The organism is Parendozoicomonas sp. 209JJ7-1, assembly GCF_058147085.1.
The window spans coordinates 1-204,203 of the sequence record NZ_JBYVJU010000009.1 but is presented as its reverse complement, the minus strand read 5'-3'; the positions used below and the strand labels follow the sequence as shown (position 1 = coordinate 204,203).

The 204,203-nt window shown below is 52.2% G+C and carries 159 protein-coding genes and 6 tRNA genes; 46 read left to right on the top strand and 119 right to left on the bottom strand.

Annotation, left to right across the window (positions count from 1 at the left end; translation table 11 throughout):
* Positions 1-346: 346 nt before the first annotated feature.
* The 13 genes from ACY2RQ_RS11150 to ACY2RQ_RS11090 all read right to left on the bottom strand — a co-directional run bounded on the left by ACY2RQ_RS11150 (position 347) and on the right by ACY2RQ_RS11090 (position 10,626).
* Entirely contained in the window at positions 347-1,129 is a 783-nt protein-coding gene (locus ACY2RQ_RS11150; RefSeq protein WP_490113051.1) for a TatD family hydrolase, read from the bottom strand.
* Positions 1,130-1,162: 33 nt separating this feature from the next.
* Complete coding sequence (locus ACY2RQ_RS11145) at positions 1,163-1,501, bottom strand: PilZ domain-containing protein (protein ID WP_490113044.1); 339 nt, start codon at positions 1,499-1,501, stop codon at positions 1,163-1,165.
* Between the two features lie 49 nt (positions 1,502-1,550).
* Entirely contained in the window at positions 1,551-2,549 is a 999-nt protein-coding gene (locus tag ACY2RQ_RS11140) for a DNA polymerase III subunit delta' (RefSeq protein WP_490113043.1), read from the bottom strand.
* On the bottom strand, positions 2,542-3,198 hold the full coding sequence (gene tmk, locus ACY2RQ_RS11135) for a dTMP kinase (protein WP_490113042.1): 657 nt from the start codon (positions 3,196-3,198) through the stop codon (positions 2,542-2,544). Before tmk ends, ACY2RQ_RS11140 begins: the two co-directional genes overlap by 8 nt.
* 2 nt (positions 3,199-3,200) lie before the next feature.
* The gene (gene mltG, locus ACY2RQ_RS11130) at positions 3,201-4,253 is read right to left on the bottom strand and encodes an endolytic transglycosylase MltG (protein WP_490113041.1); all 1,053 of its coding nucleotides are present in this window, start codon (positions 4,251-4,253) and stop codon (positions 3,201-3,203) included.
* Positions 4,246-5,079: an aminodeoxychorismate lyase gene (gene pabC / locus ACY2RQ_RS11125; RefSeq protein WP_490113040.1), complete on the bottom strand. Its 834-nt coding sequence runs from the start codon at positions 5,077-5,079 to the stop codon at positions 4,246-4,248. Before pabC ends, mltG begins: the two co-directional genes overlap by 8 nt.
* A gap of 27 nt (positions 5,080-5,106) precedes the next feature.
* The gene (gene fabF / locus ACY2RQ_RS11120) at positions 5,107-6,351 is read right to left on the bottom strand and encodes a beta-ketoacyl-ACP synthase II (RefSeq protein WP_490113039.1); all 1,245 of its coding nucleotides are present in this window, start codon (positions 6,349-6,351) and stop codon (positions 5,107-5,109) included.
* Between the two features lie 116 nt (positions 6,352-6,467).
* Positions 6,468-6,701 (bottom strand): acyl carrier protein, encoded by a 234-nt coding sequence (acpP, locus tag ACY2RQ_RS11115; RefSeq protein ID WP_490113038.1) that lies wholly within the window; start codon positions 6,699-6,701, stop codon positions 6,468-6,470.
* Between the two features lie 135 nt (positions 6,702-6,836).
* Complete coding sequence (fabG, locus tag ACY2RQ_RS11110) at positions 6,837-7,595, bottom strand: 3-oxoacyl-ACP reductase FabG (protein ID WP_490113037.1); 759 nt, start codon at positions 7,593-7,595, stop codon at positions 6,837-6,839.
* Positions 7,596-7,666: 71 nt separating this feature from the next.
* On the bottom strand, positions 7,667-8,599 hold the full coding sequence (gene fabD, locus ACY2RQ_RS11105) for an ACP S-malonyltransferase (protein ID WP_490113036.1): 933 nt from the start codon (positions 8,597-8,599) through the stop codon (positions 7,667-7,669).
* A 195-nt stretch (positions 8,600-8,794) separates the two neighbouring features.
* Positions 8,795-9,814: a phosphate acyltransferase PlsX gene (gene plsX / locus ACY2RQ_RS11100; RefSeq protein WP_490113035.1), complete on the bottom strand. Its 1,020-nt coding sequence runs from the start codon at positions 9,812-9,814 to the stop codon at positions 8,795-8,797.
* Positions 9,815-9,822: 8 nt separating this feature from the next.
* On the bottom strand, positions 9,823-10,002 hold the full coding sequence (gene rpmF, locus ACY2RQ_RS11095; RefSeq protein ID WP_490113034.1) for a 50S ribosomal protein L32: 180 nt from the start codon (positions 10,000-10,002) through the stop codon (positions 9,823-9,825).
* A gap of 30 nt (positions 10,003-10,032) precedes the next feature.
* The gene (locus ACY2RQ_RS11090) at positions 10,033-10,626 is read right to left on the bottom strand and encodes a YceD family protein (protein WP_490113033.1); all 594 of its coding nucleotides are present in this window, start codon (positions 10,624-10,626) and stop codon (positions 10,033-10,035) included.
* 105 nt (positions 10,627-10,731) lie between these two features.
* Here ACY2RQ_RS11090 and ACY2RQ_RS11085 point away from each other — a divergent pair, with 105 nt between their 5' ends.
* On the top strand, positions 10,732-11,304 hold the full coding sequence (locus ACY2RQ_RS11085) for a Maf family protein (RefSeq protein WP_490113032.1): 573 nt from the start codon (positions 10,732-10,734) through the stop codon (positions 11,302-11,304).
* 44 nt (positions 11,305-11,348) lie between these two features.
* On the opposite strand, the gene ACY2RQ_RS11080 is transcribed toward ACY2RQ_RS11085, so the two are convergent.
* Together ACY2RQ_RS11080 and rluC are read right to left on the bottom strand one after the other, a co-directional pair.
* On the bottom strand, positions 11,349-12,311 hold the full coding sequence (locus ACY2RQ_RS11080; protein ID WP_490113031.1) for a S49 family peptidase: 963 nt from the start codon (positions 12,309-12,311) through the stop codon (positions 11,349-11,351).
* A 70-nt stretch (positions 12,312-12,381) separates the two neighbouring features.
* Positions 12,382-13,305 (bottom strand): 23S rRNA pseudouridine(955/2504/2580) synthase RluC, encoded by a 924-nt coding sequence (gene rluC / locus ACY2RQ_RS11075; RefSeq protein ID WP_490113030.1) that lies wholly within the window; start codon positions 13,303-13,305, stop codon positions 12,382-12,384.
* Between the two features lie 589 nt (positions 13,306-13,894).
* Between rluC and rne the strand changes: the two genes are divergently transcribed.
* Positions 13,895-16,777 carry a ribonuclease E gene (gene rne / locus ACY2RQ_RS11070; RefSeq protein ID WP_490113029.1) on the top strand — a complete coding sequence of 961 codons (2,883 nt, stop codon included), beginning with the start codon at positions 13,895-13,897 and terminating at the stop codon, positions 16,775-16,777.
* Here the strand turns inward: rne and ACY2RQ_RS11065 are convergent.
* The 9 genes from ACY2RQ_RS11065 to ACY2RQ_RS11025 all read right to left on the bottom strand — a co-directional run bounded on the left by ACY2RQ_RS11065 (position 16,765) and on the right by ACY2RQ_RS11025 (position 24,310).
* The gene (locus ACY2RQ_RS11065) at positions 16,765-16,920 is read right to left on the bottom strand and encodes a hypothetical protein (RefSeq protein ID WP_490113028.1); all 156 of its coding nucleotides are present in this window, start codon (positions 16,918-16,920) and stop codon (positions 16,765-16,767) included. The genes rne and ACY2RQ_RS11065 overlap by 13 nt on opposite strands.
* Before the next feature lie 372 nt (positions 16,921-17,292).
* On the bottom strand, positions 17,293-18,336 hold the full coding sequence (gene murB / locus ACY2RQ_RS11060; RefSeq protein WP_490113027.1) for a UDP-N-acetylmuramate dehydrogenase: 1,044 nt from the start codon (positions 18,334-18,336) through the stop codon (positions 17,293-17,295).
* Positions 18,333-18,803 (bottom strand): low molecular weight protein-tyrosine-phosphatase, encoded by a 471-nt coding sequence (locus ACY2RQ_RS11055; protein ID WP_490113026.1) that lies wholly within the window; start codon positions 18,801-18,803, stop codon positions 18,333-18,335. Before ACY2RQ_RS11055 ends, murB begins: the two co-directional genes overlap by 4 nt.
* Positions 18,800-19,582 (bottom strand): 3-deoxy-manno-octulosonate cytidylyltransferase, encoded by a 783-nt coding sequence (gene kdsB, locus ACY2RQ_RS11050; RefSeq protein ID WP_490113025.1) that lies wholly within the window; start codon positions 19,580-19,582, stop codon positions 18,800-18,802. The genes ACY2RQ_RS11055 and kdsB overlap by 4 nt, the downstream gene beginning before the upstream one ends.
* Before the next feature lie 28 nt (positions 19,583-19,610).
* Positions 19,611-19,790: a Trm112 family protein gene (locus tag ACY2RQ_RS11045; RefSeq protein ID WP_490113024.1), complete on the bottom strand. Its 180-nt coding sequence runs from the start codon at positions 19,788-19,790 to the stop codon at positions 19,611-19,613.
* A gap of 64 nt (positions 19,791-19,854) precedes the next feature.
* A complete protein-coding gene (lpxK, locus tag ACY2RQ_RS11040; protein ID WP_490113023.1) occupies positions 19,855-20,892 on the bottom strand; it encodes a tetraacyldisaccharide 4'-kinase in 1,038 nt (345 codons plus the stop codon).
* Complete coding sequence (locus ACY2RQ_RS11035) at positions 20,892-21,314, bottom strand: ExbD/TolR family protein (RefSeq protein WP_490113022.1); 423 nt, start codon at positions 21,312-21,314, stop codon at positions 20,892-20,894. The genes lpxK and ACY2RQ_RS11035 overlap by 1 nt, the downstream gene beginning before the upstream one ends.
* Positions 21,311-21,946 carry a MotA/TolQ/ExbB proton channel family protein gene (locus tag ACY2RQ_RS11030; RefSeq protein ID WP_490113021.1) on the bottom strand — a complete coding sequence of 212 codons (636 nt, stop codon included), beginning with the start codon at positions 21,944-21,946 and terminating at the stop codon, positions 21,311-21,313. The genes ACY2RQ_RS11035 and ACY2RQ_RS11030 overlap by 4 nt, the downstream gene beginning before the upstream one ends.
* A 66-nt stretch (positions 21,947-22,012) precedes the next feature.
* The gene (locus ACY2RQ_RS11025; RefSeq protein WP_490113020.1) at positions 22,013-24,310 is read right to left on the bottom strand and encodes a DNA internalization-related competence protein ComEC/Rec2; all 2,298 of its coding nucleotides are present in this window, start codon (positions 24,308-24,310) and stop codon (positions 22,013-22,015) included.
* Positions 24,311-24,363: 53 nt separating this feature from the next.
* Here ACY2RQ_RS11025 and ACY2RQ_RS11020 point away from each other — a divergent pair, with 53 nt between their 5' ends.
* Together ACY2RQ_RS11020 and ACY2RQ_RS11015 are read left to right on the top strand one after the other, a co-directional pair.
* Positions 24,364-24,951: a DUF2062 domain-containing protein gene (locus ACY2RQ_RS11020; RefSeq protein WP_490113019.1), complete on the top strand. Its 588-nt coding sequence runs from the start codon at positions 24,364-24,366 to the stop codon at positions 24,949-24,951.
* Between the two features lie 64 nt (positions 24,952-25,015).
* Positions 25,016-25,309 carry a hypothetical protein gene (locus tag ACY2RQ_RS11015; RefSeq protein WP_490113018.1) on the top strand — a complete coding sequence of 98 codons (294 nt, stop codon included), beginning with the start codon at positions 25,016-25,018 and terminating at the stop codon, positions 25,307-25,309.
* Positions 25,310-25,387: 78 nt separating this feature from the next.
* Here the strand turns inward: ACY2RQ_RS11015 and ACY2RQ_RS11010 are convergent, their stop codons facing one another.
* The 3 genes from ACY2RQ_RS11010 to ACY2RQ_RS11000 all read right to left on the bottom strand — a co-directional run bounded on the left by ACY2RQ_RS11010 (position 25,388) and on the right by ACY2RQ_RS11000 (position 28,666).
* Positions 25,388-26,083 (bottom strand): ABC transporter ATP-binding protein, encoded by a 696-nt coding sequence (locus tag ACY2RQ_RS11010; RefSeq protein WP_490113017.1) that lies wholly within the window; start codon positions 26,081-26,083, stop codon positions 25,388-25,390.
* Entirely contained in the window at positions 26,076-27,320 is a 1,245-nt protein-coding gene (locus ACY2RQ_RS11005) for a lipoprotein-releasing ABC transporter permease subunit (RefSeq protein ID WP_490113016.1), read from the bottom strand. The genes ACY2RQ_RS11010 and ACY2RQ_RS11005 overlap by 8 nt, the downstream gene beginning before the upstream one ends.
* A 137-nt stretch (positions 27,321-27,457) precedes the next feature.
* On the bottom strand, positions 27,458-28,666 hold the full coding sequence (locus ACY2RQ_RS11000) for an ammonium transporter (RefSeq protein ID WP_490113015.1): 1,209 nt from the start codon (positions 28,664-28,666) through the stop codon (positions 27,458-27,460).
* A gap of 365 nt (positions 28,667-29,031) precedes the next feature.
* Between ACY2RQ_RS11000 and rsuA the strand changes: the two genes are divergently transcribed.
* A complete protein-coding gene (gene rsuA, locus ACY2RQ_RS10995; RefSeq protein ID WP_490113014.1) occupies positions 29,032-29,724 on the top strand; it encodes a 16S rRNA pseudouridine(516) synthase RsuA in 693 nt (230 codons plus the stop codon).
* 20 nt (positions 29,725-29,744) lie between these two features.
* Here rsuA and ACY2RQ_RS10990 read toward each other — a convergent pair whose 3' ends face one another.
* Positions 29,745-31,073 (bottom strand): hypothetical protein, encoded by a 1,329-nt coding sequence (locus ACY2RQ_RS10990; protein ID WP_490113013.1) that lies wholly within the window; start codon positions 31,071-31,073, stop codon positions 29,745-29,747.
* Between the two features lie 99 nt (positions 31,074-31,172).
* On the bottom strand, positions 31,173-31,361 hold the full coding sequence (locus tag ACY2RQ_RS10985; RefSeq protein ID WP_490113012.1) for a hypothetical protein: 189 nt from the start codon (positions 31,359-31,361) through the stop codon (positions 31,173-31,175).
* A gap of 296 nt (positions 31,362-31,657) precedes the next feature.
* Here ACY2RQ_RS10985 and ACY2RQ_RS10980 point away from each other — a divergent pair, with 296 nt between their 5' ends.
* Positions 31,658-33,235, top strand: coding sequence for a PP2C family serine/threonine-protein phosphatase (locus ACY2RQ_RS10980; RefSeq protein ID WP_490113011.1), 1,578 nt, complete (start codon positions 31,658-31,660; stop codon positions 33,233-33,235).
* Between the two features lie 90 nt (positions 33,236-33,325).
* Here the strand turns inward: ACY2RQ_RS10980 and rlmKL are convergent, their stop codons facing one another.
* Positions 33,326-35,524 carry a bifunctional 23S rRNA (guanine(2069)-N(7))-methyltransferase RlmK/23S rRNA (guanine(2445)-N(2))-methyltransferase RlmL gene (gene rlmKL / locus ACY2RQ_RS10975; RefSeq protein ID WP_490113010.1) on the bottom strand — a complete coding sequence of 733 codons (2,199 nt, stop codon included), beginning with the start codon at positions 35,522-35,524 and terminating at the stop codon, positions 33,326-33,328.
* Between the two features lie 434 nt (positions 35,525-35,958).
* Here rlmKL and rmf point away from each other — a divergent pair, with 434 nt between their 5' ends.
* Positions 35,959-36,174, top strand: a complete 216-nt coding sequence (gene rmf / locus ACY2RQ_RS10970; protein ID WP_490113009.1) for a ribosome modulation factor — start codon at positions 35,959-35,961, stop codon at positions 36,172-36,174.
* Between the two features lie 132 nt (positions 36,175-36,306).
* Here the strand turns inward: rmf and ACY2RQ_RS10965 are convergent, their stop codons facing one another.
* Together ACY2RQ_RS10965 and ACY2RQ_RS10960 are read right to left on the bottom strand one after the other, a co-directional pair.
* Positions 36,307-36,555, bottom strand: coding sequence for a hypothetical protein (locus tag ACY2RQ_RS10965; protein WP_490113008.1), 249 nt, complete (start codon positions 36,553-36,555; stop codon positions 36,307-36,309).
* A gap of 220 nt (positions 36,556-36,775) precedes the next feature.
* Positions 36,776-37,813 (bottom strand): quinone-dependent dihydroorotate dehydrogenase, encoded by a 1,038-nt coding sequence (locus tag ACY2RQ_RS10960; protein WP_490113007.1) that lies wholly within the window; start codon positions 37,811-37,813, stop codon positions 36,776-36,778.
* Between the two features lie 235 nt (positions 37,814-38,048).
* Here ACY2RQ_RS10960 and ACY2RQ_RS10955 point away from each other — a divergent pair, with 235 nt between their 5' ends.
* Entirely contained in the window at positions 38,049-41,843 is a 3,795-nt protein-coding gene (locus ACY2RQ_RS10955) for a hypothetical protein (protein WP_490113006.1), read from the top strand.
* 67 nt (positions 41,844-41,910) lie between these two features.
* Here ACY2RQ_RS10955 and ACY2RQ_RS10950 read toward each other — a convergent pair whose 3' ends face one another.
* The 6 genes from ACY2RQ_RS10950 to ACY2RQ_RS10925 form a co-directional block, all read right to left on the bottom strand.
* Positions 41,911-46,722 (bottom strand): NAD-glutamate dehydrogenase, encoded by a 4,812-nt coding sequence (locus ACY2RQ_RS10950; protein ID WP_490113005.1) that lies wholly within the window; start codon positions 46,720-46,722, stop codon positions 41,911-41,913.
* Between the two features lie 159 nt (positions 46,723-46,881).
* Positions 46,882-49,977: an efflux RND transporter permease subunit gene (locus ACY2RQ_RS10945; protein WP_490113004.1), complete on the bottom strand. Its 3,096-nt coding sequence runs from the start codon at positions 49,975-49,977 to the stop codon at positions 46,882-46,884.
* Complete coding sequence (locus ACY2RQ_RS10940) at positions 49,977-51,140, bottom strand: efflux RND transporter periplasmic adaptor subunit (RefSeq protein WP_490113003.1); 1,164 nt, start codon at positions 51,138-51,140, stop codon at positions 49,977-49,979. The genes ACY2RQ_RS10945 and ACY2RQ_RS10940 overlap by 1 nt, the downstream gene beginning before the upstream one ends.
* A 48-nt stretch (positions 51,141-51,188) precedes the next feature.
* On the bottom strand, positions 51,189-51,800 hold the full coding sequence (locus ACY2RQ_RS10935) for a hypothetical protein (RefSeq protein WP_490113002.1): 612 nt from the start codon (positions 51,798-51,800) through the stop codon (positions 51,189-51,191).
* Positions 51,797-53,110 carry a peptidyl-prolyl cis-trans isomerase gene (locus ACY2RQ_RS10930; protein WP_490113001.1) on the bottom strand — a complete coding sequence of 438 codons (1,314 nt, stop codon included), beginning with the start codon at positions 53,108-53,110 and terminating at the stop codon, positions 51,797-51,799. Before ACY2RQ_RS10930 ends, ACY2RQ_RS10935 begins: the two co-directional genes overlap by 4 nt.
* Before the next feature lie 94 nt (positions 53,111-53,204).
* On the bottom strand, positions 53,205-54,254 hold the full coding sequence (locus tag ACY2RQ_RS10925; RefSeq protein ID WP_490113000.1) for a phospholipase: 1,050 nt from the start codon (positions 54,252-54,254) through the stop codon (positions 53,205-53,207).
* Positions 54,255-54,926: 672 nt separating this feature from the next.
* On the opposite strand from ACY2RQ_RS10925, the gene ACY2RQ_RS10920 reads away from it, so the two are divergent.
* From ACY2RQ_RS10920 to ACY2RQ_RS10895, 6 genes are read left to right on the top strand one after another with little or no spacing between them, the layout of a single operon-like run.
* Positions 54,927-55,907 carry an AAA family ATPase gene (locus ACY2RQ_RS10920; RefSeq protein ID WP_490112999.1) on the top strand — a complete coding sequence of 327 codons (981 nt, stop codon included), beginning with the start codon at positions 54,927-54,929 and terminating at the stop codon, positions 55,905-55,907.
* A gap of 50 nt (positions 55,908-55,957) precedes the next feature.
* The gene (locus ACY2RQ_RS10915; protein WP_490112998.1) at positions 55,958-56,902 is read left to right on the top strand and encodes a DUF58 domain-containing protein; all 945 of its coding nucleotides are present in this window, start codon (positions 55,958-55,960) and stop codon (positions 56,900-56,902) included.
* Positions 56,899-57,405, top strand: a complete 507-nt coding sequence (locus ACY2RQ_RS10910) for a DUF4381 domain-containing protein (RefSeq protein ID WP_490112997.1) — start codon at positions 56,899-56,901, stop codon at positions 57,403-57,405. The genes ACY2RQ_RS10915 and ACY2RQ_RS10910 overlap by 4 nt, the downstream gene beginning before the upstream one ends.
* On the top strand, positions 57,398-58,429 hold the full coding sequence (locus tag ACY2RQ_RS10905) for a vWA domain-containing protein (protein WP_490112996.1): 1,032 nt from the start codon (positions 57,398-57,400) through the stop codon (positions 58,427-58,429). The genes ACY2RQ_RS10910 and ACY2RQ_RS10905 overlap by 8 nt, the downstream gene beginning before the upstream one ends.
* Positions 58,429-60,345, top strand: coding sequence for a vWA domain-containing protein (locus tag ACY2RQ_RS10900; RefSeq protein WP_490112995.1), 1,917 nt, complete (start codon positions 58,429-58,431; stop codon positions 60,343-60,345). Before ACY2RQ_RS10905 ends, ACY2RQ_RS10900 begins: the two co-directional genes overlap by 1 nt.
* Positions 60,339-62,093, top strand: coding sequence for a BatD family protein (locus tag ACY2RQ_RS10895; RefSeq protein ID WP_490112994.1), 1,755 nt, complete (start codon positions 60,339-60,341; stop codon positions 62,091-62,093). The genes ACY2RQ_RS10900 and ACY2RQ_RS10895 overlap by 7 nt, the downstream gene beginning before the upstream one ends.
* Positions 62,094-62,239: 146 nt before the next feature.
* Here ACY2RQ_RS10895 and ACY2RQ_RS10890 read toward each other — a convergent pair whose 3' ends face one another.
* The 10 genes from ACY2RQ_RS10890 to ACY2RQ_RS10845 all read right to left on the bottom strand — a co-directional run bounded on the left by ACY2RQ_RS10890 (position 62,240) and on the right by ACY2RQ_RS10845 (position 77,058).
* Positions 62,240-63,235, bottom strand: coding sequence for a hypothetical protein (locus ACY2RQ_RS10890; RefSeq protein ID WP_490112993.1), 996 nt, complete (start codon positions 63,233-63,235; stop codon positions 62,240-62,242).
* Positions 63,236-63,890: 655 nt separating this feature from the next.
* Positions 63,891-66,260: an efflux RND transporter permease subunit gene (locus ACY2RQ_RS10885; RefSeq protein ID WP_490112992.1), complete on the bottom strand. Its 2,370-nt coding sequence runs from the start codon at positions 66,258-66,260 to the stop codon at positions 63,891-63,893.
* A 43-nt stretch (positions 66,261-66,303) separates the two neighbouring features.
* On the bottom strand, positions 66,304-67,254 hold the full coding sequence (locus tag ACY2RQ_RS10880; RefSeq protein ID WP_490112991.1) for a WD40/YVTN/BNR-like repeat-containing protein: 951 nt from the start codon (positions 67,252-67,254) through the stop codon (positions 66,304-66,306).
* A 77-nt stretch (positions 67,255-67,331) separates the two neighbouring features.
* Entirely contained in the window at positions 67,332-68,705 is a 1,374-nt protein-coding gene (locus ACY2RQ_RS10875; RefSeq protein WP_490112990.1) for a DUF1329 domain-containing protein, read from the bottom strand.
* Between the two features lie 109 nt (positions 68,706-68,814).
* Positions 68,815-70,842: a DUF1302 domain-containing protein gene (locus ACY2RQ_RS10870; protein ID WP_490112989.1), complete on the bottom strand. Its 2,028-nt coding sequence runs from the start codon at positions 70,840-70,842 to the stop codon at positions 68,815-68,817.
* Between the two features lie 285 nt (positions 70,843-71,127).
* Positions 71,128-73,767: an aminopeptidase N gene (gene pepN, locus ACY2RQ_RS10865; protein WP_490112988.1), complete on the bottom strand. Its 2,640-nt coding sequence runs from the start codon at positions 73,765-73,767 to the stop codon at positions 71,128-71,130.
* A gap of 208 nt (positions 73,768-73,975) precedes the next feature.
* Complete coding sequence (locus ACY2RQ_RS10860; protein ID WP_490112987.1) at positions 73,976-74,821, bottom strand: DUF2797 domain-containing protein; 846 nt, start codon at positions 74,819-74,821, stop codon at positions 73,976-73,978.
* Entirely contained in the window at positions 74,821-75,087 is a 267-nt protein-coding gene (locus ACY2RQ_RS10855) for a YeaC family protein (RefSeq protein ID WP_490112986.1), read from the bottom strand. The genes ACY2RQ_RS10860 and ACY2RQ_RS10855 overlap by 1 nt, the downstream gene beginning before the upstream one ends.
* A 162-nt stretch (positions 75,088-75,249) precedes the next feature.
* Positions 75,250-76,110: a rhomboid family intramembrane serine protease gene (locus ACY2RQ_RS10850; protein WP_490112985.1), complete on the bottom strand. Its 861-nt coding sequence runs from the start codon at positions 76,108-76,110 to the stop codon at positions 75,250-75,252.
* A gap of 66 nt (positions 76,111-76,176) precedes the next feature.
* Positions 76,177-77,058, bottom strand: a complete 882-nt coding sequence (locus ACY2RQ_RS10845; RefSeq protein WP_490112984.1) for an NAD(+) kinase — start codon at positions 77,056-77,058, stop codon at positions 76,177-76,179.
* A gap of 90 nt (positions 77,059-77,148) precedes the next feature.
* On the opposite strand from ACY2RQ_RS10845, the gene ACY2RQ_RS10840 reads away from it, so the two are divergent.
* Positions 77,149-78,078: a DUF1853 family protein gene (locus ACY2RQ_RS10840; protein ID WP_490113050.1), complete on the top strand. Its 930-nt coding sequence runs from the start codon at positions 77,149-77,151 to the stop codon at positions 78,076-78,078.
* A gap of 14 nt (positions 78,079-78,092) precedes the next feature.
* Here the strand turns inward: ACY2RQ_RS10840 and ACY2RQ_RS10835 are convergent, their stop codons facing one another.
* The 8 genes from ACY2RQ_RS10835 to ACY2RQ_RS10800 form a co-directional block, all read right to left on the bottom strand.
* A complete protein-coding gene (locus tag ACY2RQ_RS10835) occupies positions 78,093-82,469 on the bottom strand; it encodes a hypothetical protein (protein WP_490112983.1) in 4,377 nt (1,458 codons plus the stop codon).
* A gap of 99 nt (positions 82,470-82,568) precedes the next feature.
* Positions 82,569-83,981 carry a hypothetical protein gene (locus tag ACY2RQ_RS10830; protein ID WP_490112982.1) on the bottom strand — a complete coding sequence of 471 codons (1,413 nt, stop codon included), beginning with the start codon at positions 83,979-83,981 and terminating at the stop codon, positions 82,569-82,571.
* Complete coding sequence (locus ACY2RQ_RS10825) at positions 83,981-87,115, bottom strand: efflux RND transporter permease subunit (protein WP_490112981.1); 3,135 nt, start codon at positions 87,113-87,115, stop codon at positions 83,981-83,983. Before ACY2RQ_RS10825 ends, ACY2RQ_RS10830 begins: the two co-directional genes overlap by 1 nt.
* Positions 87,112-88,389: an efflux RND transporter periplasmic adaptor subunit gene (locus ACY2RQ_RS10820; protein WP_490112980.1), complete on the bottom strand. Its 1,278-nt coding sequence runs from the start codon at positions 88,387-88,389 to the stop codon at positions 87,112-87,114. The genes ACY2RQ_RS10825 and ACY2RQ_RS10820 overlap by 4 nt, the downstream gene beginning before the upstream one ends.
* A 179-nt stretch (positions 88,390-88,568) precedes the next feature.
* Positions 88,569-88,901 (bottom strand): PBPRA1643 family SWIM/SEC-C metal-binding motif protein, encoded by a 333-nt coding sequence (locus tag ACY2RQ_RS10815; RefSeq protein WP_490112979.1) that lies wholly within the window; start codon positions 88,899-88,901, stop codon positions 88,569-88,571.
* A 122-nt stretch (positions 88,902-89,023) separates the two neighbouring features.
* Complete coding sequence (locus tag ACY2RQ_RS10810) at positions 89,024-89,248, bottom strand: hypothetical protein (RefSeq protein WP_490112978.1); 225 nt, start codon at positions 89,246-89,248, stop codon at positions 89,024-89,026.
* A 269-nt stretch (positions 89,249-89,517) separates the two neighbouring features.
* On the bottom strand, positions 89,518-89,850 hold the full coding sequence (locus tag ACY2RQ_RS10805; protein ID WP_490112977.1) for a hypothetical protein: 333 nt from the start codon (positions 89,848-89,850) through the stop codon (positions 89,518-89,520).
* 118 nt (positions 89,851-89,968) lie between these two features.
* Positions 89,969-91,804, bottom strand: a complete 1,836-nt coding sequence (locus tag ACY2RQ_RS10800; protein WP_490112976.1) for a beta-ketoacyl synthase — start codon at positions 91,802-91,804, stop codon at positions 89,969-89,971.
* A 147-nt stretch (positions 91,805-91,951) separates the two neighbouring features.
* Here ACY2RQ_RS10800 and ACY2RQ_RS10795 point away from each other — a divergent pair, with 147 nt between their 5' ends.
* Genes ACY2RQ_RS10795 through ACY2RQ_RS10785 form a run of 3 tightly spaced genes read left to right on the top strand, consistent with a single transcriptional unit; the run spans position 91,952 to position 94,225 of the window.
* The gene (locus tag ACY2RQ_RS10795) at positions 91,952-92,932 is read left to right on the top strand and encodes a GlxA family transcriptional regulator (RefSeq protein ID WP_490112975.1); all 981 of its coding nucleotides are present in this window, start codon (positions 91,952-91,954) and stop codon (positions 92,930-92,932) included.
* A gap of 36 nt (positions 92,933-92,968) precedes the next feature.
* A complete protein-coding gene (locus tag ACY2RQ_RS10790) occupies positions 92,969-93,727 on the top strand; it encodes a hypothetical protein (protein WP_490112974.1) in 759 nt (252 codons plus the stop codon).
* An 18-nt stretch (positions 93,728-93,745) separates the two neighbouring features.
* Complete coding sequence (locus ACY2RQ_RS10785) at positions 93,746-94,225, top strand: DUF2147 domain-containing protein (protein WP_490112973.1); 480 nt, start codon at positions 93,746-93,748, stop codon at positions 94,223-94,225.
* Positions 94,226-94,605: 380 nt separating this feature from the next.
* On the opposite strand, the gene ACY2RQ_RS10780 is transcribed toward ACY2RQ_RS10785, so the two are convergent.
* Positions 94,606-96,858, bottom strand: a complete 2,253-nt coding sequence (locus ACY2RQ_RS10780; protein WP_490112972.1) for an ATP-dependent helicase — start codon at positions 96,856-96,858, stop codon at positions 94,606-94,608.
* Positions 96,859-97,057: 199 nt separating this feature from the next.
* Between ACY2RQ_RS10780 and ACY2RQ_RS10775 the strand changes: the two genes are divergently transcribed.
* Entirely contained in the window at positions 97,058-97,870 is an 813-nt protein-coding gene (locus ACY2RQ_RS10775) for a Cif family virulence factor (protein WP_490112971.1), read from the top strand.
* A 33-nt stretch (positions 97,871-97,903) separates the two neighbouring features.
* On the opposite strand, the gene ACY2RQ_RS10770 is transcribed toward ACY2RQ_RS10775, so the two are convergent.
* The gene (locus tag ACY2RQ_RS10770) at positions 97,904-98,359 is read right to left on the bottom strand and encodes a GNAT family N-acetyltransferase (RefSeq protein ID WP_490112970.1); all 456 of its coding nucleotides are present in this window, start codon (positions 98,357-98,359) and stop codon (positions 97,904-97,906) included.
* 165 nt (positions 98,360-98,524) lie between these two features.
* Between ACY2RQ_RS10770 and queC the strand changes: the two genes are divergently transcribed.
* The 6 genes from queC (at position 98,525) to recD (ending at position 114,422) form a co-directional block, all read left to right on the top strand.
* Positions 98,525-99,193 (top strand): 7-cyano-7-deazaguanine synthase QueC, encoded by a 669-nt coding sequence (gene queC / locus ACY2RQ_RS10765; RefSeq protein WP_490113049.1) that lies wholly within the window; start codon positions 98,525-98,527, stop codon positions 99,191-99,193.
* Positions 99,194-99,198: 5 nt separating this feature from the next.
* Positions 99,199-99,861, top strand: a complete 663-nt coding sequence (gene queE, locus ACY2RQ_RS10760) for a 7-carboxy-7-deazaguanine synthase (protein WP_490112969.1) — start codon at positions 99,199-99,201, stop codon at positions 99,859-99,861.
* A gap of 727 nt (positions 99,862-100,588) precedes the next feature.
* Complete coding sequence (locus ACY2RQ_RS10755) at positions 100,589-105,478, top strand: hypothetical protein (RefSeq protein WP_490112968.1); 4,890 nt, start codon at positions 100,589-100,591, stop codon at positions 105,476-105,478.
* Positions 105,479-105,595: 117 nt separating this feature from the next.
* Positions 105,596-108,877 (top strand): exodeoxyribonuclease V subunit gamma, encoded by a 3,282-nt coding sequence (recC, locus tag ACY2RQ_RS10750; protein WP_490112967.1) that lies wholly within the window; start codon positions 105,596-105,598, stop codon positions 108,875-108,877.
* Positions 108,874-112,533, top strand: coding sequence for an exodeoxyribonuclease V subunit beta (recB, locus tag ACY2RQ_RS10745; RefSeq protein WP_490112966.1), 3,660 nt, complete (start codon positions 108,874-108,876; stop codon positions 112,531-112,533). Before recC ends, recB begins: the two co-directional genes overlap by 4 nt.
* The gene (gene recD / locus ACY2RQ_RS10740) at positions 112,527-114,422 is read left to right on the top strand and encodes an exodeoxyribonuclease V subunit alpha (RefSeq protein ID WP_490112965.1); all 1,896 of its coding nucleotides are present in this window, start codon (positions 112,527-112,529) and stop codon (positions 114,420-114,422) included. The genes recB and recD overlap by 7 nt, the downstream gene beginning before the upstream one ends.
* A gap of 38 nt (positions 114,423-114,460) precedes the next feature.
* Here the strand turns inward: recD and ACY2RQ_RS10735 are convergent, their stop codons facing one another.
* The 6 genes from ACY2RQ_RS10735 to ACY2RQ_RS10710 all read right to left on the bottom strand — a co-directional run bounded on the left by ACY2RQ_RS10735 (position 114,461) and on the right by ACY2RQ_RS10710 (position 118,322).
* Entirely contained in the window at positions 114,461-116,026 is a 1,566-nt protein-coding gene (locus ACY2RQ_RS10735; protein ID WP_490112964.1) for a hypothetical protein, read from the bottom strand.
* Between the two features lie 91 nt (positions 116,027-116,117).
* Positions 116,118-116,777 (bottom strand): hypothetical protein, encoded by a 660-nt coding sequence (locus ACY2RQ_RS10730; protein WP_490112963.1) that lies wholly within the window; start codon positions 116,775-116,777, stop codon positions 116,118-116,120.
* Between the two features lie 43 nt (positions 116,778-116,820).
* Positions 116,821-117,177: a nitrous oxide-stimulated promoter family protein gene (locus ACY2RQ_RS10725; protein WP_490112962.1), complete on the bottom strand. Its 357-nt coding sequence runs from the start codon at positions 117,175-117,177 to the stop codon at positions 116,821-116,823.
* 77 nt (positions 117,178-117,254) lie between these two features.
* Positions 117,255-117,331: transfer RNA gene (locus tag ACY2RQ_RS10720), tRNA-Pro, on the bottom strand.
* A gap of 93 nt (positions 117,332-117,424) precedes the next feature.
* Positions 117,425-117,501 (bottom strand) — tRNA-Pro (locus tag ACY2RQ_RS10715).
* Positions 117,502-117,866: 365 nt separating this feature from the next.
* A complete protein-coding gene (locus tag ACY2RQ_RS10710; RefSeq protein WP_490112961.1) occupies positions 117,867-118,322 on the bottom strand; it encodes a hypothetical protein in 456 nt (151 codons plus the stop codon).
* Positions 118,323-118,671: 349 nt separating this feature from the next.
* On the opposite strand from ACY2RQ_RS10710, the gene ACY2RQ_RS10705 reads away from it, so the two are divergent.
* Positions 118,672-119,889: an iron-containing redox enzyme family protein gene (locus ACY2RQ_RS10705; RefSeq protein ID WP_490112960.1), complete on the top strand. Its 1,218-nt coding sequence runs from the start codon at positions 118,672-118,674 to the stop codon at positions 119,887-119,889.
* A gap of 46 nt (positions 119,890-119,935) precedes the next feature.
* On the opposite strand, the gene ACY2RQ_RS10700 is transcribed toward ACY2RQ_RS10705, so the two are convergent.
* Positions 119,936-120,319 (bottom strand): MerR family transcriptional regulator, encoded by a 384-nt coding sequence (locus ACY2RQ_RS10700; RefSeq protein WP_490112959.1) that lies wholly within the window; start codon positions 120,317-120,319, stop codon positions 119,936-119,938.
* A complete protein-coding gene (gene ihfA / locus ACY2RQ_RS10695; RefSeq protein ID WP_490112958.1) occupies positions 120,294-120,602 on the bottom strand; it encodes an integration host factor subunit alpha in 309 nt (102 codons plus the stop codon). Before ihfA ends, ACY2RQ_RS10700 begins: the two co-directional genes overlap by 26 nt.
* 437 nt (positions 120,603-121,039) lie before the next feature.
* On the opposite strand from ihfA, the gene ACY2RQ_RS10690 reads away from it, so the two are divergent.
* A complete protein-coding gene (locus ACY2RQ_RS10690; RefSeq protein WP_490112957.1) occupies positions 121,040-122,026 on the top strand; it encodes a hypothetical protein in 987 nt (328 codons plus the stop codon).
* Positions 122,027-122,123: 97 nt separating this feature from the next.
* On the opposite strand, the gene pheT is transcribed toward ACY2RQ_RS10690, so the two are convergent.
* The 3 genes from pheT to ACY2RQ_RS10675 form a co-directional block, all read right to left on the bottom strand.
* A complete protein-coding gene (pheT, locus tag ACY2RQ_RS10685; protein ID WP_490112956.1) occupies positions 122,124-124,520 on the bottom strand; it encodes a phenylalanine--tRNA ligase subunit beta in 2,397 nt (798 codons plus the stop codon).
* A 188-nt stretch (positions 124,521-124,708) separates the two neighbouring features.
* On the bottom strand, positions 124,709-125,725 hold the full coding sequence (pheS, locus tag ACY2RQ_RS10680) for a phenylalanine--tRNA ligase subunit alpha (protein WP_490112955.1): 1,017 nt from the start codon (positions 125,723-125,725) through the stop codon (positions 124,709-124,711).
* A gap of 285 nt (positions 125,726-126,010) precedes the next feature.
* The gene (locus tag ACY2RQ_RS10675) at positions 126,011-128,299 is read right to left on the bottom strand and encodes a nitric-oxide reductase large subunit (RefSeq protein WP_490112954.1); all 2,289 of its coding nucleotides are present in this window, start codon (positions 128,297-128,299) and stop codon (positions 126,011-126,013) included.
* 382 nt (positions 128,300-128,681) lie between these two features.
* Here ACY2RQ_RS10675 and ACY2RQ_RS10670 point away from each other — a divergent pair, with 382 nt between their 5' ends.
* Positions 128,682-129,824: a Na/Pi symporter gene (locus ACY2RQ_RS10670; RefSeq protein ID WP_490112953.1), complete on the top strand. Its 1,143-nt coding sequence runs from the start codon at positions 128,682-128,684 to the stop codon at positions 129,822-129,824.
* Between the two features lie 13 nt (positions 129,825-129,837).
* Complete coding sequence (locus ACY2RQ_RS10665; protein ID WP_490112952.1) at positions 129,838-130,107, top strand: hypothetical protein; 270 nt, start codon at positions 129,838-129,840, stop codon at positions 130,105-130,107.
* A 25-nt stretch (positions 130,108-130,132) separates the two neighbouring features.
* On the opposite strand, the gene ACY2RQ_RS10660 is transcribed toward ACY2RQ_RS10665, so the two are convergent.
* The 6 genes from ACY2RQ_RS10660 to ACY2RQ_RS10635 all read right to left on the bottom strand — a co-directional run bounded on the left by ACY2RQ_RS10660 (position 130,133) and on the right by ACY2RQ_RS10635 (position 135,450).
* Positions 130,133-130,693 carry a hypothetical protein gene (locus ACY2RQ_RS10660; RefSeq protein WP_490112951.1) on the bottom strand — a complete coding sequence of 187 codons (561 nt, stop codon included), beginning with the start codon at positions 130,691-130,693 and terminating at the stop codon, positions 130,133-130,135.
* A gap of 252 nt (positions 130,694-130,945) precedes the next feature.
* The gene (rplT, locus tag ACY2RQ_RS10655) at positions 130,946-131,302 is read right to left on the bottom strand and encodes a 50S ribosomal protein L20 (protein ID WP_490112950.1); all 357 of its coding nucleotides are present in this window, start codon (positions 131,300-131,302) and stop codon (positions 130,946-130,948) included.
* 31 nt (positions 131,303-131,333) lie between these two features.
* Entirely contained in the window at positions 131,334-131,528 is a 195-nt protein-coding gene (rpmI, locus tag ACY2RQ_RS10650; protein ID WP_490112949.1) for a 50S ribosomal protein L35, read from the bottom strand.
* Positions 131,529-131,661: 133 nt separating this feature from the next.
* Positions 131,662-132,159 carry a translation initiation factor IF-3 gene (infC, locus tag ACY2RQ_RS10645; RefSeq protein ID WP_490113048.1) on the bottom strand — a complete coding sequence of 166 codons (498 nt, stop codon included), beginning with the start codon at positions 132,157-132,159 and terminating at the stop codon, positions 131,662-131,664.
* Between the two features lie 71 nt (positions 132,160-132,230).
* Positions 132,231-134,159, bottom strand: coding sequence for a threonine--tRNA ligase (gene thrS / locus ACY2RQ_RS10640; protein WP_490113047.1), 1,929 nt, complete (start codon positions 134,157-134,159; stop codon positions 132,231-132,233).
* Between the two features lie 172 nt (positions 134,160-134,331).
* Positions 134,332-135,450, bottom strand: a complete 1,119-nt coding sequence (locus ACY2RQ_RS10635) for a substrate-binding domain-containing protein (RefSeq protein WP_490112948.1) — start codon at positions 135,448-135,450, stop codon at positions 134,332-134,334.
* Between the two features lie 91 nt (positions 135,451-135,541).
* Here ACY2RQ_RS10635 and ACY2RQ_RS10630 point away from each other — a divergent pair, with 91 nt between their 5' ends.
* The 4 genes from ACY2RQ_RS10630 to ACY2RQ_RS10615 all read left to right on the top strand — a co-directional run bounded on the left by ACY2RQ_RS10630 (position 135,542) and on the right by ACY2RQ_RS10615 (position 140,231).
* A complete protein-coding gene (locus ACY2RQ_RS10630) occupies positions 135,542-137,077 on the top strand; it encodes a hypothetical protein (protein ID WP_490112947.1) in 1,536 nt (511 codons plus the stop codon).
* A 178-nt stretch (positions 137,078-137,255) separates the two neighbouring features.
* A complete protein-coding gene (gene mnmH / locus ACY2RQ_RS10625; protein ID WP_490112946.1) occupies positions 137,256-138,380 on the top strand; it encodes a tRNA 2-selenouridine(34) synthase MnmH in 1,125 nt (374 codons plus the stop codon).
* A 56-nt stretch (positions 138,381-138,436) separates the two neighbouring features.
* Complete coding sequence (locus ACY2RQ_RS10620) at positions 138,437-138,937, top strand: hypothetical protein (RefSeq protein WP_490112945.1); 501 nt, start codon at positions 138,437-138,439, stop codon at positions 138,935-138,937.
* Between the two features lie 124 nt (positions 138,938-139,061).
* Positions 139,062-140,231, top strand: a complete 1,170-nt coding sequence (locus ACY2RQ_RS10615; RefSeq protein ID WP_490112944.1) for a MalY/PatB family protein — start codon at positions 139,062-139,064, stop codon at positions 140,229-140,231.
* A gap of 69 nt (positions 140,232-140,300) precedes the next feature.
* Here the strand turns inward: ACY2RQ_RS10615 and ACY2RQ_RS10610 are convergent, their stop codons facing one another.
* Entirely contained in the window at positions 140,301-142,490 is a 2,190-nt protein-coding gene (locus ACY2RQ_RS10610; RefSeq protein WP_490112943.1) for a hypothetical protein, read from the bottom strand.
* A gap of 291 nt (positions 142,491-142,781) precedes the next feature.
* On the opposite strand from ACY2RQ_RS10610, the gene tsaA reads away from it, so the two are divergent.
* The 3 genes from tsaA to ACY2RQ_RS10595 all read left to right on the top strand — a co-directional run bounded on the left by tsaA (position 142,782) and on the right by ACY2RQ_RS10595 (position 144,794).
* A complete protein-coding gene (tsaA, locus tag ACY2RQ_RS10605; RefSeq protein WP_490112942.1) occupies positions 142,782-143,513 on the top strand; it encodes a tRNA (N6-threonylcarbamoyladenosine(37)-N6)-methyltransferase TrmO in 732 nt (243 codons plus the stop codon).
* Between the two features lie 45 nt (positions 143,514-143,558).
* Positions 143,559-143,789 carry a YheU family protein gene (locus ACY2RQ_RS10600; protein WP_490112941.1) on the top strand — a complete coding sequence of 77 codons (231 nt, stop codon included), beginning with the start codon at positions 143,559-143,561 and terminating at the stop codon, positions 143,787-143,789.
* Between the two features lie 63 nt (positions 143,790-143,852).
* Positions 143,853-144,794 (top strand): glucosamine-6-phosphate deaminase, encoded by a 942-nt coding sequence (locus tag ACY2RQ_RS10595; RefSeq protein WP_490112940.1) that lies wholly within the window; start codon positions 143,853-143,855, stop codon positions 144,792-144,794.
* Between the two features lie 133 nt (positions 144,795-144,927).
* Here the strand turns inward: ACY2RQ_RS10595 and ACY2RQ_RS10590 are convergent, their stop codons facing one another.
* The 22 genes from ACY2RQ_RS10590 to hrpA all read right to left on the bottom strand — a co-directional run bounded on the left by ACY2RQ_RS10590 (position 144,928) and on the right by hrpA (position 171,872).
* Positions 144,928-145,497, bottom strand: coding sequence for a transglycosylase SLT domain-containing protein (locus ACY2RQ_RS10590; RefSeq protein ID WP_490112939.1), 570 nt, complete (start codon positions 145,495-145,497; stop codon positions 144,928-144,930).
* Positions 145,494-147,533, bottom strand: coding sequence for an NAD-dependent DNA ligase LigA (gene ligA, locus ACY2RQ_RS10585; protein ID WP_490112938.1), 2,040 nt, complete (start codon positions 147,531-147,533; stop codon positions 145,494-145,496). The genes ACY2RQ_RS10590 and ligA overlap by 4 nt, the downstream gene beginning before the upstream one ends.
* A 76-nt stretch (positions 147,534-147,609) precedes the next feature.
* The gene (gene zipA, locus ACY2RQ_RS10580; protein ID WP_490112937.1) at positions 147,610-148,746 is read right to left on the bottom strand and encodes a cell division protein ZipA; all 1,137 of its coding nucleotides are present in this window, start codon (positions 148,744-148,746) and stop codon (positions 147,610-147,612) included.
* 142 nt (positions 148,747-148,888) lie between these two features.
* Complete coding sequence (gene smc, locus ACY2RQ_RS10575) at positions 148,889-152,386, bottom strand: chromosome segregation protein SMC (RefSeq protein WP_490112936.1); 3,498 nt, start codon at positions 152,384-152,386, stop codon at positions 148,889-148,891.
* Positions 152,387-152,694: 308 nt separating this feature from the next.
* Positions 152,695-153,900 (bottom strand): c-type cytochrome biogenesis protein CcmI, encoded by a 1,206-nt coding sequence (gene ccmI, locus ACY2RQ_RS10570; protein WP_490112935.1) that lies wholly within the window; start codon positions 153,898-153,900, stop codon positions 152,695-152,697.
* On the bottom strand, positions 153,897-154,394 hold the full coding sequence (locus tag ACY2RQ_RS10565) for a cytochrome c-type biogenesis protein (protein ID WP_490112934.1): 498 nt from the start codon (positions 154,392-154,394) through the stop codon (positions 153,897-153,899). The genes ccmI and ACY2RQ_RS10565 overlap by 4 nt, the downstream gene beginning before the upstream one ends.
* Positions 154,394-154,927 (bottom strand): DsbE family thiol:disulfide interchange protein, encoded by a 534-nt coding sequence (locus tag ACY2RQ_RS10560; protein WP_490112933.1) that lies wholly within the window; start codon positions 154,925-154,927, stop codon positions 154,394-154,396. Before ACY2RQ_RS10560 ends, ACY2RQ_RS10565 begins: the two co-directional genes overlap by 1 nt.
* Before the next feature lie 33 nt (positions 154,928-154,960).
* Positions 154,961-156,946 (bottom strand): heme lyase CcmF/NrfE family subunit, encoded by a 1,986-nt coding sequence (locus ACY2RQ_RS10555; RefSeq protein ID WP_490112932.1) that lies wholly within the window; start codon positions 156,944-156,946, stop codon positions 154,961-154,963.
* On the bottom strand, positions 156,943-157,443 hold the full coding sequence (gene ccmE, locus ACY2RQ_RS10550; protein WP_490112931.1) for a cytochrome c maturation protein CcmE: 501 nt from the start codon (positions 157,441-157,443) through the stop codon (positions 156,943-156,945). The genes ACY2RQ_RS10555 and ccmE overlap by 4 nt, the downstream gene beginning before the upstream one ends.
* Positions 157,440-157,679 carry a heme exporter protein CcmD gene (gene ccmD / locus ACY2RQ_RS10545; protein WP_490112930.1) on the bottom strand — a complete coding sequence of 80 codons (240 nt, stop codon included), beginning with the start codon at positions 157,677-157,679 and terminating at the stop codon, positions 157,440-157,442. The genes ccmE and ccmD overlap by 4 nt, the downstream gene beginning before the upstream one ends.
* Positions 157,680-158,423 carry a heme ABC transporter permease gene (locus tag ACY2RQ_RS10540; RefSeq protein ID WP_490112929.1) on the bottom strand — a complete coding sequence of 248 codons (744 nt, stop codon included), beginning with the start codon at positions 158,421-158,423 and terminating at the stop codon, positions 157,680-157,682. It lies immediately after the preceding gene.
* A gap of 112 nt (positions 158,424-158,535) precedes the next feature.
* Positions 158,536-159,213, bottom strand: a complete 678-nt coding sequence (ccmB, locus tag ACY2RQ_RS10535) for a heme exporter protein CcmB (RefSeq protein ID WP_490112928.1) — start codon at positions 159,211-159,213, stop codon at positions 158,536-158,538.
* Entirely contained in the window at positions 159,210-159,845 is a 636-nt protein-coding gene (gene ccmA / locus ACY2RQ_RS10530; protein ID WP_490112927.1) for a cytochrome c biogenesis heme-transporting ATPase CcmA, read from the bottom strand. The genes ccmB and ccmA overlap by 4 nt, the downstream gene beginning before the upstream one ends.
* Before the next feature lie 134 nt (positions 159,846-159,979).
* Positions 159,980-160,456, bottom strand: coding sequence for a rhodanese-like domain-containing protein (locus tag ACY2RQ_RS10525; RefSeq protein WP_490112926.1), 477 nt, complete (start codon positions 160,454-160,456; stop codon positions 159,980-159,982).
* A 14-nt stretch (positions 160,457-160,470) separates the two neighbouring features.
* Positions 160,471-161,208, bottom strand: coding sequence for an RNA polymerase sigma factor FliA (locus tag ACY2RQ_RS10520; RefSeq protein WP_490112925.1), 738 nt, complete (start codon positions 161,206-161,208; stop codon positions 160,471-160,473).
* Between the two features lie 2 nt (positions 161,209-161,210).
* Positions 161,211-162,029, bottom strand: coding sequence for a P-loop NTPase (locus ACY2RQ_RS10515; RefSeq protein WP_490112924.1), 819 nt, complete (start codon positions 162,027-162,029; stop codon positions 161,211-161,213).
* A 378-nt stretch (positions 162,030-162,407) separates the two neighbouring features.
* Positions 162,408-163,685 carry a hypothetical protein gene (locus ACY2RQ_RS10510; protein ID WP_490112923.1) on the bottom strand — a complete coding sequence of 426 codons (1,278 nt, stop codon included), beginning with the start codon at positions 163,683-163,685 and terminating at the stop codon, positions 162,408-162,410.
* Positions 163,686-163,782: 97 nt separating this feature from the next.
* Positions 163,783-164,217, bottom strand: coding sequence for a flagellar biosynthetic protein FliO (gene fliO, locus ACY2RQ_RS10505; protein ID WP_490112922.1), 435 nt, complete (start codon positions 164,215-164,217; stop codon positions 163,783-163,785).
* Positions 164,186-165,643, bottom strand: a complete 1,458-nt coding sequence (locus ACY2RQ_RS10500; RefSeq protein WP_490112921.1) for a sigma-54 dependent transcriptional regulator — start codon at positions 165,641-165,643, stop codon at positions 164,186-164,188. Before ACY2RQ_RS10500 ends, fliO begins: the two co-directional genes overlap by 32 nt.
* Positions 165,644-165,946: 303 nt before the next feature.
* The gene (locus ACY2RQ_RS10495) at positions 165,947-166,483 is read right to left on the bottom strand and encodes a hypothetical protein (protein WP_490112920.1); all 537 of its coding nucleotides are present in this window, start codon (positions 166,481-166,483) and stop codon (positions 165,947-165,949) included.
* Positions 166,484-166,506: 23 nt separating this feature from the next.
* Positions 166,507-167,679: a hypothetical protein gene (locus ACY2RQ_RS10490; protein ID WP_490112919.1), complete on the bottom strand. Its 1,173-nt coding sequence runs from the start codon at positions 167,677-167,679 to the stop codon at positions 166,507-166,509.
* Between the two features lie 203 nt (positions 167,680-167,882).
* Positions 167,883-171,872 (bottom strand): ATP-dependent RNA helicase HrpA, encoded by a 3,990-nt coding sequence (hrpA, locus tag ACY2RQ_RS10485; protein WP_490112918.1) that lies wholly within the window; start codon positions 171,870-171,872, stop codon positions 167,883-167,885.
* Positions 171,873-172,396: 524 nt separating this feature from the next.
* Here hrpA and ACY2RQ_RS10480 point away from each other — a divergent pair.
* From ACY2RQ_RS10480 to fdxA, 5 genes are all read left to right on the top strand, one after another.
* On the top strand, positions 172,397-173,332 hold the full coding sequence (locus ACY2RQ_RS10480) for an alpha/beta fold hydrolase (RefSeq protein WP_490112917.1): 936 nt from the start codon (positions 172,397-172,399) through the stop codon (positions 173,330-173,332).
* A 111-nt stretch (positions 173,333-173,443) separates the two neighbouring features.
* The gene (locus ACY2RQ_RS10475) at positions 173,444-173,926 is read left to right on the top strand and encodes a MaoC family dehydratase (RefSeq protein ID WP_490112916.1); all 483 of its coding nucleotides are present in this window, start codon (positions 173,444-173,446) and stop codon (positions 173,924-173,926) included.
* Positions 173,927-174,067: 141 nt separating this feature from the next.
* A complete protein-coding gene (locus ACY2RQ_RS10470) occupies positions 174,068-174,517 on the top strand; it encodes a host attachment protein (RefSeq protein ID WP_490112915.1) in 450 nt (149 codons plus the stop codon).
* Between the two features lie 179 nt (positions 174,518-174,696).
* Positions 174,697-177,300 carry a DNA mismatch repair protein MutS gene (gene mutS, locus ACY2RQ_RS10465; RefSeq protein WP_490112914.1) on the top strand — a complete coding sequence of 868 codons (2,604 nt, stop codon included), beginning with the start codon at positions 174,697-174,699 and terminating at the stop codon, positions 177,298-177,300.
* A 233-nt stretch (positions 177,301-177,533) separates the two neighbouring features.
* Entirely contained in the window at positions 177,534-177,857 is a 324-nt protein-coding gene (gene fdxA, locus ACY2RQ_RS10460) for a ferredoxin FdxA (protein WP_490112913.1), read from the top strand.
* 120 nt (positions 177,858-177,977) lie between these two features.
* Here fdxA and rpoS read toward each other — a convergent pair whose 3' ends face one another.
* The 13 genes from rpoS to ACY2RQ_RS10395 form a co-directional block, all read right to left on the bottom strand.
* Positions 177,978-179,003: an RNA polymerase sigma factor RpoS gene (gene rpoS / locus ACY2RQ_RS10455; RefSeq protein ID WP_490113046.1), complete on the bottom strand. Its 1,026-nt coding sequence runs from the start codon at positions 179,001-179,003 to the stop codon at positions 177,978-177,980.
* 116 nt (positions 179,004-179,119) lie between these two features.
* Positions 179,120-179,899, bottom strand: coding sequence for a peptidoglycan DD-metalloendopeptidase family protein (locus ACY2RQ_RS10450; protein ID WP_490112912.1), 780 nt, complete (start codon positions 179,897-179,899; stop codon positions 179,120-179,122).
* 229 nt (positions 179,900-180,128) lie between these two features.
* A complete protein-coding gene (locus ACY2RQ_RS10445) occupies positions 180,129-181,082 on the bottom strand; it encodes a polyprenyl-phosphate transporter (protein ID WP_490112911.1) in 954 nt (317 codons plus the stop codon).
* Positions 181,083-181,089: 7 nt separating this feature from the next.
* Positions 181,090-181,749: a protein-L-isoaspartate(D-aspartate) O-methyltransferase gene (locus ACY2RQ_RS10440; RefSeq protein ID WP_490112910.1), complete on the bottom strand. Its 660-nt coding sequence runs from the start codon at positions 181,747-181,749 to the stop codon at positions 181,090-181,092.
* A gap of 126 nt (positions 181,750-181,875) precedes the next feature.
* Complete coding sequence (gene truD / locus ACY2RQ_RS10435; protein ID WP_490112909.1) at positions 181,876-182,961, bottom strand: tRNA pseudouridine(13) synthase TruD; 1,086 nt, start codon at positions 182,959-182,961, stop codon at positions 181,876-181,878.
* Between the two features lie 2 nt (positions 182,962-182,963).
* On the bottom strand, positions 182,964-183,296 hold the full coding sequence (locus tag ACY2RQ_RS10430) for an FtsB family cell division protein (protein ID WP_490112908.1): 333 nt from the start codon (positions 183,294-183,296) through the stop codon (positions 182,964-182,966).
* A gap of 74 nt (positions 183,297-183,370) precedes the next feature.
* Positions 183,371-184,225, bottom strand: coding sequence for a 3-deoxy-8-phosphooctulonate synthase (gene kdsA, locus ACY2RQ_RS10425; protein ID WP_490112907.1), 855 nt, complete (start codon positions 184,223-184,225; stop codon positions 183,371-183,373).
* Positions 184,226-184,228: 3 nt separating this feature from the next.
* On the bottom strand, positions 184,229-185,854 hold the full coding sequence (gene pyrG / locus ACY2RQ_RS10420; RefSeq protein WP_490112906.1) for a CTP synthase: 1,626 nt from the start codon (positions 185,852-185,854) through the stop codon (positions 184,229-184,231).
* Positions 185,855-186,065: 211 nt separating this feature from the next.
* Positions 186,066-187,934 (bottom strand): hypothetical protein, encoded by a 1,869-nt coding sequence (locus ACY2RQ_RS10415; RefSeq protein WP_490112905.1) that lies wholly within the window; start codon positions 187,932-187,934, stop codon positions 186,066-186,068.
* Between the two features lie 190 nt (positions 187,935-188,124).
* Positions 188,125-189,531: a tRNA lysidine(34) synthetase TilS gene (gene tilS / locus ACY2RQ_RS10410; RefSeq protein WP_490112904.1), complete on the bottom strand. Its 1,407-nt coding sequence runs from the start codon at positions 189,529-189,531 to the stop codon at positions 188,125-188,127.
* 115 nt (positions 189,532-189,646) lie between these two features.
* Entirely contained in the window at positions 189,647-190,597 is a 951-nt protein-coding gene (locus ACY2RQ_RS10405; RefSeq protein ID WP_490112903.1) for an acetyl-CoA carboxylase carboxyltransferase subunit alpha, read from the bottom strand.
* A gap of 144 nt (positions 190,598-190,741) precedes the next feature.
* A complete protein-coding gene (locus ACY2RQ_RS10400) occupies positions 190,742-191,566 on the bottom strand; it encodes a hypothetical protein (RefSeq protein ID WP_490112902.1) in 825 nt (274 codons plus the stop codon).
* Between the two features lie 193 nt (positions 191,567-191,759).
* Positions 191,760-192,605, bottom strand: a complete 846-nt coding sequence (locus tag ACY2RQ_RS10395) for a hypothetical protein (protein ID WP_490112901.1) — start codon at positions 192,603-192,605, stop codon at positions 191,760-191,762.
* Between the two features lie 387 nt (positions 192,606-192,992).
* Here ACY2RQ_RS10395 and ACY2RQ_RS10390 point away from each other — a divergent pair, with 387 nt between their 5' ends.
* Together ACY2RQ_RS10390 and ACY2RQ_RS10385 are read left to right on the top strand one after the other, a co-directional pair.
* The gene (locus tag ACY2RQ_RS10390) at positions 192,993-193,571 is read left to right on the top strand and encodes a Fe-Mn family superoxide dismutase (RefSeq protein ID WP_490113045.1); all 579 of its coding nucleotides are present in this window, start codon (positions 192,993-192,995) and stop codon (positions 193,569-193,571) included.
* A 569-nt stretch (positions 193,572-194,140) separates the two neighbouring features.
* On the top strand, positions 194,141-194,995 hold the full coding sequence (locus ACY2RQ_RS10385) for an alpha/beta fold hydrolase (RefSeq protein ID WP_490112900.1): 855 nt from the start codon (positions 194,141-194,143) through the stop codon (positions 194,993-194,995).
* A 64-nt stretch (positions 194,996-195,059) separates the two neighbouring features.
* Here ACY2RQ_RS10385 and ACY2RQ_RS10380 read toward each other — a convergent pair.
* The 3 genes from ACY2RQ_RS10380 to ACY2RQ_RS10370 form a co-directional block, all read right to left on the bottom strand.
* A tRNA-Gly gene (locus tag ACY2RQ_RS10380) sits at positions 195,060-195,135 on the bottom strand.
* Positions 195,136-195,158: 23 nt separating this feature from the next.
* Positions 195,159-195,234: transfer RNA gene (locus ACY2RQ_RS10375), tRNA-Glu, on the bottom strand.
* 35 nt (positions 195,235-195,269) lie between these two features.
* A tRNA-Ala gene (locus ACY2RQ_RS10370) sits at positions 195,270-195,345 on the bottom strand.
* 258 nt (positions 195,346-195,603) lie between these two features.
* Here ACY2RQ_RS10370 and ACY2RQ_RS10365 point away from each other — a divergent pair.
* Positions 195,604-195,679, top strand: a tRNA-Trp gene (locus ACY2RQ_RS10365).
* Positions 195,680-195,965: 286 nt separating this feature from the next.
* Here ACY2RQ_RS10365 and ACY2RQ_RS10360 read toward each other — a convergent pair.
* The 3 genes from ACY2RQ_RS10360 to ACY2RQ_RS10350 all read right to left on the bottom strand — a co-directional run bounded on the left by ACY2RQ_RS10360 (position 195,966) and on the right by ACY2RQ_RS10350 (position 199,002).
* The gene (locus ACY2RQ_RS10360; RefSeq protein WP_490112899.1) at positions 195,966-196,916 is read right to left on the bottom strand and encodes an endonuclease/exonuclease/phosphatase family protein; all 951 of its coding nucleotides are present in this window, start codon (positions 196,914-196,916) and stop codon (positions 195,966-195,968) included.
* A gap of 482 nt (positions 196,917-197,398) precedes the next feature.
* Positions 197,399-198,439 (bottom strand): PDDEXK nuclease domain-containing protein, encoded by a 1,041-nt coding sequence (locus tag ACY2RQ_RS10355; RefSeq protein ID WP_490112898.1) that lies wholly within the window; start codon positions 198,437-198,439, stop codon positions 197,399-197,401.
* A gap of 146 nt (positions 198,440-198,585) precedes the next feature.
* A complete protein-coding gene (locus tag ACY2RQ_RS10350) occupies positions 198,586-199,002 on the bottom strand; it encodes a hypothetical protein (protein ID WP_490112897.1) in 417 nt (138 codons plus the stop codon).
* 62 nt (positions 199,003-199,064) lie between these two features.
* On the opposite strand from ACY2RQ_RS10350, the gene ACY2RQ_RS10345 reads away from it, so the two are divergent.
* Both ACY2RQ_RS10345 and ACY2RQ_RS10340 read left to right on the top strand, forming a co-directional pair.
* On the top strand, positions 199,065-199,514 hold the full coding sequence (locus ACY2RQ_RS10345; protein ID WP_490112896.1) for an IS66 family transposase: 450 nt from the start codon (positions 199,065-199,067) through the stop codon (positions 199,512-199,514).
* A 95-nt stretch (positions 199,515-199,609) separates the two neighbouring features.
* Complete coding sequence (locus tag ACY2RQ_RS10340) at positions 199,610-203,197, top strand: SNF2-related protein (RefSeq protein ID WP_490112895.1); 3,588 nt, start codon at positions 199,610-199,612, stop codon at positions 203,195-203,197.
* A gap of 306 nt (positions 203,198-203,503) precedes the next feature.
* Here ACY2RQ_RS10340 and ACY2RQ_RS10335 read toward each other — a convergent pair whose 3' ends face one another.
* Together ACY2RQ_RS10335 and ACY2RQ_RS10330 are read right to left on the bottom strand one after the other, a co-directional pair.
* The gene (locus ACY2RQ_RS10335) at positions 203,504-203,878 is read right to left on the bottom strand and encodes a Fic family protein (RefSeq protein WP_490112894.1); all 375 of its coding nucleotides are present in this window, start codon (positions 203,876-203,878) and stop codon (positions 203,504-203,506) included.
* Positions 203,879-204,004: 126 nt separating this feature from the next.
* A partial coding sequence (locus ACY2RQ_RS10330; protein WP_490112893.1) for a hypothetical protein occupies positions 204,005-204,203 on the bottom strand: 199 nt, incomplete at its 5' end.

The window sequence follows — 204,203 nt, the reverse complement described above, 5'->3', positions numbered from 1 at the left end:
CTCCTCTCACCAGACAAGCACCCACACGAATTGCCTGAATTCTTTGTTAAAGATCACCCAATCGCGCATTTCGTATTGAGTGGCTGATTCTGCTCTTCAGCAGAGAGGGAAGCGTTAGAAGCTGTCCCGATCAGCGAGGCCGCCATTTTACCCTGGAAGCTGTCGGTGTCAACCATTTTTTCTTTTAACTTCAAGACAGTAAATAACTAACATCTGCCTGTCCGGCTCTCGCCTCAGAAATTCGTGTTTCGCTTTATTTTCGCAAAACACTCATGGCCAACTGGCGGCGCATTATACGCCCCAGCCGACAATTTGCAATCGTTTAAACAAAGAAAACAAGCAACTTTTAAACAGCAGCTCTGGCTTTGGAAAACAGGGTATAAAAATTATTAGTTGTAATTTCAGCCAGCTCGTTCAGGGATACTCCTTTCAGCTCCGCAAGAAATCTTGCGACATCAGCAACAAAACGGGGCTCATTGGATTTGCCCCTGTGGGGAACAGGTGCAAGATAAGGAGAGTCTGTTTCAATTAACAGGCGGTCAAGGGGTACCTGTTTTGCTACATCACGCAGGGCTTCAGCATTCCGGAAAGTGACGATGCCAGACAAGGAAATATAGTAATTCATATCCATTGCTTTTTTAGCCATATCCCAGTCTTCAGTAAAACAATGCAGAACACCGGCACTTTCCTTACACCCATGGGAGGCTATCAGATCAAGGGTATCCTGACGGGCATCACGGGTATGAACGATAACCGGTAACCGGGTTTGGGAAGCCACCTGCAAGTGGGTGATAAAACGCTCCTGCATCTGCTCTTTACGATCACCGGCATAGTAGTAATCCAGGCCGGTCTCCCCTATCGCCACTATCTTCTTATGGGCAGACAACCGAACAAGCTCATCCACTTTTGGTTCCTCTGCCTTGCTTTCCAGTGGGTGCACCCCCACAGAAGCCCAGACATTATTGAACTCTGCAGTCTTCAGGACAGCGGGAAAGGTTTCCAGATCAACACAAACACTGAGAAAACCACTTACTCCGTCTTGGCCGGCGGCCTGCAGGGCAGCTTCCAGCTCACCATCATAGGGCTCAAGATCAATGCGGTCGAGATGACAGTGGGAATCAATAAACATAGACAATCAAATGACTCAGAATAAAAAGACATTTTACATAGTATTGGTCTGGCGCTCGGATCTGAGAGCACCCGCCAGATAAGTTTCGATCTTGCTGCGCACGGTATCGTCCAGATCAGTGAACTGCAGACCAATACCCGGCTGCCGGTTACCCTGAGCTCCCAGGGGGGTTACCCAGACTACGCGTCCGGCAACAGGCAGCTTGCCCGGTTCATCCATCAGGGTCAGCCGAAGAAACACCTCATCCCCTATGTCATATTTCTTGGATGTGGGAATAAAAAGCCCTCCTCCCTGCAGAAACGGCATATAAGCAGAGTAGAGTACCGCCTTATCCTTTATGGTTACGGAAAGAATACTGCCCTTCGCCGCCATAGTTTCACCTTTGTTATTATCTATATTCAGTTTTTATCAGTGTATGCAGTTACACCGTCAGCGCCAGCCAGCGGATCAGCACTGCTTCCAGCACCAGCTGCTTATTTAATGTCACCTGAGACAGGGCCAGATTACGCTGTTCAATCAGCCACTGATGAAAATCAAGCAGCTTTCTCTGCCCCGCACGCTCGGCAATATAACCCAGCATTCTGGCCATATCTTCGGTTTTAAGATAGCTCTGGCTTGTGGTGGCCTGAAAGCGGGCCATTTCCTGAACCCACAGCCCCAGCCATTCCAGCACAATGACCTGATCAAACCCCTGCCAATCCAGGGCCAGCTCGGCGGGTGTAATTTCACCTCGACTTAAACCGGCAAGACCGGTTTTCATGGTTTCCCGCTGCTCAATCAAACCTTCCTGCTCATAACGCAAAGCAGTAACCGGCTCACCAGCGGCCAGCTGAAGCAGGATCTTTGCCCGTTGCCCATCAGAAACAAAACCTTCAAGCCACTTTAATGCCTCAGCCGTTGACGGGCGGGAGAACAGAACCTGCTGGCATCGGCTGCGAATAGTCGGCAACAGGCTACTGACCTGTTGACTGACCAGCAGCATCAAGGTATCCCGCCCCGGTTCCTCAAGGCATTTCAGCAGTGCGTTGGCGGAGCTGATATTCATATTTTCCGCAGGTGTCAAAACCACCACTCGAAACCCACCCTGCTGGGGGGTTTTCTCGGTAAATTCGATCATCTTGCGCACCTGGGCAACCTTGATCTGTCTACCTCTTTCTTCCGGCTCAATCAATAGAAGATCAGGATGGGTCCCCGCAATATTCAGGCTACAGCCCCGACACTTCCCACAGGCTGTGCCATCCGTTTTATCCAGACACAGCACATATTGGGCGAAGGCCAGGGCAAACTCCCGTTTGCCCACACCGGTCTGCCCCCGGAGCAACAGCGCATGGGGCAGTTGCTCCTGCTGGAAACGGGCAGACAGCTGCTGCCAGTTTTCCTGATGCCAGTCCATAGGCAGGTATAATCGGGACTCACCCATGAATCACCCTTTGCTGCAAAGCTGTAGCGATAGTGTTTTGTACATTATCCAATGAAGCAGAAGCATCAACCACAACAAAACGGTCAGGCTCAGCCCTAGCGCGATCGATATACCCCAGCCGCACCCGTTCAAAGAAATCGCTCTTTTCCTGTTCAATGCGGTCAAGCTCTCCGCGCCCACTGGCCCGGGCCATACCCACATCCACAGAAATATCCAGAAGCAGAGTCATATCCGGACGCAGCTCTTCCTGTACCAGGGTTTCCAGGGTTTTTAAAGCCTGAAGACTCAAGCCTCGACCATAACCCTGGTAAGCAAAGCTGGCATCGGTAAAACGATCGCAAAGCACCAGTTTGCCTTCCTTAAGGGCCGGTTTAATCACCTCTTCCAGATGCTGGGCCCTGGCCGCAAACATCATTAATAACTCAGTCATTGGCGCAACTGTTTCATCACCGGGAGTTAACAACAAATCGCGAATCCGCTCCGCCAGGGGCGTGCCACCCGGCTCCCGGGTACGGATAAATTCAATACCCTGTTTTGTCAGCCAGTCCGCGACAAACTCGATATTGGTGGTCTTACCCGCGCCCTCACCACCTTCAATGGTCAGAAAAAAACCGGAACCGACAGCCTTACCGAATGATTGAATAGCCATAATTACTCCTGTCCGCTGTCACTGGTGACCAGAGGCGTACTGCGATAATCCTCGCGCCGGTTTAACTGATACTTTCTTACGGCCCGGTTATGTTCCAGCAGGGTACGGGAAAACACATGGGAACCATCACCACGGGCGACAAAATAAAGCTCATCTCCCTTGGCCGGATTCAATGCCGCATGAATAGCTTCCCGACCAACCAGGGCAATAGGCGTCGGTGGAAGCCCGTTAATACGATAGGTATTGTAGGGTGTGCGGGCATTCAGATCACGGCGACGGATACGCCCGTCATAGTCATCACCCATACCATAAATCACCGTGGGGTCACTCTGCAGGCGCATACGCTTTTGCAGGCGTCGGACAAAAACCCCGGCAATCCTCGGGCGCTCCTCAGAAACCGCAGTTTCCCGCTCAATCACGGAGGCCATCACCAAAGCCTCATAAGGGGTTTTATAGGGCAGACCCGGCTGACGCCTCTGCCACTCTTCATCCAAAACTTCCAGCAAACGCTGGTGTGCACGGCGGAGAACAGTCACATCCGTATCACCGGCCTCATAAAAGTAGGTATCGGAAAAGAACAGACCTTCCGTCCCGGGAGCTTCAATCTCCAGAAGTTCCTGTAACGAAGTATCTTCCACAGAAGAAAACGTCTGCTCCAAACGACTGCCCTCAAGCTCCTCAAGATTTTCTGCCAGAGTGCGTCCTTCCACCAGGGTGACCGCATGCTGGATCACATCGCCCGAAGAGAGATGCTCCAGCAATTCAATCACTGTTGTTCCCTGGGGCAACAAATACTCCCCTGCCTGCAGGCCGGTATCCTTCTTCATGACACGGGCATATGCCTTAAACAACAAAGGCTGATCAATCAGACCCCTCTGATTCAGCCGGACAGCCACGGAAGAAAACGATTCACCACGGGAAATAGTGACAACAACATCCCCGCCGTTAATCACCGGCCGATCAAGATAATTCTGCAGATAAATAAAAGACACCCCGGCACCAACAAGGAAAAGGGTGAATAAAATGGAAATAATTTTCAAACAACGCTTAATCATTAAAAAGCTGGCACACCTTATTCTGAACAGTGCGGGTCACCGGCCCTGGCCGCCAGCTATGCTGCTGACACCGTTGAACCGGCAGAACCCCCATAACGCCATTAACCAGAAAAACTTCATCAGCAGAAAACAACTCTTTCTGAGCTACCTTCCCAATGGAAACAGCTAACTCCGACACTCCACCATCAATCAACCAGCGGCGTAAAACCCCTTCCACGCCACAGAGAGACAAATCAGGCGTGACAAGATTTCCTGACTTTACCAGAAACAGGTTGGTCATTGTTCCTTCAATCAGAAAACCGTCTATATCGGAAACCAGACCTTCCCCATATGCGGTACCCTGCCACTCTCCCCGGGCCAACACCTGCTCCAGCCGGTTCAGATGTTTCATTCCCGCCAATACCGGCGAATGACCCAGAGGCGTTTTGCAGAGCATGACTTCGATGCCCTCTTCCCTCCACGCTGGGGAAATATCCGGCAAAGGGAACCATCCGAGAACGGTGCGCCCTGTCGCGCCCGCCGGGTTATAGCCCCGGCCACCACTGCCACGGGTGACAATAACTTTCAAAGTGCCGTTACCCCGCCCCGCAAGAAAACCCTGCACCTGCGTTTTCAACACACATAAATCCAGAGGAAGAGCCAGCCGCTGACAAGACAAAACCAGTCTCTCATAGTGCAAAGGCTTGAGGGGCATTCGCCCACCCACAACACGGATGGTTTCAAAAACGCCATCCCCGTATTGAAACCCCCGGTCGTTCAGAGGCACAGTGTCCACCGGGCAGCCATCCACCCAAAAATCCGCCTGTAGAGCGTCTGCCTTATTCATACAACCAAACAACCCAGAACTGTTGATTTACAATTCAAACCGGGAAAAGGCCAAAGTAGCATTGGTGCCGCCAAATCCAAAGGAGTTCGACAGGGCGTGCTGTATCTTCATATCCCGGGCCTGATGGGGTACATAATCCAGCACACACCCTTCATCGGGGTTATCCAGATTAATGGTCGGAAGCGCCACACCATCAACAATAGATTTTGCAACAATAGCCGCTTCCAGTGCTCCCGCAGCCCCCAACAGGTGCCCGGTCATGGACTTTGTGGAACTGACCGCCAGCTTACCGGCATGACCATTAAACACCTGCTCAATGGCACAGGACTCCACCATATCACCGGCCTGAGTAGACGTACCATGGGCATTGATATAATCAACATCCTCAGCATTCAAACCTGCATCTTTCAACGCACCCGCCATTGCCTGAATTGCGCCATGACCATCGTCGGGGGGCGAAGTCATATGATAAGCATCACCACTCATGGCAAAACCGGTAATTTCCGCAAGGATATTTGCCCCGCGGGCCTGGGCATGCTCCAGGGACTCCAGCACCAGAGCTGCCGCACCATCAGACAACACAAACCCATCCCGGTCTTTATCCCAGGGACGGCTGGCTGCTTCGGGGTCATCATTACGGGATGACAAGGCCCGAGCCGCAGAGAAACCAGCAATTCCCAGAGAAGAGGAGCCTTTTTCAGAACCACCGGCCACCATCACATCGGCATCACCCCAGGCAATCATGCGGGCGGCCATACCAACGCAGTGAGTGCCGGTGGTACAGGCTGTGGTAATGGCAAAATTCGGCCCACGCAGGTTGTATTGCATGGACAGCCAGCCGGCCACCATATTGGTAATGGCCGACGGTACAAAAAACGGAGATACACGACGAGGCCCCTTCTCCTGAAGGAGGTTGGCGGTCTCTTCAATGGTGCCAATACCACCAATGCCGGAACCAAAAGCCACACCGGCTCGGGGACTCAGGGCATCGGTAATTTCAAGACCGGAATGACGGATCGCTTCGATGGAAGCCGCCAGACCATACTGAAGAAACAGATCCATCTTGCGGGCATCTTTGGGGGAGAACCAGTTACCCACCTGGAAATCATCAACGGCACCACAGATTCTTACCGGCCAGGACTCAGCGTCAAAATGATTGATTGCGCCTATGCCACTCTGACCATTCTGCAAACCTTTCCATGTTGCCTCAAACCCGGAAGCCAACGGAGTTATTGCCCCCACTCCGGTAATTACAACCCGCCTGCGCATCATAGGTTTTCTCCTGCAGTGTCCTGTTGCAGCTTAATATTTATAAAAACAGAAATTACAGACACAGAAAAGCCGCACATAACAGCGTCAGGTGCGGCTTTTCATAAATTCGGGATCAATTACTGGTGGGAAACGACGTAGTCGATAGCTTCCTGAACAGTAGTAATCTTCTCGGCTTCTTCATCGGGAATCTCGGTTTCAAACTCTTCTTCCAGAGCCATCACAAGTTCTACCGTGTCGAGGGAGTCAGCACCCAGATCTTCAACAAAGGAAGACTCATTGCTTACTTCCTCTTCCTTAACGCCAAGCTGCTCGCAAACGATCTTCTTGACGCGTTCTTCAATAGTACTCATGCCTTGTTACGCTCCTGTAGTTTCATGCAGCATTCGCTGAGAAACAGTAGTTTATATAAACGCTCGAAAGAATATCAAGCGGGTAAAGTTTTAACTGGATAATATTTGCTGTTTGTCGCAAGCAAACACCCCATATTACCCCATATACATGCCACCATTCACCTGCAGGGTTTCACCGGTCATATAGGCCGCCTCATCTCCCGCAAGAAATGCTACCACGCCCGCAATCTCCGCCGGATCACCCAAGCGCCCCATGGGCACCTGATCCAACAGTAGCTGACGGTGATCTTCTGGCAGACTCCTGGTCATATCGGTATCGATAAAACCGGGAGCTACCGCATTGACAGTAATCTGGCGACTGCCTATTTCACGGGCCAGGGAGCGGGTAAAGCCCTCCAGGCCAGCCTTGGCAGCAGCATAATTCGACTGGCCGGCATTCCCCATGGAGCCCACCACCGAACTGATATTAACAATACGACCCCACCGGGCCTTGGTCATGGCACGCAGGCAGGCTTTGCTCATACGGTAGATGGAGCCGAGATTGGTGTCGATCACACTGCCCCACTCATCATCCTTCATCCGCATCAGGATATTATCCCGGGTAATTCCGGCATTATTTACCAGAATCAGCGGCGCGCCAAATTCTGTGGTCACAGTTTTTACGACACTCGTCACAGAATCCGCATCGGACACATCCAGGCGCAGACCCGTACCCTTCACGCCGTTCTCTTTAAGAACTTCAGCGATTGCCGCAGCGCCAGCATCGGATGTTGCCGTACCCACGACAGTAGCACCAGCAGCTCCCAGACGCAGGGCGATTGCCTGCCCGATTCCTCTACTGGCTCCTGTGACCAGCGCAACCTTACCAGCCAGACCGGCTATTTCCTGCTGCATGCCCATGATTCCTCTTGTTCAACTGTTCACTGTCACCATCATTCTGGGCAACCATAAAACTCCAACCAGCCTTATCCGCCAATTTCCGGGAACGCTGAAATATCTTCCATGCCAGTAACAGGCACCGAACGCTCAATACGCTTACCCAGCCCCGCCAGAACCTTGCCGGGACCACACTCCTGGAACCCGGTTACGCCGGCAGCCACCATGGTGCGCACGGACTCAACCCAACGCACTGGCTGGGACAGCTGGCTCACCAGGTTAGCGCGAATACTCTCAACATCTTCAACAACCCGGGCAGACACGTTCTGCACAACGGGGATTTTTGGCGCGCTCAAAATGATACCCTCCAGATGTTTTTCCAGACGGGCCGCCGCAGGCTCCATCAATGCGCAGTGGGACGGAACACTCACCGGCAGCGGCATAACCTTGCGGGCACCGGCTGCAGAAAAAGTTTTACCAGCACGGGCAACTGCTGCCGCGGAACCGGCAATCACAACCTGACCGGGGGCGTTGAAATTCACCGCGGAAAGCACTTCGCCTTCACCGCAGGTTTCGGCACAGAGTTCAATCACCTTGTCATCATCAAGACCTAGCACCGCCGCCATCGCTCCCTGCCCCTGGGGCACGGCTTCCTGCATATAAAGACCACGATTACGTACCAGGCGTACAGCATCGGCAAAAGACAGCACATCGGCAGCAACCAGTGCAGAATACTCACCCAGGCTGTGCCCGGTAACAAACCCGGGCAGCCCACCGCCACGGGCTTCCCATAAACGCCAGAGCGCGATACTGGCAACCAGCAGAGCGGGCTGAGTATTCTCAGTGGCATTCAGTGCTTCCGCCGGGCCATTAAGAATCATGTCGCGCAGATCAAAACCGAGGGTTTCACCAGCTTCGACAAACGTGTCATTAACGACGGACTCCTGCTCGGCGATCGCAGACAACATGCCGACTTTCTGGGAACCCTGCCCCGGGAAAATAAACGCGATACTGGAAGTCATTGACTCTGCAAAATCCTGTTACTGAATAGCCCTATTATAGGGAAACGAAATATTCAATCGGTAAAAATATGTTGCACAGACATTGCCGTAAAGTAACAGAAGGGTGATGCTTTTATGTCAGGCAACATGTCAAACAGCATATCAAGCCTCAAAACACATCCATTGACGCATACACATACTCAAGCCACTAAAAAGCTAAAGCATAACCTCAAGGCGTTTGTTGATTTTCTGTACGGCGGACTGATCAACAGCCTGGACAGCCTGATCAATAGCAGCGGCAAACTGCTGCTCATCGGAAGCGCCGTGGCTTTTTACCACCACACCGTTCAGACCCAGCAGCGTTGCACCATTAAAGCGTCCGGGCTCGAAACTGCCGACAAGTATACCCACCAAGGGTTTAGCCAGCCAGCCCAGCAGTTTTTTCCAGCCGGTCAGCCCGACACCGGACTGCAGCCTTTGAGCAATCAGGCGCGCCACACCTTCGCTGGACTTAAGGGCGACATTTCCCGGAAAACCATCGCAGACAACCACATCAGCCTCACCGAAAAACAGCCTGTCACCTTCTACATAGCCACAGTAGTTTAACTCTTGATTATCACTGATAAGCTGCTGGGCCAGACGCACCCGTTCGCAACCTTTCACATCCTCTTCCCCGATATTCAACAGGCCAACCCGGGGAGAAGACACATCATAGACCTCACTCATCATCAGGGAGCCAAGCACGGCAAACTGGTAAAGAAGCTCAGATGAACAGTCAACATTGGCACCGAGATCTAACAGAAGAACAACACCTTCCGGCGAAGGAAGCTGACCGACAAGGGCAGGACGATCAATACCGGGAAGGGTTTTCAGAAGATGACGCCCCATAGCCATCAGAGCTCCGGTATTGCCGGCACTGACACAGGCCTGGGACATTCCCATGGCCACCTGCTCCACTGCAAGCCACATGGAGGAATCCTGCTTGCGCCGCAGAGCACTGGAGGGTTTATCATCCATGGCCACAACCTGGGCAGCATGAACCACTGTGATGCGATCATTCTGACCGGATGAAAGAGTACCCGCTTTCAACTCTTCACGAATAAAGCGGGAGTCACCGGTAAGCACCAGGTGCAGACCAGGATATCGTGAAAGCGCGTCCTGCGCGGCCCGGATACGAGAACGGGGACCACAGTCCCCGCTCATAATATCCAGCGCTATGGTCGCTTCCTGACCCAAAGCGTGAATTACTCGCCCTTATCAGCGATGGCTTTCTGTCCGCGGTAGAAACCGTCAGCAGTCACGTGATGACGACGGTGAGTTTCACCGGAAGCAGCATCCACAGACAGGGAAGGAGCGGTCAGAGCATCGTGGGAGCGACGCATGTCACGCTTGGAACGGGTTTTGCGATTTTTTTGAACGGCCATGGAAATCTCTCCTAAAAATGGCTACTGAAATCATGACTTGCCGGTTTTCAGACCGGCCAGCACACTGAACGGGCTGGGGCGCTGGGCAGCCTCCTGGACCTCCAGCTCTTCAGCACTGCCTTCCGGCAGAGTGCTGTACGCCTCCTGCTTACTATGACAGTCTTCGTTTTCGTGGTAGGCGAAAGCCGGCAGATTGAGTATTACTTCCTGCTCAAGCAGTGGCAGAAGCTCAACAGCTTCTTCCTCCACGATCAGCGGATCCAGGCTTGCGGGTAAGTTCCGAGCCTGATCTTCATTCCGCACAACTGCCATATTCACATTGGCAACAAAATTTATCTCTGCCACATCAAGACAACGCTGGCACACCATGGCCAGACTACCATCAAGTTCACCCTGGATCAGAATTCGACGCTGCTGGTCAACTTCAAAACGCAGGACGACCCGAATACTGGTCTGGTCATCAGCAACTATGTTTTGCAGCCTGGGGCATGAGGCTACAGGCAACTCACCTTCAACAATGGCATTCTGATAAGCCAGCTTGCGGGGTGAAATATGTCTTGGTAACTGTCCGGTAAACATAAGCGCGCCATAATAGGGACATGCATTGCAGGTGTAAAGATGCAATGCATGATTTCCCTGCACAGATTTAGCCCTATAGACTAACGCTCAAACGTAGTCCTGCACAATCCCGCTACAGGCCATCACCCGGAAATCCCTGATAAACACACCATGACAATTATTCTCGCCTCAAGCTCGCCCTATCGCCGCCAGCTTCTCACCCGACTGCATATCCCTTTCACCTGTATCAGCCCGGATATTGATGAAACCCCGAAGAATGGAGAAAACCCGGAAGAGCTGGCTCTGCGCCTCAGCACAGAGAAAGCCGCTGCTGTGGCTGAAAATCATTCCGCAGATCTGATTATCGCCTCAGATCAGGTGGCCGTACTGAGTGGAAAAATACTGGGCAAGCCTGGCACCGAAGAAAAAGCTTTTAATCAGCTCAAACAAGCCAGCGGCCAGGAAGTGACATTTCTGACCGGACTCTGCCTTCACCCCAAAGGGCAGCAGCCTATCGCCTGCGTTATTCCTTTCAGTGTTCTATTCCGGACGTTGAGCAATGATGAAATACACCGCTATATAAAGGCCGACCAGCCCCTGGATTGCGCCGGCAGCTTTAAATGGGAACAGCAGGGCATCAGTCTGTTTGAAAAAATGCAGGGGGATGACCCCACAGCCCTGGAAGGACTGCCCCTGATCACACTCACCAAACTGCTGCGCAACCAGGGGCTTCAGATTCCCTAACGGTTTATTATCAAAGAAGTCTTTCTCTTAATAATAAGGAAGGATCAACGCACCACCGGCCCTTCCAATCCCAGGCTGACACCCAGGGCCTGGGCCGCACTGGAGCCAATCTTGCTGGCAAACCGCTCCAGAAAGCCAGGCTTTACGGTAAAGTCGACAATTTCATCCACCCCAATCACTTCCCGGGCCACATAACCGGAGCTGCCCAGGGAATCTACCAGCCCCAAAGCTTCGGCCTGCTGACCGGTCCAGATGAGGCCGGAGAAAATTTCCGGTGTCTCTTTCAGGCGATCTCCACGCCCCTTGCGCACACTTTCGATAAACTGCTCGTGAATATTTTTTACAGTGGAGCGCAGATGCTCTGCCGCAACCGGATCTTCCGGCTGGAAGGGATCAGTCAGAGCCTTGTGGTCACCCGCACCGTAGAAGCGACGGGTCACACCCAGCTTTTTCATGGCACCGGTAAAACCAAATGTGGCCATATAAGCACCTATAGAACCGACAACAGAGGCTCTATCCGCATAAATTTCATCAGCAGCCGCAGCAATATAATAAGCCGCGGACGCACCCACATCGGAAATCACCGCATAAACCTTAAGGTCTTCACGGGTCGCTTTCAGACGATTTATCTCATCATATATGTAACCGGCCTGAACAGGGCTACCACCCGGGCTGTTAATACGTAGCACCACTCCACGGACCTTGTGATCCTCATAGGCTCTGCGCAGCCCTGTAATAATGGAATCAGCATTCGCATCCCGATCAGCAGCAATTACACCTTTTACCTCAACCAGGGCAACATACTCTTTCGCCGCTGATTTACCCTCTTTCATGGGGAAAACAACCAGCCCTATCCCCACAAGTACATAGGCAAAAAAAAGAAACTTGAAGAAAACTCCCCAGCGTCGAGCCCTTTTCTGCTCCTGTACCGCGCTGAACAGCATCTTTTCAATCAGCTTTCGATCTTCCGAGGCCATGCTGTCCTCCACCTCCCGATTATCGGACATTTATTATTCTCCACCCATTCACAACAGTAACTGATCCGTTTATCTCAACTCAGGCCGGTGAAAACAACCATCAACCGGCCTTCATACCATTCAGTACCCTCACAAGCTCTTCAGGCAAGGGCGCGGTGAACTGCTTATAACTGCCATCCGGCAGATTGATTCCAACCTTCGCAGCATGGAGAAACAACCGGTTCAGGCCAACCTCCTCGGCCAGAATCCGAGTCCGCTCCACACCGTATTTACTGTCTCCCAGAATCGGACAGCCCACATGACGGGTATGGACACGAATCTGGTGGGTGCGCCCTGTTTCCAGGCTGGCTTCAACCAGAGTCGCGGGGCCATAACGCTTCAGCACCTTAAAGCGGGTACGGGACGGCTTGCCTTCCGGAGAAACGCTTACCATCCGTTCTCCGGACTGCAGTACATTCTTCTGCAGAGGCGCGGATACCGCTGTTTTACGGGCGGGCCAGCGACCATCCACCAATGCGTTATACACCTTCAGCACATGGTGCTCACGGATCTGGGCATGAAGGTGGCGAAGCATACTGCGCTTTTTCGCCACCAACAGACACCCGGAGGTGTCCCTATCGATACGGTGCACGAGTTCCAGAAAACGGCAGTCCGGACGCAGCTGTCGAAGGCTCTCAATCACTCCCAGGGAAATACCGCTGCCACCGTGAACCGCCAGCCCACTGGGCTTGTTCAGCACCAGCAGGGAGTCATCTTCATACAGAATGGCCGCCTCTATTTTTCGTGCCACATCCATACCCGGAACCACGGGCAATTTCGCCTCACTCACCCGCACCGGCGGCACTCGAACCACATCGCCATCCTGGAGTTTAGTCTCAGCCTTAACCCGGCCTTTATTCACCCGCACTTCACCCTTGCGAATAATCCGGTAAATCCTGCTCTTCGGCACCCCCTTGAGAGCCACTCGTAAAAAATTATCAAGCCTCTGCCCGGCCTGATCTTCATCAACCGTAAAAAAACGCACACCAGTACCTGTTGCTGGCGCTTTGGAAGCATTATCAATCATCTTACTATGGTAACAGTTTTCCTCAGTTTGAAGCACTTACGAATAGCTGATATATTTCCGGTAATGCTTCAGATTATGTATGAAAATGAAGCAGATAAAGTAATAACGTGATAAGAAGTCCGTATAACAGCACTCTTTCGGGAACAGCCAGGGAAAAAATGTTATCCTGATGTTCCAAGATCTATGCATGATTATGCGGCACGCCTGAACAGGATAACCTGATAAGGCAAAATTTACAGAGTGTGCAAAGGTCACATAACCTCTGCGCTTCGAGCTAACCAGCGCTGTCCAGTTCTCTTGAGCGCTCCTATTACGATTCGATAGTCAAGATTTCAGGCACTCGTTTACCGCTGAGAAAGCCCCAAAATACGGGCTCAACGACTCGGCAACAGATAAGACCGGAAATCTGGTTCGCCCCAGGCGAGATCAGCCCCCAAGCCAGGAGCTTCGGGGTGCGACCCTGTAGAAACACAGGATGAAAAGAAGAACGAATAATAGGAGATATCGAGCATGAAGTGGACCGCCTACTGATATATACCGGATTTGCATGAAAAGAATGCTTATCAACGCGACACAGCAGGAAGAGCTGCGTGTTGCCATGGTCGACGGCCAGCGTCTCTACGACCTTGATATAGAATCAGGAGCCCGCGAACAGAAAAAAGCCAACATCTACAAAGGTAAAATCACCCGCGTAGAACCCAGTCTCGAAGCTGCCTTCGTTGACTTTGGCTCTGAACGCCACGGTTTCCTTCCCCTTAAAGAAATCTCCCGGGAATACTTCACCGGCAACCCCGGCTCCGGCCGCCCCAGCATCAAGGACGTTATCCGCGAAGGCCAGGAAATCATTGTCCAGGTCGACAAGGAAGAGCGTGGCAATAAAGGTGCCGCCCTCACCTCCCTGGTAAGTCTGGCCGGCCGCTATCTGGTGCTGATGCCCAACAACCCGCGCGCCGGTGGCATCTCCCGCCGTATCGAAGGCGAAGAGCGTACCCAACTCCGCGAAGCCCTGGCCCAGCTGGACATCCCCGCAGAAATGGGCGTTATCGTACGCACCGCTGGTCTTGGCCGTGACGCCTCCGACCTCCAGTGGGATCTGAACTACCTGCTGCAGGTATGGAATTCCATTAAGGAAGCCATCCAGAACCGCCCAGCCCCTTTCCTGGTTTACCAGGAGAGCAACGTGACCATTCGCGCCATCCGTGACTACCTGCGCCAGGACATTGGCGAGGTACTGGTAGACAACCCTGACGTGCACAAGGAAGCCCTGGACTTTGTCTCCCAGGTGATGCCCCAGTACAAGACCCGCATCAAGCTGTACCATGACGAAGTCCCACTGTTCAACCGCTTCCAGATTGAAAGCCAGATTGAAACCGCCTTCCAGCGGGAAGTGAAACTGCCTTCAGGCGGCTCCATCGTGATCGACCCGACGGAAGCCCTGGTCTCAATCGATATCAACTCCGCCCGAGCGACCCGCGGTGGGGATATCGAAGAGACTGCCCGCAACACCAACCTGGAAGCGGCAGAAGAGATTGCCCGCCAGCTGCGTCTGCGGGATATCGGCGGCCTGATCGTGATCGACTTCATCGATATGAATTCCAACAAGAATCAGCGCGATGTCGAGAACCGGATCCGTGAAGCCCTGCAAATGGACCGCGCCCGCATTCAGCTGGGCCGTATTTCCCGCTTTGGCCTGTTGGAAATGTCCCGTCAGCGCCTGCGTCCGTCCCTGGGCGAAACCAGTGGCATCGTCTGCCCCCGCTGTAACGGTCAGGGTACTATCCGCGACGTGCACTCCCTGTCCCTGTCCATCATGCGACTGATGGAAGAAGAAGCCCAGAAAGAGCGCACCTCCGAAATTCGCGCACAGGTTCCTGTCGCAGTTGGCACCTTTCTGCTAAACGAGAAACGGGACATCATCAGCCGTATCGAGAAGCGCAGCGGCGCACGGGTTCTGATTATTCCTAACCCACACCTGGATACGCCCCACTTTGAAGTGCAGCGTCTCCGTGACGACCATGTTGGTGACGAACCCGTCAGCAGCCTGGATCTAAGCAACGCCGCTGAACCGGAAGCTCCAGAATACCTGCAGGACAAAGCACCCCAGAAAGCGCCGGAAGCCGCAGTTCGCAATATCACTCCGAGTCAGCCCGCCCCCGAACGCACTCCGGCCAGAACACCGGCAGCCCGGGAATCCGATGGATTACTGCGCACCATTGCCAAAACCTTTGGCAGCCTGTTCTCCGCTCCGGAAGAGGAAAAGCCCGAACCTGCGGCCAAATCTCGCCAGGAACGCAGCCAAGGCGGAAATCGTGATGACAACCGCCGCCCCAGCCGTACCAGCGAACGCCGTCGTGACGATCGCAACACTCGCAACGAACAGCGTCGCGATCGTAACGAGCAGCGCAACGAACGCCGCGCTCAGAGTGATGACGACCGTCAGCAGCGTCGTGGACAACAGCGCCGTGACCGCCAGGATCGCAGCGAACAGCGCAATGACACCCGCAGGAGCCAGCGTAACGAGCAACGCAATGAACGTCCTCAGCAGGAGCGTCGCCGCAGCGATGAGCGTCAGCAGGATACCGCTGCGATTGAAGACCTGAACCATCCTCAGCAACCGATCAACACCGGAGATCAGGAAGAGAAACGTCGTCGCCCCCGCAACCTGCAGAACCGTCGCCGTAGCAACCGGCCATCCCAGCGTGACCGTGCAGTACCAGCTGCGGATGAAAGCACCAAGGATCCCATACAGAAACCGACAATAGAAGCGGCTCCGGCACCAATTGCCCCTAAGTCGACAGAAAAACCCCGCCAGGAGAAAACCCCTGAACCGGTCAAACCTGTAACCCAGGAAGCCCCATGCCAGCCAGCTGCGGAGAAACTAGCACAGTCTATATCCAAACCCTTGGCGGAAGCTGTTGCTCCCGACACTATCAAGAGGGCTGAGCCCCAGAGCGCGCTGAACCTATCTGAAGAGTCTCAAAAGAGAGAACCCCAGAAGAACCGGGAAACATTTGCAGAGAAAGCTCATACTGCTGCCTCCAAAACAAAGGAACGGGCTGTTCCTGCGGAAAAACCAGTGCCTGCTCCTCACCCCGTAAAAGAGGAAGCCAAACCGGCTCACCAGCCCCAGGTTGAAAGCAAGCCTGAAGCCATAAAGTCCGAGCCAGTTAAAGCCGAAGCAGCTAAGCCGGAGGCAAAACCTGTTCCTGTTAAACAGGAACAGCCTGCAGCACCAGCCCAGGAAGCGGCAGAACCCGCCCCCCGCCGTCGTCGCTCCCGCACCCGTGCGGCCAACGACCCCAGGGAGATTCGTCGCCGCCAGAAGGAAGCGGAAGCGACCGCTGCCCAGGCGGAGACCAAGCCATCACAACAGGCTGAAGTTGAAGCCAAAGCGACCCCACAGGAAAGCACCAGCAATCAGGACCAGTAACAGCCCCTGATTGCTGGCCATAAAGAAAGCCCCGGTTTTCCAGCCGGGGCTTTCTTTTTTTCTCTCAGGTGAGTTATCAGTTCACCATAAATCTCTTTATCAATATCGCCATTACTGTCCAGAGGCATATCTCTGTAATTCATAAAGGCGCCATTAAACTCCCCGGAACGAAAAGTCGCGACAAACCTGGCCTGCATATCAATAAGAAAAACCGAAACCGTTTTCCCTCAGCCACAAGCTTTTCCATACGGGCGACCGTCTCTTTACCGCCGCCATAGCCTGCCAGCGAAAACAACAACCCAAGAGCCAATAGAAAACATCTTTGAATGGCCATAGAAACTCCCGGCCTGAAACATAATCGCAAACATGGAAAGTTTAATTCAGGTTATCTCCGTATCAACCACAATGCTTCCATACAACAGTTTCACAGGATCTCCAGAAAATAATTGTCCGGTTACCCTATGATAGAAAAACTATAGCTATGTCGACTTCGGCTTTCGGCAAGAGGGGTTCAATCAGTAAACCCGCGGTTCAATTTCAAGCACAACCTGAAACTTCTGCCTGACCGTACTGCAAATCTCATCCGCCAGAGCCAGAACATCCCGCCCCCGAGCCTGACCATGGTTAACCAGCACCAAAGCCTGATGCTGATAAATACCTGCATCAGTTTCCTTTCGCAATCCTTTGAAACCACAACGATCAATCAACCAGCCAGCGGCCAGTTTCCACTGCTGATAACCCGCAGGAAAAGCCACCAGTTCAGGTTCCTGCTTTGCCAATTCCTGATACAAGGCTTCATCAATAACCGGATTCTTGAAAAAGCTGCCGGCATTGCCCAACACTACCGGGTCAGGCAGTTTGGCACTGCGAATATTACAAACTACATCACTAACCAGTTCCGCCGTTACCGGCCCTGTACCAGCAGCACTTTGCACCTCTTCCTGCAGATGTCCGTAGCCCAAACTGCATTCAAAATGGCGGGACAGGGAGAAAGTCACCGACAGGATAATAAAATGATCCAGCCCTTCCCTTTTAAAAACGGAATCCCGATAACCAAAGCGACACTCTTCCGCGCTCATCTCCCGCACTTCACCGGTTTCAATCTCAACAGCCTCAAGACTATGGAAAACGTCCTTAATTTCAACGCCATAGGCACCAATATTCTGAATCGGCGCAGCCCCGACACAACCGGGAATCAATGAAAGATTTTCCAGACCGAAAATGCCCTGAGCAATGGACCAGCGCACCAGCTGGTGCCAGTTTTCGCCGGCACCAGCCTTCAACAGAACATGACTGCCGGAATCGTCAATAACATCTTTACCTGACAGCCGAATCAACAGTACCAAACCAGGGTAGTTTTGGGAGAACACAACATTGCTACCTTCACCCAAAGGACACAGGGGCAACCTTCTGGCTTTTGCCCAGGACAGGGCCTCCAGCAGTTGCTGTCTGGAAATAATCTCAGCAAAGAAAGCAGTACAAACAGATAACCCAAGGGTATTAAAAGGCTTCAGGTCAATATCCCGCTGCAGCCAGGCCGGGGGTTCATAACCAGTCACAAACGACCGTCCCTGAGACGTTCTACAATATTATCAGCTGCTGCTTCTATCAGACTGATAACCTTGATAAAACCTTCATCACCACCATAGTATGGATCAGGCACTTCATCTGCATCGTTAATCCCGCCATAAGGCAGCAGAAGATGCACCTTCTGCTGCTCATCGGGGCAGACAGATAACAGATCCTGATAGTTGCTGTGGTCCATAGCCAGTATCAGATCAAACCCTTCAAAATCAGCCTCGCAGACCTGACGCCCACGAAGTGTGCTCAGGTCATAACCGGCTTTTGCCGCTGCGGCTATCGCCCGGAAGTCAGGGGATTTACCCACATGCCAGGGGCCGGTACCCGCAGAATCCAGTTCCACCCTGCCTGACAGGCCAGCCAGCTCAAGTTTCTTGCGGAGCACACCTTCCGCCGTCGGAGAACGACAGATATTGCCTAAGCATACCAATAGAATACGTATCATAAATCGATTCCTTCCGATTCCCTGGCCGCCAGCACACTGCGTAACCGTTCCAAGTCAGCCTGGGTATCAACCCCAGCCGGCGGAATCTCACAAGCTTCGGCCACATGGATTCTGTCACCGTTCCAAAGCACCCGGAGCTGCTCCAGACTTTCTGTAGTTTCCAGGAGAGACTCGCCCCAAGCGACAAAACGATTCAACAAACCGACCCGATAGGCATAAATACCCAAGTGACGCTGACACAGGCTGTTAGCAGTAAACTGATCGCGGGATATGGCAAATTTATTCCTGTCCCAGGGCATGGGAGCTCGGCTGAAATAGAGGGCCATACCATTACGATCAGACACCACTTTCACTGTGTTCGGATCAAACAGCTCTTCGCTGTCCACCACCGGGTGGGACAGAGTCGCTACCGATGCCTGCACACAGGCTTTAAGGTTTTCCGCCACCTGATTGATCACCGCCGGCGGTACCAGAGGCTCATCCCCCTGAACATTCACCACCACATGGGCATCATCAAAACCCTGCTTGCTGACCACTTCCTGCAGGCGATCTGTACCTGTGGGATGGTCCGGGCTGGTCATACATACCTCGGCTCCGAAGCGGACAGCGGCTCCCTGCACCCGCTCATCATCAGTGGCAATAATAATGCGATCTGCGTTGCTGCGCTTAGCCTGCTCCCATACCCGCTGAATCATAGGCTTGCCGCCAATATCAGCCAGAGGTTTGCCCGGCAGGCGGGTGGAGGAGTAACGGGCCGGAATAATTACCGTGTATGACATGGGTGACCGTATTTAGAAAAGGCAGTGTTCAGAGACGTTCATCAGTATCCAGAGTGCGGGCTTCCGACGCCAGCATCACCGGAACCTGGTCCCGGATCGGGAAAGCCACACCACAGGGGCGACAAATCAGCTCGTTTTTTTTCCGGTCATGCCTGAGGTCGCCCTTGCACAGAGGGCAGGCAAGAATTTCAAACAGTTTCTTGTCCATAACATTACCTGATGTGGTATTACGTAATGGGTCAACCGGTATTTCTTCCAACACCGGCCAGAAATCAGAGCGCCTCGAGACGAGCAAGTACTTTAGTCCAAAACTCTTCGGGAAGCTGCGCTTCAACAGACAGATACCACCAGTTGCTTTTGGCAAATCCACGGCACTTGATAGCATCTTTAGCGGTCATTATAACTGTTCGCCCATTCAGGAACGACAGGTCTTCAGAGGAAAAAGCATAGTGATCAGGAAAAGGATAACGCTCAACCGCCAGCCCCTGCCGCTCAAGGGATGTAAAAAAACGTTCCGGATTACCGATACCCGCTACGGCGCAGACCGAGGAGGCTTCCAGATCCGCTAAAGCTTTTGGCTCACCGCCTCCGACAGGCACCAGATATACTGGCTCCAGGGTCATCTTCTGAGCTGATATGGGCAACTTTTCTACTGGCTCACCATTGGTAACCACCAGATCAACATCATTCAAGCGCTGGGCCGGCTCCCTTAAGGGACCAGCAGGCAGGCAATGGCCATTACCCAGCATGCGGGCACCATCAATCACAATAATTTCCAGATCCCGGTGCAGGTGAAAGTGCTGCAGGCCATCATCACTGATGACCAGGTCACAATCGTTATTGGTCAGCAGGTAATTCAGCCCGCGGCAGCGGTCAGCATCCACAACCACAGGAACGCCAGTGATATCCGCCAGCATTACTGGTTCATCGCCACACTCTGCCGGATCATCAAGGCGGGAGACCTGCCGTGGAGAACCATTAGAGCCGGAGCCATAACCCCGGCTGATAATACCCGGTCGGTAGCCATTTTCCCGCAATCGACGCACCAGAACAGCCACCAGCGGGGTTTTTCCGGTACCACCAACGGTGATATTACCCACCACTATCACAGGTACCGGTGTTTTTTCAGGAGGCTTGCTGCAAAAGCGGCGGTAACGCCGACGGGCTTCTGCAGAAACCAGCCAGGACAGGGGCAGCAAAGGTAACAGCAACGGGTGAAAGCCGGGCCTGTACCAGGCTCGGGTCATGGCATTGATGAGGACAAATGCCAGCCCTTTGCCTGTGCTTTGGGAAGACGTCTGCTCAGACATTATTTCTTTTTTGCGACTTCCCGGGTGGCGATACTGAGCTTGGCAAAGCCCAACGCGCCAGCTGCTTCCATCGCTATCACCACAGATTCATGGGGCGTACGGGCATCAGCAGAGATCACCAGGGGGCGTGTAGTGTCCCCATGGGACGCACGCTCCAAGGCCGCCCTGACCACTTCCAGACTGTTGCCAGGCAATACCTGACCACCAATGGCATAAACACCTGTCTGACTGATTTCAATATTAATATCTCGCTTTTCCTGCACCCGACGCTCGGCGGAAGCTTCCGGCAGGTCCACCTCCAGCCGCGTTTCCCGGGTAAAGGTGGTGGACACCATAAAAAAGATCAGCAGCAGAAATACAACATCAATCAACGGTGTCAGGTTAACCGACACCTCCTGCTGGGCCTGACGACGAAACTTCACGAGCCTTGCCCTTCGCTGAAATCGACTTTGCGCTCCCCCTGCACCACTTCTACCAGGCGGGTTGCGTCCTGCTCCATCATCACCACCAGTTCATCAACCCGGCGAACCAGGAAACGATGGAAAATCACCGAAGGAATCGCCACGCTCAGGCCTGTCGCGGTGGTAATCAATGCCTTGGAAATACCTCCGGCGAGAATCGCGGCATTGCCGCTGCCTTCCAGCATAATCACGGTAAACACATCGATCATACCGATAACGGTGCCCAACAGACCCAGCAAGGGAGCAATAGCGGCAATAGTGCCCAGCGCATTGAGATAACGCTCCAGCTCATGGACCACCTTGCTGGCAGCTTCATCAATGCTCTCTTTCATAATCTCCCGGCCATGGCGGGCATTAGCCAGACCGGCGGCGAGAATTTCCCCCAGGGGAGAGTGTTTACGCAGCTGCTTTAGCTTTTCACTGTCCAGTTCGCCATCCTTGAACCATTTCCAGACCTGGGGCAGCAGGTTACGGGGGGCGACCTTTTCTCGCCGTAAAGACCACAGGCGTTCAATAATGATGGCTGTTGCCAGTACCGAAGAAAAGATAATGGGCAGCATCAACCAGCCACCTGCTTTGATCAGCTCGAACACCTGCGTGGAACCCTCTGAAAATCAACAAAATCAGGGTAACCACTTTACCATAACCCCGCACCCAGTCTACCGGACCCGCTCACAGTTTTTAAGGCGGCTGCCGTCCGGTAACAACCGTTTCCACCATCCGGTGCCCTGTCCGCGGCTACAAACCGGTTCACTGGTTCGCCCGAGTACAAAAACCTGGGTGCCGGTTTCGGCTGTTACTAATACCCTTACTCCCTGTCGATTTATCCGTTCAAGAACATCGCCGGAAGGATGACGAAAACGATTGCGATAACCAGAGGAAACCGATACCAGCTCAGGAGAAACCGTTTTAATAAAAATCTCTGACGATGAACTTCCACTACCATGGTGGGGAGCCAGAAGAAGCCGGCTCCGTAAACCATCACCATACTCCCGCACCAGGGCCGCTTCCCGCCTGCGGGTAATATCCCCCGCCAGCAGGACGCAATCATCACTGCTACAAATGCGCATAACGCAGGAACGGTCATTGGCCGAAGCCCTGGCTGAACTTTCCGCGCCAAGATATTGAAAGCTCACATTATCCCAAAGCCAACCCTGCCCTTTTGTGCAATAGTCGTTATTTTCCGGGACCTGATAAACCGCTTCGGGAAAGTGTTCCTTCAAAACCTCAAGCCCGCCCCGATGGTCCCTGTCGTTATGGGAAATCACTACCAGATCCGGTGAAATCCCCCCAAGAGTTCTCAGATAAGGCACCAGCACGGCATCTGCGGCGGAAAATGTAGGCGTAAATTTGTCTCCGGTATCATAAATCAGCAAATGAGACCGGGTTCTTACCATGACCGCCAGCCCCTGTCCCACATCCATAACCGACAGCTCAGCCTCTTCCTCAGCAGGCAGAGATACCGGAGGCCAAACCCAGGGCAACAGACAGAGAACACCCAGCCAGCGCCAGCCCAATCCTGCGGGGGATAACAGCAGAACAACGCCCACAACAGCTGCCACCAGAGCACTAACCGCCGGAACCGGCATCCAGGCAGTGCCAATATTAATATCCACCAGAAAACCAAGGCATTGTTCCCAAAATTCAAGCAGGTTCGCACATATCTGCAGTATCCAGAGTCCGCCATCCTGCCAGACCAGGGACAAACCAAGCCCTAGCAGCATAAAGGGAACTATCACCATGCCCACCAAAGGAATAGAGACCAGGTTCACCAAAGGAGAAAGCAAACTGACAGGCTGTTGCATAACCGCCAGCAGAGGAAAAAGGGCGAGCATTACCACCAGCTGGGATAAGAGCACCCTGCTCTTTTTATGGCCGCCCCGGCGATGACTGAACATATACAGAAGCGCCGCAACAGCCGCAAAGGAGAGCCAGAACCCTGAGGAGAGGCCCGCCAGAGGATCAAACAGTAGAACCACCGCCAATGCCAGCAGGTACACCAGAAATACCGGCAAACGAAACCCCAACAGCAATCCGCAGGCACCCACCATCAACATCACCAGCGCCCGCTGCACCGGCAGCCCTGCACCAGCCAGACCGCCATACAGTAACGCCAGAACCAGCCCAAACAGAAGACTGAAACCCGGAAGATGCCAGCGCAGCAAAGGCAACAGCCCCGACAGTGCCATAAACCTTGCCAGCAACCAGCCCACCAGAACAACCAGGCTGATATGCAGGCCCGAAATCACCAGCAGATGGATAGTCCCGGTCTGGCGGAACAGCTGCCAGTCCTGGCCCGTCATCCCCCGGGTGTCCCCCAGCAATAAAGCCCTTACCAGATCCCGCCCGGAACCTGAAAGATTGTGCTCCAGCCAGAAACTGATCCTGTGGCGCAGCACGGGAATTACTGGTTCCCAGGACGTTTCCAACAGTTCATTATCTGTCCCGACACATTCCCGCACATATCCTGTAGCGGTTATCCCCTGGCGCAGCAGCCAGCTCTGGTAATCCCTTGCACCCGGACTGGCAAAACCATGGGGACGTTTCAGCCGTACGCAGAGTTGCCATACCTGCCCGGGGTAAAGCTCCGGCGCTTCCTGCCAGCTCAGGGATACTCGTTTTGAAGCCTCGTGTCCGGGCAGCCGGACATCCGCCAGGAAGCGCACACGATTGTCATATTTTGCTGGCAGGTTTGTTAGACGGGCAATGACGGCTATATCCCGGCCCGCTAAAGTCTCTGGCAACCATTCAGACTGCTGGGTATGGCCATACCAACTGGCATAAGCCAGGCCCAGCAGGATAAAACCGGGGGTAAGAAAGAGGAACAATTGCCGGCAGAAGAGTGTCAAAACCAGCAGCAGACATGCGCAAGACGCTATTATCCTGTAGTCAGGCAGAAATGGCAGCCAGGTGGTAACAAGAATTCCGCTGCAAAGTCCGGCAATTGACTGCCACATATAGCGAACTTACCGGTTTAAAGGCATACTGCACCGCTGCCTGGGCAGCCAGGTTGTCTGAAAGCAGTCTGCGTTGTGATTTATCAAGGAACAGAGCCTACTCTATCGCCATGGCCAGGAAACTAATTCAACGATATTTGCCAGATCCCGCCGATATCCGGGACAACCGATCCCTGAAATTTCTGGGTGAACACCTGCTCGACCCGAATCTCTGGCACCTGAACCGTCGCTCCGTTGCGCTGGCTTTTTTTGTCGGAATATTTGTAGCGTTTATCCCCATACCTTTCCAGATGGTTGTGGCCGCCTGCATCGCTCTGTTGGTACGCTGCAACCTGCCGGTATCCGTGGCCCTGGTATGGATCACCAATCCGGTGACCATGCCCATCATGTGGTACAGCACCTACAAACTGGGCTGTTTTATCCTGGGCACACCCATATCCCAGTACAATTTTGAGGTGAGTCTTTCCTGGCTGAAACATGAGTTTGGCCGTATCTGGCTCCCCCTCTACCTGGGTTCCGCCCTGGCCGGACTGTTCTTCGCCTCCGTCAGCTATGTTGGCATACGCCTGTTCTGGCGCTGGCATATTGTCCGGGCCTGGCATAACCGCAGGAAAGACCGTCTTTCCAGAAAAGACGACTGAGCACAGGTCGCATCCATTTCGTTACTATCTGAAACCACACCATTACATTTTTGAAGAGCGCATCATGAACAGAAGCAACCGTGGCTTTAACCGGAAGAAACCCAAGCTTCAGGGTCGTGGCAAACTGGAAAGCGTAGCGACCGACGGCCCCCACAGTGACTGGCTGGGTATGCCGGATTACTACATCCACACCCTCACGGTTGAAGGCGAAGACTACAAATATCTGAGCGCAGATAAGGATCTGGATGTCAGCATTGGTGATCTGGTATGCTTCCGCTACCAGGAAGCCGGCAAGGAGAAGCGTATCGATAAGCGCTCTCTGGGTATTGCCATTGATCCAGCAACACTGAATCTGTAAAGGCATATTCGCTGGAATAAAAAAGGCCGGATGCTCTTAAAAGAATCTCCGGCCTTTTCTATAAAACACGCTATTTGATTAATCTTCCTGAAGCACACCACCTACCAGCTTCAGCACCCGGTTCATCTTTCCCGCCAGGGCCGGGTCATGGGTAACCACCACAAAAGCCGTATCAAGCTTTTCCGCCAGTTCCAGCATCAGCCGATGAATCCGTTCGCCAGTATGGATATCCAGATTACCGGTGGGTTCATCCATCAGCACCAGGGCCGGTTGAGATACCAGTGCACGGGCAATCGCCACCCGCTGACGCTCGCCACCGGACAGTTCACCAGGTTTATGATTCAGCCGTTTTTCCAAACCCACCAGGGTTAGAAGCTCAGTAGCTTTTTCCTGGGCTTTCGATACGGAACAGCTGGGTCGCAGTAGCAAAGGCATGGAGGTATTTTCCAGAGCGGTAAACTCCGACAACAGGTGATGAAACTGGTAAACAAAGCCCAGGTGTCTGTTACGCATATCCCCCCTCTCAATATCACTGAGTGTCGCCAGATCATTACCGCAGATAGCAACCGAACCGGAAGAGGCATTATCCAGCCCCGCCAGCATATTCAGTAAAGTAGTTTTACCGGAGCCTGAACTGCCGACAATCGCCACCCTTTCCCCCCGGTGAATCTCAACATTTACGCCATTGAGAACCACTAGTTTTTCCGAGCCTTCATCGTAAACTTTGGTTAATTCCTGACAGGACAGAACCACTTGATCAGCAATATCACTCATAACGCAAAGCCTCTGCCGGCTGGATTCTGGCCGCCCGCCAGGAAGGATAAAGGGTGGCCAGGAAACTCAGGCCAAGACTGGCAATACATACCGTTACCACATCGGACCAGAGCAACTCTGAAGGCAGGTAACTGATAAAGTACACATCCGCACTCAGGAAGGTAATGCCCATGACTTTCTCAATAAAACCGATCACCGCCGCCACATTCAGGGCACCAATCACCCCGAGGGTCGTGCCAATCAAGGTACCCACAATACCAATCACAGAACCCTGCACCATAAAGATCGCCATAATGGTTCCCGGACGGGCGCCAAAGGTACGGAGAATGGCGATATCCGCCTGCTTATCGGTGACCACCATCACCAGAGTGGCCACAATATTGAAAGCCGCCACCGCGATAATCAGGGTCAGCAGCAGACCCACCATGGTTTTTTCCATCTGGATGGCCTGGAACAGGCGCCCTTGAGTGCGGGTCCAGTCACTGACGTAATACTGACCGGGCAGTTCCATCGCCGCTTCCCAGGAGAGCCGCGGCGCGTCGAACAAATCTTTCATTCTCAGACGCAGACCTTCCACGCCCTCCCGGTAACGCATAAACCGGGCGGCATCCTTGATATTGATAAAGGCCAGACTGGCATCCAGATCTGCCCCCACGGCAAACAGCCCTGAGACTTTGAAACGTTTCATTCGAGGAAAAACACCAGCCGGGTTGACTGAAGCGTCGGGCAGAACCACAGTGACCATATCCCCCACAGAAACCCCCAGGGAACGGGCCAACAGCTCACCAATCACAATATCGAAGCTGCCGGCTTTCAAGTCCGTCAGACTGCCAGCAGTCATATGCTCGGGAAGAATGGATACAGTGCCCTCAAGCATAGGGTCAACACCATAAATCATCACCCCCTTTACTTCGCCACGACTGGTCATCATGCCCTGCCCTTCAATAAAAGGGGCAGCGGCTTCAATACCGGGAATGGCTTCAACAGTTTTGCTCAAGTCCTGCCAATCCATCAATTCCCCCCGGGCGGCGGTAATGGTAGCGTGGGGCACCATGCCCAGAATTCGCTGGCGCAGTTCACGGTCAAATCCATTCATCACCGACAGCACAATAATCAGCACCATAACCCCCAGTACAAGACCGGCCATGGACATGGCGGAAATAAACGAAATAAAATGATTTCGTCGTTTAGCCCGGGTATACCTCAACCCGATAAAAAACGGCAGGGGTCTGAACATTGATTGCTCCTGTCGAACGTCCCTGCGAGGACATCAGCAAAAAAAGAACCATTATGCCAGAGCTCTGTCGCTTTGGCAGACAGGGAATACAAGAAAAGCTCCCGAAGGAGCCTTTCTTCACACAGAGTCACCAGTGATTAATCTTCATTCACCGCGCCGATTTTGTGAATGGCAAGGTCTGCTCCTTCAAACTCTTCTTCTTCAGAAAGGCGCAGGCCCATCAGGGCTTTCACCAGACCGTAAATCACAAAACCACCGATACCGGCGATAGCAACACCCACCAGAGAACCCACCAGCTGGGACATAAAGGAAACCTCCCCCAGCCCGCCAAGGGCTTTAAGACCGAAAATCCCCGCTGCGATACCACCCCAGGCACCGCAGAGGCCGTGAAGGGGCCAGACACCCAGCACATCATCAATCTTCCAGCGGTTCTGGGTTGCAGTGAAGGCCCAGACAAACAGGCCACCGGCAATAGCACCAATCATCAGAGCACCAACAGGATGAACAATATCGGAACCAGCACAGATAGCCACCAGACCAGCCAGCGGACCGTTATGAATAAAGCCGGGGTCATTACGACCGGCCACCATAGCTGCGAGAGTTCCCCCCACCATCGCCATCAGAGAATTGACTGCCACCAGGCCGCTGATATTCTCCACAGTCTGAGCAGACATCACATTAAAGCCGAACCAGCCTACGGTCAGAATCCAGGAGCCCAGGGCCAGGAAAGGAATATTGGAAGGGGCAAAGGCCACCAGGCGGCCATCCCGGTAACGGCCTTTACGCTGTCCAAGCAGCACCACAGCTCCCAAAGCTATCCAGCCGCCCATGGCATGGACAACAATGGAGCCAGCGAAATCACGGAATGGAAGGCCGAACTGTTTTTCAAGGAAGGTCTGGAAGCCATAGTTACCATTCCAGACCATACCCTCAAAAAGGGGATAGAGAAATGCAACAATAAAAAATGTCGCCAGCAACTGAGGGTAAAATTTGGCCCGCTCGGCAATACCGCCAGATACTATCGCCGGAATCGCCGCAGCAAATGTCAGCAGGAAAAAGAACTTTACCAGTTCATACCCCTGGGCATCCACCAGTTCTTCTGCGCCAGACAGAAAACTTACGCCGTAGGAAAGCTGATAACCAATAAAGAAATACGCCAGGGTGGACACCCCGAAATCGGTAATAATCTTGGACAGCGCATTCACTTGGTTTTTCAGGCGAACGGTACCCACTTCAAGAAAGGCAAACCCGGCATGCATTGCCAGAACCATAATGGCACCCAGCAGAATAAAAAGCGTATTGGTCCCCTGCAACAGGGTTTCAACAGCGCTGTTTATTGGTTCCATATTCCCACCCTCTATATTTTTACGCACCAAATGAGTGCTTTTATTGTTTTTATTGCACCCTTCCGGGCCACAACATTATTTAAAATTCGGGTCAGTCCCTTTGAGATCAGGGAACTGATTGACACTGAATCGTGCTCTCCGTTATATCCTGATCCGATAAGGTGGGCATTTTACCCCCCTACAAAAAACCAGAACTATCGCACCAACTTAAAACAGCTGTCCATGTTTCGCACCGAAAACAAGCAAATTGCGTACCCGAAAATGCACATTATGAGAGCAAAGTTACAAAACTGGTGATTTACCTCCCTCCTCGTCATAATTGTCGAGTTGTTCCTACCCCCATTATTACCGGCTCTGTTTAACCTATGCGTCTTGACCGTTTTCTCTGTGAAACCACCGAGTTATCCCGTTCTGAAGCAAAAAAAGTTCTGAGCCAGGGAGAAGTCACCTGTGATGGGGTAATAGTCCGGAGCTCTTCGTTGAAAGTGGAGGAAGACAGCCATATTCGCTGGCTGGGGCAGCGGCTGCGCCACCAGGCCAGTTACTACATTATGATGAACAAGCCTGAGGACACCGTCTGCTCCAATATCGGTGAAGGAAATTACCTCTCCGTACTGAGCCTGCTGGATATTCCCAAAAGCCACCTACTGCATATTGCCGGACGGCTGGATGCGGATACCACCGGCCTGATTTTAATCACCAGCGATGGTCAGTGGAGCCACCGGGTCACCTCCCCCCGCAAAGAGTGTGAAAAGCGTTATCGCGTGCAACTGGCAGAAGCTGTCAGCCCGGAACTGGCTGATCGCTTTGCGGAAGGTCTGATGCTGCGCAATGAAAAGAAACCCACTCAACCTGCGAAACTGGAGCTCATTTCAGAGAAAGAAGCCCTGCTGACCATTCAGGAAGGCCGCTACCATCAGGTGAAAAGGATGTTCGCGGCTGTCGGCAACAAAGTCGTGGGGCTGCACAGGGAACAGATTGGATCTATCGAACTGGACTCAGCCCTTGAGCCAGGAGAGTGGCGGGAGCTGATACCAGAAGAGATTGCCAGTATCTAAGATGCCGACAGGAAGGTTAATCAAAAAGCTTTCATAAAACCCAGGGTACCGTAAACATCGGCGGCTTCCAGCTGAAAACCGTTTTTCTGTTCACCATCAAGGGTCTGGGTTTGATAAGCATCAACAGCAATCTCAAAGGCTTTCGCCCGGTCAAGATCAATAGCCTGCACCAGTGCTGCCGCCACAGGCATAACCACAATACCTGCTTTTTTGGCCTGATCACTGAGCTGTTCCTTCAGCTCATTCATATTAAATAAAACCGAAGAGACTGTTCTTACAAACCGGGAGTTACTTGTAAAAACCTTCTCCTCAAGCTGCTGTTTTTTCTCGACGGGCAATTCACCAAGAATTTTTTTTATCACCTCAGAAGCAAGAGTGGGATAGTCATCAAGAGCCAAAACCCCTTTCTTTTTTTCGGACTCACTGTCATAGCGAACAATATCCCTCTCCAGACAAAGGACTGAAGCCGCGATAATGCTCCTGTCATCGGAAATAATGCCTTCAATCAACTGCTGAACAGTTTTCTCCAGTTGTTCCTGACCAGTGATATTTTGGACGGGATTGAGTTGCTCAGGCGTGGCAAGCCTGACCTCACTCCTTTCCTGCTGGTCCAGCACACTGTCCAGACTATCCGTGACATTATCAGGCAGATCTGTCGCCGGAGCAGCCAGATCCATAACCAGCCCCACATCCAGGACCTGACGATTGCCCTGGGTAAGACAGGACGCTACCTGGTCAACCTTCTTCCTGACAGGTTCCAGACTCCGGGCGGCCAGTCGCTGCAGAGCCGTACCCGCCATATCCTTCAGAACACGGGCATACACCCGGGTCGCTTTATCATTGGGCATCAGCTCTTTCAGGGCCTGGGCACTACCCAACAAATAAGGCAGATCCCCTCGGGTCATCTCCCGGGCAACCTGGCCTTTCCTCCACAAGGGATAATTTTTGCAGGAGCGCTGTAACCCCTGGGAAACCAGATCCGATAACTCCTCTTCGGAGCACCCGGTCTGGTCGCAGTAAAAGGCCATCTCTCCGGCCATATCCAGCACAGCCTGCTGCATACTGTCTGTATCAGCCCTGTGCAACGCCCTCAGAAACGTCTTATTGACCCTTTCCACACTCTGACAGAACTGTTGCCTGAGCTGCCGGTTACCAGGAACCTGCATTCTCACCTGCTCATCGGGCACAGTGGCCACTGTGCGAGTACCAAGGAGTTTGTCCGCGACTTTTCCCGGAAGAAGAAAACCAATAAGACGATGCACAACCGGAACACTTGATTCCTGACCTGATGGCTTTGACCTGGGCCTGACGGCGTGCCATATCCTGCTGAGAGATGCCCTGATAGACATAACAGCTCTTCCTTTATGAACTGTTATACCTATCGGCACAGGGGAACAATCAGTGACGGTGAGTCAGCTTCCAAGCAGCCTTAAACACCATACATATAATCAAGAAACGCCTTTCCACCATTGGACAGAACCAAATGGTTCGCGCCATTCCAGAAGGCCAGCTGCCGGGTGACAGCCAACCCCTTGATTGGCGTCGCCCTCTTCCCAGAATAGGTGCTTGATAGCGTCATAAACACAGGGAACCGCCAGACGGCTGTAGCCCAGCTCCTGGTTACTCTGCTGGAGCACAATACAGAACTCACCACGGGGTTGTTGGCCTCCAGAATAATAAACGAGCTGGAGCCCGGAAAATAATACCGGTAGCTCTCCAGACCGGTGTATTCACGCTCTTTAGAGGCAAAGCCAAATTTGTTCTCACAGTTGCGGAAGTTCACCTCCGGCAACAAAAACAGCTTCAGGGTATGCAGGGTAGGAGTGTGCGGATTTGGCTTACGCAATTCAATCGCAGGCTACTTAAGCGCCTCAGGCATGAAGGGTATTTGTCGAAAATAAAGATTAACAGGCAACTTTCGAAGGAACTCAACATGAACCCAAGCACGGAAGCCAACTTCTCTCTAAGGGACTTAGCAAAAGACCTTTCCAGAAAGATGGAGACGGAGGCTCCCGATCAACTTGTTGGTCTGACGGCAGAGAACAAAACAGTTACCAAGGTAAAGAAACCGTCAACGTATGGCTGCTCCTCCGAATTCCAGAAGAACCAAGAAAAATTAACCCGCTTTCTGGAAAAATATCAAATCACTATAAGTGATCCCTCCAGACTGAATCTTGGCAATGTCTATGCAGAGGTCTACAGTAAGCTGTGCCCCCCCGCCTTTCCTCTTTTTCAGGAATTCAAGGACGCAAAGCAGCGCACCCGAACAACCCTCAGAAATCAAGAGCCTTTTAAATTACCGGTTCAAGATGGAAGAATTGATGGAAGACCCCCCTTTTATATTTCAGAAGAACTGATTCAGAACCTGGATTATCAAGTCTATCCTGGCGAGGTTGACCAGCAAATTGACACCGCCAACAAACAGGCTAAGAGGTTTTTAACAGATGAGAGAGAGCCGCCTCTTCACAATATTCTGAAATATAAGCGGGAAAAAACAATTATTGATTCAGGGGTGATTAAAGGCATCACAGGGTTTCAATCGAAAGACACGAATGCCGAATCATGTCCGGGCGGGGGTTTCTCAGCAGCCACAGGCAAACGGGATTATATGGAAGATTGTGCTTTTACCAGAAACTTCTCATTCTCCGTGCAGCCATACCCAGAAGACAAAGAAATTCCAGTTTCCCTGATAGGCGTATGTGATGGTCACGGTGGTGTCAAAACAGCTCATTTTGTAAGTAAGCACATTGCCCCTGCACTGAAAAAAAGACTGGAAGAGTTCAATCAGGAAAAGCTCACGAAAGAAGGCATTTACCACGCATTACAAGCTGCCATGGTAGACCTTGACCGCATATCGGATGATCTTAATTCCGGCACAACTGTTTGCGCTGTGGCCAGTATTAATGGCTATTTATGGACCATTAATGTTGGAGATAGCAGGGCTTTCCTGACTTTTAAAGGGGGCAAAGATTGTTTGCCGCTTTCAAGGGACCAGTCAGCCAAGTATTGCATCAAGGGCAACAAGGGCTCATTGGGGAATCAAGGCTGGAACAAAGTACCGAATGGAGCGTTGAATAGCTTTGCCAGGTCTGTTCTTGAACGCGGTGGCGAGTTTCTTACCCATGTTTCTCAAAAAGGTGCCGCACAATATTCCACTGCTGTCGTGATGCACATGATGAAGCATGAAGGAAAAGAACTCATGCTTCATAGTACACCTCTGACCCACAGCATTGGTGATCCTACAGCCCCTTTGTTAAGCCCCAGACCGATGATCACCTGTCACCCTATAGAACCGGGTATGGATCGGATTGTCATTGCCTCTGACGGTGCTTTTGATTTCGTTACCACTCAGCAAACCCATGGGCTTATGCAAAATTTATTGAGTGAAAATCCCGGTATCAGCAATAAAGAAATCGCCGAGCAGATCCTTGCACACGCCTATGCGGCAGAGGCAGAAGATAATATTTCTGTAATGATTGTACCTGTGACAGCCATGAAGACTGCCAAATAAATCAGCTTCTAGCAGCCTACTCGTAGTACAAAGAGTGGCAGACTTGGCTGACACCACTCAATATACGTCAGCCATAGCCTGCTCTCCCGATTAATGACGGTGGGTCAGCTTCCAGCAGCGGTGGATTTTCTGGTTACGCTGGAAATCCCTGTCGATGGTCTGAGCGCTGATCTCTTCTACCCGGAACGTTTCCGACAGTTCATCATCCATGCGGAACTTACGGAAATTATTGGAAAAATAGAGCACGCCATCCCGGGATAACCGAGCCATGGCCCGCTTGAGCATATCGGAATGTTCCACCTGGATATCAAATACATCCCGCATTTTCTTGGAGTTGGAGAAGGTAGGCGGATCAATAAAGATCAGGTCGTAGGTATCCCGGCACTCCTTCAGCCATTGAATACAGTTCGCATTTTCCAGACGGTGACGATCACTGAAACCATTCAGGGACAGGTTCTGGCGGGCCCAGTCCAGATAGGTTTTGGACAGGTCAACACTGGTGGTTTGGCTGGCACCACCGGCAGCCGCATGGACAGTCGCGGCACCGGTATAGCAGAACAGGTTAAGGAAACGCTTGCCAGCGGCTTCTTTCTGAATACGCAGGCGCATCAGACGGTGATCCAGAAACAGACCTGTATCCAGATAATCCTTGAGATTCACCAGGAAACGACAGCCACCTTCCGTCACTTCAAAGCGCTGCTGCTGATCTGCCATTCTCCGGTATTGGTCTTTGCCACTCTGGCGCCTGCGTTGTTTCAGGGAAACCTGCTCCGGGCGAACCGGCAGTACCGTAGGAATCGCCTGAAGAATATCGTGCAGTCGCTCCTGGGCTTTCTGCTCATCCACCGAGGCCGGTGCCTTGTACTCCTGCACCAGCACCTGGTTTTTATAGAGGTCTATGGCTACCGCGTATTCCGGCATATCCGCGTCATAAATGCGGTAGCACTCAACCTCCGCCTTTCTCGCCCATTTCTGCAGGGGTTTCAGGTTCTTACGGAGACGATTTGCGAACATTTCCGCGCCTTTGCCCAAAGTGACATTGGTAGTAACCGGGGCAGGCTTCCTGCTGTTCTTTTCAGCATCCGGCAAGGCCGCTTCAACCGCTTTCTTATGGGCACCAAAAAACCACTCCTCCTGAATATCGAAGGTCAGCAGTTTGGCTTCCAAGGCACCGTTGTAAAAGGTGTAATTCTTTCTGGCACGCAAAGCCATGCGTCGGGACAGGCTGGGGTTACTGGTAATCACCGCCCCCTGCCAACCCAGGAAGCAGTTACGGAAGGTTTCACCCAGATGCTGGTACAACCATACCAGGCTGGACTCATCCCCCAGCCGTTCACCATAGGGGGGATTGGTAATCACCAGCCCCTGAACGGATTTCAGGGGTTCGATATTGGCCAGCTCCCGGGTTTCGATATGGATGCGTTTCTCAAGCCCGGCACGGCCCAGATTTTCATGGGCCTGGCGTACAACCCGCACATCCCCTTCATAACCGATAAAACGGTTTTTCATGGCCGCCAGACCCTCGGTACGGCGCTGGCGGGCCTCTTCCAGCAGTTCCCGCCAGATTTTGGGAATATGGCCGGACCAGTTATGGAAACCGTAATTCAGTCGCAGCAGTCCGGGAGCGATATCCGCGGCCATCAATGCACCCTCCAGTAGCAAGGTGCCGGAACCACACAGGGGGTCCACCAACGCAGCCCCCTCTTTGGCCAGAGCCGGCCAGCCAGCTCTTACCAACAATGCCGCCGCCAGGTTTTCCTTCAAAGGGGCTTTACCAGTGTCCAGACGGTAACCACGGCGGTGCAGACTCTCTCCGGACAAATCCAGGGAGATATCCGCCCGGTTGCGCTGCATTCGCACATGCACGCGAATATCGGGGGAGGTTTTATGGATGGAAGGACGGAAGCCGACCTTGTCACGTAGGCGATCACAGATTGCATCCTTCACCACCAGCGCACCAAAGTGAGTGTTATTAATAGCCTGGCTGGTGCCGTTGAAGGTTATGGCCAAAGTGGCATTGGGCTCAAAATGGTCTTCCCAGGGAATGGCCTTGGCACCGTCGTAAAGAAAATCCCTGGTTTCCGCATCAATCTGGCGCAGGTGCAACAGGATACGGTTGGCCAGCCGGGACCACAGACAGCACCGGTACGCCGTTTCCAGCACACCTTTAAAGTGACAGCCGGCTACCGTCTGGCGAACCTCTTCCCCACCCAGGGCGGTCAGTTCATCGGCGAGCAGGCTTTCTACACCTTTGGGGCAGGAGGCAAAAAAATTGAACTTGGCGTACATCGGTACCGTCAACAGTCAGAATGCAAAGCGCCGATTGTACAGTCTGCAGCCGGGAATACGAACCGTAATACATCAGCGTACATACCGTAAGATTCACAAAAAAGACAAGAATCAATAGATTCAGGCGGCAATATATCCAGAAGAATCAGACAAACGGTCAAACCTTTTTTCTTTCAGCTGGTTAGCTCTGTCATAAAACTCCTATAGATGACTTTAAGCTAAGCAGTTATAGCGCTATGCCTATTGATTTCTCGACAGACCCGCCAGAATCCGATAGAACTTATTCTCGTAAGGTGTTCAGACACCATCCCTTAAACTTTCGAGAAGGATAGAGTGGAGGTCAGAATCAGCACATCCTTCTTGAGCATGTTAAATCCCCAGCTAACCGCGAAATGCTGCGGGATGTTGTACCAGATAATGGAGGCCTGTTCGCGATGAAGAGACAAAAACGAGATAAGACAGAAAGGGCATACGCCAGAGGTTACCAGATAGGAGCATGTGGTCGCGCAAACGACAACTGCCCGCACCAGGAAGAGAACACCCAGCGCCAGGCCTGGCTTAATGGCTGGCGGGAAGGTTGGTCAGATCACGTGGAAGGATATACCGGTGTTTCCGGCATACACAAACTCAACAACGGTCACATTCTCTGACAATTCATCTGTGTTCATCGTTCAGGATTACTGACGAAGCTCAATATTAAGCTGAGGTTTTCTCTTTAAGGTCCGGTTTTTCAGGGCCTTTTCTTTTCAGGCCAGACAATTCACCTCACCTCAAACGGCTCTTCAGTGAGGGGGGCAAGCTCCCTTATCTATAAAATGGTAACTGTTCTGGTCACCCTGCCTGCCATCGCAGGAACCCTGTTCATCCATCACGCCCGCACCTCCCCTTTTGCAGCCCTGGCAACAGTGCCTGCCGTCGGCAGCAGAATACTCCTGGATATCAGCAAACCAGTTTTTCTCATAAGCAGTATGATTATAATAATTCTGAATCTCGTCATCACAGACTCCAGCAAAACTACTGCCTGCTTCCATCAGAAATAACCCTGCCAGCAAGATGACAAAACTGTTTGATTTGAAAAATTTGAAAAGGAACATACAACCACTTCTCATAAGTCACTAAACGAAAACTTAAAGTAGCTCAAAACACCATGAAAATTAGCAAAGCGGAAAGGAGGTTTTGCCAGACCCGGAAGCTCTTCCCAAAAAAGTATTCCAAGCCTGGCAAGATCATACGACGGAAAAGAGAAGCTGTTTATTCCTGGTTATTTTTTGCCAACTCCAGGGAAACAGCCTCAGAGATTTCCCCGATCAGATCTGGCCCTTTGTAGATAAAGCCACTGTAAATCTGCACCAGACTGGCACCGGCACGGATTTTTTCCACAGCATCCCGGGCATTCATAATACCGCCCACACCAATCACCGGAATCTTTCCATCCACTGCTTCAGCCAGTACCCGGATTTTATCGGTAGAAAGGTCTGTCAGCGGTTTACCACTTAACCCGCCCTGCTCACCGGCATACTGGTGGCCAGCTACAGCATCACGTTCCAGGGTGGTGTTGGTGGCAATGACTCCATCCATACCGTGGGATACCAGTTCACCGGCAATTTCCCGAAGTTCATCACCGGACATATCCGGTGCCAGTTTGATGGCAACGGGCACATAGCGGCCATGCTCTTCCGCCAATTTTGTCTGTTCAGTTTTCAGGGCAGTGAGCAGTGAGCGAAGATGTTCACCAAACTGCAACTCGCGGAGCCCTGGAGTATTGGGAGACGACAGGTTCACAGCCACATAACCGGCCCAAGGGTACACTTCCCGCAGGCAGGCGAGGTAATCGTCATTGGCCTTGTCCACCGGGGTGATCTTGTTCTTGCCGATATTGACGCCAATCACAGCTTTGGTATTGGCCTTGCGCAGGTTGGCGATCAGGTGTTCCACACCCTTATTGTTAAAGCCCATACGGTTGATAATGGCTTCATGCTCCACCAGGCGGAACAGGCGGGGTTTCGGGTTACCCGGCTGGGCCAGGGGGGTTACCGTTCCCACCTCAACACAGCCAAAACCCAAGTGGCCAAAGGCATCAATACACTCCCCATCCTTATCCAGGCCAGCGGCCAGGCCCACAGGGTTGGGAAATTCAATACCCATCACCTTTACCGGAGCATCGGCGACCGGGCGCATCAGGCATTTGATCAGCCCAAGGCGCTGACCGGCACCCAGCAGGTCCATGGTTACGTCATGGGCTGTTTCCGGGGTAAGACGAAATAACAGGGAACGAACCAGCCTGTACATTGATGCTCCTTATCTGAATATGTGGGAACCGGCGGGATTATATGTACACAGTAACAGCCAATCCACTGTTATTTTATTACTACGAAACCTCACTTCTCTCCCCATCATACCTTCTAATACTTTGGTCTGACCCTGCCCCCAACAGCGCAACTTTTCTCCAACTGGTCTGTCAGAACTGGTAACCAGAACAGAACAGCTCTCTACAGGGCCGTCAACCAGCAGGGAGGCTGGCACTATGGAAACAGCAGGACTCTTTAAGTATGCAGGCAGGGCATTCGCCGCTCTGGCCGGTTATGGAAGCGATAACAGCCTGCCCGGGATTTCCTGTCGTTTACTGGTTCCGGAAGCCACACCAGCCATTCCCGAAGCCCGCGACTGCCCGTCAGTTCTCCAGGTGCCAGTGGTAACCCGTTCCGTAGAGGAGACTGAGACCGCAAAGAGAACGCTGGATCAGGCCCTCCAAACCCAGCAGGCCATTCGCAACCAGCTCACCGACACCTCCGAAACTCTGTATATTCGCGATCTGCCGGGCCACAGCATTCTGGTGGGCCAGTTCCGCAAAGACCCCGCCGGCACTACAGCCCTGGTAGCCACCCGCATCCAGGCCCTGGACAAAGATATCGATAAAACCTTCAGCCACTACTTCGGTCGCAGAGGTGAGGCCAAAGCCCGCATTGAGGAAATGAGGCTGATGCTCAGCATCCTGGAAAAGCGCCGGGATGAAGACAGCCTGTCCACTGTGCTGAACGCCATCAAAGAGTACGAAACCACCTTCCAGAAAGACTCCTGGATACAGATGGCCACCATCGCCTTTATCGGTGTAAACAAACTGCTGGCCAGCCCCTTTGGCGACAGGCTGCGGAAGCTTGTGCCCGCCGAACGCCTGGAGGCTGGCGACAGGGAGTTGCTGAACCCTCACCCGGTTACCAGATACAACGTCGGCAAAATTACCAGCGACCCTTCCGGGCTGGCCCGCCTTATTGACCAGATGGGCAACAGGGACGGCCAGAACATTCTCAACACCCGTATCCTCACGGCCATAAAACGCCTGGAAGAAAAGGATCTTCCCGTACCAGAAGCAGCGATGAATCCCCACAGGTTGATGGCTCATATTTGCACCTCTCGCCCGGATATCGCCCGCACCCTGGCTGGCACTATGTTTGAATATGCGCGGTACCAGGATGATGTCGAAGATCAGGCCGCCGGTCTTGAAGCCCTGAAAACACTGAAAGAGTTCGATTCCTGCCCGGAGATTTTACCTCAACGACTGTCCAAAATTTTTGACATGCTCCCGGAACAGACGAAAAACCTTGGCCGTTTGGTTCAACGCCACTACCTGGACCAGATAAAAATCAGCCTGGCAGGACAGATTCAGACCCTTCAGGACGCAAAAAAGCCTGTTACCACAGAGAATCGCGAGGTTCTTCGAAGTGATATTCGCAACGCTAAAACCCTTGCCAAAAAGCTGAACCTGGAAGTCTCCGCCGACCACCTGCACGCTCTGCTGCACAAAGTAGACCTCCTTGAGGCCATCAGCATCCAGCAGGCCATCGAGAGCAGACATATCGGTGACCACCTGGTTTGGTATCTGGATGACAAACCCTCTCTGGAGCAGATTGCCAGCGCCTTGAGGGGCAAGAGCAACCTGCTCTGCGCACCGGCTATTCGTGCGGTCCGGGATTTCCAACTCCAGCAACTCCCTATCGGCTTTACCGCGACCTGTGACCGTGTTCGCCAGCAGGATCAGCTGTTAAAAATCCAGCTTGATATTGCCCTGACCCGTGCCCGGAAATCTGTCAGCGTTGACCCAAAATACTTCAGGCGGCAATGCTCTCTGGTACGCCAGCTGGATGGTCTGAGGAAAATGACCGCCCCCCTGCTGATGGACACCATGTCCCTGTGGGAGAAAGCCGGCCAGCTGGGCTACAGCCTGCTGCGCCCCAACGGGTTGCCCGTTGAACACCAGCTCAAGCAGCTGGAGCTGGAACGGGCCATGTACAACAAAGGCTACGACTTTGAAGAGGAAGCCTGGAAAATCCTTCAGGATACCCCGGCCCTGGGCAAAGAGCTGTCCAGGCTGACAGGGCGGGCCGTAACCCAGGGACGTCAGGAGTTGCACAGCCTTCTATCCGGGGAACAAAGCCCGACAGACACGATCCTTAATGCCTACAAATTCAGCACAGGAGCCGTTCAGGACATTGCCAGAGAGTTTCGACATGTGCTGACCGGTGCTGCTGCCATAGCCGCAAAGAATCCCCGTCTGCTGCGAGCCCTGAACGGCAACCTGTCCCAGACACTGGCCAATCTGAACAGTATCTTTGGTCAGAAATCCGCCCTGTACAGCATGTTCAACGAGCTGAGCAACCGGGTCTGGGCCGAGACAGTGACCACCCATTTTATCGATAATATCAACAGTCAGGCAGTCAAACTTGATGACCTGTCAGAGGAAGAGCTGGCGGCGGTTAAACGTCTGATGGCTCTGTGCAAACTGATGGAAACCGCTCCTTACATTCCCAAACTGCTTAACACTGCCCTGGAAGCGGCCAGCAATCTTGGCAGCCCCCTAGGGCTGGCATGGACATTCACCAAAGGCGCAGCCGGGCTGCTGTATACCCGTGCGGTTCAGAAAAATGTTAACGCCCTGGATGCCGACCAGCTGCGGGCCTGCAACACCATGCTGGATGTGATTCAGCACGGGCCGGTGGCAGCTGGTCACCGCGAAACCCTGATGCAGAAAAGCGGTCACTTTATCGCCCGGCTGGCCAGCCGCCAGCCAGTGGCCAAGGCCATCGTCGACACCGTTTTTATGCAGTCATTCCGCATGCACTGCAGCAAGCTGTTCCAAGCCATTCGCAATATCTGGAACGGCAAGCCCAACAGCCGTATGGAACTGGCGGTACAGGCAGGCAAGGTTGCTACCATCGTCGCCCCGCCTCTGGTCTGTACCGGATTTGTTATTGCCAATCTGGCGTCCGGCGGATTAGTGAGCATTGTCAGCTCACTGAGCGCCCTCGGAGGCAGCCTGTTCTGGGCCTGGTACCGTTCCGAAAACATGGCCTGTTATGCCCATCTGGAAAACGTCGGAACGGTGATCGGACGCTTTGTCAGCCAGCAAATATCCTCCAGCGGTATTAACTTTACCCGGAAGGCCGAAGAGCTTCTGACAGAATCCGGCTACAGGGCCACTGTTGAAAAACAGGCCCACAACCAAGCCTGTGCGGAAATTCAGCGCCTGCACTGGCAGCACTGGGCAGAGAGTTCAGCAGAAAACGGAAAAATCGCGGAAGCCTTTGAGAAAGAGCTGCGCCATACATTCCGACAGCAGATGCAGGACAAAAATACCCAACAGAAACTGAACCAGTTGATGGAAAAAATCCGGCTGCTGCAATACCTGGAAGGGAAGGGAACAACACAGATTCCGGCGAGGGAACTTGAGCAATTACTTCCCCAGGAAGACCACGGGGATATGCCCACCGATGACCAGAGCCGCACCTACTGGCTGATGGCCACAGCAGACAAATACCGGGAAGAACTGTTTGCCGCTACCGGCATCAGCGCCCTGCCCCAAAGCCGCGATGAGTTAAACCAAATATTGGAGGACTTCACCTTTGCCCGCCTGGCCGGTGCCTGCCTGACCAACACTTACAAATACCAGCCGGCTATCCGGGATGTGAAAGGCATTCAGGAAAGAACATCTGTCCAGCTGGACAGATGGGCCAGGGTTCGCCTGGCAGACAACCTGGAGAAATGTACAACCCTGGCCATGACATATGTATACAACAACAGGGCCAAAGCCTGGTTCGGCAAATCAGAAAACGACATTTCCCAGACTGATTTTGACCAGCGCAGGGAGAGAGATGAAGGTCTGGTGGATGCCCTCAGGGATTATGTAGAACGCACCATCGTTCCCATTTGGATGAAGGTTGGCGACAGTACCTACAAATCCATGAGCAGGCAGCTGAAAAAAATGAACCTGCAGATGAGCGGGAAAGAGATCAAGGCGTTGATCACCTCTCAAGGCAAAGCTTAAGAGAACCGGGCAGAAAGGAAAACAACTCCCCTTTCCGCCCTAAACAATGAAAAGTCAACGACAAACGTCAGGAATCCAGTGCCAGATCACTTAATTCTCGAGTAGCCACGGTATACATAGCCAGCTCAGCACCGGCACCGCCACGGAGTTCTTCCAGAATGGCTTGCCAGCGGGCCACCTGTACGCTGTTGGTCTCACTCCAGTAGGCCAGCCGCTCACAGGTTCCATCCGGAGCACTTTCCATCCGCAACATCTGCACCGTCAGTGCCCGCTGCTGCATGGCCAGCTCATCCCGCACCCCTTCCCGGGCCAGGGACTGCCAGTGGTTACGGACCTCCAGCTGACTGAGTTCCTGATAGAACCAGGGCAGATCAAGGTGTTCACCCACCGCATAGAACAGGCTGGCCACTTTCTCCGGCTGGGCACCGGTCTGATCCACCGCCTGAATGATGGACAGCATACTGAACAGAAGACGGACACCGGCCACTCGCTGGGCCAGGACTTCCGGAACACCCTGCTCCGTTAACCGGTTCACACGCTTCTGCCACTCCTGACGCTGACGATCCGGCAGGAATTCCTGGAAGCCATCCATCATCTGGGCAATACGACTGCGATAGTGTTCAACACAGTCTGAGGTTTCCCGGTCCACCTCCCGCATACGCACCAGCCAGCGGGTAGCCCGGCGCAGCAGACGCATCACTTCCGCCATCAGTTCATGTTGAAGCGCACTGCCCACCTGTATATCCAGGGCTTCGATATCGGACCAGATCTGCTCCGCATCAAAAATATCCCGGGCAATCACAAAGCCCCGGACAATATCCGCCGCATTCGCTCCGGTGGACTGCTGCTGGCGGCTGACAAAGGTGATACCCATCATATTAATCAGGTAGTTAGCCAGCTGGGTTGAGACAATTTCCCGGTTCAGGCGATGGCTGGCGAGGGCTTCTCCATATTTGTCCACCAGCCGCTTCGGGAAAGCCGTTTCCAGCTCCCGGGCCAGGTAAGGGTCATCAGGAACCGTGGACGCCAGCAGCTTCTCTTTCAGGTCAGCCTTGCTGTAGGAGATCAGCACGGACAGTTCCGGGCGGGTCAGCCCCTGGTTATTGCTCTGGCGGCTGGCCAGGATTTCATCATCGGGCAGGAACTCAATGCCCCGGTCAAGGCGGCCGGTCTCTTCCAGACTATGAATAAAGCGCTTGTACTCCTCCATGCGGATCAGGCACTCATCCTCCGCCAGAGTGATAGCCTGGGTCTGGCGGTAGTTATTGCCCAACACCAGAGTGGAGACATCATCGGTCATGCTTTCCAGAAGCTTGTCCCGCTGCTTGCGGGTCATATCTCCGGCAGCCAGCATCTGGTTCAGCAGAATTTTGATATTGACCTCATGGTCGGAGCAGTCCACGCCACCGGCGTTGTCAATAAAGTCTGTGTTCATAGCGCCGCCGCTAAGGGCATAGTCAATACGACCCAGCTGGGTAAAGCCCAGGTTGCCACCTTCACCGATCACTTTCGCCTTCACCATGCTGCCATCCACACGCAGGGTATCATTAGCCTTGTCACCCACATCGGCATGGGATTCGGAAGCGGACTTCACATAGGTGCCGATACCGCCATTCCAGATCAGATCCACTTTTGACTTGAGAATCGCGGTAATCAGCTCATTGGGTGTTAACCGGCTGGAACGGATACCGAAGAGCTTTTTCATCTCTGGCGTAATGCTGACCGACTTGGCACTGCGGGAGAAAATCCCCCCGCCTTCAGTGATAAAATCACTCTGGTAATCGGCCCAGCTGGAGCGTGGCAGCTCAAATAAACGCTTGCGCTCAGCAAAGCTGGCCGCCGGATCTGGATTCGGGTCCACAAAAATATGCAGATGGTTAAACGCCGCCACCAGTTTCAGGCTTTCCGAAGAGAGCAGACCGTTACCAAACACGTCCCCGCCCATATCGCCAATGCCGACCACGGTGACCGGGTCTTTCTGAACATCAATGCCTCGCTCCCGGAAGTGGCGCTGCACAGAGACCCAGGCCCCTTTGGCGGTAATGCCCATCTTTTTATGGTCGTAACCGGCGCTGCCGCCGGAAGCAAAAGCGTCACCAAGCCAGAAGCCATACTCTTCCGCTATACCATTGGCGATATCAGAAAAGGTCGCGGTGCCCTTATCGGCAGCCACTACCAGATAGGTGTCGTCTTCGTCGTAGCGGATCACCCGCTCGGGATGCACAACTTTGTTGTCCACCAGATTGTCGGTCACATCCAGCAGGGCCCGAATAAAAGTTTTATAACAGGCAATACCTTCCGCCTGAATCTCTTCACGGGTACCGTCCGCAGGCAGGGTCTTGGACACAAAACCGCCCTTGGCTCCCACAGGCACAATCACCGCGTTCTTGACCTGCTGGGCTTTGACGAGCCCCAGCACTTCTGTGCGGAAATCTTCCACACGATCAGACCAGCGCAGACCGCCCCGGGCCACTTTGCCGCCCCGCAGATGGACACCTTCAACAGAGGGTGAATACACAAAGATTTCAAACATGGGTGCCGGACGGGGAATATCTGGAATATCTCCGGGAGAGAACTTCAGAGCCATATAATCCGGGCTGTTTCCGGCACTATCCTGCTGATAGAAATTGGTACGAAGTGTCGCCGTTATCAGCTCCATAAACCGGCGCAGTACCCGATCTTCACTGAGGACGCTGACACTGTCCAGACCTTCAATAATGGTCTGCTGCAACTGCTGGCGACGGGCAGTTCTCTGGTGGGCGGTCAGGTCCAGGTCGGGGTTGAAGGAAACCTCAAACAGGTTCAGCAGTTTCAGGACTATCTCACTGTTATTGCACAATGTGTCAGCGATATAGGTCTGGCTGAAGCCAAAGCGAATCTGTTTGATATAACGGGCATAGGCCCGGAACATACTGACCTGGCGCCAGTCCATTCCGGCCACCAGCACCAGGCGGTTAAAGCGGTCATTCTCTGCCTGGCCAAACCAGGTATGACGGAAAGCTTCCCGGAATTTGCTGCCCACTTTGCTCAAAGGCAACTGCTGACCCTGGGCCATGGACAGGGTAAAATCATGGAGGCAGATTTTCCGTCCCTGGCGGCAAATAACATAGGGATGCTCCCCGATCACCTTCAGGCCAAGGTTTTCCATAATGGGAATCAGGTCAGACAGGGGCAGGGAGCCGCCCAGATGGAACACCTTAAAGTGCAGATATTCATCTTCATCAATGGGCTGGTAGAAACTCATGGACAGAGGCCTGTCCTCACCGAGTTTCTGCATATGCTCAATATCAGCCACAGCAGTCAAAGGAGTGAATGCCGCCCGGTAACTAACGGGAAACGCTGAGCCAAACTCTTTTAACAGCCGGTTACCGTCTACCTCGCCCCGGGATTCCAGCAGGGAATCCTGGAATTCTTCCTCCCAGGAATAGGCCGCCTGGATAATTTCAGAGCGGATAGCTCTGGGATTGAAATCTTCGACGCTGTCTTCCGACAGACGCAATACATAATGTACACGGGTCAGGATAGATTCAGAGAAATAAGTGGTAAATTCCGCGTCCACAGCCTGAAGCTTTCGGCAAAGGATATTCTGTATTTTCAGACGCAGGGTAGTGTCATAAATCTCCCGGGGCACATACACCAGGGCTGAACAGAAGAGTCCGGCCGGGTCCCAACGCATAAATACCCGAATCTGGTTGCGTTCCTGAATCTGCAGTACCCCCATAACTGTTTCAAACAACCGGTCTGCCGGGGTCAGGAACAGTTCCTCACGGGGGAAAACTTCCAGAATCTGGGTCAGTTCCTTTCCGTGGTGACTGCCCATATCCAGGCCGGACATACGCGCAATGCCCGCTACCTTGTTGCGCAGCCAGGGAATCACTGTGGGACTCTGGGAGTACACTGGCGAGGTATAAAGGCCCATAATCCGGCATTCACCGGTGACCTGCCCGTCTTCATTAAAATGGCGAACCTTGATGTAATCGGGGTAGGCTGGGCGATGTACGCTGGAACGCACAGGAGCCTTGGCAAACGACAGTAGTTCATTATCTGTGAGATCGTTCCATTCCAGCTCCGGCTCCAGGTTATGACGGTTGAGCTGTCCTTCATGGCGGGGACGCAAAAGCCCCAGCCGCTGGCCTTCCACCCGGCGCACACGGACATCTTTGTCTGAGTGTTCAACCACCAGCTCTTCGTAAGCAAGGAAGGTGAAGTTGTTATCCAGCAACCAGCGTAGATAGGCGCAGATCTCACCATGCTGTTCACAACTATCCTTTTCAAGGGTATTGATCAGTTCTTCTATTTTGTTGCATACCGGACGATAGTCCGTCACCACCCGACGGACATCAGCCAGTACGTCTTCCAAGTCTCGACGCAGCTCTTCCAGTTCGTTATCCCCGGCCTGACGGTCAACTTCGATATAGAGCAGTGCTTCCTTGTGGCTCTTTCCATCTCCAGCGGCCACCAGGTTGTGGGACTTATCCCGTGCAACGGTCAGCACACAGTTACGCAGATGGTGAATGGTGGCACCCCGCTCGTTCAGTTTCATTCGCACGGAGTCCACGATAAACGGCATATCCGGATGCACAATCTGGACAATGGTATGGGTGGAATGCCACCCGTTATTTTCGTAATCCGGGTTCAGAACCTCGATCTTGGCTTTACTGTTGTCATGGCTCTGGAAAAAGCGCCAGAACGCCAGAGTACTGCCGGCTAAGTCCCGGCGTCGGTACTCGGCAAGTTCTTCCGGTGTGGTAATGGCAAAAAAGGGTGCAAGAAAAGTCCCCAGCCCCTGTTTCTGCTGCTCGGGCAGGTGTTTCAGCAGCTCAGCTTCCAGCTTGCTGATAAACTCGCCCCTGGTGTCTGCGTAGTGATGATGCCCCATTGACTTCAAATCCCCTGGCACAGCGTCAGAAATAATCCTGTAGCGCTCTCTTCCCTGCCGATCTCCCCGGAAGAGAGCCCCTTTACCTTCAGTGTCATTGTTGCCGACTCAAAGTCCAGATAACAGTTCTTTTTGCGACATTTTTTTGTAGAATTGTGTTTATTCTCTTCTACTGCTGCTCTGGCTCATATCTGAAAGTACATCCATGCGCCGGTAACCCGCCATCATCACATAGGCCGTGGGTACCACCAGCAGGGAAAACAAGGTTCCCAGCACCATCCCCCCCACCAGCACCAGACCAATATCGGAGCGCCCCATAGAGCCGGCACCGGAGGCCAGAGCCAGGGGCAAAGCCCCGAAAACCATGGCGCAGCTGGTCATCAGAATAGGCCGCAAACGGGTTCCGGCCGCAGCGATCACCGCCGATACCGTATCCTGCCCCTCTTTCACCAATCGGTTGGCGAAGTTCACCACCAGGATGCCATGCTTGCTCACTAGCCCCACCAGGGTCAGCAGGCCGATATTGGTGTAAATATTCAGAGTTCGGTCACACAGCCAAAGCAGCAGAAGAGCACCAGCCACGGAGAGGGGAACCGTCAGCAGAATCACCAGGGGATCAATAAAACTTTCAAACTGCGCCGCAAGTATCAAATAGATAAATACAACAGCCATAACAAACAACCAGAGCATATTGGCTTCCGACAGGTTCATCTGCCGGATCACACCGGAGAACACCATGGACTGGTCCTGGTTCAGCAAAGGCCCAACAGTTTCTGACACCTCTTTAGCCAACCGGGTCAGTGACGTGCCGGGAATAATATCCCCATGAATAGTGGCCGCCCGTTCCCGGTTCCAGGTTTCAATGGCCGGGGGGGCTGTTTTATTGTGAACCGTCAGCAAGCTTGAGAGGGGCAGAACCTGGCCGCTGTCTGAATTTACATAAATCGAATCCATAATACTGAAATCCTCCAGCCAGTTTTCATTCAGCTGAACCTGGACATCAAAGGTCTGGCCATCGGGCGTATGAACCTGGGTCGCACGCTCCGCTCCCCCCAGCATTACCTGCAGACTGTCGCGAATATCCGTGAGATGGACGCCATAACGGCTGGCCTGCTCCCGGTTCAGGGTAAACTCCAGTTCCGGGGTGTCGTAGGTTAGTGAACTGGAAACGTTGGTCAGACCATGGAGTTTCTCCAGAGCTTTCACTATATGCTCACTCAGGGTATTCAGGGACGAAGCCACCGGATCACGGTCCAGGGTCTGGAGTTTGAGTTCAAAACCCGTAGCGCCAATGCCATAATCCACCGGATCCGGCAGTTGGAAAGAGATACTTATGGCCGGCACGGCACTGGCCACATCCCGGTTATATTGCTTTAACAATGCCCAGGCTGTTTGATTCCTCTCATCACTTGTTTTCAGGGTGATAAAGTTTGTGGGCGCGTCCAGGTAATAGGAGACCACTGTCTGAATATCCCCCTGTTCGGCCAGATAGTTGTCCAGCTCAATCATATTACGCTTGATAAACTGCATACTGCTGGCGGGAGGCAAGCGGATATCTGTTTCCAGATAACCAATATCTTCCTTGGGCATCAGTTGCCTGCCCAGATGACTGTATATCAGCAAACCCAGCCCCAAACAGAGCGTCATGCTAATTAGCACCCAGCGTCGATGCTTCAACACTTGCCTCAACAGCTTTCGGTAGCGGGTATCCAGCTGATTTAACTTATCCGACAGAAAACGGGCCGAGGCCGATATCTGTGCAACAGGCCGCAAAACCGTTGCGCACATCATTGGAGAAAGGGTTAACGCCACAAACCCGGAAATCAGCACCGCCGCGGCCAGGGTAAAAGCAAACTCCCTCAGAATGGTCGCGGTAAAACCATGAAGAAAACCCACAGGCATATAGACAGCCGCCAGGGTCAGGGACATGGCCACAACCGCAAATACCAGCTCATGAACGCCTTTCAACGCAGCCTCTCTCGGCGCGTGTCCAGCGCTGATATGACGACAACTGTTTTCCACCACAACAATGGCATCATCCACTACCAGACCAATGGCCAGCACAATCGCCAGCAGGCTGACCACATTCAGGCTGAACCCCAGGGCCGCCATTGCCGCCAGTGTGGCGATAATGCATACAGGGATGGTCACCACCGGAATCCATGCCATCCGCAGTGACCCGAGAAACACCAGCATCACCAAAATCACGCATATCACCGCTTCCACAACAATGCGCCAGCAGTCGTTTATAGCCTGTTTAAGAAAACGGGACTGGTCGTAAGTGGTGACCATTTCCATGCCATTGGGAAGCCGGGCTTCAATTTTCTTTATCTCTGCCCTTACCAGCGCGGCCACTGTGACCGGATCTGCCCCGACAAAGGGACGCACCTGCATGACAATGCCTTCCCTGCGATTCACCAGCACCGGCTCATGCTCAAGATCCGCTTCCCCCCAGCGTACTTCCGCAACATCGCCAATGGTAATGGGCTGACCGTGAACATTGCGGATCACAATACCAGCAAAATCTTCTGCGGTATGGAGCTGGGTATCGGATACCAGCACATACTTCCGGTCCCGACTGATAATGGCCCCGGAACTGATACTGATATTGTTATTGCCCAGGGCATCAAACACATCACTGGCTGTTACTTTCAAGTACGCCATGCGGCCCGGGTCCGGGAATACCCAGAGCACCTTGCCGCCATAACCGAACACTGGCAGTGACCCTACCCCTTCAATATTCTGCAACCGGGGCACAACATGATTGATGACGTACTCATAGACGTCGGCCACCGTTTGCTTGGAGGATGAAAAACCATAGGAAAGCGTAGGAATGGTATTCCAGTTGGTCCCGGAATCATCGGAGACCACCGGAGGGTTTGGCATTCCCTTGGGAAGCTGGCCGAGCACCCTGGCAATTTTCCCCCGCAGAACATTCAGGACAGCGTAATAATCCACATTGTCCCGTACATTTATGGTGATCTGACTGCGCCCTGCGATGCTGCTGGTACTTATATCCTCCAGACCATCCACGCCGCTGACCACATCCAGCAGAGGATTGGTAATCTGCTCCGACATAAACTGCGCACTGGCACCTGGCATGGTGCTGTCGATCACCGCCGTATGCTGATGAAAAACCGGAAAATAGCCCACAGGAAGGGATTGCAGGGAGACCAGACCAGCGGTCACCAGCAATAAGCTCAGTACAACGGAAAATACCGGATGCCGAATACAGATCTCCGGCAGACGATTCATTAACCAGCGACCTGATGTTGTTCAGGTGTTTTACCGGAATGGTGTTCTCTCTGGGTGGGCCTTGAAGGATGATTACGCCTTAACCGTACCCTGTCTCCGTCAGAAAGTTTCTGTGCTCCACCGACAACAATTCTGTCTCCGGGTTTAACCCCACCATTGACCACCACCATGCCGTTATCAAGCTGGCTTCCCAGTTCAACAGGAGTCATTTTCGCCAGGCAGACTGTGTTCAGGTTAGTTTTCCCAGAGTTTCCTTTATTTGTTCCTTCCTCCTTAACCAGAAAAACATAATGGGTATCCAACTGCACAAGAACGGCCGGCTGGGGGACCACAACCTTCTCTGTACCGGTATTCAAAAAGTGCCGTATACGCACCAGCTCGCCGGGGGATAACAGATTATTCGGGTTGGCAATCTGCCCATGGAGGGTAAAACGTCCGGTGGCATCATCCACCGTTGAGCTGATAAATTTCAGGTCTGCCTGAAACACCTTGCCGGGCACGGCATCTACTCGAATATCCAGTTTCTGTCCAAGCTCGACTTTGTTTTTCTCCGCCTGGTTAAGGAAGTATTCCACCCGCAGAGGATCAAGCTGAACTAACTGAACGATGGGTGTACCCGCATCTACATAGGAACCCACCCGCAACTTGAAGCGTTCCAGATGACCATCGTAAGGGGCGATCAGCAGCAGGTCATGCATGCGGGCCTTGACCCCGTTATATTTAGCCTGAGCAACTTTCAAGGCGGAGTTCACGCTGATGTAATCCTGCTGGGAAAAGACCCCACGGCCTTTCAGCAGTTCATAGCGTTTCTGCTTGGAAGCGGCTTCATCCAGGTTTGCCCGGGCCTGGGCCAACTCCGCGGCAACAATGCTTTCATCCAGAGCACCAATAGTGGTACCGGCAGTCACCACATCACCATCATTAACCGACAGTGTCTTGATATGTCCGGGCACAAGAAAGCTGAGTTCCGTTGAGGCTGTGGCACTGAGGGTGCCGATAGTGGTAAGGATGTCGGGAATTACCTGTTTGCCGACCGTGACAATATTAACGGCAATGGAATTATCGTTTTGTGCTGCCTGGACGCTATTGAACTCGCCAGAAAGCAGGCAGCTGAAACAGCTGACCAGAAATAAACGACAAACATGACATAAACCACAGATCATCCCCGGCTCCGGCAACCATCACATGCCGGGGCAGAGCATAGAAGGGGTTCAGGGATTTGTGGAAGAATCCGCTGCCAATTCCTGACGGAGCTCTTTTTGCAGGGCTTTTATAGCTTCCAGCTCCTCTACTCCCTCCGCCAGAAGTTCCGGGGCAAGGCCGTGATTCCGGGCCTCTTCAATAGCCCCTTCCAGTTCTTTAATGCGTATATCAGCACTGGCCACCCAGGCCTGCTTCAGTCGTTGTTCCTGTCGCCCTTCATAGAGTAAATAAGCTTCTGGATCTACCAGATCCTCCGGTTTCGGTAAGGGTTCAGGTTCAAAATCGCCTATAACCGGAGCACGGCCATCACCATTGCGTATAGACTCTCCAAAGCTCTGCACGGCGGCCATATCCAGAGGCCGTTCACTTTTACTGGAATTGTCATCAGATGCTGAAGTTTCATCAACCCAGTTGAAAACCGGAGCGCTGTTTACAACCCTTTCCTGTTTTTGTTGTACCGGCTTTACGGGGTGAGTGGAAATATCATCGGTATAAGGAACAAGCTCTACCTGCTCCCCGTCAGCAACCACATCCTGCCAACTGCGCGCACCAATAAACATGACACTGATTATCGCAGCCAGAATTGCGACTGATCCTGCTACAGGATGCCGGATTTTCACAGCCGGATGCCTTTACGCACAAACTTCTTATTCAGTTCTACAGAGGCTTGGTTCTCCAAAGAGAGCACCATATTTTTATAATTATCCGCGGCCTTTTTCTGGGCAATGTTTCGTCCGGCTTCGTAGCGTACAGTTTTTGAATCCGGCTTCTGGTAGCGGTGCTTCTTATTTCTGACCAGAACCATGGCCCAGGATGGTTTTTCATCACCGGTTACAGGGACACGCACCGGTGGAGAAAGCCTGTTAACAGGCTGGGTAAATGCCAACCCCACCAGCCAGGATGAATGACCACTGTGACGGGATACTTCCTCAGCGATTTTATTCTGACGATCAAATTCAGTCCGTAGTTTTTCTTTCGACCATGTTTTCATGGCATCCCAGGCATCATCAGCGCTTTTCTGGCTGTCAAAAAACAGTACCTGAGCTGTTACTGATTCGGTATAACGGAATGACTCCCGGTTTTTCTGGTAATAGGCCAGCACTTCTTTCTGGGTAACATCAGCCACCAGTTGATCAAACACCGGATTATCATCATGCATAATATTGCCAAGGCCAAATGACTGCAGAACCAGTGACTTCTGGTATTTATCCGCAAGTATTTGCTTCAATACATCCATATCAGATGCGCTAAGCTCTGAAAATGTGCTTACCCAGTACAACACAGACTCTCTGTCCATGATTTGATAAGCCTGCTGCTGAAGAAACCTGATATCCCGGTTATGGAGACGCATACGTCCCTGAACATTCTGCTCCAGATAAATATCCGCCAAAGTGATAGTTTGTTCTTTTCCACCACCAAAACGGTAACTCACCACAGGAATATTCTTCAGCTCTTCCAAAGTATTACCGGATAACTGATATTCCAGAGAGTTCTGTCCAAATATTTGCTCAGGGATGGAGGTCCAGACAGGGTTTTTCTGAGTGATAAAACCCTTAAGCCCTTCTTTCTGTTCCCGTTGCCAGGCCTGATAGGGCTGACGATAAGCCTGACGCAACAAGCCAGCTAACTGCCCGTCCAGTATTGCCTGCTTTTGAAAGCCAACCCGACTCACTGATGCATTGATGTTGTTCTGCTGGCTATAACGGGAAAGCAACCTGTTCTCTACCAGGGTCACCAGGAAATCCGCTTTTTTCAGGGAAAGGTTTTGCCGGCGGGCCTGGCCATAAACCAGTTCAAAAACAGACAGGGGAATAACTTGACCATCAATATTGGCCGCAAGCGTTTCTGATTCAAGTGTCCAGGACAACTCTGCCCGACACAGTAAAGGGGCCAGTAACAAGATCAACAGACAGATTTTGTTTTTTATCATTTGAACAACCGAAACAACCATAACATCTATAACCGGATATAACCGGAACCAGAAGGAGTCCTCCTGATCCCGGCACATTCAACCTGACAGTCCGTTAAAAGCGCTGTGCTGCATGGTTAATAATATGAACCGCCATGGCGATCGCATGGGGCACCATCTGACGGGCCACACCCAAGCGGTCTTCATGATCCTGGCTGCTTAACACCAGGCTGCCGGAACTGTAAGAGAGAGCGCCCCCCTGGGTCAGCAGTGAACGAATCTCCGAGTTGCCGGATACAGGTGGTGTGAACGTCTTCAAGGCCTCTTTCACCAGAGCGAAATCATTCAGTTTTTCGCTGTCGTAATGATCCCTTACCCAGCTCTCATAGCCACTGTGATTTTTAGCGATGGTGGTCCAGGTATGCTGGGGCACCAGCACGTCTGTGGTGTGCAGGGCAAAGCCCAGGGTCTGCACAGTCGGCTTGCTCCAGAACTGGTGGTACCAGTGCTGCCCGAGGTTATCGATGGGCTGGAACGGCATGGTCTGGAAATCTTCGTACATAGCCTTGGTGGAATGACTGCCCTGACGGTAGTTAGATTCAGTAATACCGTAAGAATCGTATTCTGAGTCTTCACGACCAAACCAGCCAGCCATACCGCCCTTGCCATCATCCAGGTGGTCATTGCGCAGCCAGAAAGCCGTCAGACGATCCATGGTGCCGGGGACTGTCAGCTTGTCATAGTTGTAACCACCAAAATCATTACCGTGAACATCGGGTCCGCGACTCTGGTTCTGGAAATGCCACCAGGAGGAGTAATTGGTGAACGCAGTTGTGGTTCCCCACAGTGGTGCCCGCACACAGTCACCACTGGTATTGCCACACAGAAAGGTATCTTCAAAATCATCCACATCAAAAGCGGACTGCCCCATCTTGTCCGCCATGACCGCAACGGAAATCCCTGTGGCATCAGCCACCGCCTTCAGGCGGTTAAACTGGGTTGTTTCCGGATTGGCTTCCATGTAACGCACGGCATCAATCACAATGCGTTTATGGGTAATTTTTTTGAACGCCTGACTTTCTACAGCTGCAGTAGACAACAGAGCAAAAGTGAGAGCCTGGGCAACCTTCATCTTTTGCCTGATGCCAGTTGGCAAACCAGCCATAATCTTTATCCCCGTCATTGAGTTATTGACTTTATGACACAGCCACCTGAGAGGTGGCTGTATTTGAAATAATAAGGGGAAACAGCGACACTTCTATTGCATATTTATGAAACACTGCGATGTCATAACAGCCAGAATACGACACAACACACATAATTAGAGACTATTTCTTAATCAATTCACATCATATGATTTTTCTTCACGCTAACACCTCTGCAATTTTCGTCTGGTTTCTCTGTAATCCAGAAACTTAACCCTGTTTTCAGGCTATTGCATTGGGAGAAGTATTGCTGGACTCCTGGACATCCGGGTACTTGGATCTGGTATTCTCACTTTTACTGAACCCGCTGCTAAACCAGGCTGCGATTGTCGCAGGTCCCTCAAGAATTGCAAAATTCACCAATACCCATTTCAGAAAGGGCTGTCCGTATATATTTCAAGCAACTATTATTTATTTTCAGGGTATTTTCAGGAACTTTTTAGCCAATACAGTGTCTGCAAAGAGTGTCTGCAAAAACTGGGCACTTGAAAATCGGCCAACACCTGATAAAAATCTTCCCTGACAGGCAAGAGGATTGTCATATCAGTCACATCGTTTCCAAAACGTGACTGCAGAACAAGCTGCTAAACGTCAATATCAACAGTAACAGTTAAGGTAGAGATCAGTCTTTTATGAGTTCAGGTATCACTGGCAGTTCCCCCCACACTTCACTGACTACCCTGAGAGATCACCTTAGGAAGATGATTATCGGTCAGGAGCGCCTTCTGGATCGGCTGCTGATCGCCCTGCTCGCCGATGGCCATATGCTGGTTGAGGGGGCACCCGGTCTGGCCAAAACCAAGGCCATTAAAGACCTGGCCGCCGGATTGGCTGCTGGTTTCCAGCGCATCCAGTTTACCCCCGATCTGCTGCCCGCCGACATAACCGGTACAGAGGTCTACCGTCCGGAAGACGGCAGCTTCCGTTTCCAGCAGGGACCGATATTCCAGAACCTGGTGCTGGCGGATGAAATCAACCGCGCCCCTGCCAAGGTTCAGGCAGCATTGCTGGAGGCCATGGCGGAACGCCAGGTCAGTGTGGCCGGTACCACCCATAAACTGCCGGAACTGTTCCTGGTCATGGCGACTCAGAACCCCATCGAGCAGGAAGGCACCTATCCCCTGCCGGAAGCCCAGCTGGATCGTTTCTTAATGCATGTCACCATTGATTATCCGTCATTAGATGCCGAGCAGGATATTCTGCGCCTGGCCCGTGGTGAAGCTCTCCATGAACATATTGAACATCCATCAATAGTGATGCAGGAAACCATCTTCGAAGCCCGCAAGGAAGTGCTGCAGCTGCATATGGATGAAGCGGTGGAGAATTATATTATCCACCTGATAAACGCCACCCGTCGCCCAGAAAAGTACCAGCAGAACCTTGGCCAGCTACTGGAGTATGGTGCCAGTCCCCGGGGGACCATCGCTCTGGATCGCTGCGCCCGAGCCCATGCCTGGCTCGAAGACCGGGACTTTGTCACCCCTGACGATGTCCAGGCCATCGCCCATGATGTACTGCGCCACCGGATTATTCCCAGCTATGAAGCGGAAGCCCGGGGCATGAATGCGGACCGCATTCTTACCCTGCTGATGCAGCAGGTTGCTGTTGCCTGACCAACCCGGAGTAACTCTGCTATGGAACAAGCACTGTTGGGGAGGTCTGCATGAGTGGCGCGTATAGCAGCCTGGATGACCTATCCCGCCTGGCCGGCCCGGCCCGACGTATTCCACTGTACAAACCCGGCCCAGCCCGCGCCCTGATGGCCGGCGGGCACCAGTCCCGCCTGCGGGGTCGGGGTATGGATTTTGAAGAATTCCGGGGATACCAGCCCGGTGATGATATCCGCACCATCGACTGGCGAGCCAGCGCCCGCACCGGCAAAACCCAGACCCGGGTATACCGGGAAGAACGGGAACGCCCGGTGCTGCTGGTACTGGACCAGAGTCCCGGCCTGTTTTTCGGCAGCCAGCTGAACTTCAAGTCTGTTGCCGCCGCCGAAGCCATGGCTCTGTTTGCCTGGAAAACCCTTCATCACGGTGACCGGGTAGGAGCCCTGCTGTCCGGTCAGATTGATGGCGAACACCAACACAGAGAGATGCGCCCCCGCCGTTCACGGCAACACCTTCTACAGGTTTTCCAGCAGGCTGTGACGATGAATAACAGTCTGAAGGCCGGCCAGCCCGGAAACACCCAGGCCCTGGACAAAATGCTGGCCAGCACCTCACGTCTGGCCCATCCCGGCAGCCTGGTAATAGTTATCAGCGATTTTCTTGGTATCAGCCAGGGCGGTTTAAAGGAGATGTCACTGATTTCCCGCCATTGTGACCTGATGGCCGTGCAAGTGTTTGACCCTCTGGATTACCAGCTTCCCCCCGCCGGCCTCTACACCGTCAGTGATGGCAAGCGCCGGGGCCTCTTGGATTCCCGTGGCAAAGCCAGCCGTGAAAACTACCGGCAGCAGGCCGAACGCAAACAAACAACGCTGACTTCACATTTGGAAAAATACCGTATTCCCCTGCTGCGCATTAACTGTGCCGAACCCACGGAGCAGCAATTGTCCGGGCAACCGGTATGGAAGCCGGAGCAAATGGCAGGAGGTGAACTGTGACACCTGCTGTACAGAGCCAGAATCCACTGAATAATCTGGCCCCCAACATTCTTCCGGAACCCATTAATTTCTGGCCTCCGGCTCCCGGATGGTGGATTCTGGGCCTGCTTATTCTGGCTATTTTTGTCGGCCTTGGCTATTGGCTGGTCAAGCGTTATCGTCGCAATGCCTACCGCCGGGCAGGACTCAAGCAACTGCAATGGATTGAGCAGCGTTTTTCAGAACACCATGACGAACTGCGTCTGGTCAAAGAGTGCAACCTGCTGCTGAAAGCCATCGCTCTGAAAGGCTGGTCCAGGGATGAAGTGGCCGAACTCAATGGAGATAACTGGCTGAATTTCCTGAACAGTTCCCTTGGCAAAGGTGCCAACCAGGCAACGGAATTTAATCCCAAAGGCCCGGGACACTGTCTTGGGCAGGCGGGTTATGCCCGCAATATTGAGGTGCAGCCCAAGGAGCTGCTGAACATCACCCGACATTGGATAAGGAAGCACCATGTCTGATGTATTCCCACTCTTTCAAGGACTGGAACTGGCCCTGCCCTGGATTCTGTTGCTGTTTCCACTGCCATGGCTGGTATACCGCTTTGCTCCGCCAGCCAACAAGCGACAGAGTGCGCTTATGGTACCGTTTTATACCGACCTGCCCCTGAACGACTCTCCTACCGGACCGGTTCACGGTCCCAAAGCACCGTTACTGCTGGCGGCTCTGGCCTGGTTAATGTTATTGCTGGCAGCGGCCGGACCACGGTGGGTTGGCGACCCGGTTGCCTTGCCTGTTTCCGGGAGGGATACCCTGTTGGCGGTTGACCTTTCCGGCAGTATGGAAATTCAGGACCTGAAATTGAACGGCCATGAAGCTAACCGCCTGGAAGTCATTAAAGATGTGGTGTCGTCATTTATCGACCAGCGCCAGGGAGACAGAGTTGGCCTGATTCTGTTTGGTACCCAGGCTTACCTGCAGACACCTCTGACCTTTGATATTGAAACCGTCCGCACCCTTCTGAACGAAGCCACCATCGGTATTGCCGGTGAGCAGACCGCCATAGGCGACGCCATAGGCCTGGCGGTGCGCCAGTTGCGCAAACGTCCAAAGGATCAGCGTATTCTGATTCTGCTGACCGACGGTGCCAATACCGCAGGGAATCTCAGCCCAACCAAAGCAGCAGAACTGGCAGAAAAAGAGCATGTCACCATTTATACCGTCGGCGTGGGGGCTGACGAAATGGTGATGCCCGGTATTTTCGGTACCACACTGGGAGCTCAGCGGGTCAACCCTTCCGCCGACTTGGATGAAAAGTCCCTGACCCATATCGCGAAAATGACCGGTGGCCGTTACTTCCGTGCACGCTCCAGCGATGAGTTAAAAGAGATTTACAGCATTATTAACAAACTTGAACCCATCGAATTAAGCAAAGAGACCTTCCGCCCGGTGCAGGAACTGTTTTACTGGCCCCTGGCGATCGCCTTTGCCCTGGCGGGTTTACTGTCCCTGCTGCTACTGAGAAAAACAGGAGGTGACTCCTGATGTTTTTTGAACACTTCCATTTCCTCAGACCCTTCTGGCTGCTGGCTTTGGTGCCTGTGTGCATTCTGGCCTGGCATCTCTGGCGACAGGGCACCCGCTCAGGTCAGTGGCAAAAGCTGATTCCTGCCCACCTTTTGGAACATCTGCTGGATGGTCAAGAACAGAGCCGTAGTCGCATGCCGACCATTCTGATTCTGACAGCAGGAATAATTACCTCACTGGCCCTGGCTGGCCCCACATGGCGACAGATCAGCACCCCGGTAGAGAAAAGTCTTTCACCCTTGGTTCTTGTTGTTGATCTGTCCCGTTCCATGCTGGCAGCAGATGTACAACCGGATCGGATAACCCGGGCCCGCCAGAAGCTGACGGATATTATCCGGGCCAGAAAAGACGGACTGACAGGCATCGTCGCCTATGCCGGCGACAGTCATATTGTCACCCCGCTAACAGACGACAGTGCAACTCTGATAAATCTAGTTCGTGCCCTCCATACCAATATTATGCCGACTCAGGGCAGCCGTGCTGACCTTGGAGTCAAACAGGCTATAGAACTGATCCAACAGGGAGCTGGCCAGGGAGGCACAATCCTGATGCTGACCGATGGTTTTACCCCAGAACAAGGGAAAGCCATTGATACAATGATTGCCAGCACCGGAAACAGGCTGTCCATTATTGGTATTGGCTCTGTCACAGGGGCACCAGTTCCTTCAGAATCCGGCGGTTTTCTCCGCCATTCCGGTGGGGCTATTGTTATGGCTCAGCTTAACAGCACTGTTTTGAAGAAAACGGCCCATAACGCCCGTGGTCAGTACCGGGATATTACCCTTGATAACAGTGATATTGATGCCCTGCTTCCAAAAGCCTCCGTCACTGACAGCACCATGCGGGTAGATCGCAACTTTGACCGCTGGTACGACGAAGGTCGCTGGCTGGCCCTGTTACTGCTGCCCCTGGCCCTTTTCGGTTTCCGGCGTGGCTGGCTTCTGCCAGTTTTACTGCTGGGCCTGAGCCTTCAGCCAACCGACAGCTATGCCTTTGAATGGCAGGATTTATGGACGACACCAGATCAGCAGGCGCAGAAGCTGATGCAGAAAGGCAATGCTGCCAGTGCCGCAAAAACCTTTGAAAACCCCAAGTGGAAAGCCCAGGCCCTCGACCAGAGCAATCAGCACGAACAGGCCGCCGAGTTGTTTGGCCAGCAGGACAGTGCCTCTGGCTTTTATAACCAGGGCAACGCACTTGCCCGCGCCGGAAAGCTGGATGATGCACTGAAAGCCTACGACAAGGCCCTGAAAAAAGACCCGGAGCTGAAAGCCGCTGCGGACAATCGAAAAATTGTGGAGGAGCTGAAAAAACAACAGCAACAAAAGCAAAATAACGAAGGCAATCAGAACCAGCAGGATAAAAACCAGGATCAGGGTTCTGAGCAGAACCAGGATCAACAGAACAAAGACTCACAGGAAAACAACTCTGGTAAATCCGAAAGCGATAAAAACAGCGGACAGTCAGAAAGAAATTCTTCTCAGAACCAGGAACAAGAGCAGCAAGATCAGGAACAGGATCAACAAAGCAGTGGCAACAGCTCCCCCGAGGACCAGGACCAGAACAACAATAAAAACGATAAATACCCTTCCCAATCTCAGGAGCAGTCTGAGCAGGAGAAAGAAGAACAGTCGAAATCCGAAGCCAGCACAGGCAACGCCCGGGAGGATCAACGGAATAACGAATCCCTGCAGCAACCTGTTCCTTCAGGCACAGGAGAACAGTCACCGGACAGTGACCAGACCGAAGCCTGGCTGCGCCGGATTCCCGATGATCCCGGGGGTCTGCTGAGACGTAAATTTGAACAGCAGCAACAGCAAAGACTGAGACAAGGCCAGCGACAGCCAGTACAACAGGAAGGCCCACAATGGTAAACAGAATTTTACGCGCTATCAGACAGGCTTCTGTGCTGGTCCTTATTCTCGCCAGCAGCTTTGTTCATGCTGACCTGACCGCGACAGTGGATCGTTCTGTTGTCAGTGAAGGGGAAGCGATTAACTACACCCTGCGCTCGGACGGCTTTTCATTCAGTGGCGGCACTCCCGACCTTGCCCCATTGAAAAAGGATTTCGATATTCTCGGCACCCGCCAGAGCAATCAAATCAGAATGATTAACGGCCGCAATGAATCCTGGGTGGAGTGGAATATCACCCTGATGCCCAAGTCCCTGGGTACCCTGACCATTCCGGCCATAACCAGTAAAGGTGAAAGCAGTAATCCAATTACCATTGAAGTGCGCAAGGCAGCTACAAATGCAGAAGGAGTACCCGCCAATTCACCGGTGCATATGCGCAATAGCCTGAGCGCCCAAGAGCTATGGCAGGGGCAGGAAGCCATTCTTACCCTGAAGATTCTCACCCGGGCCGATTTTGCGGATAACCCGGACCTGACACCACCAAAAGCCGATGGCGTGATTTTCCAATCGCTGGATAACCAGAAGCAGGAAGAGAAAATTATTAATGGCGTCCGCTATACCCAGATCACCCTGCAATATCTGGTTACGCCAACAAAGGCTGGTGAGCTGACTATTCACAAACAGGTGATAACCGGAGCGGTGGTAGAAGAAGACCCCTACAGTAGTCGTAGTTTCTTTCGTATGAACCGCCCTAAACCTTTCCGTGCCACTTCCAGCGATATCACCCTTAAAGTCAACCCGATTCCTTCCAGCTGGCCGGCGGATAAGCCCTGGCTACCTTCTGAAGACGTAACAATTACGGAATCCTGGAGCGCCAGCACCAGCGATATCAAAGCCGGTGATTCTATTACCCGAACAGTGACCATTCGGGCCAAGAACAGCAACAGCTCACTGATTCCACCACTGCCAGCCCTGGACCTGGCCAATATAAAAAGCTACCCGGATCAGCCCAAAACCGAAGACAAACACAACAGCCAGGGAGCACTGGGTATCCGCAGCGAATCCGTGGCACTCGTACCTACCCGTCCGGGCACGGTTGAAATTCCTCCTATTACCGTTACCTGGTTTAACACCCTCACCAGCACTGTGGAAACAACCCATCTGGAAGGCCAGACCTTAACGGTCAAAGGCTCTCCGGCTATTCAAATTGAACAACCTTCTGCAGCGGCCCAACCGCAGGGTGTACCGGAAACATCATCGGCATTACCCCAACCCTCTCAGAATGAACTGGCCACTGTTATTACCGCTGACTCAAATCAGCTGCGTTACTGGCAAATAGCTACCTTTATCTTTGCTGCGTTATGGTTGGCAACACTTGTTGCCTGGTTCCGTAAACGCCCTGTTGTAAGCACCCGGAGTTCAAAAACTACAACAATCCTGCCCGGTAGCAACGAATCCGAAGCCTTTTCAAAGCTACTGAAAGATTGTGAGCAGAATGATATGCCTGCTGTTGAAAAAAGCCTGGTGCAGTGGGGGCAGATGATTCTAAAAGATACATCTCTGCACATCCCAGCCAGCATTATCTCACGTTTCCAGGATCCAGATCTTCAGGAAAGCTGGAAACAACTGCAAAGTGCCCGTTATAAACGTGAGAGGAATGTTGAAGCAAGTACGACAACTCTTATCTGTTTATTAAAAACAGTAAGGGACAAGTTAAAGAAAAAAGGTAAAGGCAAATCCCCTGATAACTTATCCATCAATCCATAAGATTCCGTGGTCACACTACAACTATTAGATGCAACTCCTTCAGATCAAAACCGTGAAAAAAACTCAAGCTTAGACTTGTTCCAGGCTAAGCTTGTATTGCTTCCTCTTTAAAAAATGCCCCATAGTCAAATACCGCACAATATTAGCTATGACTGGGTGCAACCTTGCAACCTCGTGTGCTTCCTGACTTCTTCACGAGCGGCCTCTTTCGGCATATAAAAGTCGTCCGGCGGAGGCAGACGTTCGCGGCTTCCTGTTTTATAATGATATATAGATTCTTTCGGTGCATAAGGCAGGTAACCATGTCGAAAGAAAAGATCCATAGGTATATCATAAGATGACTCATCAACAGTTTGAGTCAGTCTCGGCACAGCACAGAAATTAAATATTTTACAGGGCCCCCACCTCATTCTGTTAATATAATTTATTTCGCCATCAAACCCTATAATACTGACACCATCTGAATATCTGGAGTTCTCAAGGCCAGCCTGAACCCGCTCAATTATTTTTCCTCCGTCCGGAATTAAGAGATCGATTCTCTTCGCAGAAATACCCAGCCTTTTTAAATAAGCACCGAGATCATCACCAAAAATCTCTGGCAGTATAGGCCTGCTGCGTTTTACTCCTCCAGCAAAAGACCTCTTATCAAGGTCGAAAATTCTGTTATATGAAAAAGAGATCATCCCATTTATATTGTCAGCCATAATGATCATACGACCGTTAAACTCAAGAAATGGAGGAGTCTCTGATGTCCCCGGACGTATTTGTCTCCCGGAACTCAACACCTGGGAATAAGCCCGGGTACTTTTCGAAAAACCTTTATCAAGCATTAAAACATCAAATGGATCGAAGTAAGCCTGAAATGCATCGTAGGCATACAGCACACCCACATCTTTCCCGGTTCCAACAAGAATACTATTCATTGGATCAAGCCGATAGGTGGGCGGAATAGATTTATACAGCAAATAACTCAAACTGACTGCATCCGCAAATAACAGCGGTGCCTCCATTGATTCCAAGATAAAGTCTGGCTCAAAGAACTGTTCCATAACAAGCGTATCACGCCACTTTGGGTAGAGTGATTTAATAGAAAACATCTTTAGCCCACCCGCCTCAGCATAGAGTGTAAACAGAAGAGCCATGATAAAACCTGAAAAAACGCATATAAGAGACCAGAAATGATGCCTCACCAATAGAAAAAACACAGGCATGTTCATATTAATGACCCTCTATAAACCCATTCAGAACATGGAAACCAAGTCTTTGGGGAACTATAGACATATCGCACCTCAAAGCAGATCATTTATAGCAGTGGCTTTGACACCTTCCCTCGCGGGAGCGTGGGAAGGTGTCAAATGAAGCTTAGAAAGATGTCCAGTTTTACTGAAGCTGAACAGAGCCGGGAGAGACATGACAGAGGAGTGTACAGAAGGTGAGGGCAGGTTTTCTTGATCTACCGGGTTGCTTTGCCAGTCAAATATGATCAGTTGCTATCAAGGCGGTTTTCTATAACAGGTCTGACGTAAACAACGAAACATCTGTGGCTGTAGCCTTACCCCAGAAAAGATTAATCTCAGTTATCAGTGTGTACGGATTCGCCCCTTTGAAGGAAAAGTCACATACAACAATAAACGTTCTCAAGATACTCCCTAAATAGAGTCAGGGAAACAAAGATGGCTGGAAATATGGCCATACTTAAAGGTCATACTGCAAAAATATCCACTTAAATACACCAAAAACTCCTCATAAAAAAGCCCCGGAAGTGCAGGTACTCCTCGGGGCATATTACATTAACGGTCAGGATACTTGGGGCAACACGTCATCCGAATTACTCTTTATCAGTTTCTCAGGCCGAATAAAGAACCGTGCCAGTGCCGGCAGCAGACAGATCGCGCCTACCATATTCCACAGGAACATAAAGGTCAGCAACATACCCATATCCGCCTGGAACTTGATGGGTGAGAAAATCCAGGTGCCCACGCCAATCGCCAGGGTCACACCGGTAAAGACAACGGCCTTACCTGTAGTGCGCAAAGTCTCATAGTAGGCATTACGCAGGGTCATCCCCTCACGCAGGTAACCCTCCAACCTGGTATAGATATAGATACCATAATCCACTCCTATACCAACACCCAGAGCGATAACCGGAAGCGTTGCCACTTTTACGCCAATACCCAGATGCACCATCAGCGCCTGACAGAGAACAGATGTCAGAGCCAGGGGCAGGATAATACAGATCACCGCACGTACAGAACGGAAGGTGATCAGGCAGAGAATACTGACAACAGCATAAACCCATACCAGCATCTGGTTCTGGGCGGAGGCGATAACCTCGTTAGTGGCAGCGGCCACACCGGCATTACCGGAAGCCATCAGAAACTTCATATTGTCAGTATTATTGGCAGCGGCGAAAGCGGCTGTTGCTTCAACCACTCGCTCCAGGGTTTCAGCCTTATGATCTTCCAGGAACACCAGAACGGGTGCCAGGCTGCACTCACTGTTGTAGAGCTGCTGGGCGGAAGGATTGCCAATCGCGTTATTCAGCACATACTGGTTACGGGACAGGGCCTGCCACTGGGGGTTACCCTCATTCAACCCGCGAATAACCTGCTTGGCCACCGTAACCATGGAGACAGCGGTCTGAACCCCTTCCACCTGCTTCATCTGCCACATATAGCGGTCAATGGCGCTCATCACCTCATAGCTTGAGCACTGGTCAGTGGTTGTTTCCACCATGGTGACGAAGGTATCTGCACTGGTGGAGTAGTGACCAGTAATATAGGCGTTATCCTGGTTATAGCGTGAGTCGGCACGGAGTTCGGGAGCGCCGGAATCCAGGTCACCGATTTTCAGCTCCTCCTTCACGACAAAGCCATAACCAAAGCCAATAACAGCTACGATAATAGCCGGCACCGCCAGGCGGGGATGGGCAAACATAGACAGAGCTGCCCAGATACCTTCTTTTTCCTTGCTGTTATCCTCTTTATTACCTGCTTCAACTATGCGTCGGCTGACGCCTGCCCAGGACATCAAAATTGGCAGCAGAACGAGATTGGTAAGAATAATTACCGCAACACCCAGACTGGCAGCAATCGCCAGGGACTTGATCACATGAATGTCAATGACCAGCAGAGTCAGGAAGCCAATAGCATCAGAAGCCAGCGCCAGCATACCGGGGATATACAATGCCCGGAATGTCAGCCGTGCCGCCTTCAGGGCATTAGCGCCCTTACCAGATTCAATCCCGATATTATTAATAATCTGCACACCATGGCTGACCCCAATGGCAAAGATCAGGAAAGGTACCAGAACAGAGTAGAGATCCAGGCCAAACCCAAGAGCCGACAATAAACCCAGCTGCCAGACAACGGCCACCAGAGAGCAGAGAATAGGAATAAAGGTAGAACGGAGGCAGCGGGAATAAATAAACAACAGAATCGTAGTAATAATCAAAGCCGCCAGGAAAAACAGGCCAATTGCCTGCACACCTTCAAACAGATCACCAATAACCTTGGCAAACCCGATAATATGCAGGTTTACCCCTTTTTCCTCATACTTATCCCTTAAGGCTTCCAGTTCAGAGGAAAGGGCCGCGTAGTCCAGCTTCTGGCCATTTTCCGGATTGATTTCAAAAAGCGGAAACTGAACGATACTGGACTTGAAATCATTCGCCACCAGTCGTCCAACCGTACCGGAGCGGAGAATATTGGCCCGCAGCTCTTCCATGCTCTGCTCACTGCCGTCATAGCCCTGGGGAATCACCGGACCACCCTCAAAGCCCTCTTCCGTGACTTGCAGCCAGCGAACATTCGCCGTCCACAGGGATTTCAGGGACGCGCGGTCGATGCCCGGCAGATAGAACACCTCGTCGGTGATCTCCTGAAGGGTCTGCATATACTCAGGGGTAAAAATATCACCCTCCTGCGGAGCTACCGCAATGCGCAGGGAGTTACCGCCACCACCAAGATCATCCCGACGCTCCAGCCAGTTCATAATGAACGGGTGCTTCAAAGGGATCATCTTCTCAAAACTGGCATCAACCTTCAGGCCGGTCAGCTGCCAGCTCAATAAAACTGTGACCAGAATAAAGCCCAGTAATACCGGCAGCCGGTTGTTAAAAAACAGCCGCTCCAGTAAAGGTTCTGAGGAATAATTATTTTTGCTCATAAGTCTCACTTCCCTGGGTTCAGGCCCAATACAGACTGTTCAGTTACTGGCCAATAAACGAAGGGTCTACACGACGAATGCCGTTATCACCGGTCACCACAAAAGTCCTGTCACTGGCCTGGATAATGCCGGTAAGAGCAGCCCGGTCCGGTTGGTTAGCCACCAGACTGTCATCGCCGTCTTTCAGGGCAAAAGTACCACTGGAACCTATCAGCAAAGGTTTGTCACCTTTGAGAATCATGCCGTCAAACAGGGTCTGCTGTGTGCCCGTTTCCAATTCTGTCCAGGTGGTGCCATTGTCCGAAGTCACAAAGGCGTGCCCACGAAGGCCATAGGCCATAGCACTGTTTTCCTCCGCCATGGGCTGTATGCCAAAGAAGGAGCCCTCATAGGGGCTTTCCAGGGGCTGGAAGCTCTCACCATTATCGGTTGAACGGAACAGACTGCCTGCCTCTCCAGCTATTAGCAGAGTGCCGTTTTTCAGGCGGGTCATGGCATTCAGGTGGAATTCATCTTCATTGTCCACCCGGGAATTCCACTGCTCCCAGGTTTTGCCACCGTCCATGGTCCGGATGATGTAACCGTAACCACCCAGGGCGTAACCATTATTTTCATCGTCAAAGAACACATCCAGCAGTGGGATTTCAGCGTCTTTGTCCTCATAAACAGTGACCCAGGTTTCTCCGGCATCCTGGGTTTTATAGACAATAGCATCATGCCCCACGGCATAACCGATCTGCTCAGAAGGAAAAGCAACAGCAGTCAACATAACCTCACCGGGGGTTTTGGCCAGTTGCCAGGCTTTACCCTGATTGTCAGACCAGATCACATGGCCACGATCCCCAACAGCCACCAGCCTGCCGCTGCTTCCTGCCCTGTCGATATCAAGAAGTACGGAGGATAACACCTGATCGGACGCAGGCTCCGCCTGAGCCAGACCAACAGAGAGGCTCAGGCCAAGGGCCGGGAAAAGGGATAAGACAGGAAACTTCATAGGGTAATGCCTGTTGCTTGTTATTATAGTGCCAGCCGATCAACGCTCCGCCCTGGAACGCTGATCGGCCCGGCTCTTTACCGCCGACCGCGACGACGCAGAGCCGAAGGCTTGAAATATTTCTCTGATGGAATGGCCTTGGAGTAATCCAGAAAGATTTTCTCCTCATTGGCCAGCCCCTGTACATGGTAGCGCCTGGACTGCAGATCATGAAAAGTATCCAGTGTCGTCCAGGTGCTCGAAAAGTCATAAAACGTGGTCAGATAAGCCATGCTGACCCTCCAGAGTTCACCCCGACTATCGTACTGGTCAACAACAGCAGCACCCCAGCTGTCTTCATCAAGGTACAGCACCCTTTTTGAGTAGATATGCCGCTTACCGGGCTTCAGCGTACCTTCTACAACCCAGACCCTGTGAAGCTCATAACGGGTATAGGCAGGATTCAAATGTCCTTTTGCCAGCACATCCTCATACTTCAGCTTGTCACTGATAAGGTCGTAGTTATTGTAGGGAATATAAATCTCTTTCTTACCCAACAGCTTCCAGTCAAAACGATCCGGCGCGCCATTGTACATATCGGTATCATCTGCGGTGCGCAGACCTTCCGACGAAGAAATGGGTGTATCATAGGCCAGATTTGGGGCGCGGCGTACACGACGCTGCCCCGCATTATAGGCCCAGGCTTTACGGGGCTGTGTTACCTGATCCAGGGTTTCATGAACCAGAGTCGCACCACCGGCCAGACGGGCGGGGGCCTTGGCGAAAGCAAGATAGTAAAAAAGGATATTATCCAGATCTTCTTCTTTCAGATTCGGGTTATTGTACTTGAAGTAAGCTTCCTGCTGGGAGGTGACCAACGAGAAGCTGCCTGTTCGCTGTACAGCCACTTCCGATGAACGACGGACAATATATTCCCCACGGTAGCGGACAATATGGTTCCATAGCGCCTCAAGGCCATTCTTCGGAATCGGGAAGGGATAGGCGTCCATCGCTCCTTTAAAACCGTTACCACCATCCAGAAGCTCAGCGGTTGTCGCTGCCGCTTTGGTATTCCGATAAATTCTCTCGGGATAACGGGCGTTACGACGGCTCTGGTAAACCGGCATGGTAAAAGTATCAGGATAGGCTTTAAAAAGCGCTATCTGCCCTGGTGTAAGATGATCCTTGTATTGATCAAGATTTGCCGCGGTAATAGTAAACAGCGGCTTATCCTGAGGGTAAGGATTTGGCAGATGCTGTCCGGCCTTGGTAAAACTGGCAGGGATCTCCGCATCCGTAAGAGGCTTCCACTCAGGAATCGTCCCCTCAGCATTGCCCTTTTGTTCAGCCCCAAGGGGCGTCAGGTTCTTGCCAAGCTGATCAGCCTCTGACTGGGACACCTTGGCCACAACCGGCCCGGCACTGATTACCAGAGCAGCCAGGGTAGCAAACAGTGTTACTGCTTTTTTCATAGTTATTCTTCTCACTTAACCGTATGGGTACTGCTTAGGTAAGTAAAACGACCAATTTATAATATCCGGAACCAGGGGCTGTCATGCACAGCCCCTGTGCAATCCATTATCAGAAAGAGTACTTCAGCCCAAGGGCGATATTATCCCGGTCACGTGAGTTGTAGGTACTGGGACCGGTAAACTCGCTGTACTGCACATTCGCTTCCACATCCAGGTACTGGGCACCCATACCAATAGTCATGGCGTTTGCGCCTTCCAGGAAATTACCGGTTCTGTGGGAGTTACCCTTGATATCCTGTCTCCAGCGCAGATAGGGCTTCAGAGTTACGCCGGCGTAAACATCATTCCAGGTACCGGCCAACACTGCGCTGTAGCCCCAGGCGTTGCGGGAAATCTGGTCTTTCTCATTACACTCGCCAGAAGCAAAGCTCGTATATTCACAGTCGCCGCGACCGGTAAACTTACGGGTATTCCCCTCAAAGTCGGTATAGGTCAGGCTGGAACCACGCAGGTGCTCGGATGCAATCTCTACAATACCGAACAATGAGTCAAAGGTTAAAGATGGGCCAAAATTATGAATTGCAGAAAGAGAAAGGTTAAAGCTTTTAACCCGTTCATAATTGTTCAGTGAACGCTGATTCTGCAAATTCAAACTTTTACCTGCAATACGAATATTCTGACCCTGTGAAAGTTGAGCCGCTTGTTTAAGCACATCACCTATCAGGTCATCTGTAGCCGAAACGGTAATGGGCATATTCGGTCGATAAGCAATTTCACCAGCAAACGATGTATCGCCATACGTTGTACTAAAACTGAAACCAAACATCTGAATATCTTCCAGATACTTCCGCTTTCCAGTAAGGTTATTTCCCAGGTCTACAGCAGCGACGCCCCCTACTGCTGACTTCAACGCATCAGTGTATGCCGCTGCAAGAGCTGGATTTGCAGCAAGAACAGCATCCAGATTGGCTAAGGGAATATTAGCCTTAGTTGCAAAACCGGCCCTAACCCCTGGCGTAAGCGCTGCTCCCAAAGCAACAGGGTTGACGCCGTTATATCCATTATCAAGACCTGCAAAAATAACCGGTTCTTTATTATGATAATTTACAAAATAGAAACCGAACTCCGTATCGTTAAGCTCTTCAGCAACGTAGCGAAAAGAAACGCCTAACTGTCCACTATCCTTAGCTTCAATATCTTTGCCAATAGAAGCAACTTTGAACGCATCACTATGAAAGTAAGCAGGATTAGTTACATAATTTCCTTCAACCAGGTCGTCATAACCCGGGAGGAGGGACTTTAATGTATCAAGCGTCTCGGTATACGCAGTATGTCCACCTTCCGCAAAGAGATCAGTCTCCGCAAAGAAGGTACCCACCGGATCAATCCTGGTCTTACGGAACTTCCACTGATAGAACACATCTGCAGAAAGGTTATCGGTCAAGCCAACGCTTAAGGAAAGAGTTTCTACTGGAATCAGGGCTTCCTTCAGTTCAGAACCCGGCAAACGGAATTTAGCGGCATCAATAGGGTTGGTCGTGTTCACACCATTACGGAAAAAAATACCCTCACCCCAGTTCAATACCTGCTTACCAATACGCACATCCACCGGCATATCCATAACATCCCAGCTGCCGTAGGCGTAGGCATCCAGCAGCTGAACATCATGACCGGAAATATTCTTAGCATCTTTGGTAAAACGATTATTCGGACGAGCACCGTTCATACCCGCCTGGCTGGGCTGACTCCGATTTATCTGCCAGGATTTCTTGCCAAAGTCAGTGCTGCCACGGAGCTCGGAATCATAAAAAGCGGTACCACGGGCAAAGAAACCGTAATTTTCCCAGTTCAGCTCCAGGTCAGAAGTCACCTTAAAAACCTGGGAGACCAGGCCGGTATCATAATTACGGTTACCATCGTTGCCGTTGATACCGTCGTTGTTCTTATCTTGCCCCTGAACACGCCACATAGCGCCATAGGAAAGCGTAGTATCCAGAGAGCCAGATACATCACCATCCAGAAAATCAAATTCAACGGCTTTAACCGGCGCGACAGCGAGAATACTGGCCAGAACAAAACCTGCCCGGGCAGGAGCAACATAGAGAGGATTTGATACAGAAACCCTGTTCAACTTCATTATAATTATTACCTTGTGGCATTATTTTTTTTTGGTTATACACCCGGGCCAGCTATACGACAGAGCTCCTTCCCCCTCGATGCCGTACGCTCCGCAGCAACACCATAATCACCACGACCGGACTGAGCGCACAATTTATCTTTATTTGCCGATTTTGTATAGCCTTTACCGCTATTTCCTTGCTTGTTCCATACACATTAACTACCACTTTTATTGATAAAAATACCGGTCGAGGGCCGGTATTTTTTACCCATGGAAGTTACTGTTTATAAAAACAGCACCGAATTACGCCAGGGATTTGCTGACTACTTCAAACACATCACGGGACAGGTCATTACTCTGAATTCGCTGCAGGGCCTTACACATCAGCTCACGACGGCGTTCATCGTAGCGCTTCCAGCGGGTCAGAGGGGTAATCAGGCGGGAAGCCAGCTGAGGATTCAGGGCATCCACACGAATCACCTCATCAGCAAGAAACTCATAGCCAGAACCGGACTTGTCATGGAACTGCACCAGATTACGGTTACAGAAAACAGACACCACAGAACGCATCTTGTTAGGGTTTTTATTATCAAAAGCGCTGTGTTTCATCAGCTGACGAACAACATCCAGACCATTACGATCACAACCAGCCTGGGCACTAAACCACATATCCATCACATTAGTATCATCGGCCCACTTCCCGGCGAACTCCGCCAACACCTTATCAGCCAGGGCTTGAGCCCCGGACCAGGCGGAATGAATCAACCCGCCCATAGCCGCCATGGCATCAGTCATATTGGGGCTGGCCTGGTATTGCTTAAGAGCCAGTTGAGCCATTGACTCATCATCCAGTTCCACCAGATAACCAAGGCAGATATTTTTCAGGGAGCGCTCAGCAATATCTTCCGCTTCCGGTCGATAAGGTTTATCGATATTCAACGCGGTGTAGGTACTGAGCAAAGTCTCTTGCAGGGCTTGTGCAAGAGAGAACTTGACGAAGCTGCGAGCCTGATGGACAGCATTAACATCAATGACCTCCAGTTGTTCCGCCAGATAAGTTTCTGAAGGCAGCTTCATCATCTCTGCCACCATGGCCTTATCCAGAGAGTCGTCCCTCAGAACCTTGTCATAGGCTTCAATCAGGCGGGCATCCAGCACCAGTTCACGACCGGCCTGAATATCTCCCACCAGCTTGAGAATAATATCGATGGCCAGACGCTGACAGCTGTCCCAGCGGTTAAAGCCGTCTTCATCATTGCTCATCAGGAAGACCAGGTCATCCCGGCTGTAGTCATAGTTCAGACGCACCGGTGCAGAGAAGCCCCGCAGCAGAGACGGTAGCGGACGTTCATCCATATCCGGGAAGACAAAAGTCTGTTCCTGTTCCATCAGACCCAGAACAGTAGTCGTTTCGCCACTGTCGGTAACCGGCATAGGCTCACCTTCACCATCCAACAGACCTATCGCCACCGGAATGTGGAAGGGTTCTTTCTTATCCTGACCGGGAGTGGGCGGACAGCTTTGTTTGATGGTAAGACGATATTCCTGAGACTCTTCATCATAGTCATCGGTCACATCCAGCACCGGCGTACCGGCCTGACTGTACCAACGCTGGAACCGGGTCAGGTCAACACCGTTAGCATCTTCCATGGCCTTCACAAAATCTTCTGTGGTGACTGCCTGGCCATCATGGCGCTCAAAATAGAGGTCGGTACCCTTGCGGAAACCCTCTTTACCGACAATATTGGCGATCATCCGCACGACTTCACAACCCTTTTCATAGACGGTCAGGGTGTAAAAGTTGCTGATCTCAATAAAGGAATCCGGGCGAATCGGATGAGCCATAGGGCCAGCGTCTTCCACAAACTGAGCGCTGCGCAGAAGATTCACATCTTCCACCCGCTTAACCGTGCGGGAGTTCATATCTGCAGAAAACTCCGCATCCCGGTAAACGGTAAAGCCTTCCTTCAGGCTAAGCTGGAACCAGTCCCGGCAGGTGACACGGTTACCGGACCAGTTATGGAAGTACTCATGGGCAACAATGGCTTCGATACGCTGGAAAGCAGTGTCGGTGGCGGTATCCGGACGGGCCAGCACAGCTGCGGAGTTAAAGATATTCAGACCCTTGTTTTCCATGGCCCCCATATTGAAATCATCCACCGCTACGATCATAAAGATATCCAGATCGTATTCCCGGCCATACACCTCTTCATCCCACTTCATGGATTTTTTCAAAGAACGCATGGCGTGATCACACTTAGTGATATTGTGGGGGTCAGTGAAAATCTGCAGGGTCACTTCCCGGCCGCTCATGGTGGTGAAAGTGTCTTCCATATATTTCAGGTTGCCCGCCACCAGGGCAAACAGATAGGCCGGCTTTTTGAACGGATCATTCCAGGTAGACAGATGGCGCCCACCATCAAGCTCTTTCCGCTCAATGGCATTACCGTTGGAGAGCAGTACCGGATATTTCTCTTTATCTGCGATCACAGTCGTAGTAAACACAGACATGACATCCGGACGGTCCAGGTAATAGGTGATCTTGCGGAAACCTTCCGCTTCACACTGGGTACAGAACATTCCGCCAGACTTGTACAAACCTTCCAGGGAGGTGTTTTCCTGGGGTTTGATACGAGTAACGATAACCGTTTCAAAAGCGTCCGCAGCCGGCTGAAGCAGTAGCTGCTCGTTATTAACCGTATACTGGTCTTCTGCAACAGCAGCACCATCAATGGCGACACTGATCAGTTCCATATCCTGCCCTGCCAGCACCAGTTGAGGCAATGACGGGTGGGTTTTACTCTCGTTCAGATGAAAATTGAGAGTCGCTGTGACCAGCGTATGCTCTTCACCGAGTTCAAAAGTCAGCGCGGTGGTATCTATCCAGTAATCAGGCTGCTGATAATCCTTCAGATAAATAGCCCGTGGTTGCGCGTCTTTCATGATCTCTCCTTAATACTTGGCGATTCGATTTCAGGGAAGGGTTCAGGCAGGTATTTCCGCTCCAGCAATATGTCCATGTGACCGCCATGGAAGGCGGGAGTGCCAGATTTGCAGGAGCATAATTTAGCGATTGAGTCGTTATCGAACCACTCCATGGCTTTTGAGAAGTACCTGCCTGAACCCTTCCCTTTGAACATATCAGTCAACTTTAATGAATCATGACATTGAGTTCATAGGAAGTGTATTTGCGGATATTGATAACACCGGCATCAAAAATCAGGTACTGACCCTTGATACCCACCAGAACCCCTTCCGCAACCGGGTTCTTGTCGAGATTAAAGGAAACAACTTTTGCAGGATATTCCATCACGGGATAAACAATATCCACGGGAGCCGCATCACTGACCGGCTGAATCGCCTGCAGACCATGTTCCTGCAGCAGACTGTCTATGCCAAAGGCATAACGGTCCAGCAGTCGCTCCCGCTCAAATTCCAGATCAATGGGTTCCGCCACGCCTTTCAGCATGGCTCGCCAGTTGGTGCGATCCTTCACCTCAGAGCGCAGCAGGTCTTCCACAAAACCCGACAGTTGACGAGTGGCCACCCGCAGAATTGGCAGAGCCTGAACAGCGCCCTGATCAATCCATCGTGTCGGCACCTGAGTAGTCCGGGTAATACCTACTTTCAGCCCGGATGAGTTCGCCAGATAGACCACATGATCGGTCATGCAGTTTTTCTCACCCCACTCCGGTTCACGGCAGGTACCATTGTGATAATGACATTTCTCCGGGCTCATAATACAACTGTCACAGCGGGCCAGGGACTGAAAGCAGGGCCAGCAGTAACCCTGACTAAAACTCTTTTTTGTTTTGCGACTGCAATAGCTGCAATAAATGTTGCCGGTATACTCCAGACGAACCTTGCGGCCTATAGCCGGGTTAAGAGGCACAAACTCTTCTCCCACCCGCAACTCATAAGAGACCGGCTCTCCATCCTCACCCAGCGTCGTACGCATTTTGGAGACGGTTCCGGTCAGGGAAATGACGTCAGACATCAGGCATCCTGGAAACGGAGAATAGTTTCGCTCTCTTCAGCAGCCATATCAGACGTACTGGCGCTCTTACAGGACTGGGGCATATAACCGGTACGCCGCTCTTCCGGAAGATTCTGCGCCTCCCAGGCTATCACTGCTTCCAATGTCTGAGTCCGCTGCTCACGACTGAGAACACGGCCATCCGGCCACTTACCCAGTTCAACAGACCGCTTCATACTGGCTACCATTTCCGGTGTCAGAGAACTTACCAGCTCATCAAAATTCATACTTCCCCCAATGCTTATTCTTTATGCGATGAAGTCAGCACAATGTTCAAAAGCCCGTATCCGGTTAAATATTTCAAAGGCTATGACTGGATGCGGAAATACTTAACCGGATACGGGCGATTAGCACAGTGGCCAACATCACCACTTTAATTCAGACCATAATCATTTCTTCAGGCGATTATACAGCCACCCAAAGGCAACGCCGGAAAACAACCCACCCGCATGGGCCGCATTAGCGATCTTGCCAAAACCAAAGGCTCCCAGAATGCCGCTAAAGCCAACCACCAGCCATACCAGCATAAACATATAAATACCCGGCGGCACCCGATAGAAACCAGGATGCTCTTTTTCCCGTATCCAACAGAACCCAAGCAGCCCATAAATCACCCCGGACATCCCGCCAAACAGCGGATACCCATCCATCACCACAAACTGAACGATATTGGAGAAAATCCCGGTAGCCGCCACCAGCAATAACAAAAACGGCCCCTTGTGACGCAGTTCAATCTTATTGCCAAAATCCAGCACCCAGAGCATATTAAACAGTAGATGGAAAATACCGAAGTGAAGAAACATCGGCGTAATAATCCGCCAGTACTGCCCCTGCTCCAAACTGTAAGCCATGGTCGTATAACGGATGGTGTCCCCCTGAACCAGAAAATTCACCATGGTAAACAGGGATACCGTTGAATAGTTTTCCCCCAGGCGGGTAAAAAGCGCTACCACAAGGCAACCCACCAGCAGCGCCAGGGTTACCGGCATACGTTTCCAGTCAGCCAGTGGCCCGGCGACAAAAGCACCTACTCCGGAGTTCCACTTAACCTTCACTTTGCCCAGTTGCAGCAGCCCGGCCTTCCAGTCCTCATAATAAGAACGAACCAATCCCTGGTCGGTGGCATCGGCTATCCAGAGAACCTGTCGCCCTCCTTCTTCCGCAATCCTGTGCTGAATACCCTGCTTCCAGAGAAAAGCGGAAAACGGCAGCAGGTCATCATCGGACGGAAGATCTAAAACCCGAATCATCAATGGCAATCCATTCGCATAAGCAAAAATAAGGGAGCCACAGCTAAGGCTCCCTGGGAGTAAATATCAAGTATCGAGGCGATTGCCCCAGCCCAGCTTGGTACGACAGACTTCGTAATAGTTATGATTCAACGGATGAATCAGGCGCAGTTTAAACGGCTTCTTATGGATAGACAGGGTATCACCAGGGGCAGCGGTAATATGCACCTGGCCATCACAGGATAATTGAGGATAAGTTGGATTATTGCGGCCAATTACAATCTTGATCTCACTGTTCCCGTCAATCACCAGCGGGCGACTGCTCAGAGTATGGGGAAACATTGGCACCAGTACCAGAGCATCCAGACGGGGATGCATAATCGGCCCGCCACCAGACAAAGCATAAGCCGTTGAGCCTGTTGGCGTGGAGATAATCAACCCATCGGAACGTTGGCTGTAAACAAACTGTCCTTCGATAAACAGTTCAAACTCAATCATGCGGGTTGCCTTACCCGGATGCAGCACAACTTCGTTCAGGGCATCACCATGGCCGATGGGTTCACCATTACGCTTGACCATGGCTTCCAGCAGGAAACGGCTCTCCACCACATACTTGCCATCCAGCACCTCACCCACCTGCTCTTCCAGATGATCCGGCTGAATATCGGTCAGGAAACCCAGATTGCCCCGGTTAATGCCCAGTACGGGAACATTATGGCGGGCCAGGGCCCGGGCAGCCCCCAGCAGACTGCCATCACCGCCGATAACAATCACCAGGTCACAGATCTCGCCCATCATCTTGCGGCTGCAGACCTGCAGTCCGTGACCCGGCATCAGCTGGGCCATGGGCTCTTCAAGAATCACGTGAAGTTCACGGGACAGCAGATAAGTCTTAAGGCGTTTCAGGGTTTCCACCACCTGAACACTGCCCTGGCGCCCAATCACTCCAATGTGTTTAAACTGTTCCATAAATCCCGAAAGCTATGAGAATTTTATATAACGCATTATAAACCTAAGTTGTTCTCCACTTAACCATGCGTACAGAAAAATAGAGAGAGTCTGACTATCACTGCCTTCAAGACGCTAAAAAACACCGATAACAGCCTGCTTCCCGATGAAATCAACTGGCTGCTGGACAGCCCGCCCCTGCTCTCAACCTCGGCCCACCCGGCGATTATGACCCAAGGACTGCCTGAACTTAAACATAGCCAGAGGCAGGAGATAGCAGCCAAGGAAAACATTTTTCAGGAGATGTTGAATCAACGCCATAGCACCCGGCTCGGTATCCGTTACGAAACGCTCTGGCAGTTTCTCTACCAGCAGACGCCGAATATGCGGGTTCTGGCCAGCAACCTGCAAGTACAAACCCACAAGAGCGAGGCCAATATGCATACGCTGGGAGAATATGACCTGCTCTATTTTAACGGGCTTACCCAACGTTTCTGTCATCAGGAGCTGGCGGTAAAATTTTACCTCGGCAAACCCGGAAGCAAAGGGGACTGGTACGACTGGATCGGCCCAGATCGTACCGATCAACTGGGCAGAAAACTGGACAAACTGTTTCACCGGCAAATCACCCTGTCACAAACAAACGACGGCGCACAGGTTCTTCAAGCCTTCAGTACATCTCAAAACTGGAAAACTGAAATTATGCTGCAGGGCTACCTGTTCTACCCCTGGCGACAACCCTGCCAGCCCCTTGAACACAGCCATCCCCGACACAACAGAGGCGACTGGATAGCTTTTTATCAACTGAAGAACTATTTAAAGGCATCATCAGCCAGCCACTTTGCCATTCCACAAAGGCAAAACTGGTTGGCATTGCAGGGCAGGCAGGATGAAGAGAGCTTTCTCAAAAGAGACCAATTACTCCAGGCGGTTAAGCAGATCTTCGCTGTCAGGCCAAGGCCGGTGTTGGTTTCACCTCAATCACCAAACAATACCAACCCTGTTTTCTTCGTAACCCCTGAGAACTGGATGGCAAAGTAGGCGATGTTAATAATTTATTGCACCGCCTCACCGGCAGGCTCAGAGGCTTGAACTCTGTTCAAAATATCAAGGTGCACCTGAACCCTTGGATCATCAGAATCCATAGCGTTTAACAGCGCTCTGGCTGCCACAAAGTCCTGTTTAATGCCCCTGTAACCATACATCAGGCCCATGGCAATCTGGTAATGCTCCCCATGAGTAAGGTTCGGGGTTTTATTTTTCTTCAAGCGCTTTTTCATATTTTCAACGGTATTGTTCCAGACTTCCCAGCTTTCCAGCTTCTGTTCTTCAGCAATCCTGTAACCATCCCGACAACGCCCCAACAGTTCTCTTATTGCATATTCAGCCGAATGCCCATCATCTGCCAGGATTTCCAGATGTGCGACACCTTCCAGAAACGCATCCGCACTATGTTCACGAATTTCCTGATTCAATAGCAACGCTCCCAACAGTAACCGGATTCTCTGTGCAAATTCTTTGTAGGCCGGTTGAGTAATCATACTGGACAAAACACTGGTGACCATCTTATCCCCCGCCATGCTGGCATCCCTTAACAGTGTCAATGCCTTCCCCTGCTGTCCACTTTCCAGAAGGATTTTGGCCAGCAGCCTCTGACTGCGAATATCAGTTTTATCTTCATCAACCAGAGTAAACAACCTCGGCAACGCTTTGCTGATCTGCCCTTCACGGCACAGAAGCTCCGCCAGTTCACCCTCCCCTGCTGCCCCAGCCTCCACATGTTTAATCAGCTGCTCCAACACCCCCGGTGCCGGACGAACATTCTGGCCGTGAAGATCATTATAAATCTCCAGAGCGACATGGGCGGTCTGGGTGTATCTGGAGGCAGCCACAGCGGCCCTTTCCAGAAGAATACGCAGAGTTTGATTAGCTGCGGCATCTTCAGCAACAGCTTCTACGGGCAGATTCTTCAGCAGGTACAAGGTTTCCTGAATCTGCCCGGGGGATTCCTCGGTCTGCTCAACCTGACGAACAAACTGCTCCAGGGGTACTTCAAGTACCGGTTCAGTACGAATAGCATCAATCAGCCTGTCAAGGTAAACCTGGCGGCTGGCGGGAAAACAGAAGACACCCGTTGCCTGGGCTTGGGTAGCCGGAACATTCACCGAACCGTCTTTATTGAATGCAATATGGTTGGACACTTTCTCAGGAATAGGGATAACAAGGTCAGGCATCAGCGGCGACCGGATCACTGCGCGATTATCCTTGGTACTTACCCGGGCAATTTTACTGCCCAGCAGGCTTGCTCCTAAGCGGAATGCCAGGTTCAGCATACCTGCGACCATACGGTCACGTACCCCTGCCTGCTTTCGTCCCGGCTTTCGTTCAGCAACAATCCTGATGCGGGTAGCCGCCAAATCCCTTATATGGAAACTGCCCTTTTTAACATCAATTTCAGCATCCATCTCAAGGGTTTTGTTTCTCAACAGAGCCCCGACAAAGCCCGGCACGGGAAGCTGGTCAATCACATCGGTGGCACCTTCTCCTTCACTCCCCGGACGATAACGAACACGGGGATTCACCAGATCATTAAAGCCAATGCGGGCTTTCTGGAAACGGACCTGCCCGTTCAGTTCATCATCCAGATTGGCTGATACCTCTCCTATAGACATATTCCCCGAACTGAGATTGTTCAGGGCAATTTTTCCGTTCTTTCCAGCAGACATCACCAGATGCTGACGGGTACGATGGCTTGTTTCAGACATTTGTCGTACGGTGCGCAATCGAATGCCGGAGACTTCCCCACGCCCTCGTACAGGAATTTCAAAATGACGTCCTCCGGCCTTTTCCGCAGAGCCGGTATCGACAACCACATCCCCCTGCCCGGTGACCTCAAGATCCTCAAAACTCACATCAGTACGGGTTTCATTATAATTCCGCCACTGGCGGGGGGTGCTGGCCACAGACAGCGTCCTTGCCGAAGCATTAACACTGGCAGGCAGCCGGATACCTACATCAGTGGTCTGTACAAGAACCGCTTCGCCTGTACCCAGGGAGAGATTCTTAATATCCGCTGCTATCTGCCCGGTCTTTCGGTTGAGGTTCAGTACTGCAGAACCCTTAATAGCCACAGCGCCCTGACCATCAACCAGAAGCTGCCGCACTTTCTCATTGTCCGCATTTTTTGACAGCTCACGGACAAGGTCCGGGTGACATTTCACCTGAACCCACGCGCACTCCTGCCCTTCGTCAATACTGTTCGGGCGCAGTACCAGTTGCAGGATCTGTTCTTCCCCCTGGTTCCTGATATCCAAGTCAAGGTTATGTCCTTCCCCGTGAATTTCGAGACTGCCCTGTCCCTTCACCCGTACGGCCTGCGCCGTAATATGGTTACGGGCATCACCCTCCACGAACCAGACAGGCTTGTCCGGACTGGCTTCTGTAGTGCGTAGATTCATATCTCTGGTAAGGTCAACATTCAGGTCTCGCAACTGAACATCCACATGGTGACAGGCCCCCGCCGGAAACTTATCCAGGGCGGATGGTGGTGGGATAACAGCAAGAGATCCCGGCAGCTCCGCAAGGGGGCTGCCGGGCTGAAGTTGACGCAGGATTTCTGCGGTCAGGGCAACCGGTCCCTGAACGCCAACATCCGCTTTTCCGGCATGTATCTGAAACTCGCCGGTACGAATATTCTTATCCCTGCCATCGGAAATATCAGGTCTGATATAGGCCGAAACATCCTCAAGCTCCGCTGCCACCTGAACATTCCCTCCCGTACTGACCTGAAGTCGATTAACAGCCAGATCAACCGGCACTTTCGTGCCCGCCAGCATATTATGCAATCCCGAAGACGGTGTACGCTGGGTCCCCATGACAGCGCGGGCGATGAACTCAGAGGGAATATCAGAGCTCTCAAGCTTCACATCCCCAAACCGGGCACTGATATTGACCTGATCCTCCTGCAACTCCCCCTTAACAACACTGGCAATGGTTTTTCCCAGCTGGGCCATCTTAAGGGCAACGGCTCCCGCATTATTCCTGCAGTCCAGATATTGCTGGAATGACTCAGCTATCTGACCGCCTAGGGTTAGGGTCACATCACTGACAGAAACACTGAGATCAGCTGTCATTCCCTCTTCCACAGGAACTTTCAGCTGCCCACCCAGATCTGTGAGGGTAATATCAACAATGGGTCGGCCATGCTTGTCTTTACGGGTCGCGATGGCGGAAGGATGAAAATGCACATTACGAAGTTCAACAGAGCCATTAGCGGTTGGAAGCGTTAATTTGGGAACCCGCAGCTCACCTGCCGCCGACTTCCCTTTATGTATACGACGAAGATTTAATACCAGTGAAACCAGATTATGGGTAAATTCCTTCTGCAGTTTCGCTGACTCTTTGATCTGCTGCCTGGTCTGTGTACGGGTGGCACGAATATCAACTTCACTTTGAACAACACCTGTCAGCTGCCGGTTAACCTCTTCCAGATTGGCTTTCTGCACCCCAAGCCTGGCCATTCCCTTCCGTAAAGCTGCCTGTTTACGTTGGCGCTTTTCGGCAATTTCATTTCTGGCACCTTCCAGCCTGACTTTCTCTCCCGAGCGATCGTACCCCTCTTTCCCCAGCTTATTTTTCTGCCGGGTTATGTTTTTTTCACTCTCATTTAACTTTACGCTCAGAGAGAAAATCTTTTCCCGTAATGTCTGGATATCCTCAGATTGACGCTTGATAAAGGTTTCAAATTCTTTCTTCTGTTTACCCAGAGACTGCCTTTCCTTTTTCAGGGCCGCCAAGCGTTCTGACTGCACTTCAAGGACCAGCTGATTTTCTTCCTCTTCCCTGGCATCGACCGGCAACACCTTATTCAGCGCTTTCTCCGCCAACCAGCCCACCAGTTTCTCCAGGGCATTACGCTTAACGGGATGATTTTTCGGCAGAATCACCCGATCCATCAGGTCATCTATATCAGAGTGATCATGGAGGCTGGAGATATCACTCTCTGACATCGTTTCTGAACCGGATTCCTGGTCAATATCCGGAACAGGCTCTGAAACTAACTCCGAAACTAACTCTGAAACAACAGATTCTGCCCGGGAGTCTTCCCGTGCAAGAGCCGACAGTCTCCGATTGAGGTCGGTATCTACAACAGGGGACCGGAGCAGCGTTGGCTGTACAAGTTCATGCTCAGCGACCTCCCGTTCGGGAAGAGTGCTGCCAGCATCCAGCGGCATACGGCTAGAACCACCCACCCTGGCCTGCTGCTGGGCTTGAGTCTTACTGGTATTTCTCCTTCCAAATGGCCAGAGTTTCTTCAAAGGAGCAAGAAATGATCTTTTCTCGGCTTTTTCAGAGGAACCCTCAACCAGTGCACCAGACTGAGGGCGAACAGAAGGGGGGTGTGACTTGTTTGCTCGTCTTAATAGAGGCATCCCTGCGACCCCAAACAGATAAATCCAGACTTAGCCCACCTGCCGGCGGGCTTGATTTCATTAGTCTAGGAAGTCGGAATTCCTGTCCGGAAGAGATTGTCAGTTTTTGCGATAAAAGCTGGTAAAGCGCAGGGTTCGGCTCTGCCCTGCCGGAATAATGGCAGAAGGCTGGCGGCCTTTCTTCTCAAAGCCCTGGAGGTTTTCCAGGCCGGTCATGTTATAACCGGAATCCTCCACCACCAGCCTGGCATTTTGTGGCTGGTGATTGCTGACCAGCAACTGCCAGTCAACTTCCCAGACATCCCCTTTTTTACGGATATCCATGGGAGTACGCTCCACCGTCAGCGTATAAGCCTGGCCAAAAGCAAGACTTACCTTCTGCCCGCCAGCAGACTGGGGCATCCAGCCCTGGTACACCATTCTCGGAGCCTTGCCCGCTGACTGCTCCAGGACTTCCAGTGGTCCCGCCGGCAAGTCCTGGCTGGGGGTGAAGCTGACTGTTTTTACCGGGTACTCCCTGACGACACGGCTGCCGGGATTTCCTTGTCCGTAAAAACTGTACAGGTAATGGCTGGTGTAAGCCGTGTCATTTTCCCGGAACAAGGGCAGGTTCAGCACCGACCCAGCCGGCAGGCTGTACTGACCGGGAACATCAATAAACAGCAGTTCACCACTGCGTTCCCTGACTGGTTCCTGGGATGCTGAGGCCATATCAACGGCGCTACTACGCACCATAAACCGTTCCTGGGGAACATCATTGCGCCCGATATCACCGGATGCCAGATGCAGGGTGGTATCCGGGTACTCTGTTTCTGAGTCATTGCGGATCAGGGACATCAACCCAATATCCAGGCGTTTAGTGTCCGGATGAACAAGCATCTGATACCTGTTGCTGTAACTGATACCGGTATTCATATAATTCAGGGCCAGACTGGTTACCGGCTGGGCCAGCTCAAACCCGACATCAATATAGGGAAGTACCTGGGCACCGGACAGCGTCTCTGAATCCACAGACCGAAGACTCAACCCCCTTTCCCACTGGAACACTTCCTGACGATTATTAGGCAGAAGCAGAATACCTGTATCATTACGCCAGCTCTGCAGCATACCCCGAAGGGGGGTTTCCCGGCTCGGACGAAACAGCTCCACTTTCTGGCCAACAAGCAGTTTCAGAATCTCATCACGCCCTGCCAAAGGGCGGTGCCAGGCCAGACTGCGGGGATAGATTGTTTTGTTACCATTAATGGCCGTCAGAATCAGGGAATTAACATCCCAGTCGACGAAATTTGGTCGCAACTGCACCTTGGACTGGCCCGCAGACAAGGCCACCGATAACTCCTGGGAGACCATAGCCTGGCTCGGGTAAATGGTCATCCTGGTTTGCACTGCCTCATCGGGAGTTACCGGTACCACCGAAGCCTCGACAACGGCCGCTGCCGGAGCAATCGCAACGCCTGCATACAACGCCGTCAGTAATGTTAACCGACCGGAAAGCCCCTTCACCTTATCCATCAAACCCTTAACCTCCCGCTTTGATTAGTAAACAGCTGTCGCATTCTGGCCGAAATATTCTCAAGAGCCACCAGCATGGCCGGCACAACGAACAGTATCAGGCAGGTACCAAACAGCAGTCCGAATACCATAGTTGTTGCCATGGGAATAAGAAACTGAGCCTGGGGTGATGTTTCAAACATAATGGGCAACAACCCGGAAATTGTCGTTAAAGAGGTCAACAATACCGCCCGCAAACGCTGGCAGGCGGCTTCAGTGATCGCCTCAAACATCTCCAGTCCTTTCTCCCGCTGTTCCCGGTAAAAGGTCAGCAGTACAATAGAATCATTCACTACAATACCGGCCAGACCAAACAAACCGAACAGGGACATCACCGTCAGGTCCTGCCCCGTCATCCAGTGACCGAACAACGCGCCGGTAATGCCAAAGGGAATCGCCACCATTACCGCCAGGGGCCAGCTCCAGGAAGAGAAAATCCAGGTCAGGATGATATAAATCAGCGCCAGCGCAATAAGCAGGCCGGATTTCATATCCTCCTTCATCTCTTCCTGCTCCGCGCTGCGCCCTTCATAGTCTGCGGAAATACCGTAGCGGGCCGTAAGTTCCGGCAGTACACTCTTTTTCAGGCGTGCCATAACCTGGTTGGCATTCACCAGTTTCTCATCAACATCGGCGCTTACCTGCACCGCCATCTGACCATCCACCCGCTTCAGACTGTCCAGCCCCCTCTGGCTGTTGAAGCTCACCATATTGTCGAGGCGCTGGGTGTTATCCGGCCCCATCACCAGTGGATAATCATTAATTGTGCTCAGCTGTTCCCTCTGGGAACGCAGCAGCCGCAAACGCACTTCCACTTCTTCATATTTCTGGTGGTAAATCTGTACCCGCTGGCCGTCCACCGCTGTACGCAGACGCTGGCCCACATCCCGAAGGGATAAACCTGACGCCCGACCTTCGGGTTTAATGGCGAACACAAGTTGCTCTCGGCCCCAGGGCAGATCATCTTCAATATTGCTGACTCCCGCATAACTGCCAAGGGCTTTCTGCAAGGCCAGAGACGCCGACTTCAGGTCGTCAATATCCGCCCCCACCAGCTTCAACTCAATGGCTTTACCGGGAGGACCGGCCTGCACCTGGGCAATGGTAAATTTCTCAAGGCCCGGTGGTCGCTTCATCTCCTGTTTCCATAAACGGATCAGTTCAGCATTACTGATATTCCGGTGTTCAGGCGACACCAGATCAATAATCAAGGTACCAAGGTTATCGGCCTGCTGACTGCCAGCACTGCGCATACTGAAACGGGCTTCATTGGACAAGGCAAACACATGACGTACCAGCTTCTCACCTGTTTGCTGTTCTGCCACGCCGAGGCTGCGTTCCAACTCCTGAAGAAAGGCGACGGTTTCCTCCTTTGGTGTTCCCGGCGTGAACTGGAAGGCCGCCCGCATGGTCTGGCCATCGATGGTCGGGAAAAAAGTGAAGCGCAAATGGCCACTGGTAAGCAATCCGATACTCAGCACAAACAGGCAGACCGCCGTAAGCAACGTTGTCCCTTTATTGCGCACAGCCATTAACACCACCGGGCGGAAATAGTCATCCCGAAAACGGTTAAACGCCCTGTCGAGTTTCTCCCTCCGGGGACCTGGTTTGTACTCTTTGCTGCCCAGACTGTGGTAGAGGTGGCCGGGAAGAATCAGGAAACATTCCACCAGGGAAGCGACTATCACACAGATCACTACTACAGGAATATCCCGAAGAATATTGCCGACATTGCCATCAAGTATCAGCAATGGCAGAAAAGCTGCGATTGTCGTTAATGACGCGGCTGTGACCGGCGCGAACATGCGCACCGCTCCCGCAATAGCCGCTGAGCGTGGACTCTCTCCTTTTTGCACATGGGCCAGAATATTTTCACCCACCACAATAGCATCATCGACAATAATCCCCAGCACCATTATCAATCCGAACAGGCTGATCATATTGATGCTGCCACCAATCACCTGCAGCACCGCCAGCGCCGCCAGGAATGACACGGGAATACCCACTGTCACCCAGAACGCCACCCGCACATTCAGAAACAGGAACAGGGTCAGAATCACCAGAATCAAACCACCAGCACCGTTTTTTACCAGAAGCTGGAGACGCTCATTCAGGTAGGACCAGTTTTCCTCATAAATCGTCAGTTCAATCGACGTAGGCAGCTCCTGCCGTACGCTGCTGACCCATTGGTTAAAAATCTCCGCCGCTTCCAGGGTGTCATCGGAATTGGTACGGAACAGGGTCAGCTCCACCGCCGGACGTCCCTGCACCATCAGGGAAGGTTTTCCCTCTTCTCCCTGACGCACAACAGTGGCTATATCTCCTAAACGCACTACCTGACCGTCCGTCCGGGTCAGCAGAGGAAGGTCAGCAAACTCACTGGGCAGGCGGGCCTGCCCCAGACTGCGCAAGGGCCGTTCAACAGTGCCCACACCAACGGTGCCAGCGGGAAGGTCCTGGCTGCGGGAACGAATAGCTTCCACCACCTGGGACAGGGTCATACCCAGGCGATGCAACTCAGCGCTGTCCAGCTCAATGGTCATTTCCAGATCCGGTAGTCCGGTAAACGCCACCTTACGTACACCACGAGAGAGGACGTCCTGTTCCAGTCGTCTGGCCAGAGAGCGTAATTCTTCCAGGCTGGTGCCACCACTGATCACCACCCGGGCAATAGGCTCAAACCGTTCCAGCTGGTCAACAATGGGTTTCTCAGCGTCATCGGGCAGCGTGATGATGCTGTCCAGCCTCTGCCGGACTTTATCAGTCACTTCAGCGACATCAGCCCGGCGGTCAATCTCCAGGCGTACCTGGCTGGTACCGGGGGAGGATGTAGAGAAATATTTATCTATACCGGCAATGCCTTTTAACTCCCTTTCAACGGGTATGGTTATCGCCCGCTGGATATCATCGGCAGTAGCACCAGTCCAGGTTGTTGAGACAGTAACAACATCCACATCAAAGTCAGGGAAAAACTGGGTATTCAATTTCTGGATAGCCCAGAGTCCCGCCAGAATCATCAGGAACATTACCAGGTTCGCAGCTACCCGGTGGCCGGTAAACAGAGCAATGACAGAACGGCTTTCAGACTGTTTCATGGAATTACCTGCACTTCCATCCCGGTCACCGCATTGGGGAGGCGTGTCACCAGCATGACATCACCTTCTTTCAGTCGTTCACCGCTGACAACAATAGACTCTTTGTCTTTTTCATCTTTATTGCCATGATTCCGGGTTGTACCCAGCCTCTTTACAGTTATGGCCTCCAGGGTATTGTTCTGTTTTACCCGATATACATAACTATCGTCGTACAAAGCCCGTGGAGGAATCTGCAGGGAAGGCTGAGTCACCGGAAGCAGAAGGCTTACGACAACGGGACGCCCCAAAGCCAGACCTGTCGCCTGCTCCCCCCGCACGCGGAAAAGGCCGTCAAGACCGCCCCGCCCTTCTCCGATGGATGCGTCCAGACGATCCAGCTCCAGGGACACAAACTGTTCCCCCACTGTCACCCCTCCCAGTACGGCTACATTGCTCTGTAACAGTTGTTGAACAACTGGCAGATAGCGGTCAGGAATCTGTGCTCTTACCTCAAGGGTACCGTCGGGATAAAGGGTCGCCAGTTTATCACCAGTGCGCACCCGCTCTCCGGGGGCAACTTCAAGGCCGGTAAGCCAACCGGAAAACGGAGCTTTGACTGCACTGCGCTCAAGATCCAGTTCTGCCTGCTGCTTCAGAGCCTCTGCCCGGGCCTTCTGGGCCTGTAACTGTTGGATGCGATTCCCGGCATCCGCAACAGACTGCCTGCGGGTAATAACAATCAATTCCTGCCGGGCCAGGGTTTCCCGTGCGGCATCTATCTGACGACCAGCAACAAGCTGCTTTTTTTCTAAAGACAGCTGTCTTTCATATTCCCGTCGGGCACTGGCCAGAATCTGTTTCTCCTGCTTGAGGGATTGCCGGTCCGCATCTGCCCGTAACCTTTCCGAAGACAGACGGGCCTGTACATCAGCAACATCAGCTTCTCGCTGGGCCAGCACAAGGCGAATATCCCGCTGATCCAGGTCTACAATCAGGTCGCCTTCCGCCACAGCCTGCCCAGGCAGGACCGGAGCGCTGTCAACAAACGCGCTGACGGCCGCTGTGAGCGTCACCAGCCGGGGAGTTTCTACACGGCCATACAAACGGATATCAATACTGTTTTCAGAAAGGGTGACAGGCATGGTTTCCACCTGCCAGAGAGTCGCTGAAACCCTGCTTTTTTCCGGAACATGGCTTGAAAGGTTCATCAGCACCAACAGCATAACCGTGACCAGAATGATCAGCATTGGCCAGCGCAGGGAAGAGTTCATGATTCGGGCCACAAAGTCTGGCATAAAGAAACCAACCGCTCTGTTATTTTTTAATCAGAAGAGAGTATTTCCAGTATGCCGTCAGTCTTACCCCCGGAACAAATCAAAAATGCGCATGGAGGAAAAGGAATAACATAGGCCCACAAAAAAGGCATGTTTCACCTGAGTGAAGCATGCCTTTTTAAAGTTCCCGAAAGCAGCTATCAGCCACAGCACTTCTTGTACTTCTTGCCGCTGCCGCAACTGCAGGGGTCGTTACGGCCTGGTGTTTTCTCAACAACAACTGTCGTGCTCGGCATGCTTAACAGCAGCTCCAGATCCTCAGTGTTTTCATCCCGCTCCTCGTCCACCTTAATATTGACAATCCAGCCTTTTTCTTTGATAACACTTTCCACTTCCCGGAAACGCTCTTCCGTCTGCACCACGATGCTGGCAGGATTTTTGGCGGTGCCCAGCTTCGCGACTCTTTTGTCTTCAAAAGCACGGTTGCTCTTGTCCGCCTGATTCATCAAACGGTTACCATCACTGTAATGCATTCACTTACCACCATAAATTGTCTGTAAGAAACCTGATCCATATGGCCAGGCTTCTGAAAAATGGTTGTCAATCTCTTTGAGGCTGCGTAAACCGCCAGCAGGGGCAGCACTAACCCGACAAACTAGCATCGACACCCTCTAATGGGAGCCAGGGTTATTTCATCAGTAATGGAAGTCGTGGCACCGGCTTCGTCAATCGCTGTTTCAAGGACAGTATCAACCTCGGAAACCAGAGAACCATACTGATTTTCAGACAGGTCGCACAGGGTACCAGAAACATCAACGGAACGCTCAGTAATCGAATCACTATCTTCTTCATCCTCCAGGGCCGGTTTCTTCCAAAACAATCACAGGCTCCGGCACTAACGCCGTTACAGGAGGTTCGATACTAACCAGCACTCCGGCCTATCAAGACGGTCAGCCATATGCCGGATACTGAACCAACGTCAGAGGACAATCAGCCATTAATAAGCCCTATTAACGATTAGTAGCCCCGGCGAGATTCATCCGGAAAGTACCCATATAAACCATTACATGAATCACTGATTTAAGGGCCACCATAGATACGGAGTCATACAAACCATGGGATACGATTGCTGGCATGATCCCATAATGTTCATAGAGCGGACCATCCAGGAAATAACTGCTGGCCAGGTAACGGACAAGTGGCCATCCAACACGGGAAGACCTGTAGTAAAGATGTCCACCCGGCACGGGCAAAAGGGCTGCCTTCAAGCTTGAACGTACCGATTTCTATAGGAGGAAGGCCCGGACAAAGGCGATATAACACGAGCCGGTGATGATCATCTATATGCCCGAGAATCCGGCAATCGGCTGTATCCCGGTAAACACTTCCCGCTTCCGGCAAATGGCGGGTATCCAGAGATACCTCATTACCATAAACAGCAAAAGCGATAACAAAAATAGTACCCAGGAAGCCAGCCCGCATTCTTTATTCCCCTGAAATAGACAAGGAAAAAAATAGTCGGGATGCAGAGAGATAACAGGTAAACATGCCTTTCGGTAACCGAAAAACACATTCAAAAGAGCATCAGGCGGGTTAACTGTCAGCTGTAATCTCTGAACGGATTATCGGTGGAAAGGGGCACAACCCGGCCTTCCAGGGTGACCTTTTCACTGGTGACCTGGATATCCGACGGATCAATCACACCTTCCCCAAAGCGGTAAATTGGCTGATCTTCACCAGCTTGTTTCAAAGCCTCGCTGTTCACCTGACGGGCCGTAACCTGTTCATTTTTATGGGCCCAGTCGGTCATCGCCTTTTCACCATAACGGCAGGCCAGCATATCCCGGGTGGCGTGGGGTGCCAGCACGGTAGCTGTGGCGTTATTGCCACCAAAACCCTTAGCGTTCAACAGGGCCATATCCATGCCCTGGGCACCGGTTTCCAGATGGTTTGTGAGGATATTCAGCTTTTCGCTGTGTACGTCATCCGCCAGCTTATCAACCGTAGAGATACCGGGAATATAGCCATACTTCCAGGTACCCAGGGTGGAAACCAGCTGGTCTGCCGCCGCAGTGGCCAGTGAATGACCAACATAGCTTTTCATGGCTGTAACCGCCCAGCTCTCAATACCAAAAGCTTTGGCGGTGTCGTTGAGAATAGAGGATTCTGTCACCCGGTTCTGGGGGGTTCCTGTACCATGGGCCTGGACAAAGGAGTGCTGCTGAAGGGCTTTATCACCAAGAATATTCCGCCCCAGGGCCGCGGCCCGGGCCACAGTCAGATAGTTACCCGCACCGGGACTGGAAATAGATTTCTTCGGCCCGTCAGCATTGACGTAAACCCCTGCTACGGAGCCAAGAATCTCGGTACCCAGCTCCAGAGCCAGTTCATCATCCATCAGAACAAAGAACTGGGCGGACTCTGCCAGAGTAAAGCCACAGTTTTCTGCAAAGGGACGGCAGGCCCGGCGATAATCCGGCTGCTGGGCTTCAGAAAGACCTTCCAGGATACGTAGAGCCTTGTCGGACGCCAGAGCACCCATGGTAGCGTAACCTTCAATCACTTCAGGAGTAATGGGCGCTTCGCTGTTGCCCACAAGAGCGACACGGGTACGGCCACTCTGGATATCGTCCACCGCATGGCGCAGGTTGTACAGGAAAGTAGCACAGGCCCCCATACTGGTGCCGGTTGTACCGAGGCTGCCAAGCACATAAGCGTTAATAAAGTCGGCGGGCATTTCTGAAAAGCCCAGAGGCAGCTGCTTGGAGGTGACCCTCCTGCCCTTCAGTCGGGCCTGCAGTAAACCACCATTGCCGTTATGATCCAGCTGGCTCATGCTGCTGCCGGCATATACAGAGACCTGCTCCGGGCGAACATGTTTGTCCAAAGTCTGCCAGTCTATGCCCATGGAACTGATAGCATCGGAGCTGCCATAAACGGTCATGGCCAGCCCCCTGGGATGGCTTCGGGAAGAATAGAGCTTTTCCGGGTGAAAGCCATCGGGTAGCTGGCCAGCGGCATGTACCGGCAGGGCGAAGGTTTCCGGAACAAGTACCGACTGCTCTGCGGGCAGGGTGACTTTTACCAGCTTCGCATCTTCGGTGTCTGATACCCTCCAGCCATCGGGCAGTGGGTCTGGTAATTGCCTGCGGGCCAGGAGTATTTCGGCACTGCCTTTTGTGGTCATGGCCTTATGACGAAGCACCGCGTCTGCGTCAAACAGACTGCCATTCAGTTTGCGCACCAGAGTGGCATCCAACAGCCCTTGGCGGTTATCAACTTCAATACCTGTTAACCGGGAAAGACTCAGCAGAGTATCTTCCGCGTCCCGTCCACCCAAAGAGTCCAGAACCATCCGTCGGTAAGCATGAAAGCCGGACGTCCGGCCGGCAGGACCAATACCACCCTGGGCAACAATAAGCGGGAGTCGGGACATTGCAGATAAACCTCGACCAAATCACAAGAAGATTGCAGAAATATGTCAGAAGTGTATTCCTTTCAATCAGCCGAAGACTAGACTATCTAGCCATATAGCTTAACAATATGGCCAAATCATTAAATTCAGCGCTATCACCGGGTACACATGGCTATTTACCTTCTTGCCCTCAACGGAATGATCGCCACCAGCCTGACTCTGCCTCTGGAGATGCTCAGCGCGGCCAGACATATGCACCGGGCTACCCGTCAGCCTGATGCTGTTCCGGAACTCTCCATTGCTGGGGAAAGTCTTGAACCGGTCACCACAACCGGGGGTATGACCTTGATGCCAGATGTCGACTATCGCCAGCTGGGGCAGGCCGATATTATTTTTGTTCCCTCATTCTGGCGAAACCCTGCACCCCTGGCCCAACGCTGGCCGGAGATCATACACTGGCTCAGGAATCAACATGATAACGGTGCCCGCCTGTGCGCCACGGGTACAGGCGTATTTCTGCTGGCCGCCACCGGCCTGCTGTCGGGGCGCCCTGCCACCAGCCACTGGTTCTACCTTGATCTGCTCCACAGGCTGTTTCCCGATATCCTTATCAAACGTCACCACCTGATTACCCAGGCCGGACGGGTCTATTGCGCCGGCAGCGTTAACTCCATTGCCGACCTCACTATTCACCTGATTGAAAGCCTGTTTAACCGCTCCATCGCCACCCGGGTTGAGCAGCAGTTTTCCCCGGAGATACGCCGCCGTTACAGCGAAGTGTTCTACTCCTTTGAATCCGGTGCCCCCCACCCCGATGAAACCGTTGTACTGATTCAACAGTGGTTCCATGAGCATTACTACGAAACCCTGAATATGAGGGACGTTGCCCGACGATTCTCCATGAGCCAGCGCACCCTGAACCGCCGCTTCCGGGAGGCGACAGGATTGACTCCTGTCGACTGGTTGATCCGTCTGCGGATTGAAAGCGCCCGGGATCTGCTGACCACCACCAACCTGGATATCGCCGATATCGCCCAGCGCTGCGGATTCCAGGATACCGGTTACCTGAATCGGGTATTCCGGAAACATATGGAAACAACTCCGGGACAATATCGCGCCAGTGTCAGGGGCAAGCTGTTTTCTCCCTGACTATACTTTCCGGCCTGCCATTTTCCGGGAAACTCTATGCATCCAGACAGCCTGAAATTTCCGCCCTGTATCAGCGCAGTCCAAACCGTGATAGTCCAGGCTGTAGTGACTCTGCTATTGCTGGTGTTGCTGGCCACCTGCCTGAACCCGGCAATGGCCGACATCACCCAAACTCAGGGATATTCAGGCAAAGATCCCGACCTGACAGACCACAGCCAGACTTCCATTGTTAATAACCAGCATCAGATGATGTACCAACTGGAAAAGCTGCAAAATCAATTAGAAACCCTGACACAGGAAGGAAGCCTGCCGGAACAGGCCATGATTGCCGGCTCAACCGCATTGATGATCCTGGCTACAGGGGTTGTCCACGGTTTATACGACAATTATTTTATTCTTGCGGGAAGTGAGAAAGCCGGCTTTATCCGGGCGCTGCTTCACAGCCTTGCCGGCTATGCCCTGCCAGCGGGTTTTGGCAGCGCGATTATCACGGCCATGGCACAGTATGGCGATGAACCACCAGTCCATCTGGAAGAACTTTACAAACCTCTGGCATTTACATTCGCCATGTCCACACTGCTGTCCATAGGTGCCTCACACCTGTTTCCCCTTATTCCCCGAACTCTCTCTAACAAGATGATTTTTTTTATTCCATCAATAACTATTGTTCCCATCATGTCGTGGCTGATTGCCCGCGGGCTGGAGAAAGAGAATGAACACCAACGACTGAAACTGCAGATCAGAAACCTGCGACACCAGTTGCCTGCCCACAAAAACGGGCACAAATCACGATAATCCGTTATGAGATACGTTATGAACAAAATAATGGCTGCGGCTGCATTCTGCACGTTAATCTGTTATTTCCTTCTTTCCGGGCAGGCATTTGCCGAAACGCCGGGAGCAGAGTCGCCAACCGGCCTGTGGGTGACCATTGATGACAAAACCCAGAAACCCACCAGCAGGGTTTATATCTGGGAAGACGGCAATACCCTCTATGGCCGGGTAGAGCATATTCTGGATGAACATTCACGCCATGACCTTTGCAAAAAATGCAAAGGTGATAAAAAAGACAAACCCATAGAAGGCATGACCATCCTCTGGGATATGAAACAGGATGGCGAAAAATACGGCGGCGGAAAAATACTTGATCCGGAAAGCGGAAAAATCTATTCCGCCAATATGAAACTGACCGACCAGGGGCGGAAACTGGAAGTCAGGGGTTATATTGGTATTTCCCTGATTGGCCGGTCACAGATCTGGCACAGGAATATGGAGAAACAGAAAGCCAGCTAACAACCAAAAGGCATCAAAAATTAATCATGCACAACATCCTCAGGAGACGTTGTATCAACATCAACAGGGATATGACACTCCCAAATGTCATCATCAACCACCCTGTACTCTGATTTTTTCGAACAGGATACGTAACACAATTTTAGGAAGAGGCGTTTTTTTCTTTTTCTCTATCATTCCATCAGCACACTCTTACGCCAGTCGGTTATAGACTCCTGACCTTATCCCCTGTTTCAAATTCCTATTGATTCAAAATATGGCAGGAGGACTGACTATTCAGACAGTCCCCTTGACTTCGGTATACGGAAAACAGCCTTATAACACTAACGTATAGTGATTATCTGAGCAGAGAAGTAGTCCTCTCTTAAACACTTAAACACTTAAACAAAGTAGAGATGCGCGCTCTTCTTGCTGAAATCATACTCCTGCCCATCCGTGGCAAAACGCACCCGAAAGTCTGTTCCCGTTTCGGAAAGTACTTCCCCATCACCAAAAATAGAATGGCTCACTTTTCTTTTCAGCCAGGGGGCGGCGCACTCTTCTACCAGTTCTTTACCGGCGTCTTTTACCTCAGGTTTTAAATCCGGGCGGGCAATCGCCAGATAATGGGAAAGAATATCCGACAGCGGATAATCAAGGCTCATTGACCCACTCTTTAAATGGAGCTGCTCCCCAGCTTGTTGGGAGAGCAAATACCTGAGTTCTCCCATAAAACGGCTGGGCATTCTGTCACTCTGGGTTCTGGCACCAGTTGTTGAGGGTGTGGTAACCAGATAAAGCTCCTCTTTGGCACGGGTCATGGCCACATAAAGCAGCCGCCGTTCACTCTCCAGCTCCACATTGCCCAAAGGCTCATTGCCAGTCATACAGGGCAGCTGTTTATCAACCAGTCCGGGAATAATCACGACCGGCCACTCCAAGCCTTTAGCCCGGTGAATACTGGTCAGCAGCAAACGTTCATCTGAGGTTTGTTTTTTCGCAGCTATTTTCCTGCGACGACTTAAATTTTCAAAAAAATCACAGGATTCACTGGCTGTCATCCCGGTTTTCAACAGATAACGATTAAAGCTTTCTATGGCCAGAACCTGTTCCTCGGCCCGGTCTCGGTCCAGGGCTGATTCCCTGAGCCAGTTTCTCAGTTCCACCGCCCGCAGGTATCTGTCCAGCAGTTTGGCAGCGGCTACGTTTCCCTGTTCCAACCGCAAAACCTGACGACCACGTTCAAGCAATTTACCTTTCTGGAAATCGCTCAGGCCAGGCAGTGATTTCTCGGCCTGTTTCATCATCCAGCGGCCATAACCCTGCTCCATAGATGCCAGTTGCTGGCAAAAGGGTTTCAGCCAGTCATCCCGAATACCTATATGGGGAAAACGCAGCAGCAACCAGAATTTCTGGTAACGGCTCCGGGCGGAGAATGCCTGAAAGCGTCCGGCGGCCAGCTCCAGCAAAGCCAGAAGCAGCTGAATTTCCTGACGGTCAAAAGCCCCCTTCTCTGCTTCGCTGACAAAGTCGATACCGGCTTCCAGAAGAGCCAGCTCAAGGGCTACCGCCTGGGACCAGAGCCGTACCAACACAGTTATATCTGAGAGCTGTCGGCCACCATCCACCAGGGATTGCACCTGTGTCGACAGCCAGCGGGCATGGTCGCTGACTTCTACCCGCTCAACACAAGTGTCCGGTGTCGTATCATGGGCAATACAGAGAGTATCCCCACGGCCCTGGTTATTGGTGATCAGATGATCCGCAACCAAAGCCAGCCTGTGACCATAACGAAAGGTGTAACTGAGGTTATAGTGCCTTGGTCCGGAAAAATCCTCCGCAAAAGTGCGCAGAATATATTCCGGCCGGGCACCGCGGAATTCATAAATGGTCTGATCCGGATCACCCACCACCATCACCTGCGCACGCCGGCCAGCAATCATTTTCAGCAGAGTATGCTGCACCTCATTGGTGTCCTGATATTCATCAACAAGAATCAGATCCATACGGTTGCTCACCCGCTGCACCAGGGACGGGTTCCGCACCATTAACATGACCGGCTGGTAGAGCATATCCGCATAGGTAATCAGGCGGTTTTCCAGACGCCAGCTTTCAAAGGCGTGATAGGCGTCAAGCAGGACTTTTTTACGGGCTTCAAAGTCATATTCTTCAAATACCTGTTCCGGCGTGTGTACTGTACTCTTGACCAGATCAATAAACCCGGTCAGAGCACTGACCCAGGTGCTTTTATCGGATTTGAGGGAATCCTGCAGGCTGGCCGGGGCAATACGCTGAAGAATACGCCAGCACTCAAAATCCATACGGGGGCCAGACAAAGGGTCGCCCTGCCAGCCCGGTAACATGCCAGCTTTTTCAAAGTAACGATAAAGTTTTAACCCCATGGAGTGATAAGTGCGGATATACGGCATGATCAGGCCTGGCTCAACAGACCCGGTCAGCTTCCGCTCAAAATCCACACGAGCACTGCGGTTGAACATCAACACCAGCATGCGGGCCGGATCCTGGCCTCGTTCAAGCTGCCGGAGCACATGGGCCACCAGAGTGCTGGTTTTGCCACTGCCGGCCACAGCTGTCACTATGGCGTGACTGCCTGTGTGCTCAATAACAGCCTGTTGCTCGTCGGTCCACTTCATTAAGGGTGTCATCAAGGGCGTTATCAGATAAGCGGAAGATTAAACTGTCCAGATTAACGACACTGGCTTTCAGTTACCAGAAGTGAATATACCGGCTTTGCCCTTCAGGTTTTTCGCAACTATGTTTTTCCCCGTCTATGTTTTTCCCCGTCTCCTTGCATGCCCTGCCCGGGCCATTCTTTCAGCTAAAGGTGAAACCATGAGCGTTGCCGCCCGTTTGTCCGCCGCGGTTTGTCTGCCGGCCCTGCTGATAACAACATTCACCTGGGCCAGCCCGGCCACAATCATTACCCTCGCCAAAGACAAACTGACCCAGCTGCTGAAAGACTACGCGGCCTGCTGGCATAAAAACGACGTTGACTGCCTGATGCGACTCTACACCCCCATGGAGCCGGTATTGCTGACCGGGCCAAAAGAGGAAGACCTGGCCACCACCCCGAAGCAAATACAAAACCTCTATCAACAGTGGCTGGCTGTACTGAATGCCGATGAACCGGTTGGAGTAACGGTGCACAACCCAGTGATTATCGCCAGCCACGACAATGAATCGGGCATTGCCAGCGCCGATTTGGTACTGAAAGGCAATACCACAGAGAAAAGCCCCCTGGCCTTAAAAGGGCCATTACGGATTATGCTTTACGCCACCAGCCAGCACGGCTCCTGGCTGATAAAAAGCTCGGCACTGTCCCTGCCCCTGCAGCCGGAACAGCAATGCCCGACATGTCCGGTATGTCCGCCGGTAGCTCCAGCAAAAACTACGACAAAAAGTCCCGTAAAAAATTCTGGATTTCAAGCTTCAACAGAGAAAAAACCGAACGATAAGCAATCCCATGAACATCTCCCCACAGGCAGCAAGGCTGGCGCTCAGCAATCTGCTCAGCCCCCCTCACACCCTGCCGCTACACCCTCAGGTAAGCATGCCCCTGCCAGCCACTCTGCGGGAGAACATACTTCTGCCGCGCACCCAACAACACAGTCCCCGGAACAGCCGCAGCCAGTACAACATCATTAATACAAATCCTGTGCACCAATATGGATGGCGAAATTATCCGCCCTTTTTCAGAACCATATCAACATGGGGAATACCATCTTCCAGGTATTCCTCTGAGACCTTCTCGAAGCCGTAGGTTTTATAGAATTCCTCCAGATAGGACTGGGCACCTATCTTGATCGGCTGCCCAAGCCACTTAGTCTCTATATCAGCCAGCCCTTTCCGCACCAGTGCATGACCCAGGCCTGCTCCCCTGGCGCTGTCTTTTATCGCCACCCGCCCAAAGCTGGCATGGGGATAGCTTAAACCCGGGGGCAGTAAACGCATGCAGGCTACCAGCTCTTTTTCCTGGTAACCGAGAATATGCAGCGTTTCCGGGTGACGGTCATGGTTATCCAGCTCCGGATAGGCGCACGCCTGTTCAACCACAAAAACATCCACCCTCAGTTTCAGCAGGTCATAAAGCTGGTCAACGGTCAGATCCTCAAACCTCAGGCACAGCCATTCCATCCAGACAACTCCGTTCAAAAATAAAAAGACGAACAATAGCAATAACAGGTAAACCTATTCCTGCCCTGTATCGTGGTAAAGAGAAAAAACAGGAATATATGATTTTGCCCCCCGACAACCTCTATAATCCGCCTCTGATAACAGGCCTGACCTTTGAGTATTCCCATGGAACAACAGAAAGCCGTTGTAATCTATTCCGGTGGAATGGATTCATTTACTGTTCTGCACAAAGCTCTGCGGGAGGGTTATAATCTCTACGCCCTCTCTTTCAACTATGGCCAGCGCCACAGAAAAGAGCTGGATTATGCCGCCTGCGTCTGTGCGGAACTGAATATTCCCCACAAAGTGGTGGATATCACCGCCATCAATGAACTGGTTGGCGGCTCTGCCCTGACCTCCAGTGAGGTTAAAGTGCCGGAAGGCCATTACGCTGAAAACAACATGAAAGCCACTGTGGTGCCTAACCGCAATATGATCCTGCTGTCGCTGGCCACCGGCTATGCCCTGTCCCAGGGAGCCTCAAAAGTGCTCTATGGTGCCCATGCCGGCGACCATACCATCTACCCCGACTGCCGCCCTGAATTTGTGGACGCGGTTAACGAAGTGACCAAAATCTGCGACTGGCAGCCGGTCACAATTGAAGCCCCATACCTGCGCCGGGATAAAATTGATATTCTCCGGGATGGCCTGGCCATGGGCCTGGACTACGGCCAGACCTGGACCTGCTACAACGGCCGGGAAAAAGCCTGCGGTAAATGCGGTTCCTGCGTCGAACGTCTGGAAGCCTTTGAGAAAAACCATGCAACAGACCCGTTGCCCTACGAGGAAAGCTGAGTTCGATGTACAGCGTTAAGGAGATGTTCTACACCCTGCAGGGAGAGGGTACCAATGTGGGCCGTCCGGCGGTGTTCTGCCGGTTCAGCGGCTGCAACCTGTGGAGCGGCCTGGAAAAAGACCGGGTCTCATCCATCTGCACTTTCTGTGATACGGATTTTCGCGGTATTGATGGTGAAGGTGGCGGCAAGTTCAAAACCGCTGAAGAGCTGGCGACAACCATTCAACAAACATGGCAGGGCAAACCCGATGAGCAATGCCATCCCCTGGTCGTATGCACCGGCGGCGAGCCCCTGCTGCAGCTGGACGGAGAGTTGATTGATGCCCTCCACGAACAGGGGTTTGAAATTGCCATAGAAACCAACGGTACCCTTCCGATTCCGGACGGCATCGACTGGTCCGTAGTCAGCCCGAAAGGTTCATCGGAAATTGTTGTTACCGAGTGCGATGAGCTGAAACTGGTCTTTCCCCAGCCAGATGCCATGCCTGAACGATTCCTGCATATCAAAGCCAGACACTATTATCTCAGTCCCATGGCTGATCCCCATATGAAGGATGACGCTGTACTCTACCGGGATACAAAAACACGACAGGCGATCACTTATTGCCTGGAGAACCCCCGCTGGCGCCTGAACCTGCAGACCCACAAGGTGGTGAATATCGCCTGACAGAAAACATCATCGACACCTTTGCACCGTCGTCTAGAATTGTTTTTTCGATTGCTAGAAACTAGTTTCCCAAGAGCCTGACGGTTGAACCCGGCAGGCACCTGCATCCAGACAGCATTGAGGTGACAGAGGAAGGTGAAATGGCTAAATCCATACTATTCCCCTGCCCGGGATATCGATGGTTGAGATCCAGGCACCTGTGGTTGGCGTATCTGTGGATGGTTCTGATATCCCCATTCGCATCCTTCGCTGATAATTTTTATCCATGCTATGGCAATCAGATTTGCGCCAATTACCGGGGGCTGCAATACCATCTGTGCGCCTGTTCCGAGAATAACATCTACCCTCAGCAATGCGGTTATATCTATCCAACAGACACTACAATTTGTGATGCTCTTTGGGTTTCCATCCATTATATATGCCCGGATTATGGTCACTATGTAGACATTAGTGCCGATCTTTCAGAGCTCAAAGGCCCGGAACAACCCGGGTGTGCCGTTCCATAAACAAATGATTCAGACAGACTGCCAATTCCTCATTAAAGTAATTCCTCGTTAAAAGCGCCCTTCCTATAATTGTCTGATGAACTCCAGGAGCAACGGCCAGGCATCCACGCAGGGTCTTTGTTTACAGTAACTGTCCAACCTGTTACTCACTTTATGAATCTATACCCATCTTTTCATGTCTGAACACTGTACTTCAGCACCTGACTGCTACAGGGATAGAGATGATTCAAAGCGAACCAAAACCGGCACCAGGGATCTCCGGTTCCCCCTTCCCGCCTGAGCATAAAAGCCAACCGTTCCGTGATCCGGAGGCAAGAAAATATATCTGGGCTGAACCCCTGTGCCCGGATTTTTCCAGAGCCTCCCTGCCCTCCCAGCCCCTGAGCGAGCGTCTGATCAAAGTGGTCGCCGACTACCATACCCAACAAACAGAAAAAGGACAGAATCCACAGTTCTGCATCGTCGGCTCAAGGGTACTTCAGCGCATTATTTCTGACCGTTACAACACCGGCACAGGGCTGCCGGATCGCGAACTTTATCCCGTCAGGGATACCGATATCCGCTTTGCCGATGACAAGGAATTGGAAGCCTTTGCCAACCATATTCAAGAGAACTATCAAGGGCCTTATCAAATAACGGACGGCAGCATATACCTGATACAAGATGGCTTGCATGTGGTGCCTTTGCGCTTTTATCACAAGGATCAGCGATGCCTTAAAAATCAGTACCAGGCCAAGCTGGATCTGAGTGCCCCGCTTCCCGAGGGGTTCGGTCCCTTGGAAAAGACGGATCCAAACGATAGCACCAAGACCATACCCACGCCACGAGGCCAAATGTGCCAGATGTTCTCAGATTCTGCAGAGTGTGCCCGGTCTTTTCCTATGGGAAATTACGAAGGAACTGTCGTACATATTCCCGCCTTAACAGATATGGATTACTTAGGAGAACTGGAATCCATCCTGAACAAAACACCGAACCAGATACAGCCATCATCCGGGGTACAGGATGAACCTCGGGTAACAGATAAAATCCGTCTGCAGATTCTGCCCCTGCTGTTATATCTGGAAGCGACACGAAAAATAACAACCCCGGGTTGGGTACCGGATGCATTTTCCGAAAAATTGCTGGCATTGTGTGCGCGGGAGTGCCCCGACAGAATAAAGAAACTGCAGGAGCTGTTGAGCCTTCACTACCAGGAGAACGCCCAAACACTGGACAATATACTGAACCCCAAAAAACCTGCACAGACTGAAGAAACATTCCAGAGTGATGCAAGCTTACCCGGGACAAACTCAGCCCCTCCCCCGGGGCAAACAAAGAGCAGATCCAGAAAGAAAAAAAACAGAAAGAGTGCCGCTGGTGAGGCTCCGAAAGAGGATAAAGTCACAGACAAACAACTCACCCAACTGCACAGACTTCTGAACAACAAAGAGTTATCGCCTTCCACTGCAACAGCTGTTTCTCTGGCACAACAAACAGAGCTGATTCTGCAGTCAGATACTGAGCTGGATAAAAGGCTGTCCGGTAAAAATGCAGAAAATCAAACGGGGAAGGCCTCCGCTATATCTTCCGAACTTACAGATGTACTCAACCTCCGTTGCATACTTTACCCCATAACCCTGGACTGGACACTGCCCTCTAAAGATTACAGTGATTTTCCAATTGCCCTGCTCACCAATAACCACAGCAAACTTAAGCAGGCCCTGGGGAAGCTGAAAAATATAAACCCGCAAAACTGTCCTTATGTCTTCTACCTTCAGGCCGTTATACAGTCCTATCTTAATCTTTCTGACAAAAAGCCGGTTCCTAAAGCATCTATCGACCTGCTGCTCTATCGCGCGGCTAAAGCGGGCGTAACACAGGCAACACTTGCCCTGCTGACACGGGTATTAACACCTCCCGGCTGCTCCATACCTGGAAGCGTAGTGATCAACCTGCTCAGACAGCAGGCCGACAACTATTCTGACTGTCACCATCTGCTGATCACTGTACAAAGCGACAACCCCACTGAAGTCCGGGAGCTTCAGTCCACGCTTGTCACTGTACGGAAACACCTCCCAGCTATCGGCACCCCCGAAGGGCTGGTACAACTCGGCCAAGCCCTGCAAAAACAGGGCCTAACTATGCAAGGTTCAGACAGAGAGAGAACCCTGATGCTGGCTGCCAACTGTTTTTGTCAGGGGGGGAACAAAACACATACACAAAGCTGTTTTCAGATTCTGCCCGTTACACAGATCACCAGTCTTCCGGCCCAGATGGCTTTTGACTGGCTCTCCCTGTCACTGATAACCAAAGGTACACAGGCCAACAGCAGTAAAAAGCTGGCCGCGGCCCTTGAGCAATACCCCCAGGCTCAGTTATGTCTTAGCCTGCTTAAGGGCAATGAACAATCATTCTTTGAAGCTTCCGGGCAGATAGATCACCAGCTTCTTTCTCCCTTACTTCAGTGGCTTCCCCTTTTCATTCCGGTCGGGCAACTGCCCGCCAGCACCACCAGTGAAATACTACAGAAGCATTATCAGCAACAAGCGCCACAGCAAAATACCTCTGAAAAACCGCTAACAACATCGCTAACAGCAATGGTTCCAGATAAACCAGCCCATCCCCCTCAGCCTTGCCTGCCGTCGGAAACCCTCACAGGAATCCACCAGGACAATGAACAATTATTCGATCATATAAAAACACTGCGCAGCCTGACCGACGCCATAAGCTATATATCCTCACCTGATTCCTGCCCCGCCGCCAGGGGTTTTATGGAAACATGCCGTGCACTCCAAGTACTGGAAGCCAGTTATAACGAGGAAAGCCGCACCTTTTACCTGGAAAAAGCCCCTGTCCCCGAACAAAAATGCCGTGCCCTCTTCCACCTCAATAATGCCAGAGAATGTGGCAATGCTTATGGCATCTGGCTGCATGCCCGCCTCAACAGAACTGCCCTGCTGGCAGGAAAAACATCCCGGGAAGGGGAATACAAATGGTATAACCTCTACCTTGCCCCGATGCTTCTGGCCGCCATACAGGGTGTTGACTGTGCCGCTGATGACCTTCTTGTAGAGCTTCTTGAAGGCCATGCGGACGCTCTGATGGTCCCCATTTTAAAGCTTGTCACCCGCCGCTATAAGCGCTCGGTGAATCGTGCCATGGTCATCCATATATCCGGAGGGGCATGCGGTGATTTCGCCCAGGGTATGGAAAACTACCACCTCGACAAAAAAGAAGGGCAGCGCCCCTCCAGAAGACTGCATGGCCACCTCAAAAACGTTCTGTCTTATCCCCCCCACAAAACACTGAAAAAGGGCGCGACTCATGAAATGAGATATTCATGGATCCTAATGGTCCTTGATTCTCTCATGGAGCAGGATGACAGTTACAAAACAACTTCCAGATACGACGAGAAAGATAAATATCTGGATATTCCCCTGGGTCTGCAGGTCAGTATGCATGCATCCCTGCCATGCTTAAAAGAAGAGCACAGGATTGCTGCCCAAAAACTCCTTACCTATCTGAAGGCAACGGAGTTGCAATCCTCAACCGCGCCTGCCAAGGCAGAGGCCAGATTATCAGGAATTTACTATCAGTTGCTCTATTACTGGCTCTGGCAATATCCGGATAAACAGAAAAGTGAAGTGGTCAGCCAGTTAAGGAAAAAAGCCCCTGACCTTGGTAAATGGATTCCCGGAGATTGCCCGGGGGAGCAGCTGGCGCAGTTATACCGTTACACGGAAATAGTTGATATCGAGCACACTTTGCCCGATATAGATGCCGGTCTCAAACAAGCTATTCAGCCCTGGCTCCATGAATACTGGCAATTATCCCGATATGGAGAAATCACTCTGCCGTCCGCCTCCCCGGGGCTCAAGCAGCATGCCCTGCTGCTGCAACAGCGCGACCAGGCCCTTCTTTCCCAGCTGGAAAAAGAGGCCCCTGATGGTAGCCTGACCAGCATTATCCGTTCCCATTGCCTGGCCCATATCCAGAGTCCTGCTGTGGTCAATCTGGTGCTCTCTCCAGAGAATGCCCGTCGGTGTACAGTCCCGCTCAGCCAGCAGAAAGAAACAGAGTTATCCTACGACCCTTATACACCACTGATAAAAGGTCTCTGCCTTGAAGCCATACACACAACACCCCAGGAATTGCTGACAGCCGCCACTCACCTGACAGAAGCTGCCATGCATGGTTGCCACGACGCCGTACACCACTTTGCCAGGCTGGCCCTGTGCTATCCGGATTCAGCAATATCCCTGGAACGGGTCCTTAACCTTTACCTGGGGCAGCGACAACGCAGACGACATCACCACCTTAAATTCGTCGCCAGTGAACTTCGCGCCTGTACCCAGGAACAGCAGTTGATTCTTGATGCCCTGGACAAGCTATGCCTCCAGGGTTCATGGGGAGATCAACCCCCTACCAGTTTGACGGCTTTCCTCAATGAACAGCTGATCCCGGCACTGTCCCAGCTCAGGCACAACATTCACTCACCGGAAACCCAAATGCAACAAACCCTGCTGAGTAGCCTGGCCAGTCAATACGCAGGAAGGGATGACCGAATGGCACTCTATTCTCCCCCGAAAAACCCGAAACGCCTGCCACCTGCTCTGCTGCACCAGTGGTGGTACCACCTGACCCCCTGCAAAGATGCAGAGACAGATATAAAAATATGGTGTCATTTACAACAGCAAACCCTTAAACAGTACTGCGCAAAAAAGCCGGAAAACCTTCGTGCCGCCCCCTATATGATCCTGACCAAAAACGCGGAGAGAAAGGAACTGGAGATATTCCTGCTCTGGCATCACACCTATGACAGCTGGAACCAGCTCCCCGTAATGATGGGTCTGAAGGAATCAAGAGCATGGCTTCAGGCCGTCCCCAACTGTTTCGAAATCCACCACCATGCAGAAAACCGTGTTGAGACTATTCTCCGCTCCGGAGACAAGGCCCAGGAAAAGTACCAGTGCGGTATCCAGAACAGCCTTCTGAGCTGTTTCCTGTATGGGGGGCCCCTGAAGCTTCCCGTCTGCGACCCGCTGTTTAACAGCAAAACCGGCCAGTACTGGCATGACTGCTATACCATGGAACAGAACTTTATTGGCCTTCAGAAAACCCCGCTGTAGAACCACATATTCCAGACCAGCAGACGTTTACCCGCGGTCTTTTACCCGTAAGCTTGCCAGCTTACCTACTATTGCAGAGAATGGAGGCATTACCCCTGCCGGATAACGGAGAGTCCGTTGCTCACCCTGTATCATTCCAACCGACTTGACGACCTGAAAGAGATGCTGGTCAAGCTGATCAGCCTTGATCCGATCACCGACCCACTGAAAAGCGAACAGATTCTGGTACAAAGCCCGGGCATGGCCCGCTGGCTGCAACTAGAGCTTGCCAATGCCTTTAATATTGCCGCCAGCATAGAGTTCCCCCTGCCTGCTTCATTTATCTGGAAGATGTTTGTCAGAGTACTGGAAGATGTCCCGGAACGCTCCGCCTTTACCAAAGACAGCATGACCTGGAAGCTGATGGGCATGTTGCCGGAATGGCTGGAAGATAAACGCTTCGCCGCCCTGCATCGCTACCTGAAAAACGACGATGACCAGGTACGCCGCTACCAGCTGGCCGGGAAGATCGCCGATATTTTTGACCAATACCTGGTTTACCGCCCCGAATGGATTCAAGACTGGGAAAATGGCGATGACCTGCCACACCTGACCCGGGAACAACCCTGGCAGCCCATACTCTGGCGGGCGCTGGTAAAACGCACAGCGGAGCTGGGCCAGAGCCACTGGCACCGGGCCAATATGCACCAGGCTTTCGCCCGGGGACTGGATAATGACCGCCCCATAAAAGATCTGCCCAACCGCCTGTTTGTATTTGGAATTTCCGCTCTGCCTCCCGGTTATCTGGATGCCCTGCAGGCCATAGGCCAGCGCTGTGATGTGCACCTGATGATCACCAATCCCTGCCGGTATTACTGGGGGGATGTTCGCGATCCCCGCTATCTGGCAAAGATTGACGCGAAACGCTTTCGGGATGGCAAGCTGCCCGACAGTACAGACCATTCAAAAGACATTGGCCATCCATTACTCGCCTCCATGGGCAAACTGGGCCGGGATTATCTCTGGCAGCTGCAGGAACTGGGGGCCAATGATATGGATGCCTTTACCGATAATGAACGCAACTCCCTGCTCCAGCATATTCACCAGGATATCCTTAACCTGGAGAATCGTACTGCCCACCGACTGGTGATAACTGAAAATGACCAGTCACTGTCGTTTCATGGTTGCCACAGTCCCCTGCGGGAAGTGGAAGCATTACACGACTATCTGCTGTCACAGTTCCAGAAAGACCCGTCCCTGACACCCAGGGATATTATTGTGATGATGCCGGACGTAGACAGCTACACGCCTTTCATCCAGGCAGTGTTCGGCAGTGCTGCCGGTGAGCGTTATATCCCCTTCGCCCTGTCGGATCGTTCCGCCAGTCAGGAGCACCCTGTACTCACCGCGTTCCATCGCCTGCTCACCCTGGACCAGATCCGGGCCAGCGGCCCTGAACTGCTGGAACTACTGGAAGCAAAAGCTCTGCAGAATCGTTTTCACCTGGATGCCGGCAACCTCTCTGTACTGACCGCTTGGATAGAAGATGCGGGTATTCGCTGGGGCATCAACCAGCAGCACCAGGGCCGGTTTGATATTCCCACCCGTGAAGAGAACACCTGGCTGTTCGGCCTGCGTCGTTTGCTCCTGGGTTATGCCATGCCTGCGGATAAAGGATTGTTTGAAAATATTCTGCCCAGCGATCTGGTTCAGGGTATGGACGCGGAACTGGCCGGCCGGCTGGCAGACTTTATTGAACACTGCGAATGGCTGCTGCCAGCTCTTGAACAATCCCGCACCGCAGATCAGTGGATTGTTTTCCTTAACACATTGCTGGCACGGTTCTTTAAACCGGATGAAGAAGATGAACAGGCCCTGCAGAGCATTCGCAATGCTTTGGACACTATTCGCACCCAGCTGGACGACGCCCGCTTTGGGGAGCCACTGTCCCGGGCGGTGATAGTGGACTGGCTGCAGGAACACCTGGGCAATAGCCGTAACAGCCAGCGCTTCCTTGCCGGGCAGATTAACTTCTGCACCTTGATGCCCATGCGCTCCATCCCTTTCCGGGTGGTCTGCCTGCTGGGTATGAACGACAACACCTACCCCCGCAGCATGCCTCCCATGGGCTTTGATCTGATGGCCGGTGACCATCGTCGTGGAGACCGTTCCCGCCGGGAAGACGACAGATACCTGTTTCTCGAAGCCCTGCTGTCTGCCCGGGAATCCCTCTACATCAGTTATATCAGCAAGAATATCCGAGATAACAGCGAAGCCTTCCCTTCGGTACTGGTGAGCGAACTGCAGAACCTGATTACCGAACACTTTGCCCCCGCCGGGGACAAGCCCCTGCTGAAACAGCTGTTTACACAACATACTCTGCAATCTTTCAGCCCGGATAACTTCCTGGAGTCCAACCCCCTGCGCAGTTTCGCCAAAGAGTGGCTGCCTGCGGCTCAAGGCAGAGGCCAGCAGGCCGCACCTTTTCACGGACACATTCTGGACAGGGAACAGCCCCCGGAAGAACTGCCTCTGGCCCAGCTGCTGGCGTTCTGGAGAAACCCTTGTCAGGCCTTCTGCCAGCAAAGGCTGAAAGTGTTTTTTGACAGCGGAGATGAGGCTCCGGAAACCCGTGAACCCTTTGCCGTAGGTGGCCTGAATGGCTGGATAATGAAGCGGAACCTGACCAAAGAATATCTGGAGGATTCACCGGGTAGCACAAGCTTCAGAGAAAAAATCAAAGCCTCTGGCGCTCTCCCCCACGGTTACTTTGGCGAGATGACCCTGTCCGCCCTGAACCAGGAAGCCCTGAGCCTGTCAGAACTGGTTAAACCCTGGCTGAAAAATAAATTTGAAGAAGACCAGGAAGTGAACCTTCTGGTCAACGACAGCCGTCTGACCGGATGGCTGGATAAAATCCATACCCACGGTCAGGTATTCTGGCGTACCGGTAAACTGCGTGCACCCCACAGGTTTGACGCCTGGGTTCAACACCTGTGCTTCTGCGCCAGTAAACCCGGCGACAGCTTCTACCTGACGAATGCCGTACAGTTCAGGCTGCGGCCTGTGGATTCGGAAAAAGCCATAGAAATGCTTGCAAACCTGGAGCGGTATCTCCGTGAAGGGCTGACCCGGCCCCTGCCCTTCTTCCAGGAAACCGCCTGGGCCTGGATAAAGGAAGTTTCCTCCGGAATCACCATTTCAGAGGACGAAGAGAAACAGGCCAAAGGCTGGCAGAAAGCCCATAACGCCTTTGATGATACCGGCTTTGGCATGGCTGAAGGCACTGATGACTATATCAGCCGCTGTTACACCGACCTGGATGAAATTTTTGACGATATGACCGATCTGGCCAGGAAAATTCTGCTGCCTCTGCTGAGTCATTATGAAGAGTTCAAAGGGGAGGAAGCACAGCCATGACATTAATTGATGAGGCCATTCTCAATCCGCTAACACTTCCTCTCCATGGTCACAGGTTGATCGAAGCCAGCGCCGGTACGGGGAAAACCTGGACCATCGCCGCCCTCTACCTTCGTCTGCTTCTTGGCCATGGTCGTATAGAACCGGGGGCTGAGCCTTCCGCCCATCCCCAGCTGCTGACCGTTGACCAGATTCTGGTAGTAACCTTTACCGAAGCAGCTACGGCAGAACTCAGGGACCGTATTCGTAACAGAATACATCAGGCCCGGCAGGCCTTTCTGGGAAAAGCAGAGAAAGATGAAAATGGAGAGATCAAAGACCCTTTTCTTAAAGACCTAGTTCACGACCTGGATGACCATGCCAGACAGGCAGAAATACTCCTTGCGGCGGAACGGCAAATGGATGAAGCCGCCATCTTCACCATCCACGGTTTCTGCCAACGCATGCTTAAGCAACACGCCTTTGAAAGTGGCTCCCTGTTTACCAGCGAACTGCTGGAAGACCAGTCGGAACTACTGACGGACAGCATCGCTGATTTCTGGCGCCGCAATATGTACCCCCTAAATCCGGAGCTGGCGGAACTGACCGTCAGCATCTGGCGCACACCTGACCAGCTTCAGGCTGATCTGATGCCCTGGATGAACCAGCACACCCTGAAGATTGACGATACGGGTATTCCCGACAATCTGGATGAGCTGGAAAACAACATTCACCAGATAAAAGAGATCAAGCGCCTATGGCTGGAACAGCAGGATCTGATTGAATCCGAGTTCTCCAAAGTTCTGAAGAAAAACGCCAAACCCTGGAAGCGCCTAAGTGATATGGCAGCTTTCGCTGCCAGCAACAAATTAATCCCTGATTTCGATAAAGACGGTTGGAACGTTTACAGCCGGGAACTCCTGAAAAAAGCCTGTAAAGCCAAGTGCGAAGTGCCTGACCTTGAACTTCTTGACCTTATCGACGGGCTGGGGAGTGGCCTGGAAGAGGCCTTTAAAGGCATGATGCTGCGTAATGCCCTGTTAGACGTACGGAGTCGCTTGACTGCCCGCCGGGAAGAACTGCGCAAAATGTCCTTTGATGACCTGCTGGTCAAGCTCAGCAAAGCCCTCACCGCCGATGGCGGGGACAAACTGGCTGAACGTATCCGCCAACTGTTCCCCATGGCCCTGATTGATGAATTCCAGGATACCGACCCGATACAGTACACGATTTTCCGAAACCTTTATCCGAAAGCGCAGAGCGGTGGCACCGATCCCGCTGCCCCTTCTCACGGTCTGCTGCTTATCGGTGACCCGAAACAGGCGATCTATGCCTTCCGGGGCGCGGATATCTTCACCTATATCCAGGCCCGAAGGGATATTCCCAACCGTTACACATTGCCCACCAACTGGCGTTCCTCAGATACCATGATTGGGGCAGTCAACCATCTGTTTGCACAGGCAGAGTCCCCTTTTATCTACGACGATGATATTCCTTTCCTGCCGGTCAACAGCTCACCGGACGCCAGCGCCCGTAGCCTGGCCATTGAGAACCAGACGGCTCCGGCCCTGCAACTCTGGCTCCAGGAAACAGAAGGCTCCTCTATTGGCAAAGGGTCCTATGAGCAGACTATGGCCACAGCCACGGCCTCGGAGATCAACCGACTGCTCACTCTGGCAAAAGAAAAACAGTGCTTTATAAATAATGAAAAAGGCACAAAACCTTTAGGTCCTAAAGATATTGCAGTACTGGTGCGTACCGGTCACCAGGCCCGGCTAATGCAGGAAGCCCTGACCGACCAGGGCATTACCAGCGTCTACCTGAGTAACCGCAGTTCGGTATTCAGTTCCGGCGAAGCCCTGGATCTAACCCGTATTCTTGCCGCCTGCCTGGAACCCACCAGCGAACGCTTGCTGCGTTCGGCTTTAGCCTCTCCCCTGTTCGGCCTGCAAGCCAATGATCTGGATCAGCTCAACCGCAATGAAAAGTTCTGGGAAGCGGCCGTTGATGAATTTACCCGGCTACACCAGCTCTGGATAAACCGGGGTGTGCTACCCATGCTCCGGCACCTGATTAATACACGTCATCTGGCGGAAAACCTGCTGGCGGAAGACGGCGGAGAACGACGGCTGACCGACCTTCTCCATCTCGGTGAACTGCTGGCCTCCGCCGCCCGGGAAAAAGACACTCCCCACGCCCTGCTGCGCTGGCTTCATGAACGTATTGCCAGCCCCGACAACAATGCCGAAGACCAGCAGCTGCATCTGGAAAGCGAACGGGACCTTGTGCGCATTGTCACCATCCATAAGTCCAAGGGCCTGGAATACGACGTTGTTTTTGTACCTTTTGTCTGCAGCTGGCGAGAAGCGGATCAGGGCATTTATCATGATGATCACCAGCGGGTCATCGGCGACCTGCTGGGCAGAGAAGACTCCCGCAAAAAAGCGGATAAAGAGCGGCTGGCGGAAGACCTGCGCCTGCTTTATGTAGCCCTCACCCGGGCCGTGTATGCCTGCTACCTGGGAGTAGCGCCGGTCAAGTTCCGCCCGAGGAAGGACGACTCGGAAACCCATCTGCACCTGACAGCGTTCGGCCACCTGCTGGCGGGAGAAAATACGATAGAAACCGGGAAGCTGCCTGCCCTGCTGCAAGATCTGGCCAGCACCTGCGACGCCTTCAGCCTGGGAACACCACCCGAGCAACCGGCAGAAAATTACACTCCACCGAAAAAAGATTTACCGACTCTGTCCCCTCGCACCTTTGAGGGCCATATTCTGAATAACTGGTGGATAACAAGTTACTCTTCCCTGTCCCGCCACGCTCAACATGCTCCGACTGACTCAACCAGAACACCGGATGCTACCCATGAACAACCGGGGCTGGATCTGGAAGTTCAGGGGCAGCAGATCCAGTCAGCTCTGCCGGAACGGGAACCTTTCAGTTCCCTGCTGGATTTTCCCAAGGGCGCAAGGCCGGGTACTTTCCTGCATACCATTTTTGAGAATGTGCCTTTTGAGAGCCCTGACCCTGAAAAACTGGAAGAGATGGTCAGAACACAACTACTGGTCAACGGCTTTGAAGAAGAGTGGCTGCCGGTACTGATGGCCATGATTGACGATACTATCACCGCCTCAATGGACGACAATGGACTAAAGCTCCGTGACCTGCAGGCTGACAGCTATAAAGCGGAAATCGAGTTTAACCTGCCTATCGGCCAGCTGCAGGCGGAACGCCTTAACCGGCTGCTGCAAAGCTCCGATGACCCTTTATCGCCAAAAGCCGGGAAACTCAGTTTTGCCTGCGTTCAGGGTATGCTGAAAGGCTTTATCGATTTAACTTTCCAGCACCAGGGCAAATGGTATGTACTGGACTGGAAATCCAACTGGCTGGGAGAGACCACCAGCGCCTATACCCGTGAAGCCATGGCCGCTGCCATGGTGGATCACCGCTACGATCTGCAATACCTGATCTACACCCTGGCCCTGCATCGGCTGCTGAAGCACCGATTGCCGAATTACGATTATGATACCCATATGGGGGGCATTTTTTATGTATTCCTGCGGGGTATCCAACCGGAAACCAGCGAACGCACCGGGTTTTATAACCACCGACCAGGCCGACGACTAATAGAAGACATTGATCGTATTTTCTCGGGCCAGGAGGCTGCATTATGCTGAATACCTTACGACAGCTGACCAACAACAATATTATCCGTCCCCTTGATTACCACTTCGCCAGACTGCTGTCGGAACATTCCGACGACCCGGTACTTCTGCTGGCCGCAGCTCTGACCAGCTACAACCTTGGCCAGGGCCATACCTGCCTGAAACTCAGCGGGGAAGACCCCAAACATCTGCTGGATCTTCCGAAATCCAGCACCGTTCACTTTCCCGGTGTTCTGCCGGCCCACCAGTGGGCGGAGCATCTGGCCCGACTGCCCGGTATCAGCGATGGCTCCACTGCCACGCCTCTGGTACTGGACAATGGCCGCCTTTACCTGATGCGTTACTGGCTCTATGAAACCACTATCGCCAGACGACTGAACAGTTGCCGGAGCCTGGACCTGGATCATAAACAGGTTCGGGAGATTCTTAACCGCCTTTTTCCGGAACCTGTGACCGCAGGGAAAGCCAACTGGCAGAAAGTGGCCGCTGCCATCGCCGCCAGCCGGGACGTTTCCGTGATCAGCGGTGGCCCGGGTACCGGAAAAACGACAACAGTTACCCGTCTTCTGGCACTTCTGGTGGAACTGGCTCTGGCCAAAGATCCCCACCGTCTACCAACCATTCACCTGGCCGCCCCCACCGGTAAAGCCGCCGCACGACTGACAGAGTCTATTGGCCTGGCCAGGAACAAGCTGAACTGCAGCAAAGAGGTGCGCTACGCCATTACCGATAAGGCATCCACCCTTCACAGGCTGCTGGGGGTTATTCCCGGTCGGGCCGAGTTCCGCCATAACCGGGAAAATCCGTTGCACCTGGATATTCTGGTGGTGGATGAAGCTTCAATGATTGATGTTTCCCTGATGAGCCGTCTGCTGGATGCCCTGCCCCCCCATGCCCGGCTGATACTGCTGGGTGACCGGGACCAGCTGGCCTCCGTGGAAGCCGGAAGCGTACTGGGTGATATCTGCGCCGGTCTACAGGCTGGTTATTCAAAGAAACAGACCCGCAACCTGTTGTCCATGACCGGTTTCCCCCTGTTTTCCGACCAAAAGGAACATGGCCCCGCGATTCGGGACAGTCTGTGTCTGTTACGACGCAGTTACCGCTTTGCTGCCAATTCCGGTATCGGGCAACTGGCAAGAGCCGTAAATGAAGGCAGCAGACAACAGGTTCAGGCTATTTGCCAGAAACCACAGGACGATATTCGCCTGATTCATTCCGGTGACTTAAAAGCTCAATTACTGACAACCGCCGTAAATGGCTACCGGGGTTATCTGGAAGCTGTGCAAAACAATGAATCCCCCGCTGATATTCTTGAAGCCTTTGATAAATTCCAGATACTCTGCGCCCTGCGGGAAGGTCCCTGGGGGATAACCGGGCTGAACGACAGCATTCGCACAGCACTGACCCGGGCCGGGCTGATTAAAGCACCTGAAGACAGTATCTGGTACGAAGGACGCCCCGTGATAATTACCCGCAATGACCCCGGACTTGATCTTTACAACGGCGATATTGGCATTACCGTTCACAATGAAAACGGTGATTTCCGGGTAGCCTTCCCACGTATCGCCGACCCAAGGGCCGTAACCCATAAAGCATCGAATATCACTGAGATAGAAAGCAAGGATGATAATACACCCCGACTGCTTCTGCCCAGCCGCTTACCGGAACACTCAACAGTGTTTGCCATGACGGTTCATAAAAGCCAGGGCTCGGAGTTTGACAAGGTTCTGCTGGTGCTGCCGGACACACCTTCACCAGTGCTGACCAGGGAGCTGGTTTACACAGGTATAACCCGGGCCAAAAAACACCTGGAGCTGCTGACACGGCCGGATATTCTGGTTTTCGCAGTAAACAAGGCTATTGAGCGAATTACCGGGTTGCAGGAACGGTTGGAGTAGCTGAAAAAAAACATAAACGCTGATGCTGAAGAAGCTATTTACTGTACAAGCACTGCCGGTGTCTGCCTGATATTCGCCCCTGAGAAATTCCCGTTACTGCCATCTTCATATTGAATACCGCGCACCAGCACCGGCTCACCACGCCCGGCAATCTGGTTACAGACAGCCATAAATCCACCATGAATCTGTTGGGCCACTTCTACGCCGGACACACCATCCATCGCATAATGGTCACTGCTGAAACGGCAGGCCCGGAGAATATCCAGGGGCGGCAGACCCTGCTGTTTTGCCCGCAGGTTATATTCCTGCACCGCAAACAGGGTATTGACCGCTGTTGCCCTGACGGCCTGGAGAAACTCCTGTTTGCTGCTGAAAGCACCGCTTGTGCCATCAGGAGGAACAACATAGATCATCGCCCGGTTACGATTATTGTCATGGGGACACTTGTCCTGTTCAAACACATGGACAAACACACTGCCCTGACCTTTGATATTCGGATCAGCAGGGCGGCACAGGGAAAACTGCAGGCCGTTGGGCGTACCCGCAGCCTTTATATCAGGTACCTGATAGCCCCGGGCATCCTGTGGCAGATTCAAAATCCCCTGATGATAAGCAGTAAAGGCATTGGCATTTGTCGTGCCAGCCAGCTCCTGCGAAAAACGCTTGTTAATTGTCCCCCCACCCAGATACAAAGCACTGGTCCCCGCATTCAGGGACGCAATATTACCTGTAACCTGACTGCCGGGTCCTCCGGCGGGTGTAATATAAATATCCGAGAACCGGCTGTTTGGCGCAGGTCCAAGAAGAACAATTTCAGGGGTTTTAATATCACCGGCAACCGCAGCAGGTATAGCGGCCACGGGAGTAATAGCAGAGGACTGCGCAGGCTTAGATGGCGTGGCGGCCAATGTCAGGTTACCGTCTTCATCTTTCACCTCAAAAGAATAATCCCGTTGCAGCAATTTATTAAATGCTTCATTCCAGTCTTCTTCCTTGACCTGCAATTCCGTGAACCGGGCCTGGATTTTTCCCAGCTCGACTTTGCACTGGTCAACGGTTTTCTGCAGCTCAGTCCTGTTCATATCGGTATTCTGATGAGCTTCCCGATATCCGGAAAGCGCCTTGCGGGCAATAGCCTGGTACTCTTTCATCTTCTCCGGGGGAACGCCTTCAGCGGGAGGAAATACGCTGATGGGTTTAAAATCCGGGGGCGGTGATACTGTAACGACTATCTGGTCCTTTTCCCGCTCTTTCGCCTTGTCATCACCATCCAGTACATCCAGGGCGCGGTCAATCAACCCTCTCTGACCCAGCTTTTCAAGGGCATTACCGGCTCTCTCCAGGGCAGCCTCCTTCAGCTTACGCAGAGTGTCCACGTCCTGCCCAGCCAAAACCGGCCCGGGATTATTTACCGCGCCGACACGCCTGTTATGTACCGGTTTTCCTGTTTCTCCAGATGAAGGTTGTTGACTGCCGATAAGGGCCTGCCCTTCCCGGGATGTTACTTTTCTGGAGCCGGAACGCCCCGGTTCCCGGGTCCCGGTGGAAGCTTGACGCAGATCATCGGAAACAGGCGACTGGGAACCGGGTCTGTCTGGGGGCAATATTGAGGACATGGTATCAGCAAAATTGTGGGTGCCTGCTTTTTACTTTAGCCTCTGTTTCTCTCCATACCCCAATAGAGGATTTATGATCTTAGAACCACCAGTTTAATTTCACTCCGCCGGGCATGGCTCTTACGGACGGTTTCCAACTGGCGAAGTGCGGCTCCTTAAGAACACGGTTATCCAGTTGTCCTGTGGCCTGATACTCTTTCCAGGCTTCCAGGGGTTCCCTGGGAATGCTCCAGATTTCCAGTTCTGTCACCAGACCGGTTGCCGCCAAGAAAGCAACACCATCGGACGACTTGCCATGGCCACCGGCAATAATCAAACCGCCAACCAGCCCTGTAAGCCAGCCTTCCAGATGCCCCATCAGGGATGTCCGCTGCTCAATGCGGTCAACCATGATTTTCAGCCGTTCCTCGGGGGTTCCCGTACTTTCAGGCACCGGATAGAGGGGGCGAACCACCAGGTCGGCAATCCCCAGGAGATCAGAGACCGCACCCACGGTATTGGCCCGCTTTGACGCTTTGCTATTGGTACGGAAGGCTTCATAACCCTGGCCGATAGCGGCCAGCGAGTGCATGAACAGCCAGCCGGACTGCCAGCAGAAATTCCTGTTGTTATAGATGTCCAGCTCATGGTCGGTGATACGCCCGGTCGGAGCGATACGCTCCCCCCCAAAAGCATCCCCAAGGGAGACAGAAGAAAACAGAGTTAGAACAAAACACAACAGCCAAGAACGTTGTACCATCGTTCGCCTCACAGTGTCGCAAAACGACGGAGTGTAGTCGGAATCAGCGTGAATGCCCGCCCGGCTTCGGAGGAACGGGCCTGCGACCATCAATCAGGTGCCATATGGTCAGTACCGGATAGTGCCAGAACATCCTTGGCCCGGCCCAGCGCATAATGGTACGGATTTTTTCCCTGGACTCGGCTTTATAACAGTGAATGGGACACTTGGCGCAGGTCGGCTTTTCATTCCCATAAACACAGCGGGCGACCCGGCGGAGGCAGTAGGTTTCCAGTTCCTGACAATCCTGGCAGAGAGTATTGGATTCAGGCTGGTGATGATGGCGGCAATACAGACCAATCATTTTTACGATGGTCCGGCTCTCCCGCTGAAGATGTGAAGAAAGGCGCGGTTGCGTCACAGGCAGGAACTCCACGGTAAAATTCAATTCTACCGGACATAAAAAAAGCGCACATCAAATGATGTGCGCTTTTCTATTGGTCGGAGCGAGAGGATTCGAACCTCCGACCCCCACAACCCCATTGTGGTGCGCTACCAGGCTGCGCTACGCTCCGAAACTTGACCTTGATTTTAATGATTAGATTATAAAAATCAATAGGTTAAGAATAAACCTGAAAACCCGGGAAGGGGGGATAGTTTTCAGAAAGTGGTCGGAGCGAGAGGATTCGAACCTCCGACCCCCACAACCCCATTGTGGTGCGCTACCAGGCTGCGCTACGCTCCGACTGCGTTCCGCCCCACGGCAAGAACGGGGCGTATCCTATCCAAAACGGGGAGGCGCAGCAAGCAGTTTACAGTCGTTATTTTTTATCAACGCCCGGCATTTTCAGGTTAATAAACCGTGTAATACCCTTCTCTTTACCGAAAGCAGATCTGAATGAGAAATTTTACATATACAACAAGCCCGCTTTACGTTTTTCTATTGAAAGCATGGGATCTGGCTTGTCATTGATGCGGACTTGTTTGAGAGTTGGTCGCAGCTTCAGCCAGTGCTCGTCGCTGAGCATGAAGCAGGGCATAGAAAATTCGTAGTCTTGCAGATATGGTAACCTGCAAAACTACGCATGCGCTGACCTTTCTCAACCAGATTCATAAAACCTCAAAAGGTCCTGGCAAATCGCCCGTTTTTTTAAAGATAAAGATGACTTTGGTATGCACCTCTCGATTACCTTTGCCATGTGAAAATGCGTAATGAAACCAATCTGCTCCCTGGCCAGCGGCTACAGATTCCGGTTGCCATTCCTCTTTCAGGATCGCCTTGATGCCATGGTATGTCTTTGTTTTCTCACCCAGATAGCAAGTAAAATCAATAGTCTCGAGATTCTGAATTTCAAGATCAGATCTGCTCTCACAGATCATGGAATGCTCATTAACATTCTTAGCCCTGGCGTATTCAGGATTGAAGACAAGAAAAAAGATGACTGGCAACATTATGCCACTCATGATATTGGTCATTCTCTGGATACTTTGCACCATAATCAAAGCTACCTCACTGGTGATTACATGGCTGATTCTCATCATTAACTGATGTGACACAGCTATCATCGACTAAAATCCTTCAATCAAATAGTGCCTTCAGATCTTTCAGTTATAGCTGCTTTGCTCTTTGCTCATGCCCTGAAGCATGGCAAATTTTGGAGGAAGTACGTAGCCTCAACTCGTAAATAGTTTTGTTCTCACGCTGACGTCTAGTCTATCTGCCGTTATCTCACTTACGATTATAAGATCCCTCAAACCCGGGGCCATTTTGCTATTTCCCGCACTGCAACTACCTTTTATGGTCGTTTATTGCCTCCCGCATCACATGAACAGTGGATTTATATCGAAAAGCTTTATATCGAAAACCCGACAGTGAGAAGACTCAAAAGCAAAAGCTGCAAGACTGGTGATCAACATGGCTATACAAACAAGCCCTTATTCCGCCTCCTGTTTCTGGAACAGAATCGAAGTTACCCAAGAGCGTGTTTTGGCAAACGTACAGGATTTTTTTGAATTCATCCGCATAGCTACACCTGTACAACTTATAGCAGGACTCATTCAGTATCGTTTTTTCACCCACGCCTACATTACGGATCTGGCATTACTTCTCAGCAGGATGGAGCACGGCGCCCTTAAAAGCTTTGTTGCAGAACTTCTGATGGATGAACTGGGAAATGGAGACCCACAGAAGGCACACCCTGTTCTCTATGATAACTTTCTGGCCAGTCTTGGTGTGGTAACTGACACGCTCGACAGCCAGGCAATCACGCCCAACATACATATTCTGCATGAGCACACCAGCTTATTATCCTCCCCTCAGAAAAGCATCGCTTATGGTATCGGACTAAGAGGTATGGGCGGCGAGTGTGTCTGCCAGATTTATCTTGAGCAGCTTTACAAATATTTAACAAAAAACGACTTCATTCAAAAAAACAATCATAAAATTGACTGGAGCTTCTGGGATCTTCATGTGAAAGAGCACGATATAAAACACAGAGAGAAAACACGGGAGCTGATACACACGGAGATCTTCCATCATAATCCGCAATGGCTGGTTGATCTGGAATCAGGCTACCAGACTGCAGTGGAAGGGTGGGAAAAATTCTGGAAAAACATCTATATACATTCATTAGAAGCCAACAGCCAACCCCAGGAACATATTGCCGGCCCTGCAACAACCAGGCAGTGGACACCGGCCTTCCCACAGTTCCACCTGGCTATCCTGACCCACAACCTTCATGCCGCCAGACATTTCTACGGAACAATACTTGGCGCAGGAGAAGGTCGCTCAACGGAGAATCATATTGACTTCAACCTGTATGGGCACCACTTCGTGGTTCACCATGCCCCGAAAAAATATATCCAGCACAGCTCATTTCAATCTGACTTTCATGGCGAGCCAGTCACCGTGCCTCACTTTGGTATCAACATGGATATCTCAGACTGGCAAGCACTGGTTGACAGAATCAAATCCTATCGCCAGGAATTCACTGATCCGCCCCATGTCAGGCTGGCGGGCCAGACAGGAGAACACAGAACATTCTTTATCAAAGACCCTTCCGGAAACGCACTGGAGTTCAAAGCATTCAACAACCACCTGGAGGTTTTTAAAACAGTCTTCTCATCATCTTGAATTCTGCCCTGCACAACTGCTGTTGAACGACCAGTGACAAACCAGATCAGTGACGCTTAAGCAAAAGACGGACTTCTTCCAGCTCCCGAATGGTCTGCCGGACCAGCTGACGGAACTGACTGCTGTCATGGTGCTCATCTTCACCAGCCAGGCGGGCACGGGCACCGGGAATGGTATACCCCTGTTCATAGAGAAGACTGCGAATCTGCCGGATGGCGAGAACATCCTGACGCATGTAGTAGCGTCTGTTACCCCGCCGCTTAACCGGTTTAAGATGAGTAAATTCCTGCTCCCAGTAACGGAGCACATGGGGTTTTACCTGGCAAAGCTCGGCTACTTCACCGATAGTGAAATATCGCTTGCCCGGAATAGCCGGTAAATCCGTTACCGGCCGGGATTGTATGTCAGTCGTCGACCGGGTGTCCTGCATAAGCCTCAACTCTCGCCCTGAGTTTCTGGCCAGGCTTGAACGTCACCACACGCCTGGGGGTAATTGGAATCTCTTCACCCGTTTTCGGATTACGTCCGGGTCGCTCGCCCTTATCCCTAAGGTCGAAATTCCCGAAACCGGACAGTTTTACCTGCTCATTACTTTCCAGAGAGGAACGGATCTCTTCAAAAAAAAGATCCACCATTTCCCGGGCTTCCCTTTTGTTCAGCCCGAGTTCCTCGTGCAACCTTTCGGCAATATCTGCCTTAGTCAGCGCCCCCATGGTCTTACATCCTCGATGTAATATTGAAAAGTCGGTTTTACAGCATGTTTATTAATAACATTGTTCTTATAACAACCCGGCAAACCGCCTCTATTCCTTAGAATGCTGTGACTGAGAGAAAAGATCAACCCTTTCAGCAGGTTAACCTGAACAATGCCGACGTCACTCTGCGCACCTGGACTTTCCTCAACTCAGCCCCACTGAGAATGTAGCGCGATGCATTGTTTTACGAGCATATGTGGTTGACAGGGCAAATAGTGGGTAGTGGGAAAAAAGCAGGTTATGCGAACTTGGGAGGATTATTTTTACCTGGCGGAGGGGGGAGTATTAATATGGACCAATACACGGCCTGTAATGTAAAAAATAAATGGAACTTTTTCCTGCTTTCAGGGACCTAATACAATCAGAGGACAGAAACCTTCAAAGGGAGAAAGAATATGCATGGAGCACATGAAACTGCCCAACAACTCTACAACTCATGGAGCTGTTATCCGGAGGGCCATGACCCAGCAGCCAGCCCTTTCCCTGCCAGATACAGACGGGAGATACCTTTTTCCGGAACTTATGATGGTGGGCCTTCCAGCACGCCTCTGGCAGAACGCGAGATTTACCGGGAGTGTGATTCCGGCCAATGGCAAAGCCTGGCCGCTCTGCCATTTCACCAGAGACTGACTCACACTGACCTTATCCCCCTGGTCGATTTACTTAAAAATCATTTCGGCGAATGGCCTACTCTGAAAAGCGACTGGCTTAAGATCGGCCTGCTCCTGGGAGTCCCTGCCAATGAGCTGATCGAACTGGAAAACAGCCAGACAAACGATGAAGACCGCCTTCTAAGCACTCTGAATAAATGGCTGACGGCCACTTCCGGTGAAAACGAACCCTCAATGGCGGCCCTGTGCCGCTGTTGCTTTTCACCGGCCATTAGCAACAAAAGGCTCGCAAAAAAAATACTGGCCATGTACAAATTAGAGGAATGGAAACCTGAACTGCCACAGGTGCCTCGCCCACTTCTAGGGATGACTCTGCAATCCCCCCTTGATGTTACCCACCTGCCATGCCTCTACCAGCTCTTCTATAGTACCGAACCCGACTGGAGCCATATTTATCTTCTTCTGGGTCTGACCACATACAGCTCCCAGCCACACCCAGACAGGGATGGCATAAACAGAGGCTGCTCTTATTACCTGACCGAAACCCTTCATCGCTTCCTGACACGCGTTCCGGAGAAAGAAAGGAATCTGAGCACAGTGCTTAACGCCATTGCCAAAACTGGAAATAGACATTTAGCCAAGACTGTTGGCCAAAAATTTGATCCAAGCTATCAGGCTCCCTTCCCTGATAATTTCGCAGGGATAATCAACCAGGAAAGAAAACAAGCTCCAGCCCCCCCAGAGCAACAGACATGGTGCATCATTCTTTAAACTGCGAACCTTTATACAAAAAGAACGAAAAAACCCCGGAAGATCACTCTTCCGGGGCTTATTTCCAGGCAACAGCTTTCCTTACAACGGATACCCGTTACTGACGCAAAGTCGCACCCAGCTCAGCATCCAGGGCACCGGTAATATCAGCGAACAGATCGTTGATCTCCTCATCGGTCAGGGTACGCTCAGGGTGGCGCCAGGTTACACCCAGAGCCAGACTCTTCTTGCCCTCTTCCACACCTTTACCGCTGTATACGTCAAACAGACGGATATCCCGCAGCCATTCACCGGCCCTGGAGCGAATCACACCTTCAACATCAACGGCGGCTGTCGCCTGATCCAGCACCAAGGCCATATCACGGCGGACTTCCGGGAACCTGGACAGCTCTCGGAAAGCGGTTACATCACCGGCCATCAGCACATCTGCAGAGATTTCAAACAGGTAAACGGGAGCATCCACGCTTACAGCCTTAGCCACTCCCGGATGTAGACAACCAATCACACCTACAACCTTGCCACCACGGAGAATCTCCGCGCACTGGCCCGGATGCAGGGCAGGACGCTGACCGGCACGGAAGCTGTACTCACCGGCATTACCGACACGCTTGAACAGGGCTTCCAAATCACCTTTCAGGTCAAAGAAATCCACCTGCTCGTCATTGCCATGCCAACTTTCCGGGTTACGGCTGCCACATACAGCGCCGCCCAGCCACAGATCCTGGGTCAGTTCGCTTTCCCCAGAAGAGCTGTCATTGCGGATAAAGATCTGACCGGTTTCAAACAGACGCACACGCCCCTGCTGACGATTCAGGTTATGGCGCATAGCAGTCACCAGACCCGGCAGCAGGCTGGTACGCATCACGGACATTTCGCTGGAGATGGGATTCGCCAGGGGCTCTGCCACACGCTCCGGATCAAACTGCTGGTGCAGGGACGGATCGATAAAGCTGAAGTTAATAGCTTCCCGGTAGCCACGGGCCACCAGCACACGGCGCAGCTCCCCCATGGAAACAGTGGCTTCATCAATAGTCTGCAGACGCAGTTCCGCCATGGGCACAGTGTCAGGAAGATTGTTGTAGCCGTAGATACGGCCCACTTCTTCCACCAGGTCTTCTTCAATGCTTATATCAAAACGCCAGCTGGGCACAGCCACAGACCACTGGTCTTCGCCGGTGGACGTCAGCTTCAGACCCAGGCAGGTCAGCAGCGAAGCGATATGGTCAGCGGGCAGGTCCACACCCAGAAGATCAGTCACCTTCTGCCGGTTCAGAACCACAGTACGAGCCTTAGGCAGGGACTCTTCGCAGGCCACTTCCACAACCGGGCCGGGCTTACCGCCACAGATATCCAGAATCAGGCGAGTGGCACGTTCAATCGCTTTGCTCTGCAGCTCGGAATCCACACCACGCTCAAAACGGTGGGAAGCATCGGTATGCAAACTGTACTGACGGGCCTTACCGGCGATGGCAATCTTGTCAAAGAACGCAGACTCCAGGAATATATTGGTGGCATCTTCGTTCACACCGGAGTACTCGCCACCCATCACGCCAGCAATACCCAGAACTTTTTGTTCGTCGGCAATCACCAGGGTTTCGGGGTTCAGGGCCTGTTCCGTGCCATCCAGCATCAGCAGCTTCTCACCCTGCTCCGCCTTGCGAACACAGATGGAACCACTCAGGCGATCCAGGTCGTAGCCGTGCATGGGCTGCCCCAGCTCCAGCATCACATAATTGGTGACATCCACAACAGGGTCGATGGAACGCACACCGGAACGGCGCAGACGCTCAACCATCCAGACAGGCGTAGCGGCCTTAACATTTACATCACGAATCACCCGGCCAACAAAGCGGGGACAATCGTCAGTGGCTTCAAGATTCACTTCAAAGGTGTCGTTAATCTCTGCAACTACATCTTCAATGGCAGGAACAGTCACATCTGTGAGGAAGTTAGCGGACACCTCACGGGCCAGACCGGCGATACTCAGGCAGTCACCACGGTTCGGCGTCAGGTCCACATCAATAATGGTGTCGTCCAGCTGCAGGTATTCACGGATATCCGCACCGACAGGCGCGTCCGCGGGGAGTTCCATAATGCCATCGGCTCGCTCACTGGCCAGGCCGATTTCATCATCGCCACACAGCATACCGAAGGACTCAACCCCCCGGAGTTTGGCCTTCTTGATCTTGAAATTGCCAGGCAGAACCGCGCCCACCATGGCAAAAGGAATCTTGATACCCACACGGGCATTAGGCGCGCCGCAGACAACCTGGAACTCTTCCGTGCCATTAGTGACTTTGGTCACCCGCAGCTTATCCGCATCAGGATGCTGCCCACAGGCAATGATTTCACCGACCACAACACCGGAAAATCCCGGCGCAACGGCTTCATATTCATCCACTTCCAGGCCAGCCATGGTGATCTTGCTGACCAGCCCTTCTGTGCTCACCTCCGGGTTGACCCAGCTGCGCAGCCACTGTTCGCTGAATTTCATTCTGTTTCCATCCTTAATCTTCCCCTGAGAGGAAGACCGAGTAAATCAAAGCAGGCTGGATGCCACTGGTCGGATGTGTGCACTGTTTTCAAAGGCCATGGATGGCCTGAGAGCGCCCCCGGGCAGGATAGCCCGGCGGCGCGGAAAACAGTGCACACACCTCCGACATAACACCCAAACTCAAAAAATCACTTGAACTGACCCAGGAACTGCAGGTCGTTCTCAAAGAACTGACGCAGGTCCTTCACGCCATAACGCAGCATGGCAAAACGCTCAACACCCATGCCGAACGCAAACCCACAGTACTTTTCCGGCTCCAGGTCGGCATAACGAAACACATCAGGGTGCACCATGCCGCAGCCCAGTACCTCCAGCCACTTGATGGAACCATCTTCATTACGGCCCCACTCAATATCCACCTCAGCGGACGGCTCAGTAAACGGGAAGTAAGACGGACGGAAACGCACCTCCAGATCATCCCGTTCAAAGAACACCCGCAGGAAATCAGACAGCAAACTCTTCAGATCAGCAAAGCTGGTCTTCTCCGCCACATACAGACCTTCCACCTGGTGGAACATGGGGCTGTGGGTCTGGTCGGAATCGCAGCGATAGACCTTACCCGGGCAGATGATAGCGATCGGAGGCTTACGGTTCTCAGCGACAAAACGCTTCATGGTCCGCACCTGCACCGGAGAGGTGTGGGTACGCAGCACAGAACCGTCCTTCATATAGAAGGTATCGTGCATGGCACGGGCCGGATGGTGATCGGGAATATTCAGCGCTTCAAAGTTATGGAAATCGTCTTCAATCTCAGGACCGGATTCCTCAATAAAACCAATAGTCTGAAAGTATTCGCTGATACGCTCCATGGTGCGGGTCACAGGATGGAGACTGCCCACATCCTCGCCACGGCCCGGCAGGGTCACATCAATGGATTCCGCCACCAGCTGGGCATTGAGGGCCGCCTGTTCAATAAAGGCACGGCGCTCATTCATCGCCGCCTGGACAGTCTGCTTGGCTTCGTTAATCCTGGCCCCGGCCTTAGGCTTTTCCTCTTTGGAAAGATGACGCAGTTCCTGCATCAGCAGGCTGATCTCACCCTTCTTACCCAGGTACTGCACACGCACCTGATCCAGGCTGGCCGCATCACCGGCCGCCGCGACCGCAGCCAGGGCTGCGTCGGTTAATGCTTGGAGGTTTTCCATGGACTCTATAAAACCAGTTAACAACTCAATGATTTCAGTTGGCCCTTACCACCACATCCGGTCATTGTCTGACTAAAATGGATTTGCTCTGTGAAAGCGACGCTGTCTAACGCCCCAAGAGCCGGGCTTATAATAAATATCAAAGCGGACAAGTGTACATGAGAGCTGGCGGCAAAACTATGTTGTCGGGCCTGCCGACCCTGAGTGGATCAACCTTTTTTTCGTAAAAGAACGTGTATAAATTTTATACCGGGCAGGAGAATGCGAGGGGACTACATGAGGAAATCAGCTATCTTGTACAGCATCTGGAAATTCAGTGTAGAGTCTGACCACAAAAATCAATAACAACAATGCACCCAGAGCAAAAACAATATCACCAGGAACCCGCAACCATACGAGTCCTTCTATTAGTGGCGAATGCAACAGCTCCGGCGTGCGTGCGTGCCAGTAACCATCATTAAATGATACAAATCCCTGAATCAGGCCCTGAGGCAAAAGGGAGCCGAACACCATTAATGCCAGCCCACCATTCATAAGCCAGAACACCCAGAGAAGAAGCCTGTCGGACCAGCCGTTTTCAGTCCTCAGCCCTCTCAGGCAGAACAGCAGCATACCAATACCCAGCATTCCGTAAACACCAAACAGGGCAGCATGACCATGGGCTGGCGTGGTCTGCAATCCCTGCAGATAATAAAGCGCCAGTGGCGGGTTAATCAGAAAGCCAAGAACACCGGCACCGATCAGATTCCAAAACGCAACCGCAAGAAAAAACAGCAGTGGCAGACGATATTTCTGCACCCAGGGAGAAGCCTGCTTAAGCTCCCAATGGTCATGGGCATCAAAAGCGATCAAAGCCAGTGGAACAACTTCCAATGCCGAGAACACTGCACCGAGAGCAAGCACAGATTCCGGTGTACCGGCAAAATAAAGATGATGAAATGTTCCCAGAACGCCACCGCCAAGAAAAACCGCTGTAGAGAAAATGACATAGATCGCTGCTGTTCGTGCGCGAATCAGCCCGATATGAACAAAGACCCAACTCACCCATGCCGCCGCAAAAACTTCAAAAACTCCTTCAACCCAAAGGTGAACAACCCACCAGCGCCAGTATTCAGCAATAGTCAAATGGGTGTTACGGTCATACAGCAGGCCTGCGCCGTACAGCAGGCCAACAGCGGCAGAAGAGATTAACAGCAACACGATCAGATGCTTATCACTGCCGCCTTTTTTAATAGCTGGTATAAGACAGCGGCTCATTAACAACAGCCAGATCACCAGCCCAAGAAAAATCAACCACTGCCAGAACCTGCCCAGATCAAGGTATTCATAACCCTGATGGCCAAACCAGAAGTTCATAACAGGGTCAGTGATATATCCCTGAATTGAGGCCCACTCACCAAACAGGGAGCCAATAACCGCAATCACCAGTGCCAACCAGAGAATATTCACCAGAATTCGCTGAAAAGGTGGTTCAAATCCGGCGATCATCGGCGCAGCATAAAGCCCGGCACCCAGCCATGCAGTTGCAATCCAAAGCACTGCAAGCTGGGTATGCCAAGTGCGCGTAAGGGCATAGGGAAACACTTCAGAAATGGGAATACCATAGAAGTCCTGGCCCTCAACCGCATAATGGGCTGTCACAGCCCCAAGAGTGATTTGTACACCAATCAGAACAACGACAATCCAGAAGTATTTCGCTGTTGCCTTCATAGAGGCCGTAGGCTGTAGCTTTTCGAGGGGATCTTTATCAGGATAACCAGCTTCCGGTATCAACTCATGTTCCCATGTGGCTCTCTGACGGTTGAAGAACCAGCACAATATACCGATTCCGGCAATCAGGATAACAATGGAGAGAAAAGTCCAGAGAAATGAGAAAGCACTCGGCGTATTACCAACCAAGGGTTCATGGGGCCAGTTATTAGTGTAACTGACATTGTCGCCCGGCCGCTCTGATACTGCAGACCAGGCAGTCCACCACCAGAATGCAGACATTTTTCTGATTTTTGCGTCCGGGTTTCCCCCCAATGGTTTTTCCGGAATCGCAAAGTCCACCCGCAGTCGTTTAAAATTCCCAGAGTCTCCGGAACCGCCAAACAACCCAAAATAATAATCCTGCACCTTTTTAATAGCCCTGTGGCGCTCATCGCTGATATGAATGGTGCCGGTTTCCGGATCATATGTATTTTTCCGAATATCTGCGGTCAGACGACTGGTCATCCGGGCACGCCGGGGCTCCGGCAGAGTCAGAAAGTCATCTTCAGCTCGCTCATGAAGAATCTCCAGGGCTTCACGGTGCAACACATCTGCCGTCCAGTCGGGAGCAAGGTAAGCGCCATGCCCCCAGACCGATCCCAATTGCATACCACCCAGGTGCCGCCAGACATCCCGACCTTCTTCAATATCATCCCGGGTAAAAACAACGTGCCCGCTTTCATCAACAACTTGGGCAGGTATCGGAGGGGCAACCTGAAAGATCCTTCCACCAACAGCCAGAAGGACAATAAAAGACAGGGTTACAAGTAACACCAGCATCAGCCACAGGCGCTTCAGGGTAAAAACCTGCCGATAGTCCACAAACCACCCCTCAGAAAACTACTTGGAAGCCTACAGAACAGACAGGAGAATAGTTTATGAATTATGGAGGCGCTCTGAAACATTCCTGTCAGACCTATCTCCCAAGCAGCTGTTGCTGGCCAGTGCAGGCTGTCCAGCCGACAATAGAGATTCCTTCAGGCGGCTTGCCTTGCATGTCTGACCATTAAGAAGACTGAGGATCACACACGACGCCGGCCCGATACCAGATAAACTGTGATATAGCCCACAAAGCGGCATTCTCAATAGAAAATACCTATCCTGTGACTGTTTTTTTTCATGAAAACGTCATGTCAACCTTGTAACCCGTCAGTTTTCATGGATTATAGCGACCTGTTTTTGTCACAATAGCTGAATAAAGACTATGACTGATTCTGGCCTGAACAGAAGCCCCGTCGGGACTTCTCTCCGCTGGCTCACTGTTATTTTGATGATCTACCTGCTGCTGGTCGCGGTAGGCATGATCGGTAGTGGTTTTAAATGGGCATCCGGTGGCGCTGAGGGAGCCAGGGAACTTTTCGCATTTGCCAGCACCCCGGTAATGGGGCTTGTGATCGGCGCTTTCGCCACCGCCCTGATACAGTCTTCAAGTACTGTAACCTCTGTTATCGTTGGCCTGGTGGCCGGTGGTCTGCCGGTACACACCGCCATCCCCATGATTATGGGTGCCAATATTGGTACAACCGTGACCAACACCCTGGTAAGCATGGGTCATATCGGTAAGAAGAAAGAGTTTCGCCGGGCTTTTGCCGCAGCTACGGTACACGACTTCTTTAACCTGATTGCCGTTCTGATTTTCCTTCCCCTGGAGATTTTCACTGGTTTCCTCAGCAAGGTCTCCGCATGGCTGACCTCCTTCTTTATTGGAGGTCAGTCCATGAGCATCAAGGGCCTGAACTTTATCAAACCCCTGACCAAGCCGGTGATCAATGTCTTCAAGGATATGTACGACACTCTGCCCGGTATTACCGGCGGTGTAGCCCTGGCTCTGACTGGCCTGGCGCTAACGTTCCTCTCCATTATCTTCCTTGGAAAGCTCCTGAAAGTGCTGATGGTCGGCCGGGCCAAGGCCATTCTCCACAGAGCCATCGGCCATGGTCCCATTACCGGTATTACCTCCGGTACACTGATGACCGTTGCCGTACAATCTTCTTCGACAAGTACCAGCCTGATCGTTCCTTTGGCAGGTAACGGGCTGTTTAAGCTGAAAGAGATTTATCCGTTTACTCTCGGTGCCAATATCGGAACCTGTGTCACAGCCCTGCTGGCAGCTACGGCCGTTGCAGGTGATCATGCAGCTTTTGCCCTGCAGATCGCCCTGGTTCACCTGTGCTTTAACTTATCAGCGGTTATTCTTATTTACGGAACTCCGTTCCTGCGGGAGATTCCCCTGAGAGCAGCCCGCAGGTTTGCCCAGAAGGCCAGCCGGAGAAAATGGATTATCTTCGCTTACGTGATCGGACTATTCTTTGTTATACCCGGGCTGCTGATAGCCCTGACCGCCTGACAGGAGTCATAGCATGCCCACCATGCAGGAATACAATGCGCATAAAAAAGCGCTGAAAGCCCAGATCAAGGAAACCAAAGCTCTTCTCCTGCAGCTGGAAAAGGAGCTTGAAGAAGAGCGTGTTGAGATGCAACACGATGAGGTTGATCACCTGGAAGAGTATATGGAGAAGACTGATCTCCATCTCAATGACATTAAAACCCTCAGCACCAGCGCCATGGAGGATTTTCGCAAGTCCATGAATGACCTGGTAGGGTGGTTCCGGGGCTGCAAAAAGAAGTAAAAGGAAATAGCAGGGCAGAAAAAAGCTAAACCTCTTCTGCCCTGACCACATCGTGAAAGCGGCTGGTGATGGTACTGGCAATATCAAGGCGCTGAAACATCGACAAATCATCAAGCTGATCCAGATCCAGCCAGTGCAGGTGAATATAGGGCGATTTGGACTTGGACTGAAACTCCCTCAAATCCCCCTTTTGAATAAGCGGCAAAAAGTTATCCTTTTTCCCCAATACCTTTTCAAAAGCTTCTGACAGAGGCAGAGTCTTGCCTTTACCACCCTTAAGAGGGATGCGCACATAAAACCCTGACTTGCCAAACACCTCACCGGGAAACATAAAGATACCGGAAGGACGAACAGCCTTGGGGGATACAAAACTGAAAGTATCATGCCAGGCGTGCTGGTCCGGCTGAATCTCAATCAGCTCGCCCTCCCCTGAATCAAGAAACTGCAGCTGGTAGTTGCTATACAGCTTGCAGACACTGGCAGAGTAAACACAGAAAATATTTTTTACTGAACGCAAATATTCAAACGCCTTGCGACGCTGCTCAATATGTTTGAGTTCCCAGCAAAGATCGACATCAGCAGCCATGGTAAACCTATAGTTTTAGAATCCGGATCAGGTTGTTTTTCATGGAGCCTCCCTCTCCCCTGACTTTCATTAAGCTCAGATTACCAACTGAGTCACCATAAGTCTTATCATTTATACAGAAATGTGACCTGTTACGTCACCTTTACACGAAAATGGGCAGATATTGCATGTCGCTCACATTAATTCAGGTAAAAACCAGACATAAAAAAAGAGTTCCCTAAGGAACTCTTTTTTCAGACTGGCTACCGGTTTTTACGCCAGAGCAGCCCTGGCCTTTTCGACGATAGCAGCAAAAGCCGCTTTTTCGTGAACCGCCAGATCAGCCATAACCTTACGGTCAATCTCAACGTTAGCCTTCTTCAGGCCAGCAATCAGACGACTGTAGGACATACCGTTTATGCGGGCACCGGCATTAATCCGGGCAATCCACAGGGCACGGAACTGGCGCTTACGCTGACGACGGTCACGGTAGGCGTATTGGCCGGCCTTGGTAACTGCCTGCTTGGCAACACGGAATACGCGGGAACGCGCACCGTAGTAACCTTTGGCAAGCTTCAGTACTTTCTTGTGACGACGACGGGCAACAACACCACGCTTAACTCGAGCCATTATAAATTTCCTCTAAAAAACCAGTCTGAACTTAACGTACACGCAGCATGCGTTCTACGAGCGGCTTGTCGGCAGCGCTGACTGCCTGAGTGCCGCGCAGCTGACGCTTACGCTTGGTTGTCATCTTGGTGAGGATGTGACTCTTGAAAGCATTCTTGCGCTTGAAACCGCTGGCGGTCTTCTTGAAGCGCTTCGCAGCACCAGAGTTGGTCTTCATCTTTGGCATGATTTGACTCCGCATTCAAAGGCCCGGCCTGCGTTCATGACCGACACAGGTTAGGCAAGCACTAATATTAAAAAAATAATGAAAGTACAGCCGATAACGGAAGCCTGCCGAAGCAGTCTTCCGGAAGCAGATATTACTTTCGCTTCTTGGGAGCAATAACCATGATCAGTTGACGGCCTTCCATTTTCGGACGCTGTTCTACAGTACCCATCTCTTCCAGGTCTTTTTCAACCCGGTTAAGCAACTGCATACCCAACTCCTGGTGAGCCATCTCCCGACCGCGATACCGCAGGGATACCTTGGCCTTATTGCCATCCTCAAGGAAACGTATCAGGTTGCGTAGTTTCACCTGATAATCTCCGTCTTCAGTCCCCGGACGGAATTTGACTTCCTTCACCTGGGTCTGAACCTGCTTCTTCTTAGCAGCCGCTTTCTGCTTTTTGTCTTCATAGAGATGCTTGCCATAATCCATGATCTTACAGACCGGAGGAACGGCAGTGGCATTAATTTCCACGAGGTCAAGTGAGGCTTCAAGAGCCTGATCAAGAGCTTGTCTCAGCGGAACTACGCCGACCATTTCACCATCTGCGCCAATCAGGCGTACCTCCTGGGCACGGATATTCTGATTGATGGGCGCACGAGGTGCCTGCTGTCTGCGATCCCGCGGATTCGAACGTTTGATTGCTAATTCTCCTGTTTAGCCTACAGATTTTCAGAACGGCTGCGTCGCTCAACGTCTGCTGCCAGCATGTTCTGGAAAGCTCCGACTGTCATTGTGCCGAGATCTTTACCAGAACGTGTACGCACAGCAACAGAGTCTGATTCTACTTCCTTATCGCCAACAACCAGCAGATAAGGCACCCTTTCAAGAGTATACTGGCGGATTTTAAAGCCGATTTTCTCGTTTCTCAAGTCTACTTTTACTCGGAAACCACTGTTTTTCAGCTGACATTCTACATTTTGTACGTAATCTGCCTGGCTGTCAGTGATGTTGAGGATAGCAGCCTGTGTTGGTGCCAGCCATGCCGGGAAGCGACCTTCGTAATGCTCGATCAGAATACCGATAAAACGCTCAAAAGAACCCAGTATTGCCCGGTGCAGCATCACCGGTGTCTGACGCTCACCGTGTTCATCTACATACTCAGCACTGAGACGCCCGGGCATGGAGAAGTCTACCTGGATAGTACCGCACTGCCATACACGACCAATACAGTCTTTAAGAGAAAACTCTACTTTCGGGCCGTAAAAAGCACCTTCACCAGGCAGCTCTTCCCAGGGCAGGCCTGCAGTATCCAGCGCTTCCGCCAGGGCTTTTTCCGCCTTGTTCCAGATTTCATCGGAACCTACACGCTGCTCCGGACGGGTGGAGAGCTTATAGATCAGGCTGTCTTTCTCAAAACCGAAGTCGGAGTACACGTCATGCAGGAAGTCGATAAATTCAGAGACTTCAGACTGAATCTGGTCTTCGGTAGAGAAGATGTGGGCATCGTCCTGAACAAAACCGCGAACACGCATAATACCATGCAACGCACCGGACGCTTCGTTACGGTGACAGGAACCAAACTCCGCAAGACGCAGGGGCAGGTCACGATAGCTGCGCAGGCCCTGGTTAAAGACCTGAACGTGGCAGGGGCAGTTCATGGGCTTAACAGCCACTGTGCGCTCGTCGTTGGTAATGGTGAACATATCATCACCAAACTTGGAGGCGTGCCCGGATTTTTCCCACAGGGAAATATCCACTAAGGACGGAGTCTTGATTTCCTGGTAACCACGCTCAACCTGCTTGCGGCGCATATACTGTTCCAGTGACTGGTAAATGCTCCAGCCATTGGGGTGCCAGAATACCATACCCGGCGCTTCTTCCTGCAGGTGAAACAGGTCGAGTTTCTTCGCCAGCTTACGGTGGTCACGCTTTTCCGCTTCTTCCAGACGGTGCAGATAGGCTTTCAGTGCCTTCTTGTCTGACCATGCCGTACCGTAGATGCGGGTCAGCATTTCATTGTTGGAATCACCACGCCAGTAGGCGCCGGCCACACGCATCAGCTTGAAGGACTTAAGCTTGCCGGTAGACGGCACGTGGGGGCCACGGCACAGATCTTTCCAGTTGCCCTGGCGGTACACGGAAATCTCTTCCCCTGCCGGCAGGTCTTTAATGATTTCGACCTTGTACATCTCGCCGATAGATTCAAAATCGCTGATGGCTTTTTCGCGGGTTGTTATTTCCCGCTCAATGGCGATATCTTCCTTTACCAGCTCTTCCATGCGCTTTTCGATCTTCGCCAGATCTTCCAGATTAAAGGCACGCTCGTAGGAAAAGTCGTAATAAAAGCCGTCTTTAATCACCGGGCCGATGGTTACTTGGGCACCGGGGAACAGATCCTGGGTGGCCATGGCCAGCAGGTGGGCGGTGGAATGACGAATCACTTCCAGGCCATCGTCATCACGGCTGGTAATAATGCTGAGTTCGGCATCGTCGGAAATCGTATGGCTGGCATCAACCATAGCGCCGTTCACACGACCAGCGAGGGTCGCCTTGGCAAGACCGGGGCCGATATCCTGGGCGACCTCCAGTACGGAAACCGGCTGGGCAAACTCGCGTTTGCTGCCGTCGGGAAGGGTAATAACAGGCATAAGAAAAACCTTGCATCGTTTCAGTGGCAATCCAGACCAGGGACTGCGTGTTTTCAGGCAGTGGCAGCCCTTACCGGAAGCTGCATGCTCAAAATGCTGCCACCCATACCAGGGGCAGCAGCGGAAAAGCCCCCATAATACCGGTGAATGCCCGCCACCGCCAGCGTACTGACTACGGATGCTCCGACGACCTGGCATCAGAGGGCTTTCCATTCGCACCGTCCCGGGTCAACAGCTTCCAGGGGGTTCTCATATCCTGCTGACCGCCAGCCAGCAGTTTCTCAATGGCAAAAACGCCCTGCCTGTCGGGAAACCAGTCCACGGTTCCCAGCACCCGCCCAGCCCGGAGATAATCCCGCATATGCCTGTCACCATCAAAACCGACAATGGCCAGTCCCGCATGGTTCAATGCCGAGGCTCTGTATGCCCCCAGCGCCATGGCATCATTGACGGCAAATACGCCTTTAAGAGAAGGGTATTTCTTCAATAATAAAGTAGTCATTTCCTGTGCCCTGTCTGCGTTCCAGTGGGCGACCTCTATCGCAACCACCTTCAAGCCTGCATTGTTCATCGTCCCCCGTGCGGCGGTAACCCGTTCAAAGGATGACAATTGCCCGGGAGGACCTGACAAAATGGCCACCTCACTCCCTTTTGCCAGGTTCTGAGCCATTAGATCTGCCAGAGCCCTGGACGCAGCGCGGTTATCCGGGCCAATCCAGGGAATCATCAGTTTGTTGCGCCCCAGCAGCTCCGGATCCAGGCGACTGCCGATATTTACCACCCGAATACCTGTTTTTTTGGCTTTGACCAACAGCGGCATAAGCCCCTGGCTCATCACCGGCGCAATGACCAGCCCGTCCACCTGCCTGGCCAGAAGTTCCCTCAGCCACTGGCGCTGAGTTTGCGCATCCCGGGCTTTGAGCGGACCACCAGACAGCAGCTGGCAGCGCTCTCCTCTGCTCTGGCAGAAGAGCCGGGCATTCTCCTCCAGCTGCTGATAGACAGGATCTTCCAGTCCGTGCAGAACCAGCCCGATCACCGGCGTGGGGGGCAATTCCCGCGCCTGAAGATCACAGAGAAAGACAAGAAGAAACAAGGCCACAGGGAAGAAAGCCAGCCTGCACATATAACCAGCCCAGGGAAAAGTAAGCACACCTGAAGCCCCGCGGAGAGAGAAACGGGAAAAAGTGTAGACCCGATAAATCACAGGAAAAGTATGTTTTTCCAACATTCTTTTAAAAACAAGGGCACGCAAACTCCAGCTGGCAACCCCACCGGCAAAGATATTCATGCAAGTTTCCGGAAGTTATCTAAGCTTACCGACCGGTTCCACGGACTCCGTCAATGAATAACAGGATCAGCAAGAGGAAACAGGGCAACTCATGAGTATTCTCAATCGCACCCGGCACTGGCTGGCTCCACTGCCATTTCTGTTGCTGGGATCACCTCTCCCCGTTTCAGCTGAAACAGCCACAGATTTTACCCCTGGCAATGTCACCGTGGCGGATGATGACGGGGATATTTACCTGCGCATAGGCAGGGACAAACTCTCCGGAAACACTGAGAATCTGAAAAATGCCGTTCTGGACGTAATTCTTAACAGCCAGTCCTACAGTACGCGCCCCCTGCAGGTCGACTCCGAAGGCAAGGTCCACTACCTGGTGCGCCTGGGATACGATGAAGCAGGGACGGAAATTCAACTCTCCCCGGTATCCGCAAAAACGCCACTGCACGATATTGTCAGCACAGTAACAACAAATTCTGCCGCCATACTCACCCTCGCGGTCGCCGACCTCATCAGTTATGGCAACCTGGTTAATAAAGGGCACCTTGAGTTCGGGAGCCATGATACAGATAGCTTTGCCAAAGCCCTGCTCAGAAACTACCTGAAGCAAAGCATACTTATTTCATCTTTTAGTAATGGTGAAGCCATCGTCAAAAGCGTACAGAACCTGCTGCCCATTGATGAAAACAACGACAGTGGTCGTACCGCATGGAAAGACCTGATTCCCGATGTGGTAAGCACTGCGGTCATGGGTTCAGCCAGTGGTACCCTGCGTCACTTCAGCGGCGCTCCGCGATGGGATAAAACCCAGACACTGCTTCCCTACATGGGTCTGTACTATACGGCCAGCACAACAAATACTCTCTCAAGCTTTATTCGCAAAGCCCATGAAGCTGCCCTGAACGACCTGACGGCTCTGGATCAGACAACGGTTTCCCGTATCGCCAGAGCGGCCCCGATTATTGAGAGCGCTATATTCCTCGCCCTGTTTAAAGCTGGCGGTGTAGCCTCTGCCGGTGAAGAACATGGTAACTCCTGGTTGCGAGGGGTTCTGCCCAACTCCATGGCCACTACCGTTACCTACGGACTTCGGGATCTTGTCGCAGAAACAGCCGCCGATATCACCGGCAGCAGAACCGTCGGAGAATTCGTAGCCAGCGGCACCATGCTGGGGGGAGCTGCACTTGGTTACGGCCTGTTTCACGGCCTTAAGAAGACACCCCTGGACAACATGTCCTATAGCAACACCGTGTACAGCATGGCCTCGGAATCTGCTGGTCTGAGCCTGGGCTTCGGCATTCATGGCGTGGTGAAGAAGCTTGTAAACGCTGAAAATCCAAACGATATCAAGGCACGAGTACTTGGTACTGGCTCTGTCGCCCTGGCGGGAATCCTGCTCCAGGCTGGTGCCTGGAATATCAATCAGCCCGCAGCAAAAGCCATTCTCAGAGCCGTTGGGGATGGCACCATGATAGCCAACACCCTTGATATCATGGGACTGGCCAAAGATCTGGTGATTGATCCCTGGATTGTGAAACCTCTGTTGAATAAAGCGGGGCTTGCCCAGAAAACCAACGAACCTGCACTGGTACTGAGAGCAAAAGCCCTGCGCAGACCGATACTGGGAACTTAAGAAGACAGCAAAAGACTGGTTTTGTCCGTTCCTCTTCGATAAATCATCAACAAACACCAACTGACACAGGACATCCGGCTGAAGCCGGATGTCCTGTTTTTAACAGTCAAATATCCTGCACAGGCCCGAAACTGGTAGAATGGAGGCTTCGTGCCAGTTGAAACTACAAGTAAACCGAATGACTGACCAACGCCCCAACACCTGCGACTACCGTCGTTTGTTCCTTGAAGATATTCCGCTGATGGATGTTCGCGCGCCCATTGAATTTATTAAAGGCGCTTTTCCCCAAAGCCAGAATGCTCCACTTATGGATGATGATGAGCGGGCACAGGTTGGAACCTGCTATAAACGACAGGGACATGATGCTGCCGTTACCCTGGGACACAAGCTTGTCTGCGGCGACAAAAAAAACCAGCGCCTAAAAGTCTGGCAAGAGTTTGTCAGCCAGAATCCGCAGGGCTACCTGTATTGTTTTCGAGGTGGGGAACGCTCCCATCTGGCCCAGGCATGGCTGAAGGAGAGCGGTATTGATTACCCGCTTATCACCGGTGGCTATAAAGCCATGCGCACCTGGTTGCTGGATTCACTGGCCGAATCAATAGACACCTGTCGCTTTGTCATTCTGGGGGGCAAAACAGGTACAGGGAAAACCCGTCTGCTGACCCGCTTCCCCAACCATATCGACCTCGAAAGTCTTGCCAACCACCGGGGTTCCAGCTTTGGCCGCAGGGTTGGCGGACAGCCCGGTCAGATAGATTTTGAAAATGCCCTTGCCATAGCTCTTCTCAAACAGCGGCACCAGGGCGTGGGAACACTCCTTCTGGAGGATGAAAGCAAACTGATTGGCCGCTGCAGCCTGCCTCCATTCCTGAAAGAAAAGATGGAACAAGCCCCCATTATTCTTTTGGAAGAAACCCTGGACACCCGCATCCAGATTACCTTTGAAGAGTATATTGAACAGAACCTGCAGGAACATATCTCCATCAGTGGTCCGGAAACCGGGTTCAGCATTTTTGAAGAAGAGCTGCTGGCCAGCCTGGACCGCATCCGCAAACGTCTTGGAGGTGCCCGCCACCAGGAGCTGCGGAGCGTTATGGAAGAGGCCCTGGCACAGCAACGCACCCAGAGCAACAGTGCCCGTCACCGGGACTGGATAGCGCCTCTGCTCAGGGAATACTACGACCCCATGTACGAATACCAACTGCAGCGGAAGCAGGGGCGGATAGTCGCCAGGGGCAACCAGGAAGAACTGGCCAGGGAATTTCTGCCAACCGGTTCGATAGCCTCTCTGACACCGGCCTGAACCGGGCTCTGAACCTGCGGTCTGATATTCGGGAACCCCGGAAAAGGATCGCCACCATGTTTCATAAACTCAAAACCTTGAGCTACCAGGCCACATTATCCTGGCGTTCTTCCTTCACCCGCCCATCCGCAGCCGCCGTTCACCAGAACCTCTCCCTGCAGGGGCTCTGGTGCGGGCGATTATGCGTTGCCACCCGTTACACAGATCTCCACAACCGGCCCTGGCAACAGATCTGTTATCACGAAAGAGTTTTCTTCCATGTAAAAGAGCAGGGCATGGTCGCCGACATTCACAGCCGGAAAGCCGAATCCGAGACATGGGGCATGCTTACCAAATCCGCCCCTGGGAAACACGTCTGCCAGAGCACTGTTGGCATCACTGACAGCTCTGTCCGTATAAAAATGTACCAGGGACGCAGGTTCGAAGTATGCCTGTCGTTTGTAAACTCCAACCACCTCAGTTACACCTGCCTGTTCCGGGCCTATGGTTTTTCTGTCCTGTGCACACTTAACCTTTATAGAACCTCATTCAGTAAGGGTTCAGCCAGAGAGCAGTAATTCACCTCTCCTACTCTGATCTCTCCTGCTCTGGTCTCCCCTCCCCCTCCTCTCTACAATGCGACTATAACCAGCACGGTTACACGCACATAACCATAATCACCGAAACAGGGTCTATTCGGGAATGACAAACTCACTGTTTAACACGCCAGTGGATCGCCAGGGCACTTCCAGCCTGAAATGGGACAAATACAAAGGCCGGGATATTCTGCCCATGTGGGTTGCCGATATGGACTTCCGCTCCCCCCCTGAAGTGATTGAGGCCCTGCACCAGCGTATAGATCATGGGGTTTTTGGTTATACGACGCCTCCCGAGAGCCTGGAAGAACTGGTTGTTGAACGCCTGAACAATCTGTACGACTGGCCAATACAAACCGAATGGCTAGACTGGCTGCCCGGCCTGGTATGTGCCCTGAACCTGTCTGTGCGTACCTGCGCCGCCGAAGGGGAGCCAGTCATCTCCCCCACCCCCGTTTATTACCCTTTTCTCACCGCCCCCTCCCTTGGCAACCGCAAGCTGCTACAGGTGTTCTGGAAACAACAGGGAGACAGCTGGATTCTGGACTGGGATGAACTGGAACAACGCATGACAGACGACACCCGTCTGTTTATGCTGTGCAACCCCCAGAACCCCAATGGCCGAGTACTGACCCGCAGTGAGCTGGAACAGATCGAAGCCTTCTGCCGCAGGCACAGTCTTGTGGTCTGCTCCGACGAAGTCCACTGCGACCTGATTCTTGACCGATCCTGCCAGCATATTCCCTATGCCACCATCAGTGACTATGCCCGGGATAATTCCATCACCCTGATGTCCCCCTCCAAAACCTTTAACCTTGCGGGTTTTGGCTGCGCCTATGCAGTTATTCCCAATCCCGAGCTGCGGGAAAAGTTCCGCCGCACCCGCAAGGGCATAGTGCCGGACCCTGACAATATTCTGGTGGGTTTCACCGCGACAGAAGCGGCCTACCGCCACGGTGAGCCCTGGAGGCAGGCTCTGCTGGAACACCTGCGCAGCAATCACAAAGCGTTGATGACCCGCATCAACGCCATTCCCGGGCTAACCATGACGCCCCACCAGGCCACCTACCTGGCCTGGATTCACTGTGATATTCCCGGCATAAAAAATCCCCAGACGTTTTTTGAACAGCATGGTGTCGGCCTGTCACCGGGCGCGGTGTTTGGTGATCCCCACTATGTCCGTCTGAACTTTGGCTGCACCCAGGCGCTTCTGGCCGATGCTCTGGATAGAATGGAACGGGCTGTTACCGGTCACCTTCAAGCGCACCGTAAATAATCATTCATAAAAAAGGGGAGCCCCGAATAGCTCCCCTTAATACATCACGCTTTTAATTCACGCTTGCAATTACTGCTGTGTGACTTGACCGTCGTCCTGAAAGCGTTTTGGCATCGGGCGCTGCTCACGCTTAGGACGGGTATGCTCCTCCTCACGGGGCAAATCCGTTCGAGCTTTGTCCTGCCTATTGGCGCGTGCGCTTTTAGAAGCTTCTGCCTTCTGTCCCCGGTTTTTAGTACGAACAGCTGACAGATCAGCGCCTTTCGCACCTTTCTTCACAGTCTCACGGGCAGTAGCAGCTACCGGCTCCATTTTAAGAGACTGGGCCAGAACCTGGGGCTGTTGACTCAGAAGCTGATCCAAGGTTTTCTGCAACCGTTCCAGTTGAGCATCGGTCTTATCCCCCTTAGCCTTTAGAGCGTCAAGCTCTTTTCTCAGGGCGGCATTCCCTGTAACACGCCGCCTGGCTGGGGTACGTGACCTCGGCTTCCTCGCCTTAGTTGCAACAGAAGCAGGAGTCCTGGCAGGTGTTTGCTCCACCATACCAGTAGCAGCGGCCAGAGCTTGTGACGCTACTGCATCATTTGTATCCATCTTTTCATCACCAGCCCCGTTCCCGGCCTTAGCCTTCTCAGCTTCAACCTTGTCCTTTTTGGAATTTCTGGTCTTACGCCCGCCTTTCTCTTCCTCCTGACCGGTTTTCTCTCCTGCCTTCTCCGCAGGTTTACTTTCTGTTTGCTCACCCTTCTTATTTTCAGCGGCTTCAGAACCTTTCTCAGTATTAGCAGGGTCAGCCTTGAGTACAACCTCATCAAACCTGGCGCGACGCTCAACATCAACACTCTGGCGTACCAGGGTAGCGAAGACTGCGGCATCTGCGATCATCTGGTTATATTCCTGATCTGCCCTGCTCAGTGTCTTACGCCGTCCAGCTGCAACAACAGGTTTCCGGGCAGCAATGGAAAGCAGCGCCCGATAGAACAGCTGCAGAGAGGCTGGACTGGTCAGCTCTTCAGGGAAGCGGGTCAGAATCAAGCTACGATTGCTGGCAGCGTTATAATCAGCGGTTGTCGCAGAATATTCTTCTCCATTCTTGTTCAGAAGCTTTCTATTAACCAGCGCATCCTTGAACGCTTGACTCCCGGGACCAGTGATCGTGGCCAGGGCATCAAACAAGGCGTTCATGTCCAGGGTCAGACCCAGAGAAATGTTCTCATAATCTTCACCATCAGGTGCCTGGCCAAGACCGGCAAACAAACTCTGAACACGGGTCAGGTTATGGGCTTCATCCTCTCCGGGGGTGTGGGTAGAGGCCAGATGAAAAGCGCAGGAACCCTTCGGGTTCTGTTTATCACCTTTCATCAGGTCAACCAGCAGGGCCATATTGCCTTTTACCATACGCTGGTACATCTGATTCTCATCAGACTGCTTAACAGAACCACTTTCACTGAAAGCAGGACTGTGCCGGGTCACCAGCAAAAGCTGGGTAGCCAGTGAAGGGGCCAGAGGTAAATCTCGCTTTTTTCCCTTCACAATGTGACTCAAATCACCCAGAGCACGGTCAATATACTCTTCATTCTGTGCTTTCTTTAGTATTTCCAGATCTTTGCCATCCAGCATTGCCTTCGCAGCCAGACCAATCTGGGCACGAATGGCCACAGCCAGGCGAGCCCGGTAGTTGGGATTACCCAGAACTGGGCCAAGGAAGAATTCCAGCTGCCTGGCATCATCCAGAACGGCCTTCATGTCCTCACGGTTACCGGAATAGTCTTCCATGATACCGGCCTTAAGAGCCTCGGCAAGAGAAGAACCACCGGTATGGGCCAGGGCATTCACTTCCAGGGCAACCGCCAGCACCGCCGCCAGTACTTTGTTCCTGGTATCGTCAGACAGTTTACCGGATCTGTATTGCTCGATCTCGACATCGGTCACTTTCAGAGCCTTAAGCATGGCCCGATAAGGCTTCTCTTCCTCAAAAAACTCCATAAAGCGCTCATTGTCTGCCTTGAGAACCTTATTAACAGCGCCGATAACCTCGGGTCTGTGATCCCCCTTCGGCGCGCACTGTGCAGCCAACTGCTCGGTTGTCACATTGCGGTCAGCGATATTTATCTGTTCGGGCGCAGAGCATGTCAGCTTTTGGAAAAAGCTTTTCTGTGCCATACGAGGCTGGACAGGGCAGTTCTTAACTGGTTCGACCGGACCCTGGGCACTCGAAACCGTTTGAAATGACCGAATTTTTTCTGTAACTAGACTCATAACTCATTATCTCCTGGACATTTGCTTTGAGCGGCACGTGCCGGCTCTTAACCTATTTTCAGTTTGCTTAAGTACCTGCAGTACCTGCTCCGGACTACGTGCCGCCCGGGATGTCTTCTCCAAACAGGTTCCTACATCGCAATTGACAAATAGCTGTACACACTGGTTCATGACAGGCTGCGCAGTATGACTAACCAGCCGTATATCTCTTCAGAAGGAACTGCAGCGGATGATTTGCAGCTGTTGATTTACAGCAACCGGGGGATGGCGTTAGGCTGCACCGGATAACTGTTGTGTGAGACACCTGTGACCAACCGCCTCTGTACCCTTGAACCTGTGGGTTTTATTCACTCCTGCTACCGGGAAAAATTCGGTATCCCCCGTCAACCCGGTTTGGCAACAAGCGCCCGCGCCAGGTTGCAACTGAACGGTCAGTGCAACTGTCCGGAAGCTGTGGCAGGCCTGGAACAATTCAGCCATATCTGGCTCCAGTTCCTGTTTCACCAGACCAAAGATGAAGGCTGGCGGCCCACAGTGCGCCCCCCCAGGCTGGGGGGAGAGAAACGTATGGGAGTCTTTGCAACACGCTCCACCCACCGCCCAAACCCACTGGGCCTTTCTCTGGTAAAACTGGAAAGCATCACCCATGACAACGGTCAGGTCTGGCTGGAACTGTCCGGCACAGACCTTGTGAACGGCACACCGGTTGTTGATATCAAGCCCTACCTGCCCTGGGCAGATACCGCCCCCGAAGCCACCAGCGGCTTTGCCCCGGAAGCACCGGAAACAAATCCAGTCAGCTTTACTGCCGAAGCCCTGGAAGAATGCCGCCTTTATCAACAGCAGACCGGCCACCCCCTGGAACAGTTAATACAGGAAGTACTGAGCCAGGACCCAAGGCCGGCTTATTTAAGAAAACGCCTCCGCAGTGACTACGGCGTCAGGCTCTGGGATTGCAATATTCGCTGGCGGGTGATTGAGCATGGTTTTGAGGTCTTCGCCATAGAAGATGAACGAACCTGAAACGCTCGGTGATACACTGAAGACCGACGACAGACGGATGGATTTATGATTATTCCCTGGCAACAACTGGAAGAAGCCACCCTCTATAACCTGATTATTGAGTTTGTCAGCCGTGAAGGCACCGATAACGGCGATGACTCTCCCCTCAGCACCCGGGTGACCCAGGTTCTTGAACAACTGCGCAACGGCAGCGCTTATGTGGTGTGGGATGAACTGACGGAAACCGCCAATATCGCCTCTGCTGATTCTCTGTCAGGCAGTATTGATATCGTCTGAGCCCCCCACAGGCTTCAGCTGACTCTTCTGCTATATTTCCGGCCTCTTTACGGGAGGCCTTTCATGCAAAGAACCTATCGCTGCCTGCTATTCTGGTTACTGATTCTAAGTCAGCCCTGGGGTTTACTCCGGGCCAGTGAACAGCCTGTGGAAGCAACAACCATTCTTGGAAGGGTTCCCCCACATCTGGATGACCAGATATCAATACGATATATTAATGGCCAGACCGTCTTTATTGCAGCGGATAAGGACACAGCCTCAGAAATGGTCAGCATCTGGGTAACTGACTTCCATAATTCCCGACGCAGCAATGGCCAGGGCACCACACTCGGACTGGCAACAGGAAGCACCCCGCTTGCCCTTTACAGGAATATGGTGGCGGCCCATCAGTCGGGAGAGACGGATTTCAGCTCTCTGGTAACGTTCAATCTGGATGAGTATCTGGACCTACGGCGAGAACAACCACAGAGCTACTACCAGGAGATGAAGAATAATCTGATCAGTGCCTGCGGAATTCCGGACAGCAACTTTCATATCTTTCCCGCTATGACCAGCACAGACAAAGCAGATCTGGAAAAGGCAATTGAGAGCTACCAGGAATTGCTGACAGACAATCCCCGGGATATTCAAATTCTGGGGATTGGCCCAAATGGGCATATTGGCTTTAATGAACCTGGCTCTACAGCAAATTCCAGAGTCAGAATGGTTCCCCTTGAAGAGAAGACCCGTCAGGCCAACAGGCCATACTTCAACTCTCTTGATGACGTACCCACCCATGCGGTAACCATGGGGATCACAGATATTCTGGAAGCGGACAAAGTTATTATGATGGCTTTTGGTGAACGTAAAGCAACTATTGCAGAACAGGCTATTCAGGGATCTGTCAGCGAAAACCTGCCTGCCAGTTTTCTACAGCAACACGCAGGTGTGTTATGGATATTGGATAAAGATGCAGCCAGCCAGCTATCAAACTCTGCCAGCTGCGCTAATGGCTCGCAAAGTTAAACTCCTAACCAGAAAGACCAGGATTCGGATTACTTTTCCAAAGGCCAGGATGGTCTGATGGAGCGGGAAAAGCACTCCGAATTCTGGGCTGGAAACGGTATACAAAATTAACACTAACCATCGCATAGAAAAGTTAGATATTACAGCGCCGCAACTGCTCTCCATAATTAGAAGCTCGGGTGTGTACTTTCTTCGCAGTTCTCAGCAACCACTTTTTACTGCGATGGCTACCTCGGGCATACCCACCCCAGCCTTCGTGGTAATTCAGGTACAGATGATCTGCACGCCATAAAGAGGTGCCATTCAACTCTCGGGAACGGTGGTTATACCAGCCAATAAAATCAATGGCATCGGAGAAATCCTCACGGGAAGCAAACCAGCCACCGGCATCATCCAGGTACATCTCCCAAGTCCCGTCCTGGGCCTGGGCATAGCCGTAAGCAGAACTGTTACGCGGCAAAGGAATAAACAGGAACCATGGACGCGGCGGGCGCACATCATGGCGATAGCTGGACTCCTGATACATTATCGCCATCATAATCTGAACCGGCGTACCCCAACGGTCATTGGCCTTCTTCGCAGCCTTGTACCAGGAGGGTTTCTCCCGAAAGATTGAGCACAGGTTATCCGGCCGTGCCGGCGGTGCCTTGGAGGCACAGCCGGACAGTAAGGCAATCACCAGAATGGCGACCAGCTGTTTCATACGCTCACCCCGTTTTCCCTGAGCATATTGATAAACGCCTCTTCATCCATTACCGGAATTCCCAAGCCTGTGGCTTTAGTCAGCTTGGAACCGGCTTTCTCCCCTGCTACCAGACCGGAGGTCTTCGCAGAAACAGAACCTGCCACCTTAGCCCCCAACTGCTGCAGATAGGCTTTGCCCTGATCCCGGGTCATAACAGATAAAGTTCCCGTCAGCACCCAGGTCTGCCCAGCCAGGGGCAGCGCCGCCATTCCCTCTTCCTCCACCTTCTCTACAATCGGCCAGTTCACTCCTTCCCCCAGCAACTGCTCAATCACTTCCCGGTTATGGGGCTGGCGGAAAAACAGGGCAATATGGCGGGCAACCACAGGGCCAACATCGTCCACTTCCTGCAGAGCCTCTTCAGTTACTTCCATTAAAACCGCAAGATCACCAAAGTGGCTGGCCAGGCTGGCAGCCGTGGCTTCACCCACTTCACGAATACCCAGAGAATAAATAAACCGTGCCAATGTCGTTTTCTTGCTATGGTCGAGAGCATCCAGCAGATTTGAGGCAGACTTCTCTCCCATACGTTCAAGCCTGACCAGCTGATCATGTTTAAGGCGGAACAGATCGACAATAGTCTCTACCAGTTCCCGGTCTACCAACTGTTCAACCAGCTTATCCCCCAGACCATCCACATCCAGGGCTTTACGGGAAGCAAAGTGCTTAATCGCTTCTTTCCGCTGGGCTCGACAGAAGAGTCCACCGGTACAACGGGCCACCGACTCGTCTTCGGTACGTTCAACCTCTGAATCACACACTGGGCAAGCCGCAGGAAGAACAATCTCCCGAGCATCATCTGGGCGACGCTCTTCCACAACCCGAACCACCTGGGGAATTACATCACCGGCCCGACGCACTATTACAGTGTCGCCTATACGGACATCCAGCCGCTCCACTTCATCCATATTATGGAGCGTGGCATTACTCACTGTGACACCGCCCACAAACACCGGTTTTAATCGAGCTACCGGCGTTATAGCACCGGTACGGCCCACCTGGAAATCCACATCGGTAAGAACAGTCAGTTCTTCCTGGGCCGGAAACTTACGGGCGATAGCCCACCGGGGTGCCCGTGCAACAAAGCCCAACTGTTGCTGCAAATCAAAACTGTTGACCTTGTAAACAATGCCATCAATTTCATAGGGCAGACTGTTACGCTTTTCCGATAAGTGCTCGTAGTAATCAATACAGCCCTGAACACCCTTAACCACCTTCATCTCGGGATTGATCTTCAGTCCCCACACCTGGAACTGCTTCAGGGTTTTATCATGAACAGCGGGCAACTCTCCATCTTCCACAAGGCCCGCGCTGTAACAGCACATCTCCAGGGGACGGCTGGCAGTAATCTTTGGGTCCAGCTGACGCAGACTGCCCGCCGCAGCATTACGGGGATTAACAAAGGTCTTTTCATCTTTGGCTTTGGCCTTTTCGTTTAACTGCTCGAAACCAGCACGGGGCATATAGATCTCACCCCGGACTTCCAGCCGCTGGGGCCAGCCAGAACCCAGAAGCCGCAATGGAACAGAGGGAACAGTGCGCACATTCAGGGTGATATCTTCTCCGGTGGAGCCATCCCCACGGGTTGCCCCCCGTACCAAAACGCCATTCTCATAAAGCAGGCTGACGGCAATGCCATCCAGTTTGGGTTCGCAGGAAAACTCAACGTCATCTGACGCTTTCAGACGATCTTTCAGACGACGATTAAAATTCCCCAGGTCTTCATCACTGAAAGCATTATCCAGGGAGAGCATGGGAATCTCATGACGTATCTGGCCGAACGCATCAAGGGGCTTGCCGCCAACCCGCCGGGTAGGTGAATCCTCAGTCACCAGCTCAGGATGTTCCTGCTCCAGTGCCCTAAGTTCATTCATCAGGCGATCATACTCGCTGTCCGGCACGGAAGGTTCATCAAGAACATAATAACGATGGTTATGCTGTCGAATTTCAGCACGGAGGGTTTCAATACGCTGCGAGGCTTCTTGTTGAGACATAACGGCGGCCAAAAACACAAAGACTTCCGTATGCAGAGCCCTGCACCGGAAGCCTGTTTAACAGAGAACGCGCAGGTCAGACCCGCGCAGTAGGCTTATGCTTACGGGCCAGATGGCGCCGTTCAAAATCACTGATGCGCTGGCGATAGTGTTCCATTGTCTGGAGAGTAAGAACACTGTGCTGCTCATCCCGCAGAATGCCGCCTAACTGCCGGGACAGGTTATAGACAGCCTCCACCAAAATCTGAAATGCCTTCTGGGGGTTCTTGGGCCCCGGCAGACCAAGGAAGAAACTGAGGGCTGGCGTTTGGGCATACTCCATGGTTTTCAGGTCAAAAGTGCCCGGTTCAACCCCGTTGGCCACACTGAATAACACCTCCCCGGTACCGTCTTCCTGCACATGGCGGTGAAAAATATTCATATCGCCATAGCGCAGCCCTTCCTTTTGAAAACACTCCAAAACCTGCTGACCGAAGAACGGCTGGCCTTCAGGAGCCACAATATTAATCACCAGCACCTCTTCCAGGGGCTGGTCGGATTTGATCGCAGCGGGTTTCAGGTCTTCTTCTGCCACATCAGTATCAATATCTTCACGGCTCGCCGTCAGCACACTGTCGCCACCAACGGTCTTCTCACGGTGCTTGGACGCTTCAGAGGTTGTAGGAGGCGTCTTCTGTGAAGGAGATGAAATTTTACCCTGCTTCTCAGGTTGAGGCCTGGCTTTCTTTGGCGCAGGCTCCTGCACGGTTCTGAAAGCGGACATCTCCTCCCCAGCCAGCTCAGGAATTTCCTGCTCCAGATCCATAAGCACAGGAACGGGTTCATCCAGTTCCAGGGCCTGCTGGCCTGCAGTCTTTCCAGAAGGTTTGTCGCTCTGCGGGGCTTTACTTTTTTCTGCCTTGGTACTGACAACACGAGGTTCAGAAACAACCGGCACGGCCACATCCGGATCAGCCATATCAGGAGCGATAAACGGCTCCTTACGTGTTGTCCGGGTGCTATCAGCATCGGTGTCCTCTCCCAGCACCCGGGCACCCCCGTTTGGCAGCTCACTGCCATAGTTCGCGTCCTGAACCTGAACATCTTCAAGGCCAAAATTAAGCTCGTTCGCCCGTCGGCGCGCCAGCCATATACGCCGTAGGCCATCTATCAGCAGTCCGGTGATAATAAGGACGCCGATGATTACCAGCCAGTCACGCAAATTCATCTCCATGGGTGTCTGTCAACCTGATATTTTGTCGTAAAACCATCCACAATGGCTCTACCCCTGACCCTAAAACTACCACGGACAAGAGGCCAGTGAAATCGCCCCTGCCAGTTCCCTGTGCTCGTTATGAGTTCAATCAAACTGTCCATCAAAGCACAGCCATAGCCGCCGCCTGCTCTATATCCACAGAGACAGGCCTTGAAACCCCCGGCTCATGCATAGTGACACCAATCAGCTGATTGGCTGCCTCCATGGCGATCTTGTTATGGGAGATGTAAATAAACTGTACCTTGGCGGACATCTCTTCAACCATTCTCGCATAACGCCCGACGTTGGCATCATCCAGGGGAGCATCCACCTCATCGAGCATACAGAACGGTGAGGGGTTCAACTGGAAGATGGCAAACACCAGGGCGATCGCCGTCAGGGCTTTTTCGCCACCGGACAGAAGATGGATGGTACTGTTCTTCTTGCCCGGCGGTTGCGCCATGATCGATACCCCTGTATTTAACAGGTCATCGCCTGTCAGTTCAAGATATGCACGACCACCACCAAAAACTTTTGGGAAAAGTTCCCGTAAGCCACTGTCAACTTTGTCAAAGGTAGCCTTGAAACGACTGCGGGTCTCCCTATCTATACGACGAATGGCGTTTTCCAGAGTCGTCAGGGCTTCCACCAGATCATCATTCTGGGAATCCAGGTAGACCTTCCGCTCGGACTGCTGATCATACTCTTCAATCGCGGCAAGGTTGATGGCACCCAGCCGCTGAATACGGGCCTCCAGGCGGCTCAGAGCTTCTTCCCAGGCACTTTCCGTGGCTTCTTCCGGCAGATTATCGCAGACAGTTTTCAAGTCGTAACCATCTTCCTGCAGCTGCTCTTGCAGGGTCGTACGACGGACCTGCAGTGTCTGCCAGTCGATACGCAGTTTCTCCAGCCGCTCACGGACCCCCTGGGCTTCCTGCTCGGCGCTGTGACGGTTACGCTCATGATCCCGCAACTGATGCTCAACAGTTTCCAGCTGACGACGGGCTTCGCTCATCTCTTCTTCAATGGCCACCCGGCGATCCAAGAGTTCTTCCAGCTCCATCTGCAGGTCATCGGTGGGCTCATCACTGTCACTCAGTGACAGGTTCAGTTGCTCAAGGCGTTCACGAATACGCCCACCCAAGCCCTCCAACCGTTCAACGCCCTGCTTCAAGGAGTCACGGCGGGTGATCAGGGTATGCTGGCGCAGGGTCAGCTGATGGGCGGAGTCCTTGCTGTGGCGAGACAGCTGGCGAATACGTTCCAGCTCTGCGATTACATTATCTTTCTGCAGCAACAGTTCCTCACGCTGGGCGGCATCCTCTTCCATACGGTCCAGGGCATCCTGCAAGCGGAGCCGGGACTCGGACAGGTTTTCCTGCTCGACATGACCCTGCTCCTCCACCTCAGCAATATCTTCCAGGAGGCGATTACGGCGCAGGCTTTCCTGCTCCTGTTTTACCTGCCGGGCGCCGAGATCCGCTTTCAATTCACTTTCCCGGGCTGCAAGGGCTGCAACCTGGCGCTGAATATCTTCCCGCTCGCCCTCAAGGCGTTCGAGAGTTTCCCGCCCCTCTTCCAGGGCACAGGACAGTTCTTCTTCCTTATTGGCCAGACTATCGAGGTCAGCCACAAGGTTTTCCAGCTCCTGCTGACGGGCCAGCACACCGGCACTGGCATCTGTATCCTTGGCGACACGCAGCCAGTCACGACCCAGCCAGATACCATCGGTGGTAATCACGGACTCACCGGGTTCCAGCTGGCCACGGACGGCCATAGCCTGATCAAGGCTGTCGGCAGCATAAATCCCCACCAGCAGATCACCGGTTCCCTGAGCATGAATGCCCAGCCAGGGAAGCTGACCGGGGGACTGCTGCGCTGTGGCATGGGTGCCACTTAAAAATGTCAGGCTGGCTTGCTCCAGTTCACCCAAACTGGCGGCCACCTCTTCCAAACCATCCACACAGACAGCCTGCAAAGTATCACCCAGCACGGTTTCCACTGCGGTTTCCCAACCGGCGGTGACCTGCAACTGTTCCGCCAGCCTTGGCTGATCCGCCAGGCCTTTTTTCTGCAGCCAGCGCAGACCGCCTTCTCCCTGATCCAGGGCTGCCTGCTGCAGAGCTTCAAGGGACGCCCGTCGCCCACGGGCTTCGTTCAGCAAACGACTGCAGGCTGACCGTTCCTGCTCCTGTCGGGAAAGTGCCTGACGGGTGTCGCGTATACTGTCCTGAATGGTATCCCGGCGAACCTGAGTTTCTTCCGCCTGAAATTCCAGCTCTGCAAGTTCTTCCCGAAGGGGTTCCAGTTCTGAGTCAGCACCACCGACCTGAAGGCCGGCCAGCTCTTCTCTCTGGCGGGCCAGACGCTCCCCCATACGATCAAGGGCCAGTTCAAGGTGTTGGATACGGGACTGCTCAACCTCCGCCACACGACGGGGTTCGCTGGACTGCTGATTAAAGGCGTCCCAGCGCTGCTGCCAGGACTGCATGGATTCTTCCGCTGCAGCGAGTGTTTCGGCCTGCTCTTCTTCACCGGCCTGGGCCAGTTCCAGCTCGGGAGCTATGGTTTCCAGCTCTTCTTCCAGTTCGGCCAGCATCTGCTGATCCGATTCCAGGTGCTGGCGGTTTTCATTCCAGGTCTGCTCCGCTTCGGCCATATCCCGGCTGAGCTGTCCGGCCCGTTCTTTTTTATGGGCAATAGTCTGTTCCAGGCGGGTAATTTCATTGCCGGTGGAATAGAAACGCCCCTGCACCGACTGGAAGGTATCCCCCAGTTCAATCTGCTGCTGGCGCAGTTTTTCAATATCGGTATCACTGGAACGCTGGCGGGCAATAGCCGCTTCCAGTTGAATTTCAAAATCCCGAATCGCTGATTCCTGGGCTTCCGCGCCACTGTTTACCATTTGCCAGCGCAAAGCATGAAGCTGGGCCTTTTTCAGACGTTCTTCCTGCTTGTACTCTTTATAACGGGCAGCGGCTTCCGCCTGGCGCTTCAAATGGGCCAGCTGGCGTTCCAGCTCTTCACGGAGATCGGTCAAACGCTCAAGGTTTTCTGTCGTACGACGAATGCGGTTTTCCGTTTCCCGGCGACGCTCTTTATAGCGGGAAATGCCGGCGGCTTCTTCAATAAACACCCGCAGCTCTTCTGGCTTACATTCAATCAGGTTGGAAATAATACCCTGACTGATAATAGAGTAACTGCGGGGACCAAGACCGGTACCCAAAAAGATATCCATAATATCTTTCCGGCGACACTTACTGCCGTTAAGGAAATAAACATTGGTGGCGTCGCTGGTAAGGCGTCGTTTGATAGAGATTTCGCTGAATGCTGCGTACTCACCGGTAATGCGACCCTCATTATTATCGAAGATCAGCTCTACCTGAGCGTAACTGGCGGGTTTTCGGGCCTGGGAGCCCTTGAAGATAACATCCGTTATGGACTCACCCCGGAGATTCTTGGCCGAGGATTCCCCCATAACCCAGCGCACGGCGTCAATAATGTTGGATTTGCCACAGCCGTTCGGCCCGACAACACCGCACATGTTGCTGGGAAAATAAACCGTTGTCGGATCTACAAACGATTTAAATCCGGAGAGTTTTATACATTTAAGACGCATTCGGGCCTTTATTTATCCTTTATCCGTGACAGTCATCGAGACAAAACGCTCTGGGCTGTCTGCGCCCTGTCCCTGGCGCCCCGACTTGTTTTCGCACCGAAAAGACAAGGCTCACCTGCTCGGGCCAGGCTCAGCCATTGCTACTTCAGGTTATTGTTACTTCAGGTTATCGCAAGCTGAATATTTTAAAGCATGTTTCCCATTAAAACAGGAGTGCCTTCCGAAATGCAACCTTATGATTGCTAATGACTTTCGGAACAACACTCCGCGATCATGTGGCAACTATGCATGTGGCAGTTATGTGGTGATCAGGCACCGTCCGGAGTAATCACCAGTCGAGTCAGGGTGTCATCGCTGACTGCCACATTCTCCACCCGACTTTCATAATCCGGCTGCATCACATTGCCGCTGCGGGACACTCGAACCACCACATCCACCTGCTGATGATCGGAGAGCTTCACGCCGTCCATCATGGCCAGGGAATCATTCAGCTCCACTTCCCGGGGCAGCTCGCCAACAGTCATGGGCACAATAGCCAGGGGCATCTTCGTATTCCTGGCCTTGGCATAAACAAAGACCCGGGTCTCGCCGGGAAGTTCACCGAGACGTTCATCCAGGGAAACCTGCACCCGTACGCCGGGTCCATCCGCTTCTGCCACCTGTTGCGGAGGCTGCTCAACACCCATGGCTTCCAGTGCCCGGCTGATACCGGTTTTCAAGGCCTGCCGGGCGGAAAGGTCAGAGGTCAGGCTCAGCAACCGCTGCCAGGCATTCACCGCTTCCTGGTAACGGCCATTAGAAAATGCGGAAATACCCGCCAGGCCAAGAGCCGTGGCATTATCCGGATCCAGCTTAAGGGCCTTCAGCAGCAATCCATTCACTTCAGGGGTCACTTCACTGTTATTGGCCAGGAATTCCGCCTGGGCCAGCTGGGCCAGGGGTTCTGCTTCCTCAGGAGCCTGTTCCACCACTATTGCGTAATGCCGTGTGGCATCATCAAAACGCCCAGCAGAAAGATAGATACTGGCCAGGGAATAACGGGTTCGGGAATCCTCCGGCCAGCGAGCCACAATCTCTTCCATACCCGCCAGCAGCGCATCCGGGTTCTGCTCATTACGCAGCTCGCTCAGGGCGGTCGCACGGGTGACCTGTTCACTGGCACCTAAGGTGAAATAGAAGCCGGCTGCCATAACAGGAATAATCGCCACCATAAGAAAAGTGCCAATCTTTCCAGCACCCTTGCTCTCACCTTTGAATTCACTGCGCTTTACATCTGCCAGAAGGTTCCGTTCAATTTCCTGGCGCTGCAGTTGGTAATCCTCATTACTGACAACACCGGTATCACGGCGTTTTTCCAGCTCAACCAGCTGCTCCCTGTGCAGGGCAAGATTTATGGTGTCCTGATCAAGAACATCTTCCGCCGGTGGGTTATTTCGATAGTGCCGCAATGGCAAAACAACAAACAGCACCGCCAGCCCCACCAGCGCCGCTGCCATAATCCAGAACATGGTCATATATTTTTATCCCCTGAATCAGGGTTCTCCGCCCCGGATAACAACTCCTGAACACGACGTTTTTCGTCTTCGCTGAGGTCTACAGGTGCAGCCTGCTTCTGCAGACGCCGTGAACGCACTACAATCATCACCAGAATCACCAGAGCAATCACCGCGAACAACAGAGGTCCGTACCAGAGCCACTGGGTTTTGCCGGTGGTTTTCGGGCGGTAGAGAACAAACTCACCGTAGCGATCAACCATAAAGTCGATGATCTGCTTATTGGTTTCGCCGCTCTCAACTTTTTTGAAAATCACTTCCCGCAGATCATTGGCAATGGGTGCGTTGGAATCTCCGATACTCTGGCCATCACACTTCGGGCAGCGCAGCTCTTTGGTCAGGTCACGGTAGCGCTGCTGCTCTTCCGGGGAGTCAAACTCCCAGGTATCGATAGCGGCATAGCCCTGCACGGCAAACAGCAGGGGCAGGCACACCATAAGGATTCGTTTCAGCATCAGAGACCTTCCTTCTTCAGTTCCGTCAGCCGGGGTACAAACACATTATCCCAGACACGCTGGTTCAGATCCCCTTCGTGCTTGTAACGAATCACACCTTCAGCATCCACCAGGAAAGTTTCTGGCGCGCCACGTACACCCAGGTCGATTCCCAGAGAACCTTTCTGATCGACAAAGGTGATCTTGTAAGGGTTACCCAGTTCACTCAGCCATTTGCGGGCCTTGTCGTCTTCGTCTTTGTAGTCCATACCAAAGATAACCACCCCCTGCTCAGCCAGCTCCATCAGGAAAGGGTGTTCGACATAACAGGTAGGGCACCATGTACCCCAGACATTGACCAGGGAGATCTGCCCTTTCAGCACCTCTTCCGTAATCATTTTGTCCGGCTGATTCAGGTCAGGCAGGGAGAATGCAGGGAACGGTTTGGAGACCAGGGCCGAAGGTACCCGGTCATCCAGCGAAAGCCCCCGAAAAAACAGCACCCCCAGCCCAATCACAAACACCAGGGGCAAAAGCAACAACAAACGTTTCATCAATCCACCGATATTCTTTGTTCTGTGTCAGCCTCAACCCGTAACGGGCTGAGGCTGCGCCTGGGTCTTTGAACGGGATTTGGCTTTTACCGGCATACGGTAGCGACGGTCAGCCACCGCCAGACATCCCCCAAGGGCCATGAAAATAGAGCCCAGCCAGATCCAGCGGACAAAGGCTTTGACCTGCAGGCGAACTGCCCATGCACCCTCACCCAGATCTTCACCCAGAGCGACATAAAGATCCCGGAACAGACCCGGATCAATGGCCGCATCGGTCATAACCTGGCCATTAACGTTATAGCGACGTTTCTCCGGGTGGAGGACGGCAACTTCCTCACCATCCATAAATGCTCTTACCGTGCCATAGTCGGAAATATAGTTGGGGCCACGTCGTTTACCGACACCATCAAAGACAAAGGTATATTCCCCCAGCTCCAGCTTATCCCCCGGCACCATACGCATATCTTTCTCTACGCCGTACAGAGAGACCATTAACACGCCGACGATAGCAACTGCCAGCCCCAGGTGGGCAATATGCATACCCCAGACACCACGGGGAATGGATTTCAGACCTTCAGCAAAGGAGGACTTATTCCGGCAACGGTGCACAATGGCCTTCAGGGAGGCAAATACCACCCAGAACACCAGGGACATGACGATAAACACCCGTACCTGGAAACTGTCGTTATAAATAAACGACATTACCAGACCACCCACCACAGAGATCAGGGCCACCCAGCGCAACTGTTGCATCAGGTAGCTGCCCACACCGGTTTTCCAGCGAGCAGTAACACCAATACCCAGAGCTAACGCCAACGCCAGAGTCAGGGGCACAAAAAAGGTATTAAAGAAAGGAGGGCCTACGGAAATTTTCCCCATACCCAGGGCATCAATCAGCAGCGGATACAGGGTTCCCATCAGCACCATCACACAGGCACTGACCAGCAGCAGATTATTAATCAGCAGGAAGGTTTCCAGGGAGAACACCCCGAAACCACTCTGACTTTTAATGACCGGTGCCCGGACAGCAAACAGTGTCAGGGAGCTGCCTACAACTACCAGTAGGAAGGCCAGAATAAATGCACCACGGGCCGGGTCTGATGCAAAGGCATGAACCGATGTCAGCACCCCGGAACGTACCAGGAAGGTTCCCAGCAGACTCAGGGAGAAAGCGCTGATGGCCAGCAGCACTGTCCAGTTCTTAAACAGTCCCCGTTTTTCCGATACGGCCAGTGAGTGAATCAGTGCCGTTCCCACCAGCCAAGGCATAAATGAGGCGTTTTCTACCGGGTCCCAGAACCACCAGCCACCCCAGCCCAGCTCGTAGTAAGCCCACCAGCTACCGAGGGAAATGCCCAGGGTCAGGAATACCCAGGCGACAGTGGTCCACGGACGGCTCCAGCGGGCCCATGCAGCATCCAGCCGACCATCCAGCAGCGCAGCAATGGCAAAGGCAAAGGCAACAGCGAAGCCTACGTAACCCATATAGAGCATGGGAGGATGAACAATCAGGCCGAAATCCTGCAACAGTGGATTCAGGTCTGCGCCATCTGCCGGAATATGAGGCAGAAGTCGTGCAAAGGGATTGGAAGTGAGCAGCATAAAAAGCTGGAAACCTGTGCTGATCAATCCCATAACCGACAAAACCCGGGCCAGTATAATCAGGGGCAGGTCCTTGGAGAATACCGCCACCGCCAGGGTCCAGCCACCAAGAATCAGGGCCCACAGCAACAACGAGCCTTCATGCCCCCCCCAGACGGCGCTGACCTTATATTGGGCAGGCAACTGACTGTTGGAGTTTCCGGCCACATAAGAGAGCGAGAAATCATCGGTTACAAATGCGTGCACCAGCACCAGGAAGGCCAGCATCATAAAGACAAACTGCCCGGCGGCCAGAGGCCGGGAAAGTGCCTGCCAGCTGCGCTGGCCGGTATAACTGCCGATCATCGGCACCAAGCCCAGCAAAACAGCCAGGCACAGGGACAATATCAGGGCCAATTGCCCCAGCTCAGGAATCATGACGATACACCTTCTTGCTTCCGGGTATCGTCCTTGATGCCTTTATAACTCTTCTTTTCACCACCAGCAGAGCCGTGGGCCTGATCTATGGCACTCTGTACTTCGGGAGGCATATAGGTTTCATCATGCTTGGCAAGAATTTCGCTGGCATGAAATTCACCATTGTCGTCCAGCTTACCCATGCCGACCACGCCCTGCCCTTCTTTAAACAAATCGGGAAGAATACCGTCATAATGCACTGTCACTATTCCATCGCCGTCGGTAATTTTAAACATCACCTTCAGGCTGTTCGGATCACGTTTAATACTGCCCGGAACCACCAGACCGCCACCGCGAATCTGGGTACTCACAGGTGCTTCACCCTTTTGCATCTGGGCCGGGGAGAAATAGAGGTTTACATTTTCCTGCAGTGCCATGAGGGCAAGGCCAACGGCGATGGCCACACCACAGGAAAGGAAAACAAGAAGCATCAGGCGTTGTTTACGAACCGCTTTCATGAAAGGAGCTCCCTGCTTAGCTGTTTTTTAAGCATTGTTTGAGTTTGGGATGAAGATTTTCGGGCCTGCTGTTCACGACGCGTATTCCGGCGAATATCAGCAGCCACTTTTCTGTTCTGCAGAATGGGTGAGAAAAGATTCCACCCCAGCACCAGCAGCCCGATAAAATAGGCCGCCCAGACATAGGGGCCATGCCCCCCCATTGTTATTAGACTGTTCAGATCTTCAAAATACATTCAGGAACCCGCCCCCAGTAAAGCACGCACCCAGGATGTCCGCTGTTCACGCTGGAGAATCTCTCCCCGAACCCGAAGCAAAAATACAAACAGACAGAAAAGATAAATACCAGCAATAGAAATCAGCAGTGGTACCAGCATCTCCACAGCCATGGTGGACTCTTCCGTCACCCGGATAGTGGAACCTTGGTGCAACGTATTCCACCACTCAACGGAATATTTGATGATAGGAATATTAACTAACCCGACCATAGACAGAATCGCGCAGGCCCGTGAAGCATTGTCCCTGCTGTCTATCGCTTCACGCAAAGCGATCAGGCCCAGATAGAGAAACAGCAGAATCAACATGGACGTTAACCGGGCATCCCACACCCACCAGGCTCCCCAGGTGGGTTTTCCCCAGATTGCGCCGGTAAGCAGCGCCAGGGCACAGAAAGACGCGCCAATAGGTGCCAGACAGCTGGCTGCCATATCCGCCAGTTTGATCTTCCATATAAAACCAATGCCGGCAATAATCGCCATACTCACATACACAGTGAGCGCCAGAGACGCCGCAGGCACATGGAGGAAAATAATGCGGTAGCTGTTACCCTGGAGGTAATCCGGTGGGGTAAACAGCAACCCCCAGCCCAGCCCAACAACCACACCTGTAAACGCAAGTAAACCTACCCAGGGCAGACACTTGCCGCTGAAGCTGTAAAACCACTTCGGCGACGACATTCGATGAAACCAAGTCCAATTCATAGCAAGACAGCACACACCTTTCAGGTATCATCCTCATTCTAAGGATTTCACTTCCCGAGTCCACCAAAGACAGGGTCAGAGAAAATCCATCTTTTATTTTTATTGACGTAAATCAACCAGTCACACTGACCCGTAAAGATGCGGCAATAGCAAGCGGTGAAAATGTCACTCCAAGAGCCAGGATCACCCCCTGCCACATCAGAAAACCCTGCCAGGGCATACCACTCACCGCAGCGTCAATGCCACCTGTACCGAGGATCAGCACGGGAATATAGAAAGGAAGTGTCAACAGTGACAACAAAATCCCTCCCTTACGCAGACCAACAGTCAAGCCTGCGCCTATAGCGCCTATCAGACTGAGCAACGGCGTTCCCAAAAGCAGTGTTGCAATCACAGCCGGTATCGCCTCAGGCGGCAGTCCAAACATAACTGCCAGAACTGGGGAAAGAATAGTCAGGGGCAAACCGGTCACCAGCCAGTGGGCCACAACCTTGGCAACAGCCGTCAGCCACAGGGGCTGGGGAGCCAGCATCAGCTGCTCCAGTGAGCCATCTTCAAAATCGGAACGAAACAGGCTGTCCATGGCCAGCAGATTGGCCAGCAGAGCTGATACCCAGATCACGCCACTGCCCATAACGGTCAACAGAGACGGATCCGGCCCCACCCCCAACGGAAACAGCGTGGCCACCAGTACGAAAAACACCAGGGGGTTAATCAGATCTCCGCGATTACGAAACGCCAGCCGCAAATCACGCTTAAGCACGGTACCGATACCCTGCCAGAGATTCACAACGCACCCTCCAGGGCCAGTTGCCGGAACCGTGGATAGTTCATGGTCATATCATGGTGGGTAGTCATCATCACCATACCGCCCCTTTGGGCATGGGCAATCAGGGTCTGCTCCAGTTCTTCTGTACCCTGTTTATCTATGGCAGTAAAAGGTTCATCAAGAATCCAGAGCCTTTGCTTACCGATAAACAACCGCGCCAGGGCGACACGCCGGTTCTGGCCTGCGGACAGTTGATAACAGGGAACATCTTCATAACCGGACAGATTCACTTCCGCCAAAGCCTGCCAGAGTTCATCCTGAAAAACTGTTTGGTGCAGCCCCATGGACCAACGCAGATTCTCTTCCGGGGTCAGGGCAGATTTCACTCCGGGATGGTGCCCCATGTAAAGGAGGTTGCTCTGGAAGCCGGGGCGATCATCAGGAATGTCGTGTTCTCCCCAGTAAATATCCCCGGAGTAATCCAGGGACAATCCGGCGACAATACGCAGCAGAGTAGTTTTGCCAGCACCATTTGGCCCGGACAGCTGCAGGATATCACCACTGGCAAGTGTGAATGCAAGGGACTCAAACAGACAGCGTCCGTCCCGCTCACAGGTCAGATTGGATACTTTCAGAAAAGGGAGTTCAGCCAAACCAACATTCCAGACCGATCAGAAACCCGGATACTATATTATGGTTTGGTTATATCAGTAAGTAATTAACGCGAAAAAGCTTATTATTTCGTGATAGGTCTGACACAGAAGCGTCTTTACAAACCCGCACAAGTCTACCTTTTATCAAAAATTGCAGTATTCAGCCCAGTCTCTTCGTCCCTCATACCTTTCATATCAAGGGGCATATCAGCCGCCAGCCAGGAAAAGTAGCCTTCCCGATAGAAGTACACCTTCGTATACCCCCAGTTTACTGCCATATGGGAGGCAATTGCTCCGCTCATTGTATGGGGGCCATTGCTGTAAATCACCAGGGGATGATTACGCTCCAGAAAACCTTTATGCCTGAGAAGATTAAAGGTACTGCGCAGATCAAAATGTCTCGCACCCTTTATATGACCCATTCGCCACATTCCCCGCACACGCACATCCAGAAACACAGCTCCGTCGTCGTACAACTTCCGAGCCCGGGCTGTCTCCACTGTTTCCGCCCCCTTAATCACGAGGGGAGCTTCTCCGGACACAGCCAGCGGGCTACTCAATACCGTGAAGAGTGCACAGACGACCAGAAGCAGCCTGGAAATAACATACATAAGATGCTCCTTTATTACTTCCAGCTCTGCAAACGGCCCCGCAAACGCAACGCGGCCTGACTGTGGATCTGACTGACCCGGGATTCACTGACACCCAGCAGTTTGCCAATTTCTTTCAGGTTCAGTTCTTTTTCGTAGTACAGAGTTAATACCAACTGTTCCCTTTCCGGCAGGGATTTAATGGCCTCCAGAAGAGCAGTACGGAACTTCTCATCCTGCAAATCACCATCCGGAGTGCAACCATCACCCGACCGCTGCAGACGAGACTCTTCACTGTCGAACATATCCTCAAAGCTGAACAGACGGCAGCCCTTCAGGTCTTTCACCATATTAAAGTACTCATCCAGGGAAACCTGCAGTTCTGCGGCAACTTCCGCGTCCCGGGCATCCCGGCCAAGACGAGCTTCCACCACCTGAATGGCTTCGCTTACCCGGCGGGAATTGCGGTAAACAGAACGCGGCCCCCAGTCACCACGGCGAATTTCATCCAACATGGCACCACGAATACGAATACCGGCAAAGGTTTCAAAGCTGGCCCCCTTGGCGGCATCATATTTGCCAGCCGCCTCCAGCAGTCCCACCATGCCGGCCTGGACCAGGTCATCAACCTGAACGCTAGATGGCATTCTCGCGGACAGATGACGTGCAATACGTTTGACCAGAGACGCATGTTTGTTAACGATCTCAACCTGGAACAGATGTTTACGATGACGGTCATCACTGTCACTGGTGTTATGGACAAGAGCTTCCATGCTTACATGCCTCCGGCGTTAACGGTTTGCTCCAGAAAGAACTGCATACCTCCGAGGACTGGAGTGCTGATTTTGCGACGATCAAGGGTTTCCGCCAGCAGCTGCAATGAGCGTGCGGCGCGGGAATCGGGACGACTCTGGAAAATGGTTTGAAAACTGGCGCTGGATTTTCCGACATCCTGATCAAACGGTACCTGCCCGCAATGGCGGAGTACCAAATCAAGATCAAAACCCAACCTCTGCTGCAGGGTCTCCACCAGCGCATGACCTTCACGCTGGCGGCGGGTCATATTGGTCAGAATGCCAAACTGCTGGATGCCGCAATGGCGACGCAGAGCCCTGATATAATCAGCGGCGTCCGCCTGAGCCAGAGGATCAGGAGTCACCACAACCAGCACTTCTCCAGCGGCCTGCATCAACTGCAGGTCTGTTGGCGAAAGTCCGCCAGCTGTATCCACCAGCAGGTAGTCCATCTCTCCGACCAGCTGATCAACGGCATTGATCAAACCAGATATACGACCAACGCCCAATTCCGCCATATCGGGGTTTCCCCGGCTGCCGGGAATCACCTGGACTCCATTCGGGCCTTCTATTAATGTCTCGGAAACATCACACTCACCGGCCAGTACTTCTGTAATGGTTTTGTTCGGTTGAATGCCGGTCATAAGTTCCATATTGGCCAGACCGAAATCAGCGTCCAGGATCATGGCCCGGCGCCCGATGTTCGACAGGGCTTCAGCGAGATTCAGGCTAAGGAAACTTTTTCCAACCCCACCTTTACCACTGGCAAGGGCAATAACTCTTACAGGATTTACGTCCATAGTCCTTTACGGTCCGTTCAGTTGCTGTTGAAATGCATACCATCCATGGTGTGCCCCAATACTACTGCAACTAATGCAGTGACCGTGCCAGAAACGCAAAGCAAATCCGCATTTTTTCTAACTCATTGTTTATAAAGATTTTTATGAAAACAAAACAGCACTCAAAGCCATCACCTTATGGTTATGGCTCCAGAATAAGCGTTTATATTTTGGCGTGTCAGAGAGGTGCCGCCAGAATCTTGCCGTAATAACTCCCCTCTATGAACAGAAAAAGCTTCCGCAATTTGCGGATAGAAGTCTTATCAGAAAAAAACGACAATTTTCCGCCAATCACAAATCCTATTTTATGGTTTTATAGATAAACAATTTGAAATGAAATTAACGCCTTTTACGTACTCCACTGCTATTGCTTTGAGTAAAACTCAGGGAAAACATTTCCCGCTCAGTTGTTAAATTTTTCCCATTCCTATCCAGGCTCACAACTGGGGACTGAGTTTTTCGGCTTACAGACTGAACAACCTTTGGCTTATTGGCAATAACACCCCAGGCATCATTATCAAACCAATCTTTTTGTGATGAACGGCAGCTGACCAGATTAATCAGCTGTCCGTTCACATAACCAAGCGCCGTTTCTGACAGCTCTTTTTTATAATCCCGGCGTCCACGCCATGCGGAATATACCCCACCTAACGCAGCTCCTCCAGCCAGCTGATACAATAGCGGTAAGGCACCACTCGAAGGCAGTACAGCGGATATAACCATACCCTCCAGCGAGCCCACAAGAGAACGCTCAATCACAGCATTTTTCTGGGGTCGCCGGACAAGTTTCAAATGATCTTTTTCATCAGAAACTTCTGTTGGAGGAAAAGAATTATGGAACTTTCCAATAGCATCCCATGCCCATCCAGCAATAATGCCTGCACGCTCACCTTTACCAGCCTTTAACTTTGGCGAAAAAATATTAATCATCTGGCATATCACACCATCCTCCCAACGGAAGAACACCGCCTGAATCACAGCAACAGGCACAACACCTTTCGTGTCAGCAGGATTCTTTACCTCTGAAGATGAACCTGGCACCACTTCACCTTCTGTTTCATCTTCAGATTTGGCTGACTTGTCATAAACGCTGAAAAACATTTGTACGTTTTTCTCATCAACAGTGTAATGGCCTTCATAGCTAGTGAAATAACTATCACTATGAAATATCAGTGTTTCAGGAAACTCATACAGAGCTTTTTTTAAAAAGTCCCCTTCCTCCCCATAAGCCCGTGATAAACCAGATGCTGCCGTCTCCCAGCTTTTTATAACCCCGGAGCCAAACAACATCTGCTCCAGTCCTTCATCATCACTGATATGCCCCTCAGTGCTAAAGGAATTCTGTAAGAATAATTTTTTCAGTGACCGCAGGAAGCCAGTTGTCCAGGCAGGATTATCAGCCGAAATAGAATTAACCACTTTGGATACATCCACATCAGGATGATCATAATCCTTTATCAGATATGATCCGCCCCATTGCTCTTCGGTATGCTTTAAATTAATACCCGTCCACAAAGAATCCAGATAAATGCTGATATTCTGCCCGGCAACTGGAAGAGCAAAGATTATAAGCATTAATCCAAATAGAGAATGTCTTAACCTGAGACATACAGCCATGCAATACTCACCTGACAGAGTGAAGACGGCTCTCAAGAATAGACAATAAATTAAGGTTTGCAGGGACAGGCTTTTTACGCAGAAAGTGACTGTAGCTTCAGGTAGGTGTTTTCAAAAGATCCCGAAAACATCGAGCAGCATTTCCTGTATCTTTATCTTCAATCAACCGGTCATAGTCACCGAGCAAAACAATCTTTCCCGGCGATACCCCTAACAACAACTGTCGTTCTCCCGCCTGAATAATAACAACCCGATCTCGACCACCAAGGGAGAGCACGCCTTTAATCTGCATACCTCCCTGACCGGGAGCCAGGCCAGGCTGGAAGCGCTTCAGCCACCAGACACATCCCAGCATCAGGCCGATCACCAGCAGAAATACGAACAACATCTGCAGCAAATCAACAAAACCCGGCTCGTCGGCCGGGTCCTGCTGGGTCAGCTGCTCTGCCAGTTCCGGCTCAGCCCCCAATACCAGAGGCGCGCCGAAAACCAGCAGCAGCTTAAGAACCGGAAGGATTATCCGCCTGTTCATAGCGGTTCAAACCATATTTGCGCATTTTCTCTACCAGTGTCGTACGACGTACCTGGAGCTTATCCGCGGCCCGGGCCACTACATTGCTGCAATCATCCAGGGCCTGGCGAATCAGCTTACGCTCAAGGTCGGAGAGAAACTCTTTCAGGTTCAGGCCATTCACCGGCAATACAGCTAGTTCATCCAAGCCACCCATGCCACCGGGCTGAATCGTGGTGGGGAACATTTCAGCGACACCAGACTCCTTGGCCCCATCACCGGAGGCTTTGCGGAATCGGACAGGCAGCTCTTCAAGACCAATCACACCCATGGGGTACATAATCGCCAGACGCTCCACCAGGTTGGCCAGCTCACGGACATTACCCTGCCAGTCGTAACGACAAAGGGAAAGAATCGCTGCGGAGCTGAAACGGACAGAACCGCGCTGCTCCCGCTCCATCCGATTAATCAGGTCATTCAGAATCAGAGGCACATCTTCCGCCCGCTGGCGCAGGGCTGGCATTTCCACCGGGAACACATTCAGTCGGTAATAAAGGTCTTCCCGGAAGGTGCCTTCCGCCACCATCTTTTCCAGATCACGGTGGGTAGCGGCAATAATTCTGACATTGGCGTCAACAGAAGATGTCGCGCCAACCCGCTCAAACTTCTTCTCCTGCAGAACCCGCAGCAGCTTCACCTGCATATTCAGAGGCATATCGCCAATTTCATCAAGGAAAAGCGTACCCCCTTCTGCCAGTTCAAAACGTCCTTTGCGGGAGGCAATCGCGCCGGTAAATGCGCCCTTCTCATGACCGAAAAGTTCGCTTTCCAGCAGATCCGGAGGAATCGCGCCGCAGTTAATGGGAACAAAGGCCTCATCCTTGCGGGCAGAATTTTCGTGAAGATTACGGGCTACCACTTCTTTGCCGGTACCGGATTCACCGGTAATCAGCACATTTACATCCTTATCCATTACCTGGGCCATCAGCGCCCGCACATGGCGAATGGAACGACTGTTGCCCACCAGATTACGGAACAGCTGGGCATCATGGTGACCGGCAAGAATCTGCCCCTGCCGGCAATGGATGCGATATACCTGCACCAGATGCAAAGCATCGACAATCTGACTGTAGGTCAGGGGATGCTCCAGCTCTCCAACCACCTGCCTGCGCAGGCTGCCCTGCAGGCCAACACGACTGAAGGCACCATTAATAAGGATGGGCAGCGCCGGGCAATGCCGGTTCAGCTGCTTAAGAATATCCAAAGTACGGGGAGAACGTCCGACAATCACGGCCAGACAATCTTCCGGAGCCATGGTAATACGTGTCTCCCAACCACCAGCGCCGGAGAGCACGATATCGTGACCAAGAAATTCGAGAATTGTTCTGAGTTGCTGCCTCTGGTGCTGATCATCTTCAATCACCAGGATACGACTTGAATCACCCATATTGCCAACCGTCCATGTTTAGCAATGACTCTTTCGGGTCGAACAGCTGCACGAGAAGAGACCGGAGAAGAAAAACGTCTGAATCAGACGTATTAATTACCAGTTAAGGCATAAGCATTTGGTTCGTCAAACCCTGGCCGGGGTAACATTGTTCAAAGGCCAACAGGCTGATTTAAGACAAAAAAAACCGCCAGATCACTGGCGGTTTGAATAGAGCAGAAACTGTCGAAACAGCTTGGCGTCATTGCTGATCACCAATCCCAGGATAACCTCCGGCTATTACAGAATAATGACCCGGGCAATTTAATATTCACCCTCTTCAACAAAATCATCATCCTGGCCTTCTTCAATCAATACTTCATTCGGGTCTCCACCTGGGTAAATCAACTCCTCTTCATTTTGTTCAAACTCCTGCCCCCTTTCGTCAGAAGATTGATAGCTTGAATCACCTTCGGGCCGTTTCTGGTTTTGATGCTGGTGCTGGTGCTGGTGCTGATTGTCCCAGCGCTCCCTGTTGTTATTTCGGCGTGAATCCGATTCTTGGGGTTGAAGCCGCTCCCGCTCTTCTTCAGCTTCTTCACCCTCAGGAAAACCAGGATCATCCACCTCATCCGGATCATCATAGTAGCCTGTATTGTAATCAGGCTCTTCTTCAGCTTCTTCAGCCTCGCCTATTTCATCCCAGGTTTCATCCCGCTCCTCATCTGTGGAATCAAAGTTCTCAGCATCCTGCTCATCATCAAAAAACTCCCAGCCTTCTTCATCCGCCAGCGCCAGAAGATAAGGAACCGTAATACCAAGGGAGATAAGTACCGCCAAAGCCACCAGCCATTTTTTCATCACCAGATATCCTCCATGACCTTTTATTGCACCCGCGTAACACGAACTGTTAACTGCTTACCTCGCCCCTCAAGTACATCAACCTCATACAGCAGCCCTTTAGAGGACTTGATATAGGTAACTGCCAGCAGAAGTTTTTCGGCACTAACCAGAATATAATCCCGAGTACCGGTAAAATGTTCATGGTCAAGGGTGATTGAAGCATTGACGAGATTCACAGTACTGTTTGGTGCATCCAGAATCACACCGGGTTTTCCTGTGGTAACCAATATTACATGGGCCTCACTACCAACAAAAACATTACCCTTTTCTATATAGATGCCCGATGTACTGAATGATGAACCTGGCTCAACAAACAACGCATTCTCCGAAGCGCTGATGGAGCCATACAAACTCACAGTAGGAAAAGAAGCCTCCCCGGAGCTGTCTTCTTCCGGGGGGTTATCAATGTAAACATTCCTGACCCCCGAGATATTCCCCGTGAACCGAGCGGCTTTCCGGAAACTGATCCAGTTAGAGCGGAACCCTTCCCGACCAAGCAAACCATAACTGATTCCGTTCAGAAGACCATGGGTTACCGGAGATATAACCTTTATATCTCCGAAGATCTCTCCGGTTGAGATCAGTTCCAGTGGACCTGAAGACTGAATATCAATTGCGACGCTTCCACGAATCACCCCGGAATTCTCCCAGGAAAATGCCAGTGGATAGAGCGACCAGGTTCGATTCCTGACCATAATAGCCGTGCCATTATTAGCAGTGGCAGTAATAGTGCCATGGTTATTCAGCAGAAAAGGACCTGTTCCTTCCAGAACCCCCAAGGCTACATTCTGGAGGGAATCAGAAGAAGATGTGAGCACACCGTTTTTTTCATTAACAAAATTCCAGATAGATCCACCTTCAACGGCCAGGGCAGCACCTCCGCCTCCGGCAGACAGAATTCCGGAATTACGGTACTGGCAAGGTGTCACCGACAGGGGAACAGAGAACAGACATCCCCATGAGAACAGGCTGAAACCATCCTGGCTGAGTATAAGGGCTCCACGCTCATAGGACCCGGCGGTCAGGTTTTCGGTATTAATTGCATAGCCATGGGTTTCAGACTTTGAATTCGGGTGGGCAAGGGCCACCGTTGAGAAAATGACGCCCACCAGTACCATAAGCCAGAAACTCCCTTTTCCTGATCTTATGCCCATAGACTACTCCCCTTGCATATACACTCCATTTACTGAAAAACGGCCAACGCCTCGTTTTATTTAGGAATTCGCCCACCTTCAACTTTCTAGAGACTGATAAGAGGAAAGGAAAGTTCAATACTGGCCAAAGCTGATAGGAGCAGTAAAAGAAAGCCTGTCTCCCGGACACTCAAAAGACAGGACAATAACATTTAACAGAATGGTCAGGGAACAGCCACTTCTTCCCAGAGTTTACGCAGGCGTTTGGCAGATACCGGAGCCCGGGTTTTCAGGGTCTGGGCAAACAGGGAAACCCGATACTCTTCCAGCATCCAGCGATACTTCCAGAGAGCTGGATCAACGATCTTCTGTTTTTCCAGAGCCTCGCGACGGGCATTCCAGGCTTCATAGAGCTGTTGCAGCTCATCAGTATGCACCCGGTCCCGGTTAAAGTTGGCGCCAAGTTTCTCCAGCCGCAGCTGTACGGCATTCAGATACCGGGGCAGCTGTTCCAGCCACTCAAGGGGTGTCTGCCGCAGGAAACCTTTATAAAAAAGGTTTCCCAGCTGAGCCTGGATATCGGACATGGACAGAGCCACCTGGAAGGATATCTTCCCTTTCAAACGCTTCTGGATATCGTTGTTCAGGGTAAATATTTCCAGTAGCAGCTTATCCAGTTTCTCGGCAAACGCGACCAGATCCGATTTTTTACTGGCTACCAGGGTACGGAACTCTGCATCATTGGTGGGCCACTCTGCAGCCTCATCAATAAAGACCTGACGAATCACATAAAGCTCAATATCTTCCAGAAGCGCCGTTTTGGCCACCGTATTGACCGCCAGCACGGTGATACGGTTCAGGTTTTTCATCTGCTTGAGCATAAAACGAACCTGCTCCGGCAATGCCAGACGAATCAGCCGGGACAATCCCCAGACCATCTCCTGCCGGGCCAGTTCCGGGCTGTCGAACAGGCGCAGGGCCACAGAATCTTTTTCATCCACCAGGGACGGATAAGAGCGGAACAGTAAACCACCACGGGTCTGACTGACCTCTTTCGGCAGTTCACCAAATGTCCAGCTGGTCATACCGCTCTGCTCCATGCCTCTGTCAGTCATATCCCGCAGGCTGGCCTGGGCTTGATCCGCGAATTTCTCCCGCAGCCAGGTCAGGTCACGGCTGCGGCCAAGTACCTTGCCGTCATCGTTCAATACCCGAATATTCATGCGGAAATGGTTATCCAGAACTTCCGGTTTCCAGGCATCCACGGGAATACGGGTGCCCGTCATGCGGAACAGCTTCTCCCCCAGCAGTTCGGTCAGGGGTTCATCGCAGGCGTTCAGGCTATCGATAGCACCCCGGGCATAGTCCGGCACAGGCACAAAGTTCTTGCGCAGCTGCTTGGGCAAACCCCGAATAAGAGCAACAATTTTTTCCTCCAGCATACCGGGCACCAGCCACTCCAGCCGCTGTTTCGGCAGTTTCTGAAGCAGGGAGACCGGCACGGAAACCGTCACACCATCGTCGTCTTCACCGGGGGCGAAGTGGTAGGTCAGGGGCAGTTCCATACCATCATGGCGCAAACGGTCAGGGTACTGCACCGCCGTCACATGAGCCGCATCATGCTGCATCAAGTATTCACGGGTCAGGTACAAATACTTTGGATCGTCCTTTTCCGCTTTCTTGCGCCAGGCTTCAAAACCCGCGCCATTGACCACATCAGCGGGAATACGTTCGTTATAGAAGCTGAACAGGGTTTCCGGGTCTGCCAGAATATCCTGCCGTCGGGACTTGGCCTCCAGCTCTTCAACCTCAGCGATCAAAGCCTGATTATGGGAAAAAAACGCAGCCTTGCTGCCCGCTTTACCTGGATAGTGGCCAGCCACCAACCCTTCACGAATCAGCAGTTCCCGGGACTCCACCGGATCAATGGTGCCGTAATGTACCTTGCGCCGGGAATAAATCACCAGACCGTACAGTGTCGCCTGCCCATAGGCGACAGCCCTTGCCTGCTTCTTTTCCCAGTGGGGTTCAAACCAGTTACGTTTAATCAGGTGCCCCGCCAGAGGTTCAATCCACGACGGTTCCACTTTGGCCACACAGCGGGCATAGAGCTTGGTGGTCTCCACCAGTTCCGCCGCCATCACCCATTTGGGCTTGCGCTTAAATAAACCAGAACCGGGAAACACCCAGAACTTGCGGTTACGGGCACCCAGATAATCAGCTTCTTCGGTTTTATTACCGAGATGACTGAGCAAGCCTGTCAGCAGCGCCTTGTGGATATCAGTATACCCTGCAGGGTCGCTGTTATGGCGCAGCTTCAGGTCACGGCAGACCAGGGCCAGCTGCCGATGCATATCCTTCCACTCACGCATACGCATAAAGCTGAGGAAATGTTTTTTGCACAGCTTGCGCAGCTGGCCGGAAGAGAGCTCCTGGCGCTGCTCTTCATACCAGCGCCACAAATTCACGAAAGCGAGAAAATCAGAATCCTGATCGTAAAACTCCCGATGAGCCTGGTCAGAAGCCTGTTTCTTCTCCGCCGGGCGCTCACGGGGATCCTGAACACTCAGGGCGCTGGCGATAATCAGCAATTCATCCAGTGCATTGGTGTCGTGCCCCGCCAGAACCATGCGTCCGATACGGGGATCGATAGGCAGGCGGGATAATTGTCGCCCAATATTTGTCAGGCGATTATCCGCGCTGACCGCTCCCAATTCCTGAAGCAAATTGTAACCGTCGTTTATCGCCCGATTCTCGGGTCGGTCCACAAACGGGAAACGGGTTACATCCCCCAGGTTGAGCTTCAGCATCTGCAGGATAACAGCAGCCAGATTGGTGCGTAGAATCTCAGCATCGGTAAACTCCGGACGACTCAGGAAGTCTTCCTCGGAATACAGGCGAATACAGATGCCTTCCGCCACACGACCACAGCGGCCTTTACGCTGGTTGGCGGACGCCTGGGACACAGCTTCCACCGGCAGACGCTGCACCTTTCCGCGCACACTGTAACGACTGATGCGGGCGGTACCCGGATCAATCACATAATGAATGCCCGGAACAGTCAAAGATGTTTCCGCCACATTGGTGGCCAGAATCACCCTGCGTCCGGCATGGGACTGGAAAATCCGGTTCTGTTCGGCATTGGAGAGGCGGGCATAGAGGGGCAGAATCTCGGTATTCCGGAGCTTTCTGTCCCGAAGATACTTGGCCGTCTCTCGAATATCCCGCTCCCCGGGCAGAAAGACCAGCACATCCCCAAGACGGTGCCCGCAGCCCTGGCTTTCAAGGTCTTCGATCTCTTCCAGGGCTTGGTGAATACCCTGCATCTGACGTTCATCACCATCCCGGGCTTCCACATCCAGCTCTGCCAGGGGACGATACAAAACCTCCACGGGAAAGGTGCGCCCGGACACTTCTATCACCGGGGCCGGATTACCATTCTTGTCGGAAAAGTGTTTGGAGAAACGCTCTACGTCGATGGTTGCCGACGTAATAATCACTTTCAGGTCCGGCCGTTTGGGCAGAAGAATCTTCAGGTAACCCAGCAAGAAATCAATATTGAGGCTGCGCTCATGGGCCTCATCAATAATCAGGGTATCGTAGCCATTCAGGAAACGGTCATTCTGGATTTCCGCCAGCAGGATACCGTCGGTCATCAGCTTGACCCTTGTCTGGTCGCTGACCTGATCAGTAAAACGGACCTGATAACCCACCAGGCTGCCCAGCTCTGTTTCCAGCTCCTGGGCAATACGGCTGCCCACGGAACGGGCCGCCAGACGCCGGGGCTGGGTATGGCCAATCATGCCATGGACACCCTGCCCCAGCTCAAGACAGATTTTTGGTAGCTGAGTGGTTTTACCGGAACCGGTTTCACCGGCGACAACCACCACCTGATGCTCTTTAATCAGGCGTGCGATGTCGTCCTTTTTCTGGGCAATAGGAAGAGCATCGTCGTAATTCAGCCGAACATTCTGCCCACGCCGTAAACGCACCTGTTCACCGGAACGCTCAAGTCGTTGCCGAAATCGGTCTTTGTCCCTGCCGGAGAGTTTCTTCCAGTCTCGCCACTGGCGCTGGAGCCAGTGGCGGTCTTTGATCAGGCTGCCCTGAATAGCAGCCCTTATATCAGTAGCCGCGCCGTTAGAAAGCTTTCTATTGGAAGGCTTGGCAGCAGCGGGAGCTGCTGCGTTATTGCTTTTATCCTGGTCTGTCATTACTCAGCGTTGTTAGCTTGTGCGACATTCGCGTGGCTTGCGCGGTATCAGAGTTTTCAGCTGACTGGCTGGTCAGCTCTGCATCCCGCAAAGCCCTTCGCATAATCTTGCCAACATTGGTCACCGGGGGACTGTCCCGTAACCCAAATCAGTTTCGGTACCTTGTATCCGGTCACATATTGGCGGAAATAATTCTTTAGCGGCAATATGGCCGAAATACAGCCACGGGGCGAAAAGTCACTCACACTCTCCAGGATCACCGATCTTTGCCCCTGCTCCTCAGCTCAATATCAGCATCAGAAAAACGTGCAGACGGTTATAAATCAATCATGAAGAATATCAGTTTTTCCCCTGTATAATCCAGCCGGTATGATTCGTATGCCTATGCGATTTTTCAGGTAATTGTCGTTAATCTTTTGCAGAAAATAGATATTTTCTGCAAAAATTGTGACAAAATATCTCCAATATCCGCCGCTTTCGGCTGTTATCCAAAACCACACATCCAGCACCAGAAGGAACCGGTCATGGTTGCCAGTCAACAGTTCCTGAATGCCTGCGACGGTCATCGTATACATGTTTATCACTGGCCTGCCGCAACCCCGCGGTGCGTTATCCTTGTTCTCCACGGTATGGCGGAACATGGCGGTCGGTACGAAAAACTGGCACTGAGCCTGAACCAGGTCGGTCTGTCTGTTATGGCAATAGATCACCGTGGCCACGGCCCCCATAACCCCACTGAACATCTGGGTATATTTGCTCAGGAGCGGGGCTGGGAAAAAGTGCTGGATGATGTCAGCACAGCCTTTGACCATCTACGCATGGAATACCCTTCCCTTCCTGCATTCATACTAGGCCACAGTATGGGCAGCTTCATCACCCAGGCCTGGGTCATCCGACATAACCCCGGATACCTGAGCGGAGTGATCCTGTCCGGCTCCAATTACGCTCCGCGATCTCTACTTCATACCGGACGGATAATCACCCGGATTGAGAAACTACGCCAGGGAGATACGGGACGCAGCAAGATAGTTAATGCCCTTACCTTTGGCTCTTACAACAGCCGCCTGCAACCAGCCCGGACAAAGTTCGACTGGCTTTCCCGGGATGCCACCTCAGTTGACGCCTACCTCGCTGACCACCTTTGTGGCTTTCTCTGCACCAACAGCCTGTGGCTGGATCTTTTCCAGGGCCTGCTCTCCATTACCTCGGTTTCAGCCCTTAAAGAGATTGAATCCCGCCTGCCTTTTTATATCATCGGTGGCGACTGCGACCCTGTCGGCCGTTATGGCAAAGGATTGCAACAATTGAAAGATACATTACAGCGAGCAGGTATAGCAGATATCACCCTTGACATCTGGCCCGGCGGACGCCATGAAATGTTCCATGAAACCAATCACGATGAAGTGACTGCCCGCCTGGTGCAATGGCTGAACCAGAAAATCTCTGCTAATCCTAACTGAGAAATTTTGTACAGTTCTCAGCTCAGAATCAGCGCCCTGCATCAATATATTAATACTGGTATACCAGTTTAGGCTTTTCGATATAACTTTCGATACAAAGAGGAACATCGAGTGACAACCCTGGCTAATGTGCCTTACCAGAACCTTCAGATAGGCGACAATGCAACCTATCAACGCACCCTGACTGAAAGGGACCTGATTCTTTTCGCCACTGTTTCAGGCGACTGTAACCCAATTCATGTAAATAAGGAGTTCGCCGCCGACAGCCAGTTTGGTGAGCGCATTGCCCATGGCATGTGGACTGGCTCCCTGATTTCCGCCGCCCTGGCCATGATTCTGCCTGGTCCTGGCGGTCTCTACAGGGGCCAGGAGCTGAAGTTTATACACCCTGTCAAGCTAGGGGACACGGTCACCATCAAGCTGGAAGTGATTGAGAAAAACTCCCGCACCAAGATCACCACCCTGTCCACAAACGTGGTTAACCAACATGGCCGGGTGGTTGTGAAAGGCAAAGCCTTTGTAATTCCGGAAGAAGAACAGATTGTCATGAACAAGGCCAGCCTGCCTGAAGTTCATATAAACGACATAGACTGATTTTTTTTATTTCTGCAGCGGTTTACACCGCTACAGTTTCAATTCCTTCGTTCAAATACCCACCAGCATCCGTATAACCCCCTCTGCCAAAGGCCGGAAAATAAGCTAACTTTTATCGGGCGACTTTCGGAGGATGTATCTATGCGCCCCATCTGGGTTCTTGTGGCCGATAACAGCCAGGCCTGCATGTACCACTTCCAGCCTCACCAGCAGAATCTTCGTCTGCTCGACTATATCCAGCATGAAGAGGGTCGATGGCACAACGGTGATTTCGTCACCGACCGCACGGGACACACCACCAAAACCCACAGCCCTTCATCCATGGCAAACCGAGGTCTCGGTACCACTGATAAATCTCCCAAACAGCAGGAAAACACCCGGTTTACCCGCCAGGTGGCCGAAGCGATTAACAGCGCCCACCACCGAAACAGTTTTCAATCCCTGCAGGTCTGCGCCCCGCCCGGGTTTATGGGGGAACTGCTGCCCAAGCTGAACAAGTCCGTGCCCATCAGCCATAAGGTCACCAAAGATCTGGTCACCGCTGATAATCCCCAGATTCTGCGACATCTCAACCCTCTCACCCTCGGATAACCACCTCTCCACGGGCCGGTGCTTCCCGGCCCCACGATAACACCAGAAAAACAATACGGTTCATAGTCATGAATTATTCAGACTCATGTTAATATTGTCACCATCAGCAACCCCATAACTTTACTGACACAACAGTCAGTTTTTTTGTTATGCCAGAAATAGTTTTAGTGACCACCTGAATGGCCAAAGATAAGAAAGCATCCCACACCCCAATGATGCAGCAGTATCTGCGCATCAAGCAGGAACACCGCAACCAGCTGGTGTTTTACCGCATGGGTGATTTTTACGAACTGTTCTACGACGATGCCCGTAAAGCCGCCGAACTGCTGGACATTACCCTGACCACCCGGGGCCAGTCCGCCGGCGAGCCGATTCCCATGGCCGGCATTCCATACCACGCAGCCGAAGGTTATCTGGCCCGGCTGGTACGCCTGGGGCAATCCGTCGCCATCTGCGAACAGGTAGGCGATCCGGCTACCAGCAAAGGTCCTGTTGAGCGCAAAGTGATGCGGGTTCTGACCCCAGGGACCGTCACCGATGAAGCCCTGCTGGAAGAGCGCAGCGACAACTGGCTGATGGCGATTCACCGCCATGATCATCACGGCGAATCCACCTACGGCCTGGCCTGGCTGGATATTACCAGTGGTCGTTTTCGGGTCATGGAAGTGGCCAGCGAAGAGGCCACTCTCAGCGAAGTCCAGCGCCTGAATCCCAGAGAGCTGCTGCTTAGCGAGGACCGCACTTACACGGCCGCCATCAGCAAACGACAGGGTGTTAATAATCAGCCCCCCTGGTGTTTTGATACCGACAGCGCTCGAGACCTGCTGACCCGTCAGTTTGGCACCAAAGACCTGGCCGGATTTGGCTGTGAACACCTGACTGTTGCTATCGAAGCCGCTGGCTGTCTGCTGCAGTATGTTCGGGATACCCAACGTGCTGAACTGCCCCATCTCCGATCCCTGTCTGTAGAACGCCGGGAAGAAACCGTGGTGATGGACGCCGCCAGCCGGGCCAACCTGGAACTGGATATCAACCTGAGCGGTAGCAAGGACAACACCCTGCTTTCAGTGCTTGATACCACCTCCACAGCCATGGGCAGCCGCCTGATGGCTCGCTGGCTGAACCGCCCGCTCTGCAACCTCCAGAAACTGGATATGCGCCAGAGTGCCATTACCGGGTTGGTTGAACACTACACCTACGAAGCCCTGAGTCCAATTCTTAGGAGTATCGGCGATATTGAACGGATACTTGCCCGGGTCGCATTACGCTCCGCCCGGCCACGGGATCTGGCCCGGTTACGGGATGCCCTGGCCACGCTTCCGGAAGTGCAGACCCATCTGACATCCGTGGATACTCCCCTGCTCTCCAGCCTGTCTGAGCGTATCAGTATTTTCCCGGAAGAAGTTGATCTGCTTCAGCGAGCTGTTATCGAAAATCCGCCAGTGGTCATTCGCGATGGTGGTGTTATCGCTACCGGTTACGACACCGAACTGGATGAACTGCGGGCACTCAGTGAAAATGCTGGCGGCTACCTGCTTGAATTGGAACAGCGGGAAAAGCAGCGCACCGGTTTAAACACCCTGAAAGTTGGTTTTAACCGGGTTCATGGTTACTACATAGAACTAAGCCGTCGTGAATCCGATGAGGCACCCGTCGATTACATCCGTCGCCAGACCCTGAAAAACACCGAACGCTTTATCACTCCGGAGCTTAAGGAATTTGAGGATAAAGCCCTGTCCAGCAAGAGCCGGGCACTGTCCAGGGAAAAAGCTCTTTACGAAGGGCTGCTGGAGAAACTCAATGAACATCTTGGCCTGCTGCAGGATTCCGCGTCTGCGACCGCCGAGTTGGATGTACTGACCAGCCTTGCAGAACGCAGCCAGAGCCTGAATCTCTGTCGTCCGGAGCTGTCCGAAAACCCGGGAATTCATATCGACGAAGGCCGCCATCCGGTGGTTGAACAGGTTCTTGATGAACCTTTTGTCGCCAATAGCCTGGAGATGAACAGCAACAGCCGCCGTATGCTGGTAATTACCGGCCCGAATATGGGTGGTAAATCAACCTATATGCGTCAGGCCGCTCTTATTGTTCTTCTTGCTCATATTGGCAGTTATGTTCCTGCCGCCAGCGCCAAAATTGGCCTGGTAGACAGAATCTTTACCCGCATAGGTTCATCCGATGATCTGGCTGGTGGCCGCTCAACCTTTATGGTGGAAATGACAGAAACCGCCAGCATCCTGAACAACGCCACCCAGCGCAGCCTTGTTCTGATGGATGAAGTGGGCCGGGGCACCAGCACCTTCGATGGTCTCTCCCTGGCCTGGGCCAGCGCACGACACCTGGCGGACAAAGTAAAAGCCTTTACCCTGTTCGCCACCCACTATTTTGAGCTGACCCAGCTACCGGAAGAAACCAAAGGGGTTGCCAACGTACACCTGAATGCCACCGGGCATGGAGACAGCATAGTCTTTCTCCATGCGGTACAGGAAGGCCCGGCCAGCCAGAGTTATGGCCTGCAGGTGGCCCAGCTTGCTGGCGTACCAAGGGATGTTATTCTGCTGGCCAGAGAACGACTGGCACAACTGGAAGCGGGGGAGAGTGCCGAGCCTGCTGTAAAATCTGAAGCTACCCGGCGCCGAGTTGATATGATCAGCCCCCAGGCGGATATGTTCTCCGTTCAGCCCCATCCTGCTATTGAAAAACTGGATGAACTGTCCGTTGATGATCTTACGCCAAGGGAAGCACTGAACCTGCTGTACGAACTGAAAGAGAGCATTAAATAACTCTCTGCAGCTCTCTACAGCTCTCTGTGACTGTCTGGTCTGTTGGAACCCTTTCTACTTTCAGCAGAGCAGACTCACTCCCACACGTAATAACCGCACTGCAGGCTGTCACATATAACAGCAAACTGGTAAGATAGCGCCGCTTTAAGACAGCCGGCAAGGTAAAAAATTGCCCTGGAACGGCGCTAGAATCATAATGCCTGAATCCTGATAATTGAGATGGAGTATCTGCCATGGCTTTCGTAGTGGGTGAAAACTGCATCAAGTGCAAGTACACAGACTGCGTTGAAGTTTGCCCCGTTGACTGTTTCTACGAGGGCCCGAACTTCCTGGTCATTCATCCTGATGAGTGTATTGACTGCGCCCTGTGTGAACCGGAGTGCCCGGCTAACGCCATTTTCTCTGAAGATGAAGTACCTGAAGACCAGCAGGAGTTCATTGAGCTGAATACTGTCCTGGCAGATGTATGGCCCAACATTACCGAGAAAAAATCTGCTCTGCCTGACGCTGAAGAGTGGGACGGCAAACCCGGAAAGCTGGCACTGCTTGAGCAGTAACGCTTATGCAGTAACAGACAGCCGGATACAAAAAAGCCATGGTGAGCCCTCGTCAAGCAACCATGACTTTTTTGTTGATTATCAGAAACAGTTAAAACCAGTTCAAATTGAACAACTTCTTTAGCTACCACTAAATAAAGAGTCGCTGGTCAGACCCTGCTTCTCCAGAATCAGCCGTAAACGCTTCAGCGCTTCGACCTGAATCTGACGAACACGCTCCCGGGTCAGACCTATCTCTTTACCCACCTCTTCCAGTGTGCTGGTTTCATATCCTCTCAGACCAAACCGCCTGGCAACCACTTCACGCTGCTTTTCAGACAGTTCGCACAGCCATTTATCAATACTTGTATTCAGGTCACTGTCCTGCAGCAGAACCGCAGGGTCACTTTCCCGAATATCGGAAATGGTGTCCAGGATGGATTTGTCTGAGTCATGACCCAGGGGAGTATCCACAGAAGTCACCCGCTCGTTCAGGCCAAGCATACGTTTGACATCGTCAACGGGCTTGTCGAGCAGCTCTGCAATCTCTTCCGGGGTTGGATCATGATCCAGTTTCTGGGTCAGCTCCCGCGCGGCCCGCAGATAGACATTCAGTTCCTTGACCACATGTATAGGTAGACGGATTGTCCGGGTCTGATTCATAATGGCCCGTTCAATGGTCTGCCGTATCCACCAGGTGGCATAGGTCGAGAAACGAAATCCCCTCTCCGGGTCGAACTTCTCCACCGCCCTGATCAGCCCGAGGTTGCCCTCTTCGATCAGGTCGAGCAGCGACAGTCCGCGGTTGACATAGCGCCGGGAGATCTTGACCACAAGCCTCAGGTTACTCTCAATCATACGACGACGGCCTGCTTCCACGCCTTTCCGGGCCAGGCGGGCAAAATGCACCTCCTCTTCCGGGGTCAGCAGAGGAGAAAAACCGATTTCATTGAGATACATCTGGGTTGCGTCAAGTGACTTATAAAAAGTATCCTCTTCCCGGGCACGGGTTGTACCGGAGGAGGTACTTTTTTGCACAGTGTTTTGCTGAGACAACTCCGAATCTGAACCGATGACTTCTTTTGCCTGATCCGAATCGAATTCCTTTTCCAGATTCAGATCAACATTCATTGCGGTTAATTCAGTCTCTTCCTTTTTTAATGCCATAAGTGCCAGTCCTATCTGATTGGTCCCACTCACAGCCGAACAGCCTCTGGCTGTATCGACGACCTTTTTACAGGTCCGTCTTTTATATGCCTGACCGCTACTTCGTACGAATGACCTCAACGTCTCGGCAAGAAAAGAAGAGGATCGACAGGCGTACCGTTGCGCCGTATTTCGAAATGCAGTCTTGGCTCGTTAGTCCCTGTAGAACCTAATTCGGCTATCTTCTGACCCGCTTTAACCCGGTCACCTTCGCTGACCAGCAGCACCCGGTTATGGGCATAAGCGCTGAGATAGCTCTTACTATGTCTAATAATCACCAGGTTTCCATACCCTTTCAGCCCGGCTCCGGAGTAAACCACTTCTCCACCCGCCGTTGCCACTACAGGTTCTCCGATACGACCACCAATAGCAACACCCTTGTAGAGCTTGCCGGAAGTCGAAAATTTCGCCACCAGTTCTCCCGAAGCTGGCCAGCGCCAATGGATTTTTCCGCCTGCAGATGACTTTATAGTTTTATTAACGACTGGTTGTTTTTTATTCGGCGCGGACTTTACTCCTGTCCAGGGGCGTTGTGAAGAGGTCACGACTGTTTTCTTTCGTAAAGGTTTCTTTGTCTTTGCAGAAGAGGCAGGTGAACCTCCCAGTCGAAGCTTCTGGCCGGGGTAGATCGTATAGGGAGGGCGAATACCGTTAACGGCCGCTAACCTGTTGAAATTCTGGCCATATCGCCAGGCAATGGTGTACAGGGTTTCTCCCGGTTTTACTGTATGAGTACCCCAGGTGATGGTGCGCGGTTTGGTACGGGAGCTGATAGGAATATCAGAAGGCGGAGTGGCGCAGGAGACCAACAGCAGTGCGACAAGGCCCATACCCATGATTTTTGAGCAAACACTCAAATGAAATTGGATAAACCCTGTGAGCAATATCGCACCCTCTCCATGAAGTCCCTGACAGGAGCTGCACCCTTATTAATTCCAGATAGTTATATAAAAACTTTGAATATTTCTTATAAAGTCTAAAAAAAGAGAGATATATACGAGTAATCCACAAGTTTTCCCCTTGTATCCGCTGGCTTTTTCCCCATCTCAAGCATTTCCAGAGTGGGTTATCCCCAGGAAAGACCTCTTAATTTTCCTTGATCCCGGATGGCTTTTTCATATAATCAGAGAGCCTGTTCATCCCCAGAACAAGCGCCACAGCTACCACTACACCCGCCGTCGCAAATACAACTTGAGAGGCTTCTCCAGTCAGACCGGAATAAGTTCCTGGCAGGATATTCTGCTGTAGCAGGGGAACAGTTTCACCATTACTGTTGATACGGGTGGTCAGGGTCTCTTTCCATGGCCAAAGCTTGTTCAGGGAACCAATCATCAGACCGATCAGAAAAGCCAGGGTTACGGTTCTCGCCCGCAGAAGCAACCAGGACAGAAAACGGGAAAACAACAGCAAACCCGCCACGCAACCTATACCCAGCGTCGCAATAATAGCAATATCCAGTGACTTGATAGCTGTCATTACCGGGGCATAATAACCGAGCAACAGCAAAATAAAGCTTCCTGAAATACCGGGAAGAATCATCGCGCAAATAGCCAATGCACCTACCCACAGATAGGTCAGCAAGCCTGCCTCCTGAGTCCCCAAAGGCACACCTCCGGCAATCCACCAGGCCAGGACTGTGCCAACAGCCAATGCCCCAAGAGACGCGCCGTTCCAACGGTGAATCTGCCGGCCCACATGCCAGACAGACATCAAAACAAGGCCCAAAAAAAATGACCATACGGGAATCGGATGATTGGCCAGCAGCCAGGTAATGCCACGGGCCAGGGTAAAAACGCTGGTCAGCACCCCGACAAACAGCACCACCAGAAAGGTGCCGTTAATATGTCTCCAGAACGCTGCCAGCCCGTCACGGAGCAGCACGCCCAACGCGCCGGGACCGCATTTTTTCAGGCTGCCAAGCAGCTCATCATAAATACCGGTAATAAAAGCAATAGTGCCACCGGATACACCGGGAACAACATCCGCCGCCCCCATAGCCAGTCCTTTGATAAATAACAGAAGAGAGTTTTTTAATTGCATAAATCCGTCAGCGTACAACACCACTTAGAAGGGGAACAAAGCGCACAGGCTCAAGATACTCTTTTTCAAAACCGGATTCCGTTCGGGTAATCCGATACAGGCTCTGCTCCAGGCCACCCACGGGAATCACCAGCCGACCACCAACCACCAGCTGTTGCAGCAGTTCATCAGGAATATTTTCCGGAGCGGCTGTAACAATAATGCCATCAAACGGCCCCCTTTCCGGCCAGCCCATACCACCATCGCAATGACGGTAAAATACATTAAATGCCTTGATCAGATGAAGCTTTCTACGGGCCCGTTCCTGTAGCGGCCGGATACGTTCAACCGTAAAAACTTTGTCCACAAGTTCGCAGAGCACAGCTGTCTGGTATCCGGAGCCAGTTCCCACTTCCAGAACATTCTTGAGAGGACCGGCAGCAAGCAAAGCCTCGGTCATCCTGGCCACAATAAAAGGTTGGGAAATAGTCTGCCCATACCCGATGGGCAGAGCTGTATCTTCATAGGCCCGGTGAGCCAGAGCCTCATCAATAAAAATGTGCCGGGGCACCGTGCGCAGACACTCAATCACGCGGGAGTCGGTGATTCCCTGGTCATATAAACGCTGTATCAGCCGGTCTCGTGTCCTGCGTGACGTCATGCCTATTCCCGCAAGGTTAACTCCCATAGACACCTACTTACTCCTTATCTCCTGACAGGCCAGACTGCCAGACTGTTATCCCTTAAGTTTACCCTAACCGATTTACGGCGAAACAACTAATTTCCTCAAACGTCAGCTTTTAGATAGCCAGTTTTAAATAACCGGAGCCCGGACATCCACCAACTCATGCACGACCGATGTTGCATAAGTGCCACGGCACAGGAAAAACGCCAATTCAATATCATTATCCAGCCAGCGCCAGGCCAGGTCTTTCACTCTGGATACCAGCGCTCTGCGTTCCTGCTTAAGACCTTTTTTCTCAAGTCCTTCAGCAAAATCCGGCCACTGACTTGCAATCCTTTTTTCCAGTTCTCCAACCCGGGAACAGGAGGCAAGATCACCCTTGCCCCACATAGCGCCGGTATTCAACAATTCACCTGCTTCAAAACGGGTCGGCACTGTATCATCACGGCGCTCCGGCAAAATAAGGGAAGCGGAATCCGGAAAGGTTAACACGTCACCCGCCGTTAACTGACACCAGCTGCCGGTGCGGATACGCTCAGCCAGCAGATGATTAAACAAAAAAGAACGCGCGGCAGACAGGGCGAAACTTCGTTTTTCTCGATTCAGACGAATCTGCCCGGAAAACAGTCTGGTCGCAATTGTCAGGTTATGGCCATCATTACCAAACCTCTGCTCCCCAAAATAATTGGGAACCCCCTTCTGTCCGATAAGCGTTAGCAGGCGCTCCAGCTTTTCCCGGTCACCTTCAAACTCGCGCAGACGCAAAACAAAGCGGTTCCCTTCCAAAGCGCCGATTCGCAGTTTACGGTCATGTCTAGAAGAAGAAAGAAGACGTACGCCTTCTATATTGGAAAGCCTGATGACCCAGTCAGCATGTTCATTCTTCGGCGCAAGGCCGGGAATCCGCAGGCTGAACCATTGGGACGTTACACCATGACGGTCTTTTAACCCCGCATAACTGACATCTGCGGCGGGAATATCCGCCAGCTTTGCCAATTGTCTGGACAGCCAGCTGGTGTTTTGTCCGTTTTTTTCAATATGGAGAAACAAGTGTTCACCATAGCCTACAGGGGCGAAAGGCAACTGCTCACGGACCTGAAAATCTTCAGGGTGCTGTTTGAACAGAGCCGAGCCTGCCCGGCCACCCAGAGCTACTGGCCAAGACAGATTCCAGCTTCCGCTGTGTGCAAGGGAGGTTGAATCAGAAGACATCATATTCAGTCAGGCATAAAGAAAAAAGTTTCACCCTTACGCACCATTCCCAGCTCCCGTCGAGCCAGGCCTTCGACAATATCCAGCCCCTTCTTGTTCGCATCCTGCTGCAGGGCTACAACCTCTGCGGTCAGAGTATTATTGCGAGCCTGCATCTTGTTATTGTCCTTTTGCTGGGCAGCAATCTTTTCCCTTACCCGACTGAGTGCGGCAAGGCTCCCCTCACCGGCCCATAAACGAACCTGGAGGGCTATCAGCAACAGGGATAATACAGTCAGAACAGCTTTCATAAGTGCAATAGTGATGTTCTTTCTTTCGATACTTAAAGAATGTAGCAACAGAAGACAGGACTCAAGAGATAATGCTCTTTCAACTTTCCCCTCTTGCAAGACCTGAGAAATATCAAATTGATTTACTGGGTATCCAGCTCATCAAACCCTTTTACCAGACGGTCAATGGCCTGCATCTGCATCAGGAACGGTTCCAGCTGACTCAGGCGCAGGGCACTTGGACCATCACACAGAGCCTTGTCCGGATCAGGGTGCGCCTCAAGGAACAGGCCCGCCAGCCCCAGAGCCATACCGGCACGGGCCAGTTCCGTGACCTGACGACGACGGCCGCCGGAAGCGGCACCACTGGGATCACGGCACTGCAGGGCATGGGTCACGTCAAAGATCAGCGGCGCACCACCACTCACTTCTGCCATGGTACGAAAGCCCAGCATATCAACGACAAGGTTATCGTAACCCAGGCAGGTACCACGTTCGCACAGCATGATCTGCTCATTGCCGGCTTCGCGGAACTTGTCAACGATATTACCCATCTGTGGCGGACTCATAAACTGGGGCTTCTTCACATTCACCACAGCACCGGTTTTGGCCATGGCTACCACCAGATCGGTCTGGCGGGCGAGGAATGCCGGCAACTGAATGACATCAGCTACATTCGCCACCGGCTTGCATTGATGCACTTCATGAACATCGGTAATTACCGGGCAATCAAAGGTATCCTTGATGTCCTGAAGGATTTTCAGCCCTTCATCCATGCCCGGACCACGGTAGGAGGCCACGGAGGAACGGTTGGCTTTGTCGAAAGACCCCTTGAACACATAGGGAATACCCAGCTTGCGGGTCAGCTCTACATAGTGTCCGGCAATTTCCATCGCCAGCTCCCGGGACTCCAGAACATTCATGCCGCCAAACAGGACAAACGGCTTGTCGTTCGCGATCTCAATGCCATTGGGCAGAGTAATTGTTTTTACCTGCATGACTTATTTCTTCCCGTACTCGACCGCAGCTTTTACAAAGTCGGTAAACAGCCCGTGGCCGTAGCGGGGCGTAGAGGTAAACTCGGGGTGGAACTGACAGGCCACAAACCAGGGATGATCCCTGACTTCCACCACTTCTACCAGGGATTTGTCGACGGAACGTCCGGACACCACCAGACCGGCCTTTTCCAGCTGCTCAACGTAGTTGTTATTCACCTCATAGCGGTGACGGTGACGCTCTTTAATAGTTTCTGCGCCATAGGCTTCGCCGGCCTTCGTACCCGGCTCCAGATGACAGAGCTGGGCCCCCAGACGCATGGTGCCACCCAAGTCAGAGGAATCGGTGCGCTGCTCCATCTTACCGCTTTCATCCAGCCACTCAGAAATCAGGCCGATCACCGGATGTTTGGCTTCGGTGTGGAATTCTGTACTGTTAGCCCCTTCCAGGCCGGCCACATGACGGGCATATTCAATCACCGCCACCTGCATACCCAGACAGATACCCAGATAAGGCACCTTGTTCTCACGGGCATAGCGAGCGGTTTTGATCTTGCCTTCCACTCCCCGGTTACCGAAACCACCAGGCACCAGAATCGCATCAACATCTTTCAGAACATCGGTGCCGTTACGCTCGATATCTTCAGAATCGATATAACGCAGGTTGATCTTGGTGCGGGTACTCAGACCACCGTGTTTCATTGCCTCGATAAGAGACTTATAAGCATCCAGCAGCTCCATGTACTTGCCTACCATGGCCACTGTCACTTCCTTCTTGGGGTTCATCTCCCGATCCAGAACATCTTCCCACTCAGAGAGGTCCGCCGGGCCACACTCCAGGCCGAGGTTGTCTACAACTGTCTGATCCAGGCTCTGCTCCCGCAGCATGCCGGGAATGCGGTAGATGGAATCCGCATCTTCCAGAGAGATAACCGCCTGCTCCGCCACGTTTGTGAACAGGGCGATCTTACGGCGGGAAGAAATATCGATGTGTTTCTCAGAACGGCAGATCAGGATATCAGGCTGAATACCAATAGAACGCAGCTCTTTTACAGAGTGCTGGGTCGGTTTCGTTTTCAGCTCACCAGCGGTCTTGATCCAGGGCACCAGGGTCAGGTGCATATGCTGGGCACGCCGGGAACCCAGTTCAACTTTCAGTTGACGGACAGCTTCCAGGAACGGCTGGGATTCAATATCACCCACGGTACCGCCAATTTCCACCAGTGCGACATCCGCGTCGCCGGCACCGGCAATAATGCGGGACTTGATTTCATCGGTGATATGGGGGATCACCTGCACCGTACCACCAAGGTAATCACCGCGACGTTCTTTGCGCAGTACATGCTCATAAACACGACCAGAGGTAAAGTTGTTACCCTGGCTCATGGTCGTGCTGACAAAACGTTCATAATGCCCAAGATCAAGATCAGTCTCAGCCCCATCTTCAGTGACAAAAACCTCACCATGCTGGAACGGACTCATGGTCCCTGGGTCTACGTTGATGTAAGGGTCCAGCTTAAGCATGGTCACTTTCAGCCCGCGGGCTTCAAGAATGGCAGCAAGAGAAGCGGACGCAATGCCTTTTCCAAGTGAGGAAACAACACCGCCCGTGACGAATATGTAGCGCGTCATCGAAAACCTGTTTTCTGATTGGCGACTTAACGCCTTGGGGGTAGAGAAAGAATGCACTCAAGATGGGATTGCAGGATACCAAAAAGTAACCAATGCCTCAACGCAAACACGAAGATGTTAGGGCCTGTTAGGTGAGACAGTATTAATAAAGACCCGCTTCCTTATACAAGGAAGCGGGTCGGTTAAGTGGCAGAAGCGAAAACCGGCAGTATCAGTTGACCCTGAACATTCCCCGAGCAGGTACTGACCTCTCTCTCCCTCGAAGATTCAGCATCACGGGGAGTAGTTTTTCGCGGTTTTCGTAAGCGTATTGGTAGATATAATGACCCGCCAGACTGCCCGCCAGCACTCCCGTCAACTGGAATCCCGGTGTTCCGCTGATAAAGCGGGGCAACTGACTGACCACACTGGCACCAATATAACTTCCCATACCGGCCGCGAATGATTCCAGACCTGCCCTGGTGACTTCGCCAGGTCCGTTAGCCCAGTTCAAAGTGCCTGCCCGATAGCTATCAAACAGTCTGTTGCCCGCCCCCACAGCCATACCCGCAAAGGCAGCCGGAAATTTGGTCACAGACATCAGTCCGAATGTTGCCACACCGGAGACGCCATGACGGGCTGCGTCTTTACCTGCGGCCACCAGCATCCGGTTACGCTCAACCGGAGTATACTGGTGGGGCAACCGGCCATCGGCCCGATATTGCTCATAAACCCGAACCCCAAGACTGATACCACCACCTACTGCTGCATTGGAGACAAAAGCCAGGGTTCCCTGTTTCGCCATGGACCACAGCCACCGACCACCCACGCCACCACGACTGAATACCACCCGGGATCTAGGCACGACCCTATTCTTGAGAGCATCCTTCAGGCTGATATTCAGGTCTCTTTCCATCTGCCCATTCACTTCAGTGATCAAATCTCTGACCGGTTTCAGCAACCTGTGCTCATTCTGCAAAGCCCGGTAAAGCTCATCCGGAACAACCAGCTTCATCCTCTCACGCTCGAACAGGGGCCATTGAGCCAGTTTTCCCTCGGGCAATGCCAACTGTAACTCATCCAGATATTCCCGAATCGCCAGCGCCAGGGCTCCACTTGCCTCCTCAAGAGTCCCCCCGGCATACAGATCACCCTTACTCAGTACCAGCTTGGGAATCCCTCCGGGATAGCCGAGAACATCCGCACCGAAGTCTCCCCTGGAGACTCTGGCCAACACCTGTGGACCGGCATACCTGAAGCCGCTGGAATAACTCCAGCCTGCTTCCATACCACCCTCTCCGGCAGTTCCCATCTTCAACAGGTTCTCTCGCAACCCTTCATAGCGAACACTGGAGACAATATCCTGGAGATACCCGGCCACAACCCCGGACAGACTGCCTTCATAAGACTCAAGTACACCGATAACCCTTAAACTTCCCAAATCTTTTTCACCGGAAGATGACACTTCATATCCCACATACTGCAACCGGGGATCAACCACATTTACTGCAGGCATTCCCACTCTGGGTACAGTCACCTCCACCAATAGTTCTGCAGCACCGGAATCACTGTAAAAACTCAGTACCACATCATCATTGCGAACAAGGCTCAAAGCTATCGCGTCACTTCCCAATCTCTGAAGCAAGTCACCACGCTCAGCCAAAACTCTTAAGCTTTTCTCCACAGCACCAGCCAGAATCGCACTGCTCTCGATATCCACAGAACCATCAAACTGGACATCTTCCAACTCACCCATTGTGTTGTAAGCCATCTGGGCGCGGAGGAATTTATGGACAAAAGCGCCATCCATACCCGGAACAGGACACTCGAAAGGGAAAAACCCGGCCAGATCATCAAACCGCAGAACCGAGCGGTCAGCATGCACTGATAAGGAAGCATGGGGAGGAATCCGCTCAGGAGTTCCAGCCAGATCAAGCTCCAGAGCCAGCCCTGACACACCGGACAACAGGCGAGCCTTACGTACAGCCGTCGTATACTCTCCGGTTACGGATATTTCAGAACCTCCAGGAGCATAAGCCTGGGTTCCTTCATTTTGATAGGCCACTCCAGCCTGGGAAACTGCCCAAGCTGTTGCAATCACAGCTACAGATAAAGCCAGTCTGCCGGCCTCGAAACGCCCTTTACTACACCTACCACACCGCACAGCCATGAATTTCCTCTCCCACCCAGGTAAAAACGTGCGAAGTGTAGACAGCCCAAGATAGCGCCGCCAAAAGGAGCTGTTAAAAACTGTTACTGGATGTGAGCGCCGGCTATACAAGGATTGCGGCCTACTGAAGCGTCCATTCCAGCAGCCACCCTTCCTGCCCCTCAAGCGCCTGAAAACCCTCTGCGACACAGACGCCGGGAATCGCGATAATTCGATTACCCCCATGAAAAACCGGCAGCCGGGGGCGGAGCCAGGGAGGGACCCCCAACTCATTCAGCCACTTCTTCATGGTTTTGCGCCCCTTACGCCCGGAAAGCGCAAAAGGCTCAAAAGCAAGCTCTCCTCTCAGGGAGCACTGACAGGAAATTTCTTTTCTCAAAACTGTTTTATTAGAGGAATGGCTTGCGCCTGCCAGAACCGGGAAGTAACTCACCACACCATTACCGGGCAGCACCAATTTATTACCAGAAAGCTGCTCATTACCAGCGAACTCCACCGCTTTAATCAAACGTGCTGGCTCAAGGGGTCGGCCAGCCACCAGCCAACCACGAAAACGCCGCATCTCAACACCCGGCCAGCCAAGAAGCGGTTCACCATCGGGCCTGGCTCCGGCTACCTGCCGGCAAATTGTTTCCAGAGCATCACGACCCGGCACAGGCAAGTCCAGACTTGTCAGCCAGGCTCGTAACAACAACATTTTGCGAGCCTTAGTTAGCCGCTCAAATTCCGGCAACTGGAGTAACTGTACTTTTCCCAAACCCGGAAAACGCCCTTCATCACGGCAGACATCCAAATCCCGGGAAACAACATCTTCCAGGATTTCATCCACCTCTTCACACAAGCCGGAGAGGCGAACAAGCCCGGACTTCATCCCCGGCCAACGCTGGTGCAGTACCGGTACAATGTCTTTGCGCAGGAAGTTACGGTCAAAGCGGGTATCACTGTTGGAATCATCTTCTATCCAGACCACACCCTGCTCTCGGGCAAAAGCCTCAATCTGTACCCGGGAAAAATCCAGAAGCGGCCGCAGCAACCAGCCTTCACCGAGGGATCTTTGCCCTGGAATGCCTTTCAGCCCCTGCACACCGGTTCCCCGCATAATCCGGTATAACAGAGTTTCAACCTGGTCATCCTGATGATGACCCTGGAGCAGGCACTCCCCGGCAGTCAGTTCCTGCTCAAAAATCCTGTACCTGGCTCTGCGGGCATCATCCTCAATATTACTCTGGTTATTGACCTGCACCCGATGAATCGAGAGAGGAATATTCCATTCACTGCAAAGGGCAGAAATATGGTCCACCCAGCTATCCGCCAAAGTGCTTAAACCATGATGAACATGGATAGCCCGAAGGGAAGCCAGCTTTCCCTGCCCTAACAGGCGATGACATAGATAAAGAAGGACACTGGAGTCCACGCCCCCACTCAGACCTACAACAGCGGAAACGGGCTTTTTTCCATCAAAGGGATGGGGCAAAGCAGAAAGACGGGCCTCCATGGCACCGAAAAAGGCGACGGTCGTCAGTGACATATATGAAAGCTACAAATAAAAAAGGCTGATGCGTTATGAATGATACCGCATCAGCCTCCAGGTTACCGACTTGTGATCAGACTCCCTGTTTTCTTTAAGACAGCAACAGATCGGTTCAGTTCACTCCCAGGCGCCGCAGGCGCTGGTAACGGTCCTCAACCAGCTCACTGCCGGTCATATTCTTCAAAGAGTCCAGCTCGCCCAGAAGAGCCTGCTTGAGGCTGGCGGCGGCCTGCTCCTGATCCCGGTGGGCACTACCCAGGGGCTCGGCAATTACTTTGTCCACCAGACCCAATTCCTGGAGGCGCTCAGCGGTAATGCCCATAGCCTGGGCCGCGTCGGAGGCACGCTCGGCAGTTTTCCATAAAATGGAAGCGCAGCCTTCCGGGGAAATCACGGAATAGGTGGAGTACTGCAGCATCAGCAGACGGTTGCATACACCAATAGCCAGCGCGCCACCGGAACCACCCTCACCAATTACGGTAGAGATAATGGGGGTTTTCAGGCGGGACATCACACCGAGATTCCAGGCAATCGCTTCACTCTGGCCACGTTCTTCGGCGTCGATGCCCGGGTAAGCGCCCGGGGTGTCGATAAAGGTCAGAATGGGCATATTGAAACGCTCCGCCATCTCCATCAGGCGGCAGGCTTTTCTGTAACCTTCCGGGCGGGGCATGCCGAAGTTACGCTTGACCTTCTCCTGAACCTCACGGCCTTTCTGGTGACCAATCACCATCACTACCTGACCATCCAGCTCCGCCATACCACCCATAATCGCCTGATCATCGGAGAAATGCCGGTCACCATGCAGCTCGTCAAAATCAGTAAAGATTTCGCGAATATAATCGAAGGTGTAAGGACGACGGGGGTGCCGGGCCAGCTGGGCCACCTGCCAGGGGGAAAGGTCCTCAAAGATATTGGCGGTGAGATTGCGACACTTTTCTTCAAGGGTCGCAATTTCGCTCGTGATATTCAGTTCGTTATCACTGCCAACCAGACGCAGCTCCTCGATTTTGGCTTCGAGCTCTGCGATGGGTTGTTCAAAGTCAAGATAGTTCGGATTCATGGGCCAGAAGCACAAGCACACAGGGAAAATTATCCCTACACATTAAGGAATAGCCCCAATGATGTCGAGCGAAAAGATGTAAGGGGAGGTTAACAAACAGCTAACGACTTGTTACGCAGGATAACCTGCCGATTCACGCGACAATTATCGAGCAACATTCAAGTCAGCCAGACCAGATAGACAACGCTCCCTTAATCTGTCCAGAACCCGGTTTCTTTCCCGCCGCAGCTGCGTACCTGAAAGCTCACCGGGAACCGGCAGCCGGCAACGGGCCTCAACCCGGCGCCATTCGCGGGCATGGTTATAGGCATCCCGTTCAACCTGCACCAGCACAAGTTCCGCCTGGTGTTTAACAGGTGTCAGAAGCTGGATTCTCTCGGACGAAGACAGTTTCACCAGTGGCAGAGATGAAGGTGCATAACGCAGATTAAGCACAGAAGGTGATTCATAAACCCCCGGGTCAGAAACAATCAGATAATCTGCTTTTTCCTTATCAAGGAAAGCCTGAACCATCTTATGGTCATAAAGCTCTCTGCCAACACCCGGCAGCCAGCGGAAGAAATTCCTGGAGCGACAGGAGGCCAGTGGGTCAATGGCACCGTCCGGACAACTCTGCTCAACAGCCGCGATCATCCGGTAATACCACTTCAGGACGCTTTCCCCTGAGACCAGATTCAGCCCGGCCTTTGACAGACCGTCGTATAATTTGGCAGACCGTACATAATCCGGGAGAAATTCACCATCGGGAAGAATCGTTAATACAGGCGTCATTAATCCTCGACCTCTCAGCAGATCGGTTATATCACCATGATATTCACTTCCCGGCTCCAGCTCCCAAACAGATGCAGCAGGGGAAAACGGAGCAGATAGTTTTTCTTCAGGTTCTTCCCAGAAACCCCAGAGGGAACATCCTCCCAACCACAAAGGCATGCAGATAACAGCAAGAGCGCGATACCATCTGCTATTCATATACCTGCTGTCCGTGAAGTCATTGGCCACACTCACCTGCCCACTCCCATATCGCCCTCTACTCAGAAACTGCACCCTTTCACAGGCACTCGCCGAAACCTGCACAGGTCGAACAATTAATAATAATGATGATGATGCCAACTGAAAGCCTGCCCCTACTGCGACAGCGACTCAATAAAAGACGACGACAGGGTTATCCTTGAGGTACTGATTCCAGTCCGAGATTCCCCTGCCCACCAGAATTCAGGTTACGCACACTGTTCTCCAGCTGCAGCAACCGGCGATTCAGTTGCTGGCGATGGGTGTCTATCGCCCGAATCTGATCGTCATATTTCTTGATCTGGTTGCTTATATCGCTGGCCATCTTGCGATTATCAGCAATAGTTTTATCTACCTTTTTGGCCAGCGCATTCACCTTATTCTGAATGGCCGACATCTGCTCACCACTAACGGCAGAACCTGCAACCACATCGGCACTGACAGCCCTCAGCTCTTTCTGCACAAGCTCCAGCTCTTTGACTGTGGCTTCAACAGCACTGTTGCTTTTCGCCAGGGAGCTTCTCAACTCTTTCTCTGAAACTTTTAAATCATCTTCAATGGAACCAAGGCGTTTGTCCTGAGCCTCAATATTGGTCCGGTTTCTTTTGTTGGACAGATCCCAGAGTTTACGGATTTCAAAATTCATCGCTTTCAGCTCATCCCGTACCTGGCTGTCACTCTTGTTCAGAGAAGCACCGGTTTCGGAAACCGTGCCGGACACTTCCGTTAACTGACTGACGGTATTATTTAACTGGGCCTTTGCGGTATTAAGGCTGTTTTCCAGTTCACGAATCTGCAGATAACCACCTGCCGCCAGGGCCAGCACCGCAAGCAGCAAAATCACATTAACAATAGAAAACCGGCGTGGAGTATCTGCCTGCACACGGGAGATTTTTTCTGCGCTTTTTTTTCCCCGTTCCGGGTTACGATCCTGCATATCATCCGGTGACAGGGAAATACTGGGCAAATGTTCAAGATCATCCTGAGAACGGGAGTTCATATAACTAGGCATTTTTCAACAATGGAATTGCAGCCATTGTAAGCCAAAGCACGCCCCATCCCAACTGCCGCCCGCCATACTTCTGCGCAAACGCCCTGATGAACGAGCTGCGTCGCAGGCTCAAAGCAGGGTTCAATGTCGCGATCCGGTTCAGAAGCTCAGACCCACTGGCAACCTTTGAGCACCTGGCCCGCCGCTCCAGTGATATAACAACAAAAAGGAAAAACTGTCGCTCGATAGAGAAAAACCACTAGGATTCATGGCAACACACGCCATTATGACGTAGAAAACAGCGCTGACGAGGTGCTATTATCGGCAAACCGAATCTGCCGCTGCCGAGGCACTTCGGCATTTGCCTGATCTGGATCTTAAATGGAGATAACCCAAATGGCTTTTGAATTGCCTGCCCTGCCTTATGAGCGTGACGCCCTTGAGCCTCATATTTCCAGGGAAACACTGGACTACCACTATGGCAAGCACCACAACACCTACGTTGTAAAGCTGAATGGTCTGGTTGAGGGAACTGATCTTGCCAGCAAGTCTCTGGAAGAGATCGTGAAGTCTTCCTCCGGTGGCGTTTTCAACAACGCCGCTCAAATCTGGAACCACACTTTCTACTGGAGCTGCCTGAGTCCCAACGGTGGAGGCCAACCCTCCGGTGCCCTGGCAGAAGCCATTAACAAGGCTTTTGATTCTTACGAAGAGTTTGTCGCCAAGTTCACCGAAATGGCCGTAAACAACTTTGGCTCCAGCTGGACCTGGCTGGTGAAGAATGCTGACGGTTCTGTTGAAATCGTAAACACCAGCAACGCCGCGACGCCTCTGACCACTGACCAGAAACCCCTTCTGACCTGCGACCTGTGGGAGCACGCTTACTACATCGACTACCGCAATGTGCGTCCTGATTACCTGAAAGCCTTCTGGACACTGGTAAACTGGGAGTTTGCGGAAGCCAACTTCGCCTGATTACAGGCCGCTTGTCAGATACCTTATTAAGTTGGAAAATCACCCAAAAGAGCAGGGAAATATCACCTGCAAACTAGAAAATGCATCTGATCCAAGCATCTATTACTGCCTGGTAAGTGAAGTCATCAGGCAGTATTTTTATGCCCAAACGAGATCAAAAAAAATGATGTGGGGCTGTAGTGCTGGGAAGCCCTAAGATCCATACCAACCCAAATATGATCCGATCTGCACTCTTGAAGTGTTCTGGAATGTAGCAGGAATGCAGTCAGTTCACTCTAAGTTGTTTGCCCTCAAGCACGATGAGCTGGAAACCATCATTCGTAACCGCAGCAGCACGCAGGCTTTTGCCCTAAGCCCTCATTATTCTGGTTGCCATTCATCATATCAGCTCAGGCAGCCAGACTGACCACGGGTTCCGTCGCTTATGCCATATTCTTTTAACCCTCTACTTCCTTAGTATTGGATTACTGATATCCCAATAAAAATAGAGCGTTATGATAAGTCTTTCTTATGTACGAATAAAACTTTTGCTTTTGTCGATCATGCTGCTCGGCGGCTGCGCCACCCAAATGCCCGTAAACGAACTGGCCAGAGTTTATGCCCAGCCCCCATCACAGTTTGTGAATATTGATGGTTTAAATGTGCATATTCGTGATCAGGGTAACCCTGACGGCCCGACCATCGTGATGCTCCACGGGCTTTTTTCCTCTCTGCACACCTGGGAGAAATGGCGCCCCTACCTGGAGAAAAATTATCGCCTGATCTCCCTGGACCTGCCCAACTTTGGCCTGACCGGCCCCATGCCAGACGGACAAACCAGTGATAAAGCCTATGCGGACATTCTGCATAAACTAACCCAAAAACTGGAGCTGGATAATTTCTACCTGGTGGGTAATTCCCTTGGAGGCTATTTCGCCTATCAGTACGCTGCCCGGCATCCGGAACAGGTGACTAAACTGGTCATGCTGGATCCGGCAGGTTACCTGTTTGTGCCCCCTGCCCCCCTGGCGTTCTGGGGAATGCCCGTAGTTGGCCGCATTGGTGATTATATTGATCCTCCACGGTTTGTATTCAAACAACTGGTACGCCAAGGTTACGGCAACCCGGAACTGGCTACCGATGACGAGATAGACCGCTATAAAACTCTACTCAACCGGAAAGGTAACAGGAAAGCCGGGGGGAAATTACTGCGCAGAATTCGTAATAACTTTGGCTTTGATCTTAGCCGTCTGAACCAGCTCACTATGCCGGTATTGATTATGTGGGGAGAGGATGATGGCTGGATTCCCTTCCGACATGCTGACAAATTCCATAAGGCCATAAAGGGCAGCGAGTTAATCAGCTACCCCGGTGTCGGCCATATCCCGATGGAAGAGATTCCCGAACAGAGCGCGAAGGATCTGGTTACGTTTTTGGAAAAATAAAAGATACTGAACCCCGATTTATACAATAAAAAAAGCCCACATCTAATGATATGGGCTTTAATCTTGGAGCGGGAAACGAGATTCGAACTCGCGACCCCAACCTTGGCAAGGTTGTGCTCTACCAGCTGAGCTATTCCCGCATTTCTTTGGCATACACCGAATATGGCATCCCGTAGGGGACTCGAACCCCTGTTACTGCCGTGAAAGGGCAGTGTCCTAGGCCACTAGACGAACGGGACATAATTTTCTAAAAAATAAGCCTCTCGAAAGAAGCTGGTGGAGCCTAGCGGGATCGAACCGCTGACCTCAACACTGCCAGTGTTGCGCTCTCCCAGCTGAGCTAAGGCCCCAGACCCTCCGGAATTTCATGACTCACACAGTGCTGAGGCAGTGCCGGAATGCGTGGCGAATTCTATGGGCCGGCCAGATCAGTGTCAAGGGTATAAATGCGTTTTCTGCAATAAAATACAGCTTTACCTAGCTATATAAAAGATGAGAGATAAACGACATAGTTAGCTGCTTTCTGTTCAATTACGAAAACCTCAAAATTTCCTGATAGAACATAGACTTCCGAAAATCAGCGAGGTATATTTCACCCAGTCTTCTGCAGGCCACTAGCTCAATTGGTAGAGCACCGGTCTCCAAAACCGGGGGTTGGGAGTTCGATTCTCTCGTGGCCTGCCATTTTTCCTTTCTACAGAAGACTCACCTTATCCAACACCTGGCGAAACAACCCCTCTAGCCTGCCTATTTGGCGATTACGAGGGAGACGGCAAACTCTCTCCCCTTAGACATTTTCACCACATCCTTGGATATATCCGACTCTCTGCTCTAAAAACAGGGAAATATAACCAAAATCTTTCCCCTTTTTTCTTCTTATATTCCAACCAGTTAAACAGCCATTAAACGACAGTATATTTTGGTTTGTTTTTTACTCATGAGGAGGTCAGGCGACACCTGTTAAAGCTCTTTACTCTTGCATCAGAGCCTTTTCCAGCAGTTCATCCTCAATCCAGGTATTCAACTCTAGCCATAAAGGCAAATGATCACTCAGCTGGTTTTTAAACTTCCCTAGGGAAAGTTCAGGATAAAGCTCTTCGTGCGAGTCCTTATAAAACCGAATCACTCCACCCTTACCTGTGAACCTTTCTCTGCGTGTAGGACTGTGCAGGATCTGATCGTAAGTCGCCTTCTCTGTCAGGTTTGTTCCTTTGATATTGAGCATGGCTGGTGGAAGTTGCAGACTTCCTGATGTAATCGCTTTAAAAGCACTACTCCTGCGACTGGGTATATTAAAATCACCCAATACAATGAAATCACGATCAGTGAGAAATTTTGACTCCCTGCGCATTTCAACCCAGCGCGCTAATTGCTCCAGAGCCTTGGCTCGTGCTTTCACACCGCCACTCCACCGGATATGGGCGGTCAGCATCACAAAATCAAAATTCCCTGACCGGAAGGACACCATATAAGGGGAACGCCACCAGTCCGGTGACACCTGTCGGTACTCACCATCATCGCCTCGCTCTCGCAAAGGATCAGCTTCAGCTGCCAGCCCGGTGAACACAGCTGCCCTCTTGTCGTAGACATACGCGATACGCTCCTGAAAACCTGCAGCATCACTACGAAAATCGGAGTAAACAACTTTGTAATAGGGGCCCAGGATATCCAAAACTCTCGACAGATCATCGAGATTATCCCGCAACTCCGTCAATGCCAGAACATCGAACTGCCCGATGATTTCAGCTATGAGATGAATAGCATCATCCCGCCTGGCGGCCTTACCAAATTCACGAATATTCCAAGTTCCAATAATCAGATTCTCATCCAACTTGCTGGGGGGAATACCTGCTTTCTTAATCTGCTCTCTTATTCTTTTCACCTTCAGAGCTGTAGCGGTTGACATCTGTCCATGATGCATAGCAATATCCCTCACACTTGGATGATCTTCACAAAGACTCCCATCATCGGCAGGTTTAGTCAAAGCAGGCGGAGTTTCGTATGACCGTGCAGTTTTCCACCAAAGTCTGCTGGAACAACTTCAACTCTGACGTTAATCTCAAACCTTGAAGAACACTCCTCTCTACCCCTGCCTCTCCAGCGGAAACAGCCATAGCCCAGCACAATTCCCGCCAGTGAATGCTGGGGGCTTTCTCAAGACATCGCTGCCACCCTTAATAAAGATGTTGATCTGACAGACCTCTGGCAGGCGGCAACGATGGATCTATACCAAAACTTCTCGCACAGCAAGTTCTGCCGTGTTCCGGTACATACTGCCTGGAGCAGACAAGGTTTTCCGGCCTTGCATCCCCCGCCAATGAACCGGACTCTTCCATTCCAGACGAACATTGTCTTTTATGTACTTCAGATGAATTCCACCCTGAATGCCCCAGAGAGGATGCATTAGTCACTTTCTCTTAACACATACTTCTTTTGTGCTTCATCGATAGCACGCTGCAGGCGACTATGCAACACTTCTCGCTCTGGCAATACCGTCAAATATTCCGCTACATGGATACCAGAATCACCCAGCTGTAGTAGCTCAATCTGCTCTTTACGGTTCTCAGCACAGAGAATAATACCCAGCGGAGGCTCTTCGCCGGGCTGACGCTCATGCTGGTCGAGCCATCGCAGATAGAGTTCCATTTGCCCTTTGTAATGTGCTTTAAAACGACCAATTTTTAAATCAATCGCCACCAACTGTTTCAGCTGACGGTTGTAGAACAACAGGTCTATATAAAAGTCATCACCGTCGATCTGGATTCGCTTTTGTCGTGCAATAAAGGAAAAGCCAGCCCCCAGCTCCAGCAAAAAGCTTTCAAGATCTCGCAAAATAGCGTCTTCAAGATCTTTTTCAAGGTAATGATCATTGAGTTGCAAAAAGTCCAGCACATAAGGGTCTTTCAGTACCAGGCTGGACTCCAGCCGGTTTTTCTCAGCCAGGGTTTTCAACTCTTTCTCAATCAGTTTTTCCGGTTTTTTGGAAAGCGCGGTTCTCTGATAGAGCATCAAGTCAACCCGCTCCCCCAGCTCCCGTACACTCCAGCCTTCAATACGACACATTTGTGCATAAAACTCCCGCTGCAGTGGGTCTTTCATGGGAATCAGGGTAATAAAATGGGTCCAACTCAATTGTCGCATCAGTGACACGACAATATTCTGCTCAGGAAAAACCTCGGCAAACTGCATCATCCGCCGCAACTGCTTATCCGAGAAGCCCCGGCCAAACTCCTGGGTGAGCTGTTTGGCGAGAGAAACTACCACCTGTTTGCCGTATTCAGCCCGCTCGCCACCCAATACTTCTTGATTAATACGCTGACCTATCTGCCAATACATAAAAGTCAGGGAGGCATTGACTGCCGCAGAGGCTTTTTGGCGAGAATCGGAAATGAGGAGGCGAAGCTCAGCCAGCAACTCCGGCGCTAAAGGGGTTATTTCTGACATATAGATGGCTCTTATCAGAGATCATTCCAAAGGTGGTTGATCTATCATTATCTGTCTCAAGTCTATATACAAGAATGCGAACACAAACACTCTGGTTTTTGGGGGATGTAACTACTGGCAAGCACTCTTGGCCTACGTGGTGGTCTTTACGGTCGGAAAAACTCTCTCTGCTCTTTCCATTCCAGCGGAAACGGCTGCATTATCTGCTGAAGCGTCAGAGGCCAGTGCCCAATTTCCTGCAGAATATCCTTCTGAATATCCAGAGCCAGTGACGTCAAACGCAAAATTTTGGACAACTGACTCTTGTCAATCTTCTCCACTCGAGCTAACTCTTTCACACTACCAGCTTCACCCTTAAGCAATTTATTCTGACAACGATGAGCCTGCACCAACGCCTCTCTGACAGCTGGTTTAGCAGCATCCCGATATAAACTACCGGGAACGGACAAGGTTTTACGGCCTTTCATCTTCGTCCAGCGAACCGGAATTTTAACCTCCAGAAGGTCTTTATCTTCGTAAGCGCTGGAGCGGGAAAGCGACGGTATTACGCTGATTGGCTGCATGGCTCATGCCCGCCGTAAGTTCAAGGAAGCCTACGATGCTCTGCCCAAAGGGCCGAAGAGCGATGCCTGGCGAGGCAAAACGACGCCCGTCCAGTCATGGACACCATCAAAAATACCGTCCGAAAGTCATCTCGAAAAGTAAGCTTGGGGAGGCCATCCGGTATATGCATAACCAGTGGAACTATCTGGAACGTTATCGGGATAACGGACTTGTGGGTATCGACAACAACGCCTCCGAGCGGGCGATCAAACCGTTCGTGATCGGACGCCGTAACTGGATGTTCTCGGACTCGGACTCGGAAGCGGGAGCCAGGAGTAGTGCCACTCTTTACAGTTTGATCGAAACGGCCAAGGCCAATGGTCATGAGCCTTGGGTATGGCTGGGGGTTCGAAATATCGCCGTATACGAGTACCAGCGCCTGGACGTAAATATTCTCAAAGCCATGATGGAACAACACCTTGATGATATACGCGAATATGCCGAAACGATGCCAGCTGCTCACCTCAGCTAAACATGATTGACCAAAGAGCTTTCTGACAGCCAGTATCACTATCACAACTGCAGTTATATCATGCACCATATCTGAGACTTTCTACAAAATGTAAAATGACACACTCTTATGGTCAAACCTGGTGGGGCGAGCAGTGGCTTGCAGCTTTCAATGGCATAGATGACACCAACCGCCTGCCCCGGGGGCGGCGCTATGCCGGTAATGGTTCTGTCACAGCGATTGAAATACAAGGACCAACCACCAAGGCAGATGTGCAGGGGCGCCAGCGCAGACCTTACAGAGTCACCGTCAGCTTGCCCGGTTTTTCCAGAAAAGAGCAAAACAGGATTCTGGAGACAGTCAGCAGCAACCCTGCGGTACTGGCCAGGCTGCTCAACCGGCAGCTTCCGGAACAAACTCTGGCGTTACTCGCTCAGCAAAAAATACCCCTGTTTCCCCGCAGCTGGCAAGATATGACCGCCAGCTGTTCCTGTCCGGACTGGGCCATGCCCTGCAAGCATATCGCCGCCATTATCTATCTGATAGCCAGCGAGATTGATAAAAACCCGTTTCTGGTGTTTGAGCTCCATGGCATGGATCTGATCAAAGCTATGGAAAAACAGTCAGGTGTCGTACTGGCAGGGCTGGACGCCCCGGAACAATACCTTGATCACTGGCACCCTGAACCCGTTGTACAGAACTGGGAAAAACCCAAAACACCTGTGTTTGAAACACTGGATCTAACCACTATCGCCCCCTTGAATGAACGCATATTCAGCATACTCGGGAGCAATCCTCTTTTTTACAGCAAAGACTTTCGAACAGTCATGGCTGGTATATATAAACGGTCGGCCCGCTGTGCCGCGTTATTCAACAAAACCAACAACAGCAACGACTCCGAAAATAACAGTACAGAAATTACGAACATTGATCGCCTTTCACTGATCATTGATGAAAGCGGACAGTTTCAGTCTATTGAGAGTGAAGGCGAGGCTGAAAGTAAGACCACCCTCCCTGGCATCAAGTCAGTGATGGGCTGGTGCCGACTACTGAAATCACTGCATACCAGTCAACGTCCGGAAACCACGCGACACTACCACCATGCCATGATGTGGCAGCTGCTCTACCGTCTGGCTATAAGACTGGTCACACAACAAGCTTATATTCCAGCGGTTTATCAGCAGTCAGATGATAAAACACTGATCCACTGGCATCCCGCACTCATGAGTGAACCAGTCAGAACTCGAATGGAACAGCTTTATCAGCTCTGCCCGCCCGATCTTGTTCTGCTCACACATGCTCCGAAGCGCCGTCGTAAAGCTATCCGGCATTATACCGATGGCAAAACCCAGGTGGATGCAGCCCTGCATGGTTTGATCAGCCATTTTACCAGTACAGCTCTGGTGCAATCTTCCGGTAACCTTGTTACACAGGATATCTGCCAGCTGTTTTTTGGCGCTACGCCCTGCTTGTTCAACAGCTTTGAAACCATTGAATTTCCGAAAGTCATTAACAACTGGCTGAACAGGCTCACGCTCGGTGAACGCAGTCATCGCCTTCACATGGTCGTCGAAGAAGTCACGACGGAAGAAGAACAGTTATCAGAGAACGATTATCAGGCAGAACTTGCCCTTTCCGTACAGGTTGAACAATCTGGCGCAATGCAGCCGCTGGCCCGTATTCTCGGCAGTCAGGAATTGTCGCCCACAAAAATTAGCATTCTTACCGATCTGGCTCTGCTGGCGGATTACCTGCCAGACATTGAAGCGTTGTACAGCGCCCCCAAAGCTAACCAGAAGCAACCTTCGTCACTTCACTATACCCTTGAGGCATTTACACCACTCTTTCTGAATACGCTTCCCGCCCTGAGAATGCTGGGTATTCAGTTGGTGCTGCCGAAAAGCCTGCGCAACCTGGCCTATCCGCAGCTCAGCCTGTCTCTCTCCAAAGGAGACAGCGACAAGCCGGTCAGCTATCTCAATATTGATCAGTTGCTCCAGTTCAAATGGCAGGTCGCCATTGGCGATCAACGGGTATCAGCCGATGAGTTTCTGAATCTGGTCAGCGGGGCTTCCGGGCTGGTAAAAATGCTGGATCAGTACGTTATGCTGGATGATTCCCGCCTGCAACAACTGCTGAAAAAGTTAAATGATCTTCCCGAATCCCTGTCCAGAATGCAATTGCTGAAAGCCGGTCTGTCAGGTGCGCTCGACGGTGCCAAAGTTGATTTAGGTTCCAGTGCAGAAGAGTTGTTCAACCAGTTGCTCAGGGGGGATCCAGCTCCCTTGCCACAGGGGCTTGATGCACAACTGCGCCCTTATCAGCAACGGGGTTATGAGTGGATGGCCCAGAACGCCCGTATCGGCTTTGGTTCCCTGCTGGCAGACGACATGGGGTTGGGCAAAACTGTACAGGTGATTACCCTGCTTCTGCATCAGAAAGAATCTGGTCAGTTAGATAAGCACAAAGGGCTGGTGGTTGCGCCCACCTCACTACTGACCAACTGGCGTAAAGAGATGCAACGGTTCGCCCCGAGTCTCAGTGTTCTTATCTATCACGGCAACCAGCGCAGTCTGGATATAGAGGAGCACGATATCATCCTCACCAGTTACGGACTTATCCGTTCAGACGGCACAACATTAAGCAAACCACGCTGGCGTACAGTGGTAATTGATGAGGCGCAGGCGATTAAAAACCCGGGCACCAAACAAACCAAAGCCATCAAGAATTTAAAAGCAGATATTCGGATTGGTTTAAGCGGAACGCCGGTGGAGAACCGACTGCGGGAATACTGGAGCCTGTTCGACTACACCAACAAGGGCTATCTGGGTACACAAAAACGATTCAACGAAGAATTCGCCTTCCCTATTGAGCAGGATCGGGATCAGGTCAGTCTGGACAGGTTTCGTAAAATCACCGCTCCCTTTATTCTACGACGTCTGAAAACTGATAAGAATATTATCAGTGACCTGCCTGCCAAAGTCGAAAGCAACCGCTATTGCAGCCTGAGCCCACAACAAGCTGCCCTGTACCAAAGCACTGTCGACAGTATTATGGAAGACTTGCAATCCAGTGACGATGGCATTGAGCGTAAAGGCATTATTTTCAAATTGCTCAATGCCCTCAAACAAATCTGCAATTCGCCTGCCCAGTTCCTGAATCATGCACAAGCTCCAGTTTCAGAATCCGGAAAACTGGCCACCTTTGTGGAACTGGTCCGGGAGGCAACCGATGCGGAAGAGAAAGTACTGGTCTTTACCCAGTACACGACCATGGGGGAACTGCTTGTGAGCACTTTGTACCAGGAATTGACACTGGATGCCTCGTTCCTGCATGGCGGATTGACCCGCAATAAACGGGACGCCATAGTGGATGACTTTCAGAACAACCCACGTACCCGCCTGTTGATTCTCTCCCTAAAAGCTGGCGGCACCGGCTTGAACCTGACCGCAGCCAGCCAGGTGATTCATTATGACTTGTGGTGGAACCCGGCCGTTGAAGCTCAGGCCACAGACCGCGCCTATCGCATCGGCCAGAAGAAAAATGTGCAGGTACACCGGTTGATCACCGAAAACACCTTTGAAGAGAAAATTGATGCCATGATTCAGAGCAAGAAGGAACTGGCAGAGTTAACGGTTGCCAGTGGCGAGCAATGGGTCTCTGAACTCTCGGACAAAGATCTTAAAGAGCTGGTATCGCTTTGAGGGTAGGCAGACAATGAGCGAAACAGAAGCCGTTCCCTGTAATCCCCCGGCTTCTGTCGAATATATGTCTTACTGGATAGCTACATGTGGACACAAATGACTATCACCACAGACTTTGTCACCATCAATAGTCAGCTCTTCCACATGCCATTGTGATAGTAATCCACACCCCGCTCGTAGGCTCGTGGCCCTGCCAGCTTTTTCAGCAAAGCGCCAGAAATATCAGAGTAAGAGACGGTATCTGCGATCATAGATCCAACTCAGAAAGGGATGCACAGGCAACACTGCAAGTACGGGAAATATTGTTTATCCGTTCAGCGTTTTCAGAAAAGTCAGCCCCTTCTCACTCAATCGATAGGTCTGCTTCGGGCTGTTTGGACGTTCAGGGTAGCTCATCACAACCAGTTCACTTTCAATCGCCGGCGTTAAATAGCTTTTACGAAAGCTGGGGCGGTGTTTCAGTTGCAAGCGTTCCATCAGATCCTTGGAGCCTAGCGCCTGTCCACTTGTGGAGAACAACACATTGATCAGCTTTTTAACTTGATCGGTCTCTTGCCCAGCTTGTTCGCCATAGGAGGGTTCTGATGCCAGGGCTTCTGTCAAAGCCTGCTCCAGTGTTTTCAGCATAAAGGCAATAAAGGGCGTTGCATCACAGGCCTTACCTGCCTCACGCAGAGCCAAATAATAATCATCCTGCTGCTCTTTAATGAGCGTTTCCACCGTTAGATAGGGCAGGTATCATTAAAGGAAAACGCGGATTTTACACCATCAGCCACATCAATCAGATGTTTTATTGCCATACATTTATTAAGGGAGACGACTTGCCCAAGCAAACATCTGATAGCCGAGCCTCTTGTCGTGGACGGTGATCATATCCGGCAGGATATTGCCTGGAAGACCATCAGCAGCCTCCTCAAAGATTGCCTCAAACGGGCAGGGAGTGGTGACTTCCATCTGACCGATGGCCAAATTGGGCCGCAACAACGGAAGACAAGGTGAAAAAAAC

What these genes read in the sequence shown, in the direction of transcription:
- ACY2RQ_RS10755 (WP_490112968.1), top strand. Translation starts at nt 100,589, where the DNA reads ATGATTCAAAGCGAACCAAAACCGGCACCAGGGATCTCCGGTTCCCCC.
- ACY2RQ_RS10780 (WP_490112972.1), bottom strand. Translation starts at nt 96,858, where the DNA reads ATGAAGTGGACCGACGAGCAACAGGCTGTTATTGAGCACACAGGCAGT.
- rmf (WP_490113009.1), top strand. Translation starts at nt 35,959, where the DNA reads ATGAAGAGACAAAAACGAGATAAGACAGAAAGGGCATACGCCAGAGGT.
- tmk (WP_490113042.1), bottom strand. Translation starts at nt 3,198, where the DNA reads ATGGCTATTCAATCATTCGGTAAGGCTGTCGGTTCCGGTTTTTTTCTG.
- ACY2RQ_RS10540 (WP_490112929.1), bottom strand. Translation starts at nt 158,423, where the DNA reads ATGAATTGGACTTGGTTTCATCGAATGTCGTCGCCGAAGTGGTTTTAC.
- ACY2RQ_RS10940 (WP_490113003.1), bottom strand. Translation starts at nt 51,140, where the DNA reads ATGATCTGTGGTTTATGTCATGTTTGTCGTTTATTTCTGGTCAGCTGT.
- mutS (WP_490112914.1), top strand. Translation starts at nt 174,697, where the DNA reads ATGGCCAAAGATAAGAAAGCATCCCACACCCCAATGATGCAGCAGTAT.
- ACY2RQ_RS10665 (WP_490112952.1), top strand. Translation starts at nt 129,838, where the DNA reads ATGCCCACCATGCAGGAATACAATGCGCATAAAAAAGCGCTGAAAGCC.
- fdxA (WP_490112913.1), top strand. Translation starts at nt 177,534, where the DNA reads ATGGCTTTCGTAGTGGGTGAAAACTGCATCAAGTGCAAGTACACAGAC.
- ACY2RQ_RS10870 (WP_490112989.1), bottom strand. Translation starts at nt 70,842, where the DNA reads ATGAAGTTGAACAGGGTTTCTGTATCAAATCCTCTCTATGTTGCTCCT.
- pyrG (WP_490112906.1), bottom strand. Translation starts at nt 185,854, where the DNA reads ATGACGCGCTACATATTCGTCACGGGCGGTGTTGTTTCCTCACTTGGA.
- ACY2RQ_RS10390 (WP_490113045.1), top strand. Translation starts at nt 192,993, where the DNA reads ATGGCTTTTGAATTGCCTGCCCTGCCTTATGAGCGTGACGCCCTTGAG.
- truD (WP_490112909.1), bottom strand. Translation starts at nt 182,961, where the DNA reads ATGATGTCTTCTGATTCAACCTCCCTTGCACACAGCGGAAGCTGGAAT.
- ACY2RQ_RS10515 (WP_490112924.1), bottom strand. Translation starts at nt 162,029, where the DNA reads ATGGACGTAAATCCTGTAAGAGTTATTGCCCTTGCCAGTGGTAAAGGT.
- ACY2RQ_RS11055 (WP_490113026.1), bottom strand. Translation starts at nt 18,803, where the DNA reads ATGATACGTATTCTATTGGTATGCTTAGGCAATATCTGTCGTTCTCCG.
- thrS (WP_490113047.1), bottom strand. Translation starts at nt 134,159, where the DNA reads ATGCCTGTTATTACCCTTCCCGACGGCAGCAAACGCGAGTTTGCCCAG.
- lpxK (WP_490113023.1), bottom strand. Translation starts at nt 20,892, where the DNA reads ATGTCTGAGCAGACGTCTTCCCAAAGCACAGGCAAAGGGCTGGCATTT.
- ACY2RQ_RS10560 (WP_490112933.1), bottom strand. Translation starts at nt 154,927, where the DNA reads ATGAAACGTTTGTTGTTGCTTTTGCCCCTGGTGTTTGTGATTGGGCTG.
- ACY2RQ_RS10855 (WP_490112986.1), bottom strand. Translation starts at nt 75,087, where the DNA reads ATGAATTTTGATGAGCTGGTAAGTTCTCTGACACCGGAAATGGTAGCC.
- ACY2RQ_RS10350 (WP_490112897.1), bottom strand. Translation starts at nt 199,002, where the DNA reads ATGCAGCCAATCAGCGTAATACCGTCGCTTTCCCGCTCCAGCGCTTAC.
- ACY2RQ_RS10620 (WP_490112945.1), top strand. Translation starts at nt 138,437, where the DNA reads ATGTTTCATAAACTCAAAACCTTGAGCTACCAGGCCACATTATCCTGG.
- ACY2RQ_RS11015 (WP_490113018.1), top strand. Translation starts at nt 25,016, where the DNA reads ATGAACAGAAGCAACCGTGGCTTTAACCGGAAGAAACCCAAGCTTCAG.
- ccmD (WP_490112930.1), bottom strand. Translation starts at nt 157,679, where the DNA reads ATGTATTTTGAAGATCTGAACAGTCTAATAACAATGGGGGGGCATGGC.
- rpmI (WP_490112949.1), bottom strand. Translation starts at nt 131,528, where the DNA reads ATGCCAAAGATGAAGACCAACTCTGGTGCTGCGAAGCGCTTCAAGAAG.
- ACY2RQ_RS10705 (WP_490112960.1), top strand. Translation starts at nt 118,672, where the DNA reads ATGGCTATACAAACAAGCCCTTATTCCGCCTCCTGTTTCTGGAACAGA.
- ACY2RQ_RS10565 (WP_490112934.1), bottom strand. Translation starts at nt 154,394, where the DNA reads ATGCTGAAACGAATCCTTATGGTGTGCCTGCCCCTGCTGTTTGCCGTG.
- ACY2RQ_RS10520 (WP_490112925.1), bottom strand. Translation starts at nt 161,208, where the DNA reads ATGGAAGCTCTTGTCCATAACACCAGTGACAGTGATGACCGTCATCGT.
- ACY2RQ_RS10900 (WP_490112995.1), top strand. Translation starts at nt 58,429, where the DNA reads ATGTTTTTTGAACACTTCCATTTCCTCAGACCCTTCTGGCTGCTGGCT.
- ACY2RQ_RS10440 (WP_490112910.1), bottom strand. Translation starts at nt 181,749, where the DNA reads ATGGGAGTTAACCTTGCGGGAATAGGCATGACGTCACGCAGGACACGA.
- ACY2RQ_RS10610 (WP_490112943.1), bottom strand. Translation starts at nt 142,490, where the DNA reads ATGAGTCTAGTTACAGAAAAAATTCGGTCATTTCAAACGGTTTCGAGT.
- ACY2RQ_RS10395 (WP_490112901.1), bottom strand. Translation starts at nt 192,605, where the DNA reads ATGAACTCCCGTTCTCAGGATGATCTTGAACATTTGCCCAGTATTTCC.
- rplT (WP_490112950.1), bottom strand. Translation starts at nt 131,302, where the DNA reads ATGGCTCGAGTTAAGCGTGGTGTTGTTGCCCGTCGTCGTCACAAGAAA.
- ACY2RQ_RS10600 (WP_490112941.1), top strand. Translation starts at nt 143,559, where the DNA reads ATGATTATTCCCTGGCAACAACTGGAAGAAGCCACCCTCTATAACCTG.
- ACY2RQ_RS10400 (WP_490112902.1), bottom strand. Translation starts at nt 191,566, where the DNA reads ATGAATAGCAGATGGTATCGCGCTCTTGCTGTTATCTGCATGCCTTTG.
- ACY2RQ_RS10915 (WP_490112998.1), top strand. Translation starts at nt 55,958, where the DNA reads ATGAGTGGCGCGTATAGCAGCCTGGATGACCTATCCCGCCTGGCCGGC.
- ACY2RQ_RS10805 (WP_490112977.1), bottom strand. Translation starts at nt 89,850, where the DNA reads ATGCGGGCTGGCTTCCTGGGTACTATTTTTGTTATCGCTTTTGCTGTT.
- rsuA (WP_490113014.1), top strand. Translation starts at nt 29,032, where the DNA reads ATGCGTCTTGACCGTTTTCTCTGTGAAACCACCGAGTTATCCCGTTCT.
- ACY2RQ_RS10360 (WP_490112899.1), bottom strand. Translation starts at nt 196,916, where the DNA reads ATGCATCATGGACAGATGTCAACCGCTACAGCTCTGAAGGTGAAAAGA.
- ACY2RQ_RS10945 (WP_490113004.1), bottom strand. Translation starts at nt 49,977, where the DNA reads ATGAATCGTCTGCCGGAGATCTGTATTCGGCATCCGGTATTTTCCGTT.
- ccmE (WP_490112931.1), bottom strand. Translation starts at nt 157,443, where the DNA reads ATGAAAGCGGTTCGTAAACAACGCCTGATGCTTCTTGTTTTCCTTTCC.
- kdsB (WP_490113025.1), bottom strand. Translation starts at nt 19,582, where the DNA reads ATGTCATACACGGTAATTATTCCGGCCCGTTACTCCTCCACCCGCCTG.
- ACY2RQ_RS10345 (WP_490112896.1), top strand. Translation starts at nt 199,065, where the DNA reads ATGCCTGGCGAGGCAAAACGACGCCCGTCCAGTCATGGACACCATCAA.
- ACY2RQ_RS10595 (WP_490112940.1), top strand. Translation starts at nt 143,853, where the DNA reads ATGCAAAGAACCTATCGCTGCCTGCTATTCTGGTTACTGATTCTAAGT.
- ACY2RQ_RS10405 (WP_490112903.1), bottom strand. Translation starts at nt 190,597, where the DNA reads ATGAATCCGAACTATCTTGACTTTGAACAACCCATCGCAGAGCTCGAA.
- ACY2RQ_RS11000 (WP_490113015.1), bottom strand. Translation starts at nt 28,666, where the DNA reads ATGGAACCAATAAACAGCGCTGTTGAAACCCTGTTGCAGGGGACCAAT.
- ACY2RQ_RS10510 (WP_490112923.1), bottom strand. Translation starts at nt 163,685, where the DNA reads ATGGCTGTATGTCTCAGGTTAAGACATTCTCTATTTGGATTAATGCTT.
- recD (WP_490112965.1), top strand. Translation starts at nt 112,527, where the DNA reads ATGCTGAATACCTTACGACAGCTGACCAACAACAATATTATCCGTCCC.
- rpmF (WP_490113034.1), bottom strand. Translation starts at nt 10,002, where the DNA reads ATGGCCGTTCAAAAAAATCGCAAAACCCGTTCCAAGCGTGACATGCGT.
- mnmH (WP_490112946.1), top strand. Translation starts at nt 137,256, where the DNA reads ATGACTGACCAACGCCCCAACACCTGCGACTACCGTCGTTTGTTCCTT.
- queE (WP_490112969.1), top strand. Translation starts at nt 99,199, where the DNA reads ATGTACAGCGTTAAGGAGATGTTCTACACCCTGCAGGGAGAGGGTACC.
- ACY2RQ_RS10385 (WP_490112900.1), top strand. Translation starts at nt 194,141, where the DNA reads ATGCCCGTAAACGAACTGGCCAGAGTTTATGCCCAGCCCCCATCACAG.
- acpP (WP_490113038.1), bottom strand. Translation starts at nt 6,701, where the DNA reads ATGAGTACTATTGAAGAACGCGTCAAGAAGATCGTTTGCGAGCAGCTT.
- ACY2RQ_RS10630 (WP_490112947.1), top strand. Translation starts at nt 135,542, where the DNA reads ATGAGTATTCTCAATCGCACCCGGCACTGGCTGGCTCCACTGCCATTT.
- fliO (WP_490112922.1), bottom strand. Translation starts at nt 164,217, where the DNA reads ATGAACAGGCGGATAATCCTTCCGGTTCTTAAGCTGCTGCTGGTTTTC.
- ACY2RQ_RS10710 (WP_490112961.1), bottom strand. Translation starts at nt 118,322, where the DNA reads ATGATAGCTGTGTCACATCAGTTAATGATGAGAATCAGCCATGTAATC.
- ccmI (WP_490112935.1), bottom strand. Translation starts at nt 153,900, where the DNA reads ATGACCATGTTCTGGATTATGGCAGCGGCGCTGGTGGGGCTGGCGGTG.
- fabG (WP_490113037.1), bottom strand. Translation starts at nt 7,595, where the DNA reads ATGCAGCAGGAAATAGCCGGTCTGGCTGGTAAGGTTGCGCTGGTCACA.
- ACY2RQ_RS10850 (WP_490112985.1), bottom strand. Translation starts at nt 76,110, where the DNA reads ATGATTCGGGTTTTAGATCTTCCGTCCGATGATGACCTGCTGCCGTTT.
- recB (WP_490112966.1), top strand. Translation starts at nt 108,874, where the DNA reads ATGACATTAATTGATGAGGCCATTCTCAATCCGCTAACACTTCCTCTC.
- ACY2RQ_RS10775 (WP_490112971.1), top strand. Translation starts at nt 97,058, where the DNA reads ATGAGCGTTGCCGCCCGTTTGTCCGCCGCGGTTTGTCTGCCGGCCCTG.
- ACY2RQ_RS10950 (WP_490113005.1), bottom strand. Translation starts at nt 46,722, where the DNA reads ATGGGGCATCATCACTACGCAGACACCAGGGGCGAGTTTATCAGCAAG.
- ACY2RQ_RS10555 (WP_490112932.1), bottom strand. Translation starts at nt 156,946, where the DNA reads ATGATTCCTGAGCTGGGGCAATTGGCCCTGATATTGTCCCTGTGCCTG.
- ACY2RQ_RS10730 (WP_490112963.1), bottom strand. Translation starts at nt 116,777, where the DNA reads ATGGTACAACGTTCTTGGCTGTTGTGTTTTGTTCTAACTCTGTTTTCT.
- ACY2RQ_RS11080 (WP_490113031.1), bottom strand. Translation starts at nt 12,311, where the DNA reads ATGTCCGATAATCGGGAGGTGGAGGACAGCATGGCCTCGGAAGATCGA.
- ACY2RQ_RS10895 (WP_490112994.1), top strand. Translation starts at nt 60,339, where the DNA reads ATGGTAAACAGAATTTTACGCGCTATCAGACAGGCTTCTGTGCTGGTC.
- ACY2RQ_RS10785 (WP_490112973.1), top strand. Translation starts at nt 93,746, where the DNA reads ATGAACAAAATAATGGCTGCGGCTGCATTCTGCACGTTAATCTGTTAT.
- smc (WP_490112936.1), bottom strand. Translation starts at nt 152,386, where the DNA reads ATGCGTCTTAAATGTATAAAACTCTCCGGATTTAAATCGTTTGTAGAT.
- pheT (WP_490112956.1), bottom strand. Translation starts at nt 124,520, where the DNA reads ATGAAATTCAGCGAACAGTGGCTGCGCAGCTGGGTCAACCCGGAGGTG.
- ACY2RQ_RS10930 (WP_490113001.1), bottom strand. Translation starts at nt 53,110, where the DNA reads ATGATAAAAAACAAAATCTGTCTGTTGATCTTGTTACTGGCCCCTTTA.
- ACY2RQ_RS11145 (WP_490113044.1), bottom strand. Translation starts at nt 1,501, where the DNA reads ATGGCGGCGAAGGGCAGTATTCTTTCCGTAACCATAAAGGATAAGGCG.
- ACY2RQ_RS10960 (WP_490113007.1), bottom strand. Translation starts at nt 37,813, where the DNA reads ATGTACAGGCTGGTTCGTTCCCTGTTATTTCGTCTTACCCCGGAAACA.
- ACY2RQ_RS10925 (WP_490113000.1), bottom strand. Translation starts at nt 54,254, where the DNA reads ATGGCTGGTTTGCCAACTGGCATCAGGCAAAAGATGAAGGTTGCCCAG.
- ACY2RQ_RS10835 (WP_490112983.1), bottom strand. Translation starts at nt 82,469, where the DNA reads ATGCCTCTATTAAGACGAGCAAACAAGTCACACCCCCCTTCTGTTCGC.
- ACY2RQ_RS10500 (WP_490112921.1), bottom strand. Translation starts at nt 165,643, where the DNA reads ATGGGTGATTCAAGTCGTATCCTGGTGATTGAAGATGATCAGCACCAG.
- ACY2RQ_RS10825 (WP_490112981.1), bottom strand. Translation starts at nt 87,115, where the DNA reads ATGAAACAGTCTGAAAGCCGTTCTGTCATTGCTCTGTTTACCGGCCAC.
- pepN (WP_490112988.1), bottom strand. Translation starts at nt 73,767, where the DNA reads ATGAAAGACGCGCAACCACGGGCTATTTATCTGAAGGATTATCAGCAG.
- tilS (WP_490112904.1), bottom strand. Translation starts at nt 189,531, where the DNA reads ATGTCACTGACGACCGTCGCCTTTTTCGGTGCCATGGAGGCCCGTCTT.
- ACY2RQ_RS10770 (WP_490112970.1), bottom strand. Translation starts at nt 98,359, where the DNA reads ATGGAATGGCTGTGCCTGAGGTTTGAGGATCTGACCGTTGACCAGCTT.
- ACY2RQ_RS10795 (WP_490112975.1), top strand. Translation starts at nt 91,952, where the DNA reads ATGGCTATTTACCTTCTTGCCCTCAACGGAATGATCGCCACCAGCCTG.
- fabD (WP_490113036.1), bottom strand. Translation starts at nt 8,599, where the DNA reads ATGACTTCCAGTATCGCGTTTATTTTCCCGGGGCAGGGTTCCCAGAAA.
- ihfA (WP_490112958.1), bottom strand. Translation starts at nt 120,602, where the DNA reads ATGGGGGCGCTGACTAAGGCAGATATTGCCGAAAGGTTGCACGAGGAA.
- ACY2RQ_RS10880 (WP_490112991.1), bottom strand. Translation starts at nt 67,254, where the DNA reads ATGAAGTTTCCTGTCTTATCCCTTTTCCCGGCCCTTGGCCTGAGCCTC.
- ACY2RQ_RS10965 (WP_490113008.1), bottom strand. Translation starts at nt 36,555, where the DNA reads ATGGAAGCAGGCAGTAGTTTTGCTGGAGTCTGTGATGACGAGATTCAG.
- fabF (WP_490113039.1), bottom strand. Translation starts at nt 6,351, where the DNA reads ATGATGCGCAGGCGGGTTGTAATTACCGGAGTGGGGGCAATAACTCCG.
- zipA (WP_490112937.1), bottom strand. Translation starts at nt 148,746, where the DNA reads ATGGAGATGAATTTGCGTGACTGGCTGGTAATCATCGGCGTCCTTATT.
- ACY2RQ_RS10355 (WP_490112898.1), bottom strand. Translation starts at nt 198,439, where the DNA reads ATGTCAGAAATAACCCCTTTAGCGCCGGAGTTGCTGGCTGAGCTTCGC.
- ACY2RQ_RS11065 (WP_490113028.1), bottom strand. Translation starts at nt 16,920, where the DNA reads ATGAATTACAGAGATATGCCTCTGGACAGTAATGGCGATATTGATAAA.
- rlmKL (WP_490113010.1), bottom strand. Translation starts at nt 35,524, where the DNA reads ATGTACGCCAAGTTCAATTTTTTTGCCTCCTGCCCCAAAGGTGTAGAA.
- ACY2RQ_RS10340 (WP_490112895.1), top strand. Translation starts at nt 199,610, where the DNA reads ATGACACACTCTTATGGTCAAACCTGGTGGGGCGAGCAGTGGCTTGCA.
- ACY2RQ_RS10885 (WP_490112992.1), bottom strand. Translation starts at nt 66,260, where the DNA reads ATGAGCAAAAATAATTATTCCTCAGAACCTTTACTGGAGCGGCTGTTT.
- ACY2RQ_RS11150 (WP_490113051.1), bottom strand. Translation starts at nt 1,129, where the DNA reads ATGTTTATTGATTCCCACTGTCATCTCGACCGCATTGATCTTGAGCCC.
- ACY2RQ_RS10920 (WP_490112999.1), top strand. Translation starts at nt 54,927, where the DNA reads ATGAGTTCAGGTATCACTGGCAGTTCCCCCCACACTTCACTGACTACC.
- ACY2RQ_RS10660 (WP_490112951.1), bottom strand. Translation starts at nt 130,693, where the DNA reads ATGGCTGCTGATGTCGATCTTTGCTGGGAACTCAAACATATTGAGCAG.
- pabC (WP_490113040.1), bottom strand. Translation starts at nt 5,079, where the DNA reads ATGAATAAGGCAGACGCTCTACAGGCGGATTTTTGGGTGGATGGCTGC.
- mltG (WP_490113041.1), bottom strand. Translation starts at nt 4,253, where the DNA reads ATGATTAAGCGTTGTTTGAAAATTATTTCCATTTTATTCACCCTTTTC.
- ACY2RQ_RS10830 (WP_490112982.1), bottom strand. Translation starts at nt 83,981, where the DNA reads ATGGATAAGGTGAAGGGGCTTTCCGGTCGGTTAACATTACTGACGGCG.
- ACY2RQ_RS10445 (WP_490112911.1), bottom strand. Translation starts at nt 181,082, where the DNA reads ATGCAATTAAAAAACTCTCTTCTGTTATTTATCAAAGGACTGGCTATG.
- ACY2RQ_RS10860 (WP_490112987.1), bottom strand. Translation starts at nt 74,821, where the DNA reads ATGTCTGACGTCATTTCCCTGACCGGAACCGTCTCCAAAATGCGTACG.
- ACY2RQ_RS10690 (WP_490112957.1), top strand. Translation starts at nt 121,040, where the DNA reads ATGCATGGAGCACATGAAACTGCCCAACAACTCTACAACTCATGGAGC.
- ACY2RQ_RS11005 (WP_490113016.1), bottom strand. Translation starts at nt 27,320, where the DNA reads ATGTTCAGACCCCTGCCGTTTTTTATCGGGTTGAGGTATACCCGGGCT.
- ACY2RQ_RS10670 (WP_490112953.1), top strand. Translation starts at nt 128,682, where the DNA reads ATGACTGATTCTGGCCTGAACAGAAGCCCCGTCGGGACTTCTCTCCGC.
- kdsA (WP_490112907.1), bottom strand. Translation starts at nt 184,225, where the DNA reads ATGCAGGTAAAAACAATTACTCTGCCCAATGGCATTGAGATCGCGAAC.
- ligA (WP_490112938.1), bottom strand. Translation starts at nt 147,533, where the DNA reads ATGTCTCAACAAGAAGCCTCGCAGCGTATTGAAACCCTCCGTGCTGAA.
- ACY2RQ_RS10790 (WP_490112974.1), top strand. Translation starts at nt 92,969, where the DNA reads ATGCATCCAGACAGCCTGAAATTTCCGCCCTGTATCAGCGCAGTCCAA.
- ACY2RQ_RS11025 (WP_490113020.1), bottom strand. Translation starts at nt 24,310, where the DNA reads ATGTGGCAGTCAATTGCCGGACTTTGCAGCGGAATTCTTGTTACCACC.
- ACY2RQ_RS10800 (WP_490112976.1), bottom strand. Translation starts at nt 91,804, where the DNA reads ATGTCCCGACTCCCGCTTATTGTTGCCCAGGGTGGTATTGGTCCTGCC.
- ACY2RQ_RS10495 (WP_490112920.1), bottom strand. Translation starts at nt 166,483, where the DNA reads ATGAAAAAATGGCTGGTGGCTTTGGCGGTACTTATCTCCCTTGGTATT.
- ACY2RQ_RS10615 (WP_490112944.1), top strand. Translation starts at nt 139,062, where the DNA reads ATGACAAACTCACTGTTTAACACGCCAGTGGATCGCCAGGGCACTTCC.
- hrpA (WP_490112918.1), bottom strand. Translation starts at nt 171,872, where the DNA reads ATGACAGACCAGGATAAAAGCAATAACGCAGCAGCTCCCGCTGCTGCC.
- ACY2RQ_RS10700 (WP_490112959.1), bottom strand. Translation starts at nt 120,319, where the DNA reads ATGCAGGACACCCGGTCGACGACTGACATACAATCCCGGCCGGTAACG.
- ACY2RQ_RS10590 (WP_490112939.1), bottom strand. Translation starts at nt 145,497, where the DNA reads ATGAAACAGCTGGTCGCCATTCTGGTGATTGCCTTACTGTCCGGCTGT.
- ACY2RQ_RS10845 (WP_490112984.1), bottom strand. Translation starts at nt 77,058, where the DNA reads ATGGAACAGTTTAAACACATTGGAGTGATTGGGCGCCAGGGCAGTGTT.
- ACY2RQ_RS10815 (WP_490112979.1), bottom strand. Translation starts at nt 88,901, where the DNA reads ATGCATTACAGTGATGGTAACCGTTTGATGAATCAGGCGGACAAGAGC.
- rpoS (WP_490113046.1), bottom strand. Translation starts at nt 179,003, where the DNA reads ATGGCATTAAAAAAGGAAGAGACTGAATTAACCGCAATGAATGTTGAT.
- ACY2RQ_RS10980 (WP_490113011.1), top strand. Translation starts at nt 31,658, where the DNA reads ATGAACCCAAGCACGGAAGCCAACTTCTCTCTAAGGGACTTAGCAAAA.
- ACY2RQ_RS11045 (WP_490113024.1), bottom strand. Translation starts at nt 19,790, where the DNA reads ATGGACAAGAAACTGTTTGAAATTCTTGCCTGCCCTCTGTGCAAGGGC.
- ACY2RQ_RS11085 (WP_490113032.1), top strand. Translation starts at nt 10,732, where the DNA reads ATGACAATTATTCTCGCCTCAAGCTCGCCCTATCGCCGCCAGCTTCTC.
- ACY2RQ_RS10480 (WP_490112917.1), top strand. Translation starts at nt 172,397, where the DNA reads ATGGTTGCCAGTCAACAGTTCCTGAATGCCTGCGACGGTCATCGTATA.
- ACY2RQ_RS11010 (WP_490113017.1), bottom strand. Translation starts at nt 26,083, where the DNA reads ATGAGTGATATTGCTGATCAAGTGGTTCTGTCCTGTCAGGAATTAACC.
- ACY2RQ_RS10905 (WP_490112996.1), top strand. Translation starts at nt 57,398, where the DNA reads ATGTCTGATGTATTCCCACTCTTTCAAGGACTGGAACTGGCCCTGCCC.
- ACY2RQ_RS10525 (WP_490112926.1), bottom strand. Translation starts at nt 160,456, where the DNA reads ATGTATGTTATTTCCAGGCTGCTTCTGGTCGTCTGTGCACTCTTCACG.
- ACY2RQ_RS10990 (WP_490113013.1), bottom strand. Translation starts at nt 31,073, where the DNA reads ATGTCTATCAGGGCATCTCTCAGCAGGATATGGCACGCCGTCAGGCCC.
- ACY2RQ_RS10820 (WP_490112980.1), bottom strand. Translation starts at nt 88,389, where the DNA reads ATGCCAGACTTTGTGGCCCGAATCATGAACTCTTCCCTGCGCTGGCCA.
- queC (WP_490113049.1), top strand. Translation starts at nt 98,525, where the DNA reads ATGGAACAACAGAAAGCCGTTGTAATCTATTCCGGTGGAATGGATTCA.
- ACY2RQ_RS11140 (WP_490113043.1), bottom strand. Translation starts at nt 2,549, where the DNA reads ATGGGTGAGTCCCGATTATACCTGCCTATGGACTGGCATCAGGAAAAC.
- ACY2RQ_RS10955 (WP_490113006.1), top strand. Translation starts at nt 38,049, where the DNA reads ATGGAAACAGCAGGACTCTTTAAGTATGCAGGCAGGGCATTCGCCGCT.
- ACY2RQ_RS10470 (WP_490112915.1), top strand. Translation starts at nt 174,068, where the DNA reads ATGCGCCCCATCTGGGTTCTTGTGGCCGATAACAGCCAGGCCTGCATG.
- ACY2RQ_RS10890 (WP_490112993.1), bottom strand. Translation starts at nt 63,235, where the DNA reads ATGGCTCTTCTGTTTACACTCTATGCTGAGGCGGGTGGGCTAAAGATG.
- pheS (WP_490112955.1), bottom strand. Translation starts at nt 125,725, where the DNA reads ATGGAAAACCTCCAAGCATTAACCGACGCAGCCCTGGCTGCGGTCGCG.
- ACY2RQ_RS10490 (WP_490112919.1), bottom strand. Translation starts at nt 167,679, where the DNA reads ATGGGCATAAGATCAGGAAAAGGGAGTTTCTGGCTTATGGTACTGGTG.
- rne (WP_490113029.1), top strand. Translation starts at nt 13,895, where the DNA reads ATGAAAAGAATGCTTATCAACGCGACACAGCAGGAAGAGCTGCGTGTT.
- ACY2RQ_RS10875 (WP_490112990.1), bottom strand. Translation starts at nt 68,705, where the DNA reads ATGAAAAAAGCAGTAACACTGTTTGCTACCCTGGCTGCTCTGGTAATC.
- ACY2RQ_RS10635 (WP_490112948.1), bottom strand. Translation starts at nt 135,450, where the DNA reads ATGAATATCTTTGCCGGTGGGGTTGCCAGCTGGAGTTTGCGTGCCCTT.